This is a genomic window from Sphingobium sp. TomMM15 (genome assembly GCF_055397045.1).
Genome location: NZ_AP027315.1, coordinates 115,041 through 345,726, shown reverse-complemented (window position 1 = coordinate 345,726; position 230,686 = coordinate 115,041). Strand labels below are relative to the sequence as shown.

The window sequence follows — 230,686 nt, the reverse complement described above, 5'->3', positions numbered from 1 at the left end:
CCTGGCAGGGTTTCGACGCCGCCTTCAGCCGCAAGCTGGGTCAGGCCGGTTATCTCGGCCTCTCGCTGCCCAAGGAATATGGCGGCGTCGGCCGCGGTCCCTTCACCCGCTTCGTCGTGGTCGAGGAACTGCTCTCCGCAGGCGCCCCGGTCGCCGGGCACTGGATCGCCGACCGCCAGAGCGGCCCGCTGATCCTGCATTACGGCACCGAAGAACAGCGCCGCTTCTACCTCCCCCGCATTTCGAAGGGCGAAGCGCTTTTCTGCATCGGCATGAGCGAGCCGGGCTCCGGTTCCGACCTAGCCAGCGTCCGTAGCCGTGCCGAACAGCAGGCAGACGGCAGCTGGTTACTGAACGGCCAGAAGATCTGGACCACCAACGCGATGCACAGCGATTACATGATCGCTCTCGTCCGCACATCGGGCACCAGCGCCGACCGGCAGCAGGGCCTGTCTCAGCTAATCGTCGACCTGAAGGCGCCCGGCGTCAGCATCCGCCCGATCGTCGACCTTACCGGCGACGCGCATTTCGCCGAAGTCTTCTTCGAAGACGTCCGCCTCGCCCCCGACGCGCTGATCGGCGCGGAAGGGCAGGGGTGGAAGCAGGTCACGGCCGAGCTGGCCTTCGAACGCAGCGGGCCAGAGCGCATCTATTCCTCCGTCGTGCTGATCGACGCCTGGGTCCGCCATCTCGAAGCGGTTGGCCGCAAGGACAGCGCCACGCTGCGCCTCGTCGGATCGCTGATGGCGCAGCAGGCGGTACTGCGCGAAATGTCGCTGGCCGTTACCGCCCGACTGGTGGCGGGTGAAAGCCCGGTTGTCGAAGCCTCGCTGATGAAGGACCTCGGCACCAGCTTCGAGCAGGCGGTGCCGCAGCTGATCGGTGACGATCTGGCCGCCAATCCGGACGAGCCAGTCGATCCCGAACTCTACCGCACTTTGCTTTACGTCACCCATATCGCGCCCAGCTTCTCGCTGCGCGGCGGCACGCGTGAAATCCTGCGCGGCATCATCGCCCGCGGCCTTGGCCTGCGCTGAAGGGAGCCAATTCATGGACATGTCCGAACTGATCGATCCCTTCGCCCGCCTGATCGAAGATGTCTGCACCCCCGCCGCGATCCGCGAGATCGAGCAGGGCGGTGACAGCAGCGCGATGTGGAATGCCTTTGTCGAATCCGGTTTCCTTGACGCCCTCGTCGCTGAAGAGTCGGGCGGGGCAGGGCTCTCGTTGGAGGACGCCGCGCCACTGATCGCTTTGCTCGGCCGCCATGCCGTGCCGCTGCCGGTCGGTGACACGATGATCGCCCGCGCACTGCTCGCCGCAGCTGGCCTTGATGCGCCCGAAGGTCCGATCGCGATCGCCACCGGCGCAGGCGCAGTGCCCTTCGCCGTAGTCGCCTCCCACATCCTGTCGGGCACCCCGGACGCGCCGGTGCTGACTACCGCAAAGGTCGAGGCTACGGGGGTCCTCCATGACGCGGACGCCTATGCTTCAGGGCTGAACGGGGCTGCATTGCGCCCCATCGCTGCTGTGCTTCGGGCGCAGCTCATTTCCGGCGCGGCTGGCCGGGTCATGGAAATGACCGTCGCCTACGCCAATGAGCGTGTCCAATTCGGCAAGCCCATCGGCAAGCAGCAGGCAGTGCAGCAGCAATTGTCCGTCCTCGCCGAACAGGCCGTAGCCGCCCGCATCGCCGCCGCGATCGGCGCGCGCTCGGGGCTTGAACCCAAGCTCACCGACGCCGCGATCGCCAAGCACGGCACCAGCCTCGCGGCAGGGCAGGTCGCCGCCATCGCCCATGCGGTTCATGGCGCGATCGGCATAAGTGAGGAATATGACCTCCAATTGCTGACCCGCCGCCTGCACGGATGGCGGCTGGCCGATGGCTCGGAAAGCTATTGGGCCGGTGTTCTGGGCGAATTGAGGCTGGCGTCCGCCGCATCGCCGACCGCCGACTTCATTCGCGGGGCCTGAACGGGCCATTCACTGGCGGCTGGGTCTTGTCCCCTCCATGGCGAGAGGGGTAAGAGGCCGCCAACTAATGCGCGCGCAGCTGTCCAGTGGATGTGCTGTGCGGCGCAAGTCGGACCCTGGAGGATCAAGCACATGACCAATTCGACGCCCCGTCCCATCATCGACGGTCAGGAACGCAGCCAAGGTTCGCTCGGCACGATGCAGCTGGTCAACCCGGCGACTGAGGAACTGATCGCGACGCTGCCGTCCTGCGGCGCGGCCGAAGCTGCCGAGGCCGCACGGCTTTCGGTTGAAGGCTTCGCGCAATGGTCCGCCATCTCGCCCTTCGAACGCAGCAAGGTCCTGCGCCGCGCCGCTGACCTGATGCGCGCCGAGGCTGACGAAGCCGCCGCCGAAATGACGCGCGAGGGTGGCAAGCCGCTGGCCCAGGCACGAGGCGAATGGCTGGGGTCCGCCGACCTGCTCGACTGGTATGCGGAAGAAGGCCGCCGCGCCTATGGCCGTCTGATCCCCACCCGGGCGAGCGACATGCGCTGGGCGGTGCAGCGCCGCCCCGTCGGTCCCGTGGCCGCCTTCACCCCCTGGAATTTCCCGGCCTGGACCGTCATGCAAAAGGTCGCACCAGCACTGGCGGCAGGTTGTTCGGTCATTCTGAAGTGCGCCGAAGAAACGCCGAGCGCCGGGTGGCGCATCGGTCGGGCGCTGCTGGCCGCTGGCCTGCCGCCCCGCGCGATCAGCGTGATCTGGGGTGACCCGGCGGCGATTTCCGCCACCCTTTGCGCTGCGCCGGAAATCCACAAGGTGACGCTGACCGGATCGACCCGCGTCGGCCGCTTGCTGGCGAGTGCGGCGGGGCAGCACCTGAAGAAGGTGACGATGGAACTGGGCGGACATAATCCGGTGATCGTCGCGCGCGATGCCGATCTTGCCACTGTCGTTCCGCTGGCGGCGGAATTCAAGTTCCGCAATGCAGGGCAGGTCTGCGTATCGCCCACGCGCTTCCTGGTTGAAAAGCCGCTCTATGCCGATTTCGTCGCGGGCGTGACCGAAGTGGCCAGCAAGCTGCGCGTCGGTGACGGCATGGCTGCGGACACGCAGATGGGGCCGCTAACGACAGCAGGCCAGCTTTCCAAGATCGAGGCGCTGGCGGCTGACGCGGTGCAGCGTGGTGCGAAGATCGAAATCGGCGGGTCGCGCATCGGCAATCGCGGCTATTTCTTCCAGCCAACCGTCCTGTCAGGCATGACGCCCGAAATGGACGCGATGAATGAAGAGCCGTTCGGCCCCCTCATGCTCGTGATGCCGGTCGACGACATCGATGCCGCGCTGACAGAGGCTAACCGGCTGCCCTACGGCCTTGCATCCTATGCCTTCACCAACAGCATGAGCACCGAACGCAAGATTTCCGAAGGAATCCATGCGGGCATGCTGGGCATCAACCATTTCGCGATGGCGATGCCGGAAACGCCCTTTGGTGGCGTCGGCGACAGCGGCATGGGGTCCGAAGGCGGCAGCGAAGGCATGGAAGCCTATCTCCGGCCCTTCCTCATCTCCGCCAAAATCGGATGAAATAGCCTTCGTGCCCCCGGCGCGAAGGGGCCGCCTAATGATGATCGAATGATGCTGCCCCGTGCCTGCTAAAAGGTGCGGGGCAGTTTTCGTTCGCCCGGCATTCGGCCCGCCGTTAGCCGCTTCTCTTCTTGACTCGGAAACTGATTGGTTTACCAATTTCGCCGAACAAAAAAGTGAGGAGAGGACGTCATGAGCGATTCCCAAGGCGCGGGCGCGAATCCGGATCAGCAAAATTCCGCAACCATGCCGCTGGCGCGCGTTCATGGCGTTGGCGACATGCGCGTCGATCAGGTCGCGATACCGGTCGTCGGTCCCCATGATGTGCTGGTGCGCATCGGCGCCACGGGCGTGTGTGGCAGCGACCTGGGCTATGTTGCCGCAGGTGGCCTGGGCGGCGGCGCGCCTCTCGCGGAACCGTTGCCGATCGGCCATGAATTTGCAGGCATCGTGGAGAAGGTGGGCACGCAAGTGCACGGCATTCAGCCGGGTCAGCGCTGCGCCGTCAATCCCGACGCGGGGCTGATCGGCGGGGGCGGGCCGACGGGCGCCTTCGCTTCGTTCATCCTTGTGCCCGATGCGCGCGCTGGATCAGACATCTGCCCCATCCCCGACAGCCTCTCGCTTGAAAAGGCCGCGCTGGCCGAGCCCCTGTCCGTGGGCCTGCATGGCGTGAACATCGGCCGGGTGCAGCCGGGCGACAAGGTGGTGATACTCGGCGCGGGTCCGATTGGCCTGTGCACAATCATCTGCCTTCGCCATCGTGGCGTGAAGGACATATTGATCGCAGATTTGTCCGATGCCCGGCTCGAACGCGCTCGCCAGCTTGGCGCTGCCGTCACCGTCAATCCCTCGCGCGAACCGCTGGTCGAGGCGATCGGGAAGGCGCACGGAACCGGCGAGAGGTTCGGCATGCCCTTTGTCGGCACGGACGTCATCATCGACGCCGCCGGAGCGCAGCCGCCGCTGGCCGAGTTGCTCGAGGTTGCCAAATTCCGCGCGCGCATCGTGATCGTCGCGCTTCATAAGAAGCCGATGCCGGTCAATCTGTGGAAGATGATGGCCAATGAGTTCAGCATTTCCGGATCGATCGCAACCGACCGCGAGGATGAGTTCAACGAATGCCTCCAGATGCTGGCGAGCGGCGAGATCAATGTCGATCCGCTGATCAGCCATCGTATCGAGTTCGACAAATTGGACGAGGCCTTCCGCATCGCCGCCGATACCGAAGCATCGGCCAAGGTCATCGTCACTTTCCCCCAGACTGCGTGAAGCTGGCTCCAGCCGCGCCAAAGGATCAACAATGAGCGACACCATGCTGCCGGAAGCGCAGGAAATTCATATCGACGACATGGCGGACCCAATCGTCACGCCGATGATCGAGGCGGCCCGCCAGGGACCTTCCGACCGGCCCGACCATATGACGGTGGATCAGGTTCTGGCCCAGGCCATCGTCAATTCCGGCGGCCTTGATGATTTCGGTGAGGATCAGAGCTTTCGCGAACGCATGGCGGTGACGCTTCAGGCGTGGGATGAGGATGAAGGCCTGACCCGTGGCGGCCGCATCACCCTGCTCGACCATCTGGTGCGCGTCATGGTGAACCGCCTGCGGATCGAGGATATCGTCAAGCGGCACCCGGAAATCCTCGACATCCAGATCGATCGCCCGCTGTTCATCGCGGGGCTGCCGCGTTCGGGCACGACGCATCTCGTCAACTGGCTCGCCCGCGATGAGCGGCTGCGATCCTTGACGCTCTGGGAGGCAGAGGAGCCCGTCCAGGTGCGCGAACTTGCGCCCGACGAAGTTGACCCGCGTATCACCCGCAGTGCCGAACTATGGAGCGCGTTCGAAGCGATGCTGCCCCACATGGCGGCGATGCACGGCATGGATGCAGCGTCGATCCATGAGGATAATGAACTGCTCTATATGGACCTCAACTGCTACAGCTGGGAGTTCCAGTCCCGCATTCCGCGCTGGATCGACCATTATTTTGCTCATGACCGCACCCCCAGCTATGCCTATGAAAAGAAGGTGCTACAGGTGCTGACCTGGCACCGTGGACCCAATCGCTGGCTGCTGAAATCACCGCAGCACATGGAAAATCTGGCCGCGATCAAAGCCGTTTTCCCTGATGCCACGATGGTCATCACGCATCGTGATCCCATCGCTGTTCTGCGGTCGCTGACCACCATGCTTGGCTATAGCGACCGTATCCGCCGCGATCCGGTCGATCCTCCTGCGCTCGCCCGCCTCTGGCTGGACCGGATCGAGCGGCTGCTGCGCGCCTGTGTGGATCAGCGGGACGCATGGGGGCCGGAACAGTCGGTCGATCTGTTGTTCCACGAATATATGGCCGATCAGGAACGGGTGATGCGGGAGGTTTACGCGCTGGCGGGACTGGAATTGACCCCAGAGGTCGAAAATCAGCTGCTTGGCTATCTCAACGAAAATCCGCGGAACAAGCATGGCAAGGTGATCTACGACCTTGAAGGCGTGTTCGGCCTGAACGAAGCCGCCGCGCGGGAACGCTTCGCCTTTTATTATGACCGTTTTCCAGTGCGGCATGAGGCATGATGGGGACGTCCGCAACCGCATCTGCTGAAGTTGAGCCAGCGCCTGTCCCGGCGCGGATAGGCCGGGCAGACCAGACGCTCGCGAAGAAGCGCCGCCTGCTCCAAATCGCGCGCGAGGAGTTCATCCGCCAAGGCTATCGTGCGGTCACCATGGACGCGATCGCCCAGGCGGCAGGGGTGTCCAAGCGTTCGCTCTACCTCTGGCATGAAGACAAGGCGGCCCTTTTTCGGGCCTGCCTTGCCGCTGGGGTAGAGCGTTTCCCGCTGCCTCAATTTAGCGATCCAGCCGAGCCTGAAGCTGATCTACGGGCTTTTGGCGTCGCGTTGCTGACGGAATTCACCAGGCCATCGACCGTCGGCATGGCGCGGCTGTTGATGCGCGAAGCGCATGAGTTCACCGAATTCGGACCCATGATCCGGCAGAGCCAGGATGATTATCTTATCCTTCCCTTGGCCAGCCATCTTGAGCGGGCCGGGGTCGCGAAAGGTGACAGGATGGCAGCGGCGAAGTTGCTGCTCTCCATGCTCCTGATGCCGGTTCATAATTATCTGCTGATCGACGCTGCGCTCCCGGATGAAACGGAATGTGCGGCTCATGTCGGGATGGCTGTGCGCACCTTTCTTCAAGGGTGCTCGGGCTGCGAAGGCAGGGTCGCTTGACTCAAAAAGCAGCCCCTATTATCCACAAGTGAGCATTCACTTACAAATGTGGTGAGTCGGAGAGGACCCTAGGACGATGGCTGAACATGTCGATGGCGCGGTAATGGCACGGGACTGGCACGATCGCAGCCTGCCGCTGGCCGATAGCGAAGAACTGCGCGTCGCGCTGGAGGAAGCAAATATCCAGACGCTGCTGATGGTCTATGTGCATCTGACCCATGACGCGGCGATGCTGGACATTTTCGGCAACTATATCAAACCGCCTTTCTCGGTTCCCAACACCGAAATCCCCGCCGAGTATAGCCAGGAACTGCGCGCCAAGCTGCTCCATGTGTTGACGACCCCCGGCGCCGCGCGTGAGGATGATCCGTCCGACGCGCTGATGAAGCGGATGATGAGCGTCGGCGTGGGTGAGGAAGTGGCTGACGAATTCCTGCCGCTGCTGTTCGACCAGATCGGTTTCAAACTGCCCAAGCCGCGCAAGGAAATCGAAGGGCGCACGCCGCCGCCGACAGATTTCAAGGTGCTGGTGATCGGCGCCGGCATGACCGGCCTTGCCGCCTCGCTCAAGCTGGAGGAAGCCGGTTACGAGCATATCGTGATCGAAAAGAATCCCGAAGTCGGCGGCACCTGGTACGAAAACCGCTATCCCGGCGTCGGCGTCGATACGCCCAGCCACTTCTATTCCTATTCCTTCGAAATCACGCCCGAATGGTCGCATTACCATCCCAAGGGCGTGGATATGCAGAAATATCTGCTGCACGTCGCCGACAAGCACGACCTGCGCCGCAATATCCGCTTCAATACCGAAGTGGTCGCCCTGCGCTATGACGATGCAGAGGCGGTGTGGAACGTCACGGTGCGCGGCAAGGACGGCACGGAAGAAATCATCCGCGCCAATGCCGTCATCAACGCTCACGGCCCAGTGAACCGCTGGAAATGGCCTGATATCCCGGGCCGCGAAGAGTTCCAGGGCAAGATGATGCACACCGCGACCTGGGATCCGTCCACGCGGATCGAAGGCAAGCGGGTCGGCATCATCGGCACGGGCGCCAGCGCCGCGCAGTTGATCGGCGCGATCGCGGATCAGGTCAGCGATCTCACCGTGTTCATGCGCACGCGCTACTGGTCGATCTACAATCCGGAGATCAATCATGAAGTGTCGCCGGGCATGAAGTTCGCCCTGCGCTACATCCCGCATTTCCGCGAATGGTTCCGCTTCCGCGTCTACTGGTTCGCGGCCGACGGCCTCTACGGCAATGTGGTCAAGGACCCGGAATGGCCGGTCGACAGCCCATCCGTCTCGGCGGCCAATGAGGGCGCGCGGCAATGGGCGCTGGCCCATCTGGAAGCGAAGTTCCACGACCGTCCCGACCTCAAAGAAAAGCTGACGCCGGACTTCCCGATCTTTTCCAAGCGCATCATCCTGGACGCTGGCTGGTTTGACGCGCTCAAGCAGCCCAATGTCACGCTGGAAGATGGCGGCATCGAATGCTTCACGCCCAAGGGCATCCGCACCAAGGACGGCAAGGAGTATGAGTTCGACATCATCGTCTGCGCCACGGGCTTTGACGTCGCCAACATGATGGGCAAGCTGGAAATCCACGGCAAGGGCGGCCGGTCACTGCGCGACGAATGGGGCAAGGACGATCCGCGCTCCTATCTGGGCGTCACGGTGCCCGGCTATCCCAATTACTTCATGACCGTCGGCCCCAACAGCGCGCCCAACCATGCGGCGGGCCAGAACCTGATTTCCGAAGCGCAGGTCAACTACATCATCGAATGCCTGGACTGGATCAACGAAAGCGGCGCTCGTGCTGTCGAACCCACACAGCAGGCGTTCGAACAGTGGAACCGGGAGGTCGAGGAACAGATGAAGAATATGATCTGGACCCACCCGAGGGCGAACAGCTATTATAACAACTCGACAGGCCGAGTATTCCTGTCCTGGCCGTGGCGACTGGTGGACCTTTGGAACCAGACACGTGGTCCCGCCAAGGAGAATTTCGAACTGCACTGATCGCGGGTCGAAAGAAATGACATAGGATAAGAGCCGGTCTGTAAGGACCGGCTCTTATCGCTTCTGCACTTTTCGTATCGATTAGAGCTTCGTGCTTTAATCGGCTCCACCTCTATTAATGCCGTTCGCCCTGAGCCTGTCGAAGGGTTCTACTTCTTTTTAGGAAGAGGAGGGCTTCGACATTTGAACGAGGCAAGTGACTCATTCAAACAGCCAACGGGGCTGGGTGATTCAGATTAAAGGCCCGATGCTCCAGGCGGCGAATCAGCCGGAGACGGTGTACCCGCCGTCAACGGCCAAGGTCTGACCCGTGATCCACGCTGCGCCGGGGCTCGACAGGAAAAGGATCGCGTTGGCGATATCTTCGGGCGCGCCCGGCCGGCCCAGGGGCGTCCTTGCGAGCGTGGGCGCCATCCAGTCTTCTTGCGCGAAGGTCCCTTCGGTCATGCGGCTGCGCGTCAGCCCTGCCGCGACCGCGTTGACGCGGATGCCGCGCTCCCCCCATTTGACCGCGAGTGACCGGGTCAGGCCGAGCAGGCCGGTCTTGGCAGCGCCATAGCCCGGCACGATCGGAATGCCGAAATAACTGCTCATCGACGCGATGCTGACGACGCTCCCCCCGCCTGCGATCTTGCTTTGCGCCAGCAGGTCCGCGCTCTGCCGCGCCATGCGGAAAGCGCCTACCAGCAGCATGTTGACGGCGCGGGCGAATATATCGGGCTCATATTCGTCAAGGCCGAGACTAGGCAGCGCCACTCCGGCATTGTTCACCAGAATGTCGAGCTTATCCAGGCTGGCCGCCACCGCGTCGATGCTTTGGCCGTCCTCAACATCCATCTGTAAATAGCGGTAGCCGGACAGGTCGCCGTCATAGTCGGCGGCACTGCCGCGCGTGCCGGTAATCGTCACATTCGCCCCGGCTTCAAGATAGGCGGCAGCGGCGGCGGCACCTATGCCGCTGGTACCGCCGGTGACGAGGATATGCGCCCCGGAAAAATCATAGGATGGGTTCATCATACAGTCTCCACTTCAACCCAGCGGCCTTCCGCCGCCGAAAGGCGCGCGGCATCGAGCACGGCTTGTCCTGCCGCCGCATCATGAAAATCGCCCGCCGGATCAGGCAGGGGCGGCGTGCGCCCTTCGATTCTTGCCTTCAACTGGCGGAACAGCTTGGCATAAGGGGCGACATCGAACCCCTGCGTGTGCCACCGATCCATTTCCGTCTGGATCAGTTCCGCGACGGCAAAGGGTTCGGGCGCGGGATTGACCAGTTCGGCAGGCATCGGAACCTGCCGCGCGCCGTCCGCATCCTTGATCCACACCTCTTCGGGATCGCCAAAGGCGCTGCCCGACTGGATCCACGCGGCGCCCTTAGTCCCCGCCACCTTGGTCGCCATGACGAAGGGTCCGGGAAAGTTCATTGCGGCCTCGATCACGCCCATGCACCCGTTCGCGGTCCTGAACTGCACATTATAATAATCATCGGATGTCATCGCGGGGCGGGTCGTCGTCAGCTTGCGCAAGATCGCGTTGACCGCCACGATCTCGCCCAAGGTCGAACGAACCTGATCGATCATGTGCGTGCCGAAAGCGCCCAGGAAGCCGCCGCCCTGCGCCGCATCGGTCCACCAATCGGCCAGTGGTTCTTCCTCACCCGTGCCCGGCTGCTGGTAGATGCGGCTGAACATCATTGGATCGCCGATCAGGCCATCCTGCACCACGCGGCGCAGCAACGCCTGCGCGCTGTCGAACCGGAACTCCGCGCCCAGCGCATGGACGATGCCAGCCTTGTTCGCTGCGTCCAGCATCTCGCGCGCCTGCGCCAGATCGCGGGCGAACGGCTTCTCGCACATGACATTACGCCCGGCGGCGATGGCCTGCATGACCGGCTTGTAATGGGCATGCGGCGGCGTTGCGACCGTCACCAGCCGGATCGCCGGATCGTCGGCAAGCACCTGTTCCAGATTATCCGACGCCAGCGGGATGCCGAGGGGCGCCGCACGCTCGGCCGTACGTTCCCGGTTGCGCCCGACAATGGCGCGAACCTCGAAGCCCGCTTCCCGCAGCGCCCTGACATGCGTGAACAGGCCAAAGCCCGTGCCCACAACCACCGCGCCTATCGGCGTTTCTTCTCCACTCATCGTATTTCTCTGGCCTTTCTGATGATGTCGCGGGCTGCTGGCGCCCATGAGGCGATGGCTTCGCCCATCGGCGCTGCACTGGTCGCAGCGGAAAAAATCTCGACCGAAATAGGCGCTGTCGCCTCGATCCGATCGAGCGTGCGGATGAAACGGGTGAGGTCGAAGCTGCCCTGTCCCGGCACAAGACGGGCGGTCATCGTTTCGTGCATCAGGTCGGATTGCGGCTGCGCGGGCGCGTCGTTTATCTGGATCGTGTGGATGCGCGACCCCGGAATCTGCTCCAGTAGATCAAAGTTCGCCCCGCTGCGGAAGAAATGCCAGCTGTCGAGGGTCAGGCCGCCATTCGGCCTGCCCGCCGCCTGAACGATCGCCCAAGCACTCGCCAGGTCGGGGATGCCGCCAAAGGGAAGGAACTCGATATGCGCCTTCATGCCATGGCGGGCGGCCAGGTCGCACAAATCGGCAAAGGCTTCCGCAGCCTCATCGAGTGACGGCGTGACGCCCATCATCTCCACCGCCGTGACGGAGGGTGACCCGATGCGCGCGGCGGTTTCCACCACGCGGTCGGGCGTCATCGAGCGGAGCAGGGCGGCCATAGGGACATCATCCCCAGCGCTGCGATGGCTGGGCAGCCAGCAGGCCGTGCAATCCATCTCCATGATTGCCAAGCCGTGGTCCGCTATCCGCATGCCGATGTCGGCGGCATTCATCCCCGCCTCTTCCAAAGCCCAGATGTCGCCGGGCATCAGCGATATGGCGGAAAACCCGGCTGCCCGCGCGGGCGCCAGCCGTTCCAGCAGCGGAACATGGATGAAGGGCGGGGCTGACAGGACAAGCATCGGATCGTCCGTCATGTCTGATCCAGACGGAAATTCAGTTCCAGGATGATCCCGTTCCGCTCTTCCACGAATAGTTGGCAGAGATTGGCCGGCGGATAATCCTTGCGCACGACGCCAAGACCGGCGGCTTCCAGTCGCGCGAACATCGTGGGCAGGTCGTCGCATTCCAACGCCACATGATGCACAGCGCCGCTGCCCCGCGCAGGGGTGAAGGGAAACGCATCATCACTGGGATAGCGGCCCTCGACAGGGCCGATATGAATGATCGGACGACCGTCAGGATCGTGTATCCAGCAGCCCTTGTCGATCGACCCCGCCCCCGGCGCCACATCGGCGCGAAGGCACAGCACGTCGCGGAAGAAGGCGGCGGTGCCGGGCACGTCCGCTGTACGGATGTTCACATGGTCAAGCGTTCGTACGGCCATTGCATCAATCCACAAACTGGCCGGTCAGGATCGCTGCGCCCGGATCCAGCGCGGCCGTGCCCTCTGCTTCCAGCCGGGCGAGCGGGAGGCGCCATAGATTGACGTCGGCGGTGCTTTCGGTCCGCACCAGCCGAAGCCCCCAAATCCCCCGTTCATGCCCATAGCTATTCACCCAGTTTCCGCCGAGGCCCGGATCGCGCTCGGCTATGACGATGCGGACCCGGCCATCAGGCTCCGCAACGAAACGGTAATTGTTCACCCATCCGTTGCCATCCTCGAACGTGTCGAGATTTTCCTGCCACATGTTGCAGATCTGGAAGTTCCAATATTCGCACTCAGGCGGCACGAATTCCAGCACCAGCGCTTCGTCCAGCCCCTTTTCCCACCCGCCGAAGGCTACATGGCGGTCGGGCACGCCACCGTTCGACAGATATTGCGCGCGGCTAAAGTCGAGCCGGTTCAGCTTCGCCGCGAAATTGCCCTGCGTGCCGTTCCACCAGTTGCGCACCAGTTCGGCATAGCCGAGCACGCCCTGCGCGGCCCAGGCCAGATTGTTCGCCATCAGCGCGGGCGTCACGGGTTCAGGCGCCGCGCCATCCATCCGTTCGATCCGCAGGCCCGGGGCGATCTCCTTCTTCCGGTCGCTCCAGACCAGCCGGATGAGGATGCAGTTGGTATCGGGTTGCAGCTTCAGCCAATTCTTGCCTTCGCCGGGATCATTTTGCGACATGATGATCTCGAACGTCCCGTCATCTTCGATATGAAGCTGCTGACTGCCCAGGAAGCCGGTGGTTTTCAGGTTGGAGGGATCGAACTGTTTCAAGCCCTCCACGCCCAGTTGCGCCCAATCACGCGCGCCCAAATCGTCGGGCGCTGGCGCGGTCAATATGGCAAGGACGAAATAGGGTATGGTCCCGCGCGTGCCGATGATCCGGTAATCGCGGGCTTCATCGAACTGGCACATCAGATGGTCCTGATCGACCGTCTGGACGTTGATCGACTGGCGCCATACCATGTCGCGCAGGCGCGGCCGGGTGGGTTCGGCGTTCTCGATCAGCCGCTCGAAGCTCGACCGGGCGACCCGCGTTAGAAAACGATACCATTCCGCCTTGTCGAGATCGGACGGATCATCGCCGAACCGGTCTATCATCCGGCCAGCGACTTTCAGGACGTCGCAGAAATCTTCCCACGACTGGCCCGAAAGCAGCCGCTGCGCGGCCTGCGTTTCAATCGCGCGCTTGTCGATCGGTTCTTTCAAGGCGTCAGTCATCGCGCCGCATCCTCTCCTGATTTGAGGCAGGAAGGTGCCACCATCCCCGTCGCGCGGCCAGTCAATCTTCTGTCGATACCGTGCCATTATCCTTCCTGTGTGACGCAAAACATCCGCAGCGGGGGCGACGGACATTTCCATGCCAACCAGGATTGACGAAAAAGTTATAATACGATAACTTTACAGCGTTTAAAGGCGGATGGAATGATTCGCCCGACGTTTGGAGAGGAGTTGCAAAAATCATGTTGAGCAATGAGCAGAAGCGGCGGTTGTCCGACATGCTGCAGCCTGTTTCGCCGCCGCGCGAGTTGCATGACGTCTACACCGAGGATCAACGTCGGCGGCTGCTGGATGTCGTCCATAGCGGCGCTTGGAAGCTCATCATCGCGCAGCATTTTCCGACGCCGGAATCCCTGATCGCCACCTTCGCGGGCGGTTTTCCGGAAGGGTTCGAGCCGACGCTCGACATGTTCCTGACGCCGACATTCCGCGGCTTCTATGCCAATTATTCGACCTGCATGTACCCGGAGATTCAGGATACCTTCTACAATCCGACATTCCTGGAATATGCCAAATCCTATTGGAATGCGGACTACGCCAAGCCGCAGATGATGCTGTTCAACGTGAACGGCCCCTGCGGCAATACTGATCCGGGCCATCTGGATTCGCCCAGCTTCCGTGGCGTTCGCTATGAAAACTCGCCCACATGGCTATGTTCGATCATGGGCCGGTCGGGCCTGTTCCAGGATTATCTGATCAAGATGGCGCAGGTGATCACCTGGTTCAGCCATGATCCCAATAGCGGCTTCACCTATTGGCCCAACGGTCCGCTGGAAAAGCCCGCGCGGTTGCAGCCGCCCGTCTATAATCGTGGCGTAGTTGTGCAGAATGAAATGCTCGTCCATCGCGGCGAAGCCAATGGCCCGATCGAGCGCCGCAAGCCGCAGGGCCTGGGCTTTGACTCCCTGTTCAGCGGCGAACCGGGCAACCCCGATGGCTGGCTGGTAAAGACCGGCGACGAAGTCATCGAGCGTTATCATACCGACGATTTGCGCTTCCTCGTCCACTGGTCGGCGGAAGTGTTCGAAGATTATGCCGAGCTCAAGAAGAACATGGATGGGTCTGACAACCTCACCTACGATCAGGTGTTCGACACGCTGATCAAGGATGTCCGTTCGCGCGGTTTCCAGATCGAAACGCCGACCGATCCGATCAACGATCCGGTTTTCATCAAGGCGCTGAACGCCGCTTACGACTATGGTGGCCCGGCCGAATATCCGGCCGAAGCGCCGCGTGAGCTGGTCGCCGCCTGAGCGCTGCCGAACAGCAAGAGCAGGAAGAAGGGGCGTCCCGTCAGGGCGCCCCTTTTTTCATGGCCTCCGTTTTCAGGGGGATGGCTCCACGTCCTCCGGACCCCAATAGGCCTTCAGGCTGGTGATCTTTCCCTCTCCATCGAACGTGCAGACATCCAGCGACCTGATCAGCAGGCGCGGGCCTTCCGGCGGCTGAAACGTCACATCGAACACGAGCGCGGCCGCATTGGCATGCGATCCCCGGATCGGTGCGACCGGCCGGATATGTGTGTCAAAAGCGATCGTGTCGCTGAACCATGCGCGGATTTCCTCGCCGGTCTTGGGCGGAGAGCCGACCGGGTCCTCGATCACCGCATCACGCGCGAACAGCGCCAGAACGCCGTCCCGATCGCCCGCGTTGATGCGATCCACATAGGCCTGAAGCGCGGCCCGCATGTGCGTTTGGTCAGGTCCCGGTACGCGGGGTGGAGAGGATTCGGACATATCCTGTTTACCTCGTCATCCATAGAGTCATAACGGCTATGAATCGCGCATTTAACATATGAACTTGCCTTTATAATGATGTTTTGCGTAGAAAGCGGAAGATTTCAAAAAGGCTATAAGCGAGGCTGTGACTCGCCGCATTAGCTGCTAATTTGCCATGGGCAGTGAGAGGATCAAGAAATGGCGACATCGTCGGACTATCGTCTGGGAGACTTCACCTTTCCGCGTGGCTGGTTCATGGTGGGCGAAAGCGCCGAGGCGACGAGCACGCCCAAGGCGATGCGCTATCTCGGTCAGGACATGGTGATGTACCGTGGCGAGAGCGGCAAGGTCTATGTGACCGAAGCCTATTGTCCGCACATGGGCGCGCATCTGGCGAAGAACACGACGAGCTACATCGTGCGCGATGGCGAGCAGGTGGAGGGCGAGTCGATCCGCTGCCCCTTCCACGGCTGGCAATATGGCCCGGACGGCGCGTGCAAGAACATCCCCTATTCCGACTTCGTGCCCAAAGCAGCGAAGCTCAAGACCTTCCCGGCGATGGAACGGGCTGGCACGATCTGGATCTGGCATGATCCTGAAGGGCTCGAACCCAATTTCGACCTGCCCGATTTCGGCGGCCATTATGACGCGCCGGGCTGGGTCAACTGGAAGATCGACTATATGGGCGATCTTGATATCCACCCGATCGAGGTGGTCGACAATATGGCCGACTTTGGCCACTTCATCCCGATCCATGGCGCCAAGGACTTTGTCTACTTCGCCAATGAGTTCAAGGATCATATCGTCCACCAATATTATGCCGCCGGGCACCGCACGCTGACGCTCAACCCGGAAGACGTGCTGACGCTCGACACCTGGTATACCGGCCCCTCGATCCTCCAGTCGGAGATGGCGGGAACGTTCGACAGCTTCATCATGATCACCCACACCCCGATCGAGGATGGCAAGATCCGCGTCTGGCATGGCCTGATGGTGCAGGTGAATGACGGCACTGCGCCCGTCACCGATGACCTCCGCGCCGCAGCGCTGGAATATCAGGAAGGCAGCCGCCTCGCCTTCGCCCAGGATGTCGAAATCTGGCAGAACAAGAGGGCGTGCCTCAACCCGCTCGTCATCCCCAATGACGGCCCCTATGGCAAGGTGCGCAGCTGGTACAAGCAGTTCTACAACCCCCGCGACAAGACGCCCGACATGCACAAGCGCACCAACGGCCTGCATGTCACACTCGACAAGCGTAGTTCCACGCAGGCGGCCTGAAGGAGAAAATAAAATGGAGAGAAGTGAACGTCCGGTCGCCATCGTCACTGGCGCCAGCCGTGGCGCGGGTCGTGGCATTGCGGTGGCGCTGGGAGAGAAAGGCTATCGCGTCTATGTGACGGGCCGCTCCGTTCGCGAAGGCGATGCGGAACTGCCCGGCACCATCGGCGCGACGGCGGCGCAGGTCGATGCAGCCGGCGGCGAAGGCCGCGCGGTGCAGGTCGACCATGCCGATGACGCAGCCATCGCCGCGCTGTTCGAGCGTGTGCGTGACGAAAGCGGCCGCCTCGACATATTGGTCAACAATGTCGCCGCCCTGAACGACGATCTCGTCAAGCCCGGTCCCTTCTGGGAAAAATCGACCGGGCTTGTGGATATATTGAACGTCGGCCTGCGCTCCCATTATCTCGCCAGCTGGCATGCCGCGCGCATGATGGTTCCGGCGGGCAGCGGCCTTATCGCCTTCACCTCATCCTTCGGGTCGGTCTGCTACATGCACGGCGCAGCCTATGGCGCGCAGAAAGCGGGCGTGGACAAGTTCGCCGCCGACATGGGTGTGGACTTCCGGGGTACGGGCGTTACCGCAATTGCGCTCTGGATGGGGCCGCTCCTAACGGAACGCAGCGCGCGGACGCTAGGCGAGCATCCTGATCAATATGAAAAGTTCATGGCCGATGCCGAGACGCCTGAATTCAATGGCCGGGTGATCGCCGCCATCCATGACGATCCAAACCGGGACGAACTGAACGGCCAGACGCTTATCACGGCAGAGATTGCGCAGCGATATGGCATCACCGAAGCTGGCGGGCGCACCCCGCCATCCTATCGGGCGATGCTGGGCGATCCGCGCATCCCGCACCCCGCCATCGTGGCGTAAAGGAGCTGACGATGGATTTAGGGCGCCGATTTGCAGGCAAGTCGATCATTGTAACCGGAGCCGCATCCGGCATAGGACGCGCCACCGCCATCCGGCTGGCTGTCGAAGGCGGCCGGGTGCTCGCGGTGGACCTGGATGAAAAGGGGCTGGAAACGCTAAGGCAGGAACAGCCCGGCATTGCCGTTCGCGCCGGATCGGTGGCTGACGAGCCGACCGCCCGCTCCATCGTGGCGCAGTGGGTCGAAGAAGCCGGGCAACTCGACGTTCTCGTCAACATGGCGGGCATCATCCGATCAAGCCACGCCGCAACGACCGACTATGAAGCCTTCATGTCCATCATTGCGGTCAATATGGGCAGCACCTTCCTGATGTGCCGCGAAGCCTTGCCGCACCTGGAAAAGGCGAAGGGCAATATCGTCAACGCCGCGTCCACCTCCAGCCATTTCGGCCACCCCTTCCTGACCGGCTATGCCGCCAGCAAGGGCGCCGTCGCGGCCTATACCCAGAGCCTCGCCTGGGAATATGTGAAACGGGGTGTGCGGGTGAATGCAGTCGCGCCGGGCGGCATCGAAACGCCGCTCGCCAACAGCGTCCAAACCGGCATGGTGGAAGGCGCCGATTGGGAGTTGTATAATCATCTCGGCCCGATCAATGGATTTGCGACCCCGGACAAAATTGCGGGCGTCATCGCCATGCTGGCGAGTGAGGATGGAGGGCACATGAATGGCGCAATCGTGCGTATCGACGGGGGCGTTCACGCCTGAACCATCAGGCGTGGCAGGGGGCTGGTTTTCATGACGCCCCCTGAAAATGGCTTTTGCCTGGACCATCTTTCGCTGGTGAACCTCGACGCCCTGACGGTGATCGAGGCGGCCGCCAGCGCAGGCTTCACCGCCGTCAGCCTGTTCGTGACGCCGATCCCGATCAGCCCGACGCCTGACCTCATTCTGGACAAGAGCGCCCGCAAGGCGGTGATTTCCGCATTGCGCGACACCGGCCTTCGAGCCGGCGTTATCGAGCCTTTCATGCTCGATGCCGACCCCGATTGGGGGCTGCTGGAAAGCAGCGCGGAACTGACCGCCGCGTTGGGCGGGACTGTCAATATATTGGGTCTCGACCCGGATCACGCACGGCTGCGGGAGTCGCTGGCCCGCATGGTGGAGATTTGCCAGCGGGCGGGTGTTCCCGCCATTATCGAACCCTATCCGCTATCCTCGATCCGTTCGCCTTCACAAGCGCTTGAGATCGCCCATTCCCTGGGCGCTGAGGTGGGCCTGTGCATCGACACGCTCCACGTCATCCGCAGCGGCGGAGGCTGGGACGATGTGGCCTGCCTGCCGCCTGAGCGTATCCGCCATGTCCAGCTGAACGACGGCCCGATCGAGCCGCCGCATGACCGGGTCAATGAAGCCGTGTTCGACCGCTTGCTGCCCGGCGAAGGTGAATTCGGCCTTGGGGCGCTGCTCCCGCTGCTTCCGGCCCATGCCACCATAGCCGTGGAAGCGCCGTCGCGTGCCTTGGCGACCGGGGATTCGCACGAACGCGCGGCGCGGCTGATGCAAGCGATGGTGGATTTGTACGCTTCGGGCTAGCCTATCGTCCTATATCAGCACTACAACTACCCCCGTTCGGGCTGAGCTTGTCGAAGCCCTTCTTCTTTAAGAAGTGAAGCCCTTCGACAGGCTCAGGGCGAACGGGGTTGGGTGATGCTCTACAACTTCAACGCAGCGCCACTCAGCCGCTCGCAGCATTCCCGGGCGAAGCTCATAGCCCCGCCCGGACAATCCATCATTCCGCCGCCAGCGTCGCCTGCTCACGGAAATAGGGGATGACCTTCTCGCCGATATTGCGGATGGTCTCCATGATCACTTCATGCGGGATGCCGCCCATCTGGAACATGAAGAGGATTTCGTCGGCGCCTGCGTCCTGCAAACGCTTGACCTGCCGGATGCAATCTTCCGGCGTGCCATAGGCGTCCTCGACAACTTCGAAGGATTCGGTGTGGTGGCCACCGATGGTGATCTTCTCTTCCGACAGCCAGGCCACCGTTTCTTCCTTGTGGCGCTGAAGCGCGGCAAGGCTTTCGCTCGCGTCCAGGTCCTCCACATCGGGAGCGGGGCCGCCAGAATACCAGTGGCCCAGCGATTCCACGAAGAAGCGCTGTCCACGAAGGCCGATGCGGCGTGCCTTCTCCCGGTCTTCCAGAACCACGGCGGGGCAAAGCGCCGCGAGATGTTCGGTCGGGCGGTAGCCGACCTGATCCTCGGCCTTCCGGTTCTTGAAAGCCTCACGATAAATGGCGTTCTTCTGCGCGATGTCGCTCGGCCCGGCGAAACCGAGGACCAGTGCGCCGATGCCGCGCGATCCGGCGGTGGTCAGCGTGTCGGCGCGGGTGCAGGCCATGTAGATCGGCGGATGCGGGTCCTGCATCGGGCTGGGATGGATCGGGCGGAAGGGGATCTTCACGAACTGGCCATCATGTTCGATCTCGCCATGCTTCAGGATCTTGGGGATCAGGTACATGCTCTCGTCGATCATCGGCGGCAGGTCTTCGAGATTATAGCCGAAGGTGCCCGCTTCCTGCTGCGTCCCGCCCTTGCCCATGCCGAAATGGACGCGGCCATTCGATAGAATGTCCAGCGTGGCGATGCGTTCAGCGACCTTCACCGGATGGTTCATCGCGGGCGGCAGGCAGACGACGCCATGGCCAATGCCGATGCGCGACGTGCGCCCGGCGAGATAGGCCAGGAAAGTCTCCGGTGCGGACATGTGCGCATATTGCGTCAGCGCGGTATGCTCGACGGCCCAGATCGTGTCGAAGCCCATTTCCTCGGCATGGATGGCTTGCTCGATAATGTCGCGGAACACCTGCTGTTCGTTCTGGCGCGACGTGTCCGCCATCTGCGCTTCGTAAATGATCGAGAATTTCATCATCTTCTCCACAAAACTTTCTTTCGTGGAGACAGGCTATGCCGAGTGCCGTGCCGCGACATCATCCAAATGGATCAGATTTCAGACTCGCTGCCGATGGAACGCAGCAGCGTGACCAGTTCGACCTGCCGGTGCGTGTTGGTCTTGGCAAATATCGCGCGCAGATGGGATCGCGTCGTATTGTAGGCGATGCCCAAAGCGTCCGCGGCGTCCGCCAACGTGGCGCCCTGCGCCAGATGAACGGCAAGTCCCGCTTCCGCCCGCGTGAGTTGGAAGCGTTCGCGCAACAGCTCTTCCGATGGACCGGCGGGTCGGCTGGGGTCCGCGATGAACAGGGCGATCCATGCCCCGTCTCCATAGGCGGAGGAAGGGATTGCCCGCGCCCGCGCATGCAATGGCTGCCCGACGGTAGAGGCGATCTCGAACAGGATTTCCTCGCCCAGTGGCGGCGGGGAGGAAAGGATGCGGTTGATCGTGGCAGTGCTGGAACCCGTCCTTGGCTCAAGCTTGCCATGCTGCTCCGCAATGACGCTGCCTTCTTCCAGCATCTGCATAGCGAGCGTGTTGCGGCGCAGAATGCGGCCTTCCCGATCAAGGATCAGGGTCGCAACCGCCAAACCAGCCATGGCGCTGCTGAACAGCTGGCTTTCCGCCTGGGTACTTGTGAGACGGGCGTGAAGGTCAAGCGCGATGCGCAGGTGTGGAATCAGCCGTTCGAGCAGTTCCCGCTCGGTATCACCAAATTGCGCTTGGCCTTCGTCCCGCGTCAGGCGCAGCCGGACGGCGATATCAGGCAGACGATGCAGGTCTACGCCCAGAATTTCACTGCTGCGCGCCACGTCCAGCCAGTCGCGGAAGCGCGCCGGGACATGGCTGACAAAATCACGGAAGGAAACGACTCGCCCCTCGGGCAGGCCGACGAAGGGATCGGCCTGCGAGATGCGCTGATATTCCTGTGTTCGCTCCGGGTCCGCGCCGGGGGTGACATGGGCATCGATTCCGGCACTCCCCCGACCGATCAGCAGCGTGGCGAAGGTCGTGTCGGTGATGGCCGCCAGCGCGCGCAGGAAATCCTCCCACGGCGGGGACCGCGTCAGCCCGCCGTAGAGTGTCTGCAACAGGTCGGCAAAGGCGGTATCATCGCTCATGATTCAGATTTCCGCCTTCAGCCTCGACGATGACAGCCACCGTCGAGGCCGTACCCGGTTCAGCGTCGCAGGGCCAGCGTCACGCTGTAGCGGCGGGGCGGCGAATAATAAGCCTCCGTAAAGCCAAAGCTGGTCGATGCATCATAGCCCGCCGTGATGATACGGCGATCGGTGATGTTATCGACGCCCACGCGCACCGATACGCCGCTGTCCGCAAAGCGCAGTTCGGCGCTGGCGTTGAGGATCGCATGGTCGGGCTGCCGCAGGAGCGGCGTGTTTTCCGCATCGACAAAGACCTGGCTTTTATAGGCTGCGTCCAGCCGCAGGACGCCCTCTACATTGTCGCTGAGCGGCGCCTGATAGACCGCGCTGGCATTGGCCGTGATATCCGGCGCCTGCTTCAGCTTGCGGTTGCTGACGTCGGTCGGCACGCCCCCAATGACTGACACATATTCCAGATATTTGGCATCCAGCAAGCCGAGCGCGCCGGTAACGGTGAAGCGCGGCGACACCTTGAACGCGCCTTCCAGCTCGATGCCCTGAATGCGGGATCGGCCCGCATTTTCGTTGCGGACGACGATCAGGCCGGTCGTCGGGCTGACGGTCGATACCAATATCTGCTGGTCGCGATATTCGTTGCGGAACACGGCTAGGTTGATGGTGGCGATACGGCCGAAACCTGCCTTCAGCCCTGCTTCGTAAGAGGTCAGATGTTCCGGATCATAGGAACCGATTTCCTCGAGCGACGTAGGCCGCCCGTTGAACCCGCCCGACCGGAAGCCTCGCGAATAGGACACATAGGTCATCAGGTTCGGCCGGAACTTGTAGGAAAGCGAGGCGCGGGGCGTGAAGGCGTCCCAGCTTTTTTCCAGAGTATAGCTAGGCGTCCCAGCCAGCAGCGGCTCGCCCGAATAAATGCGGATCGCGGATTGGGAAAACTTCTTCTTCTCCCAGGTATAACGGGCGCCCAGTTCCAGCGAGAGGCCGTCGGTCAGCTCATAATTGCCGTTGGCGAACAGGGCGAGATTGTCGGTGCGCTGCCGGTTGCGGAAATCGATGTTGAAGTCGAGCGACGACGCTGGAACCGCAAAGGGCGGGAAGGGGACAGGGAAAGGATCAAGCCCCGCCGCCACCAACGCGTCAAACAGTCCATCCGCGACGATCAGCCGCGTATTGTCCCGCGTCTTTTCACGATAGGCGAATGCGCCCAGCAACAATGTGCCGCGGCCGCCTAGATCGAGCGACAGCTGCAATTCCTGGCTGATCTGCCTCGCCCGCTCGTCATGAATGTCCCCGGCATAATTGACCGTCGAGGACGCATCGCCATCGCGGCCGAACAGCGCATCGACATAGCGATAGGCGGTGATCGACTTCAACGTCGCCCCGCCCAGATCCTTGGTCAGGGTCAGCGATGCGTTCACCGCGTCGGTCTGATCCTTGTTCAGTTCTGAGTTGCTGTCGGTACGGTCGATGTCGCCCGGCACGGTGCAGCAGGGCGCAAGGAAGGTTGATTGCAGGATGGAAAAGAAGGTCGGCGTGAAGGCGATCATGCTATGCGGCGCGCTGTGCTGCCGCCGGTGCAGACCATCGACCTGCAACACTGCGTCCAGCCCTTCGCCGTCATAATGCAGCGCCAGCTTCCCCGCCACCACATTGCGGTTGCCCAGATTGTCGCCGGAGGGGATTTTCTGCCACCCCTCGCCAAACTCGCCCAGCGCCGCGACGCCCAGCGACCAACTGTCCGACAGCGGCGTTTCGGCATAGACGCGCCCGCGCACCGTGTTGAACGACCCGTATCGCAGGTCGGCTTCGATCTTCTGTTCCCGGCCCGGCACCGCCGACACGATGTTGATCGCGCCGCCCACCGTATTCTTGCCGAACAGCGTACCCTGCGGCCCGCGCAGCACTTCGATGCGGTCGATGCCCAGCAATTCGGTCGTCGCGCCAAATGTGCGGGCGACATAGACGCCATCGATATAGACGCCGACCGCAGGATCGGACGTGATGATGAAGTCATTTTCGCCGACGCCCCGGATGAAGGGCGCGATGCCACCGCTATTGCCGCCCTGGCCGGGCGTGAACTGGATATTGGGCGCGATCTGGCTGATCTGCGTCACATTGTCGAGGCCCCGGCTGTTCAGAGCCGAAGCATCGACCGCGCTCACCGCGATCGGCACATCCTGCAACCGTTCTTCGCGGCGGCGGGCCGTGACGACAATGTCACTGTCGCTGGTGGCGCCTGCTCCCGCCGCTGCCGTTTGCGACAGTGCGGCCCCCGGTGCGGCCAAAGCGATCAACGATACGATCGGATATAGCGTCTTGCGCATGCTTTCCTCCCCAAAAAAAGCGTCATTCTGTTATTGCGGGCGACTATAACGCCGCCCGCCTTGTTCTTCAGCAGCCCGCCGCAAAAATGCCGCATCTGTTGCGTTCATGCATCATTCGTTGGCTCAGGCCGCTTCCCACTCGATCAAATGGCTGATGTCGCTGCGTTCTTCCGGCTTGCGGCCAGCGGTGGCAAGGTGGTGCGAGGTGATTTGCGCGTCGGCGGCCAGCGGGCGGATCATCTCGAACACGCGATCATATTCGGTGCGTGCGATCTTCCATACGCCATCTTCGCGCCGATAGACGTCGCGGTAAATGGCGCTGCCGATGGTGTGGCTGCTGCGCTCCACGTCGATGAAGATATCCTCCAGATACCAGATCCCTTCGGCGTCATTTTCGCCGGTCAGGGTGATTTCGGGCATATGGCCGTGATGCATGGCAACCGCGCCGGAATGGAAGCTGTTCGCCAGAAACTCCAGCATATTGTCGCGGCCCGCCAGCCGGACGCGATAGGTGCCGCCACGATAATCGACGGTCAGGTCTTCCGTGAACAGGGTGCCGAGCAGCGCAAGATCGGCTGTGTCGATTCCCCGGAAATAACGATGCTTGAGGGTCCGGATATCTTCCAGATCGCTGAGCTGCTGCACAGTGTAAGCCATCAAACCTCTCCATATGTGACGCGATATGCGATTATTATGCGTCCCCTATACCTGATATGCGTAACAATCTGCAATGACCACTGCATTATGTCTGGCGAAGGATGGTGCAGATTGAGTATGGGGCCTATCCATGCGATGCGCCCGCTGCGCATTTCTCGAAAAAGGAAAGGATAAGGCCGTGGGCGAAACGGGAGTTGGCAAGGTTGCGATCGTCACAGGCGGTACGCGCGGGATCGGCGCGGCGATTGTCCGGCGTTTGCTGGCTGAAGGCTATGCAGTAGCGACCTGCGGCCGCACCGCACCGGATGAGCCGATCGGGGCCGATGGGAAAACGGCGGAATTCGCATCCTGCGACATTCGCGATCCTGCGGCGGTGTCGGACTGGATTGCCCAGCTTGTCGCGCGCCATGGCCGCATCGACCTGGTCGTCAACAATGCAGGCGGATCGCCGCAGGCCGACGCCGCGACGGCCAGCCCGCGCTTTTCCGAACGCATCCTGCAACTGAACCTGCTAGCACCGCTGCATGTCGCGCAGGCCGCCTATCCGCATCTGAAGGCCGTGGGCGGATCGATCGTCAACATCGCCAGCGTCTCCGGCGCACGTCCCTCGCCCGACACGGCGATCTATGGCGCGGCGAAGGCTGGCCTGCTCAGCCTAACCACCAGCCTGGCGCAGGAATGGGGTCCGGAGGTGCGGGTCAACGCGATCATCGTCGGCCTGATCGAGACCGAGACGGCTGAAATGACCTATGGCACCCAAACGGCGCAGGATCGGATCGCGTCATCGATTCCGCTGAAGCGCATGGGCCGGGGCAGCGACATCGCCGAAGCGGTGGTGTTCCTGGGTTCGCCAGCCGCCGCCTATGTCAGCGGCGCGCGCCTTGAGGTCCATGGCGGCGGTGAACGGCCGCTGTTCCTGGAAATCGTCAAGGAAGAGGCCGCGAAGGCCTGATAAAGAAGGGCCGGGCGAGCCTGAACCCGCCCGGCCTTTGCTTCAGATACCCAGCAGCGCGCGCTGCTGCTCGCCCAGTTCCGGATTGCTCTGTTCCTGGAAGAAGGCAATGCGGCCAGCGACCGCCTGCTCGGTCATTTCCGGCTGGCTCGAAATCCAGAATTTGCGCGCGGCAAGACCCTCTACAAAGACGCGGCAGCCTTCGTCCAGGTCCATGCCGTAATTGGCCATCAAATGGGCCATGGTGGCACGGTGCCCCGAAGCGCTCTCCGGCTCGCCGACGCCCGCGTCAGCGTCGAAGATGCTGGTCTTCAGCATGCCCGGAATGATCGAGCAGACGTTGATCGGCGCCTTTGCGACCTGCATCTCCAGATAGAGGCACTCGCTGAACGACTGGATGGCGTGCTTGCTCATGATATAGGCCGCCTGCGTCGGCATCTGGCCGAAAGAGCCGACGGACGCCAGGTTCGCGATCCACGCTTCCTGACCCACGCGCAGCATGTGCGGAACGAATGCGCGCACGCCATGCACGACGCCATGGATGTTGACGTTCAGCGTCGTTTCCCAACGCGCCGTCGGGATTTCCCAGACATTGCCGATCGTCTCGATACCCGCATTGTTGATCAGCAGGCGAACGGCGCCATGCCGGTCGAACACGTCCTGCGCCAGCGCATCGAGCGCTTCGGGCTTTGACACATCCAGCTGGATCGCTTCAGCCTTGCCGCCCGCCGCCACGATCTCGGCGGCAACCTTGTCGGCGCGGCCCTTGTCGATGTCGGTGACGACGACGGTCATGCCGATCTGGCCGCAGCGGCGGGCAAAGCCCATGCCGATGCCAGCGCCCGCGCCGGTAATGACGGCGACGCCGCCCGAAAAGACCTTTTCTTCTTCAGTCATGTTCAAGTTTCTCCGAAAGGGAAGGAATTACATCGAGGTCAGCGAAGCCGGCGCCGCGGGCAGATAATGGTGATAATAGCCAGCCGCCCAGCCGCCATCGACCGCAAGTTCAGCGCCGCAAATGTAGCTGGCCTCGTCGGAGCAGAGGAAGAGGCTGGCGGCGGCGATTTCCTCCGGCTCGCCGATCCGCTGCAACGGCACGCGTTCATAGCCGTAATTCTTCGCATCGCCTTCCAGCGCCTGCGGGTTGCCCATGGCCGTGTTGACGCCGCCCGGATGCACCGAATTAACGCGCACGCCCTGATGGCCAAATTCCAGCGCCGCGCTCTTGGTAAAGCCGCGCACTGCCCATTTGGAACTGCTGTAGAGCGAAACCGAATTGACGCCGCGAAGGCCGTCCACCGACGATATGTTCACGATGGCCCCGCGCTTGGCCGCACACATCTTCGCCCCGACATGCTTCAGCCCCAGCATCGTGCCCTTGACGTTGATGCCCAGAACGCGGTCGATATCTGCAACGGTCAGGTCGGTGATCGGGCCGAAAGCCACGACCGCCGCATTGTTGACCAGCGCATCGATCCGGCCATGGCGGGCGATGACGGCATCGACTAGCGCGGTCCAGCTGCCTTCGTCCGATACGTCCAGGCGCTGGAACATCGCGGCATCGCCGATATCGGCGGCTAATGCCTGACCTTCAGCCTCCAGCACGTCGGCGATGACCACCTTTGCGCCCTCGCGCGCGAACAGGCGGATCGTCGCTTCGCCCATGCCACGCGCACCGCCGGTGACGATGGCGACCTTGTCTTGCAACCTGCCAGTCATGATTTCTGCTCTTTCTCGCTGATCAAACTTATTGAATAAAGGCCTTGAACGCGTCCCAGGGCACGTCCGAGGTGTAGAGGGCGGCTTCGTCCATCGACCCAGCCGGAATATGGAAACCGCTCGTGTCCATCACTGTATCGAATTGTGCAAGCGCCGTTTCGGGGGTCCAGTCCTTGTCGGTCGCCCGATAGCCGCGAGTGACGCCCGCGAACACGCGCGTATAGCCGCCACCGCCAGCCGTGAACATCTCGCCATTGCACGGCGCACTATCATGGGCCAGCATCGCTACGACCGGCGCAACCGCCCGCGCGGGGAAGTCACGCTCCATCAGTCCGTGAATTTCCGGCCCCATCAACTGCGTCATCCGGCTGCCCGCGATCGGCATGATGGCATTGATCTTGACGTCCTTGCCCTGCGCCTGCGTCGCTGCGGCGAGGCCACGCGTCATGGCCCACACCGCACCCTTGGCGGCGGGGTAGGGGACCGCACTACCCATGCCGAACCAGGATCCGGACGAGATATTGACGATCCGTCCGTAATCGCGCCCCAGCATGCCGTCCCATACCGCGCGGCACAGGTAAAAGGTGCCGCTGGCCGAAACAGCCATGTCCTTGTCCCACTGCTCATCGGTCACCGTCGACAATGTACCCGACGCACTGACGATGCCCGCATTGTTGACCAATATGTCGACGCGGCCCCATCGCGTGAGGGCGTCCTGCACGATCGCTTCCGCGCCTGCCGATGTCGCGACACTGTCGCCATTGGCCTCTGCGATCCCGCCAGCGTCGCGGATTTCGCGGGCAGCAGCGTCGGCATAGCCCTGATCCTTGCCCTCGCCTTGAAAAGTGCCGCCAAGATCGTTGACCAGCACCTTGGCCCCGCGCGCGGCGAGCAGGGCGGCATAGGCCTTGCCCAAGCCACCTCCCGCACCCGTGACGATCGCCACCTTATCGTCGAAACGCAGCTCAGACATCGGCCTCTCCTTTATCTTCCCGATCGCAAGGGCGTCAGGCTTTCAAGATCATGTCGGCGGCCTTTTCGGCCACCATCATCGTGGGGACGTTGGTGTTACCGCCGGGGACGCGGGGCATGACCGATGCATCGACGACGCGCAGCCCCGCCACTCCGTGGACACGCAGTTGGGGATCGACGACCGCCATCGGGTCATGCCCCATGCGGCAGGTGCCCACGGCATGAATATCGGAAATCGCCGTCTCGCGCAGATAGGCGTCCAGCTCGTCATCCGACTGGATGCTTGCCCCCGGCGCCAGTTCCTCGCCCCGGAAGGGATCGAAGGGGGCCTGCGCGAAAATGTTGCGCACCGCGCGGATGGCGGCGCGGCCCATCGCCATGTCTTTGGCGGTCGACAGGATGTTGGGATCGATTGACAGCGGCGCGGACGCATCCGATCCCGTCAGCTTTATCTCGCCCACGCTTTCCGGGTTCAGCAGGTCGATATGCGCGAAATAGCCATGGTCCATGATGAGCTTGCGCCCCATCGCCTCATAAAGCGCCATGGCGAAATGCACCTTCACATCGGGATATTCCGCGCCCGGCATGGTCTTCAGGTACGCGCCGATTTCCGCAGGGGGGCTTGCCAGCGGCCCCTTGCGGAACAGCAGGAAGTTCGCGACGGCCTTGGCCGCGACAACCGGGTGGAAGACGTTGAAGAGGGACACCGGCTGCGTGCAATATTGCTTCACGCTGACCGCCACATGATCGCGGTAGTTCTGGCCGACGCCCGGCAGGTCATGCACCACCTGCACCCCCGTCTGGCGCAGATGATCCGCTGGCCCGATCCCCGACAGCATCAATATCCAGGGCGAATGGATGGCGCCTGCCGACAGGATGACCTCGCGCGTCGCGTTCGCCTGTTCAAGCTGTCCCGCGCGCCGCCAGCTGACGCCGGTCGCGCGCCCGTCCTCCACGATCACCCGCTCGACATTGGCGCCGGTAATGACGCGCAGGTTCGGCCGTTTGAGCGCAGGTATCAGATAAGCGCGCGCCGCGCTCCATCGCCGTCCGGCCGACGCAGTGACATCGGCGGGCACCACGCCCTCGCGCTGCGATCCACTTGGGTCGTCATTATAGGGGACGCCCGCCGCCACCGCAGCGTCGCGAAATGCCCTGGCCAGCGGATTGTGGATGCCCGGTCGCGAGACCAGCACCGGCCCGCCCCGACCATGATAGCCTTCCTCGCCGCCCGGCTGGAAATCCTCCAGCTTCTTGAAATAGGGGAGCACATCGTCATAGCTCCACCCCTCATTCCCCAGCTGCCGCCAACCATCATAGTCCGCCGCCGCGCCCCGGTCATAGACCATGCCGTTGATGGAGGACGACCCGCCCAGCACCTTGCCGCGCGGCGTGTACATCTGCCGCCCGCTAGCGTTCACCTGCGGCACGCTGACATGCATCCACTGGAACATGCCGCGATACATGATCGGCAGCAGCCCGCCCGGCGCATGGATGAAGACGCTGTTATCCTTGCCCCCGGCCTCCAGCAGCAGCACGCGGTTGCGCGGATTTTCCGACAGGCGCCCGGCCAGTGCGCATCCCGCCGACCCGCCGCCCGCGATGATGAAGTCGTAACTATCGGCCATTATCTCTCCCGCGCGTCATGCTGACGTCTGTTGTGCTGTGCGATGCCGACGCCGCAGGGACTCGGCCGAATATGCCGGTGCAAGCGGGGTCGCATATGATGTCTTGCGTGCTGAATTGGTCAATATGATACGCAGGTCAAGCCGGATTTGACCGGCCGCCCGCCATTGACCCGCGAACGACCGCTGCTATTGTCTACGCAAACAAACGCGCCATTCAGCGGAAGCTGCGGCATTCGCGTCGCCAAAATGCGGTACCACGCTTGCCGGTTTGCACATATCAAGGAGAAGAGGATGTCCACCGAAACCCTGACCGCTGATCGCTTCGATCCCTTCAAACTCTATGATCCCGAGACGCTGGTCGCATCCGACCCCATCGAAATCGACGCGCCCGCAATGGTGGTGTGGAAAATCCTGACCGATATGCCGCGTTATGGCGAATGGAACCCCTTCTGCGTCTGGGCGGAATCCACGCTGGAGATGGGCGCGCCGGTTCACATGCGACTCGTCAATTATGCCAATCCCGGCTCGCTGGCGCCCAATTGCGAATATGTCTGCGCGTTCGAACCGGGCCGCCTCCTGTCGTGGGAACTGAAGGATAGTGAAGCCTGGCCCTATCCCGCCCGCCGCGATCAGATCATCGAAGAACTCGGGGCCGAAAAGTGCCGCTATCAGTCGACCGACGCCTTCACCGGCCCGAACGGCATCCATGTCATGCGTTTCTGCGGCCCATGGGTAACGCGCGCCTTCAACGACTCGGCCAAGGCGCTCAAGGCACGCGCCGAGGCGATGCATCGCGGCGAAATAAGCTGATCGCCGCTGCCAAGGGGTGAGGATAACCCTCCGCCAGATCGCGGTATTCGAAGCCGTCGCCCGCACCGGCAGCGTGGCGGGCGCGGCCGATGAGATCGGCCTCAGCCCCTCGGCGGCGAGCATGTCGCTCAAGGACCTGGAAACCCATCTCGGCGTGCAACTGTTCGCCCGCTCCGGTCGCCGCATGCTGCTGACCGATCGGGGTCGCCCGATGCTGGAAATGGCGCGCGGCATATTGGTCCAGGTCGCGGATCTTGAATCCCTGTCCCTCCCCGAAGAAGTACGCGGGCGGCTGCGCATAGGCGCGGCGGTGCCCGTGGGCGACTATGTATTGCCCGGCCTGTGCGCCGCCTTCATGCGCCTGCACCCCGGCGTCCGCGTGGAAATGCGCATCATGCCGTCTCATGAAGTGATGGAAGGCGTGCGCAACATGGCGCTGGATGTTGGCTTCGTCGGCGCGCCGGTCAACAGCAGCTATCTGGAGGCGGAGCCATGGCTGCGCGACCGGCTGGTCGTATGCGCCGCCCCCGACCACCCCCTCGCCGGGCGTCCCACGGTGCCGCTCGCGGACCTTGGCGACCAGCCATGGGCGCTGGAAAAGACGCTCTCCAGCGAACGCATCTCCTTCACGGTTGAGACGCTCAAATCCATGAACTCGCTAAACATCGTGTTCGAAGGCGAAAGCGTCGAAGCGATCAAGCGTATCGTTCGCGACGGCGCGGTACTCGCCTGCCTGTCCAGCCTGACGGTTGCAGACGAATTGGCGCGCGGCGAACTGGTCGAACTGGCCGTCCCTGAACTGCACTTCACCCGCATCGTCAGCCTTGTGAGCCGCCGAGACACCCAGCAGCCTCAGGCCTGCCGCGCCTTCCACCAATTCGCTCGCCAATGGGGCGAACAATCGGGCGAATCAGGAAAATAGCTCCTCCAACCGCCGATCCATCAGTTTTTCTGATGCCATGCGTCGGAATTACGAATTGGTAGCATCGCCTCCAAAGGCCTAAATCAGGTCTCACACGCCCGGTAGGTGTGTTCAAGGAGAGTGATGTGAAAGCCATGATCTGCACCGCGTTCGCGCCGGTCGAAGAGTTGCAACATGGCGATTTCCCCGAGCCTCAAGCAGGGGCGGGGGAAGTGGTGATCGACGTGGCGGCCGTCGGGGTAAACTATCCCGACGTGCTGATCGTGCAGGGCAAATATCAAACCAAACCAGCCCTGCCGTTCGTCCCCGGCAGTGAAGCAGCGGGGCGCATCGCCGCCGTTGGACCTGATGTGACAGGTTTCACTGCCGGGGACCGCGTCATCGCCTTCACCGGCAGCGGCGCCTTTGCCGAGCAGGTGCGCGTCCCCGCGACGCAGGTCTGGCCGGTGCCCGACGGCGTCGATCTGGAGGTCGCGGCGGGCATCTCCATCACCTATGGCACCTCCTATCATGCGCTGAAGGACCGCGCGCAGTTGAAGCCCGGCGAAACGCTGCTGGTGCTGGGCGCGGGCGGCGGCGTGGGCCTCACCGCCGTAGAACTTGGCAAGCATATGGGCGCGCGCGTCATCGCCGCCGCCTCCAGCCCCGAAAAGCTGGCTCTGGCGAAGGCCCAGGGCGCGGACGACCTCATCGACTATGCGCAGGAGGATCTGCGCGAACGCATCAAGCAACTGACCGATGGGAAGGGCGTCGATGTCGTCTATGATCCGGTCGGCGGCCCCATGAACCTGACGGCGGTCAAAAGCCTCGCCTGGGGCGGCCGCCTGCTCATCATCGGCTTTGCGGGCGGCGAAATCCCCTCCATCCCCGCCAATCTGCTGTTGCTCAAAAGCGCGTCGGCGGTCGGCGTCCTCTGGGGCAACAGCGTCCGCGCCGATCCGGTCGCGCAGGGCGAAAACATGCACCAGCTGCTCGCCTGGCTGGCGGACGGCTCACTGAAGCCCGTCATCGACACGCGCTTTGCCCTGCCCGACGCAGTGGCCGCGCTCCAGCATCTCGAAAAACGCAAGGTGAAGGGCAAGGTGCTCCTGACCCTCCAGCCCGCATCCTGAACAGGAAATCCCCCATGTCCGAAACAGTCAGCTTCCACACCCACGGCGCGATTGCCGAAGCGGTGATCGATAACCCCCCGGTCAACGCGACCTCCGCCAGCGTGCGGCAGGGTCTTGCCGAAGCCATCCGCAAGCTGGAATCCGATCCCGGCCTCACTGCGCTCGTCATCCGCTGCGAAGGCAAGACCTTCATCGCGGGCGCGGACATCAAGGAATTTGGCAAGCCCATGGCCGATCCGGGCCTGCCGCTCGTCATGGAAATGATGGACCATTCGACCAAGCCGATCATCGCCGCCGTCCATGGCACGGTGCTGGGCGGCGGGCTGGAAGTCGCTCTCGCCTGCCATTACCGCATCGCCGCACCGGGCACGAAGTTCGGCTTTCCGGAAGTGAAGCTCGGCCTCATGCCCGGCGGCGGCGGCACGCAGCGCACGCCCCGCCTCGCTGGCCTCGCCACCGCGATCACGCTGGTGACGCAAGGCAATCCAATCGGCACGGACGACGCGCTGAAGTCCAACCTCATCGATGCCGTGGCTTCAGGCGGCGATCTCGCCGCCGAAGCACGCAGCTTTGCCGAAAAGCTGGTCGCGGAAGGGAAGGGGTCGCGCAGCTCCTCCACCCTGCCCATGCCCGCCGATGACCCGGCCTTGTTCGAAGAAGCGCGCAAGACCGTCGCCAAGAAGATGCGCGGCCAAACCGCACCCCTGCGCGCGCTGGAAGCCATGCGCCTCGGCTATGAACTGCCCTTCGACGAGGCGGTCAAACAGGAACTCGCAATCTTCCGCGAATGCATGAACGGCTCGCAGTCCAAAGCGCTGCGCCACCTCTTCGCCGCCGAACGCGAAGTCGCCCGCATCCCCGGGCTCGGGCCCGATACCCTGACCCGCAATATCGAGCGAGTGGGCGTCATCGGCCTCGGCGTCATGGGACGCGGCATCGTCATGGCGGTCGTCAGCGTCGGCATCCCCGTCATCGCCGTCGGCCTTGATCAACCGAACATCGACGCCGCGATGAGGGGCATCACCAAAATGTGGTCCTCCTCCGTCGCCAAGGGCAGCATGTCGCAGGAGACGATGGACAAGCGCCTCGCCCTCATCACCACCAGCGCCGATCCGCGCGACCTGTCGCCCACGCAATTGGTGATTGAGGCTGTGACCGAGGATCTGGAAACCAAAAAGGCCGTCTTCGCGAAATTGGGTGAGGTGACGCCCGCCGGAACCATCCTCGCCTCCAACACCAGCTTCCTCAATATCGACACGCTGGCCGAGGCGTCAGGCCGCCCCGAAGATGTCTGCGGCATGCACTTCTTCAACCCCGCCAATGTCATGCGCCTGCTGGAAAATGTCCGCGCGGCAAAGACGGACCCCGAAGTCGTCGCGACAATCATGGCGCTGGGCAAGCGCATCGGCAAATTGCCGGTCCTGTCGGGCGTATGCGACGGCTTCATCGTCAACCGCATGCTCTCCAAACGCTCGCGCGAAGGCTTCTTCCTTGTCGAGGAGGGCGCCAAGCCCGCAGCCATCGACAAGGTGCTTTTGTCCTACGGTTTCCCCATGGGTCCGTTCGCGCTCGGCGACCTTGCTGGGCTCGACGTGCAGGCCGCCGCGCGCAAGGCCCGCGCCGCCTCCGCGACGGAGCGCGAACTGCGCGCCGACTTCCCCGAACAGATGGTCGCCGCTGGACGCCTCGGGCAAAAGACCGGCTCCGGCTGGTACAGCTATGACGAAAACCGCAAGGCCAGCGCCAACCCGCTGACCGAAGAGATGATCGCAGCCCACGCTGAACGCCACGGCCTCAAACTCCGCGAAATCGGAGAGGACGAAATCCGCGAGCGACTGCTCTACGCCATGGTCAATGAAGGCGCGAAGCTGCTGAGCGAAGGCATCGTGCCCCGCCCGCATGAAATCGATGTCGCCTTGGTGAACGGCCTCGGCTGGCCCAGCTATACCGGCGGTCCCATGCACTGGGCCGACCAGATCGGCCTCGACAAGCTGCTTGCAACGATCGAAAAGTTCCGCGCCGAACAGGGCGACGCCTATTGGACCCCCGCGCCGCTGCTCGTCCAATATGCGCGTGAGGGCAGGGGCTTCTACGCATGAGCTACGAACCCAACGCAAAGACCGCTGATCTGCTCGCCCGCCTGCGCACCTTCATGGACGCGCACATCTATCCCAATGAGAAAGCCTATTATGAGGAGGTCGCGACCGGCGACCGCTGGGCGCACGTCACCCTGATCGACAGGCTCAAGTCTTTGGCGAAAGAGGCGGGCCTCTGGAACCTGTTCCTGCCCGAAAGCACCCATGGCGCGGGTCTCACCAACCTCGAATATGCGCCGCTCTGCGAAGAAATGGGCCGCGTCCACTGGTGCCCCGCCGTCTTCAACTGCGCCGCGCCCGACACCGGCAACATGGAAACGCTCGAGCGCTTCGGCACGGACGAGCATAAGGAGCGCTGGCTGAAGCCCATGCTGGCGGGCGAAATGCGCTCCGCCTTCGCCATGACGGAGCCGCAGGTCGCTTCGTCGGACGCCACCAATATCGAAAGCTCCATCGTCCGGGACGGCGATGACTATGTCATCAACGGCCGCAAATGGTGGATTTCGGGCATGGGCGAGGCGGACTGCGCGCTCATGATCTTCATGGGCAAGACTGATCCCACCGCGCCGAAGCATAAGCAGCAGTCGATGATCCTGGTCCCGCGCGACACGCCCGGCATCACCGTGCTGAGGCCGATGACGGTGTTGGGCTATGACGACGCGCCGCATGGCCACATGGAAATCCTGTTCGAAAATGTCCGCGTGCCCGCCTCCAACATGTTGCTTGGCGAAGGGCGCGGCTTTGAGATTGCGCAGGCCCGCCTTGGCCCCGGTCGCATTCATCACTGCATGCGTATGATCGGCATGGCCGAACGCGCGCTCGAAGCCATGTGCCGCCGCGTGAAGAGCCGCGTCGCCTTCGGCAAGCCGCTTGCCGAGCAGGGCGTCATCATCGAACGCATCGCCAACAGCCGTATCATGATCGATCAGGCGCGCCTGCTCACGCTCCACGCCGCGCACCGCATGGATACGGTCGGCAACAAGGTGGCGAAGGCGGACATTGCGATGATCAAGGTCGCCGCCCCCAACATGGCCTGTCAGGTCATCGATTGGGCGATGCAGGCACATGGTGCGGCGGGCATCAGCCAGGATTTCTTCCTCGCGAATTACTACGCCCACGCCCGCAAGATCCGCTTCGCCGATGGCCCGGACGAGGTCCACCGTCACCAGCTCGGCCGCCTCGAACTCGCCAAATATGACTGACGTCCGCACGCTCGACATCAGCCGCCTCGGCCCATGGCTACGCGCCCATGTGCCGGGCGCGGACGGAGAGATCAGCGCGGAAAAATTCGCAGGCGGCCAGTCCAACCCCACCTACCTTCTATCAGTGGACGGCGAACCGCGCTTCGTCCTGCGCCGCAAGCCCGATGGCGTGCTGCTCCCCTCCGCCCACGCGATCGAGCGCGAATATCGCGTGACCGATGCGCTCAAGGACAGCGCCGTCCCCGTCGCCCGCCCGCTTGCCCTGTGCGAAGATGCGGGCATAGTCGGCACCCCCTTCTTCATCATGGACTATGCGCAAGGCCGCAACTTCTGGGACGCCCGCCTGCCGGACCTGACGCCCCCCGATCGCGCTGCCATCTATGACGAAATGAACCGCGTCCTCGCCGCCCTCCACGCCATCGACCCGGCGCAAGTGGGCCTGTCCGACTATGGCAAACCCGGCAATTATTTCGCCCGTCAGGTCGTCCGCTGGACCAAACAATATCGCGCCACCCAGACACAGCAGATCGACGCGATGGAGTCCCTCATCGACTGGCTCCCCGCCAACGATCCAGGCCTCGAAGCCAGCCGCATCGTCCACGGCGACTATCGCAACGACAATATGATCTTCGCCCCTGACGAGCCCCGCATCATCGCGGTCCTCGACTGGGAATTATCCACCCTCGGCCATCCCCTAGCCGACCTCGCCCAACACCTCATGGCATGGCGCGTCCCAAAGGAAGGCTATCGCGGCCTCTCGGACGCCGACCTCCCCACACTCGGCATCCCATCCGAAGCCGACTATCTCCAGAGCTACGCCCAGCGCACCGGCGCGCAAGCCATCGACCCCGCCCATTGGCGCTATGCCCTAGCCTTCGCCATGTTCCGCAACGCCGCCATCCGCCAGGGCGTCTACCACCGCGCGATCAGCGGCAACGCGTCCAGCGAAGCCGCCGCCATCCACGGCGCGCGTGCCGGAGAAATAGCAGGCCTCGCATGGCGCATCGCCTGCGGGGAAGGGGATGCTCATCTATGACCGAAAAGCTGATTGACGTAGGCGGCTACCACCTCCGCGCCGTGGAGCAGGGGGAGGGGCCGCTGGTCCTCATGATCCACGGCTTCCCCGGCCTCGCCTGGTCATGGCGGCACCAGATGGAGCCGCTCGCCCAGGCAGGCTTCCGCGCCGTCGCCATCGACAGCCTCGGCTATGGCGGCAGCGACCGCCCCACCGATCCCGCCGCCTATGATGCCGACCATATGCAAGCCTATCTCATCGCCCTGCTCGATCATTATGAGGCGGACAAGGCAGTGATCGTCGGCCAGGATTTCGGCGCACAATATGCCTGGAACCTCGCCGTCCGCGCGCCCGAACGCGTGGCGGGCCTCATCGCCACCATCCCCTATGACTATGACATGGCCGGACGCGCCATGCTCGGCAGCGCCCCACGCCTCCCAGCCGACGCACCCGCCCGGCCAGAGGCATCCTCGCCCGACCGCCTCCCCAGCGAACGCTTCGCCGCCATGGCCGCCGAGCATTTCGTCCACTTCCACTATTTCATGGAAACAGGCCCCGCCGAACGCGAACTCGCCGACCGAGCCCCCGACTTCCTCGCCCGCCTCTTCTACGCCCTCTCATCAAAGGGCGACCTCTGGAGCTGGAAAACGGTCTCATCGATCGGCAGCGGTTATCTCGACGTCCTGCCACCCGCGCCGCCGCTCCCCTGGCCCTGGCTCTCCCAGACAGAGTTCGACCGCTTCGTCAGCGAATATGTCGATGCCGATCCGATGCTGCGCTTCATCGGCGGCCTCAACAGCTACCGCACCGCCGACGTCAACTGGCGCATCGGCCAGCAATGGGCCGACCACGACGTCGAAACGCCCACCCTGTTCCTCTATGGCGAAAAGGACCCCTCCTTCGGCTTCTTCACCGATTGGGAAGAGCGGATGCGCCAGCGAGTCCCCGGCCTGCGCGACATCATAGCCGTGCCGGAAGCAGGCCATTTCGTGCAACAGGAACAGCCCGCCGCCTTCAACAAGGCGCTAATCGACTTCGCCCGCTCGGTGACCCAATGACCGGCCGCTGGCCCATCGGCGGCCATCTCGGCCTCAGCTCCCCCGACCGCCCGATGCTCGCGCATCTCGCCCGCTCTACCAATTCTCTCGACCAGATCGACGCGCTCGCCGACCACGGCTTTAGCGGCGTGCAGGACCTGTTCATGATGCTGCGGCCCGAGGCTGAGCAAGTCGCGATGGCCGACCGGATGGCGAGCCGCGGCCTTGTCCTCTCCAGCTTCAGCGACCTAAAATATTGGAACCAGCCCGTCTGGAGCGCCGAAGATGAAACTGGCCTAGAACATCTACGCAGCAGCGTGGACCTCAGCATCGAGATCGCCACTCGCTTCAACGGCGGCGGCGTCGTCTGCGTGGCTGGCCTCGACAACCAGCGCCCCCGCAAGGCGCAACTCGACGCCATGACGGAAAATCTGAAGCGCCATGCCGAACAGGCCGCACGCAGCGGATTGACGCTGCTCGTCGAACCCATCGCCGCCAGCCGTATCCCCGGCCTCCTGCTCGACCAGCTGGAGGACGCGGTGGAGATGGTGCGCACCGTCGCCATGCCGTCGGTCCGCCTGCTGTTCGACACCGGCCATGTCGCGATGATGGGCCATGACGTGCCTTCCTCCTTCGCCTCCTGCGCCAAGGAGACCGGCCTTATCCAGTTCGCCGACGTGCCCAATCGCGTCGACCCAGGCCTCGGAGAACTGGACTGGCCCGCGATCCTCCAAGCCATTGGCGGCTATGACGGTATGATCGAACTTGAGTTCGAACCCGCCGACCCGACCGCGACCGGCGAAACCCAGATGCTCGACCGCCTGAAAGCGCTCGGCATCTTCTGACCGGCAGCCCAAAGCCAGTACCAATGTCCTGATCTGCTCCTTATGACGCATTTTGCTCCTTCCCGGCAATAGGCCACCGATCACCGATTTGGTAAAAGGCGGCAACGAAGATCAGGAGAGTCTGCCTCGATGAGAGTGGTTGCCAATCTTGCCCAATGTCAGGGGCACGCCCGATGCGAAGACCTGTGCCCGGAGGTGTTTTCCACCGACGCGGTGGAGGGTAAAGTCGTCATAGAACAACCCGAATTTCCCCCGGAGCTTGAGGAAAAAGTCCGGCTAGCCGTGCGCAACTGCCCCGAAGGCGCGCTCCGCATCGCAAAGGGACCGGCGGCATGACCGTCACTTATTTCCCCGCCGCGCCAACCCATGTCCCCGAAGACCTGATCCGCGACTTCGACTTTTTCGACATGCCCGCCGACGTGTCCGATCCGGTGCAGATCTGGCATGGCCTTATCCAAAAGGGTGCGCCGCCCATCTTCTACACGCCGCGCAATGGTGGGCACTGGGTATTCCTGCGCTACGCCGACATTGCCGAAGCCTATCGCAATCACGAGATTTTCTCGACGCACAAGGCGCAGATTCCCCCGCTGGAACCCTATCCAATTCTTCAGCCCAACGGCGTCGATCCGCCACAACATGACGTGTTCCGCAAATTGCTGGCACCCATGTTCACGCCGCTCGCCGTCCGCCGGATGACCGACGGCCTGCAAAGCCGCGCCGAAAGGCTCATCTCCGGTTTCGCCGGGAACGGCGGGTGCGATTTCGTCAAGGATTATGCCGCCAAATTCCCGACCGGCACGTTCCTGGAGCTGTTCGGCCTGCCGGAAGAGCGCCTGCCCGAATTCCTGCGCATCTCCGACACCTTCTTCCGCAGCACCGACCCGGACATTCGCGCCGCAAACCTGCTGGAAATCTATGACGTGCTGGAAGAACTCTTCCGAGAGAAGGAGCGCAATCCCGGCAGCGACATAGCCTCTACCGTCGTGCAGTCGCGCGACGCGGACGGCAATCCCTTCCCTTGGCAAGAAATCATCAATTGCGGCTTCCTGCTCTTCGTCGCGGGGCTCGACACGGTCACCAACACCATGACCTATGTCTGGCGCTACCTCGCGACGTCACCGGACGCGCGGCAGAAATTCCGCGACCGACTGGACGATCCATCCGCATTCCTCCTCGCGATTGAGGAACTGATGCGGATCAACGCGGTCTCGAACATTTACCGCCGCGTCACCCATGATTGCGAGTATAAGGGCGTGCAGTTCCGCCGTAACGATCGGGTTGTCCTGCCCAACACAGTGGCCAATCGCGACCCGCGCACGTTCAGCGACCCGCAGACCATCGACCTCGATCGCAAGGTCAATAACCATGTCACCTTCGGCCTCGGGCCGCACCGCTGCATCGGGTCGCACCTCGCCAAGCGGGAAATCATGATCTCGCTACAGGAATGGCTGCGGCAAATTCCCGAATTCGAACTGGACCCGGATCAGGACGCCGAATCCGTCTTCGGCGGCCCGGTCATGGGCTTTACCTCGCTCAAACTGCGCTGGTGAGGAAGGGCGCGGAGGGCTGCGCATCAGCCCTCCGCGCCCCTCAATCCATCAAAGCCGCCGACCGCTGCCGATATTCGCGCGGCGACAATCCCGTCGCCCGCCGAAACGCCCGCGCAAAGCTATTCCCGTGCGAAAATCCGGCTTGCTCCGCGACCTGCTTTATCGGCACATCACCACGCGCCAGCAGCAGCTTCGACTGCTCGATACGATAGGTTTCAATATAGTCCGAAATGGTCTTGCCGGTCAGCGCCAGGAATTGCCGATGCAAATGCCGCGTGCTGATCCCGCACAGCGCCGCAAGTTCGGCAACGCCGGGCATGGGCGCACCCGCCTCAATCCGCTCGCGAATACGGCGGAATTGCCATGGGGCAAGGCGGCTCGCTGTCGCAGCACTCGCCGCCTGTTGGAACACCCGCCCCAATTCCACCCGCACCAGCTGGAAAAACGCCTCCATCGCCTCGGCTGATCGATCCAGCGGATTGATCAACTCCCGATGCGCCAGCCGCATCAGGCTGCGCAGCGCATCGTTGCGGATATTCAGCAGCCCTTGCAGGAATGGCAGCGAAGGTTCGCCCGAGCCGATAATCGCCGCGCCATGCGGCTCATCAAAAACGCACCGGATCACGCGGATTTGCTTGCCTTCCGACCGCCCACCGACCGCGATGCCCGGATGACGGACGAACAGCGCCCCCATGAAGCAGCGACGCTCGGGATCAATGTCCGGAAAATAGGCCGACGCATCCGCCGCCATCGGCGGCAGCGACATTTCCAGCATCAACTGCTGTTGCGTCTGCTCGAAACTCACCATGTCGGGCCAGTGCCATTCCACCAGCTCGAATCGCCCGCCCGACACAGGGCAGGATTCGATGATCGTGGCGGTGAAGTCGATCTCGCTCATTGTTGATTCAGGACCACTTTTCCCCGTTCGCCCTGAGCCTGTCGAAGGGCTTCACTTCTTTTAAGGAAGAATAAGGCTTCGACAAGCTCAGCCCGAACGGAGGTAGGTTATATCCCTCCCCTCACCGCATCAACACCCGCCAGGCCCCAGGCGGCCGCCCAGTCTCGCGCCTGAAGGCAGCGCAAAAAGACGGCGCCCCCGCATAGCCCAACGCCCGCGCAACCTCCTCAATCGACCCTTTATCCTCCGTCAGCATCGCCTTAGCCCGATCAATACGCCGCCGCCGGATCGCCGCACCCGGACTGATCCCCGTCGAGTGATGGAAACATCGTATAAAATGATCCCTGCTGATCCCGCACCGCTCCGCCATCGCATCGATCGACGGTGCAGGACCGGGCGCATCGATCATCGCCAGCGCCACCCGCAACGCCCGCGCGGAAAGCCCGCCGCGCCGCCGCCCCGCGCGCTCCGCCGCTTGAGCGAGAAACCGCCGCAAATCGAGCAGGATCAGCGACACCAGAGCCTCTCCAATATCCGCGCTGTCACTTCCGGGATGCTCGACCTCTGCCGCCAGCCGCAGCATCGCCTCCTCAATGGGCGGCGCATGCATGTCGAAACAGGCGCTCAGCGTCGCATCGTCAAAACCGATCCCCGCCAGCGCTGGCGCTATCCGCCGATCCTCAAAGCGAATGCGGAGGGTATCGAACGCGCCCTGCGCGACATGAAACTCCATCGGCACCCCAGCCGGCCGCAGCGCCAGCGCCCCCATGCGCGCGAACGGACGGCGCGGATCACCCGCCTTCCGCCCCTCCGACCCAGTCAGCAGCCGCGAAAGGCCCAGCATCAAAACCGACTGCGGCTCGACCATCTGCACCGTCTCCTCCCGGACTTCCGGGAAGGCGCAAATCTCGACCACCGCGCCATCGAGCCCAAGCGACCGCCGCACAATGTCGGCGCTCTGCCGCGCCTGCCGGATCGATATGGCATCCATCACCGTCACTTATCATAAAGCGTGAAATATTACGAGATCATGCGAAAATCATGCGGCATTCTCCCGACGCTCCTTGAGCCCGCTCTCCCGCACCGGATAGCAATAAAGCCAAGGAGAGTGCCGTCATGAATCGCCCGACCGGACCCATCGTCCCCGCCACCAACGCAATCGCGCAGGAAGAAGCCCGCTGGCAACAGGAAACGCGCGGCCCCGCCATCGAAGGGCGCCCAGAACGCCGCGACCCCTTCCTCACGCAGGCGCTAAAATGGCCGATCAAGCCGCTCTACACGCCCGCCGACCTCGACGCGGTGGGCTTCGACTATAGCGCCGACCTCGGCTTCCCCGGCGAATATCCCTACACCCGCTCGACCCGCCCCAACGGTCACCGCACCGATTTCTGGACGATGACCCAGGTAACCGGCTTCGGCAAAGGCGAGGATTGGGCAAAGCGCGCCCGCTACATGCTCGACCAGGGTCTCTCCGGCCTCATCCTCGAATATGACCTCGCCACCACCAACGGCTATGACAGCGACGATCCCATCGTAGAGGGCGAAGTCGGCCGCGCGGGCATGGCGCTCGACAGCCTGGAAGACCTCGAAAAAGCCTTCGATCTGCCGTTCGACAAGCTCAAATATCTGATGAGCGTCTGCAACGCGCCGCAGCCGGTCAACCTGGCCATGATCATCGCCGCGCTGGAAAAGAAGGGCGTCGATCCGCAAGACTTCGTGCTTCACATAGTGAACGGCATATTGATCGAATATACCTGCGTCGGCCGCTACATATACCCGCCTGAACATGGATTGCGGATCGCGACCGACTGCATTGAATATATCATCCGCAACCATCCCAATTGGGCGCCGATCTCGATCATCTCCGCCCAACTCCAGCCCGCCAAGGCGAACCCGGTGCAGGAGATTGCCTATTCGCTCGCCATCGCCTGCGCCCATATCGACGCGGTGCTGGAGCGCGGGCTCGATATCGACATGGTCGCGCCCTACATCAATCACTTCGTCGTCAACGTCGACATGGATTTCTTCGAAGGCGTCTGCAAGCTGCGCGCCTTTCGCAAATGCTGGGCGCGGCTGATGAAGGAACGCTATGGCGCGACGAAGCCGGAGGCGCTGAAAATCCGCATGATGACCTCGCCCACCACCATCGCGCTCACCCTCCAGCAGCCGCTCAACAATATCGCCCGCCTCGGCATCATGGCGACCGCCTGCGCGCTGGGCGGGGCAGGGGAGGCGATGACCACCCCTCTCTATGACGAAGCCCACGCGCTCCCGGCCGAAAACGCCATCCGCGTCGGCGCCGCGATCCAGCATATCGTCGCCCACGAAACCGGCGTCGCCGAAACCATCGACCCCCTCGCAGGCTCCTACTATGTCGAGACCCTGACCAAGCAGATGGAGGACGCCGCCTTCGCCGAGATGGACAAGATCTTCGCCATGGGCGGCGCGCTGAAAGCCATCGAGACCGGTTATATCCAGCGCGCGCTCGGCCGCGAACAATATGAGCGCAACAAGGACGTAGAGGAGGGCCGCCGCAAATGGGTCGGCGTCAACCACCTCACTCGCGAGGATGAGGAGCGCGAAATCGAAATCTTCCGCCTCGACGATGCGATGGAGGAAGAGCAGATCCGCAAGGTCCGCGACCTGCGCGCCCGCCGCGACCAGCCCGCCGTCGACGCAGCCCTCGAGAAAGTCCGCGAAGCCGCCCGCACCGGCGCCAACATGGTCCCCCCCTGCCTCGAGGCGGTAAAGCTCTACGCCACGCACGGCGAAATCTGCAACGCGATGCGCGACGTCTTCGGCGTCCACAGCGCCGACAGCCAGTTGATGGGGATTTGACGCGTATGACCACATTCAAGCGCCCCCTGCGCGTCCTGCTCGCCAAGCTCGGCATGGACACGCACACCGTCGGCGTCACCGTCATCGGCCACGCCCTGCGCGAAGCGGGCATGGAGGTCATCTTCACCGGCCTCAAGCAAACCCCCGAAATGGTCTGCGCCGCCGCCGTGCAGGAGGATGTCGACGTCGTCGGCATCTCCACCCTGTCCGCCGGTCACACCCGTAGCCTGCCCAAGCTCGCCCGCCTGCTCCGCGAAGCAGGCGCGGGCGACAAGCTGCTGGTCGCGGGCGGCGTCATCCCCGAAGAGGACAAGCCGATCCTCGAAGACGCAGGCGTCGATCGCATCTTCACCATGGGTTCCGACACGCGCGACATCGTCGCCTATCTCGAAAGCTGGTGGGCGCAGCGACTGGCGGAGGACGCCGCCTGATGCCGCAGGGCGCGGCTGACATAGCCGACCGCCTTCTCGCCGGAGAAGTCGCGGCAGGCGCACGCGCCATCCGCTGGCTGGATGATCGCGACCCGCGCGGCGCGCAAGTGCTGGCCGCCATCTACCCGCACACCGGCCGCGCCCAGCTGGTCGGCGTCACCGGCCCGCCCGGCGCTGGCAAGTCCACGCTCACCGACACGCTGGTCACCGAATGGCGCAAGCGGGGCCAGCGCGTCGCCGTCATCGCCGTCGATCCGTCCAGCCCCTTCACCGGCGGCGCGATCCTCGGCGACCGCGTCCGCATGAGCCGCCACGCGCTCGACCCCGGCGTCTTCATCCGCTCCCTCGGCACGCGTGGGCAAGCGGGCGGCCTGTCCCGCTCCACCCATGATGCGTGCCTCGTCTTCGACGCCATGGGCTATGACATCGTCCTGGTCGAAACCGTGGGAGTAGGTCAGGACGAGATCGACGTCGTCAACCTCGCCCACACCACGGTCATCGTCGCCGTGCCGGGCCTGGGCGACGAGATCCAGGCGGTAAAGGCGGGCCTCATGGAAGCAGGCGACATCTTCGTCGTCAATAAAGCCGACCGCGACGGCTATGACGCCACCCACCGCCAGATGGAATTGATGCTCCACCTGCGCGCCCAAACCGTCACGGACCAGCGCTGGGACGTGCCAGTACTACGCGCCGTCGCCGCAAGAGGGGAGGGGGCGGACGCCATCGCCGACGCCATCGCCACCCATCGCGACTTCCTGCAAGAACATGGGGATTTCACGGCGCGCAGCCGCCTGCGCGCGAGGGAACAGGTCTTCTCGCTAGTCCGCGACGCCCTCGCATCCCGTGCAATGGCGCTATGCGGCGAGACCATACTCGATCAGGTCGAAACGCGGCAGCTTGATCCCTACGCCGCCGCAGAGCAGATTGTCGCAGCCCTTCCCGACAAGAGTGCCCCCGCATGACCAAGTCCATCTGCGCTCTGGCCCACAAGCCGGGCACCACTCGCGAAGATTTCCAGCGTTACTATGAGGAGCATCACGCTCCGCTGGCGATCAGCTATTTCCCCTTCTCTGCCTACGCCCGCAACCACGTCACCGGGGCGCAGTTATTCCGCTGGGACACGATCAGCGAATTCTGGGCCGATGACATAGAGGCAGCGGCGGCACTCATGGCCGGGCCGGTCGGAAAGATCATGGCGGCTGATGAGGAACGCTTCATGAACCGGCCCCTCATCGCCTCGGCTGGGGTCGAAGAAGTCATCCTTTCCCCCGGAGACCCCGCCGGAACCGACGGCCGCCGAACCGCCTTGCTCGTTCAAAATGCCTCCGAAGGCGTCGATCTGCGCTTAACGGTGATGAAGTGGGCGGAGGGATTCGCCAAGGACATGCCCGGCGTTTCGATCGATTTTACGACCAACTGGACCGACCTCGCCTTTCCGGCAAAGGCCGTCCTGTGGCTGCCGGGTTGGCAAGCCCAGGCCGCCATTCCGTACGGTCTTTCCACTCAAGCGCTGCTGGTCCGCCATGTCGCAACTCCGGCCGCGCAGTTGCCGGGCGGCCATTCCGCCTCTCGTTAGGCGCTAAGATTGCCGGTGTGCAAATGTGCAACAGCGTAGATATAAACGTCAGATAATACGCAGATTGACGCAATCACCCTTGATGTAAGCGATAATTGCGACTAACGGAGCTGCATCGGACATGTTTATCCATGTTCGGGGTCAACAGGCGCTTTTTCCCGTGTGGCGCATGCAGATAACGATAAAGACCGGGACTGTTGACTAAGAGCAGCATGTGTTTGGGAGGATGTATGAAGTCCATATTGCTTGCGGGCGTTACCGCAATTTTGGTGCCGTTTTCGGTTTCGGCGAACGCTCAGGAACAAAGCGCCGCGCAGGAACCATCGACCACTCTCGGTGACATCGTCGTAACTGCGCGCCGTTCCGCGGAAACGCTGCAGAACGTCCCTGTCGCCGTTACCGCGCTCAGCGGCGACTTCATCGAACGGCAGAACATCTCTGACCCGACCGATGTCCCCAATTTCGCGCCGAACATCACGATCGAACAGCAGCCGTCCAGCCTTTCGGCCGCGACCATCTACATTCGCGGCATCGGCAACAACGAACCTTCGGCCGTGTCCGAACAGGGCGTTGGCGTCTATCTCGACGGCGTTTACCTCGCCCGTGCCGCCGGTGCCGTGTTCGACCTTATCGATCTGGAGCGGATCGAAGTGCTGCGCGGTCCCCAGGGCACGCTGTTCGGCCGCAACACCATCGGCGGCGCGCTCCAGCTGATCACGAAAAAGCCCGCCAACGACATGCATGTCACCGCGAAGGCGGGCTACGGCCGCTTCAACGAATGGTATGCCCGCGCGCGTCTGGACACTGGCTATATTCTGGGCGACGTTTTGAAGGCGTCGATCGCCTATCAGCATCGCCAGGGCGACGGCTATGTGAACAACACGCTCACCCCGGCCTCGCAGGACCCCGGCTCACTGAATGCTGACTCGGTTGCCATCGGTTTGCAGGCGGATCTGGGCGACCTGACGGTCAATTACAGCTTCGACTACGACAATCGCAAGGGCACGCCTGCCTTCTTCCAGATCGTGGCGGCCACGCCGACCGCGCAGGACTATTATTCGCAGTCGCCCAGCTTCGGCGGCGCGCCCTTCCTCGTCAGCCCCGATCGCCAAGGCACGGTTCAGCAGGCGGGCTTCACCGACCGCAACGGCAACTTCCGCTATGGCAGCAAGACGCGCGTTCAGGGCCACGGGTTGACCCTTAGCTATGAAGCTATCCCTGAGCTTACGGTCAAGTCGATCACCGGCTACCGGAAGTTCTTCCAGGACACGATCCTGAACTTGTCGGGCAATGGCGTGCTGCGCGGGCCAGTAATCGACTTCAACTCACCCACGCTTGTATCTGTTCAGGATGTTGTCCCCTATACCGGCAACAATGCCCCGCAGAAGCAGTGGCAGTTCAGCCAGGAATTCCAGGCGCTCGGCAAGGTCGGCGACCTCAGCTACCTGCTCGGCATGTATTATTTCTACGAAAAGTCGTCGGAATATAACCAGCAGGCTCTGACGATTTTGGCGCCGGTGGCTGCGCTTGATTTCTACGGCCTTCCGGCCGGTACCGCGGCAGCCGTGGCGGCGGCCAATCCGGGCCTCGCGACCGTCGGCATCAACGCCACCCCCGTTCAGGCATTCGGCGGCACGTCACAGTCGATGGCCCTGTTCGGCCAGGTTAGCTGGAAGCCGTCCTCGCTCGACGACAAGCTGGAAGTCACGTTGGGCGGCCGCCATACCGCCGACGACAAGACCATCTATCTGGCCGGTGACGTCTTCCCCGTGCAGCGTGGCCGCCGCAGCTTCGACAACTTCTCCTGGCTGGCATCGGTCAGCTATGAGGTGATGGACGATGTCATGGTCTATGGCCGTGTCTCGACCGGCTATCGCTCGGGCGGCATCAACCCGCGCGGCGGCAGCATCAACGGCTTCGATCCTGAAAAGGCGACGTCTTATGAAGCAGGCTTCAAGTCGCAATGGTTCGACAACCGCCTGCGCCTGAACGTCGCTGGCTATATCACCGACTATAACGATCTTCAGGTCCAGCAGTTCGCCGCGGGCAGCGGCGGTGCCACCTCGCTGATCGTCAACGCGGGCAAGGTGCGTCTGTCGGGCTTCGAAGCGGAACTGACGGCGGCTCCCTTCCGGGGCTTCCAGATCGACGGCTCGGTCGGTTATGTGAAACATGACTATAAGACCTTCCTCTTCCGCGATCCGGGCACCAACACGGTGGTCGATGTCGCTGACGAGGCACGGCCGCTCTACACGCCAAAGTGGAACGTCCATGTCGGCGCTGAATATTCGCACCCGATCGGCGGCGGTGACACGCTTGTCCGTCTGCGTGGCGACTATTCCTATCGCACGAAGATCTACTTCAACGCGCTCGACAACACGGCGCCGTTCAACGAACAGATCGTTTCGCCCAGCCAGACCAACGTAAAGGCGCGTCTGTCTGTCGAAGGCTTCGACCTTGGCGGCGGCAAGCTCGACGTGGGCATCTGGGGCGACAATCTGCTGAACCAGAAGCGGCTGGTCTATGGCATCGACTTCGGCGCCCTGGGCTTCGCCGGTGCGACGTTCAACAAGCCGACCTCCTACGGCGTGGATGCCAAGATCGCCTTCTGATCAGACCTCAAAATCCTCCCCGCGCGAAGCGTGGGGAGGGGGACCAGCCGTAGGCTGGTGGAGGGGAAAATGGCACAACCTGTGAGATTTCCCCTCCACCCTTCGCTTCGCGAACGGTCCCCCTCCCCATCTCACGATGGGGAGGATTAATGACCGCACTTCGCTCTAACTAATCGTCGATCCGCCATCCACCGCGATGCACTGACCACTGATCCACTCACCGTCCCGGCTCGCCAACAACGCGACCATCGCCGCGATATCCTCCACCAGCCCAAGGCGCGGAGACCGCCCTTCCTCCAGCACCTGCTGCTGGAAATCCGTCGGCATCGTGGCGCGAAGCTCGGGCGTGATCACCAACCCCGGCATGATGGCATTGGCGCGAATACCCTGCTTGCCCCAGCCGCTGGCGACATGGCGCACCAGCGCGTTGATCCCGGCCTTCGCCATCGCGTAGCAGGGGCGCACCGGCTCCCCCGCGATCGCCGCGCCCGATGAGGTATAGATCATGGCCCCGCCGCCGCGCTCCAGCAGCTTGGGCAGGGCATGGCGCGTGATCCGCATCATGCCCTTCAAATTGACATCCAATGTGCGCTCCATCACCTCGTCGGTCACGGTCAGCGCGTTGGTGTCGGAAAACAGGATTTGCAGGTCGGCGAAATTGGCATGTACCGCGTCGATCCCGCCATATGTCTTCGCGGCCATATCGATCAGCGCCGCAATCGACGCGTCATCGGTCGCATCGAACGCGCATCCGGTCGCGCGGCTGCCCATCGCGGCGACCTCATCGACCAGGCTGTCGATCTTGTCCTTGTGATTGCCGGGCGCCGCGACGATCAGGGTCGCGCCCTCCGCCGCCAGCCGTAAAGCGGTCCCCCGCCCGATGCCGGTGGACGCGCCCGCAACGACGACGACCTTGTCCACCAGACGGCGGCAACCCATGGCCAAATCCGCGCTCATCCTGCCTCTCCTATTTTATTTCTATCCGTGATGAACTCGCCTCAGCGGTTACTCATCCCCTGCCACCCAAGCCCCAGCGCCTTCTGCACATTGATAAAGCTGACCGTCAGCCCCGCCGCCGCCTGAACCCTCGCCTGCGAAGCCGCCAAGACCAGACGACGTTGCTTCAAATAATCTATTCCTGAAATCGTCCCCGCCTGACTCCGTTGCCGCGCAAGCTCCGCTCCCATTGCCGCCTGCCGTTCGGCCCGCGCCAGATCGGACAGGCTCTCACGCTGCCGCTGAAAACGCGCCAGCGAACCCTCGGCATCCTGCAACGCGTTCAGCACCGCCGCGCGATAATCCGCCGCCGCTTCATCCCGCTGCGCCTCCGCCGCATCGATCCGCGCGCGGGCTTTTCCGAAATCCAGGAAAGACCAGCTGATGCGCGGCACCGCCGCCACCGTGAACTTGTCCAGATCGACCAAATCCTCCGGCGACGACCCGCCAAGCCCGACAAGCCCCAGAAAACTGATGTGCGGAAAGCGCGCCGCATCCGCCACGCCGATCCGTGCGGTCTGGGCGGCCAGCTTGCGTTCCGCCGCGCGTATATCGGGGCGGCGCTGCAACAGGGCGGCCGGATCACTCACCGCGACCTCCGCAGGGGGCAGCGGCAGAGCGGCCGACGGGTCGAGCAAGCCGTCCAATGTCCCGGGAACAGCGCCGGTCAGCACCGCCAGCTTGTCCTTCAGCGCGTCGATATCGGCCCGCATCGGCGCCAACTGCGCGCGCGCTCGATCCCGGTCGGACTCCTGTTGCAGCAACTCGCCTCGCGCAATCGTGCCCCGTTCAAAACGTTGCCGGGTGAGGGCGACCTCCTCATCCTGCAAAGCCAACGCCTCGACAACCAGGGACAGGCGCTGCTGCCGATCGCGCAGCTCGACATAGCTTTGCGCAACCTCCGCCGACAGGCTGACGCGGGCGTCGTCCAGCCCCGCCTCGCTCGCCGCGACATCGGCCCGCGTCGCCTCGACGGCGCGGCGGCTGCCGCCGAAAAGATCCAGTTCCCAACTTGCGTCGAAACCGACATTGTACAGGTCGAGCGTGGTGGCGCTCCCATCCTCCGACTGTCCGGGCAAGCGCGCCTTGGCATAGATGACTGAGCCGTTGACCGTTGGCAGCTCTTCCGCCCTCTTTTGGCGCAGGGCCGCGCGCGCCTGCCGAATGCGCGCCGCTGCCGCATCGAGGCGCGGATTCCCGGCCAGCGCCTGATCCATCAACTGGTTCAGCACCGGATCGCCAAGGCTCGTCCACCATGGCGCGGCCGCTTCCACTGACCCGGACCCGGCGTCTCCCCGGACGAAATGCGACAGTGGGGCAGGGGCCACGTCCGCAGGGCCGCGATAGTTGGGGCCAGCGGTGCAGGCCGTGGTCAGGAGCAAGGCAAAGGCAAAGGCGGATCGGTTACGCATCGACAATCTCAATGGGCGGCCACTGGTGCGGCATGCTGTGGCAGCGGGCGAAGGAAGAAGACGAGCGGCGCGGTGCACAGGATGGCGATGATCAGCATCCAGAACAGGTCGATAAAGGTCATGGTGAGCGCCTGCGTCTGAATGCCCTGTTCGATTACGCGCAATGCCGCATCGCGGCCGCCCAGCGCGAGCGCCTGCGCATCGACATAATGTTGAAGATCAAGGCCATTGGCCGCCAGATTCTCCTCCATCCTGCGCGCATGAAGCCACAGCCGCTGGTCCTGCACCACCGCGATGCCCGCCAGCGCGAAGGAGCCGCCCAGATTGCGCGCGGCGTTGTAGAGGCCTGACGCATCGGCTGCCAAAGACATGGGCACGGAACGGATTGCCGCCTGGTTCAGGAACATCATGACGCAAATGGTGCCGACGCCGCGCATCAACTGGGAATCGACGAAATCGGCGCCCGTGGACACCGACGTCAACGATGTTTCCATATAGGTGCTCAGGATCAGCAGGACCAATCCGATCAGGACCGAAAGATGGATCGGCACGGTGCGGATCGCCCATGGCATGAACGGCATCATCAGCACCATCGGTACGCCCGACAGCAGCACGATCTGCCCCGACTGAAGCGCGTTATAGCCTGCGATCAGCGTCAGGAATTGCGGGATCACATAGGATGTGCCGTAAATCACCATGCCGATCATCATCGCCATGATGAACACAGCGCCAAACTGCCGGTCCAGCAGCAGCCGCAGCCGGATCACCGGCCGTTTGGCCAGCAACTGCCCGGCCAGCAGCATGGCGAATCCCGCCACGGCCGTGATGGTCAGCCATATGATCGTCGATGACTCGAACCATTGCTCCCGCTCGCCTTCCTCCAGCACGACGGTAAGCCCGCCCAGCCCCAGGATAAGGCCGAACACGCCCAGCCAGTCCGCCTCGCCGATAAGGTCAAGGCGCGGCCGCTCATAGGGAAGCGCGACCAGCAGCAGAAGCAGCAGAGCGATCCCGACCGGCAGGTTGAGGAAGAAGGCATAATGCCAACTGATATTCTCGGTCAGCCAGCCCCCCAGCACCGGCCCCATGATAGGCCCCAGGATCGCCGTGGCCCCGAACAGGGAATTACCCACAGCTTGCTGATGGCGCGGCAATCGCGTCGCGATGATGGTCATCGCCGTGGGGATCAGCGCCCCGCCCGTAATGCCCTGACCGATCCGCCCCCCGATCATGACCGGCAATGTCTGCGCCATGCCGCAGATCATCGAAAATCCCACGAAACCCACGGTGGCGATCAGGAGGAAATTGCGCAGGCCCAGAAGCCGCTGCAACCAGCCCGCCAAGGGAATGATGATGATTTCCGCGACGATGAACGACGTCGCGATCCAGGTTCCTTCCGTACCGCTCGCGCCGATTTCGCCCTGGATGATCGGCAGGGCGGAATTGACGATGGAAATGTCGAGCATCGCCATCATCGCGCCCAGCGTGCCAGCCGCCACCGCGAGCCAGTCCGCGACGCTTGCGCGCTCGGCTGTCTCAGGCAGCGCTGCGGTCACTTGGCGGCTTCCGACCGGACCTGCTTGCTATTCTTCAGCCGTTCCACTTCTTCGCGGGCCGATCGGGTATCGACCGAAACCTCCACCGACATGCCGGGCAGCAACAGCTTCTTGATCGTCGGGTCGGCATCTATGGCGATGCGCACAGGCACGCGCTGCACGATCTTGGTGAAGTTGCCCGTCGCATTTTGCGGAGGCAGCAGCGAAAATTGCGCTCCAGTGCCGGGCGCAAGGCTGGCGACATGGCCATGCAGCGTCACCCCCGGCAGAGCGTCCACATCGATCTCCGCCGGTTGCCCCTGACGCATCAGGCCCAGCTGCGTTTCCTTGAAATTCGCTTCCAGATAAAGCTGCTCCACCGGCACGACCGACATCAGGCGCAGGCCGGGCTGTACGAATTGGCCGATGCGCGCCGAAAGATCGCCCACCCGTCCCGCCACGCTGGCGCGTATCACCATGTCCCGGACGTTGCGCTGCGCCGCGTCCAGCTGAGCCCGAGCGCTCTGGCCTTGCGCTTTCGCCTGCGCGATCTGGGCGCGCAGGCTGGCGATCCGCCGCTCCGCGCCCTGCGTCGATGCTTTCTGCGCCGCCACATCCTGCGCCGCCTGCGCCGCCTGGGTGCGAAGCGTCGCCAGCTTTTCAGCGGGTTCCGCGCCACTCGCCGCGAGCGGACTGTATCGCGCAACTTCGGACGCTGCGTACCGCGCCTTCGTCTCCGCCGCCGCCAGCATCGCGCGCGCCTGCTCGATCGCCGCTTCCTGTTCCCCGATCAGCGCTTCCGCATTGGCGGCGTTCGCCTGCGCCAGGTTGATCTGCGCCTGCCCCTGCGCCGCCTGTGCCGGATAATCGGGCGCTTCGATCCGCAACAATGGCTGACCGGGCTTCACATCCTGATTTTCATGGACCAGCACTTCACTGACGTAACCGGACACCCGCGCCGAAACGGTGACGCTGTCGGCCTGCAAATAGGCGTCCTGCGTGCTTTGCTGATATTTGCCGTACAGCTCGTATCGGGCAAACCAGAACGCACCGGCTATAAGAACAACCACGCCCGCAATGCCCAGAACCAGGCCCAGCCTCCGCCGCTTCGGGCGGCTTGCCCCTTCGCCAATCGCATCGTCGGGGAGGGGTTCTGCATCGACCGCATCGGCCAACGACCCCTTTGGCTCACTCATAGAAATCCTACCGTCTAGGCTTCGAAGCGATGACTTAAAGTTTGCCGCAGGCGGAAGGCAAGTTTTTTCCGACGCGGAATCGGAAATGAAATTATGTCAGCAGAAGGATGACGCTGAATCCCACTAGCGCGGACAGGCCGCTGGCCAGGCACAGCAATCGAAATGGACAGAGCAGAAATACCGAGCTGTCAGGTTCCATCCTCTTCCCCATTTTTTTGGCGGGGTTGGATGGTTTATAGGCGATTTACGACCCATCGCCAAATCATTTGGACGGCCAGTCGCCCTGTCGCGAAAACAGCAGACAGGCTCTTTTGCGCCTTCCTTATAGGATGGAGGGCGGCTATTCCGCTCACTTGACGATAATATGCCGGCAACCGCCCGGTAATGGAGAGATAGATGTCGCAGCCATTGCTCGACCGGATTGCACTACATGATCTGGTCATGCGCTACTGCCGTGGATGTGATCGCCGCGACTTCGCCTTGGTGCGAACGCTGTATCATGATGACGCGATCGACGATCACGGGGCAATGTTTCAGGGAGGTCCCGACGACTTCGTTGCCTGGCTACCCGAAATCACCGCGCATTGGGACCTCACTCGCCACAATATTACGAACAGCCTGTTCGTGATCGATGGCGACCATGCCGAAGGTGAACATTATGTGGAGGCATGGCACCGGACCCACGGGCCGGGCGCAAAGCTGTTCATCGCCCTTGGCCGCTATCTCGATCGATATGAACGGCGGGATGGCGAATGGAAATTCATATGTCGCAGCCTGGTGTTCGATCATGGATCGATCGTGCCGGTTGATGAAGAGGCTTTTGAACGCATGAGCAAGGACGCACCCAATGGCCGCGCGGATCGGGATGATCCCTCCTTCCGATATCCCCTGCTGGCGGGGTTGAGCGCATGAGGGCCGCGGTCTGGGATGGACAGTCGCTATTCGTCAGCGACCAGTTGACGCTTCGCCCTGTCGGTCCGGGCGAGGTGCGCGTCCGCGTGCTGCGGTCGGGCATCTGTCATAGCGACATCGCGATGCTGACCCCGCATCTGCCTAACTTGCCGGTCGTCCTGGGCCATGAAGCGGCCGGAGAGATTGCGGAGCTGGGTGCTGGCGTCGAAGGCTGGGCCGTGGGCGATCATGTCTGCGTGGGTACGCAAACGCCTTGCGGAAAGTGCCGTGAGTGCCAGCGTGGCGAACCGCATAATTGCGACATTAATTGGGGCTTTGCGCCGGGCTTCCCCTTCACGCTGGATGGAAAGCCCGTTGCGTCCTTTGCCAACGTCTCCTCCTTCGCTAGCGAAATCGTGGTGAAGGCATCGCAGCTGTTCGCCATCGATGACCTGCCGTTGGACCAAGGCGCGCTGATCGGGTGCGCGGTATCGACCGGTGTCTGCGCCGCCCGCGTTCTGGGCCGCGTGCGCGCCGGGGACACCGTGGCCATTTTTGGTGTCGGCGGCATCGGCGTCAACGCCATTCAGGGCGCCGCCCGGAACGGCGCCCATGTAATCGCTGTCGACGCCAATCCCGCGAAGGAAGCGACGGCGCGGCAATTCGGCGCGACCGACTTTGTCCTCGCAGACCCCACACAGGACAGCGAAACGGCCGCCGCCGCTTTGGCTGGCAAATATGGCCCTATCGATGTGGTGGTGGAATGCAGCGGCGCGGTCGGCGCGATCAATACCGCCTTGCGCTGCACGAAGCGCGGGGGACGCGTGGTGCTGATCGGCATGTCACGCCCCGGCGCGGAAGCGGCGCTCCCGCTCGGCAGCTTCGTCATGGGCGGCGAGGTGATCGCGACAATGAACGGCGGCGCGGTGCCCGACCGCGATTATCCCGAACTCATCGCACAGGCGCGGGACGGCCGGTTGAACATCGCCGACCAGATCAGCGGCATCTGGCCGCTCGATCAGATCAACGATGCCATCGCCGCGCTGAAGGCGGGGGAAGTGACCCGCGCCGTCATCGACCACGAAATGTGATTGAGGGGCATCCTACTCCCTTCCGTCACCCCGGGCTCGACCCGGGGTCCCGCTTCTTTTCCGACGCTGCTGAGGTAGCGGGACCCCGGATCAAGTCCGGGGTGACGATCATTCAAACCCGACCATGCTTTAGGATGTGTGGGGATTCAGTTCAGGGCGAGGCGAAAATGGTGAATTTCGAGAACCGGCGCGCAGCGTACTTCAGTACGTGAGCACCGGAAGCGCAGAAAGTCGCCATTTGCAGGCCGTCATGGGCTGAATCCCCACACATCCTAGGCGTTCAGCATCTGTAGCAACTCAACCCTGTGGCCTTGGGGGTCGAGGATATAGGCCATCTGCAAACCATGTTCGGGTACGTCGGTCGCACCGAGTTCGATCGTCGCACCGGCGGCGGTCGCAACCGCCAGGGTCGCGTGAAGATCATCCACCACGAACCCCGTTGTCGCCTCTCCGGTGGCGGGGCAATTCCGGTTGGGATAGCTGACCAGAATGAAGTTGGGCGCGGGCGGCTGAGCGCCAGCAGTCTTGAGGATCACCTCGTTCATCAACGCTTCGCCTTCGCCAAGATTGATATACCCCACCACCTCAAGGCCGAACAGCTGAGTGTAGAAGCGTTCGGCAGCGGCAAGATCCTTAACGATGATCTTGGTGAAACTGAAGGCTAATGCCGTCATTCCTCAACCCCTTTCATGTTACGCATTTATGTGAGACAATCTCCATATCAGCGCCTGAAAATGGCGTAAACCAATCCATCTAATACGCATATAGGAGAGTATGGTGACCGGACAGGAAGGTGGAGAATTGCGGTTGTCGGCAGTCTGGCGGACTTTCTGCGACCAACTGGCACAAGCGGGCGACGTTCTGGACCGCCCCAGCGCGCCCGGCACCGCGATCGATCAGGCGGAGGGATTGCGTTATCTTTCCCGGCTCACGCGGTCGGCTCTCAATATGCTGGTCGATTCCAGCGATCCGGATTTTCCGCGCATTTTCCTGCTGACCGATGACGCGATCAAGATTGGGGCCGATAATCCGGACAATCTCTATCAGCAAATCGTCGTCCGGGGTGATCGCGACTATCGCATCACCGGCAAGCGGAACAGCGTGCCCTATTTTTCCATCGGGTCGAAGGCAAACCGTTACGCGATCGACGGCACGATGGCCTCCACGGGGGAGATCGAACTTGCCGACATGCAGGTCGGGCCGGATGGCAGCTTCGAGATTATCGTCAGCAAGACGCAAAAGCCCGGCAACTGGCTGCCGATGGCGGACGACACGACGCTGCTGATCATCCGTCAGACCTTCAATGACAAGCGTGCTGAAGTCGCGGCGGACGTGCGTATCGAACGGATCAGCGAGGGGCCTGCCGTCCCCGTCATTCTCGCGCCCGAAACGATCGAGGCGCAGTTGAACGGCGCTGCTGCATGGGTGCGCGGAACAGCGAACACCTTCGCGGACTGGTCGCAATGGTTCATGGAACAGCCCAACCGCATCTATGACGGCAAGGAACAGCCTTTTTACCAGCGCGCCGGGGGCGACCCGAAAATCTGGTACGGTCACATCTATTACGACCTTGCGCCTGATGAAGCGCTGGTCATCACAGCCAAGCCGCCCCGCTGCCGCTTCTGGAACTTCCAGATCGACAATTGGTGGATGGAATCCATGGACCATGTGAACCGCAAGGTGTGGGTCAATGGCGCGCAGGCCAAATATGAGGATGATGGCAGCGTCATCCTTGTCTGCGCCGACAAGGACCCGGGCTACGGCAACTGGATCGACCTGTCGGGTCACCGCAAGGGCACCGGCCTTTGGCGCTGGATAGAGGCTGACGAGCATCCGGTGCCGCAATGCAAGGTCGTAAAGCTCTGACCGCCTCGGCCGATCTCGCCGCGCGTATCGCCATCCTTGAAGACCGGGAGGCGATACGCGACCTGATCGCAAGCTATGGCCCGCTGGCAGACGCGGGTGATTGCGCGGGTGCCGCCGCTTTGTGGGCCGAGGATGGCGTCTACGAAGTCGGCGGGTTCGGCAGCTACACGGGCCGTGCCGCAATCCAGGCTTTGCTGGAGGGTGAAAGCCACCAGAGCTTGATCCATGGCGGCGCCGCCCATGTCCTCAGCCCGCCGGTCATCGATCTGGACGGCGACAGGGCAACCGCCCGGACCTATTCCGTCGTCTTCCGCAAGGCGGACGACATATGGGAAGCCCACCGCGCCTCCGCCAATAGCTGGCACCTCGTGAGGGTCGGCACGGAATGGAAGGTGGCGCGGCGCGTCAACCGTTTGCTTGAGGGATCGGCCGAAGCGCGTGCGTTGATTGGCGGACGATAGCGGCGGGTAAAGGCCTGCCGTGGATGTTGAGAGCATCGTGCGCAAAAGTGGGAACCGGTTTTGCGCTTAAAACGATGCGATAACAAAAAACTAGAGCGCGCGATCCGCGTCCGATTAAACGCAGCGCGCTCTATAGTTTGATCATGCTCAAGGGATCGTCACCCCGGACTTGATCCGGGGTCCCGCTTTATCTGACGCTGTCCAAGCAGCGGGACCCCGGGTCAAGCCCGGGGTGACGGAAAAGGGGCTTTAATACGATGCTTCCGGCTCGAGCATGATCCGATCAGATTGGATCGGATCATGCTCTATTTGTCTTTTGTTTTCCGCATTTTTCGAGCCAGCAGATGATGCCATCTGCTTCGAAAATGCTCTAGCCGAAGGGCGGCTCCAGCTTTTCTAGGGCCGCCCTTCGGCTTATGCGGTCAAGCGGTCTGACGGGCAGCCGCAAACTGCTTTTTCGCAAAGGCGCAGGCATCCGCCATCGCCTCCTGCGCGCCCGGCAGGAAACCGATCCATGACACGAACCCATGCACCATGCCGGGATAGCGCTTCACTTGAACTTCCACCCCGGCCTTTTCCAGCACCGGGGCATAGGCTTCCACTACGTCGCGGATAGGGTCGCATTCGGCGCTGGCGATAAAGGCGGGCGCCAGGCCCTGGTGGCTCGTCGCCTTCATCGGACTGGCGCGAAAATCGTCGTAATCGCTTTCGTCCTTGATGTGCAGTTCCCAGAAATAATGCGCATCTTCCAGGCGCAGCACCGGGCCGTTCGCAAATTCAAGCGCGGACCCCTCTTCCGGGATAGGATGAATGCCGGGGCCATACCAGTTGATCTGCGCCGCGATACGGGGCGCGCCCGCGTCTCGTGCGAGGAGGGCGCAGGCACTGGCCAGCACACCGCCCGCGCTATCGCCAGCAACGGCGATCAGGGCGGGATCGCCCCCCAGTTCGGCCGCATGCGCCGCCGCCCACTGCGTCGCGGCCCAGCAATCCTCGAAGGCCGCCGGGAACTTATGCTCGGGCGCGAGGCGATAGTCGACGGACACCACGATGGTCTCCGCACCCGCCGCCAGCCCGCGCGCGATCATGTCCTGCGTGTCGAGATCGCCCACCACGAACCCGCCGCCATGGAAATAGGCAGTGACTGGGAAAGGTCCCGCGCCCTCGGGCGTATAGATGCGCACCGGTATCTCACCGTTCGGCCCCGCAATGGTCCGATCGGCGATCGAGGCAAGGGATACAGCAGGGGGCGGAAGCTGGATCGAACTCGACCGCACCGCCTCCCGCAATGCAGAAACCGGAATGGTCCGGATCGGCGGCCATTCCGGCTGATTGGCGAACATGGCCTCAAGTTGTGGGTCGAGCGGCATCCCTATTCTCCTCGTTTCAATTGTGCATCTTCTTCTTTAATTCGAGAGCGCCGCCGGAGCGACGCGCCGGATATTCCTCACCCTCTAGGTTCTCTTGGCATAGCTAATCCGCGTTCCGCGATGATGTTGCGCTGGATCTGGTCGGTTCCGGCGTAGATGGTATCGGATCGAGACATGAGGTGCATGGTTGTGAGGGGACCCATGCGTTCGTCGTTGATGCCTATTTCGCCTTGTTGTCCCATGACCGCCATGGCGAGGTCGCCGAGCGCCACGTGCCAGCGGGACCAGTAGAGTTTGTAGGTATAGGCGGCGCCTGTGAGTTCGGGGTTAGCTTCGCTGCCTGAGAGCATGCGCAGGGCGTTGTAGCGCATGATCTTGAGCCCGGCATGGGCGGTGGCGATCTTCTGGCGGATGAGCGGGTCTTGTGCCTTGCCGTTGGCCTTGGCGATGGCGATGATGTCGTCGAGTTCGTTTTTGAACTGCATCTGCTGGGCGAGGGTGGATACCCCGCGTTCGAACCCGAGCAGGGCCATGGCGACCTTCCAGCCTTCGCCTTCTTCGCCAATGCGGTCGATGGCGAGGGCTTCCGCGCCATCGAAGAACACTTCTGCAAACTCGGCCTCGCCGGTCATCTGGCGGATCGGGCGGGGGGTGACCCCGGGCTGGTCCATCGGGACCATGAGGAACGAGAGGCCCTTGTTGCCCACGCTGCCGGGCTGCGTGCGGGCAACCACGAAGCACCAGTCGGCGATCGTGCCCATCGAGGTCCAGATCTTCTGCCCGTCGATGATATACTTGTCACCTTCGAGCCGGGCCTTGGTCTTGACGTTGGCAAGGTCCGATCCCGCGCCCGGTTCAGAATAGCCCTGGCACCAGATCGCCTTGCCGGTGGCGATGTCGGGGAGGAACCGCGCCTTCTGCTCCTCGGTGCCCATCGCGATCAGCGTTGGCCCGAGCAGCTCGACCCCGAGGTGCCCGGCGCGCGGCGGTCCCTTGGCTCTGGCATATTCCTCGGCGAAGATGATCTGCTGGGCGATCGAGGCACCCCGCCCGCCCCATTGCTCAGGCCAGCCAATGACGCTCCAGCGCGCTTCGCCGAGAGCCGCTTCCCAGGCGCGGCGTAGCTCGACATTGTCGACCTGGTTGGTCTGGCCACAAATGGCCTTGAAGGGACCGGCGAGCTGTTCATTGAGCCAGCTCGCGGCCTCCTCGCGGAAGGCTTTCAATTCAGGGGCGAAGGCGAGCTGCATGGATCAGGCGACCTCGAACAGACCGGCCGCGCCCATGCCGCCCGCGACGCACATGGAGACGACCACATATTTGACGCCGCGGCGCTTGCCTTCGATGAGGGCATGGCCCGCGAGGCGCGATCCGGTCATGGCGAAGGGGTGGCCGATGGCGATGCCGCCGCCATTGACGTTGAGCTTGTCCGGATCGATGCCCAAGGTGCGCTGGCAGTAGATCGCCTGGTTGGCGAACGCTTCGTTGAGTTCCCACAGGCCAATGTCGTCGATCGTGAGACCGGCGCGCTGGAGCAGCTTGGGGATGGCGAACACAGGACCAATGCCCATTTCATCCGCGCCGCAGCCTGCGACCTGAAAACCCCGATAGATGCCGAGGATGGGCAGGCCCTCCTTCTGCGCGGTGGCCAGGTCCATGACGACCTGGGCCGAGGCGCCGTCGGAGAGCTGGCTGGCATTGCCCGCCGTCACATGCTTGCCTTCCTTGATGACCTGTCCGTTCTTGAACACGGGCTTCAATTCGGAGAGCTTCTCATAGGTCGTGCCCGCGCGGATGCCTTCATCCTTTGTGAGGGTCAGCTCTTCCTTGCCGGTCTCATTGCCTTCCTTGTCGAACAGGGCCTTGGTGACCGTGATCGGCACGATCTCGTCATCGAACTTGCCTGCTGCCTGGGCGGCGGCGGCGCGCTGCTGCGACTGGGCGGCAAAGCGGTCCTGATCCTCGCGGGAGATGCCGTAACGCTCGGCGACGATCTCGGCGGTCTCGATCATCACCATATAGGCGTTGGGATCGCGCGCCTTGATGAACTCGGAGCGGTTGCGGAAGGCGGGATAATGCTTGTCGATGGTGAGCGAGACATTCTCGACGCCGCCCGAGACGGCGCAGTCAATCTCGTCGGCGATGATGCCGCGCGCGGCAAAGGCGAGCGCGTTCAAGCCCGACGAGCATTTGCGGTCCATCGAAAAGCCGCTGGTGGTGTCGGGGAGGACCGATCCGTGGACGGTGAGGCGTCCGACATTGTAGCTTTGCGTGTTCCACTGGTTGGCAACGCCCAGATACACGTCATCGACGCGGGCGGGATCGATGCCAGCGCGGGCGATGGCGGCGTCGACCACATGGGAGGACATGAACGGCGCTTCGGTGTCGTTGAACGCGCCGCGATAGGCTTTGCCAACGCCAGTGCGGGCGGTCGAGATGATGGCTGCTTCACGCATGGGTAAATGTCCTTGTCTATTTCTATGTTTCGCGCCCGCCGGGAGAAGGTGGGCGGCTTAGAAGCCGTGCATGTTGGTGGGCCCCCAGAAGGCGCGCATTTCAATCACTTCATTGGCGGCGTTGAAGCGGAAGGTGTCGATGACGTCGATGCGCTTGTGGCCGCCATCATAGTTGAGGTTCACCGAGAAGGGGAAGACGGCATAATCGCCTGCCACGCGCACCGGGCCTTCGAGCTTCAATTTCGCGCCGGTCTGCATCGATTGCGCGTAAAAGGCGCGAATGGCTTCGCGGCCCTTGTGGATGGGCGAGCCGATCGGGTCTTCAACGGTTGCATCCTGCGCATAGAGGGCGGCGACCTGGTCGGCGCTGCCCGCTTCGAACGCGGCGACATAGGCGTGGACGGCGGCTTCCATCTTGACAGGATCGGGCATGGTTTTGGCTCCAGCTGGGGTAGCGGCGAGAAGGCTCAATGTGAGGGCGAGGATGGCGCGGGCCAAGGCCGTTATTCCGGAAAATAGCGGTTGATGGTGTCGACCACGCAGGCGGGCTTGTCCTGACCTTCGATCTCGACGGTGACGCGGATCACGGCCTGGATGGCGCCGCCCTTGACCTCTTCGACCGAGACGATCTCGCCTGTGCCCCGGATGCGCGATCCGACGATGACGGGGCTGAGGAAGCGGGTCTTGTCCATGCCGACATTGACGCCAGCGGAAAACCGCCGGACCTCGACGATCTGGGGCATGAACAGGTTGACCAGACTGAGCGTCAGATAGCCATGCGCGATGGTCGCGCCGAACGGGCCGTCCTTGGCGCGGACCGGATCGACATGGATCCACTGATGATCGCCGGTGCAGTCGGCAAAGGCGTCGATGCGCGACTGGTCGATGGTGAGCCAGTCGGCGGTGTCGAGCTTGGTGCCTTCCTTGCCGAGCAGGTCGCGGGGATTCTCGAAGATGGTCGCCATCTTACGCCCGCTGGCTGGAGACCGCGACGATCTCGCCGGTCATGTAGGAGGAGAGATCAGAGGCGAGGAACATCATCACATTGGCGATTTCCCAGACCTCGGCGGGGCGCTTGAAGGCTTCCTTCTCGACCAGCTTGTCCAAAGCTTCCTGGGTGGTCACCTTGGCGAGGAAGGGGTGCATGGCAAGGGATGGCGAGACCGCATTGATGCGCACGCCATGTTCGGCCGCCTCGATCGCGGCGCAGCGGGTGAAGGCCATCACCCCTGCCTTTGCGGCGGCATAATGGGCCTGGCCCTTTTGCGCGCGCCAGCCCAGCACCGAGGCGTTGTTGACCATGACGCCCGACTTGTTGGCATACATTGACGGCAGGAAGGCGCGGGTCATGCGGAACAGCGAGGTCAAGGTGACGTCGAACACGCGCGCCCACTGCTCGTCGGTCATATCGACGATGTCGGCCTCGCCGCCCAGGCCCGCATTGTTGATGAGGACATCGACCTTGCCCAATGCGGAGAGCGACGCATCGCGCAAGCCCTGCACCGCTTCCTCGCTGGTGACGTCGCACACGAAGGTGGCGGGACGCTCGACCTTGGCTTCGTCAGCGATGCGGTCGGCCGCTTCATTGAGGCGGCGTTCGTGGAAGTCGCTGATGAGGAGCTTTGCCCCTTCTTCGGCGGCGCGCTTGGCGGCGGCAAAGCCGATGCCGGTGCCGGCCGCGGCGGTGACGACCACGGTCTTGCCCTTGAGCATGCCGAGCGGGGTCGGATAGGGGGGCACAGGAGAAGTCGGGGTCATGCGGCGTCCTTCATGATGATCTTTGCGAGGGCTTCGCGATGCTGGTCGGGGGTGCCGAGCCAGCTGGCGCAAGCTCTGGCGCGCTTGAAATAGAGATGGGCGTGATGTTCCCAGGTGAAGCCGATGCCGCCATGAAGCTGGATGGCGTCGCCCGTGACCGAGCAATAGGCGTCGGAGACATAGGCGCGCGCGGCATGGGCCGCCTCGGCCAGTTCCTCGCCATTTTCATCGATCGCGGCGGCGGCATAATAGGCGGCCGAGCGCGAGGCTTCGACCAGCAGCATCATGTCGGCGAGCATATGCTTGTACGCCTGGAAGGAGCCGATGAGGCGGCCGAACTGGACGCGCTGTTTGGCATAGTCGACCGTGGCGTCGAGGCTGTACTGCATGCCGCCGGTCTGTTCGGCGGTGAGCAGGCCAGCGCCGATGGTGAGGGTGCGTTCGATCGCGGCTTTCGCGCTGCCGGGGGCGCCGAGGATCATGTCTGGGGTGACCGCGCAATCGAAGGTCAGCGTCGCAAAGCGGCGGGTGCGGTCGAGCGCGGGCAGCGCCTCGATGACGAGGCCGGGGGTGTCGGCGTCGAGGACGATGAGGCTCTCGTCAGCGGTGGCCACCACGATCAGCTCTGCCACATGGCCGAAGGTCACGAACTGCGCGGTGCCCGTCAGCTTGCCGTTGGTGAGGGTCGGGCGGCTTGCGGTGCCAGCGAAACTCGCGCGCGTGCCCGACGCGAGGCGGGGGAGCAGCGCTGCCTTCTGTTCCTCGCTGCCTGCCGCCAGGATGGCTTGCACGGCGAGCACGGCGGTTTCGAAGAAGGGCACGGGCGCGAGGACCCGGCCGGTTTCTTCGAGGACCAGCGCCATTTCGACCGCGCCCAGGCCCAGGCCACCCAGGCTTTCCGGGATCATGAGCCCGGTAAAGCCCATCTCGCCAAGGCTCGACCACAGGCCCTCGTCAAAGCCGCTCGTCCCTTCGACGGCGGCGCGGATGACATCCGGGTTGGCGGCGTCGGTCAGGAAGTCACGCGCCGCTTCCTGGATCGCGCGCTGGTCGTCGCTGAGCGCGAAGTCCATCAGGCGGCTCCGTAAACGGGCTTTGCAGGCTCGCGGGTTTGGAGAAGCCCCCGCACGATCGCGTCCATCTCGCTGGCGTCAATCCGCGCACCCTTGTCGAAGGCGGGGCTGTCGGTCCAGCCTTGCGAGAGGAAGACCTGTCCGCCCTTCAATTCAAACACCTGGCCCGTCACGCCCTTCGACTGTTCCGACACCAGATAGGCGACCAGCGGCGCCATGTTTTCCGGCGCGAACAGGTCGAACTCGCCTTCTTTCGCCTCCATGTCGAACGCGCCGGTATTGGTCATGCGGGTGCGGGCGTTGGGGGCAAGGGCATTGGCGGTGATGCCAAGGCGGCCAAGCTCTGCGGCCTGGACGAGGGTGAGCGTCGCGATGCCGCCCTTGGCGGTCGAGTAGGCCGACTGGCCGACCGAGCCCTGCAGGCCTGCGCCCGAGGTGGTGTTGATGATGCGCGCATCGACCGGGTTGCCGGCCTTGCTTTGCGCGCGCCAATATTCAGCGGCGTGGCGCGAGGTGCAGAAATGGCCGCGCAGATGGACGCGGATCACCGCGTCCCATTCTTCCGGGCTACAGGTGAAGAACATGCGGTCGCGCACGAAGCCTGCATTGTTGACTACGGCATGAAGCGCCCCAAAGCTGTCGAGCGCCTGTTCGACCATGCGCTTGCCTGAGTCCCATTCAGCGACATCGTCGGTGTTGGCGACGGCCTCGCCGCCCATGGCGCGGATCTCATCGACCACCTGCTCGGCCGCGCCCTTGGTTTCGCCTGCTTCGCCATGGGTGCCAACGCCAAGGTCGTTGACCACGACCTTGCAGCCTTCTGCGGCAAGGCCCAGCGCATAGGCTTTGCCGAGGCCATTGCCCGCCCCGGTCACGATCGCAACACGTCCTTCGCAGATACCCACTTGCCTTACTCCTTCATTGCGCTGCGACGGGGATCAGCAGATGCTGGCTCAAGTCCCCAACGAGATCGAGCAGGGAATAATCCCGCCCGGAAAAATGCCATGCCCCGTCCGTGCGGACGAAGGCGTCATGATAGCGGCCCGCGCAGATCGCCTGGAGCGGCAGGTCCTGCGTTGCCTGAAACACGGTATAGTAAGAGCGGCAGGTGGCGGTGCCCGCGTCCTCGTCCACCTCGACGATGGGATTGGTGATGACATGTTTGGTGCGCGGCGTGCCATCGTCATGGATGCGTATATGGGCTTGCCACAGCGCCAGCATCGGCGCTGCGCCTTCGACCATTTCGCCGCCGCCGGTCTTGATCCGGGCGCGCGCGAACAGGGCGGCGACGGCTTCGAGATCGCCTGCGTCCATCAGTTCGGCATAGCGGTAGAGGAGGTTGGTGATGGCGACAGCGCTGTTCATGCTTGGCCTTCCCGCTGCGCCGCCTGTTTCTCACGATGCTGCGCGGTCTCGCCGGTGAGGCGCACGGCGACAGCGTCCGACGCCACGCGCTGCGCCTGCCGCTCCGGGCTGGCTGCGCGCAGCGGCTCGGCCTCGATGAGATCGGTGAGCGCGGCTTTGGCGAGCTTTTGATATTCGCCCTCGCCATTGTTGCGCCAGGTGACCTGGTGCGGCTCGAACGTCTTGACCACCTTGGCTGGGTTGCCGACGACCAGGCTGCGCGGCGGGGTGACCGTGTCGGACTTCACCAGCGCGAGCGCCGCGACGAGATTTTCCGCGCCGATCACCGCATTGTCGAGGATCACGGCGTTCATGCCGATGAGCGCATTTTCGCCGATCTCGCAGCCATGGATGATCGACCCATGGGCGATGGTCGCTCCCCGGCGGATGATCGTGTCGCGCAGCTGGTTGGCATGCACCGACACATTGTCCTGGATCGAGCTGTCGCCTTCCACCACGATCCGCCCGAAATCGCCCCTCAGGCTCGCGCCGGGCGCGATGAAGCAGCCCGGCCCGACGATCACGTCGCCAATCAGCGACGCCAGCGGATGGACGTAGCTCGATGGATCGACGACGGGGGTGATCCCCTGATAGGCGTAGGCGGGCATGGGAGCGCCTCGTCCCTCTTACAATCGCTCGATGATGGTGACGTTGGCTTGGCCGCCGCCTTCGCACATGGTCTGGAGGCCATAGCGCCCACCCGTGCGTTCAAGGGCGCCCAGCAACGTGGTCATGAGCCGCGCGCCGGTGGCGCCGATCGGATGGCCAAGCGCGATCGCGCCGCCCTGCACATTGACCTTTTCGTGCGGGATGGCGAGTTCCTTCATCCAGGCCATGGTGACGCTGGCGAACGCCTCATTGCATTCGAACAGATCGATGTTGCCGATCGCCATGCCCGCCTTCTTGAGCGCATATTGGGTGGCGGGGATCGGGCCGGTCAGCATCCACACCGGGTTGGCGGCGCGGACGGACAGGTGATGGATGCGCGCGCGGGGCGTGAGGCCATGGTCCTTGACCGCCTGCTCGCTGGCGATCAGCAGCGCGGCGGCGGCGTCGCAATTCTGGCTGGCGACCCCTGCGGTGATGATGCCGCCTTCATTGACGGGCTTCAAGGACGCCAGGCCCTCGAGCGAGGTGGTGGGGCGGATGGTTTCGTCGCGGGCCAGGCCTTCGAGCGGTGCGACTTCCTTGTCGAACCAGCCATTGTCCCAGGCGGCCTGCGCGCGCTGGTGGGAGGCGAGGGCGAATTCTTCCATGCCCAAGCGGCTGATGCCCCATTTGTCGGCGATCATCTCGGCCGACTTGATCTGGTTGACCTCTTCCATGCCATAGCGTTCGACCCAGCCCTTTGACCCGTGGAAGGGGCTGTCGAAGCCATATTGGGCGCCTGCGATCATCGCGGCCATGATCGGGATCTGGTTCATCGCCTGGCTGCCGCCTGCGACCACCAGATCCTGGGTGCCGCTCATCACGCCTTGCGCGGCGAAGTGGACGGCCTGCTGCGAAGAGCCGCACTGGCGGTCGACGGTGACGCCGGGGATTTCCTCCGGCAGGCCTGCGACCAGCCATGCGGTGCGGCCGATATCGCCTGCTTGGCCGCCGATCGTCTCGGTGCAGCCCCACACCACGTCATCGACGCCTGACGGGTCGATGCCGGTGCGCTTGACCAGTTCGCGGATCGGGTGCGCGCCAAGGTCGGCGGGATGGACGGCGGCGAGGCTGCCCTTCTTGCGGCCGATGGGGGTGCGGACGGCGTCGACGATATAGGCTTCAGGCATTTTCAAGCTTCCTGCTTTTGTCCAGCGTCTCTGGCAAAGGTCTGGTCCGGCCCCATGGGCTGGGTGAAGATGCGCGTGGCGATGCGCGCGCGGTGATGAGCGGGGGTGCCCCAGCTTTGCGTCAGGGCAAGGGCGCGCTTCAAGAAGAGGTGGACGTCCACCTCCCAGCTGTAACCCATCGCGCCATGCACCTGGATCGAGGCGCGGGCGGCCTTGTCGGCGGCCTCAAGGGCCACCAGCTTGGCATGGCTGACACGGGCGCGGGCCTGCACGTCGCGGGCGCCGATTTCCGCAGCGGCGGCGGCGACCACCGGCTTGGCGAATTCAATCGCGACCTGAGCGGAGGCCAGGTGATGCTTGACCGCCTGATAGCTGCCGATGGGCTTTCCGAACTGCTGCCGTTCCTTGGCATAGTCGACGGCGAGGTCGACCGACCGCTGGGCAAGGCCCAGCCCAAAGGCAGCGTTGAACAGCGCCGCGCGGTCGAGCGCCAAGTCCCAATCCGCCTTGCCCAAAGCCGTCGCCTTGTCCTTGCTCCACGCGACGGAGAAGATGCGGCGGAACGGATCGATGCTGGGCTGCGCCGTCAGCATCACCTGATCGGGCGTCACCAGATAGGCCTCACCGCCATCATGCAGGATAATAGCCGCCGCGCTGTCCGCATTGGCGACGAAGGGGTTGAGCGGATGCTGGATCGCAATCGTCGCGCTCGGATCGGCCAGCACGTCACTGTCGGGGGCCAGCGCCGCCAGCATCGGCGCGGCGACCCCTGCGCTTTCCACCAACGGCTCGGGCAGCGCGACATAACCCGCTTCCTGCGCAATCAGGGCAAAGTCAGTCTCGCCAAGCCCGATGCCACCCGCGCTTTCGGGCAGCAGCACCAGCGTCAGCCCGGTTTCCACGATGGAGGCCCAGCGCGCATCGTCGCGCGCCACGCCTGCTTCCATCATCTTGCGCCAATGATCGGGCGTGCAGCTGTCGGCGAACAGCGAGCGCGCGGTCTCGGCGAACATCAGCTGTTCTTCGCTTAAGGTGAAATCCATCTTAAATCCCCTTAGCGCGGCAGGCCGAGCATGCGCTCGGCGATGATGTTGCGCTGGATCTCGTTCGACCCGGCATAGATCGGGCCTGCGAGCGCGAAGATATAGTCGTCGATCCAGTCGACGGGGTTCGCGTCCGGCGCTTCGTGCGTGAGTTCGGCCTGCGGTCCCAGGATATTGAGCGCGGTTTGCGTGAGGTGAATGTCGAGTTCGGACCAGAAGATCTTGTTGGTCGACGCCTCCGGGCCGATCTTGGCGCCCGCCATCAGCCGCGAGGCGGTCTGGTAGATGTTGAGCGCATAGGCGTCGGCATTCATGTGCGCGCGTACGACATCGGCTTCGAGCGCGGGGTCGGCCGTTTCTTTGTTGGCGGTCCACAGCTCGGCAAGCTTCTTCGCTGCTACCTGATAGCGGGCAGGGGAGCGCAGCATGAGGCCGCGTTCAAAGCCTGCGGTCGCCATGCAGATATGCCAGCCCTGGCCTTCGTCGCCGAGGCGATTGAAGGCGGGGACGCGGACATTTTCGAGGAAAATCTCGGCGAAACCGACATGGCCGTTGATCTTCTTGATCGCATTGACCGTCACGCCCGGCGCATTCAGCGGGAAGAAGGCCAGGCTCATGCCCTTGTGCCGCTCGCTGCCCGGCTCGCGGAACAGGCCGAATGCCCAGTCGGCGAACACCGCGCGGGAAGACCAGATCTTGTGGCCGTTCAGGATATATTCGTCGCCCTCACGCACGGCGGTCGCCCGCACGCCTGCCAGATCGGACCCGGCCATCGGTTCGGACCAGGCCTGCGCCCAGATTTCCTCGCCCGACGCCATCTTGGGCAGGAAACGCTGCTTCTGCTCATGAGTGCCGAATTCGATCAGCGTCGGACCCAACAGGAAAATGCCATTCTGGTTGACGCGGCCCGGCGCCCCGGCGCGATAATATTCTTCCTCGAAAATCAGCCACTGGATGAGGTCAAGGCCGCGCCCGCCATATTCCTTGGGCCATGTCACCATGCCCCAGTCGCCCGATTTCAGCGTCTTTTCCCATTGGCGATGCGCTTCGAAACCTTCGCGCGTTGCGTCGAAATGCTCCAGCGATCCCTGCGGCACATGGGCTTCCAGCCAGCTGCGCACTTCGGCGCGGAACGCCTGCTGTTCGGGGGTATAAGTCAGGTCCATCAGAATTTCGCCGCGCCCTTATTGTCCACAAAGGCGTCACGCGCCTTCTGGCTGTCTTCATGCATATACATTTCGAGCGTGAAGCCCTGCTCGATCCGGTAATGTGCCGAGGGGTCGGTGGGCTCGATGAGATTGAGCGCCTGCTTGGCGATGACCAGGGCCGCGCGGCTCTTGGACGCGATGATTTCGCAGAAAGCGTAGGCCTCGTCCTTCAGGCTTTCGAGTGGCACGACCTTGTGCACCGAGCCATGGCGATAGGCGTCCTCGACCGGGATGCGCCCGCCGGTGAAGAAGTTGGCGCGCACCATTTGAACGGGCAGCATGCGGCTCATGAAGGCGGCTCCCCCCATCGCGCCGCGATCGATCTCGGGCAGCGAGAAATAGGCGCCTTCCGCCGCGATCAGCGCGTCGCAGGCGCCCGCGATATTGACGCCGCCGCCGATGACGAAGCCGTGGAGCGCGCCGACCACGGGGATCGCGCATTCGCGGATCGCCTTGAAGGTGAGGTAATTATCCTTGTTCAATTTGGCGATGCGCTCGGGGTGGGCCTGCATCTCCTTGATGTCGACGCCGCCGCAGAAACCGCGGCCTTCGGCGCGGATCAGGATGCACTTCACATCTTCGTTCGCCGCCGCTTCGTAAACCATGGCCGGGATCGATTCCCAACCCTTGGTGTCGAAGGCGTTGACCGGCGGATGGTCGAACAGGATTTCGGCGATGGCGCCCTTGACGGTCAGCGTAATCGGCATTGTCTTCCCTCTTCTTCAGGCGGCGCTGGCGGTCTCGCGGCCCATCGCGGCGAGCGCGGCCAGGCGCTCATGCGCCTCGGCGACGATGCGATCGACCAGTTCCTGGCAGCTGGGTATTTCAACGATGCGTCCGCCGACCACGCCGGTCGCCATCACGCCATGTTCGATGTCGCCCTCGACCACCGCCTTCTGGATCAGCATCGGCATGGTCGCGGCCATCATCGCCTGTTTGAGCGGCATCGCGCCATGCGCCGTCATGCCGCGCGCTGATTTGATGAAGTCGATCCAACTCGCGCCGGTCTGCTTCTTCATCGCCATGCCGGCCTCGATCGCGCGCAGCCACATGCCCAAGGAACCGGACTTTTCGATCTTGTCCATGAGGCGGGTGCGGACCATCCGCTGCGGAATGCCGTCAAGCTTGGTGGTGACGATGATGCCGTCGGTCGTGGCTTTCAGATAAGCCGCCTTGGTCGTGTCGGGCACCGGGCTTTCCTTGGTGAGCAGGAAGCGCGTGCCCATGGCGATGCCGACCGCGCCATAGGCGAGCGCTGCGGCCAGCCCGCGCCCGTCGGCAAAGCCGCCGCTGGCGATCACCGGCACCTTGACCGCGTCCAGCACCTGGGGGAGCAGCACGGTGGTCGGCACGGAGCCTGTATGCCCACCGCCTTCGCCGCCCTGGACATTGACCATGTCAACGCCGAGCTCGACCATCTTCTGCGCATGCTTGACCGCGCCGACGGTGGGGACGCAGAGGATGCCTGCATCCTTGAAGCGGCCGATCATTTTGGCATTGGGACCGCGGCCGAAGGAGACGGCGCGCACCTGATCCTTGTTGGCGAGGATCAGCTCGACGATTGCGTCAGCGCCGGGCTGAAAGCTGTGGAAGTTGACGCCGAAGGGCCGGTCGGTGCCCTTGCGGACGGCGAGCAGCTTCTCGCGCGCTTCGTCCGGCGTCATCACCGCCGCGCCGAGGAAGCCGAAGGCGCCCGCATTGCTCGACCCGATGACGAGGCTGGGTTCAGCGACCCAGCCCATCGCGGTCTGGATGATCGGCCAGCGGCAGCCAAGCCGCTCCGTCAGGATCGTGTGCAGCGGATCGCCCATCATTCGCTCGCCTGTTTCTTATTGGCCTCGGCCATCTTCTTGGCATCGAGGCCCGCGATCGAACTGCCCTGGACGAGGTCGTTCTGGGCATGGGCGAAATGGTGCATATGATATTGCGCGTCCATCGCGTTGCGCTTGCCCATCAGCTCCTCGACATGGTTGATCGCCTGCTTGGTGAGCCAGTTGCCAAGGCGGGGCTGGGCGACGAGCTTGGCCGCCATGCCTGCCACCGTCTCGCGCAGCGCCTCGCGGGAGACGATCTTGTTGACCATGCCGAAGCTTTCGGCCCGCTGCGCGCTCATCCGCTCGCCCAAGAGCAGGAACTCCTTGGCGACGCGCGGGGGCAGCTCATAGGCATGGGCGAAATATTCGACGCCCGGGATGCCCATGCGGTTGACCGGGTCCTGGAAGAAGGCGTCGTCGGTCGCGACGATGAGGTCGCACACCCAGGCGAGCATGAGGCCGCCCGCGACGCAGGCCCCCTGCACCATGGCGATGGTGGGCTTGGGCGCATCGCGCCAGCGCCGGCACATGCCGACATATTGCTCCTTCTCGCGGGTGTAAAGCAGTTCGGCCGCGGGCTTGTTGACATGGCCGGGCACCAGCAGCCGGTTCTCGAAATGCTGGTGCACGTCGCGGCCCGGCGTGCCGATGTCATGGCCAGCGGAGAAATGCTTGCCGTTGCCGCCCAGCACGATCGCGCGCACATCGTCATCGTTCACGGCGCGTACGAACGCGTCATCAAGGGCATAGGTCATCTGGCCGTTCTGGGCGTTGTTGAAGCCCGGACGGTTCATCATGATCCACGCGACATGGTCGATCACCTCATAGGTGACCGGCTCATCCGTTTCGTAAACAATGTCGACCTTTTGCGGTTCGACCAGGCGGTCGGTCTCGTTCATCGTCAGGCTGCCCTTCTGTCTCCGGCCGGATTGTCCTTGAACACGGTCGCGCGGACATTATTGGGGTCGATCCTGGCGATCAGCTCCAGCTGCTCGGCCGTTGGCGCGGGCGTGGTGGGGATTTCGCCATCGATTTTTGCCAGCGGGAAGCCGGTATTGTCCTGCACTTCCTCGAACGTCACACCCGGATGCAGCGAGATCACGCGGATCTGGTGATCCGGCCCGCCGAAATCCATCACGCAAAGGTTGGTGATGATGCGGCGCAAGTCCAGGCCCTGGGGCGCAGCGCCATTGCGGTAGCGCGCCGGGTTGTAGCCCGCCATGCACACGAAATCGACCTCGCCTTCCACGAACGCACGCTTGTTGTGGTTGGCAAAGAAGAAGCTGTTGGGATGGCTGATCGAGTTGCCGGGGAAGCCGCGCGCGCCGAGCATCGCTGCCTTGGGCTTCTTATGGTCGCCGATCACCGAGATGTTCGCCTGGCCATAACGGTCGATCTGCACCGGGCCAACCAGCGCATGGCGGCGGCCGCTCCAGAGCGCCGAGAAGACGCGGTCATAATTGGCGATGCCTTCGAACTCGGGCTCGGCGGTGCGCTTGCCCGGGCCGACCGGCTCGCTGGTGTACCAGGCCTCGCCATCGGTGGTCTGGATCGCGGGCGCGAAGCTCAGTTTGGCAAGGCCAGCGCCGATGCGGGGGAGGGGGCCGATGCCGGTCGCCATCACTTCGCCATCCTCGCGCCAGACTTCGGCGCAGGCGGCGATGACGAGTTCAGCGAGCGAATAGCTGTTCTGGGTCATGGGTCTCTCGCTTAGTAAATGGGGACGGGGAGCTGCTTGACGGCGTCCGCGCCGCCGATCGCTGCCTGATAATCGGCTTCCGACACGTCGATATATTTCGCCTTATACTCGGCCCAGGCTTCGGGCGAGGCGGCGCTTTCGACATAGGTCTTGATGTGCTTGAGATCGAGCTGATAGTCGGGGTCAGCGCTCGAGGGATGCGCGCCCAAGGGTGCCTCGGCAACGCCGGTGATCATCGCGCGCTCGACGAGGTTGTAGCGGCTGTTCTTCTTCATATCGAGCTCAGCCGTCGGCACGATCTTCTCGACCGTCGCGTAGCTTTTCTTGGCTGCGCGCACGAGCAGTTCATCGAAGATCGGATCGACCGAGAGGGTGAGGATATTGCCGCGCTCGTCGGAACGATGGGCATGGATCAGGGCGATGTCGGGCACCAGCGCTGGCATGGCGACGAATTCCTCGCCATCGGCATAGGGGCTCTTCACGAATTTGAAGTCGAAGCCGTCTTGCGTGATGATGTCGGTGCCGATGCCCACGCGCGTCGGCAGGAAGGGCAGCTTCATCGCGCCTGCGCGCAGACCCCAGTGATACATGCCCTCGTCAAGCTCGAGCACCTCGAAGGCGCCCGCCTGGCGGGCGTTGCGGAAATGGGGTTCGAGCGGATAATGGTCGAGGCTGGCAAAGGCGAAGACCAGCTTCCTGATCTTGCCGGTGGCGGCGAGCAGGCCGATGTCCATGCCGCCATAGCCCGCCATGACGGTCAGGTCTTTCAGGTTCGAGCGGGCGATGGCGCGGATCAGCGCCATGGGCTTGCGGCGCGTGGCCCACCCGCCGATGCCGATGGTCATCCCGTCGGAAATCTGGTCGACGATGTCGTCGACGCTCATGCGCTTGTCGAGCATAATGTCAGTCATCCTTTTGCGTCAGTCCTGCTCGTGAGCCCATTTATGGCCCCAGTCGCTTACAGAAAGGCTGGTGGTGGGGACCCAGGTCGCCGGGTCGATTACAAGGCCGTTCCAGCCATATTCGATGTCGAAGCCGCCGGGCGTCTGCATGTAGAAGCTGGTCATCTTGTCGTTGACATGACGACCCAGCGTTGCCGAGAGCGGCACCTTGCCCTTGCTCTTCAAAACCCGGTCATAGGCGCGGCCGACATCCTCAAGGGAGCCGACCTCCAGCATCATGTGGACAGCGCCATTGGGGCTTTCGGGCAGCTGGCCAAGCGCCAGGCTGTGATGGCGGCCATTGCAGTGCATGAAGGCAAAGCCCACGCCCGGATCATCCTCGCCCCCACCCATCAGGTAGAAGCGGCCAAGGTCGGTGTCGCCAAAGCCCATAACGTCTTTATAAAAAGCGTGGGTCTCGTCGAAATTGGGGGCAGTGAGCACGACATGGCCCATCCCCATGTCGCCGTCCGCGCCATGGGGGCTGCCGGTCACGAAGCGGCTGACGCCCGCGGGCGAGACGAAGGGGGCGTAGTCGACGAAGCGGCCGTAGAAGAGCTCCATCGGGTTACCCGCCGGGTCGGACGAGCGGGCCAGTTCATAGACCTGACGGCCACGCGCTTCCATGACCCCCGCCCGTTCCACCGGACGGCCCGCCGCCTCGAGGCGGGCCAGCACCGATTCGAAAGCGTCACGATTCGCGCATTCCCAGCCTGGCGCCACGAAGCGGTCGGCCGCGCCTTTCTGCACCCGCAGGCGCCAGGGCCGGTCGTCCATGCGGAACAGCGCGACATCCTCGCTTGCCGAAGGCGCCGCCATCAATCCCGCGATATTGCAGGCAAAATCCTGCCAGGCGCCCAGGTCCCGCGCCTCGATCACCACATAGCCTAGCGATATCACTGCCATTTCAAGCGCCTCGCCTTCTTTCCTGTCTGCCAGCCATGCTCTGCCGCAGAGCGTTGCAAAATGACCTTCCCCATACGCATATGGCAAGCGCTGCCGCCTGTTTCGCACTTGCAGGGGGAGGCGCAGTTAAGCGCGCTCACGAGCTTATGGCAATTCGTTCCCAATCCGCCTATAAGCAACGGCCCAAATGCGCAAGCCCTGTTTGCCTTGACAGTTTGCGTAATAGCAGTTTACATAATCTACGCATATAGCAAATCTGAAGTAGAGTCGCCTACAATGGAGAAGATCATGACCGGGGCAGTAGCAAGCCGACCCATTGACGAGGCGAATGCCGGGATACCTTCACCCGAAAGTCTGATCGCCAAAGCCAGAGCCATGATCCCGACGCTGCGCCAGCGCGCGCGCGCCTGCACCATCGCCCATGACGTGCCCCCCGAAACCGTCGCCGAGATGAAGGCGGCCGGCTTCTTCCGCGTGCTCCAGCCCAAGCGTTACGGCGGCTATGAGATGCACCCCAATGTCTTCTTCGAAATCCAGAAGGCGCTCGCCGAAGGCTGCATGTCGACAGGCTGGATCTACGGCGTGCTGGGCTGCCACCCCTATGAACTCGCCCTCTTCCATGACGAGGCGCAGAAGGAAGTGTGGGGCGATGATCCCGACATGCTCGTCTCCTCCACCTATCAGCCGGTCGGCAAGGTGGAGAAGGTCGAAGGCGGCTTCTACCTGTCGGGCCGCTGGGGCTTCTCCTCAGGCTCCTCCCATTGCGGTTGGGTGCTGCTTGGCGCGATCAATTTCGACACCGATGGCGGCCCGCCCGACATGCGCACCTTCCTGCTGCCGCGCTCCGACTATCAGGTGATCGAGGGCACCTGGGACACGTTCGGCCTCCAGGGCACCGGCAGCTTCGACATCGTGGTCGAGCGCGTGTTCGTGCCCGAACATCGCACCCACAAGGCGAGCGACGGCTTTGCCGGCACCAATCCGGGCCAGGAAACCAACACCGCCCCGCTCTACCGCATCCCCTGGGCGCAGCTCTTCATCCGCTCGGTCTCCAGCGCCGCCTTCGGCGGCATCCGCGCCGCCACTGGCGCTGCGATGGAGATCATGGGCAACCGCGTCTCGACCAACACCGGCAAGGCGTCCAAGGCCGACCCCAATCTCCACGCCGCCATCGCCCGCGCGATCGCCGAGACCAATGAGATGGAACTGACCCACCGCACGACCTTCAATGACCTCATGGACTATGCGGGCCGCAATGAGCCCGTGCCGATGGAAAAGCGCGCGCTCTTTGCCTACCAGTCCGCCAGCGTCGTGCGCCGCATGGCCGAACTGGCCGACGGCATGGTCAAGCTGCTGGGCGGCCGGGCGGTCTATATGTCGAGCCCGATCCTCCAGCCCTGGCTCGACCTTCACGCCGCGCGCGCCCATGTCGCCAATGACCCGGCCAACCGCACCAGCGATGTCATCGGCACGATCAATGGCGAACCACCCGCCTTCACCTTCATCTGAAGCGAGCATCTGACCATCTGACATCTGGACAGCATCGGGCCAGGACAAAAGAGGATATCCATGGGCAGTGAATTGATCCGCAAGACCTATAGCGTTGCGGGCGGATATGAGATTTCGATCGCGGAAATCGCAGGGGCGCAGGCAAACGCCCCCACCGTCATCTTCATCCATGGCAGCGGCCCCGGGGCATCGGGCGCGTCCAACTTCCGCAACAATGCGCAAGATTTTGCCGATGCCGGTTACCGCGTTATCCTGCCCGACCTCATCGGCTATGGCGCCTCGTCCAAGCCGGAGGCCGATTATCCGCTCGAGCTGTTTACCCAGACCCTGCTCGACGCGCTCACGCAGCATGGGATCACAAGCGGCCACCTCATCGGCAACTCGCTGGGCGGCGGCATCGCCCTCCAGATCGCGCTCGACCACCCTGAATTCACCATCGGCAAGCTCGTCCTGATGGCGCCGGGCTGCGTGGCGGAACAGATGAGCTATTTCACCATGCCCGGCATCGCCAAGATGCGCTCGGGCTTTGGCAGCCCTGAATTCAACATCGAGGAACAGCGCCGCCTGATCGGCAACCTCATGCACCCATCCTCGGCGCACCTGATCACCGACGCGCTGGTCGAGGAACGTTTTGCCGTCGCGCGCACCCAGCCCAAGGATGTGCTCGCCCGCGTCAAGACGCCGGACCTCGGGGTGCGCCTTGGCGAGGTCAAGCAGCCGATCTTCGTCCTCTGGGGCCTCAATGACGAATTCTGTCCCGAAAGCCACGCCCGTCTCTTCCTCGACGCCTGCCCCGACGTGCGCTGCCTCACCTTCTCGCAGACCGGCCATTGGGTGCAGGTCGAGCGGGCGGCAGAGTTCAACCGCTACTCGCTGGACTTCCTGAAGAATGGCTGACGCTGCTCCTGCGCAATCCGTGCCTGTTCCAGAGCCCGTCGATGTCACCGCTGGCCTTAAGGGCGCGATGCGCCGCCTGCCCTCGGGCGTGGCGATCGTCACCGCGCTGGGCGAGGGCAAGACGCCGGTCGGCATGGCCGCGACCTCGATCACCTCACTCACCATGGATCCGCCCGCCGTCCTCGTCTGCGTTAACCAGACAGCGGGCATCCACGCCCATCTCTCGCCTGGCTGTCCGGTCAGCATCAACCTCCTCTCGCGCCACCAGCGCGAAGTGTCGGCAGCATTCGGCGGCGCGGTGGCGCGCGAGGCGCGCTTTGGCGTTGGCAACTGGACCCCCGATGCCCATGGCCTTCCCATCCTCGATGAAGCGCAGGCCAACCTCTCCTGCACGATCGAGAGCATGACCCCCTTTGGCACCCACAGCATCGTCATCGCCCGGGTCAAGGCGGTGCGCCTGTCCGACGCGGTCGATCCCCTCATCTTCCAGGACGGAGCCTATCTGTGAGCGATAGCCTGAACGAAACATTGGCGGACGAGCTCTACCAGGCGCTGCGCGAGGGGCGCACCGTGCCGCCGCTGATGGCGCGTTACCCGCAGCTTGGCATCGATGACGCCTATGCGATCTCGCTTGGCGCGCTCGAACGCCGCAAGGGTGATGGCGAGCGCGTCATCGGCAAGAAGATCGGCGTCACCTCCAAGGCCGTGCAGGACATGCTGGGCGTGCACCAGCCCGATTTCGGTTTCCTGACCGACCGCATGTATATCGAGGGTGACATCGATGTCGCGGCAAACGGCCTCATCGCGCCGCGCGCCGAGGCGGAGATCGGCTTCATCCTCAAGGACAGCCTCAAGGGGCCGGGCGTCACGGCGGAAGATGTGATCGCCGCGACGGAGAGCATCGTTCCCTGTTTCGAGATCGTCGATAGCCGCATCCAGGACTGGAAGATCGGCATCGTCGACACTGTCGCTGACAATGCGTCCTGCGGCGTCTATGTGCTGGGGGACGCGCGCGTGAACCCGCGCGAGCATGACCTCCCCAATCTCCATGTCACCGTCACCAAGAACGGGCAGCCGCTGTCGGAAGGCTATGGCCATGCGGTGCAGGGGTCGCCAGCGCAGGCGGTCGCCTGGCTCGCCAATACGCTGGGCGCCTATGGGGTAACGCTCGACGCCGGGGATGTGATATTGTCGGGCAGCCTGGTGCCGCTCGAACCGGCGCGGCCAGGCGATATATTCGAGATGCAGCTCCACGGGGTTGGCAGCTGCACCGCGCGCTTTATCTGAATATGAAAAGTGGCGCATCGCTTGCGGGCGATGCCGTGAGGAGTAAGTAATGACGGGCAAGGTCAAGGCGGCGATCATCGGGTCGGGCAATATCGGCACCGACCTCATGATCAAGATGATCAAATATCCCCAGAATATGGAACTGGTGGCCGTGGTCGGCATCGACGAGGCGTCCGAAGGCCTCGCCATGGCGCGCGAGCGCGGCGTCGCCACCACCCATGAAGGCCTTGAAGGCCTCATGAAGATGGATGTCTATCCCGACATCGGTATCGTGTTCGACGCGACCTCCGCTTACGCCCACAAGGTCCATGACGAAGCGCTGCGCAAGGACGGCAAGCAGGTGGTCGACCTCACCCCCGCCGCGATCGGCCCCTACACCATCCCGACGGTCAATGGCGAAGCCAATCTCGATGCTGGCAACGTCAACATGGTGACCTGCGGCGGGCAGGCGACGATCCCGATGGTTGCCGCCGTCTCCCAGGTCGCGACCGTCCATTATGCCGAGATCGTCGCGTCGGTCTCCTCGCGCTCGGCGGGTCCGGGCACCCGCGCCAATATCGACGAGTTCACCCGCACCACCGCAGGCGCCATCGAAAAGGTCGGCGGCGCGGCGCAGGGCAAGGCGATCATCATCCTCAATCCCGCCGAACCGCCGATGATCATGCGCGACACCGTGTTCACTTTGTCCGAAGGCGCGGATGAAGAGACGATCCGCGCCTCGGTCGAGGCGATGGTCAAGAAGGTGCAGGCCTATGTGCCGGGCTATCGCCTCAAGCAGGACGTGCAGTTCGAGCGCTTTGGCGACAACAACAAGCTCACCATCCCCGGTCGCGGCGAGTTCACCGGCATCAAGACCATGATCCTGCTCGAGGTCGAGGGCGCGGGCGATTATCTGCCCAGCTATTCGGGCAATCTCGACATCATGACCGCCGCCGCCAAGGCGACCGGCGAGCTGCTCGCGCAGCGCATCGCCCAGGGCAAGACGGTCGCCGCTTGAAGCGCGCGCCCACGGAGTATCAAGACATGACCAGCACATTCAACGTCGAGGCGGGCGACAAGCTCTACATTCAGGACGTGACGCTACGCGATGGCATGCACGCCATCCGCCACATGTACGGCATCGACCATGTGAAATCGATCGCCAAGGCATTGGATGACGCAGGCGTCGACGCGATCGAGGTTGCCCATGGCGACGGCCTCAATGGCGCGAGCTTCAACTATGGTTTCGGCGCGCATACCGATTGGGAATGGCTCGAAGCGGTCGCTTCGGTGCTGACCAAATCCGTGCTCACCACGCTGATCCTGCCGGGCGTCGGCACGGTCGAGGAACTGCGCCGCGCCTATGACATCGGCGTGCGCTCGGTGCGGGTCGCGACCCATTGCACCGAGGCCGACGTCTCGAAACAGCATATCGGCATCGCCCGCGATCTTGGCATGGACGTCTCGGGGTTCCTGATGATGAGCCACATGATCGATGCCGAGAAGCTCGCGGCCCAAGCGCTGCTCATGGAAAGCTATGGCGCGCAGTGCGTCTATGTGACCGACAGCGGCGGCGCGCTCGACATGGACGGGGTCAAGGCCCGGTTCGAAGCCTATGACCGGGTCTTGAAGCCCGAGACCCAGCGCGGCATCCACGCTCACCATAATCTCTCGCTCGGCGTCGCCAACTCGATCGTCGCGGCGCAGTGCGGCGCGGTGCGGATCGACGCCTCGCTGACCGGTATGGGTGCGGGCGCGGGCAACGCGCCGCTCGAGGTGTTCATCGCCGCTGCCGAGCGCAAGGGCTGGAACCATGGCTGTAACGTCATGGCGCTGATGGACGCGGCCGAGGATCTGGTTCGCCCCTTGCAGGACCGGCCGGTTCGGGTCGATCGCGAGACCCTCGCGCTGGGCTATGCCGGGGTTTATTCCTCGTTCCTGCGTCATGCCGAAAAGGCCGCCGAAACCTACGGCCTCGACACCCGCACTATCCTCGTTGAACTCGGCCGTCGCAAGATGGTCGGCGGGCAGGAGGACATGATCGTCGATGTCGCCCTCGACATGGTCAAGGCGCGCGAAGCCGCGGCCTGATCAGCCGCCGGGCGCGGCTTGTCCGCGCCCGGCACGGCTCATGCGGAACAGGAGGAGAGGATATGGCCGATAGACGCCTGTCGCTCGACCATATCACCGTCACCGACACCACCCCCTGGCAGCTGGCGCAAATCGCCGCACAGGTGGGCTGCGCAGGCATCTGCCCGTTCCTCCATTCCATGGAGGTGCTGCCCGCCATGCCCAGCTATGACCTGGTGCGCGACCCCCAGGCGCTGCGCCAGACCCGCGATGCGCTCGCCGCCACCGGGGTCACGGTCGACCTCATCTACCCCTTCACCATGGCGGGGCGCACCAATCCCGCTGACTTCATCCCCGCGCTCGAAACCGGCGCCGCGCTTGGCGCGCCCCTCGCCAATGTCCTGTGCTACGACCGCGATCCCATCCGCCGCACCGAGAAGCTCGTCGAACTGGCCGAGCTTGCTTCAGGGTTCAACATCGCCCTCGCAATCGAATTTTATCCCCCCTCCCAGGTCCAAACCTTAAGGGCCGCCCTCGACGAAATAGCCCGTTCCGGCCGATCCGACATCAAGGTCACAGCCGACCTCCTCCACATCATGCGCGGACCCGAACCAGACACCAGCTTCGCCCTCCTTGCCCACCCCGCCATCGCCATCGCCCCGATAGCCGACGGCCCAACAACCATCGATCCCAGCGAACTCGAACGCGAAGCCGGCATCCAGCGGCAACTCCCCGGACAAGGCACGTTCAATATTCCAGCGTTCCTCCACGCCCTCAATCCCAACACACCAATCAGCGTCGAAATACCCCAGCAAGACGCCATCGAACAAGGCATCAACCCGCAAATGCGGGCGCAAATGGCGGTGGATTGCGTGAAGGAAGTGGTGAAAAGAACGCACTGAAAAACAAGAAATAGGAAAATAGGAAAAATAGGATGGCGCCGCAGATTTTTTTACATAGCTAAATTACGCGTTTCTTACGCATCGGGTCGCTGAGCGATCATCTCCGTCGTAATATTCGGCGAAGCGGGCATCGTAGCGTTGCGTCCTCGCCAGATGCGCTACGGCCTATGCCACTGTTTCCATGGGCCTCATGTGGCACTCTCCATTTCCACACGCTATACCTCCGTGGATCGACGGGAGTCATGGCGGCATGCAGATAAGGAATGGGCGGATGACAGCGCCGCCCTCATTGGACGCGCTGGACAATAATATCATCGAAATCCTGCGGACCAATGGGCGAGCGACCAATCAGGATATTGCGCAGCAGCTATCGGTGACCGCCGCGACCGTTTCGGCACGGTTGCAGAAGATGGAAGATGCGCGCGCCATGCGCGTGGTCGCCGTGACCGACTTCGCCGCCAGGGGATATAATGTCATCCTGGCCGTGGGCGTCAGGGTGCAGGGGCGCGGCATTCAGGATGTGGGCCGCGATCTGGCGAAATTCCCCGAGGTGCTGAGCGTCAACGCCATGAACGGCGGATATGACCTGGAATTGATGGTGGCGCTGCACGATTTTTCCGAGGTTCAGCAATTCCTCTACGATCATATTTCCGGCATCGAGGGTGTTGCCCATATCGATTCCGGTATCGCGGTGGATATCGTGAAATATGAATTCAATGTGGTGCCCTTGGGGCCGACCTGACTTTCACGGGGCCTGCTCTGCGGATAACGACGGCTTTGGCCTGATGGCGCAGGCGGCAGCGAGATCGTTGGTTACGTTGCCCACCGTGCGAAACAGGTCCGGTATCGCCTCAATCGCGAGGAGCAACGGCAGCGCTGTGACGGGAATGCCCGCAGCGATGCAGACAGGGGCGATCGTCGCGAAAAAGGATATTTGGGCCGGAAGACCTACCGCGCCGAGGCTGATGGGAACGGCGACCAACGCGATCAGCGCAAGGGTCGCGGCCCCAGGAAAGATGCCGTGCATATGCCCGAGATAGATGGTGACCGCGACGTTTGCGGCGACACTGGCCGCGCGGAATAGCGAAACCGCCATCGGCAGCACGATGGCAGTTGTTTCTTCGGGAACATCCAGCTCGCGGGCCGCATCCACCATTACCGGCAAGGTCGCGAGTGATGATTGGGTGCCCAGTGCTACCGCCTGAGCGGCCAAGGCCGATCGCCCGAAGCGCAATGGGGAGCGACCGCCTGCAAAAGCTGCCCAGATATAGGCGAGCAGCGTGGCGGCAAGGCAGCAGGCTATGACAACCGCCACATATTGGGCAAAGGCGCCAACCACGCCGACGCCCAGCTTCGCGCCCGCGCCGAATGCCAAGGCGGCTACGCCGACAGGTGCAACCGCCAGCACCCAACCCACGATGATCAGCATGGTTTCGACCAGTCCGCGCAGCAGTCCAAGCAGTGGATCGGCCAGGTCCGTGCTGATGCGAGAGATGGCGAAGCCGAAGAATATCGCGAATGTGACGAGCGGGACCATGGCGGTTTCGGCGGCGGCCTTCAGAGGATTTGCAGGAATGATTCCGCGAAACCATTCGCTTTGTGAAAGAGGGGGAGGGGAGGTGCCTCCGGCCTCCGCCAATCCTTGAGTGACAGGCCAGAGCCGCAACAGCCCTTCTGCCAATAAGGCCGCTGTTACAGAGGCGGCGGTCAGCATCAGGGCGAAGAGGATGAGGGCGCGGGTCGCGATGCTGCCAGCAGCGGCATTGCGGGAGGCGGAGGCGATGCCGGTGACGAGCAGGCCGAAGATCAGCGGGACCACTGTCATGGTTAGGGCATCGAGCCATAGACTGCCGATCGGCAGCAGGATTTTACCGACGAACTCCTGTGCCGGCCCACTGGTGGCGATGCCTGCAATCAGGCCGATGAGAAGACCGGCAAGAAGGTGCAACGGCCGACCCTTCACCGCGATCAAGCTGGGCTGTCCTTTCGTTCGATGATCGCGGCTATGAGCGCGATGCGGTCGACGTCGGAATAGGCCTGATTTTCCAGTTCTTCGCCAAACACATCCGGGTCGATTTCGGTGTAGCGTAGCGCGCAGTTCCGCGTCGCTGCAAGATCGGCCAAGCGGTCCTTCAACTGGTCGTGGCCATCGACGATCGCGCTGCCAGTGTAAAGAATGAAGCGCCCGTCAGCGGTCAGCCGGGGGAGGGCCTGCTGTGCCATCATAAGCGATACTTCAGCACCGTGCATGCCCCCGCCGTCACGATAGGCGCGGCCTGCGGCGTCCATGATATAAGGAGGGTTCGCGAGCAGGAGGTCGAACGTCCCATGTGCCGCGGACAGATCGCCGGTCTGGCGGAAGCGGGCCGTGATACCGGCGGCCTGCGCGTTGATGCGGGCGAGATAAAGCGCGAGGGGATTGATGTCGGTCATCAAAATATCGACAGCAGGGCAAAGATGACCGGCCACTATCCCGCCTACCCCGGCGCCTGTGCCGATATCGACAAGCCGCGCGCCCTTCTTTTGCGGGCATCGAGACAATTCATCGCCGATCAATCGCGCGAAGCGATAGCTGTCAGGTCCGAAGAATACCGCTTCCTGACAATCAGTCGGATAAGCGGAGTGAAGGAGCAGGTCGTTCCCAAGCGATGACACGCGGAAGCGGCTTTTCAGGCCGTCGCCATGTCTTTCCAGTGCGTTGGCCTTTGTCAGGATGCGAGCAAGTTCCGGGTCCAGCAGCTTCGGATCGAACGGTAGCGACCAGCCGAAAATATCCCGCAGGTCATGGGCAGACCGACGTGACGCTCGTTCGACAACCCGTGCATGCGTGGCGGGCGTGGGGGTGACGAAACTATATCCACGGTTCTTCAGGACGTGTAGCAGATCAAGCAGAACGGCTGCCCGGCCGTCGCCAGCCACGATGTTCCCGTCGGTGCTATCTTCTTCCAATGGCTCGACCGCCACCGGTGCCCCCAACTCTATGTGCTCCATGCCCGCTTCTCCCATCATGAGGGCAAAACGCGGAGAGTGGCGTGTCGGGTCCCGTTATCGCATTTCTCTGAAGGGGTGGGAAAGTCAGCTGTCCATTTTGCCCAGGTTTGAACGGATGCCGTTCAGGAACAGTCCCGTGACCAACCGTGCATGCGCGGCCATTTCGCTGAGCGTAAGCGGAGGCTCGCCGAACAATAAGCGGCGTTGCCATTCGCCAAAGGCCATGGCGACGAATTGCATGGCGAAGCTGCGGCTTTCCGCGGCGGAGGCGCCTTCTTTCTTCAGCATCTCCGCAACCGGACTGACCTGATACCGTTCAAACTGGTGACGAGCGATCTTTCGCAGTTCGTCGAACTCTCCGCCTTCCCGGTAGATAAGCCGGGAAATCCGCATGCTGCGGGTCGAGGAAAGCTGGCGCTGCATTTCCGTCGCGTAGGTGACAAGGCGCGTGTGCAGGTCACCCTGTAGCTCGGGGACGTCCGGCTGAAGCTGTGCGCCCGAATATTCGAGGCAGGCGGCAAAAAGCGCCAGTTTGTCGGGGAAATGATTGTAGAGGGTGCGGCTCGACACCTGCGCCTTTTCCGCGATGTCGCGCAAGGAGGCCGCGTGAAAGCCTGCACGGGCAAATTCCTCCACCGCGATGAGAATCAGGTTCATGCGCTTCTGTTCGGCCGCCTCCGCCGTCGGGCGGCCCGCTCGCCTCTTGGTGCTCGTTTCATTCATCTTTTGCCTCGTCGCGCAGCGGAAGAGCAATGGCAAGCAGAGTTGTCATTGACCAATTACACACTAATGTGTAATATATTCTCATCGAGTCCGAAAGCGGACACATAAGAGGAGAAACGGGATGCACGAACGGGTGCTGGACATGAATGCCAGGGTCGATGCCGCGATCGATGCGCTGGACCCCACCATGGCGCTGATGGCGTTGATCCAGATGACCGGCAATCGGACGCTGCTGAACCACTATTGGGACGCAATCGACGGCCGCCAGGAAGATCTGGTCGAGACGTTCGTCGATATCCATGCGCATGAAGAACGGCCGTCCATCGATCCGGCCGTGGTCGCCGAGATCCGGGATCGCCTGCGCGTGGCGGTAAAGGCCGGGAAGCCTCCGGTCATGCCGCAGCTGGACCGGCCGATGTTCAAGCGGATGAGCCGTTTGCTGCTGGGTCAGGACCTTCCCGAAATGTCGGTGGATGTCGCGTTCCAGCATGCCGGGTTCACCACCGACACGCGCATTCGCAAGGCGGCCGATGTCCCGCCCGCCGATTTCAAGGTGCTGGTTGTGGGCGCGGGCATGATGGGCATCAACGCGGCCATCAAATTGCAGCAGGCGGGATTTGACTTCACCGTGCTGGAGGCGATGGACACGGTTGGCGGCAACTGGCTGACCAACACTTATCCGGGCGCGGCGGTCGACACGCCGAGCCGCATCTATTCCTTCTCCTTCGAGCCCAATGCTTCGTGGACGCAATTCTACCCGCGCGGCCAGGAATTCCTGTCCTATCTGGATCGCGTCACCGACAAATATGGCCTTCGCGACCGGATCCGGTTCGGCACCTGGGTCGAGGGTGCGGAATGGGATGAGAAGCGCAAGATCTGGACGGTGAAGGCGGTCCGGAACGGCAAGCCGGAAAGCCATGAGTGCAACGTCCTCATCATGGCGGTGGGACCCAACAACAATCCCAATTATCCCAAGGTGAAGAATCTCGACAGCTTCAAGGGGCCGGTCATTCATTCGGCCGCCTGGGACCATTCGGTCGATCTGACGGGCAAGAAGGTCGTCCTGGTCGGCACGGGCTGTTCGGGCGTACAGGTGGCGACGGCCATTGCCGACAAGGTTGGCGAACTGGTGATCGTGCAGCGCCAGCCGGAACATATCATCCCCAATCCGCAGGCGCATGCGCCGGTGGCGGAACTCGAGCGCTGGGCGATGGAATATGTGCCCTTCGTCGCGCAGTGGAAGCGGCTGCAAAGCCTACACAGCCAGATGCGCGACATGCACGGCATGATCATGAAGGATGAGGACTATGCCGCGAAGACGGGCGGCTTTGGTCCGATCAACGACGGCATGCGGATGATGTGCGAAGGCTATCTGAACAGTCATTTCCCGGACGATCCGGAGATGGTGAAGCTGTTGACACCCAACTTCCCGGTTTTCGCGAAACGACCGATCCTGGATTGCGGCTTTTACGACACGCTCAAAAAGCCCAATGTGTCGATCGTGCGTGGCGAATTGGCCGAGGCCGAGCAGGACGCGGTGATCCTGGCCGATGGCACGCGGATCGAATGCGATGTGCTGCTGCTGTCGACCGGCTATAATCTGCATTTCGGGCGGCAGTTCGACATTCGCGGCGTCGGCGGCGAAACTTTGACGGACGCGTTCGACCCGCATCCCTTCTCCTATGAAGGCATGCTGATCACCGGCTTCCCCAACTTCGTCTTCATGGGCGCGCCCTACAGCTATCTGGTCGCCAACCATGCGGTGGTGAGCGAGCAGCAGGTCCATTATATCATCGAACTGCTGCAATGGATGGTGGACGATCATCTGTCGTCCTTCGATGTGTCGCCAGAGGCGACGCAGGCGTTTATCGACGATGTCGATGCGAACCTGGCCAAGACCGCCTGGGTCCAGTGCGGCAGCGCCCATGGCTATTATCGCGACAAGGGAGCCGACGGGCAGAAGAAGGTCATCCTCGCCATCCCGCGCCACAACTCGCGCATCTGGCATGTCCTGCGCTCGCCCCGCGAAGAAGACTTCAACGTCACCCGCGCCGATGATGCCGTCAAGCCCGCACCGCGCGAAATGGAAATGCTGACCATCTGATCCGCTTCCGTAAACAGGAAACGGATGAAAACCGAATACCATTAGGAGACTAGATGATGCTTCGTGATCTCGCTGAGCAATTCCGCCCGGTCGCACCTCCGCAGTTGATCGATAAGGCGTATACGGACGATCAGCATGCGCGTTTGTTGAGTGTTGCTCGTAACAATGGTCCTTGGCCGTTGATGCTGGCAGAAAACTTCAAAACGCCAGAGGAGGTTATCGCCACGACTTCAGGCGCAGGCAAGAAATTGCCGGAAGGGGTCAAGCTGACCTGGGACATGATTGGCATCTATCCCGGATTTCGAGGATATTTGGCGCGGGGGGGAACCTGCTTCTACCCGGAGATCGAGGATTGCTATTACAACTCCCGCTTTCTCGAGCTGGTACGTAATTATTACGACTGCCAATATGCCGAGCCGGAGACCTTCCTCTTCAATATCCAGGGACCAACCCCCCTTGGCGGGCCACCCCATCTGGATGGCACTGTCTTCCGTGGTTTGACGATGGAAAACACGCCGCTCTGGCTGCTGCTGACCATGGCGAAGTCCTGCCTGTTCAATCGCTGGCGCTCGAAGAAGGGCCAGGTGATCGCCTGGTATTATAAAGGTAAGATCGGCGGCGGCTTCAACTGCTGGCCTGATGGGCCGAGCGGTGAGGCCATGCAGATCAACGCCCCCATGTGGGGCCGTGCGGTGGTCGTCGAAAACGAGATGACGTTCCACCACGGACAGGCTGCGGGTCCGGTCGCCATGCGCAGGCCGCAAGGGCTCGACATCAGTTCGACCTTTGGCCCTGATGCGCAGGATCCGACCGGCTGGCAGATCGAAACTTTTGGCAAGGTCACCCAGAAGGTGCCGGAAGAGGAAATGCGCTTCCTGGTCCATTGGGGCGCCCGCCTGTTCAAGGACATGGACGATTTCAAGCTGACCTACGATCACCGCGACGACATCACCCATGAGCAGGCGATCAACATGCTGATCGAGGACATGAAGAAGCGTGGTGTCGAGTTCGAAGTGCCGACCGATCCCATGAATGACAATGCGTTCGTCGGACTTCTGGCCACGGTCTATGATATTGGCGGTCCTACGAACATCCCGCCCGATGCAATGGACGAAGCCGCCTGAGGGCGGCTTCACCCACCGCTTCACGCAGTTCGGCGACCAGTCAATCGCTGTGCGAGAATGTCAGAATAGGAGATAAAACATGGCTATACCCTTTGCCAAGAACGGCAACACCGATTTCATGTTCACCAAACTCCAGGTCAAGGACCTCGACAAGGCGCTGTCCTTCTATTCCTCGGCCATCGGTCTGGTCGAGATGAACCGCGTTGAAACGGAAATCAATGAGCGGAAGGTCAGCGAAGTCGTGTTTATGCCGACCTACGAGGGTGGGCCGCTGTTCATTCTTGCTCAGTTCCACGACACCCAGACGCCTGCCGCAAACGAGTTGATCCTAGGCCTGGCAACGAAGGATATTGCCGACCTGATCGCCCGAGTGGAAAAAGCCGGTGGACGTGTTCTGGAACCAGCGCGGGAAGTTCCCGGCATGGGCGGCATGCAGGTCGCCTTTGTTGCCGATCCGGAGGGTCATATGCTTCAGCTGAGCCAGAACGGCGGTTGATTTTGCAGGAAACAGGCTCGCGAGGAGCGATGGCGCTTTTCGCGAGCCATGTGCCGGTCTGAGCAGTCGCAGCGCCTTATCCCATAGGCGGATTTGCCTCCCCGGTCAGCGCCACGGCGCGGCCCAGCGCCTCGCGGCATTCGCCCACGATGCGCTCGATCAGTTCGGCGCATGTCGGAATGTCGTCCATCAAACCGATGCCAAGCCCGGCCCAGACCAGCCCGCCATCCACTTCGCCACTCTCCAGCGCAGCGCGCCCACGCGCACCGGCGACCAGCGGCCGAATATCCTCGAACGTAGCACCGGGCTCCCGTTCCTTGACGTTCACCTCCTCGGCAACGGCATTGCGGAACACGCGGGCCGTGTTGCGCAGCTGGCGGAAGATCAGCGTCGTGTCGCGCTCCGTCCCCTGCACCACCGCCTGCTTGATCGCCTCATGGATCGGCGCTTCCTTGGTCAGCATGAAACGGGTGCCCATGGTCACACCCTCCGCGCCCAGCGCCAGCGCCGCCGCCATGCTGCGCCCGGTCGCCATGCCGCCTGCCGCCAGGATCGGGATCTCCAGCGCCCGCGCCGCAGCGGGGATCAGCACCATGCCCGGAATGTCATCCTCGCCCGGATGACCCGCCGCTTCGAACCCATCGATCGACACGGCATCGACGCCCGCCCGCTGGGCCGAAAGCGCATGGCGGACGGCGGTGCATTTATGGACGATCTTGACGCCCGCCTGCTTGAACCGAGCGATGAACTCGGCGGGACTGCGCCCGGCTGTCTCGACCACGCCAACGCCCGATCCGGCGATGACTTCCGCATAGGCTTCGTAGGGAACCGGCTGCGCGGTCGGCAAAATGGTCAGGTTCACGCCGAACGGCTTGTCCGTCATCGTGCGGCACCGCTCGATCTCGGCGGCCAGCGCTTCAGGCGTCGGTTGCGTCAGCGCCGTCAGGATGCCCAGACCGCCAGCATTGGACACCGCCGAAGCCAACTCGGCGCGGCCCACCCACTGCATGCCACCCTGGATAATGGGATAGCGCGTGCCAGTAAGCTCGGTAATCCGGGTCTTCATTCCACCATTCCCCTTTGATCAGGCCGCTTCCGCCTTGCCTTTATCCTGCGTCCCCAACCGCCAGCACTTGTATGTGGCGTATAGCCCAGCGCTTCTGCTTAATTTTCGAAGGTAAGAGCAAGGATGAGAATCTTCACGACGCCAAGGCTCTACCGCCCTGTGTCCGGCTCATCCAAGCAAAGTTGATAGCCGCGCCGAAAGATAGCGCCATGAGCAGCAACATAGCCACATGATAGTTGTTCGTCGTATCTCGCAGCCAACCTGCGGCCGGAGCGCCGAACGTGAAAGGCAGGGTGAAAGCGCCGAGAAATCCTATAGTGCGCGGAAATGCCGCTACCCCGAATATCTGGGCGACGAGAACCGCAACCAGCGGGAAAATGGCCGCTCCCGATATGCCCATGATTATCATCGCCAGCGCCAATGCGGGAAACCAGCCACTTGCTGAAATTAGGATCCAACTGACGGTCAATCCTGCACCGGCAGCACTCAATGTGCGCGCGGGGCCGAATTTATCACAAGCCAGTCCTGCCAGAATGGACCCGAATATGCTTGCAAAGCCCTTGATGGACAGGAGCAGCGCTCCCCAGCGGGCCGCGACCCCATATTCGGTTGCGATGGCAACGATATGGGCAGACCCGGTGATGGTACTCGCCTGAAGGACACCCTCGCCGATCAACACCCCCCAGAACAGCGGATGCGAGAGGATGGAAGGTCGTGAGCCCGCAGCCACTGTGGCGCTTTCGGGGCAATCGCTCTGCGGTGGCTCCGAAATGCCCAGCAGTACGGGCAGGAGCAAAATGTGCAGTACCGCTAGGGTCACGAAGAATGTCGGCAGGCCAAATCTTTGTATGACTGCAAGGCCGAGGAGGGGAATGACAGTGACGAATAGCGGAATATACGCAATCCCGACCGCCCTTCCTCGCGCCTGTGGATGCCAATTCCCGGCCAATATACTAGGCGGCAAGCCTCCGAGCAGAGAAGCGCCAGGGCCGATCGCGAGCGTGCATACGATAAGTGTAGCCTCAATCGATTGCACCAAGGCAAGCAGAAGATAGCCCGTTATCGAAAGCACAGCACCGGTCATCATGGTGTTGCGCAGGCCGATCCGGGAAATCATTCCCGCGACGATCAGACCCAGCCCGCTCATCGCCAGCACCGTGAGGGCAAGGACCATCGCGGCCATGCTCCGCGTCGTGTCGAAACGGGCCTGAATCGCCAGTATGCTGACCGCAAAGCCGCCAAACGCGCACCCTGTGGCTGTATTCTGCGCGAGAAATGCCCGGACGAGCATCATGCGCGCTGTCCGCCTGTTCGGGTCAGCGGCGGCGCGCCGTTGCGCAAGGCTGCTCATATTATGGCGATCCCAAGAAAGTGGAGAAGGCGAGCGTAGCCGTCACGTCAACTGTGACGAGCGGCTACCTTTGCTCACAATAGCTGCCTCATTTTCCCGTAACGATGCGTTATCGATGACGAATCGGTAACGCACTTCGCCCTTTTCCATGCGCTCATAGGCGGCATTGATGTCCTGAATGTCGATCAGTTCGATGTCGCTCGCGATGCCATGGGCTGCGCAGAAATCCAGCATCTCCTGGGTTTCGGCGATCCCGCCGACATTGGAGCTGGCGACCGACTTGCGGCCCATCATCAGCGACACATTGTGCAGCGGCGGATCGATCGGGCCGAGCAGTCCCAGCAGGATGAGTGTCCCGTTCCACGCAAGTGTCGCGACATAGGGATTCACGTCATGCGCGTTGGGAACAGTGTCGAGGATGAAGTCAAAGCTGTTGGCCGCCGCCGCCATCTGCGCCTCGTCAGTTGACAGCACGACATGGTCCGCGCCTAGGCGGCGCGCTTCTTCCTCCTTGTCGGGGCTGCGAGTGAACAGCGTCACTTCCGCGCCCATCGCCTTGGCGAACTTCAGGCCCATATGACCCAGGCCGCCAAGGCCTACGACCGCCACCTTGTGTTCCGCGCCGACCTTCCAGTGACGCAACGGCGAATAAGTGGTGATGCCTGCGCACAGCAGCGGCGCTGCCGCCTTCGGGTCCAGGCCGTCGGGGATGCGTACCGTGAATTTTTCCGACACGACGATATTTTCGGAATAGCCGCCTTGCGATGGCATGCCGTCATGCCGATCCGCGAACCCATAGGTGGGCGTGGCATATTCCACGCAATAGGGTTCTTCGCCCGCGTTGCATGGCTTGCACTTCTGGCAGGAGTCCACATAGCAGCCCACCCCAACCATGTCGCCGGGCTGGAATTTGCTGACGCTGCTCCCGACAGCCGCCACCCGGCCAACGATCTCGTGGCCAGGAACAGTCGGATAGGTGACATACCCGCCGTGATTGCGGACGTGATGCAGGTCAGAATGGCACACGCCGCAATAGAGGATATCGATCGCCACGTCGTCGGCACGAAGATCCCGGCGGGCGAAGGAGAAGGGCTCCAGATCGGTATCGGAGGCCAGCGCGGCATAGCCTTTGGTCAATTTGGTCATGACTGTGTCTATTGTCCTTAGATGAGGCCGAGACCGGAGAGGTCAGCCAGATATTTGCCGATCAGTTCGCGCGACAGATGCGGGACATCCTTGGCAGCGCCCACTTCATGCCGGATCACATCCGCGCGGAAGCGGGCGGAAGGAACACTGGTCCCGAATTCTCCCGGCATCTGATATTGCAGCTGGTGCAGCAGCGGCAGCGACGAATGTTGCCGCCGATCCTCGGGCAGCGCACGCATGGCGGTGCCGAAACGTTCGAGCCAGTCGGCGTAATCCTCGATCCGTTGGACCGGATATCCGGCGGCGTCTATCCAATCGACGAAGCTGTCCAGCGAAATGCCGTCATCATGGGAATTGATGACATGGTAGGTGCGATAGCCGCTCGTCGCCTTGGCCCCCAGGACGGCGATGGCCTCTGCCGTGAAGTCCACCGGCAGCCCGGGATAATGGGGCTTGGCCGTGCCGCTGTAGAATGACTGCGGCGCCAGCCCCGTAACCACGATGCTGAGCAGCAAGCGGGTGAACATGTCGGGGACGTTGAGTTGCCCTTCATAACGGCTGTGCGCCAGGATCATGTCCGAGCGGAAGGTCGCAACCGGCAGGCCGAAGCGATCATGCGCATCCCGCAACAGAACCTCAGCCGCCCATTTGCTGTTGGCATAGCCATCGGCGTAGCCCTCGCTCGACAGCGGCCGGACGGAGGAAGTCGTGCGTACGTCGGCGTCTTCGTCGATCATCACGCCGTCCGGCGTATGGGCCGCCGCCACGGTCGAGACATTGTTGATGGGCTTTAGCCTATGCGTGATGCCCAAGCGGATGACCTCCGCCGTGCCTGCGACATTGGGGCCGAACAGCTGATGATAGGGCAGGACGTGGTTCACCAGTGCGCCTGGATGGACGATCAGATCCACATCCTGGGCCAACCGCTTCCAATCGGCATCGGCAAGGCCAAGCTGCGGTTCGCCAAGATCGCCTGCCAGAACCTCCAGATGCGCGTCGGCGAGTGCCTCGAAGCGGCTCTTAAGTTGCGGGTCGCTGCTGAAGACCTGCGCGATGCGCTGCCGTGCCGCTGCTGCGTCGCGACCACGCGCGACGCAGATCAGCTTGCCGCCTACGTCGGCCATGCGCTCCAGCCATTCCAGGCCGAGGAACCGCCCCAAAAAGCCGTTCGCTCCGGTGAGGAAAACCGTCCGCACTTCCGTCGAAGGAGGCGAGGCGTTGCGCGCCGCGTCGAGGACACTGCCATCGATGAAGCGATCCAGCGTCAAGTCGCTCGCGCGGATCTCCTTCGCACCGGCTCCGTGCACCGAAGCAAAGGTCGTTCCCTTCGCCTCGCCACTTCGACCCCGTTCGATGAACTGGGCGAGGTCCTGCATGCTTCCGGCAGGGCTGTTGATGACCGATACCGGCACATCGATGCCGTAAATATCTTCAAGCAGCAGCGAGCAGGACACGGCCGAGAGCGAGTCTCCACCCAGATCGGAGAAGCTCATCCGCTTGGAAAGATCGACATCCTCCAATCCGAGCGTCGCCTTGACGGCGCGGGCGACGGCTTCGAGCACGGGAAGCTCCTTGCCTTCACGGCGCAGCGCCTCAAGCTCATCCTGCTGGCTTGCCGCGATCCTGTCGTAAACGGCTTCAAGCGCGCCGGTATAGCGTTCCTTGAACTTGGGCCGCTGATATTTGCCGATGCCCGCCAGCAGGCCATTCTCTGCGCTGAAGGGCTCATGCTCGACGATGAAGTCGCGCGGCACTTCATAAGGTTGCAACTGTTCTGCGCGCGCGATGTTCTGGATCGCTTCGCGCAACGCGTCCTTGATCGCAGCCGGGTCATCGGCGATGCCCATCTGCTGGAGCGTCGCTTCATTAGGCACAAAGACGCCCACCAGAAATGCGCGCTCGCTGCTGCCGTATAGATAGACTTGCCGGATGAGCGGATCGCCGTTGGTGAAGATCGCCTCCAACCGGGCAATGGCGACGAACTCGCCCTGCGCGAGCTTCAGCACATTGTTGCGGCGATCGATGTACACCAGATGGTCGGGTGCGATCTCCTGCATGATGTCGCCGGTCTTGTAATATCCGTCTTCGTCGAAAACTTCGGCGGTCACATCAGGTCGCTTGTAATAGCCAAGCATGATGCTCGACGTCTTGATCCGCAACTCGCCGCGCGGATAGGGCTTGTCGGTCTTGAAATAGCCAAGCTCAGGCACGTCATCCAGCTTGTAGTCGATCACTGGCGGACGAACGATCCGGTTGTCGGTCAGCACTGCGGCGACTTCGGTGGCGCCATAATTATTGCCGAGCTTGTAGCCCAGACATTCTTCCATGAACTGCGATAGTTCAGGGGCGAGCGGGGCCGAGGCGAAGGACGCGACGAGCAGCCGCCCGCCCAAGAGAATATCGCGGGTTTCCCGCAGCAACTCGGCCTTGACCGTGTCCAGGTCCGCGCCGGGTGCAGAGCGCCGGTCGAGCGCGACCTGATATTGCTGGTAAATCATTTCGCACACGCGCGGGACCAGCATCATGTAGCTTGGCCGACAAATGCGCATGTCGTCGAACAGTTCGGACAGGTCCTTCTTGCCCGTGAAATAGCCAATGCCGCCCAGCCCCAGGAGCGAGAAGACGATGCTCCGCCCTGACGTGTGGTTCATCGGCATGTAGATGAGGTTGATCATCGGCATGGGCGAATCGACGAGCCACAGCTGCTTGATCATCCGCTCAGGCAGCATCGCGCCCTTGGGCAGGCCGGTGCTTCCTGACGTGTAGTAGATGGTGGAGAGCCGCTCTCCGTCCGCCTTATCGAACAGTGGCGCGGGCGGCATCGCGCTGCCCTCCGCCAGAGCCATTTCCAGCGTGACCAGCAAATGCGACAGACCCGCATCGGCGAGCTTTGCCTGGGCGGCCTCGAACCGCTCGCGCTCGTCATCAACCTCCGGATGATAATCGAACAGCAGCACACCGCGCGGACGATGGCCCTGGATGACCAGTTCGGCGGCCGTTTCGATATATTCCAGGCTGACCGCCAGCCAACTGGGCGCCACCTCGTTGAAGATGGACAGCGATTGCTGGAACGCGCCATTGGCCTGAAGGGGAACCGCCACTGCCCCATTGTGGATCGCGGCAAGATCGACCGTCGCAAAGTCCACGCTGCCAAAGGCAAGAAGGCAGAGAAACTCATCGGCTCCCAGCGACTGATCAGGATTATTGTGCCAGAAGGCGGCAAGTCGACGCGCCCGGTCCCATAACGTGGCGTAGCTTGTCGTTTCGAAATGCTTCTGGATCTCCCGCGTGGTGCGCCCGGTCGCGGGATCGACCTTCAGTTCCACCGCGCGCTCGGCCAATGCAGGTCGGTCAGCATAGCCCTCCATGCAAATCGCCACGATCTGGGCGAAACCGAGACCGCTGCGACGCTTTGCAGTGTTGATTGCAGGGTCCGGTATCGCTGCCGCGACTTGCGGATCGGTTTCGATCAATAACTTCAGCCGTGTTGCAATGCCTTCGGCATAATCGTCCATAGACACCGTGTATTGCGAGCGATCCAGCTTGTCCTGAATACCCATATCACCTCTCGAAATTATCTTATTCAGAACAATATCATTCTATTGCCCGGAACATCTTTCTTCAGTTCATCCATCTAACGATGAGGACGATCGAAATTGCAGCCGGTGCACAGTTTGGCTGCGGTGCCGCCTTGCGTCGTGAAACTACGACTCCTGCCGTCGGGCAATTCCGTCGTCAGAAGCATGGCCCGAATATTTGGCAATCACCAAGTTTTGTCAATGACCGTTTTTTGAGCAGTGCGCATTTCTCACACGCACGCAAAGGCAGGCCTGAAAAGGCCGTGTTTCTGGTCATCCCATTTCCGTTTGGCGCCCTGCGCGTCAGCCCCGCTTGGCCGAGGATTTAGCGTCTGCCCTGGGGAGATTCGATATGTCTCGCGGAGTGATCGTTTTTGCTAGCTCTACCAAGCCCTTGACCGCGATATTCTTGACGCCGGGCATGTCGGATGCCCATGGCCGCCCAAAGCCCGAAAACATCGTCATTCCATCCGTTGCGCCATATATGAATATGGCTACCACTGCCGCATCCTCATGGCTCAACGCAGGGTTCAACCGTTCCACGAAAGAGGTGATCATCTGATGGACATGGCGATGCAGTGCTCCCAGCCTATCCGCCACCAATTTGTTATGGTTGGCCATGGCCCAAAGCTCGGTAAATAGATGCGCGGTCTGCTTCGTGCTGACGTCATCAAGAATATGGGCGATCAATCGCGCCAACCCATCCTCTGCGGAAAGGCTGGGCTGTTCCATCGCCCCGTTGACCTGGGTTTCGCCCGCAACAAGAATCTCGTCGAGCAGGACCTCGACCAACAGTTCCTTGCGCGGAAAGTGATGATTGACGTGACCGACCTTCAAACCGCATTCGGTAGCGATGCGTTGGAGCGTAAAGGCGCTGGCGCCTTCCTCGACCAATACATGCAGCGCCGCCTTAAGGATGGCGTTCACCGTTTCGGCTCCGCGCGAATAGACGCCAGGTTTCCGGCGCTTGGTTCCAATACGGTCATCGTTCATGGGCCGCTTATATCTCTGGCTGGGCGGCGATCAACCGACGAAACGGAAATGGGGTAAAAGATCAGGGAGACCCAGTGGGCTCGCGGTGAGACGCGCAAATCGCACTTCTCCCTGACGATCGTCCGGGGCATCTGATTTTCCCCATTGACAAAATCTTGTCATCCACCAAGTATTTGGCGCGGGCACACGTTGCTCAGCGGGGAGGTATAGGAAAGGCGCAGATATCACGGAGAGTTAGAAAGGAAAGACTCCATCCGCTGATGATCAGATCTCCGAGTCGGAGTGATCTTACTAAGTTTAAGATAAGAGCTGATAAGTTCGTAAATCGATTCGTGATTGATAATTCTGACGTTATTCAAGTCATAACCATTCTGGTTAATGGCATGAATTTTTACATCGATGGATATACGATTATCTTTATAACTATCATGTCCAGTCGATGATAGAAAAATATTCGAAAAGTATGACCAGGCAAAAAGGGGAGATTTCATGATTGCGCGACATCTATTTCTCGTTCGCACCTTGATGGGGAGTGTAGCTCTCGCAGGCTGCGCTGGAACGGCCTTTGCTCAGACGTCGACGGGACCGGGTGAGCCCACGGCAGCAGCAAGCGGTCCTGCGGCCTCCGGTCTGTCGGAAATCATCGTGACGGCACGCAGGCGGGCCGAACGGCTTCAAAATGTCCCGATCTCTGCCACTGCCTTTGATGCTGGCTCGCTCACGCAGCGAAATATTTCAAACACGCAGGACTTGCTCGGACAAGTACCGTCGCTCGTTGTCGGCGGCTCTGGCCAGCAGCGCAATAGCGAGAACGTGACCATCCGTGGCCAAGGCGCGACTTTCAATGCAGCCCCAGGCGTGGTGCTTTATTCGGCCGAGGTTCCGATCATCGCCGATCAGCGTAATAATGCGCAGAATGGTGGCGGCCTCAATTATTATGACCTCGCCAGCCTGCAGGTACTGCGCGGGCCGCAAGGCACGCTGTTCGGCCGCAACACGACAGGCGGCGCCGTCTTGTTCGAGCCGCAGCGTCCAACCGATCGGCTCGAAGGCTATGGCCAGATCCAATATGGCAATTACGATTCGATCGAATTGCGCGGTGCTGTCAACGTGCCAATTGTTGAAGACAAACTCTTGCTGCGTGTCGCCGGCATTTATCAAAAGCGGGACGGCTTCACGCACGAGATCACCACTGACACAGACTTGGACAATCGCAACCGTTATTCATTCCGCGCAGGACTGACTTGGCGCCCGGCGGACGGGATTGAGAATTATCTTCTTGCGACCTTCGCTCGCGTTCAGGAACATGGCACCGGGACGGTGCTCAACGCCGTTCCCGCCGGTGTCGATCCTCAAACGGGGCTGGCGTTCAGCACATATCTGCAGCAACAGATTGATCGCGGAATCCGTTCGGTAGCCCTTAGCCCACTGCTCTTTAGCGAACGCACGCGCTATTTCTCCGTGACAGATATCTTTTCGGCAGAACTCACGGATGCTTTGACCTTCCGCAACATCGCCAATTATCAGCATCTGAAGAACAGCGCGCCTTTTGATGGTGACGGCTATCCCGACGATCACAGGCCGCCATCCGCACAAGGCGGAACTTTGATCGGGGGGGATGAGATTAGTCCCGGTGGATTTCCGAAATATAACTATTACACTGACGCACGCCAATATTCGATCGAACCTCAGATTCAAGGCAATTTGGGTGAAGACGCGCTCAACTTCACGGTAGGCGCTTACTACCAGAATGTTAAGCCGACAGGTCCGCAGCTTGTTAGCGCGTCTAATCCGACAAGAAGAGGTCAAAGTTCAGACAGCAAAGCGCTTTATGCGCAGGGAACGTTATCGTTCGGCAGTTTCTCTGACAGTCTTGATGGACTACGGTTGACAGTCGGCTATCGCTATACATGGGACAAGCTGACGGCCTTCTCAAACTTCGGCCTCCCTGACGCTCCGGTTACGTCATCGAGCGCCAAATTCAAGGCGCCAAACTGGACGGCGGGCCTCGACTACAATGTCGACAAGAATGTGTTGTTGTACGCAAAGGTCAGTCGTGGATACAAGACAGGCGGCGTCGGCACTGCAACGCCCGCGCCTGAACTACGTTCGTTCCAGCCCGAATTCGTAACGGCTTATGAAGCAGGCATAAAAGCCGATTGGCACATCGGCAGCATTCCGATCCGCACGAATATCAATTATTACTACACGGATTATAAGGATCTGCAGAGGACAGGCGGAACCGCCTATTTCTATAATGGGCAACAGGTCTTTGGCGCGCAGACCAGCAATGCTGGGAAAGCGCATATCCAGGGTGTGGAGTTCGAAGGCGAGTTGCGGCCCGCAAGCTGGCTCACGCTATCCGGGACCTATTCGCACATCGCTGCGAAATATGACAAATATGCAACGCCATCGCTGTTTCCTGACGGCATTCCCGCCTTCGGCCTGCCGCCCGGCTTCGACTGCGGCGTGGGCGTTCCGTTCAATGGCGCGACGGGGCAGTGCGTCCTGACTGGTATACCTTTCCAGTTCACGCCGAAGAACCAGTTCAGCATTACCGGCAGGGTGGATCTGCCGCTGGATGAGTCCATCGGGAAGGTCAGCATTTCCGCTACTTATTCCTATATCGACGCCCAATACACGTCGCCTTCCAAGGCGCCGGTCGACGAACCGTTCGCCTATATCGGCGGAAACTGCCCCCGCCTGAATTCGGGCACCTATGCTGGGTCAGTCCAGTGCGGCCCGGGAGATGGTTATGGCTTGCTCAGCATGAACTTGCAGTGGCAGAATGTCGCAGGATCGAACTTCGACCTCGGCGCATTCGCAACCAACCTCACCAACGTGAAGTACATCATCAGTAGCCAGGGCGTATCCTATCAGAATGGCTTCAACTCCTACATATATGGGGAGCCCCGAATGTACGGCGTATCGGTCCGATATCATTTCGGTAGTTGAGTAAGGCGAAGCGCCATCGGCCAATGGGGCCGATGGCGCTTCGAGCCGAACATTCGTTTCTCCATTTGATCCGCAGATATCGGTCGGAAACCATGCGAGCAGAAACCGCCAGCGGAGCGGTTCAGCGATTTGTATCCGCGTTCAGGGCCAGCACCGATAGGATTAGCGCCGTTGCGCCATTGCGGATCGCTGCCGATGCTGCCGGTGCATAGAGTGGCGAATGGTTGGTGGGCGGCGCCATCCCGCGCGCCTTATAATCGGCAAGTGTTTCGGGCCGGTCGCCTCCGACCATGAGATAGGCGGAGGGGATGCCCCTTGCAGCGAATTCGGAAAAATCCTCGCTACCCGAAAAGCCAGGGGCACTTGCCGGGATCGAGATCACGCCAGAGCCGAATGCAGCCTTCAAAATGGGGGCGATCTTGCCCATAAGGCTGACATCATTGAGCGTTGATGCCGTTCCGTTCAGCTGGGTGATCGTTGGTGCCGGTGCGCCTGCCATGAGCGACACCGCACGCGCGGTCCTATCCACGCCGCTAAGCAGGAGGGCGCGCACCTCCGGCGTGAAGGAGCGCAGGCTAAGTCGGAGCGTCGCTGTGTCCGGGATGATGTTGCCGACGCTGCCTGCGTGAAAAGCGCCGACCGTGAGGACGCCAAACGTCGCCGCTTCCTTCTGTCGGCTGATAATTGTCTGTACGTCGCTGACGAAATGCGCGCCCATGACGATCGGGTCGATGGACGAACTGGGCGCCGATCCGTGCCCGCCACGACCGTTGAAGGTGATTTCCAACGCGTCGGACGCAGATAGGATGACTCCATCCTTCATCACGACTGCGCCAAGCGGCAAGCCGCCGCCAACATGCGCCGCTAGCGCATAATCCGGCTTGGGGAAGCGGGAGAAGAGGCCGTCATCCAACATTGCCTTGGCGCCACCCAATGGTTCTTCGGCGGGCTGGGCGATGAAGAGCAATGTGCCGCGCCATCGATGCTTCATCGAAACCAGCGCCTGCGCCGTGCCGACCCACCACGCCATGTGTACATCGTGGCCGCAGCTGTGCGCCACGAAGCTCTGCTTGCCATCAAGTTCAGCCTTTGCGCGGCTGGAGAAAGTAAGTCCCGTCTTTTCCTCCATTGGCAATGCGTCCATTTCAGTTCGCACCAGTGTCACCGGCCCGGGTCCATTCCGGTAAATGGCGACTACGCCTGTCTTGCCTACATTCTCTGTCACGTCGAAGCCGAGCGCGCGCATGTTCTTGGCCAGCAACTTCGCCGTTCTGCGCTCTTGGAAGCCAAGTTCAGGATGCTGGTGGATATCGCGATAAAGCGCTTCCAACCGGGGCATTGCGCCTTCCAGCATCCGGTCAATCACTGCTTTGTTGTCTCCACCGCCGTTGGGGTCTGGCACCTTGGGGACGGCGGTCGTCGCCGCAAGGGCTCCCGCCGACGAGAGCAGCAGTGTCAAGGTGGTGAGAGCGGCGATGCGCTTCATAGTTTCCTCCGGTTCTGATTATGGATGCAGAGCAACATAGCCGCGCCCGCCGAACCGCGCCCTTATCGTCTGTTCATCTCTATAACCTGGAGTGATAGCGCTATTGCAGGGACGCGCGGATGGCCTTAGCCAACAGCGCGCCGCTAGGTGTCAGCAGCTCTTCGTCCCTTTGAATAAGCGCAATATGCATTTCAGGCAGGTCAATGCCGAGATCAACCTTAGTCAGCGCGCCACTTTCGAACCTGTGATCAAGATGCGCATTCTTGATATCGGCCCAATGACTGATGAGCGCCTGTTGCTCTGCAAGCTTGAAATAAACTGCAATAGACGTGCAACGGGAAATCCGCTTTGGAACATTACAGCCCAGCCGGTCGGCGAGGACGGGAATATATCCATGATGATAGTCGGCCAAGTCGCCGGTGATCCATTCAAGCGCCATCAGCTGGTCGATCGTCTGGGGCAGTATTGGGTCTTGTCCTCCCACCGCCAGCATCGTCGGATAGCTTCTCAACGCAGCGTATTGCAGACCCGCGAGATCCAAACTGCCATAATGGTGGACGATGCCGAGATCGAGTGTTCCGCTGCGCACCGCATCAAAAATATGTGCAGGTCTCAATTCGAGCAAAGCCAGTTCCACAGACGGTTGGCGCTCGCGAAAGCTAGCAAATACATCCGCGATATTCGTGCCTGCAATGGGGGGTGAAATGCCGATCAGCAATCGCCCTCCCAGCGTACCCTTCAGCGAGTCGACTTCCTCATGGGCTTTATCCAGCTCCTTCTGAATGCTGTCATGGCGTTTTGCCAGGATTGCACCAAAAGGTGTCAAGGTGGCACCCTGCGCATTGCGGACAACTAGCGATACGCCGAGCTGGCGCTCCAATTCGCGGATCGATTTACTCAGTGCGGGCTGCGAAACATGCATGGCGCGCGCTGCACGCTGGATGCTTCCGGCCCTGGCAACCTCCGCTAGCGCGCGCAATTGATGAAGTTTCATCGACTTTTGCCTCTCGCCCTACCATTCCGGCACCTTAATAATGGTTTTGCCAAAGTCGGCGCTCCTTGGTGTGGCTTGAAATCGTTGCGATCAGAAATTTGACCGCTCAATAGCAGGATGTGGAATGGCGTTGCCACTCCCGCTTTGGTAATCGACCTTCCCAGTTTGGCGAGGCCTTGGCCGGGGACGGCTTTAGCCAAGGTGGCTTCCGTAAGCTGGTCGTCGTTTATCCGCTTTTGCATACAGGCTTTGCATAGCTCAGTGCGATTTCTGTACTTTTCGGCGTAGGCCGATGGCAGATAGTGTCTTACAAAATCGCATTTATCGGGATTGAAATGGGCACTGCCGCACAGGAAGAGACGTTTTCAGACATTCGTGAGGGCATTCGCCGTCTTTGTGCGCGGTTCCCCGGAGCCTATTGGCAGGAGCTGGATGCTGAGCGGCGCTATCCCACGGAGTTCGTGACCGCGCTGGCCAGCGAGGGTTGGCTATCTGTCCTCATCCCGGAAGAATATGGCGGCTCGGGACTTGGGCTGGCTGCCGCGACGGCAGTGCTGGAGGAGGTGCACCGCTCCGGCTGCAATGGTGGCGCGGCGCATGCGCAAATGTACACGATGGGCACCGTCCTGCGGCATGGGTCGGAGGAGCAGAAAGCGCGCTATTTGCCCAAGATCGCGTCGGGGGAACTGCGCCTACAGGCATTCGGCGTCACCGAGCCGACGAGCGGCACTGATACCACCCGCATTCGGACATTCGCCAAGCGAGACGGCGATGACTATGTCGTCAACGGGCAGAAGATCTGGATCAGCCGCGCTGAACATTCCGATCTAATGGTGCTGCTGGTGCGCACCACGCCGCGCGAGGAATGTGCCAAGCCGACCGATGGGATCAGCGTTCTGCTGGTCGACATGCGCGAAGCCGTCGACAATGGCCTTACCATCCGGCCGATCCGGACGATGCTGAACCATGCGACTACGGAGCTATTCTTCGACGATCTGCGGGTGCCAGCGGAGAATTTGATCGGCGAGGAAGGAAAGGGCTTCCGCTACATCCTGTCGGGCATGAACGCCGAACGCATCCTGATCGCGTCCGAATGTATCGGCGACGCGCGCTTCTTTATCGATCGCGCCAGTGCTTATGCGAAGGACAGGTCGGTATTCGGTCGTCCGATCGGCCAGAACCAGGGTATCCAGTTCCCGATCGCGCGCGCCTATGTGCAGACGACCGCCGCCGCTGCCATGGTGGATAAAGCGGCAGCGCTGTTCGATGCGGGCGTGCAGCCGGGCACGGAGGCGAACATGGCTAAGATGCTGGCGTCCGAAGCATCCTGGTTTGCCGCCGACATGTGCGTCCAGACCCATGGCGGATTCGGCTTCGCGGAAGAATATGACATTGAACGCAAGTTCCGCGAAACGCGCCTTTATCAGGTCGCGCCGATCTCGACGAACCTGATCCTCAGCCATGTGGCAACACATGTGCTGGGCCTGCCGAAGAGCTTCTGATGAGCAAAGTGCTGGAAGGCTTGTTGGTCGTCTCGCTGGAACAAGCGGTGGCAGCCCCATTGTGCACCAGCCGCCTTGCCGAGGCTGGCGCGCGAGTCATCAAGCTGGAGCGGGCGGAGGGTGATTTCGCACGCGGCTATGACTCTGTCGTGCATGGCGAGAGCGCCTATTTCGTCTGGCTCAACCGTGGCAAGCAGTCGTTGCGCATTGACCTCAAAGACCCGACCGACGCGGCGCTGGTCGAACGGATGCTGTCGAAGGCAGACGTGTTCGTCCAGAATCTTGCGCCCGGTGCGGCGGCACGGTCGGGGTTCGGATCGGCTGATCTGCGCGCCCGCTATCCGCGCCTCATCACCTGCGACATCACCGGCTATGGCGAAAGCGGCGAAGCGGCGGGGATGAAGGCCTATGACTTCCTGATACAGTGCGAAGCCGGGCTGGCGAGCATCACCGGCACGGCCGACGATCCCGCGCGCGTGGGCGTGTCGGTCGCCGACATCGCCTGCGGGATGAACGCGCATGCCGCGATCCTCCAGGCGCTGATCGAGCGGGAGCAGACGGGCAAGGGGCGGGGCATCGCCGTGTCTCTGTTCGACGGGCTGGCCGACTGGATGACGGTGCCGCTGCTGCATTATGATTATGGCGGCAAGGCTCCGTCGCGCGCTGGTCTGAAGCATCCCTCGATTACGCCCTATGGCGCCTTTGCGACGGCGGACGGATCGCAGATCGTGGTGTCGATCCAGAACGAGCGGGAATGGGCGAAATTCTGCGCCACGGTACTCGGCGACGCGAGCCTTGCGACTGACCCGCGCTATGCGTCCAACACGCTGCGCTGCGCCAATCGCCCTGAGCTGGATGCGCTGGTCGGCCGTGTTTTTGCAGCCGAAATGCCGGAAGCGCTGATCGCCCGGCTGGAAGCGGCTGGCACCGCGTGGGCGCGGCTGAACGGCGTCGACGGCCTGTCGCGGCACAGCCAGCTTCGCCGCGTTACCGCCGAAACGCCGACGGGGCCAGTCGCCTTGCCAGCCTCGCCCATAAGATGGGATGGCGAGGAAGCGGTCGCGCTGTCAGTTCCGGCTTTGGGCGGCGATGACAACGCGATCCGCGCGGAGTTTATGTGAGCGAAGTGGTGGAACATCGCAGGGACGTGGCCGCCGCCCGTCAGGCACATTTGCTTGCCGCGCTGCTCGATCATGAGACGCCGCCGTGGCGGGCGGGAGAATTGCCGCCGCTCGCCCATTGGCTGCTGTTTCCGCCTGATACGCGGCAGTCCGGTATCGGGCCGGACGGTCATCCGCTGCGGGAGGATGATGGCCTGCCGCGCCGGATGTGGGCGGGCAGCCGTGTCCGCTTCCTTGCACCGATCATGCTCGGCAGCGAAGTGGAGCGTGAGACGAGCGCGATCGCGGTCAATGACAAGCAGGGCCGCTCCGGACGCATGCGCTTCGTCACCCTGCGTCACCTGTTGAAGGTGGACGGCCAAGTCTGCGTCGAGGAAGAGCAGGACATCGTTTATCGCGAAGGCGGGCGGAGTGGGACTCCTCTTCCGCCCGAAACGGTGACTTCGATCCCGCCCGTAGCGCGTGTTGTAACGATCGACCCGGTGCAGCTTTTCCGCTTCTCCGCCCTTACCTTCAACGCGCACCGCATTCATTATGACCTTTCCTATACCCGGGATGTCGAAGGGTATCCCGGATTGGTCGTCCATGGCCCCTTCATCGCGACCTTGCTGATGGATCATTTCCTGCGCCACACCCCGGCCGCGCAGGTGGCGAGCTTCTCCTTCCGCGCGCAGCGGCCGATTTTTGCGGGAGAGCCATTCACGCTGGGGCTGTCGGGCAACGACTTGATGGCGATTGATCATGCGGGCGGGCTGGCCATGCAGGCGCGGGTGGAAGCCCGATAGCCCTATCCTATGCCGCCAGATTCGTCAGCTTTCCAACATCCGGTAGAGAGGCGAGATCAAGTGCAGCCGTGGCGAGCGCGTCCGCCTTGTCGTTCCCGAGTGCGCCATTGAGCAACGCTGCGCCCGCCGGAGCATAGACCGCCGCATCACCAAACACTCTCGCGGTGCCATTGCCCATGCCCATCGCAGCCACGGTTGCGAGCAAGGGTGGAGCCACTGCCGCCTCACCGCGCGCGCGCGATGCTGCCGATGAGGTCGAGCAGGAGGAGGGGGGGTGCGCTCGACAACTTCTGGCGGGAGGGAAGAAATCGAGACGGTGGCACAAAAGTTCGCCAAGGCTTCCGTGATTTTCATCATCTCACCGGATGACGAACGGGTTCGACACGGGCGAGCCAAGGTCGATCCACACGCTCTTGGTCTGGAGATATTCGTCCATCGCTTCCTGCCCGCTTTCGCGGCCGATGCCGCTGCGCTTCATGCCGCCAAAGGGAGCCATGAAGCTGACCGCGCGATAGGTGTTGACCCAGACAGTGCCCGCTTCGACCCGTTCCGACATGCGAATGGCGCGGCCGATATCTTGCGTCCATACCCCAGCGGCGAGACCATAAGGGCTGTCATTCGCGATCGACAGCGCCTCCTCCTCATCATCGAACGGGATGATGGCGAGCACCGGCCCGAACACTTCCTCGCGCGCGATTGGCATCTGGTTGTCGACGCCGGTAAAGATAGTGGGCTGCACGAACCAGCCACCCTCCAAGCCTGCAACGGTGGGTTGGCCGCCGCCCAGCACGCATTCGGCGCCTGACTGGCGCGCGCTTGCGATATGATCGAGCACCTTGCCCCGCTGGGCGAGGGTTGTCACCGGCCCGACCTGCGTATCGGCAAGCTTCGGATCGCCGATACGGGCCGTGCCTGCCAAGGCGATCAGGCGCTCCACCACCTCGTCATGGACGTCGCGCTGCACGAGCAGGCGCGATCCCGCGATGCAGGTTTGGCCCGACGCCGCGAATATGCCGGACACCGCGCCATAGACTGCGCGTTCAAGGTCCGCATCGCCGAAGATGATGTTGGGCGACTTGCCGCCCAGTTCCAGCGTAACCTTCTTCAGGTTTTCGGCAGCGGAGCGATAGACCGCAATGCCGCCGGGCTCGCCTCCGGTGAAGGCGATCTTGGCAATGTCGGGATGCTTGACCAAGGGCTCGCCGCACTCCTGGGGCAGGCCGGTCACGGTATTGACCACGCCCGCCGGGAACCCCGCGCGTTCGAACAGCTCGACAAAGGCGAGGGTCGAGCAGGAAGCATGTTCGGACGGCTTGATGACCGTGGTGTTACCCGCCGCCAGCAACGGCGCCAGCTTCCACGCAAGCAGCAACAGCGGTGAGTTCCACGGCGTGATGCAGGCGATCACGCCTAGCGGCTCGCGGCGGGTGAAGGCATGCATCGACGGCTTGTCGATGGGCAGGACATGGCCCTCAATCTTGTCGGCCAGACCAGCAAAATAGCGGTAGTAGGCGGGGAGATAGCCAAGCTGCGCGCGCATCTCCACGATCAGCTTGCCATTGTCATGGGTCTCGATCTGCGCCAGCCGCTCGGCTTCTTCAGCCAGTATGTCGGCAAAGCGGTAGAGCAGGGCACCACGCGCGGTTGCTGTCAGGCCGCGCCACTCGGGCGAGCGGAAGGCGGTGCGCGCGGCCTCCACCGCTGAATCGACGTCGGCAGAGGTGCAACGGGGGATAAGCGCCCATGCCTCACCCGTCGCAGGATCAAGGCTCTCAAACCATTCGCCGCCCGTTGCGTCGCGCACGCTACCCGCCAGCAGATTGCGGAACCGGACCAGATCATCAGCCATCACACATTCTCCCCAAGCCGACGTGGGCTGCTGCTTCAGTTTGGCCCAAAGCCTAGATGCTCCCGCATGCGCGCCTTCAGCCATACACCGTCGCGCGCGGGCAGGGCACGCGGCGTTTCTTCATGGACAATGCGGATGACGATCAGGCGCGGCCCTTCGCCGATGGTGCCGATCGCTTCACGCGCCCGGGCAATGCCAGCCTCGTCCGTGATCTCGAAACATTCGGTGAAGCCGCAGACGCGCGCCAGTTCGGCCAGGTTGATGCCTGCGCCCGCATGGCTCATCTGGCCGCCCGTCTCGCCATAATGGCCGTTGTCCAGCACGACGATCGATAGGTTCTTTGGACGCTGCACAGCGATGGTGGCAAGGCCGCCAATGCCCATCAACTGCTCTCCATCGCCTGTGACCACTGTCACCGGGCGGTCGGGTTGCGCGAGAGCCAGGCCCAGCCCGGTCAGCGCCGCGCCGCCCATCGCGCCCCAGAGGTAGAAGTTGCCGGGATGGTCGCCCGCTGCAAAGACATCATAGGTGGGCGAGCCAAGGCCAGTGACGATCAGCATATCCTCGCGATCGGAGAGCAAGGCCGCGACCGCCGGGCGGCGGTGGAGACGGTTCACTTCAGCCATTTCTTGGCTCCCAGCATGCTTTGCGACAACAGGATGGCGATCGGCTGATCGCTTTCAAACGCCATGGTGGCGGCGGAAGCCATCATGGGGGCGAGGTCTTCCAGCCGGTCGATGCGGATGGTGGTGACGCCCATGATCTCAAGCGCGGCGGGCGTCGCCCGGCCCATCGAGACTTGCCACGGATTGAACTCCTGAAACTCGCCGCGCATCGTGACGATGGTCAGGAACGGAATGCGGCAACTCGCCAGCAGCGAGAGCATGTTGACGCAGTTGCCAACGCCGCTCGACTGCATGAGGAGAGCGCTGCGCTCCCCGCCCAGCCAGGCGCCGGTGCAAAGAGCGATGCCCTCTTCCTCGGTGGTGAGGACGATGGTCTTCATGGTTTCGGCGGCGCTGCACATGCGGATCAGGCGCGCATGGCCTGCGTCCGGAACATAGCTGACCTGCCGAACATTCGCCTGTTGCAAGGCGTCAAAGATTATCGGTGCCCAGGGGGAGTCGGCGTGCGCCCCCGTTTCCGTCTCACTAATGGCTGACATGCGGTCCTCGAAGTGGATTTCGCAAAGCCTATTGCGGGATTTGCTAAACCAATAGGAACAATCTACGCGTCCAGCTATGTCGGTTAAGCATGATAAAAAGGGTGTGAGCAGGTGGACTTCCGGCGGCTTGAACATTTCCTGAAAATCGCTGAACTCGGATCACTCAGCCGGGCAGCTGACAGGATGCGGATTGCTCAGCCTGCCCTCAGCCGCCAGATGCGCATCTTGGAGGAAGAGGCTGGCACGCCGCTTTTCTACCGCCACCGCCGGGGCATGCAGCTCACCCCGGCTGGTGAGGAATTGCGCCAGCATATCGCAGGGCCGGTACGGCAGGTCCGGCAGGCCTTTGACGATATACGGAACCAATCGGCGGAAGGGGGCGGCCAGATCGCCCTCGGGGTTCCGCCTACGGTCAGCTATATTCTGGCCGGGCGGCTTGCCCGCCGTGTCGCGGAGCAGGCGCCCAATATCTCGCTGCGGATCGTCGAGGGCTATGCAGGGCACCTCATCGACTGGCTGCAAAGGGGGGAGATCGACGTCGCGCTGCTTTACGGCCCGGCTTCCGATTTCCAGATGAACGTCGCGGAAATGCTTTACGAGGAGCTGGTGCTCGTAGGCCCGTCTTCCTCCGACCTCGATCCCGCGACGCGAATCCCTGTACAGGAACTCGTCAAGCTCCCCATCGTGCTGCCTAGCCAGTCGCACGGGCTTCGCCTGATCGTGGAGGCCGCGGCGCGCAAGGTCGGCGTGCCGCTCAATGTTCGATTTGAAGCAGACTCGTTCCTGGTGCTCAAAGAGCTGGTTGAGTTTGGTCTCGGCTACACTGTGTTGCCGCTCTCATCCTTGAACCGGGAAGTCGACGCTGGCATCCTGCGCTACGCACCGATCGGTAATCCGCCCGTTGTTCGCCAGCTGGTGCTCGGCATGCCCCGAGAGGAGCAGTTGACCCGTTCAACGCGGATCATCGTTCGGCTGGTGCGCGAAGAGATCAAGCATCTGGTGGATAGCGGCGTCTGGAAGGCGCAGCTGCAATATTGATTTTCTGGTGCCAGCGCGGTTCGGACATATCGATCCGGCATAGGTGGCGATAGCTGTTCTATGACTATGAACGCCACTGTGGAGCTATTTTGCCGCGACGCAGGAACATGAGAATATGGGGAGGATCAGGGTTGAATAGGCGGCAAGCCGAGCCATCGGCCCGGATGAAGCGAAAGGCAGCAGGCGTCCTTTCGCTTGGCGACTATGAAGCCCTTGCGTACGCGCATCTGCCACGCCCGTTGTTCGGCTATGTCGCGGGGGCATGTGAGGATAATCTGACCGTATCGGCCAATCGGGAAGCGATGCGCCGCGTCACTTTCGTCCCGCGCGCTTTGCGGGACATGGCGGGCCGCAGTCAGCACTCCTCCTTGTTCGGTGAGAACTGGTCTTCCCCGTTCGGCATAGCGCCGATGGGGCTGTCCGCGCTGGTCGCCATGCGCGGCGACATCGCGCTCGCACGGGCTGCGCATGCCGAAAATGTGCCGATGCTGCTCAGCGCGACGTCGCTCATTCGGCTGGAGGAGGTGCGCGCCGTTTCGCCCTCCTGCTGGTTCCAGGCCTATCTTCCTGCTGACCGCGAATGGATCGACGGCGTGATCGACCGGGTTGCGGCGGCAGGTTTCGGAACGCTCGTCATTTCCGTCGATGTGCCGGTGCTGGGCAATCGCGAAAATTTGATCCGCGAACGTTTCTCCACGCCCCTCAAGCCTTCTCTTCGACTGGCGATGGATGGCCTGCTGCATCCCCGCTGGCTGCTCGGCACATTTGCGCCGACCCTGATCCGCCACGGCATGCCAGCGTTCGAAAATTCCAGCGCGACACGCGGTGCGCCCGTGATCGCCCGCAATGCCGAGCGCAGCTTCGGGCAGCGCGACCGGCTGACCTGGGATGGCATCAGATATATTCGGGACCGCTGGCACGGCAATCTGATCCTCAAGGGGTTGCTTCATGCCGAAGATGCCAGGCTGGCGCGGGACGTTGGCGCCGACGCCATCATCCTGTCGAACCATGGCGGGCGGCAGCTCGATGGCGCCATCGGCACGCTCGACGCCTTGCCCGCTGCCGTCGCTGCCGCAGGTGACATGCCCGTCCTGATCGACAGCGGCTTCCGGCGCGGCAGCGACATATTGAAGGCCATTGCGCTCGGTGCGCGCATGGTACTGATCGGCCGTCCCTTCCTCTATGCTGCGGCGGTTCATGGGGAAGCGGGGGTGCGCCACGCCATCGGGCTGCTCCGTGCGGAGATCGACCGGAACATGGCACTCCTCGGCACCAACTCGCTCGATGAGCTTGGGCCGGACTATCTCCACCGTACGGACGGAGCAGCCATATGACAGATATCAGCCAGCCGCGCCCTTGCCCCGGCCCGCCTGCGGAGCAGAGCCCGCCAACCCGCTTCGTGATGCCCGCAGGCGCGATCGACACGCATTGCCATGTCATCGGCGCGCCGCCCGAATATCCGCTGGTGCCGGAGCGGTCCTACACCCCGCCGCCCGCCAGCGCAGAGACGTATCTTGCGATGCTGGATGCCGTGGGTTTCGCCAAGGGCGTCCTCATTCAGGTCAGTGTGCATGGCACGGACAACCGCCTGCTCTTCGACACGCTGGCCGCGCATCGCGAGCGGCTGCGCGGCGTTGCCGTGATGCCCGCCGATCTACCCGGCCGAGCCTATGCCGAGGCGCATGAGGCGGGTGTGCGCGGACTTCGCCTCAACGACTTCATCCGCGATGGCGGGGGACTCTACGGCGGAGGAATAGGCTTCAAGGATCTGGAGCGGTTCGATGCGCTGGCCTGTGAGATGGGCTGGCATCTCCAACTCCTGCTCGACGGCCGCGAGCTTGTAGAACTCGCCCCGCGCATCGCCCGTCTTCGCTGTCCCTGGATCATCGATCATATGGGCCACATCCCTTACACAGCGGGCATCGCTTATCCGGGATTCCAGATGCTGGTCCAACTGGTCGCCGATGGCGGATGGGTCAAGATTTCCGACGCCTTCCGCATGTCTGAACAGCCGAACTATCGCGATTCCATTCCCTTCGCCCAAGCGTTGGTCGCCGCCGCGCCCGACCGCTGCGTCTGGGGATCGGACTGGCCCCACGTCGCGCAATGGCGGCCAATGCCCACGGTATCGGGACTGCTCGACCTGCTCGCCGAGTGGGTGCCCGACGAAACGGTGCGCAACCGCATCCTGGTGGACAATCCGGCGCATTTTTACAACTTCTGAAAAGGTTGCGAGAATGGCACGCCTGAGCGGCAAAACTGCGGTGATCACTGGAGCAAGCGCTGGCATAGGCGCAGCCACCTCGTTACTCTAGCTACTGTGATCTTCGGCGATGGCGCGCGCTGCCCGACGACCGGAATATATGCAATCGGCGAAGCTGAGTCCGCTCACATAAAGATTGGAGCAGATACCGATGGCGGTGCGCCCGGCGGCATACAGCCCCGGTACGACCCCGCCCGCCAATGCCTTCACCGCGCCGCTGGCCTCATCCACCCGCAGACCGCCCACCGTCATGCAGGACAAGGGAAACAGCCGCGCGTCGGTCGAGGCGTCTACCGCATAGAACGGGCCTGTGGCCAGTTCGGCCATTTCCTCGGGCGCCTTGTGAAACGCATCCGGGGTCTCGCCGCGCGCGGCGCTGTTATAGGCCGCCAACGATTCCGCGAAGCGGGCCGGTGAAAAGCCCATTTTTTTGGCCAAGGCCTCCGGCGTCGCGCCCTTTCTCGCGCCGAACAGGCCGTTGATGAGGGTGATATCTCGCTGGAACGTCAGCACACCTTCACCGAATGCGTCCTTGAGCGACTGCCGCCATAGCTTGCGATCCATGATGATGTAGGCGCGCCCGCCATGTCGCTCGACCATCCCGTCGCCGATGCGCGCGCCATACCATGTCTCGTTCACATAGCGGCGTCCTTCACCATCGACGACCATGGCCCGCCCCCACGCCTGCGGCGGTGAGAGGAAGCGCCAGGCAGACACACGCTCCATCAGCCCGGTTTCCCCGCCTGCCGATACGCCCAGCATGATGCCGCTGCCGTTGTCACCGAGCGTGCCGTTCGGCAGTGCCGCTGCGACGTGCGGAGCGAAATGCTGCACCATCGCCTTGTTGCAGATAAAGCCGCCTGCACTCAGCACCACGCCCTTGCGGGCGCGCAGCCACTCGCTGCTTCGCGCAGCGGACGCCAGAGCATCCGCCTTGCGGAGGAGCCTGTAGCCGATCGACACCGTCACCTGTGCGCCCGGCAGCGTCGAGGGGAGCATGGAGAGCCATTTGTTGGCCTTGGCCACGAGTTTCGAGTGTCGTTCGCGTATGGCAGGATCGGCCAGCCGCTCGACGCGAACGCCTATGACGCGGCCCGCCCTGTCCAGCGCAAGTTGGCGTACGTCGGCATGGGTCTGGAAGTCCAGTCCGCGCGCAAGGGCCGCCGCCTTGAGCGGACCGTAAATGCCCACGCCAAGACCGAAGGGGTTCTTGCCATTGCGATGCACCGTGCGATGCCCGCGCGCCGCCGGTAGGGTAAAATCGCGGAACGGTCCGGCAAGGCTGCTATCGGGGTGGTAGAGAAACTTGTCGAGCGGCGGATAAGATGTCTTTTTAGAAAATAAGGTGGCGCTGAACGGCGCGCCATGTCGGCGCAGCCACTCGAATGTCTCGGCGCTTGTCTCGCAAAAATCGCGCAGCGTATCGGGCGCGACGACATTGCCGACCTCGAACCGGAGATAATCCTCCATAAGCTTTGCGTCGTCCTCGACGCCCGCCTCCTGCTGTATGGACGTGCCACCGCCAGCGTAATAGACACCACCATTGGCCGCGGTCGAACCGCCGCCCTCATACAGGTCGAGCGCGATTACGGAGAGGCCCTGCTCAAGGCCTTCCAACGCGGCCGCAACTCCAGCTCCGCCCAGCCCGACAACAATCATATCGGCTTCGCCCTGCCACGCATGCGTGTCGGGTTCGTCGATCTGGAGGGGGGCATCAATGGCAAGTCCCCAATCGGTGATCGCGCCGCCGGACGTCGGCACCGGCGCGGGCGCGCGAAGCCCCCAAGGGTCCGGCGGGATAAATCCGGCCGCTTCGGGGTTCATCGGGCTTGCCATCTGTCGCCTCCATCCTCTGGGCGCTGCCGCACCTGATTGGTGATGACAGTCAAACGTGGCCATAAAGATAAACTTGTCCGATGGTCAAGTAAATCACCAGTTGCCCATGTCCGGGGTGACATGCCCGCTTTACCGGCCCGCGTTATTTATGCCATTGGCGATCAGATGAGCCGGTCAAATTCAGCTTTGCCGGGCATAAAGCCCACAGCTCGTAGGGGAGGCCGACCCGGCATCGCAGAGGCGGCGCGTTTGACCAAGGCGATCCTCGCCGCCGCTGAGGCTGCGTTCCTCAAGCAGGGCTTTAGTAAGACCAGTATCGCGGCAATCGCGGCGGCGGCAGGAACGAGCAAGCAAACGGTCCATGCGCGCTTTGGCAGTAAGGAACGATTGTTCATCGCAGTCAGCGACGCATTGCTACGCGAACGTTTCTCGACGCCCGCTCCAAAAGGATTGTCACTGCGCGACAGCCTGATCGCGGTAGCCATACAGGCGCTGGATGCGATGCTCGACCCGAAGATGGTGATGATGACCGCGATCATCATGGGGGAGGCAAAGCGTTTTCCCGAACTCGCCCGTCTGGCCGACAACGATGCCAGCTTTCCCGGACGCGAAATGATGTTCGTGCTGATTGCCGACGCCGTGAACGCTGGGGAACTTGCCTGCAATGACCCGCGACGGGCCATGCTCATGCTTCAGGATATGGTGCTCGGCACGCCCCTCCGCGCTGCGACCCTGGGGGGAGATAGCCTTGATAGTCAGGAGCGGCGCGACTGGGCCGTTGATGCCGTGGACCTGTTCCTTGAAGGCGCGCGGGTCACCCGGCAGAAGGCAGAACGTGAGAAATAGGGTGTCTACTGCCAGACTGCTTTATTAAGATCAGGACTCACTGATTGAGCCAGAAGATGACCACCCCATCAAGTCCAGACGCATCCGATTGGATAAATCGCTTGCTCGATTTGAAGGTCTTGACGGCCACAAGCGATCGTCCAAGCCGTGCTGCTAAACCGGCATAGTTGGATCGGCAGAGGTCCGGCGAACGTAGGATTCCGTTCGTCCACGCGATCCAATCGGCGACCAGATTATGCGTTTCCGATCCTCGCTGGCCACAGGTTGCTGCAGCGCCTGCATCGCGCAGTAACGTCAGTCGAAACAGCGAGTAGAGGTCGAGCGCGCAATGCCGACTTCGTTTACCGCGTCGACGGCGACGCAATAACCCTTCCCAAGGTTCAGGCTGCCAATCTCCAGCGACGTCAACCCGTCGTAGACCTGAAAATTTTGGTTCATCAGATCGGGGCGACGCCCGACGCGAACGATATGAAATTCGGCGCCGGGGGCCGCCTGCCAAGTAACCGTCACGCGCCGGGGGTCCGCTGCGCTTCGGCTCGCCTTCACCGCGGATACGCGCCCAGGGCGTCGGCCTGTTCCTTTACCGAACACGCGCAGGTCGTAGAGAGAGAAGTTGCCGCCGTCCGGCGCCTGTACATTGCGGAGCCGCACGAAACGGGCGTTCTGCGCTTGGGGCAGCACCTGATAGTCATGCGGCGCGTCACGCCCATCGTGGGCGTGGTCGATAGCTGTGCGCCAGCGTTGGCCATCATCCGACAGCTCTAGCACATAGCGGTAGCTATCCCGGCTGATCCCGCGGCCCTGGCTGCCCTGATCGGCAAAGTTGATCTGAATCGCTTCGATGCGCTTTTTCGATCCCAGATCGATCTGGAACCATTCTTCACCGCCCGATCGCGCCGACCACAATGTCCTCGAATCCTCATCGACGGCGTTTTCAACCGGAAAACCGTCCAGTGTGGAGGACGCGGTGGCAGCCTTGCCGCGCGAAAGAAGCATCCATCCCGTCAGGTCACGATTGCCGCTGAAGTAACGTGGATAATCCCCCAGATAGGTATCCGACAGAACTTCGCCCGTCCGTGTAAAACGGGCCGGGAACAGTCCCAGCCGCCGTTCGAAAATATGGCGCTGCGAGATAGTCATGGTGCCTGCGTGCCACCACCGTCCCGTCGCATCCTTGAAGGTGTTGCCATGCCCCGCGCCGGTAATGAAGCCGGTGGGCTTCACGGCAAAGGGGCTATAGTCCTGATAGACGAACGGCCCCATCGGATCGTCGGCGACCAGGACGCCGTTGGCATATGTCTTGAACTCGGTGCCGGGCGCCGAATATTCCAGATAATAGCGGCCGTCATGCTTGGTCATCCACGATCCTTCGACGAAGGATGGCGCGCCGGGCTTTTCATTATTGTCGCCCGGCACCTCCCACCCGCGGCCATCCTTGTCGCGGGACTGCGGGATGTACGCAGTCCTGATGACGAGGAACGTGCTGGTATCGAGCTCATCCACGCGCAGCGGGCCCTTCGATGCCAGACCGCTGTACATGTACAGGCGGCCATCATCGTCGAGGAACATGTCCGGGTCCTCATAACGCTGTTCGATGACGGCGGCTTCATACCAGCGCCCGGACTTTGGATCGTCGGTCGTCCAGATGCGGCGCGTACTTTCGCTTGTGGCCAAATACATCCGGTCCCGGATCACGACGACGGTCGGAGCGAACTTGTCCACGGCGTAGCCGCTCGCTTCCACGAAAGTCCAGTGCTGGAGGTCTGGCGAATGCCAATAGCCCTTCGAATGCGATGCGAAGAGGTAGTACAGGCCTTTATATGTGATGATCGTGGGATCGGCCGCTTCCCGATAGGCTTCGCCGAGCTTGAGCTGGATTTGCGGGATCTTGACGGGCGTCTGGTAACGATAGGGTAGATCAACAGGATTTGCATAGGTCGCCATGCGCGACCTGCCTGCTGCCTCTGCCGGGACGAACGGGACCAACGCCATAACGGACAGGCTCGCCGTTACCCAGTGCAGAGCCTTATATACCGCCCCGTTTCGTACTGAACTTCCCACAAGACTACCCCACTGATACGTCAGATACGCCGTGACATAGGCCAGGCTGGCAAATAAGTATACAGATACGTTGCATTAATCCGGCGGTGGAGTATGGCCTGCTTCTGGAAATATCTGGCGAGGCAGCGCAGTAATGCGAGCGTGCGCGGCTAAGGATGCAGGGAGAATAAGATGGCAAATTCAGAGGCGTTGAAGCTTGCCTGCGCTGCGGCACTGTATTTCACCACATCTCACGCGGCCATGGCGTCGGACACCTTGCTTGATGGTTTCCGCGCTCCGCCGCTAGCGGCCAAGCCCAGGGTGTGGTGGCACTGGAACAGTGGGCAGATCAGTTCCGCCGGCATCGCCGCCGACCTCGACTGGATGGAGCGCATCGGCCTGGGCGGGTATCAGGCTTTCGACGTGGACTTGGGCGCCCCGCGCGTGGTGGAAACGCCGCTTCCCTACATGAGCGATGGCTGGAAGGCGATGTTCGGCGAAGCCGTGGAGCGAAGCATTCGTAAAGGCTTCGACATCGGGATCGCCGGTTCGCCCGGTTGGAGCGAGAGCGGCGGCCCTTGGGTCAAACCCGAACAGGGCATGAAGAAATATGTGTGGAGCGAGACCCAGGTCACCGGGGGACGACGCTTCACCGGCCAGCTCGTCCAACCGCCGGGTTCCGCAGGACTGTTTCAGAACAATGCCAGCGGGCTTGGCGTAAAGACGTTCTACCGCGATGCGAAACTGGTGGCGTTCCGCACGTCCAATGGCGCGAAGCTGCCCACCCCCACGGTCAGCGCCAGCGGTGGAAACTTCACCGCGCAGATGTTGAGCGACGGCGATGTCGTGAAAAGCACGGAGCTGACCCCCGGCCCCGATGGCGATGCCTGGCTGCGATTTGACTATGGTCGCGCCGTCACCGTCCGTGCGGTCACGACCGCAACCGGCGGCTACGCCCATTTCGGAGGTCGCGGCGGTGCGGGCCTTGGGTCGGGTGCACGGCTGGAAGCAAGCAATGACGGCCGCAGCTGGAATCAGGTCGGGATGATCGAAACGGCAGGCCCGCAACGGACCGCGACCGTGCCGACGACGACCGCCCGCTGGTTTCGGGTACTGGTTCCGGCAGGAGCGGGTCCCAAAGCCAAGATTGGCGGCGCGAGCATGGCGGGGCCTCCCGGCGGCAAGCTGCTGGTATCGGAGCTGGTTCTGCGCGGTGCCCCGATGGTCAACGCATGGGAAACCAAGGCCGGTTTCGCGCTGTCGTCCGACTATTACTCCCTGGCCACCCCGGGCGGGCAGGGCGCGATCCGCGGGCGGGAGGTCGTCGACCTCACATCACGCATGCGCCCCGACGGCACCTTGGACTGGACTCCGCCAAAGGGCGAATGGACTGTCCTGCGCATCGGCTACTCCCTGACCGGCCAACGCAACGCTCCGGCTCAGCCTTCCGGTTCCGGGCTGGAGGTGGACAAGCTCAGCGGCGCGGACGTGACCAGCTACATTACCCAATATCTTGACCGCTATCGTCAGGCGAGCGGCGGGCGGTTGGGCGCTGGCGGCGTCACCAACATGATCTTCGACAGCTGGGAAGCGGGGGAAGCGAACTGGACGCCCGCCATTCTGGAAAAATTCCAGCGCCTGCGTGGCTACGACGCCACGCCGTTTCTGCCGGTGTTGGCAGGCTATGTGGTGGACAGCGCCGAAAGGAGCGACCGTTTCCTGTGGGATTTCCGCCGCACGCTGCAGGACCTGCTGAAGACCGAGCATTACGACACCCTGACTACCCAACTGCACAAGGTCGGCATGATCCGCTACGGCGAATCGCATGAAGGCCGCCCCGCCGCCATGGGTGACGGGATGGAGATGAAGGCGTCGGCGGACGTGCCGATGGCGGCATTCTGGCACAAGCGGACGCCCGGTGTCTTCCAGCCTGGCCCTTTCGCGGACATCCGCGAATCCGCCTCCGTCGCCAATATCTGGGGCCAGAACATCGTCGCCGCCGAAGCGCTGACCGCCAGCGGCTCGCCCTGGTCGATCGCGCCGCGCATGTTGAAGCCGGACGCCGACCTGATGATGGTTGCGGGCATCAACCGGTTCATCCTGCACAGTTCGGTGCATCAGCCACTGCTCGGGAAGGCGCCGGGGCTGGTGCTCGGTCCCTTCGGCCACTGGTTCAACCGCAACGATACCTGGGCGGAACAGGCAGGCCCCTGGATCAGCTATCTCGGTCGCGCCTCGTACCTGTTGCAACAGGGGCATGCGGTGAACGACGTGGCGATCTTCTACGGCGAGGGCGCCTCGATCACCGGGCTTTTCGGCGAAACTCCACCTGCCGTGCCGGACGGGTTGCAATATGATTATGTGAACGCCGATGCGCTCAAGACTCGCATCTCGGTGAAGGACGGACGTCTCTTTACGCCGGACGACATGTCCTGGCGGCTTTTGTACATGAGTGGCCAAACGCGGTGGCTCACCTTGCCAACGCTTGAACGCCTGCGCGCTCTTGTCCGTGACGGCGCGATCCTCGTGGGTGACAGGCCCCAGGGCTCACCAAGCCTCAGCGACGACCCGGAGCAGGTCCGCGCCATCATAACTGAGCTTTGGCCGATGGCATCTGGCGCTCACAAGGTAGGGGCGGGTAAGGTTTACGCAACGAATAGCCTTGCCGCTCCGTTGGCAGCGGAAGGGGTAACGGCCGATTTCGAAATCGTGGGCGGACAGGCGGACGGCGCAATCCGTTTCAGGCATCGCCAGACACCTGACCGCGACATCTATTTCGTCTCGAATAGCCAGAACAAAGCGCAGTCGGTGGTGGCCGCCTTCCGGGTGACGGGCAAGACCGCAGAGATTTGGGATCCTGTAAGCGGCCAGGCACGACCTGCAAGCTATCGGTACGAAAATGGCCGCACTCTGGTCGATATCCCGCTTGCCCCCTTCGGCTCAACCTTTGTGATGTTCCGCAACGGTGGTCCGGAAAGCCAGCAGCTTCCCGTCCCAACCGTTCAGCCACTGGCTGATGTGTCTGATAAATGGTCGATCGCGTTCCCGCCCGACCGAGGCGCACCGGCAAAGCTCGAACTCGGCCGGTTGCGCGACCTGAGCAAGGACGTTGACCCTGGGGTGAAGTATTTTTCCGGCACTGCCAACTATAGCCGGACGCTCCGGGTGCCGCGGTCCTGGATGCAGGATGGCGGGCGCTTGCAACTCGATCTCGGCACGGTTGAGGTGGTCGCCGAAGTGCTGGTCAACGGCCGTTCGGCGGGCATAGTGTGGACGGCGCCATACCGCGTTGATGTTACCAACCTACTGAAGACCGGGCGCAACAAGATTGAGGTTCGGGTCAGTAACTTGTGGGTCAATCGCGTCGTTGGTGACCGTCAACCCGGCGTGACGAAACGGATCGCCTTCACGCATGAGGACGCGGCAAGCCTAGGCATCAAGCAGCCGCGTAGCGTGTTCGACACCGTAGGGCCGGGCGGAACGCCCTTCGGCGCCACACCCTATACCGCCTCTACGCCAGTGCCGCCATCGGGGTTGATAGGCCCAGTACGGCTGGAGCGTCAGATGCCCCAGGCTCTCAGACAAGCTCGATAAGTGCTACACCTTCCGGCGGCAAGTCGAGCGTAAGCTGAGCATGCTCATCTAGCGTCATCCTCTCAGGGGCCGCCAGTTCCGCTGCCCTGCGAATGGTATCTAACTGCTCGCGGGTGGGATATTGCGGCGATCCCATGGCGCGCCAAGCTGGATAAGGAGATCCGCGCTCCTGATCGACATAGCTGACCTGGACAGCTTGGGCGGCTGCGGCGCCCTGCAGTCGAACGGTTAGCGTCTTGCGGTCACCGATGATCCGGCGCTCCCTGCTGGCGCCGGGGATGCCCGGAGCCTGCTGGACGTCTGCGAGGTTCCAGACCAAAGCCGCGCACCCGCCGTCCCGCGTGCGCGAGGCCAGCGCAGGACCCTTCGCGGCCAATCTGCGGTCGCCAAGCCGATGTAGCAGCTTGTAAGTGTTGAATTCCGGCTTGGCCACGCTCCCCCGGGCGAGCATGCCCCAACCGTTCTGACCTTCCTTGAAGATCCAGTTGGCAACCATATTCTCTTCATACTCGCCGCTGATCTGCCACTGGCACATAGCCTGGCAGTGGGGGAGGCTCTCTTTGATGGCGTGGGCGATCATGGCCGGACTATCGGATGACCATTCATTGATCCACAATGCCGTCCCCTTATAGCGGGTGGCATCGATCTGTTTCCGGGCCAGCGCGGCTGCGGCAGGCACGACATCATACTCCTTATGCAGACCTGCTTTCCCGAAAATCAAGGCCTGATCGTCTCCGGGATAGACATGGGTCGAAACGAAATCGACCGGCAGATTATTCTGTGCACAGAATTGGAGGAACTGCGGAATCCACTGTATTGCCGATGTCGCAGGCCCCCCCACCTTCAAAGAAGGATCGACCGCCTTCACTGCCTGAGCAGCTGCCTTATAAAGCGCGAAATATTCCTCCTGCGTTCCAGTCCAAAACCAGGATTTCAGATTTGGTTCGTTCCAGACCTCAAAATACCATTGTCGCACTTCCTCTGCGCCATAGCGCTGAACGAGATGGCGGACGAACTTCCCGACGAGTTCCGCCCATTTGTCCAACGATGATGGTGGAGTTACATTGGCGCGGTAAAAGCCAAATTCCTTCGCTCCGCTTGCCAACGAGCGGGGCATGAAACTGAGTTCGACGAACGGCTGGACGCCACGTTCTAGCAGGCCATCATATACGGCATCGACGTTCTGGAAATTACCATTTGCGCCGACCCCCATCTCGTCATTGAAGATGCCGTGAAAACGGATGCGTTGCAGACCGGCCTCATTCTTGAACCGCGCCAAGTCCTTGCGCCATGGCTCCCGAAGAGTGATGGCAGCACGATCTGAGCCCATGCAGCGCGACCAAATATGATCGAGAGGACCGGCGTCTTTTCGGATATCGATATCGATGAAATTGTCGGGCGTGCGGCCCCAGGCCGGAGAAGTCAGAGCCGCCACGCCCATCGCGCCCCCCATCGCGGAGAATTCACGGCGCGTCCACATCTTGTCATCCATAGATTTTCACCACTCGCAAGCCAAGCCCATCTTGACGGGCAATTTCCCCGAAATTGATGAGCCGACCATGGATCTTAGCTCTATTAAATGCAACGTTATTGTTTACTTTTTGAGCCATGGGGAGGACCTTGGCCGCCGCGTGCCTTTTCAAATTTGTCTTACGAACGAATGACAAGCGCCCCTCCAGGGGAGAGCATATGCTGCGCTCTGATCGTGCTTTCGTGCTGCTTTACGTGAGCGCCGCTGCTGCGGATATGCCGCGGCTTAATGTGAGGATGGAGGGCTCGCGTTGCCATAAAGCCTTTAACGCGAATAGGATCAAAGCGCCTGCATCATGGAAGCAGTTCGAACCAGTCGGAGGGACAGGATCACCATTGTTCGCGGGCGAACAATATGAGATCCACTATCTTCTTCCCATGTGTCTCGATATCTTTTGCGGAGAGCTTACGAACGAGGTCATACTGTAAAAACCAGCCATATACCGATGTGAGAATGTGCTCGGCGACTGCTTCTGGTCGCTCCACGGGGATCGCGTCCCTGTGCGCAGCGGCGCGAATATCCTCCGCCAGCAGCCGAACTGCGTTGAGATAACCCAGTTCGTGCATCAGTGGCGCGAGATCTGGAAAGCGATGGCGATTGAGAAGAATTAACGAATGAAGTCCGCGAAAGAGGGGATCGACCAACAGAGACGCCATGTCGGCAACGCGTAGGTGCAGAACCTCTCTCAGATCGGTAACGCCATGGGTGGATTTGACTCGGGAAACCGCATACCAGCGGGCCAGCGTTTCCCTCACGACCGCACGGAAAAGATCCGCCTTGGTCGCGTAGCGGGCGTAAAGCGTGGTGCGGGTTATGCCGGTCGCCGCGGCAATCTTCTCCATAGAAACGCCATCGAACCCATCGACCAGAAACATGCCTCGGGCGGTGCCAAGAATGGCTTGCTCGATCAGCGCCACCTCCGTTGACGAGGGACGCCCTCTCTTGAGGGCAAGCTTTGCAGGAGTGGCGGTTCGACGGGTCATCAGCGCCTTCTGATATAGGAGCACCGCCATGGCAATGAGATGCTGAAATCGACCCGTTATCTAAATTTGGCGAGATCCTTATCAATTGCAGCCAGCTGTCTGTCGCTGATCTTGCCCTGGGAGAAGCGCTGGATTCCTTTCAGCGTCAGGCCGCGTGCGAGGAAGATCCTGCTGTCGGTCGATGTGTTGGGGATATGCCTGTCCACGATTGCGCGTGTGCGAGGATCATCCAGCAGCGTGCCGATGGGCGTACTCGAGCTACTGTAGCGCGGTGCGACAGCGGGCGCGTTCTTGCGCGCAGGGATTGCCGCCAAAGAGGTTGCAGAGAGGGCGGTGAGGGCCGCGAAAAGAAGAAGTTTTTTCTTCATGGGGGCGTGTTTGCAGCCGTTGTCTGAGCGGATGGACCCGGCCAGATTTGAGCGAAAAATGGATTCGACGCGGCAACTAGCGGATAACTGCCGATATCGGTCTGGCAGGTGGGACACCAATGGCCGCCTGCCAGATAGAGGTTGGGCGACATGGTGAAGCGGTGGCCAAGACTGCATTCCCAATCTACGGGAGAGAATGGGTCATCAACCTTGCTTGCATGGCATTTGGCCCCGCGGAAGTCAGCGGCGCCGCGAAGATCCTCGGCTGCCCATTCGTTCTTCGGCTTGGAATCGTCATAGCCATGATCGAGCGCGATCGGGTCTCGCGAAGGCTGCGCCAATGGGAAGTCATCCCAGTCATCGGGAATTTGTTCCCATGCCTCGCGCGATCCGAAATAGGCGTTGATATGTTCCCTATCATTGGTGCGGATCCAGCTGGCAGGCCCCCCAGAGCCCTCCGCAACCGCACGAATCTGCTTGCGGGCAAGGCCTGGGAACAAGCGCATTATGGTGCGGACCACCCAGGGAATGCGACGGGGTAGTTCGGTGAAAAAGTCGTCGATCGAAAAACGCCGATAGGGCACGAGCTCTTCCAAACGATCGGAATCGAGATACCACTGCCCATGGAAGTTTCGCGTTGCCAGCCATTTTGGATTGAGAATGCGCCGGAAATCCTTGACGCCCATGGCGGCCATCATCTTGACCATCAACTGATGGTTGACGAGCCGCGCGGATTCTCCGCCGCCAATATTATAGAAGTGACGCCAGAAATTCTCTGGAACGCCGTCGCCGCACAACGCTGCCATCAAGCGCGCCGAGTCCTCCACGGTTGACCACTCCATGACTCCGTTAGGAGGGTTATGGAACATGATCGGCCCCTGGGTCTTCCACATGTCGTAATGGGCCATACCGGTCTGGCGGATCGATACCCAATATTTAAGGCCGGACTCGGCTACGATGGCCTCTGCACGGGCCTTGGTGCCAGCATAATGCCCGTTATAGCCGATGCAGATCGGATCGCCGGTACGTCCCCAGTGGACCGGAGGATTGCGGCTGCCGGTCTGTGCCACCGTGCCGATGTATACAAGGCGGATCTGATCAGCATTGGGCTGGCTTCGGATGGCGTTCACGACATTTTGCGTACCGCCGACATTCACCTTTTCAACGACAGCGGGCGGGAGTTCGTCGGCAAGAGGGGACACGAGAGCGCCCATGTGCAGGACCATGTCCACGCCAGCGACTGCCCGGTCCACGGAGGCGGCGTCGGTGAGGTCGCCCCATGCAAAATCCACGCTATGCTGCTTTTGCAGGCGGCGAATAACGCGATGAGATTTCTCTTCTGGACGCACGAGTACGCGGACGGTCAATGCGGGCATCTGCGAAAGTGCATGGACAACGGCTCTGCCCATATTGCCTGTCGCGCCCGTCACCAGGACCAGCTTTCCAGTTGCTGCCATTTTAGTTCCTTTCGCCGTTCTAAGAAATGCGACTTAGCCCCGGGATTTGTGAATGCCAATTGAAATATACATTAATGTCCATTTATAGGGGAGGGAGATTCAGGAGATCAATTATGACTCGTCCGCACGGTGAACCTCGCCCTGGCGACCCCCATTGGAACAGCGACGTCGAAGCGCCGCTTGTCATCGAGGATGCTGACGCCTTCGAATGGGACGGCGCAGAAGATGTGATCATCGTGGGCTATGGCGGCGCGGGCGTCGCGGCAGCGATCCAGGCGCATGAAGAGGGCATGTCGGTCCTGGCCATCGATCGTGCGGATGGAGGAGGCGCGACGCGCATCAACGGAGGCATATTCTACGGAGGCGGCGGCACGCCGGCTCAGTTGGATGCAGGTGTCGAGGACAGCGTTGAAGACATGTTCAGCTATCTTCGTTTGGAGACCCAAGGCGTTGTCAGCGACCAAACGCTCCGGATCTTCTGCGAAGAGAGCGCAGATACGGCGCGTTGGCTGGCCGGACATGGCGTCCGTTTCGCGGGGCGCGTCTATGAGAAAAAGACAAGCTATCCGCACACCGACTATTCCCTCTATCATTCCGACAACAGCCTTGCGCCCAACTACAAGGCCGTGGCGAAACCTGCTCCGAGAGGGCATCGCGCCCTGGTCGACAAGCTGGATGCACCGATGGGATACGGGAAAGGTCTTTATGATCCGCTGCGGAAGTCAGCGGAGCGTTTGGGGATCAAGTCCTTGCCCTCCACCAAGGTGAGGCAGCTCGTGATGGATCACAATGGTCGCGTGGTCGGCGTGGTTGCCATCCAGATGCAGCCCGGCACCGCCGAGGGGAAGCGCTATGACGCCTTGATGCGTCGCGCGACGGCTATGGTACTTCGCCTGCCGCCTTCGATGCCGGGCGCCCCCATCATCGCTCACCTGGCGTCGCGGCTGTTTAAAAAAGCGGCGGCTTTGGAGCGTAAGGCGGGTGTTAAGCGCGTAATTCGTGCGCGTCGCGGCGTATGTCTTGCGGCGGGGGGCTTCATTTTCAATCGAAAGATGGTCGAGCATTATGCGCCCAAGTATCTCAAGGGCATGCCGCTTGGCACTCCCGGCGATGATGGAAGCGGTATTCGGCTCGGGCAGAGCGCGGGCGGCGACGTATCGCGCCTTCAACATGTCAGCGCTTGGCGTTTCATCAACCCGCCCATCGCCTGGGCGCAGGGCATGGTCGTAAACCGGCAGGGCCAGCGATATGTCAACGAGATGCTCTATGGCGCGTCTATCGGTATGCCGATGGTGGAAGATCATGAGGGTGTGTGCTGGATCATCCTGGACGATGATGGCTATCGAACGGCCAAGCTCCAGTCGAAGAGCAAGGCCATCTTGGGCTTTCAGCGTTACCCCGCACTAGCCGCCATGCTCATGGGGTCGAAAAAGGCAGGCTCGATCAAGAGCCTGGCCGGAAAGTGCGGGATCGCGCCGGAAGGTCTTGAAGCAGCGGTCGCCGACTACAATCGGCTCGCCGAAACAGGGACGGCTGACCCACTAGGGAAAGCCTCCGAGGATATCGTGCCGATCGTAAAAGCGCCTTTTTACGCCATCAACATGTCCATCGACGCCAAATTGGGTTTCCTCCCGGTTCTGACGCTGGGGGGCCTCAGGGTGCAGGAGCATAGTGGCGCAGTCTTGAACGAAGAGGGTGAGCCGATCCGCGGACTTTATGCGGCTGGCCGGAACGCTGTCGGCATCTGCTCCAATATCTATGTCAGCGGCTTGTCGGTTGCGGATTGCGTCTTCTCTGGACGCCGGGCCGCGCGGTCGCTGGCGAGGTCGGACTGAAGCCCTTGGGTTTGACAGCACGCCGGAGCAAGGCGCTAATGCTACCAGAGCGTTTACTTAACTGCCGGATCGCTTATGTTGAGTATCGGTCGAATCGATATGACCGCTATTTAGATCATGTTTGCCGTGCGGATTGAGGGATTCTCGCCGCATCGGTGCTGCGCTCTGGGCCGAACTGCACGGCGGCCCAGAGCGCATTGCCTTGAGGCCGCATTTGCCCGCATCAGCAAGTTGGCTGTGTTGTAAAATATGCAGTTAAGCACATTTATACAGCGCGGCCATCTATACGCACTTGCTCCGATGACCGTTAAACGGCGTCGCCATGACGGTTGGCGGTAGCGGCCTGGCGATCCAGAGGTCGCCAGGCTTTGGGCAACCCGCTATCCCTGCATCGCCTCCAACTCTATCCCCTTGGTTTCCTGAACCGTCATAAAGACGAACAGCAGGGATAGCAGGGCAAAGGTGGTATATGCGCCATAGGTGACGGGCAGCCCGATATTCTTCGCCAGCCAAGGGAAGCTTGAACTGACAAGAAAGTTCGCGAGCCACTGCGCAGCGCCTGCCACGGCAAGGGCCGACCCGCGCATCTGGTTGGGAAACATTTCGCCAAGCATGACCCACATGACCGGACCCCAACTGAGGTTGAAGAATATCACGTAGATGTTGGCAGCGAGCAGCGCGACGAGGCCGAGCCCTGCCGGCAAGCGAAGGGCGCCGTCGACCATGGCCGCATTGCCAAAGCACCAGGCCAGCGTTGCGAGCGTGGCTGTCATGCCTGCGGAGCCGATCAGCAGAAGCGGCCGCCGCCCGATCCGGTCGATGAGCAGGATCGATACGAGGCATGCGAGGATCGATACGGCCCCAGACGCGATATTGATCTTCAGAGCGTCGCTTTCTGTGAAACCCACGGCCTGCCAGAGTACCGCGCCGTAGTAGAAGACGACATTGATCCCGACGAGTTGCTGGAACACGGCCAGGCCAATGCCGACCCAGACGATCTTGCGCCAACCGCCGCCCGGCTTGCGAATATCGGCCAGGCTGGGCTGGTGATCGTGAGAAAGCGATGCGCTAATTTCGTTCATTTTCTCGGCTGCGGCTTGTGGGCCGAGCAGGCGATCCAGAACCAGCCTGGCCTGTTGCAGTCGCCCCTTGGCGATTAGGAAGCGGGGGCTTTCCGGGATGCCGAATAGCGCCACCAGGAACAATAGGGCCGGTACGGCTTGAACCCAGAACATCCATCTCCAGGCAGGCTGCCCGGCCCAAGCCGTTCCAAGCGAGGATCCCGCGATGCCTGCGAGATAATAATTGGCGAAAAAGGCTCCGGTCAGACCCGAGATGATCATCACCTGCTGCATGCTGGACAGCCTTCCGCGTATATGCGCGGGCGTAACTTCGCTGATGTAGGCGGGGGAAAGGACGCTTGCCGCGCCCACCGCCATTCCAGCGAAGAAGCGGGCGATGGCGAGGGCTGTTGCGCTGAATGCTCCGCCGGAGGCGACGGCGCTGATGATGAAGAGGATCGCCGCGACGATCATGACGGTACGACGGCCCCAGATATCCGCGAAGCGGCCCGCGAGGAAGGCGCCCAATGCACAGCCTGGCAACAAAGCGCTGACCGTCAGGCCAAGCTGAGCCTCATCAAGTCCGAAGGTGTGGCGAAGCCCCTCTTGCGTGCCGTTGATTGCCCCGGAGTCATATCCGAACATGAAGCCGCCGATCGTGGCAACCGCGACTATACGGCCGATCAAAGCCAGATTGACCCGCTCCTGTGCAACCCGATGCATAGCTGAACCTCTCCTATTGTGAGCGCTACCATGGCAAAGTTGTGGACGTGGTCAAGTCTTTAGCTGAGGCGCTGCATCAGATCCGCGGACGACCAGTTCGTAATCAAGTTTTACATGTTGAGGCTGAGCGCGCGCCAAGGGGCGCTTGGATCGCACGGCCTGGGCAAGAATTTCGATCGCAACGCTGGCCATAGCCGAAATCGGTTGGCGTATCGTGGTGAGTTCGGGCCATATTGTCGTGGCGATGGCGGTATCGTCGAACCCGCAAACGGTGAGATCGCTGGGCACATCCAATCCGCGCTGGTGCGCGGCGCTCACCACGCCCGCCGCCATGTCGTCATTGGCTGCGAAGATGGCGCTGGGCGGCGATGTGATGTCGAGTAGCGTGGCTGCTCCGGAAAGCCCGCCTCGGTAGGTGAAATTTCCCTGCGCGACCAACTTCTTGTCCGGCTTGATCCCCGCCAAATGCAAAGCGCGTTCATAGCCTTGTCGCCGAAGATGACTGGCGGTTTGGTTGGGGTCGCCTGCGACGAACCCGATACGGCGATGTCCGCGCGCCAGGATATGCTGAGTCATTGTGAACGCCGCTTCCTCATCATCTATGAGCACGGCATGAGAGGAAGGCGCTGGCTGTCCGGATGCAACCTGAGCGGCCGCGAGACCGCATTTTTGCAGAGCGCTGAGCAGTTCTGTGTCGTCGCAGAGCGGCGGCGGCAATAACACCGCATCGACCCTGTGTGCGACAAGTCTGGCAGCGAGCATGACGGGCTTTTCCAGCGGGTCAATTTTATCGACGATCAGTTCGACATCATTCTCTCGGGCAGAGCTGAGGCTTCCGAGAAGAAATTCGCTTAGATAGGCGGCGCTGGGATTGCCGTATAGCAAGACGATGCGGCATTGCCGTGCCCCCGCCAAAGCGCGTGCTGCAGCGTTCGGGACATAACCCAAGGCGGCAACGGCCACTTCGACCTTTTTGCGAGTCGCGTCTTTCACCCGCTGATCATGGTTGATAACGCGGGACACGGTCATTGGGGACACGCCCGCCGCGTGCGCGACATCGGCAACTGTGGGTCCTTCGGTTCTGCGGCGCGAACCTCTTTTGACGACCATCTTCTGCATTTCCCCTTTTGTATCGCCTATTCGGAAGGGAGAGGTTGAGCAAGCCTCTTGCATGATGACGAATGTTAGCGCTACCTACGCAGGTTAGGAGAGGGTTTAGCGAGATGTTTCTCGGCATAGATATTGGCACATCGGGCGTTAAAGCCGTGATAGCCGCGCAGGATGGCAAAGTGCTGGCGACTGGGAACGCGCCGTTAAATGTATCACGGCCTTTCCCTTTATGGTCTGAGCAAGATCCCCAGGACTGGTGGCAGGCAACCGAAGCCGCCATTATTGCGCTGCCTGATGACTTGCGCGCACGGGTGCAGGGAATCGGGCTCGCGGGGCAGATGCATGGCGCGACGCTGCTGGGGGCGGACCATAAGCCGCTTCGCCCCGCCATCCTGTGGAATGATGGACGCAGCTTCCAATTATGCCGAAAGCTAGAGGAGGAGATTCCGGAATCGCGCGCGATTACGGGGAATCTTGCCATGCCAGGCTTCACCGCGCCAAAGTTGATGTGGGTGAGGGAGCATGAGCCTGAAGTTTTCGACCGGGTTCACAAGGTGTTGCTGCCCAAGGATTATGTGCGCCTTTGCATGACCGGCGAGATGGCGTCCGATCTGTCGGATAGCGCCGGGACATTGTGGCTTGATGTGGGGGCACGCGACTGGAGCGACCTTATGCTGGCCGCCAGCGGGCTTTCGCGGCAGCATATGCCTGTCCTTTTCGAGGGCAGTGGGATCACGGGCGTGTTGCGTCCCGAAGTGGCCGCGCGGTGGGGCATGGCTGCCGTGCCCGTGGCGGCTGGGGGTGGTGACAACGCAGCGGGCGCCGCTGGCATTGGAGTGGTCAACGAAGGGGACGCACTGTTGTCGCTTGGCACTTCAGGCGTGATTTTCGTCGCTACAAGCGCGTTTCGGCCGAACCCTGATGGAGCGGTACATGCCTTCTGCCACTGCCTGCCAGCGATGTGGCACCAAATGAGCGTGCATTTGTCCGCCGCGTCCTGCATCGACTGGGGTGTGAAGGCGGTAGGGGCGGACGGCCCCGCGGATTTCTTCGCGTTGGCGCAGGAGGCTGGCAGCGGAGTGGGGTCTGAACTGTTTTTACCGTATCTTTCGGGCGAGCGTACGCCACACAATGACTCGCATATTCGCGGCGCTGTGCTGGGCATAGACAATGAAACGGATCGAAGGCGCATCGCAGCGGCCGTTCTGGAAGGCGTGGCCTTTGCGCACGCAGACGGTATTGCCGTACTGCGCCAGGCGGGTACGACGATCGAGGAGCTTGCGGTCATCGGCGGCGGCGCGCGATCGCGCTATTGGGGTTCGATCATCTCAGCCGCATTGAACGTGCGCCTTGCCTATTTGGAAGGTGGAGAAGTGGGGCCTGCGCTGGGGGCGGCTAAGCTTGCCCTCATGGCCGTGACCGGAGCAAGCGCCGCTGAAGCTTGTACCCGCCCATCTATTTCGGACGTCATAGAACCCGATGCGGCGCTCGCCGATCGTCTCGCGCCGCGGCTTGCCCGCTTCAGAGCGGCCTATTCGGCCCTCAAGTCTTTGTAAGGAGAAATTCGTGTCCGCCAGTTATTTCGCTGAATTCCCGACCATCGGCTATGAAGGGCCGGAAAGCGCCAATGACCTTGCCTACCGCTGGTATGACAAGGATCGCGTCATATTGGGCAAGCGCATGGAAGACCATCTGCGCTTCGCCGTGTGCTTCTGGCACAGCTTCTGCTGGCCGGGGAGTGATGTTTTCGGCGGCGGCACCTTCCGGCGCCCCTGGCATGCAGGTGCCAACGACGCGTCGGCGGCGCGATCGAAGCGAGAGGCAGCGCTCTCTTTCATCGAAAAGCTCGACGTGCCTTTCTACTGCTTCCACGATGTCGATGTGATGGCGGATGCCGACACGATCGGCGATTTTCGCAAAAGTTTTGCCGAGGCTGTTGATCATCTGGAGCAACTGCAAGCCCAGCATGGCCGCAAGCTGTTGTGGGGCACGGCCAACCTGTTCAGCCATCCCCGCTATATGGCGGGCGCGGCAACCAATCCGGATCCCGAAGTATACGCCTGGGCCGCGAGCCAGGTTCGAGACGCGTTGGAAGCCACCCATCGTTTGGGCGGAGCCAACTATGTATTGTGGGGCGGTCGCGAAGGTTATGATACGATCCTCAATACGGAGATCGGCATTGAGCAGGAAAATTTCGGCCGTTTCTTAAGCCTGGTCGTCGATCATAAACATCGCATTGGCTTCAAAGGAACGATCCTGATTGAGCCCAAGCCGCACGAGCCGACCAAGCATCAATATGATTTCGATACTCAGACCGTTTACGGCTTCTTGAAGCGCTTCGGCCTGGAAGGCGAAGTTCGCGTGAACATTGAGGCGAACCACGCCACTTTATCAGGCCACACATTTGAGCATGAAATCGCCATGGCACGGGCGCTTGGCCTCTTTGGATCGATCGATGCAAACCGCGGCGATCACCAAAATGGATGGGACACGGACCAATTTCCCAATTCGGTCGAGGAGCTGACCCTGGCCATGCTGGAGATTATCCGCGCGGGAGGCTTTAATGACGGGGGCTTCAATTTCGACGCAAAGGTGCGGAGGCAGAGCGTAGACGCGGTCGATCTTTTCCACGGCCACATTGGCGGGATCGACACGGTCGCGCATGCGCTCATCAAGGCGGCGGCGATCATCGAGGACGGGCGCGTCGATGCGTTCCGTGCGGAACGCTATTCTGGCTGGAAGGAAGATTTGGGGCAGGCCGTTCATTCCAATAATGCGACGCTCGCTTCGATCGCCGACATTGCGGTTTCCCGCGATCTGGCGCCGCAGTTGCGATCGGGCCGCCAGGAGTGGCTGGAAAATATGGTGAACCGCTTCTGATGGAAATCCGAGCAGGCGATTACCGCCTTTTGTTGGAGCCGGAACGTGGCGGCTCGATCTTGGCGTTCGAGTGGCAGGGTGAAGCGTTGCTTCGCCCCGCCTGCGGTCCTACAATATTGGACGTTGCCTGTTTTCCATTAGTGCCCTTTTCAAACCGGATCGCCTTTGGCCGCTTCCAGGCCAATGGGCGCGAAGTGCAGCTGAGACCGAACTTCCCCGGTTCAGACCATCCGCATACACTGCATGGATTTGGATGGCTGGCGTCTTGGACTGTCGAACACTCTGATGTGAACAGCGTGACGCTTGGCCATCATTATTTGGAAGGGGAATGGCCCTGGCCATATTATGCCGAGCAGCAGTTTGAACTAACGGAGGAAGGGCTAACGATCGGGTTGCAAATAATAAATCATGGTCAAAGCCTGATGCCCGCAGGACTGGGACTTCATCCTTATTTCCCTCGGGATTGCAACACGGTCTATTATGGGCTGCATCATGGCGAGTGGCGAAATGATGGAGACTGTCTCCCGCAAGACTTGGACCTTAAAGACCGGGGAATTGATTGGTGGGGCGGCCGCAGCGTGGAAGAGCGCCGAGTGGATACTGTTTACACGAACCGGCAGGGGGCCTTATCAATTTCATGGCCTTCCCGTAATTTGTCGCTCGTAATCCAACCAGGAGATGCGCTGCCTCATACGGTAGTCTACACGCCGGAGGGACAGAATTTTATCTGCGTCGAGCCAGTTAGCCACGCGACTAACGCTCTCAACTCTTCACCTGATGACGTCAAATGGCTAAAGCCGGGGGAAAGCTTTGCGGCAGTGACGTCGTTTCGCGCCACTAGGAACGGAAGCAAGCCCTATTCTTAGGTTTCGGCGCTAGGCAAACTGCATGGGTGAGCGGAAATGGTTAAGGGCTCGTCGAGCCACTGCTTTTGTTGGCAAATAGCAACACCCAGAAAAAAATCTCCGGCCCAGTTTACTTTTGCACTTGGTTGCGTCAGGATTCTTCCGTCACACAAAAAAAGGGGAATCAACGAGAGGCTACCGTTACGCTTCGATTATAAAGATAGCGCTACCAAAGCCTGTCCTAAGAGGCGTAGGTGTCAAGTGCAAAGCGCGCTTAGGCACGTCAAGCGACAGCGGTTTCTCAGGTCATGTGCGGCGACACAGCAGTATTGGTTAAGTTTGCGCTTTTTGGGTGAAGCTGAAAAGCGGTGCTTTCGGCAAAGTCCAGCCAGACGTGAAAAGTTAAGTTTGAACAATCTATGGGGAGAGGATGATGCAAAGGAATTTGCGTACACACACATTGTCGCTATTGCTCGCAACCAGCGCAGCTTGCGGCCTGTCGGCGCCCGTCTGGGCTCAGGAAGCGAATGGCAACGTCTCGACAGGGGCTAATCAATCCAGCGCCGAAATCGTCGTGACCGCGACACGCCGGGCCGAGTCGTTGCAGAATGTTCCGATGAGCATCAACGTCGCGACAGGCGAGCAAATCGAACGCCTTAAAATTTTCGATGTCAAGGATGTGCAGCAGCTTGCTCCGGGCCTTGAGCTGCGCAACGACAATGGTCGTGCGAACTCCGCAACTCTGCGTGGCGTAAACTTCGACCCTGACCAGGGGACCGGACCGGCAGTTGATCTTTACTTCAATGAAGTTCCAATCGATGCGCAAACGGCTTTCACTGCTATTTACGACATCGATCAGATCGAAGTCTTGCGCGGACCGCAGGGCGGCCTGCGCGGCCGTACGGCTCCATCGGGTGCCATTACCATTCGGACCCGCCGCGCGAACCTCAATAAGATCGAGGGCTATGTGCAGGGCAGCGCGACCGAAGATGCCGGCTACAACGTGCAGGGCGGCGTATCGCTGCCGGTAATCGAGGACAAGCTTGCCATACGCGCCTCGATGCTGGTCGATGGCAACCGTTTGAACCAGGTGCGCAATATCGTTCGTGGCGACCGTTCGCAAAGTCGAACCGAAAGCGCCCGGCTGTCGGTTGCGTTTCAGCCGACGGACGGCTTCGACATCAATGTGATGTATCAGTATTTGAATGCTGATAATATTCTGTACCCGCAGGTCTTTGGTCCAGGCAATCCTGTAATTGGCAATCCGCCGGTCGGATTGGATGATCGCTATACCTTGGCAGAAGGGCGCAGCCGCTTCATTAATAATAGCCATCTGCTCACCCTGGATGCGAAATATGATCTGGGTCCCGTCACCCTGTCATTCGTCGGCGGACATCAGGAGACCAAACTCACCCAATATGGGGAGTTTGACGCGGGGAATGCGATCCACAACTATGCGCCAACCCAGATCACGCGTACGCCCTACAATGTCGACTCCGGTGAACTGCGGTTGATGTCCAACAATGATGGCTTCTTCAACTGGACGATCGGCGGTACTTACAGCAAGAATACCGGCAATGTGACAGTCGATAAACCGTTGGATTACATTCCCAGCGTACCCGGTGTCCCCGTTCCTGTGGCTCCCATTTTTCCTGTCCCCGGCGTGATCAACATACCTGTTAGTGGTGAAAGCTACTCTGTGGCCGGCAGTGTTCGGCTCCAGCCTACTGACAAGCTGACCTTTGAAGCGGCGGGCCGTTATTCAGTTATCAGCGGAAAGCAGTTCGCAACCATCTCCATTCCGGGCGCTGGAACATTCCCGATCGTAGATTTCGAGAAGAAATCGCATCCATTCACTGGATCTGCCACGCTGACTTACAAAGCTACCCCGGATCTCACCGTCTACGGAGCATATGGGCGTTCATTCCGTGCTCCGACGGCAGGCGTCGGCGTACCGCAGAATGTCAGTCAGGATCTGGCAATCAGCAAAGCGGAGCATGCCGATACTTTTGAAGTGGGCTTCAAGTCAGCCTTTTTTGATCGTCGCTTGTCGCTCGACGTTGCAGCCTTCTACCAGAAGTTCGATAACTTCATCTCCCGCTTCACCGGGATTGCGACCGATCAGGGCACCAATATCGACGTTACGGGTGATGGCGTTCCGGATGGCGTATATTTCGGCCCGCCGGACGGCACCGTGGATACGAACGCCGATTATAATTATAATGGCAAAGCCACAGTTAAGGGCATTGAGGCGACCCTCGCAGGTCGGCCGACAGACAATTGGGACGTGTCAGTCAGCATGTCGTACGTGAAGGCGCGTTATAAAAATGCGCTCCTGCCGTGCAACACGGTGGATCCGGTGACCAATCAGTCCATCGTTGTTCCCAATCCGGCATTCGGCGGAGTCAACAATGTTAGCTATTGTCAGCGCAACTCGCGTCTTGCGGACGTGCCTGATTTCAGCCTCACTGCGAACAGCGAATACCGCTTCGGAACTGGGCCAATCCAGCCGTTCATTCGTGGCCTGATCACCTATCGCCCGAGCGTTTATTCTCAGAATCAGCAGTACCGTTATCCTCATCGCGAACTCATCAACCTGTTCGTCGGTTTGCGAGGTGGAGATACGAACAAGTGGGAAGTATCGGCTTTTGTCCGCAACCTGCTGAATCAGAACAAGGTCACTAACATCAGCATCAACAATGCGACTATCACCGGGAACAACGTCCTGGGCGGTCCTGGTGTGATCTTCGATTCAGGATATCGCTCTGTGAACCTCACCAATCCACGGGAGTTCGGTATCTCCGGGTCGTTCCGTTTCTAAACTCTCCACTCCCGCCAGCGTTATGCGCTGGCGGGCCTTTTCGTGCTCCGACGCTGGAAAAATCGTTGGCGCAAGGATATAATGGTACGGCCCTGTTTACTTTTCCCCTCTTCCTGTTGTAAGATTTTCATATGACGATCCGCCTACTACGTTGCGGGACGCCTATGACTTTTTGAACGGAGGATTCCTTGGCTGACCGGCTCGCCCTTACGCGGCGCATGTTCATCGCTTCAACCGCTCTGGCGATGCCAGTTACGGCCATGGCCGACGTTGCGGGCAAGCCCCGATATCGCGACGCGAAAGCTCCCATCGAAGAGCGCGTACGCGATTTGTTGAGCCGGATGACTTTGGAAGAAAAAGCCGCGCAGATGCGGTCGATCGCCTACACAAAATCGCTGTTTCTAGAGGGCGACCTATTTTCGCCGGAGAAGGCCAAGCAGGTCTTCGTGAACGGCATCGGTCAGATCGGTAACCCGAGTGATACCAACGGAACGGCGCGTGTAGCCAAGGACAATTACCGTTCACCTGGAGAGACGATCGACCTCGTCAACGCCATTCAACGACATCTGGTCGAAAATACGCGTCTGGGCATTCCCGCACTGTTCCATGAGGAGACGGCTCATGGTCTTAAAGCGAGGGACGCGACGATCTTCCCAATTCCGCTGGGCCTGGGCAGTACGTGGGACCCAGCTTTGGTTGAGCAGGCTTACGAACTTGCGGGGCGCGAGGCTCGGATGCGGGGCGCAACGGTTGCGCTTAGTCCCGTCCTCGACCTAGCCCGTGATCCACGATTTGGCCGGGTGGAGGAGTTTTTCAGCGAGGATCCCTATCTGGTGAGTCAAATGGGTATCGCGTCCGTGCGTGGCCAGCAGGGGACACGCCCCTTGGCGGCGGACAAGGTATTCGTGACGCTCAAGCATTTCATACACGGGGCGCCCGAGGGTGGGCTTAATACCGCGCCCGCCGACATGAGCGAGCGGACGCTGCGCGAAAATTTCCTCGTGCCCTTTGCCCAGGTGATCAAGAAAACTGACCCGGCCGTCATCATGCCGTCCTATAACGAGCTTGAGGGCGTTCCCTCACATGCCAGTTATGAACTGCTCCAGCGCACGGGCCGAGAGCGACTGGGTTTTCGCGGCGCCTATTTCAGCGACTATGGCGGCATCACCAATCTCGTCACCCAACATTATATGGCAGCGAATGATGATGAGGCTGCGGTGATGGCGGTACATGCGGGCGTCGATGCTGAATTGCCTGAGGGCCAAGCCTACGCCCGTTTACCCGAACTGGTGCGTTCCGGGCGCGTCCCCGAAGCGAGTCTGGATGTAGCTGTTTCCCGCATTCTGGCGCTGAAATTTGAAGCTGGTCTGTTTGAAAATCCCTATGTCAGCAAACCGCGCGCGCTGCGCCAGGTCAATGCGCCGACGAGTAAGGCGCTTGCCCGCAAAGTCGCGCAGAAATCGATAGTGCTCCTCAAGAATGACGGCATATTGCCGATCAATACCGCCAGGCCGCAAAGGATTGCGGTGATCGGACCCAATGCGGTCGAGCCGTTGTTTGGGGGATATTCCTCGGTGAACGCTCAAGCCGTGGGGATTTTGGAAGGTGTGAAAGCGGCTGCTGGTCCGGCGGTATCCGTCGAACATGCTGAAGGTGTTCAGATCATCAAGCCTGACCCAACGGGCCAGCATTTGCCGGCTCGCGCTGCCCGGTATCCCGATCCTGCTGAGAACGCCGCGCGCATCATTCAGGCAGTGGAGGTTGCAAAGCGGGCAGACGTAATACTGCTCGTCGTTGGCGACGTTCCGGAAATCACGCGAGAAGCGATTCACGGAGGTGCGCCGGGCGATCGCAACACCCTCAACCTCTTCGGCGATCAGGATGCGCTGGTCGAAGCCATGATCGCGACGGGGAAACCCATAATCGCCTTGTTGATCAATGGACGCCCTCTTTCGGTCAATCGCTTGGCTGAAAAGGCCAATGCTTTGATCGAGGGCTGGTACCTTGGACAGGAAGGCGGGAATGCGTTCGCCGATGTGCTGTTTGGGAAGATCAACCCGGGTGGGAAGCTGCCGGTCACTTTCCCGCGCTCGGTCGGTGACCTGCCGATGTTCTACAATCAGCACCCATCGGCCAAGACCGGCAAGCGCTATGTTGAGACCAAAATAACGCCGCTCTTCCCTTTCGGCTATGGCCTCAGCTACACGACATTCGACATTTCCGCGCCTCGCCTCGCGAAATCCACGATCGCAATCGGGGAAACGGCCATAGTGGAAGTGGATGTCACCAATAGCGGTCCCAGAACAGGCGATGAGGTCGTCCAGCTCTATGTTCGTGACGATGTAAGTTCCGTGCCGCGCCCGGTTTTGGAACTGCGGGGGTTTGAACGTGTGACATTGAAGCCCGGCGAGAAACGCACGGTAAAGTTCAGTCTTGATCCCGATAGCCTGGCCTTCTGGAACATCGATATGGCTTATGTCGTCGAACCGGGAACTTTCACCATCCACGCGGGGTCCAGTTCAGCTAGCCTGAAATCGGTAAAGCTCACGGTCGTTTGATCGGCGAAGTTGGAGAGGGCGCCGTAACGCGGCTGCCTGAGGAGTAAAAGTGATGTGGGACCGCCGAGAAATAATTGGGGCCGGTGCGGCAGCTTTGGCAGCTTCTGCTGTGGCCAGGCCAGCGTTTGGGCAAATTGCTACCGAACATGTCGAGATCGATCTGCGCCGCGACGCGGGTGCGCTTGATCATATCTGGTCCCGTTGCGCCGGATCGGATCGTGCGTCCGTAACGCTGCGCGAAAGCTGGCGCCACGATCTCGAGCGCTTCCATAATGAAACGGGGCTTGAGCGCGTACGTTTCCACGGCATCTTCAACGATGATCTGGGTGTCTGGCCTGGCGGCATGAACGGCAAGGACCCCAACTTCCAGAACGTCGATGATGTCTATGACGGCGTGCTGGCAAGAGGTGTCCAGCCCTTTGTCGAATTGAGCTTCATGCCCAAGAAGCTCGCCAGCGCGAATAAGAAGCTCAATTTCACCTATGATGCCAACATCAGTCCACCGGCCTCTCCAGAGGCGTGGGGCGCCTTCATTCAGGTTTTCGTGCGTCACTTGCTGGATCGTTACGGGGCCTCTGCGGTGCGCCAATGGTATTTCGAGGTCTGGAACGAGCCCAATCTCAACTGGTTCTTCAGCGGTACGCAGGCTGACTATTTCGCAATGTACAAAGCCGCAGCACGGGCAATCAAGGAAGTTGATCCCAAGCTGCGCGTCGGCGGGCCATCTTCTGCGGCGGCGCAGTGGATTCCCGAGTTCCTGGGCTTCTGTGCGCAGGAAAATCTGCCTGTCGATTTCGTGTCAACGCACATCTATGCCGGGGACGATCAGAAGGAGCTGTTCGGCGAGGCCAATCGCTATCCTCACAAGGACGTGATTCCGGCGGCCATGGCCAAGGTCAGAAGCCAGATCGACGCGACGCGATACAAGGGCGCCGAACTATGGCTGTCAGAATGGTCGTCAGACAGCCCGGCGATGATTGCGCATATCATCAGCAATTGCCTGCCCTACTGCCATGCCATGGCGCAATGGTGCATCAGCAATGTGTTTGAGGAAATCAACTTCCCCAACTTCATCCTTAAGGAAGGTGATGGTGGATGGGGCATGCTGGCCCAACGCGGCATCGCGCGGCCGGCTTTCAATAGCTACAAATTGTTGCACCGGCTCGGCCAGCGCCGACTATCAGCGACGGGGCCGACTCTGGCGAGCAAGACGCGAAACGGGGCAGCGGCTTTGGTGTGGAACCTGGCCGAGGTGAAGCAGCCTGCGGGCATCCCAGGCATGAGCAACCAGCGGATCGTCACGGGAGAGCGTAAAAAAATCGAGGTCAAGCTGAAGGGAGCCGCTCCGGGCAAGAGCGTGCAAGTCAGCTATGTCGATCAGGAGAGGGGTTCGCCTCTTCCCAAATGGCGCGAGCTGGGTTCGCCGCAATATCCGAAAAAGGACCAGATCGAGCAGATACGGCGAGCGGCCGAACTCGCTCCGCCAGAAACGCGGCGCCTAGATGGGCAGGGCGTCCTGACGCTGGATCTGCCGCCTGAAGGTTTGGCCCTGATCGAATTGACGGCCTGATCTGCTTTGTTGAATGCAGGCGGTCCATCGACCTTGGACGGCTTGCTGCTCAAGCGATATGTTCATAAGTGGATACGCCTAACGAAAACGGGACATGCGGGTGAAGGAAGCGAAGAAATGCGGTTCAGGGAGAGGCGCAGAATCTAATTCCGGATGCGCGCCCGTTAGACGCATGGGACGCCCACCGAATAAAAAGGCGGGCGAGATCGAAGAGGCTATTTTATCGGCAGCGAAGGAATTATTTCTTTCGGTCGGTTACGAAACCACCTCGATGGAAGCCGTGGCACTAGCTGCGGGGGTTTCAAAAAGAACCCTATATATTCGGCATTCGACCAAGGATGCACTGATGAAGGCAGTCGTCGAAGATCGTGTCCGTACATGGTCTGACGAAGCCAGCAGACGTAATAGTGACATACCAGAAGAGTTTTCGGAAAGTCTGCGGCGACACGCGCAAACCTTTATCCATATGCTCGCCAGTCCTGAAGTTCAGAAATTTAGCCAGTTAATTGCAACAACAGCGCACCGATTTCCTGAAATTGCTGAAACATTCTATCAGGTAGGCTATAACTACGAAGTCGAATTTCTGACCGAGGAAATAATAAGAGGTACGCGGAACGATCCTGTACCTCCAAAGGACCCCAGGCGAACGGCTATACAATTGTTGAGCATGATACAGGGGTGGCGCAGGACCGAGGAAACGGTACGGACCATCAGTCCAGCCGAAGCAGCGGAATTTGCTTCACAAGCCGTAGACGTTCTGCTGCGCGGCAGGGAAAGTTGGTGATGCCATAAACGGCATGAGCAGGACTGGCCGGATATTCATCCCCGGCCCACCGAACAGAGCATAAACCGATCACGTTGAATCGGCTTATGCTCTATTTATGTTTTGTTTTCCGCGTTCTCCGAGCCAGGAGGCGACTTCATCTGCTTCGAAAACGCTCCAGCCTTACTTAGCCTTCAGCTTGGCAAGGTCTGCGTCGATTTCGGTAAGCACCTTGTCGGTGATCTGATCGGGCGAATATTGTTGGATATCCTTCAGCGTCATCGACCGGGCCATATCGACCTGGTCGTTGGTGGTCATGCCAGGAACATGCCTTTCCAGAATAGCCTTTGCCGCAGGATCGTCCAGCAGCGTGCCGATTTCCGTCGTCGAGCTTGAATAAGCCGTTTGAGCGAAAGCGGGGAGGGGGGCCATGGCCAGGACTGTCGCGGCTAGAATCAATTGCTTCATCATCCAAATCTCCATCAACGAATGGCAGTACATCTAACAGGAACTCGAAAAAATGCAACGAGACTGTTTACTTGCATGTAGATGTATGAGTATGCCTTGCTCGCTGCTGAACGACACTAATCTCGTGGGAGAGAGACGGCCGAGGCGATGATGGCTAAGGGTAGGAACCGAAGCATCCCAATATGATCGCTGGCGCGATCGCTTGGGCGGCTGGCTGAAAGGACCGCGCTGCGCCGACGGCAAGGAAATCAGCTCGTAAAGAGCGCTCGCCACACCTGCCTTTTTTATTGGAGTTTGCCCGAGATGTTCCGCGATACCACCATCAGCCGCCGATCTGTCCTGATTAGCTCCGCATGCCTTTTCGCATGGCAGGCATCGGGCATCCCTGCGGCGATGGGGGCCGTACGCCGCCCGCTGTCGAGCCGCGTGAAATCGCTGATTGCGCAGATGACGATCGAAGAGAAGGCGGGGCAGCTGACGCTGATGCCAACCCCCTGGACCTCCGCCGCCGCAGCCAAGATCAACCCCGCTGCCGCAGTCAAGAATGTCGAAAATCTTGTTGGCGACGCGCAGGCGGGACGATTGGGCGGCGTTTTCAACGGCTTTGGCGTGGATGCGCATCGCAAGTTGCAGGCTGCCGCGATGAAGGGACGGCTCGGCATCCCCATGATCTTCGCGGGCGATGTCATTCACGGCTATCGCACGGTTTTCCCGGTTCCACTGGCTGAGGCGGCGAGTTTCGACCCCGATCTTGCCGAGCGCACTGCCCGTGCAGCAGCGGAGGAGATGGCGGCAACCGGCTTCGACTGGGTCTTCGCACCGATGGTCGATGTGGGCCGCGATGCCCGTTGGGGCCGGACAGTCGAAGGCGCTGGCGAAGATGTGCTTCTGTCCATGGACATGGCCCGCGCCCGGACGCGGGGATTTCAGGGCCGTTCGCTCTCGAACGATGCATCGGTTGCTGCGTGCATGAAGCATTTCGTCGCTTATGGCGCTGCAGAAAGTGGGCTGGATTATAATACAGCCGACATTTCGGAGCGGACGCTACGGGAAGTCTATCTTCCGCCGTTTCAGGCAGCCATCGACGCGGGCTGCGCCACCGTCATGGCCGCGTTTGAGGATATCGCGGGGCGTCCCATTCATGGCGGCCGCGAATATCTAACCGACATATTGCGCGGCGAGATGGGGTTCGATGGACTGGTCGTTGGCGACTATAACGGCGATGTGGAGATCGCGGCCCGTGGTTTGGCCGCCGACGCCCGCGACGCCGCGCGGATCGCAATCATGGCCGGACTCGACATGAGCATGGCGAGTGGCATCTATCGCGACCATCTGCCCTCGCTGGTGCAGGCGGGCGAAGTGCCGATGGAGCGGGTTGATGAGGCGGTCGGCCGCGTCCTCGCGCTGAAGGAACAGCTTGGCCTGTTCGAGGATCCGTTCCGGCGCATGGACCTGAAGCGCCAGCAGACGCGCATGCGCACAAAGCCTGCGCTGTCGCTCGCGCGCGAGGCAGCCAGGCGATCGATCGTCATGTTGAAGAACGAGGGAGATTTGCTGCCCCTGCCACGCAAGGGCAAGCGCATCGCCATCATCGGGCCGTTTGCCGAGGGGCCGAGCAACTTGCACGGTCCCTGGACGCTGTTTGCGGACAACAAGGAAGCAGTCGATCTGGCTAGCGCGGTGCGGACGGCCGTTGCCGACGCTTCGATGGTCAGCATCGTAAAGGGCAGCGATATTACCAGCCCCATTGAAGGCGGTATCGACGCCGCCGTCGCAGCTGCCCGTGCCGCTGACATCGTCATCCTTGCAGTGGGAGAACGCGAAGCGATGTCGGGCGAGGCCGCATCGCGCGATCTGATTGTCGTGCCCCCCGCGCAACAGGCCCTTGCAGAGGCGGTCGCCGCAGTCGGCAAGCCGATGATAGTCGCCTTGCGGAATGGAAGGGCACTGGCATTGGAAGGGGCGATCCTTGATGCTCCGGCGATTCTGGTCACCTGGTTTCTGGGCTCCGAAACGGGCAATGCCACTGCCGATATCCTGTTCGGCGCGACTGGCCCGTCCGGCCGCCTGCCGGTCAGCTTCCCCATCTCGGCGGGGCAGGTGCCCTATTATTATGCGCACCGGCGGCCGGGCCGCCCAAACAACACGCGCTATATCACGTCGAAATATGAGGCGCGCTTTCCATTCGGCCATGGCCTGACCTATGGAAAGATCAGCTATTCCGATCTCGTCCTTTCCTCCAAGAAAATCGGGATGGACGGCCAGCTGCGCGTCACGGTCACGGTCAGCAACCATGGGCAATATGCTGCCCGGGAATTGGTGCAGCTCTACGTACAGGATGTCGTCGCATCCGTCACCCAGCCTATCCGTGAGCTGAAGGCCTACCGGCATGTCGAACTGGCGCCGGGCCAATCGCAACAGGTGACGCTGGATTTGCGGGCCGCAGACCTTGCCTTCATCGGCGTCGATCTGAAGCCCTTGATCGAGGCTGGCCGTTTCAAATTATGGATCGCGCAGTCCGCTGAGGCGGCAGGGCTGGCGGAAGAGTTTGAGGTCGCTTGATCTGACGGCGCACCTAGGGCGTTTTTGAGCAGATGGAATCCTTTCTGGACTTGTAACGGCCGCGCTCAGGACCGAGATGGTCGCGCGCGGCGTATGGGCCAACATCAAGCCCAGCGGCGCCACCCGATACGACAAGCGCGACAACAACTTCCTCGCCTCAGTCCAACTCGCTTCCATCCGCATATGGTTGCGACATAATGAGTCGGGCCCCCTAGTCACCTGAATCCGAAGTTCGGTTCATTATTTTTTGGCAGAAGCGTTTGACCGAGGCGAGGATCTCGTCGGCTGACTTCACCCATTTGTATGGCTTGGGGTTTTCATTGTGAGCCGCAATGAATGCCATGATGTCAGCTTCGAGTTCCGCCGTCGATCGGTGGGCACGCGCTGCAACTGCTTGCGCGTCAATTCGGCGAACCAACGCTCAACCTGATTGATCCAAGAGGCCGATGTTGGTGTAAAATGGACATGCCAATGGGGACGACGCGCTAGCCAGGCCTTGATCTTCGGTGTCTTGTGAGTGGCATAGTTGTCCATCACAAGGTGCACGTCTGGTCCCTTGGGCATCTCGGCATCGATCCGCTTGAGGAAGTCGAGGAACTCGGTTGCGCGGTGTCGTTTGTAGCACTTGCCGATCACCGCGCCGGTGGCGATATCGAGCGCTGCGAACAATGATGTCGTACCGTTGCGGATGTAAGTATGAGTGCGCTGCTCAGGCACGCCGGGCGCCATGGGCAAGACCGGCTGCTCGCGATCCAGCGCCTGGATCTGCGACTTTTCATCCACGCACAGCACGGCCGCCCGGTTCGGTGGCGACATGTACAGGCCAACTATGTCCTGCACCTTGTCGACGAACAGCGGATCGACAGCTTGAATGTCTCTGACCGGTGTGGCTGCAGGCCAAATGCACTCCAGATTCGGCGGATGGTGGTGTGCGACAACCCAGAATCGGCTGCCATGGAGCGGATGACCAGTGGGTGGCATCCTTCGGCATGGTGTTCAGCGTGCGCTCGATCACCCCAGCCACCGGTCCATCCGATACTGAACGCGGTCGACCCGCCCGGTACTCATCGGCCAGCCCCTCAATGCCATCCTGCACGAACCGACGCCGCCACTTGCCCACCGTATGCTCATGGACATTGAGGCGTGCGGCCACCTCCTTGCTCTGCAGCCCCTCCGCACAGAGCAGAACCATTCGGCACCGGTCGGATAGGGAAAGCGGTGTTTTGCGACGCCGGACCTGACCTTCGAGAAAGGACCCGTCCGCCGCGCTCAAAACCACCAAATCCGCTTGCCTACCCACCATCTCTCATGCCTCCGCGGCCTGATCGACATAGGCACCATATAATGATGCTTACTTCAGTTCCAGGTGACTAGGGGGCAACAACAAGGAAGATGCGCGCTGGATAAAGCACAAGGGGAAGCGCGCTGGAGCTGTTTTCGCTGTTCATCGACGTGGTTGGGGAAGTGAATGTCGGCCTGGATGCCGATCCGTTGCTTCAATATGGGCAGGTGCCCCGCAGCAACTGACTTGCCCTGACTGCTCGTGCGGCCACTAAGCCACGCGAGGGACGGATATGGTCCGTTGAACGTCCGGTGAGGAGCCAGCCGTCATCATATTGGCTGCGCGGACGGTATTCGACAGGAGACATGCGATGGTCATGGGTCCGACGCCGCCGGGCACAGGGGTGACGGCCGCGGCGTGATCCAGCTCGGAAGTCACCGCATCACCCACGATCCTGCTCCGGCCATCCTTGTCGACAATCTTGTTGATGCCGATGTCTATCACAATCGCTCCGGGCTTGACCCAGCCGCCGCGCACCAGGCCGGGACTGCCAGCGGCCACAATCACGATGTCGGCGGTTGAAACGATGGACGGCAGATTCCGCGTGTTGATGTGCGTGACGGTGACGGTGCATTCTCTTTCCAGCAAAAGCAGGGCGACAGGCTTGCCGACGATGTTGGACTTTCCGATGACGACTGCCTTGAGGCCGCAAAAGTCTTGCACCACGCTTTCAAGCAGAAGAAGACAACCGAGCGGCGTGCAGGGGATCAGTCCCTGAGTGCCCGTAGAGAGCCGACCGACGTTCACGGGGTGGAAACCGTCTACATCCTTCGACGGGCAAATGCGGTCCAGCACCACGCTTGCGTCAATGTGCTGCGGCAGCGGTAGCTGGACCAATATACCATGCACGGAGGGATCGATGTTCAGCGCATCGATCTCCGCCAGAAGGGCGTCCTGGGCCGTTTCGCTCGGCAGGCGCCGCTCGATCGACGCTATGCCGACCCGCTTGGAGGCCTTCAACTTGCGCGAGACATAGACATGGCTCGCCGGATCATCACCGACCAGAATGACCGCCAAGGTGGGCGCGATGCCGCAGCGCGTCTGAAAGGCGTCCACGTCGCGGCGAACGGTCTCCAGAATGCCCTCGGCCATCATTTTGCCGTCAATGATCTTCGCCATGGTCAGCCTTGTCATTCGGGTGTTGTGGACGGCCGGGTGCCGTCGGTGATTTCAGCCCACGCGATCGGCGGCGTAGCTGTCCGGGCTGGCGGGAAAAACGATCGTCCGGTCGCCATTCACAAATACGCGATGATGTATGTGGGCGTGGATCGCGCGGGCCAATGTGCGGCTCTCCACATCCCGTCCAATGGATACATAATCGTCGGCGCTCTGGGCATGTGTAACGGCTATCGTTTCCTGCTCGATGATCGGGCCTTCATCCAGTTCCGCGGTAACGTAATGGGCGGTGGCGCCGATGAGTTTCACGCCGCGCTTGTGGGCCTGGTGATAGGGCTTCGCCCCCTTGAATCCCGGCAGGAAACTGTGATGGATGTTGATGACCCGGCCCGGCATCCTGCGGCACAGTTCGTCCGAAAGCACCTGCATATAGCGGGCAAGGACGATGAGATCGGCTTGCGTGCGCTCGACGATTGCCATCAGTTCGGCTTCGGCTTCAGCCTTATTATCCTTGGTCACCTTGATATGGTGAAACGGCAGGTCGTGACTGAGCACAAGATGCTGGTAATCGAAATGGTTGGAGATGACGCCCACGATGTCGATCGGCAGCATGCCGATCTTCCATCGATACAGAATGTCATTCAGGCAATGTCCAAAGCGGGACACCATCAGGATGACCTTCATCCTGACTGTGGAATCATGAAACTCGAAATTCATATTCCATTCTGCGCCGATCGGCGTGAAGCCCTCCGCGATCTCCGAAAGCGCCTTCCCCTCTTCGGAGATGAAGCTGACCCGCATGAAGAAGGTGCCGGTTTCCACATCATCGAATTGCGATGAATCCGAGATGCTGCAACCCTGGCTTGCCAGGTAGCTGGAAATGGCGGCCACGATCCCGCGCTTTGACGGACAGGATACGGTGAGGATATCGGTCGTCACATTCTTCTCCAAAATTCTATGCCCAGTTGCGCGGCGTGGGCTTCACAGCTTTGCGGTCAGTTCAGGGACGGCGGTGAAAAGATCGGCGACGAGCCCGATATCGGCGACCTGAAAAATCGGCGCGTCCACATCCTGATTGATGGCGATGATGGTCTTGCTGTCCTTCATGCCAGCCAGATGCTGTATCGCGCCCGATATGCCGACCGCGATATAAAGTTCGGGAGCAACGATCTTGCCCGTTTGCCCCACCTGATAGTCGTTGGGGGCATAGCCCGCGTCGACGGCGGCGCGGCTGGCGCCTACGCCCGCGCCAAGCTTGTCGGCCAATGGCATGATGATCTGCTCGAACGTTTCCGCATCCTTGAGCGCGCGACCGCCGGAAACCACTATCTTGGCGGAGGTCAGTTCAGGGCGTTCCAGCTTTGCGATTTCCGCACCCACAAAAGTGGACAGACCGGCGTCCGCCCCGATGGAAACCTCCTCGATGGCGGCGGAACCGCCTGTCGTGGGTGCCATGGGAAAGGCCGAACCCCGCACGGTGATCACCAGCTTGGAATCTGTGGATTCGACGGTCGCGATGACATTTCCGGCGTAGATCGCGCGGGTGAAGATTCTTTCTCCTTCCACGGAGAGGATCTCCGAAATCTGCATGACATCGAGCAGCGCGGCGACGCGTGGCGCCACACTCTTCCCCATGCTTGTCGCTGGGGCGAGAAATGCGTCGTGGTCGGTCATGAGGGCCGCCACCAGCGGCGCGACATTCTCCGGCAACGCGTGCTCGTAACAGGCGTGATCGGCCAGAAGGACTTTATCGACGCCCGTGATACGTGCAGCCGCCTCTGCTACGGCGCGGCACGCAAATCCGGCCACCAGCAGGTCGACGGGGCCGAGTTTGGCAGCGGCCGTGACGGCGGGCAGGGTGGCGTCCTTAACCGCGCCATTGTCATGCTCGACCAAAAGGAGAGTTCTCATCTCAGGCAACTCCCATTTCCTTGATTTTGACGGCCAGAGCGTCCGTATCGGTGACTTTGATACCGGCGGAGCGGGCAGGCGGCTCGGCCAGCTTCAGGGTCTTGATGCGCGGGGTGCAATCCACCCCGTAATCTGCCGGACTCTTTATCGCGACCGGCTGCTTTTTCGCCTTCATGATGTTGGGAAGTGAGGCGTAGCGAGGATCGTTCAGCCTGAGATCGGCAGTGATGATCGCTGGAAGGGGTAGCCTTACCGTTTCCTGGCCACCGTCGATCTCCCGCGTCACCTCGATTGCGTCGCCATCGACGCTGATCCGGCTCGCAAAGGCGCCCTGCGGTCGGCCCAGCAGGCCCGCGAGCATCTGGCCGGTCTGGTTTGCATCGTCGTCGATCGCCTGTTTTCCGAGGATGACGAGACCTGGGTCGGTCTCCGCCACGATCTCTTTCAGAATTTTCGCGACGGCGAGCGGTTCGACTTCCGCGTCGGTCTCGACAAGGATGGCGCGATCCGCCCCCATGGCCAATGCCGTACGTAGGGTGTCCTGCGCCTTGGCGGGGCCGATGGAAACGGCGATGACCTCGGCCGCCTGACCCGATTCCTTGAGGCGGATCGCTTCCTCAAGGGCGATTTCGTCGAAGGGGTTCATGGCCATCTTGACGTTGGTAAGGTCAACGCCGCTTCCGTCCGCCTTGACCCTGGGCCTTACATTGAAATCTATGACTCGCTTCACGGGAACGAGAATGCGCATGATATCCTCCCGGCGACGCTAAAGCGCCTTCAATGGGTGTAGCTGTTGTTGCGAGAATGCTGGCTTGAGCGGCTCACGCCTTGATGCGCAGGCCCTTTGGATCATACCAGGGGCCTAACTGCGCCTCCACCTCATGCCGCTTCCATGCAATCTCGACCTCGAAGCTACTCGCTTCCAGAAACGCCTTGTCGACGCCATCCTCGTGATGGACATAACCCATCCCCAGCGAAGCCCCGATGCGATGGCCATAAGCTCCCGAAGAGATGTCGCCGACTATCCGGTCACCGATCCACAGCGGTTCGTTGTGGAAGACGAACGGGGCGTCGGGATCCTTCAGCTTGAACTGGATGAGGCGTTTGGTGAGCTTGCCTGCTTCCTTCTGACGCAGAAGTGCATCTCGGCCGATGAAGCCGCCCGGCTTGTCCAGCGCGACCGCGAAACCCAGGCCACCCTCCAGCGGAGTATCCTCCTCGCCGATGTCGTGCGCCCAGTGGCGATAGCCCTTTTCCATGCGGAGGGAGTTGAGGGCGAAAAAGCCAGCGTCGCGAAGTCCGAACTCCGTTCCCGCTTCGACAAGGACATCATACACATGCTGGGCGAACTCAGCCGGCATGTAGAGTTCCCAACCCAGTTCACCCACAAAGGTGACGCGGCTGGCACGGACCTTCGCGTAGCCGAGGTCGATTTCCTGGCTGGTGCCGAAAGGAAAGGCTTCGTTGGAGAAGTCGGCGGGCGAAATCTTCTGCAGCAATTCGCGCGACTTGGGTCCCATCACCGCCAGCATCGGCATTCCAGACGTGATGTCGACCACATGGGCATGCGCGTCATCCGGGATATGCCGCTTCAGCCAGGCCATGTCGCGGCGCTGCGACGCAGCGATCGTGACGATCATGAAGGACGTTTCGGACAGGCGCGTGATTGTGACATCGGCCTCGATGCCGCCCTTGGGATTGAGCCACTGGGTATAGACCAGCTTACCGACCGGGACGTCGATTTCATTGGCGGAAAGCTTGTTGAGCACCTTGAGAGCGTCGCGGCCCTCCATCAGATATTTCACATAGCAGCTGAGGTCGAAGACTGACACATTCTCCGCCGTGTTGCGGCATTCGGCAGCAGTGTCGTCGAACCAGCTCGGCTTATGATAGGAATATTCTACTTTCGGTGTCGTTCCTGCGCCGCCGAAAAAGCCGGGTCGTTCATACCCGTTCATTTCGGTCATCCATGCACCCTTGGCGATCAGGCGGTCGTGGAAGGGGCTGCGACGAACGTTGCGCGCGGTCTCCATCTGGAGGTTGGGCCAATGCATGTTGTACATTGCGCCGAGCGTTTCCGTCGTCCGGTCGTGAAGATATTTCTTGTTGGTCTGGAACGAGACCGTGCGACGGACATCGACATCGACCAACTCCACGGGGGGCATGCCGTCGTTGATCCAGTCCGCAAGAACCTTGCCGACGCCGCCCGAAGACAGGATGCCCACAGAGTTGAAGCCGCAAGCGGTGAACAGGCCGCGCACCTCTGGCGTTTCGCCCAGCAGGTAGCGGTCGTCGGGGGTAAAGCTTTCAGGCCCGTTGAAAAACAGCTGGATACCCGCATTGGCCAGCAACGGCACACGGTTCACTGCCAGTTCCAGGATCGGCTCGAAATGGTCGAAATCTTCGGGCAGCGTATCGAAACAGAAATCGGGCGAGATGCCGTTCATGCCCCAAGGCTTGGCGTTCGGCTCAAAGCAGCCGAGCAGGAGCTTCCCTGCATCCTCCTTATAATAGGCGTGCTCGTCAGTGACGAACATGACAGGCAGGTTGCGCGGAAGTTCCGGGATAGCCTCGGTGACGATGTAGAAATGCTCTGCGGCATGCAGGGGCAGGCTTACGCCGATTTGCGCCGCCAGATCGCGCGACCACATGCCGCCGGTGATGACGACCTTCTTCGCCCGGATTTCGCCTTGCTCGGTCATGACGCCGACGGCCTTGCCGCCTTCGACGATGATGTTCTTGACGAGGCATTGTTCAAGGATCTTGGCGCCGCCCATGCGCGCGCCCTTTGCATAAGCCATCGTTACGTCGATGGGATTGACCTGACCGTCATTGGGGAACCAGAAACCGCCGACGATGCCGTCGATGTTTACCGGCGACCAGCGCTCCTTGATCTGGCCGGGCGTAACAGGTTCGACAGGCAAGCCGAAATTCCGTCCCATTGATGCCCCACGGGCAAGCTCTTCGAGCCGCTCGGGCGTTTTGGCGAGGCGCAGCGAACCCCGCTGCATATAACCGGTTGCCATGCCCGTCTCGGCTTCCAGCTGTCCGAACAGCTGTCCCGTATAATAGGCAAGCTCTGTCATCCGCCGGTTTGCGCGGAGCTGGGTCACCAGTCCGGCGGCATGCCAGGTTGTGCCACAGGTCAGTTGCTTGCGCTCGCATAGCACAACGTCGGAAATGCCCAGCTTGGTCAAATGGTAAGCTATGGAGCATCCTGCGATGCCGCCACCTACGATTACGACTTCGGCGGAACTCGGATATGACGTCACGGAAAACACTCCAGATGTCTGCGATATGGCGAGTGCGCAGAGGTATTCACATGCGCATGTGAAGAGGTATGCCGGTCTCTCAAGTCATCGCCCGGCACCAGGTCTGTAAATTTTAATCGGAGCGTTTGATCGTCCGGCAAACTGTTTATCCGCCATTGGAACGACGCACCCATCAGGAAGAAATCTACTGTATAGATGGCATAATGCTGATGATGGACTGGTGTAACAATACCCCGCTCGGGGTAGTATCTGTGCAGGCCGGCTAGGGGGGCATGGGCCATTTAAAGGCCGCGCGAACGGGAAATGCGGCTGCTTTGGGCCACCGTCAGTTAGACGTGTGGCATCCGTCTCTCGTAACCGTACTTCTCGCACGCCGCATATCTCAAGGGCAGCAATGGCAGAAGGTAAAGTTTGCGACTGTAATCCGGCAACTACTCCGATGAGGGTAGGAGCATGGCCAGCACTCACCAGCTATATATTCGTCATGGTGAACCGATGGCGGGCTTTTGTACCCAGAACTGATTTGGGATGCGGATCAAGCCCAGCACCTTTCCATCTAATTGGATGAACAGCACAAATCTGCGGATGCGCCGTTGCGAGAAAGGCGTTGGTAGGATGGGCAAATGAGGGGACGAGGAGCATGAGAGAACATGATCTCCGCAAGCGGGTCGTCGAAGAAATGCATTTGCGGCGCTGGCCAAGGCTTTCAGCGCCGATGGAGATCGTGCAGATACTCAACATTCTGGATGAAGGCGATCGGGCGCGGGAACGCGATTTTGTCGCCCAATTCAGCGGGAATCCGGCTTGCCTAACCGGCGCCAGCCATGTTTCGGGAACGCTGCATAGCGGGATAGCCTACACTTGGGAGCGTCACAGCGAAGCAAGCACCGTCACTCTTTTTATAGACTCCGGCCAGTCGGAATCGGCGTACCACGCTGTTTCGAAAATGGAAAAATTGCCGGGCGCCGCGATACGCGCAACCAGGATCAAGATCGTCGAAGACGAGGAGAATGCTCAGGCACGCTTGGAGGATATGGCGTTCGTCGGCGATGAATTGATATCCTGCCATGTGGGCGACGGTATTCGCATCTGGTCCGATTTTCGGATCGGCCCTGAAGGCTATGGCAGGCTTCTGGTAGCCGCAAATGGCGCCAGTGACGGCGACCTCACGCGTACCGTGCAGCGGTTTCAGGAACTAGGAAATTACCGCAATCTGGCCCTTATGGGTTTGCCGGTGGCCCAGGCGCAATCGCGATTGCTGCATGAAGCAGAGGCGAAGCTGGGGGACCTTGGTCAACTGCTGAGTCATCCAGAAGTCCGCGACGACGATCTACTGAGCGAGCTGTGTCAGCTCTCATTGGAGATCGGCGCCCTCGCTGGCGCAACAAACTATAGAATGAGTGCGACCGCAGCATATGCTCAGCTGGTTGATGAGCGGCTGGCCGAACTGGCTCCCCGGCCGATAAGGGGATGCCAGTCGCTCACTGATTTCACGCAACGCCGCTTTCTTCCAGCGGTGCGCACATGTGCGAGTTTCACCAAAAGGTCGCGGCAGATCGCCAATCTGGCGGCCCATCTTTCCAGTTTGCTGAGGACCCGGATCGAAACGCGGATCGAAAATCAGAACGCAAGACTTCTGGCCTCGCTCGAACAAAACACCAGCATGACCCTGAGACTTCAGCAGTTGGTGGAGGGATTGTCCGTGGTCGCCATCAGCTATTATGGCGTGTCGCTGCTGGGGCATATGCTTGAGGGAATCGAGCCCTTCGCGCCTGCTCTCCACGCTTCGGCGATCGTGTCCGTCGCGACACCGCTCATATTGACCGGGACCTGGTTTTGCTTGCACCGCCTCCGCAAAGCGCTGCTGCGGCAGTCGGGAGCGGGAAGCAATCCAGAGCAACTGGAGCGGAAGCCGCGGTAATAAAAGAGCTATCCGTTTCCCGATGGCAGGAGAGCACTGTTCAGGCAAGCATAAGCTACCCTTCGCAGGGTATTGTATGATAGTTTCTTCCGCCTGATCTTCAGGCCGTCTTAAATTTGGCGACCGGGACCTCGCCCAACAACGATCCGGGGGTTTATCCAATGGCTTATCACAACAGCTTCTATGCTTTGCAATCCTTGAGTAAAGGGCAAGATCTTTTCCAGACATGCGGTGTGCGCGCGATGCGGGCTTCGATAGCAGCGCTGGCAATCGGTATCTGCATGGTTCCTGCCTATGCTATGGCCCAACAGGGTGGAAAGGACGCTAATGCGAGTGCTCCCCAGCCCGATGGCTTGGGCGGTGACATCGTGGTGACCGCGCAGCGCCGTGAACAGCGGCTGGACAAGGTCGGCCTTTCGATCTCTGCCTTCTCGTCCGACCAGATGCAGGCGATGGGGGTCCAGTCGGCCACTGAACTGGCTTCCAAAGTTCCCGGCGTCGTGCTTGAATCGAGCGGCGGTTCAGGGCTGAACGGCAATCTGACGATGCGGGGCGTCGCGGCGACCGACTTTTCGACCAATCAGGAATCGCCCAACGCCATCTATTTCGACGATATCTATGTCAGCTCGCCTTATGAAACCAACTTCCCGGTCTATGATCTGGAGCGTGTAGAAATTCTGCGTGGCCCGCAGGGGACGCTGTTCGGTCGAAATTCCACTGGCGGCCTCGCCAACTTCATCACCAAGAAGCCGACAGAGCAGTTTGAAGGGTTCGTGTCGGCCACGATCGGCAACTATGATCAGAAGCGCCTGGAGGCCGCAGTTGGTGGCCCGCTGGATGACAAGACGCAGTTTCGTATTTCGGGCATGCTCGACTATTCGGATGGCTGGTGGAAGAACGCGGCCGGTCCAGACACGAATGCGCAGAAATTCTTTGGCGTGCGCGGACAGATCCAGCGGGACCTGAGCGACAATTTCAAAGCTTATTTCGCAATCTCCTATGATCGCAATCCGCGTGCAAGGATCGGGACCTATGACTCCCAGCCAGCCTATTTGGTGAATGGCACGCCGGAACTCCTCCCCGCCGATGTCGATGCATATGGCACCGGCCCGGGGAACGACGCCACCGGATATCGCGATCCCTATCCAGACGCGCGCAAGACGGCGTTCAACGCCGTCGGCTATTTGAAGAAAGAGCGTATTTCACCGACCTTGCGCCTTGAATGGAACGCCTCTGACGAAATTAGTCTGATTTCTCTTACCAACTACACACATTTCAAATTCGCCTATGCAGAGGATTGCGATGGCACGCCCCTCAATGCCTGCTATTTTCCCAGCGGCCAAAATTTGAACCAATGGTCCGAAGAGCTTCGCGTGTCGAAAGTGGGCGACAGATTTAACTTCACCGGTGGCGTATATTTCCTGGATATAAAACAGTCTAATTATCAGAATTATTCATTCCCCGCATATGCTGGCACGGAGTTCGCGTTTGATATCAGCAACGTCTTCGACCAGCATGTCCGTTCCTATTCGGCATTCGCACAGGGTGACTATGCGCTTACCGATCGCCTGAAGCTGACCGTCGGCGGGCGAGTGCTTCATGACACCAAGAGCTTTTCTTCGCAGGTATATTATAATGAGTTGGGAGACGGGGTCACCAACACCGTCTACAATCCTCCGCTGCTCGGATATGATTTTTCGGAGGCGACTGTCGGCCGCGCCGCGAAGAAGAAAGAATGGCTGTGGAGCGGCCGCCTTCAACTCGATTACACCGCCAGTGATGACGCGCTGCTCTATGCCAGCGTCTCGCGAGGCGTGAAGGGCAGCGGTTTCAATAGCAACGCGGGCGGAACCACATCTCTCGCGCAGACGCCCTTTGGCGCTGAAACAATGATCGCCTACGAAGCGGGATCGAAACTGAAGCTATTTGATCGTGCCGTTCGCCTGAATCTCAGTACATTCTATTATGATTATTCCGACTTCCAGGCGTTTCAGCTCCAAGGTCTGACATCGTTCGTTACCAACAATGATGCCTATATGTATGGTGGTGAAATGGAACTGTCTATTACACCTATGCGAGGCCTTGATATTCAATTTGGTGTAGCAAATCTTCATACGAAAATTTACGATGTGAACACCAGCTACAGCGGCGTTATTGACCAGGGTGCTGTTAACGCGCCCAAATGGACCGTCAATGGCCTGGCTCGCAAGTCGTTCGACATCGGTAGCGGCCAGCTCGCCTTCGTATATGATTTCAGCTATCAGTCGAAGCGTTACTCATCGGTCGACAACAATGCGATGAACCTGCTTCCCGCCGCTACGCTGCATAACGCTCGCATAAGTTATTCGCGCAATGGCTTCGAAATCGCCGCATTTGTGAAGAACTTTACCAATGCGGCGAAGCAGGTATCCGCGTTCGATTATATCGCGCTGTTCGGAACCAGAATTGTCACCTACGTTCCTCCGCGTCGTTATGGCATTGAACTTCGCAAAGATTTCTGACGTTTCATCTGATTGGCGGCCCTTCCGGACTCATTCGGCAGGGCCGTTTTTTTTCTGGCTGCGCGTTGCACCCCATGCCTATTCTGGACTGGGATGCATTCTCAAGTCTTGCGATTGCCGGGTCCGGTCAGCAAGTTTGAGCAGCCCCAACGCGATCGCGAGGATAGTGGCCGCAATACGGGCATGTGCCACTATAGTCCTCATCTACATACATCCCGATCGGGCCTTGCTGATGCTGCGAATAATCGACCAGCGAGACACCGCGCATCGCGAATATCGGCTGGTCCCGTGGACTCGCTGCCTTTGCCGAAGGGCAGGGCTTCGGTGATACCCTCGCAGAGGTATTGCCGATCAACGCCGCCACCGGCACCATCGGACGAATAAGCTATGGTCGTCTTCTAGTCGCAAATAGAAGTCGGCCTTCCAGCAGCTATAGCAATTTCGCGGCCTTGAAGGCGCGCACTCTTAAAAAAGAACAGAGTTTTCATAACTTTGGAAGTTAGAGGATCAGGCGGCGCGTGAACACGATCGATTTGTTCAAGCTCGATGGGAGAGTGGCTCTCGTAACGGGTGGCGCGCGCGGTATCGGCTTTGAGCTGGCTACGGCCCTTTCGCACGCCGGCGCGATTGTTTACTGTGCCGATATCGATGGCGCGGGCGCTGAAGAGGCGGCTGAACGGATTGCCGCGGATGGCGATTGCGCCGCCCATGGAATACAGGTGGACGTGTCTCAGGAGGCGTCGGTCGCCAGCATGGTTGATGTCGTCATGAAACGGGACGGACGCCTTGATGTGTGTATCGCCAACGCAGGCATCGCCGAACCGAATCTTCCTATATCGTGGGAGGATTACACGGCTGATCTCTGGCGTCGGCTGATCGATGTCAATTTGTCGGGCGTCTTCTTCACCGACATGGCGGCGGCCAAGGCCATGAAGGGTCGTGGCGGAGGCTCCATCATCAACATCGCGTCCATCGTCGGTGTGACTGCGGACTCGCAATGGGGCTGCATCGGCTACGCGGCGGCGAAGGGTGGGGTCGTGCAGCTTACGCGCCAGTTGGGGGCCATGCTGGCTCCCGAGGGTATCCGGGTAAATTCGATAGCCCCCGGTTATGTCGCCACAGGATTGAGCGAAGGCGAGCAGCTGGATCATCCCGATCCAGAAGTTCGCCGCCTCCAGGCCGAACTGTTAGCTCGCACGCCGATGAAGCGCTACGCTCAGCCGCAGGAACTGCGGGGCGCAGCTCTCTTCCTGGCGTCCGACGCTTCATCATATTGCACGGGCTACACCTATGCCGTCGATGGGGGCTGGCTCGGTGCGTGATCATGGGTGCGGGAGCGAAGCGCAACTGAACTTTACCATAGTCTTTCTGGGAGCATTTTGATGTCCGGGTTCAAGCCATTTGCCGACTATAGCAACCATATTCTGGTGCACGGAGAACTGCGGCGAAGCGCTTCGACGACCGCGCTTGATGTAATTGATCCCGCCACGGAACAGGTGGTTGCGAGCGTATCGGACGCGACTGATGCTGAACTCGATCAGGCGGTCGCGAGCGCGAAGCAGGCGCAATGCGCATGGCTCAAGCTTTCGGCGCTGGAACGTACCGAAGCGCTTCACAAGGTCGCGCAGGCGATTGAGGACAACCGGCCGCTGCTGGCTGAATCGATGACTCGCGAAATGGGCAAGCCGTACAAGGAAGCCTTCGACGAGGTTACATGGTCCGTATGGGCGTTCCGCTATTATGCAGAAGTGTCCCGCCATGATCATGGCCGGGTCGTCGGGCCGGTCGTGGGCGGCCATATGAACCTGGTCACCAAGCATCCGCTCGGCGTCGTCGGCATCATCATGGCGTTCAATTTCCCCTACTGCCTCTATTCCTGGGAAGCGGCGGCGGCGCTGGGCGCCGGGAACGCCGTGATCCTGAAGCCGTCCGACCACACGTCGGTCTCGTCAATTCTGTTCCTCAAGGCGATGATGCCGCACCTCCCGGCTGGCCTGATCGGTATGATCACGGGCGGCGTTCGTGTCGGCACCGCGATGGTCGCGCATAAGGATATTCATGGCATCGCCTTCACTGGCAGCGTGGGCGCGGGCCGGGCCGTTGCGAAGGGATGTGCGGAAAATTTCAAAAAGGCTCTGATCGAAACGTCGGGCAACGACCCGTTCATCGTCATGCCGTCGGCCAATCTCGACATCGCCGCGCGCGCCGCCGTCTTTGCCGCCAATCTCAATGCGGGTCAGGTCTGCACGTCGGGCGAACGCTTTTATATCCATCAGGACATCCACGATGCCTTCATCGACAAGGTGGTCGGACTGACGCGGAAGATCCGTATCGGCAACGGTCTGGACAAGGTCGATATGGGTCCGATGGTGTCGGAGCGCGAGCGGAGCCGCTACGAAGGACTGGTCTCACGCGCGATCGAGGCGGGAGCCCGAGTGGCGACCGGCGGCGCCCGCCCGTCTCACCTCAACGCTGGCTACTTCGTCGAACCCACGGTCTTGACGGACGTCCAACCGGACGCCGAAATCCTCAATGTCGAAAGCTTCGGTCCGGTGATGTCCATCTGCCGCGTCGCTGATTTCGACGAAGCCCTCACGCTCGCCAATCGGTCGGACTATGGCCTGGGATCGACGGTCTACACCACGGACCTTGGTGAAACGCACCGCGCCATCGAAGAGCTTGAAAGCGGCATGACTTGGATCAACGCGCCGCTGATGGACAATAACGCCGCGCCTTTCGGTGGCCGCAAGATCTCCGGCATGGGCAGCCAGCTAGGAGCGGAAGGCCTGGACCAGTTCCGGCACTCGAAGATGGTGATGATTGATCCGACCTGCTCGTCCCATGATTTCTGGTGGTTCCCCTATGCAGATGCGGAAGCGTTTGGCGGCGAGAAGTGAAATCCGATTTTATCTTAATTCGTTAAAGAAATTACAGAAAGGCTAGTCAATGAGCTTCGTCAAAACAGACCAGGAAGTCGCAGAAATTGAGGGTTTGCTGTCGAAGGGGCAGTTTACAACCGAATCCCTGACGATTGAGTTCAAGACCACGCAGGAATTTCTGCGCAAGGTCCTCCCGCCCTGCTTCGACCTTCCCGACGAGCCGATCGCCTACGCCAACGTTTCGCACTGGCAGTCGGCGCTTTGCGGTGAATTCGACTGCGGCATCATTTATCTGTCGTGCAAATATAAGGGTGAAGCTGGCACCACCATGCTGACCTTGTTCGTCAGTGGCGACATGCCTGTCACCATCGGACGTGAGATGTGGGGCGAAGGCAAGAAGACCGGTAATGCCCGCCTGTATGTCGATGGTCATGAAGTCTACGCTTATGCTGAACGCAACAGTGTGCGCCTGATAGAAATTCAGGCCGAACTCGGTCCTGACCTCGGCCCGGCGCAAAACAACGTCAAGGATTTCGAGCTGAAGGCGCAGCCGCACACGACCGGCAAGGGCTTCCAGAACAAGGTGGTGTTGAGCTGCCTTGATACCGCGGAGGACTTCCGTGTCACGCGGCAGGGCACGGGCACGCTCAAGCTCGCCGGCACCGCGGTCGATCCGCTCGACACCATACCAGTGGTCGAAGTGGGCGGCGTTTCCTATGGAGAAGGCGCCTCCTGCTGGACCATACCTTTCTGGGAAGAACTGGATGACGGTCATGACTATCGGCCGTATATCTACGGTCAAAAATATGACGATTTCCGGTTGTTCAACAAGGCTCGCCGCTTCACGAAGTAAGAATGAAGGCATCTTGGACTCGCGCAAAAGTGGCGGCCGGTCTTGCGCGGGCCGAGACAAAATTGGCATGGCGGGCTGCGTCTGATTTGATGCAGCCCGCTCTAGGCTCCCCGCGCTGACGGACGTCGAACGGAGTGATCAGGTGACAGAGAAAAAGCAGCCAGACTTCCGCGCATGGGTGGCTCTGGCCCTCTGCTTCGTAGCGACGGTCATTATCTTTCTTCCCTATGTGGGCTATTCGACCCAGATCGCGACAATGATGAGCGATCTTTCCATGGACTATACCATGGCCGGCGCCCTGGCATCGGGGACGGCCCTGTCGGGCGGCATCGTCGTTTATTCGGCCGGAGGGCTTTTCAACCGTTGGGGGGCCAAGAATGTCTGCGTCGCAGGACTTGTCTTGTCCGCTCTCGGGCAGTGTTTATTCTCATTCGCCTCAACCTATCAAATGATGTTTGCCGTGCGCATTCTTCAGGGTGCCGCCATTCCGCTGCTTTTTGTCGGACCTTATACCATCGCCATGCATTGGGCGGAGCATTCGAAGAGGCTTGGCGTCTTCATGGGCATCATGCTTTCCACCGATGGTATTGGCACAGTGTTTGCCGGATATGCCTATTCGCACGTCCTCGAAACCTGGGGCTGGCGCATCGGATCGCTGTGGGGAGCGGCGGCGCTTCTGATTATCGCTGGTCTGGTCTGGCTGCTTCTGCGCGAGCCGGAGTCCACCGCGCGGGCCGATCCTTCGGCGCGCGTGGACAAACCTTCTCAACTTGCTCAATATCTCTCCGTGTTGCGCCAGGCCAATGTGCGAGTGGCCGCGCTCTTTCTTACCGGAGTGTGGGGCACATATTCGATCGCTGTCTATTGGGTTCCCACGCTTCTGATCGAGGAAGGCCATTGGTCCGAAGCCGCTGCCGGGTTTGCCGGTGCGCTCTATCCGTTTGCCGGGGTCGTTTCGGCCGTGACCTTTGGCCTGCTGTCAGATCGCCTTGGGTATCGGAAACCGCTGATGCTGATTTCCGGTGTAGGGATGGTCTTCTCCTTCATGGGCGCGGCGATGGCGGTCGATCAGCATCGATATGATTTGTTGGCGATGACGCTGCCGCTGGGCGGATTGTTCGCCTATGGGGGGTTACCGCTGGCTTATTGTCTTGCGGCTGATGCCGTCGGGCTGGAAATGGCCGGAATGGCGACGGGCTGTATCATGGGCACCGGATTGATATTCGGGGGCGTTATCTACCCCCTCGTCCTGGGATATGTTCGCGATCAAACGGGTCTTTACACACTTGGCTTTGTTTCGGCCGCCGGGTCTCTTCTGATATTCAATTTTATCGCAGTTCTGTTCGGGCGCGATGTTGTTCGATCCAGTCAGGGCGCGGATCATGGTACGCCTGTCCAGTCAGCTGTGTAGCGCGGGATTCTTGACCTCCCACGAGTAAAAGGAAGGGCCTCGATGGAAATTTCAGTAGTCACCGGGGCAGGCTCAGGCATCGGCGCTGGCGTCGCCATGAAGCTCGCCGCACGCGGGAGCTTTATCGCTCTGGCCGACCGAAATGCCGATGGGGTCAGGGAGACGCTTGAGCAGATCGAACGCGCTGGCGGACAGGGCATAGCCGCGACTGTTGATGTGACTGACGAAAATCAACTTGCCGGTTTCATCCAAAGCGTCGCGAAGGATTTCGGACGGCCCTCGACTGCGGTCGCCTGTGCGGGCATCGCTGCGACGGGCACGGTTGTAGACACGTCGGCCGAGCTGTTTCGGAAGATGATCGACGTCAATCTTACAGGCGTGTTCTTCTTCGCGAAAGCAATCATCCCGTTCCTAGAGAATGGGGGTGGGACTTTCACCGCCATCGCGTCGGACGCTGGCCTGAATGGCTTCCAGGGCTATGCCGCCTATTGCGCGTCGAAGCATGCCGTCGCAGGACTTGTAAAGAGCATGGCCCTGGACCACGGCCCGAAGGGCGTTCGCTGCAACGCCATTTGCCCCGGTTATGTTGAAACGCCGATGCTCGATCAGTTGCTGGCGGAAATTGGTTGGCCGTTCGATGATGCAGAAAAGGCGGTGCCGTTGGCCCGTTTCGCGAAGGTGAATGACGTCGCCAATCTTGTCGATTTCGTATCGTCAGAACTTGGCGGATACATCAATGGGGCTCTCATCCCGATCGACGGCGGAGGCTCTGCGGGGCCTTTTGCGCCAGCGTGAACACTGGGCCGACCACCAGATATGGCCTGCTGCCGGATTGGTGGACGCCGAGATAAGGTGTTTTTACCTATCGGAGACCAGCCAATCGGCTGGGTCGACAGAGTAGTTGAGTAGCACACCGCATTTATCATCGCGCGCCCATATGATGGTTGCCAGGAGTTCGCGCCGGTCTGTGATGATCGAGACCTGCGATCCAAGCGGTGGAGCGTACTGAACCGACAGCATCGCGCCGTAGCTTGATATGTTCTTGATTGTTGCCGGCACGCCGACACCATCATGGAACAGTGTGGCGGGGATGTTCGCCTCGTGACGCAGTTCAACGCGTTCTTCGCATTGCCTCAGTGCGATCCTCATGTTTTTTCTCCGGTTTCCCCCCGGCTCAAGGCGACACTGATCGGCAAGAATGAACACGCGCTTTCCAATCATGGTAAGCGCGCACTTCGGAGCGCCCATATCACCACACAGACCGGATGATTTCAGGCGAAGAGTTGAAGTAGCGGAAAGGGCTAGCGGGCTTACGGGGGCAGGGCATGAACCTGCTTACCAGCGCTATCATAACGAGCGGTGCATTTGCTCTGGCAGTGCCGTTCGAACGAAGAAGGGGGATAGCCTTAACAGCTATCCCCCTTTCTCTTACCTCCCGTAATTCACCGACAACGTCACGCCATAGTAGCGAGGACGCGTATAGATGCTTTCCAGGAAGCCCAGGCTCGAAACATCAAGCGCGTAGGTGCGGTATTTCTCCGCCGTCACGTTCTTCGCAAACGCGGTCAGCGTGAAAGGATCGAACTTGTAGCTCAGGCTCGCATCCAGCGTCTGATACGCCTTTTCGCGTTCCACCGGGGCGCATACGACGCTGAAGCAGAAACCGCTGGTGAAGGTGCCGTCCAAGCGGGCGGTCAGGTCTCCACTGCCCACCGGCAGCGTGTAGCTGATGCTGGCATTGCCGGACAAGCGAGGCGCCTGGGGCAGGCGGCTATCGGTGGTCGTGCCGTCGGGCAGGCCGATACCCTTGACCTTGCTCTTGAGATAGGAAAGGCCGCCCGAAATGTTGAGGCCCTCGACCGGAACGGCCGTTATCTCCAGTTCGCCACCATAGACCCAGGCGTCATGGTTGCTGATCGTCTGAACGAGGTCGATCAGCGAAAAGGCCTGGTAGTTATGATAGTCATAATAGAAGGCGGAAGCGTTGATCCGCAGGCGATTGTCCAGGAATTTGGACTTTAAGCCGGTTTCATAGGACCACAGCACTTCCGGCCCATGCGGCAGGCGCGACACCACTACCGGCGCGGAAACCGGTGCCGAAAAATTCCCTGACTTCGTGCCGCGCGTAACACCTGCGAACAGCAAGATGTCATCCGTTGGCGAATAATCCAGCTGCAACTTGCCCGAATAGAGATTGTAGCGCTTGCGTGCCTCATCGGGATTGAGCGCCGGGTTGAACTCGATGATCTGATTGTCGGTCACGCCACCACTGGTCGATGTGAAGTCGAGACGGTAGTCGTCGGTCTTCTTGTCGCGGGTATAGCGCGCACCGGCCGTCAACTTCAGCTTTTCGGTCAGCGCATATGTACCTTGCGCGAATATCGACGGCGATTTGGTACGGATCGAATAGTCGGAATTGCCGGTCGAAAAATAATCTAGCCCGATCAGATTATATTCGGCATGTGACTGGTAATGCCCGTCAATGTCGATGTAGTTGACGCCCGCGACCCAACGGAGTTTTCCAGTGTCACCTTCGGCGCGTATTTCCTGCGAAAACTGGTGAAGATTGGTCCGTGGGGCGAATACACAGCCGTTGAGTGGCGTGCCGTCGCAATCCTCCTGATAGAATTTTCGCATCCGCTGATAATCGGTGATCGAGATAATCGTCACGTCTCCAACGGACCAGTCGATCCGGCCGGTATAGGCCTGGATCGTTCGGCTAAAGACGGACGGGATATTGTTGTTGTTTTCATACAGGCCGTAGTTTGCCGGCTTCACATAGCCGTTCGGATCGACGCCGGGGCCGGTGCCCCAGAAATCATCGGTAGGCGACTGTGTCACGCCGCGGCCATGATCGGCGGGGACGGCGGGCGTGTAGGTGTAGGTGCCGCCCGCGATTGAATTGTCATCGCGCGATCGCATGGCGCGCAGCAGTATTTTCAGGCTGGGCGTGGGTTTCCAGAGAAGCTGGACACGGCCCGCAAACTGATCGGTTTCGCCGCTGTCGCCGATCGCCGGATTGTTGCTTTTGACGAAGCCATCCCTCTGCACTCGCGCAATGGCGAAACGGGCCGCAAGCGTGTCCGAAACAGCGCCGCCAGCGCCTATCTCCGTCGCGTAGCCGCCGTCGCTGAACCATGTGGCCGAAGCATCGAGGGAAAAATCGTTGGTGGGCTTGCGCGAGATATACTGGATGGCGCCACCGGTTGCGTTGCGGCCGAAAAGCGTCCCTTGAGGGCCGCGCAGGACTTCTACGCGTTCAATATCGAACAGGGGGAAGCCCGCTGTCGCCATGGAACTTAGATAGGAGTCGTCCTGATATACTGCGACAGGTGGTTCCAGCTGATCGGAATAGTCGTTCTGCGATACGCCACGAAGATTATAGACGGTCGTGGAAGGACTATAGGCATTATATTTGAGAGCGGGAACAAGCTTGACGATGTCCGTGCTGTCCACGATCGCCCTGGCTTGCAGATCCGATCCCGACAATGCGGTGACCGACACCGGCACCTTTTGAAGATTTTCCTCGCGACGCTGCGCGGTGACTACGATTTCCTGGATGCCCTGAGCGGGAGCAGGTGCTGCCCCCGGTTCTTCGGTTTGCTGTGCCAGCGCCACGGCTGGGAAGGCCATTACCATGGCAAGCGCTCCCAGACTGGAGCTGCCATGCCTGCACAATCGGTTTTTCAACTTTGACATACCCTTCGCTCCCTTTGTTGATCGAGCAGATATCAACAAGCGCAGGTTCGACTCCTGCATCTCTTATTGTGAACGTATGTTCGTATCTAAAACCCAATCTGTCAATATGCGATGTTACCGCATTGGATTCTGTGCGAACGAGGCGTATATTAGGCAAATCCGCAGTGATCTCTGGGCCAAATCCACCGATTGACAATTCGCCTCGAATCCGATTAGCATGAATGCATATTCGTATTAACTCGCGAATTTCAGGTTGCCGCTCCATGGAGTGGAGCTTGTATCGGAACTGGGTAGGGGATCGTTTGGTGAGGATGCGCAGAAGCTTTGATGCCGCAGCCGCGCGCAGGCCGAGGTTTCTGGCGAACCCCCGAGAATTGGGATTGATCGACGCGAGCGAAGCGTCTCGGAATTTCATCAAGGCAGACGGCCTACGGCGTTGTTCGGGATGGCCCGGCAAGATCGCCTGTAACTGACTCGAGAGGACTGGAGCGATGTCATTGGATTTCTTTCCCACGATCGCAAACCGCGAATGGCGTGAAGGCAAGGTGGAAGCGGTTATCGAGCCTGCGACCGGGGATCAGATCGCCGAAATGGTCGATGTCGGCGAAGCTGGGGTGGAGGCGGCTGTAGGCGCGGCCAAGGATGCGCGCCGATCATGGGCGGCCACCACGCCGAAGGATCGCGCCGCGATGCTGTTGCGCCTGGCCGACGCGCTCGAAGCGAATGCTGATCAGTTTGCGGAACTGGAAGCGCGCGACGTGGGCAAGCCTTTGGCCGACGCGCGGGCGGAAATGTTCTCCGCAGCCGATAAGTATCGGTTCTTCGCGGGTGCGGGCAGGGCGCTGACCGCGCCTGTATGCGATGAATATAAGCCGGGCATCACCAGCCTGGTGCGGCGCGAACCGCTGGGCATCGTTGCCGCGATCGCGCCCTGGAATTATCCCATGGGGCTGACGAGTTGGAAGATTGGCCCGGCACTGATGGCGGGCAATACCGTGGTTCTCAAGCCGACGAACGAAACGCCGCTGACATCCCTTCTGCTCGGCCGCATCGCTGCGGAGATATTCCCCGCTGGCGTCCTGAATGTCGTGACGGGCGGTGGCGACAGTGTCGGCAAGGCGCTGGTGCGGCATCCCGACGTTGCCATGGTTTCGCTGACCGGCGGCACTAGCACCGGCAAGACCATCATGCGCGACGCCGCCGACATGGTGAAGAAGGTCCACCTGGAACTGGGCGGCAAGGCGCCCGTGCTCCTGTTCGACGATGCCGATCTCGACAAGTTCGTGGCGACGATGCGCGGCGCTGCGTTTCGCAACTCCGGTCAGGACTGTACGGCGGCAACCCGCGTCTATGTGTCTAAGGCGCTGTTCGGCGAAGTGACCGAACGGCTCGTGCAGATGGCGGAAGGATTGACCGTCGGCAACGGCTTCCTCGACCCGGCGGTCCAGATGGGGCCGGTGGTGTCCCAGCGCCATCGCGACAGCATTGCGCGGCAGGTGGAAAGGGCGGTGGGCGAGGGCGCCCGGATTGTCACCGGCGGCGAGGGCAGCGGCGCCTTCTACACGCCCACGATCGTCACAGGGGCGGACCAGCGTTCGGCCATCGTGCAGGAAGAGCTGTTCGGCCCCGTACTGGTCGTCAGCACCTTCGATGACGAAGATGACGCGATCGCAAAGGCCAATGACGTTGCCTACGGCCTGGCGGCGTCGATCTGGACGCGGGACATCAACCGTGCCGTCAAATGCGCCGCGTTGATCGAAGCCGGGACGGTCTGGATCAACGATCATGGCCCGACTGCGGCGGAAATGCCCTTCGGCGGTTTCAAGCTGTCGGGCATCGGCCGCGACATGTCGATCCATGCGATCGAGGAGCATACGGCGCTCAAGCATGTCGCCATCAGCCATGGATATCAGCTGTGACGGTCGCGTCTGGCATGAAGCTTGGCTTCGCGCCGGGAATTGGTCCGGCGCTGCAGGAGCAGGTGACCGGCATCCTGTCCCAGTGGACGCTGCCGGATCTTGCCGACGACTATCAGGTCAGCGCGATGAGCGGGGGTGGCAGTAACGTCAATCTGAAGCTGGAAGGATCACGCCACGCGCTCGCACTGCGCGTCTGCGCTCCCGAACCGGAGCGTTGGGGCGTTGACCGCGCTGCATCCATCCAGGCGCAAAGCGATGCGGCGCGAGCGGACCTCGCGCCCAATATCCTGGCCTCGACATTGCCGGAGGGGCATTTCCTGTGCCCGTTTCTGGACGGCGGCGTGATGACGCCAACGCGCATGCGGGAAGAGGGGCTGCTGGGCGACGTCGTGGAAACGCTGCGCAGCCTCCATGCGCAGCCGACCTCCGGCCGCGCCTTTTCGCCCTTCGAGGATGCGGCGCATTTCGTGAAACTGGGCGATGCGGAAGGTGCGGTACGACCCGCCGAGTTTCCGGAAATGTATGATCGTGTCAGGCAGATCGCGCAGCTTTTCGCCGCTATCGATGCCCCGCGGGCATTCTGTCACAGCGATCTCGTGCCGCAGAATTTCATCGTCGGCGACCGGCTGCGCCTTATCGACTGGGATTATGCCGGGATGGGCTGGGTCGCATTCGAAATGGCGAGCTTCGCCTGTCAGGCCACCCTTACGGACGAAGAGACGGAAATATTTCTGCGCCTGTATGATCCCCAGCTCGATGATAGTCAGCGCGCCCGTGTTGGGCTGATGCGCGCGGTCGCGGGGGTCCGGGAGGCGGCCTGGGCGGCCATGGCCGAACCGATCCTGTCTGCCCATACGACGCCGCTCGATGGCTGGACCTATCAGGGCTATGCAAGTTCCAACCTGACCGAAGCGCGCAAGGCTTGGGAGAAGGGGAGTTTTGCCGAGATGCTGAAAGCTGCGGCCCATGTGCGGGAAGGGGCGCGTTTCTGATGCCGCCTTTCGAAACACTTTGGCATGCGCTTCGCCACTGGGCGGATGAAACGCCGGAACGTATCGCCCTGCGTCAGGGTGAAAGATCGGTCGAATATCATGATCTCGCCGACAAGGCGGAAGATTATGCGCGCTTCCTTCGCTCAACCGGCGTGCAGAGCGGGGACCGGGTGATCATCGTCGGCCTCAACATCATCGAATGGGTCGTCGCCTATCTCGCCGTCATGCGTCTCGGCGCCATCGCCGTGCCCGCCAACAATCGCATCAGTGCGTTGCAGATGGCTGGCCTGGTCAACTTGCTTGAGGCGCGCGTAGCGATTGCGGACAAGCGCCACGCATCGCTTCTTGCCCAAGCGTCGATCTTGGTGCTCCCGCTGGAAATGGCCACGGCCATGACGGCGCAGGGGGATCTGCCCGATTTCGTGACGGGAGAAGCGCCCGCCCTGATCAGCTTCAGTTCCGGAACGACTGGCGAACCAAAGGGCGCGCTGCTCAGCACCGCAGCCTTGTGCATGGCGTCGGAAGTCTTTCGCCAATTCTTCCGCGCGACGAGCGCCGACAGCACTGTCGTGATCGCCCCCATGTTCCACAATACAGGCTTCATCGACCAGTTCGGCCAGATGCTGCTGGCGGGCGGGGAGACGATGCTGGTGGAGGAATTTCACCGCAAGGAAGCGATCGCCGCCTTCAAGGCCGCGCCCGCGACTTTTGTCACCGCCGTGCCCAGTGTGCTGCGCATGCTGATGATATTGGACGATGCGGACGCGGTGTTCGGATCGGCCCGAACCGTCTTGTTCGGCGGATCGCCGATGCCCGCCGCCTGGTCGCGGGAGATGCTGGAACGCTGGCCCCATCTTGAGCTTGTCCATGGCTATGGGCTGACGGAATTTGGCTGCGCGTGCAGCTTCCTGCCGCCCGCGATGATCACCGACTTTGGCGAATCCGTCGGCTATGCCGCCCCCTTCGCAGAATTGCGGGTGGTAGGCGAAGACGGGCGGGATGTCGCGCAAGGGGAGTCTGGCGAAGTCTGGGTCGCGGGGCCCACTCGCATGACGGAATATTGGCGGCGGCCCGAGGCTAATGCTGAAAAATTGTCGGGCAAATGGTTGCGGACAGGCGACCTTGGCCGGTTCGATGATGCTGGCCGCCTATTTCTGGACGGGCGGCGGGACGACGTCATCAACCGTGGCGGCGAGAAGATATTGCCGTCCCATCTGGAGTGCCTGCTCGCGGAATTGCCGGAGATTGGCTATTGCGTGGTGATCGGCATCCCCGATCCGGTGTTGCAGGAAGTACCCGTCGCGGCGCTTGAAATCCGGCCGGGCCGGACGTTCGACGAAAATAGCGCGCGTACGTTCCTAGCCGCGCGGCTGCCCGCCTATGCGATGCCGGTCCACTTCATGGTTTTTGATCCCTTCCCGCGCATTGCGTCCGGGAAAGTGGACCGCCGGAATGTGCGCGATGCCGCCATCGCGATGCTGAAAGATCAAGGCCCAAATTCGGGAGAGACTGATGAAACGTGAATTCGATGTCGTGGTGATCGGGGCTGGAGGACGCCAGGCGCAAGCCATGCTTGCGGCGGCCGCGCGGGGCACCGACGTCACGCGCTGGCTCGCGCTCGATCGCGCTTGGCGTCCCGAAACGCTGGCTGCAACGCAGGCGCTCGGCATGCAGACGAGAGAACAGGATCCGCTGGCCGATGCTGGCACGCTGGACGCTCTGATGCGTTCCACGGCGATCGTCGCGAACCTGGCAGGCCCCTATTACCGCACGGGCTTTACCGTACTGGACGCAGCGATCGCGGCCGGGACCGACTATCTCGATATCTGCGATGATGCCGACATCACGGTTCCCATTCTGTCGCGCGATGAAGCCGCCAGGGCAGCAGGCGTTACGGCGATCATCGGGCTGGGTTCGACGCCCGGCGTGTCGAACATCCTCATCCGTTTGGCGGTCGATCATCTGAATGGCGCGGACGATGTCGAGATTGCCTGGGTGGTCGATGCCAAGGACATGACCGAGGCGGCGACCAAGCATTTCTGGCATTGCTTCAACCTTGTCGATTTCGACGGGACGGTTCATCCCGTTCCGCTTCCCGGCGACATGCATTCGCGCGTCGTCGATTTCCCCGGGACGGTCGGCCGACAGACAGTGGTAAAGCTGGCCCATCCCGAACCGCTTACCGTCCCCCGCTTCCTGCCCGTCAAACGGGCGGTCAACTATGGAGCGATCGCCCCGATCGACGCGCATGCGGTGGCAGCGGCCCTTGCCGCCGTCGCGGATGAGCAGCAGCCCGGCAGCTCGGGTGAACGCACCGACATGCTGGTCAAGGCGTTCCAGCAATTCCTCGCCCGCTTCGAAGGTGGGGAACGGATCGGAAGCGGGTTGCAGATCGACGTCCATACCAACGGCAACGGGCTTCGCTACGCTTCGGGCGCGGACACCAGCATGGAAGAAGCCACTGGCGTTCCAGCCGCCGCAGGGGTGCTGATGCTGGCGGAAGGTGATACGCCGCGCGGCGGCGTGTTCGCGCCCGAAGCACTGTCGCCCGAGAAATTTTTCGCGGCTCTTCGGCGCGTCAGTCTCGGCGGCGGCGGGCTTGGGGTCTATCGTCTTCAGAATGGCCGCCAGGGTGAAAGGCTGCGTATTCGCGACCTGATGGCTGGAACATCGGAGGCTGCATGAGCGAGGATCTGGCAGGCAGGGTCGCGCTGGTCACGGGCGGAGGCCGGGGACTGGGCGAAGGTATCGCCCTCACCTTGGCAAAACGTGGAGCGGCGGTCGTCTTGAGCGGGCGCAACCCCGTTGATCTTCAGGCTACGGCTAGGACGATCGAGAGCATGGGCGGCAGCGCCAGCGTGCAACCGGGCGATGTCTCGTTGACCAGCGACGTCGAAAATGTCGTTTCCGGCGCGTTGGAAACCCATGGGCGACTGGACATCCTGGTCAATAATGCGGGAATTGCCGACGAAGCGGCGTTCCTCGACATAGAAGAGGCGGCATGGCGGCGGGTGATCGACGTCAACCTGAACGGCGTCTTCTTCATGACCCAAAGAGTAGCGCGGCAGATGCGCGGCCAGGGTAACGGCGGCGCCATCATCAACATTGGGTCGATCGAAGCGCATGCGGCGGATGGGCCCTTCGCCAGCTATGTTGCCGCGAAGTTTGGCCTTCGCGGCATGACCATGAGCGCGGCGATCGAGCTGGCCGAATATGGCATTCGCGTCAATTCCGTCAGTCCCGGCTGGGTGCACACCAAGATGGTGGAAGAAGCGCTTCGGCCCGCGATGCTGCAACACATGCTGCATGATTTCAGACGCGTACCCATGAAGCGCATGGTCACCGTCGATGAGGTTGCAGGCGCGGTCGCCTTCCTCGCCAGCGATGCCGCATCGGGCATAACCGGCACCGACCTGGTGGTCGATGGCGGCACCCTCGCCGACATCCATGTCCATCGTTCGCTTCCCACTGATGAGGATAAGCAGTGACCCGTCCCCGAATCGCCATCATCGGCGCTGGCACCGCCGGTTGCGGCGCCGCCCTTCGTGCCGCGGAACTTGGCGCGGACGTCATCGTCCTGGAGCGGGAGGCGCCCGCCAGCGGGTCGTCCGGTCGTTCCGCTGGCGTCTATAATTATCAAACGCTCAACCCGCTCGACATCGAGATTCGCATCCGCGCGAAGGAACTGTTCCTGCGGCTGGAGCGAGAGCGCGGGCTGCAGCTTGCCAAGATCGGCAATGTCCGCGTCGCCTATACGGACGAGCAGATGGATCGACTGGCCGCTGCGGTGAAGGTGCAGCGCGAACTGGGCGGCATGGATTCCAGGCTGATCGATCGGGAGGGCCTTAGGCAATTGGTGCCCGACATGCGGGTGGATGATCTGGCGGGCGGTCTGCTTGGGCCTACCGACGGGCATCTCGATGGCTATCTTCTGTGCACGACACTGCTTGAAGAGGCCAAGGAGAAGGGCGCGCGTGTCAGTGTTCAGACCGATGTGCTTTCTCATTCCAAGGCGGGCGGGGTGCATCGGTTGGAAACCAGCAAGGGCGTGGTCGAAGCCGATATCGTTATAAATGCGGCTGGCGCATGGGCGGGGAATGTCGGCAAGCTGCTGGGTCATGCGGTGCCGATCAAGCCGCAAGTACATGAAGTCTTTCTGGTCCGATTGCCACGGGACCTTGGCTATACCGTTCCGATGGTCAATCTCTATATGCCGGGGCAGGAGGGCGAGGGTCTTTATTTCAGGCAGGATGGTCCCGACAGCCTGATCGCCGGGCTTCACACCTATGAAGCTATCGACGGACTCGATGTCGACCCCGACAGCTTCAGCCCGCCGTCTGGCGACGATCATCTGATCACTGTCGCAACTCTTCTGACAGAGCGGATGGGTATGGACGATTTCGGCTTTTCCAACGGCTGGTTCGGCCTTTATCCCATCAGCATGGACGATCGTTTCCAGGTCGGTCCGTTCGAAGCCGATCCGTCCGTCCTGGTGGTCGGCGGGCTGGGCGGTGTCGGCGTCACGTCCGGATCTATCCTCGGCATGTGCGCGGCGGAATGGGCGTTGTCCGGCAAGCCTTCGACCGTGCCGGGCGTAGAGGCGCTTCGGCCCGACCGCCCCAGTTTGAGCAGATTTCGATGAGCGAGGTTATCATGGACGTTCTGTTGACGAACGATGACGGGTATCAGGCGGGCGGCATGGCTGCCATCCGGGACGCGATGATCAATGCGGGACTCAACGTGCTGTCTGTGGCGCCGGACGGGCCACGCAGCGGCACGTCCCGTTCGGCATCCTTCCGCAGGCCGGTGGTGATGACCCGCGATGGGGGTGACGATCGCAACCCGATCTATCGCGCCGACGGGACGCCCGTCGATTGCGTGCGCGCCGCGATCTTGTCCGGCTTGGCAAAGGATGTCCGCCTTGTCGTGTCCGGCATCAATGAAGGCGCTAATCTCGGCGACGACGCCACCTATTCATCCACCTTTGGCTCTGCGGCGGAAGGCGCGTTGCTCGGCCTGCCTGCGCTGTCGATTTCGCAGCAGGCGCGTGACGGGCGCTTCCGCTTGGTCGATCTCACCGATTATGATTATGGCTGGTGCAGCGAGGTCGGCGCTGAACTGGCGGCGTGGATGATCGCCAGCCCGCCGCCACCGCGAAGCATCCTCAATGTCAATGCGCCCGGCATGTTGAAGGACCGCCGCCTCAAGATCACCGCGCTCGACCATCGCGTCTGGGACCCCGGCCATTATGAGGCGGTGGAAACGGACACCGGCCACGGCTGGTACACCTTCCTCACCAATGTCGATCGCGATCCCGTGTTCACGATGCGGCCCGGGTCCGACGCCAGCGCCGTCGCGGCAGGCCATGTTTCGGTCACGCCGGTCAGCTTCGATTTCGGCGATGTGCGTGCGGCCGGTCGCCTGCGCCGCTGGCTCAGGCAGTCGGTGGAGATTATCGATCCGCGCCTGGGCGCCAGCGACGGCGAGTGCGGGAGCGGCTGCTGTGGATGAACGGCCGGTCGCCCTGGTGACGGGGGCAGGGGGCGAACTGGGTCGGGCCATCAGCCAGCGGCTGGCGGATGCTGGCCATGCCCTCGCCCTGTTCGAACGTGACGAAGCCACGGCTGCGGCCCTGCGGCAAGACATGCCGGGCGATTGCCTCGTCCTGGCGGCGGATCAGACCGACCGAGGTGAGATTGATCAGGCGATGGACAAGGTGCGTGCCCATTTCGGCCGCCTTGACGTGGCGGTCGCCAATGCCGGATACGCCAAGTTCACCGGCTTTCTGGAGATGGAGCCGACCGTCTGGGACCGGCATGTTGCGATCAACCTGAGCGGCACTTTTCACATCTGCCAGGCAGCCGCGCGGCTGATCGCGGAGGGCCGCAGGGGCGGGTCGATCGCGGTCATCTCATCCTCGCTGGGGCTTCGGCATGCCGATCAGATCGGCGCTTATTGCGCGACCAAGTCTGCCCTGTTGATGCTGGTCCAGACAATGGCGGCCGAACTGGGTATCCACCGCATCCGGGCGAATGCCATCCTGCCGGGCGTTATTGAAACGGCCATGACCAAATGGATGGTCGACAAGCCGGGGGTGCGCCGCGACCTGTTGCAGAAAACGCCGATCGGCCGCCTGGGCCTGACCGACGACATTGCAGAGGCTGTCGCATTTCTGTGTTCCGATAAGGCGGGCTTCATCACCGGCGCCAACCTGTCGGTCGATGGCGGGCAGTCCATCTATGGCCAACCGGCATGGACGCGTCAGGATCGCTCGACACCCTTTGAGCCGGAATGGATAGCTGGCCTCGGCGACGACGCGTGAACGGAAGAATGTGACGAACATCCCGGCATATTGATCGCCGGGATGGTGTCAGGCGTGCGGCTGACGGTCGCGCCAATCGACGGGGGCGATCGCGATAAAGACGGTCGCCTGCTCCCCTTCATAGCGCAATTCAGTGCCGTTCCCGATCCACAGCATGTCCCCCGGTCCAAGTTCGTGGACCTCTTCCCCCGTGCGCAGGCGGAACTTGCCCGACAGGCAAAGGATCATTTCGTCGTATCGCACGGTCCATGGCACCGATCGGCCATCGAACGTCGCGAAATAAGCGCCCATCGTCTGGCTGCTATCAGGCCCGATCAATCGAGCGATGCTGGCCGAACCCTGACCATCACCATAATCCGACATGGGTGTATCCTGCAGGCGGAACAGGCGGATGTCGGCGGTCACAGCATGGCTCCTTCAAGCGCATGCAGCTTCGTGTTGGACGGTGCCGCAGCCGCCTCGGCCGCTGCCTTGTCCTCTTCCTCGAAGCGCAAGGCGCGTGGCACCGACAGCCAGCGCGCGACCAGAATGCCGCAGATAGCCCCCACCAACTTGCCGAACATCAAAGGGACGATCAGCGAAGGCTGGAAATTCGCGATAAAGGCCAGGGAGTCACCCAATATCCAGGAACCGCACACCGCATAGGCGATCGTCATCACCTTATTGCGCGCATCCATTTCCGGGATCAGTCTGAATAGCGTCAACGGGTTGGCGGTGGTCGCTATCAGCCCGCCGCTTCCGACCGCGCTGAAGCCGGTCAGCTTGCCGAGCTTCTCGATGGCTTTGCCGCAATAACGGCGCAGCGCGTAGACCATCGGAAAGGCGCCAGCCAGCATGATGCCGATATATCCGGCGATCTCCAGCCCCCTTATGGAGTTGGCCGGGTCGGCCAGCAGCGGGTCGAACGGCCATGCGCCGAACAGATGGCCGAAAATACCTGTGAAATACTGGACGATACAAGCGCCGAAGATGAGCTTTATTGCGGCATCGGCAAGGCGACCGAAGCCCATGAACCCACGGACCATGAGGTCCGGGATGAACCGCAGGCCCGCCACGATAGCGCCCACGATGATGGTCAGTGGGAAAAGATCGTGCAGTATCTGGCCAAATGTCATGGCGAGGCGGAATGTCGCCGGGCCGCCGGTCGCGACCGTGGGCCGGATGAGCGGGTGGGTCATTGCGACGACGCTTAATCCCACGAACAGCGCGATCGGTATGGTGATAAGGCCGGCCATCATGCCCAGTGCCAGATATCGATGATCCTTCTTGGGCAGCATCGCCAGCGCGACAGGGATGGTGAAAACGACATGCGGCCCCAACAGAAATCCGTTGAACGATGCAATAATCCAGTTCTCGCGGCTGGCAGCAAGGGCGTCGGCCATCTGATAACCGCCCATATCGACGGAAATCAGGGTCGTTGCCGCCATCGCCCTGTCTGCCCCAACAAAGGAAAAGAGGGGGGCAATCGCATGGTTGATGGCCGCTGATAGGACGGGGGCGGCTGCGAGAACGGCACCAACTGGAAGGAAGAGGACTCCAGTCGTGCGGATCCCCTCCATGAATTCCCAGCCCATGCCTGTGCTATCGTCCCGAACGGCGGCGATCGCGCCCCACATCGCGAACAGCATCACGACGCCGATCACATATTGACCCAACCCGCTCATTTCCGAGTCTTCCCGCCGTCATTAATACGAATGTTCATTCATATTAACCCGCCCTGCGATCTCGTCAAGTGTCTTCGGGTCAGTCAACCTTTAGCATGTTACGGGCAAGTTCCGACATACGTCGAGCCACCTTTTCCGGGCTGTCCGACCCGCCCGGGCGATACCACATTAAAACATTGTCGCACATCGTGCCTATGGCCAGCGCGCAAATGCGTGGATCCAGCGCGTTATCGGATCGTCCGGCCAAAATGTCCCGTACAATCTGGGTGAGGACGTCGAGGTAGCGGCGCATATGTGAACGTATTTCCTGCTTTGCGCCAGGACTTCCGATCCTTTCCAGCATCGCCGAATCTATCAGCCGGTCGTTCGCCTTGGCGAAGGCGGCGTTGGAAATCTGATACAGTACATGACGGCGGATGAGTGCGTTCATCCGTTCGACCGGCAGCATGTCCTCTTCGTCATTGTCCACCACTTCGCTGTTGAACATGTCGAGGGCAGCAAGAACCGCCGAAACGAGCAATTCATCCTTCGATTTAAAGTGGTTATAGAAGGCGGGCGGCTTCAGCCCAACTTCCGCCGTGATGTCCCGCAACGACACCGCTTCATAGCCGCGAGAACCGAACAGCTCCACCGCAGCCTTCAGCAACTCTTCCCGCATTCCCGATTTGCGACGGGTCCTTTTCGGCCGGACGCGGTGCGCCGAGACGATCGGAGCCGCCGTAGCATCGCCGACCTTTGCGGAGTTCGTTTGCAGCGGTTTAACGTTACTATCCTTCACTGACACGCTTCGATGCCCCAGTCGCGAATGTATAAATGCAAACGGTCTTTCATATTAATGCATATGCCCTGTCGGACGGCGCCGTTCAAATGGAAACTATTTCTCTCGGATCGCGGACCACGTTGATGCGCGACATCTGCCTGGCGAGCACTCGCGTGCTTTTTGGCCGATTAGGCGTATAAGTTGGCCATCAACCCGCTTCGCGCCAGACGTCATTGTGCCATAAGGACGGAACACGGCCACTTCGCAGTTTCAGACGTGGCCCCGAAATTTTCCTTCGGAAGCGTGGACCCTCAGGGCGCACGCTCTAAGGATGGTGAGACTTCCAACGGGTTGGAGGAGCATTCACTTGGTGGACACTAGTAGACATACCAGCGCCGTCCATGTGCTTGCCCGCAACTTCGTCGAAGGCGACGTCATCTCGGCGCATTCGCATCCAAACGGCCAGTTCGTTCACGCTGTTTCAGGTGTCATGGAAATCAGGGCGGATCACAAACTGTGGGTTGTTCCGCCACAACGCGCCGTATGGATCCCGCCCGGGACCGTACATGAATTCCGGGCGCGAACGCCTGTTCTGCTGCGTACGCTCTATATCGCGTCGGATCGAACGCCGCCCCGTCTGGGCGAAAGGGCGGGAGGATTCGTCGTCACACCGCTCGTGCGTGAACTCATATTGCGAGCGATCGACCAGGCCGTTCCCAGCTGGGAATCGGCGCGCACTCTTCGCCTGCACGCGCTGTTGCTGGACGAACTGAACGATCTACCGGCGGACGCCGTGATGCTGGCGATGCCGTCCGATCCTCGCCTTGTCCGCGCATGCGAGCAGATTCTCGATAGCCCTGGTGGCCCCGATATCGAGGAGCTTGCACGGTCATCGGGTGCTTCGGCGAGAACATTGTCGCGTCTGGCCCGCGATGAATTGGGTTGCCCTCTTTCCGTCTGGCGGCAGCAAGCGCGGATCGTCGCGGCACTGCCCAAACTCATCGCCGGAGAGCCCATCCTGAGCACGGCCTTGTCGCTGGGATACGAAACGCCCAGCGCTTTCACCGCGATGTTCAAACGCTTGATAGGAACAACGCCGACCGCCTTTGTCACCGAACGGAGCGGTTTCGCAGTGAGGCCGGAGAGATGACGCCGTTGGATTGAAACGGGGGTTGGCGAGTGGCCACCCATCATAAACGAACAGTTGCTGCCAACAGAAACAAACGTTAATTATTATATCTGTCCGAGCGCTCCTCGGCTTTGCAAAAGCGGAAGCGATACGTCGATGAACATCCTGTTGACCAACGCGGAAGGTTACGACGCACCGGGCATCGCTGCCCTGCGCAGCGCGTTGATACTGTCCGGCTTCAACGTGCTGACCGTGGCGCCCGCAGCCCCGCAGGTCTGGCTTTCAAAAGCGATTTCGGACCGCGAGCCAGTGTTGGTGGAAAGGTCGGGCGGTGATGATCGTCACCCGCTGTATCGCGTGCACGGCACTGCGCCCGATTGCGTGCGCATCGCGATCCTGTCGGGCCTTGCAAGCAAGGTGTCCGCCGTCGTGGTTGGAATAGGCGAGGAAGCCAATGTCGGAGAGGATGCAAGCAATAGCTCGACATTGGGGGCCGCCCTGGAAGGCGGGATGCTGGGATATCCGGCCATGGCCATCTCGCAACAGACGCATGGGACTCACTCATGCTGCGGGAGCAGGGGCACCCCCGACTTCGCATGGGCGAGCGCAGTCGGTGCGGAGCTTGCCGCCTGGTTGGCCGCCTCGCCGCCGCCCGATCGCAGCGTTCTGAACATCAACGTACCGGCTCATCTGGCAGACCGGCATATCAAGCTGACCTCCTTCAGCGAATGCATCTGGGAACCGCTGGATTGCCAACGGGCGGACGCTGAATCTGACGGTAGCTGGCTGGTGCAGCCCTACGCCAATGGGCTCCCCCGTTTCGCGAAAGAGCCGGGGTCGGACGCATGGGCGCTGGACAAAGGCCATGTCTCGGTGACGCCGCTCAGCTTCGATCGTGGGATTGGCCGATCGGCGGTGAAGCTGCGCGCATGGACGCGGTCCATCATCCAGCAGGTCGATCCCCGGCTGGGCGCTACGGACGGCACATGTTCTGCGGGCTGCTGCGGATAGATGAATGAGTGAGATTTGCGGCGGCACATGCCGTTGCGGATGGACGGATTACTTAGCGTAGGAGTGAAAAATGGTTAAGATTGATTGGGATAGAGTTGGGAAAGGTGTCGCTCGCGAAAATGAGCGGATGATCTGGCGGCCCTACGGCGCGCCTATCGTTCTGGATCTGGAACATTCCGCGTTCCACGATGCGCCGATCTCCGTTCCGTGGAATATCCCTGAAACCCTGGCGGTATCTGTGGCCATTACCGGCGCGTTCTTCCGCCGATCGCAGAACCCGAACCAGCCTTATACGCCGGAAGAAATCCGCAATTCTGCCCGCGAATGCCTTGAGGCAGGGGCGAGCACGGTTCACATCCATGTTCGCGACGATGAAGGCTATAATGTTCTCTCGCTCGATCGCTTCGAACAGGTCGTTGCGCCGCTGAAGAAGGACTATCCCGACTTGTCGGTCGACGGCTGCCTTGTCCCGGCGCTCGAAGGCGAGTGGGCTGAAATGAAGCGGGTGCTGGCGACCGGTCTGCTGGACGGTGCGCCGATCAACACCACGACGACCTATATCGGCGATTCTCTGTTCAGCAAGCCCGCGCCGGTCATGATCGAAAAGGTGCGCCTCATTTTGGAAAATGGCGGCATTCCTGAAATCGCCGTCTACACCGACGCCGACGTTGCCAATGCCGATCGTTTCCTGATCAAGAGCGGCCTGATCAAGGGACCGGCCTTCTGGCTGATCCTTCCCGCCTTGCCGGGTTGCAGCCCCATGGAAAATCCACGCCAGATGGTCGAAGGCCTGATGCGTACCGTCACCACGATCCGCGACGTCGATCCTGACGGCGTGATCATGGTGTGTGCTGCTGGCCGCGCGTCCATGTATGTCGCGACGCTCGCAGCCGCGATGGGCCTGCACATCCGCGTGGGCATGGAAGATACCTATTGGCTCTGGCCGCATCGCGATGATCGCATCCAGTCGAACCTGCAGACCTTCGAACTTGGCGCGAAGCTGGGTGAGGTTCTGGGCCGCCGGGTCGCGACGCGTCAGGAATATACCGACATGCTGAGATCCTGCGCCCAGGGATAACCGGCTGCGGAGTTAAAGAGACGGCCATGCTCCAGTGGACGGGAGCATGGCCGTTCCTATGCCGATGATAGGGTTCGCTTCAGTGGCGGAAGTGGTCGGCTTCGAGGCGACCTATTGACAACCCGCTCTGATGGGCACGGAGAGACACCGCCTCATTTTTGCCAGTGCTTGACGAGCATCGACGCCAATGGATCAGGCAACCCGGTGTTACCTGTCGATGCCAAGCATCCGCCTTGCCAAGTCCCAATAAGTCGCGACGAGATTGTCGTCAGCTGCCTTTGAGGTGGAAACGTACCAGCGTCCGACCTGATCATACATGGTCGATATGGCGCTCGACACGATCCTGTAGTCTGCCTTCACCGACGACTCTTCGACAAGCAGAGACACCAGCTTTGTCACCTCGCGCAAATATAGCCGCAGCCGGTCCTGGATGGCCTGCTGGAATGTTATTTCGCCGACGCGCTGAAGCAGATTGTGTGCCATCAAAATGTCGAAGGCCCTGGCGATGACCGGGTTGTCCAATTGGTAGCGGATGTGCCGCTCCAAAATCCCTTCCAACGCTTCTACATTCGATTCGCGGGGGTCGCGAGGACCCAGGACCCGCTCGTTGAAGTCCTCCATTGCCCATAGCAGGGCTTCGCCCAGCAAGGCTTCCTTTGACTTGAAGTGATTGTAGATGGCGGGCGCCTTGATACCTGCGAACTGCGCCAGGTCACGCATCGTCGAAGCTTCGAAGCCGTTCTTCGAAAACAGGTCGAGCGCCGCGACCAGCAGCCGTGCCCGGGTATCCGATCGCGTGGCGCGGTTCTCCCGCTCGATCGCCAGCTCTTCGGATTCGGCCAGCCTGGCCTCGTATCCAGCGCGCTTTCGCAGGACCTTCGTCTGATTTGTCGGTGAAGTCATTCTGCTGGTTCCTTAATACTCTCCGAAGCCCGATGGCAACCATCGATGCAACCTCCTGCGATGTTGCTTGGCTCCTGATCCCTCACCGCAACTCCAACCTCGCACTTGCATTAACAAATGTTCGCTATTATGATACGGCCGAAAATGCTATAGTATTCCGTAATTGGACGGGAATGACCAGATACTGACGGGGTTTAAAATGGCGATCTGGCCTGATTGCGACTCTCAATCGAAGCGGCTCTACGAACGCGGGCTCAAGGTCTATCCGGGCGGAATTACACGTCTAGTTCCATGGCTTGAGCCTTTCCCGGTCTATGCGAAGTTCGGCAAGGGCGCCTATGTCACTGATGTCGATGGCACCTCGCGGCTCGATCTGCTCAACAATTTCGCGTCGCTCATTCACGGTCATGCCAATCCGGCCATCATAGATGCTGTTTCCAGGCAGTTGGTGCTGGGAACGGCCTACACCAACCCGACCGAGGTTGAGATCGAACTCGCTGAGCTGCTGTGCGACCGTATAGAGACGGCTGAAAATGTCCGGTTCAGCAATAGCGGTTCGGAAGCGGTGATGTCCGCGATCAAGGCTGCACGCGCGTACACCGGCCGACCCGCGATAGTAAAAGTCGAAGGCAGCTATCATGGCTCCTATGACTATGCCGAAGTCAGCCTGGACACGCCCAAAGAGGAGTTCGCCACGCCGCCAAAGTCGGTTGGCTACGCTGCGGGCGTACCTGACCGACTTCTGGAAGATGTCTATGTCATCCCGTTCAATGATCCTGAAACTGCCGCCCAGATCATCCGTGCGCATAAGGATCGCATCGGGGCGATCCTGCTTGACGCCGCGCCCAGCTACCTCGGCTTCACCCCTGTAACGCCGGAGTTCACGGCGACGTTACGGGAACTGGCGACCGAGATCGGAGCAGTATTCATCCTCGACGAGGTCATAACTTTCCGCCTGGACCACGGCGGAGCGCAGAAGAGATTTGGCATAAAGCCGGACCTCACCGTCCTCGGCAAGATCATCGGTGGCGGTTTTCCTGTCGGTGCACTGGTCGGATTGAAAGAGGTGATGAAAGTCTTCGACCATCATTCGGGCAGGCCGCCGGTGCCCTGGAGTGGGACTTTCTCGGCCAATCCCATAACCATGACGGCGGGCAGGGTGACGCTGGACCTCCTGACCCCCGCGTTGGTCGCGCATATCAACATGCTCGGCGATCGCGTCCGCGCCGGGTTGACGCAAGCCTTCGCCTCGTCAGGGTTTCCAGGGCAGGTGACGGGCGTCGGGTCGATGTTCAAGATCATCACGCATCAGCGGCCTGTCTATGACTATAGGAGCCAGCAGCACACGCCCGCCGAAAGCGCTGCGATGGTCGTGCTGCAACGGCTGCTCGTGCTCAAGGGCTTCCATGTGTCGGGAGCGGGCATGGGGTTCCTTTCCACCGCCATGGTTGACGAGGACATCGACAATTTCTGTGCGGCTACAGAGGAATGCCTCCGTCATCTTCCCCATCCTGGCAGCGTGGAATGACCCATATGTTCAAACATGAACGTCGGAAGGGAACATCGGATGCTTCGCCAGAGCACCGCTCGTCACCGGCGCGATATCGGGCGGGAAGTCGCGCTGCGGCATGCCGAACGGTGTGCGATGCTCTGCCGGGTGGGGCCTAATGAAGGCGCGGCGGAAACATTGTGCGCCCATATTGTAGATATGGCAGCGACAAAATCTGTGGTCACTGCAAGCCCTGGTGCCCCCCCACGGCCTCTGCACTTCAATGCACAAGGAAGATATGGTTGAATTTTAGAAATGTCGGTCGAGATCATGCGTTGGGCCGTGTGTCGACGTCAAAAATACTGGAATCTGGCGCCAACATTGTCCTGGGCGACCTCAACGAAGCCGCACCCGCCGTATTTGTCCGCCTCGCTTCCTGGACACGACGGAACACGACCTTGACAGGAACCTCACGCGGAATGCCAAGAGCATTTTCCTTGGCATAAAACATCAGATCGGCGATGATCGGCATGAGCGCACCGCTGCGGTGTAGTTTGCGCGCAGCATTGAAGAATGTGAGCTTTAGATGATCGGGACGATGATGGATTTCGAGCTGACGATAGGCTCTATCCTGCTGCATGCGGACCGGTTTCACGGGAATCGCGAAATCGTGTCGCGCCAGCCCGACGGCAGCATCGTGCGTAGCTCCTATTCGCAGGTTCTCAACCGCTCCCGGCAGCTGTGCAATGCGCTGACCAGCCTGGGTGTCGTCGCGGGAGACCGGGTCGCCACGCTGGCCACCAACTCCTTGCGGCATCTGGAGGTGTATTTCGCCGTCCCCGCCATGGGCGCGATCATCCATACCGTGAATCCTCGCCTGTTCCCGGAACAGGTCGAATTCATCATCAATCACGCGCAGGACAAAGTCCTGTTGGTCGAGCCGCAATTCGTTCCGCTGGTCGAGCAGATCAGGGGAAGCCTGAAAAATGTTCGCCACATTGTCGTCATGGGGCCGGACGGCGGGGACGCTGCGGGGCTTCTGCCTTATGAGGAACTGGTCGAAGCGGCGCGCCCCGTCTTTGACTTTCCGGAGATCCCCGAACGAACCGGTTCGGCGCTCTGCTATACCTCGGGCACGACCGGTGCGCCTAAGGGCGTCCTTTATTCCCATCGTTCGGTAGTGCTGCAATCGCTGGTGATTTCGGGCATCGACTGGTTCGCGGTGCGGCGCCGGGACAGCCTGCTTCCCATAGTCCCCATGTATCATGTGAATGCGTGGACGCTGCCTTTTGCCGCAGCGATGAACGGGTCGAAGCTGGTCCTTCCGGGCAGCGCTCTCGATTCACGCAGCCTGTTCGAACTGATCAGCACGGAACAGGTGACGCTGGCCGCAGGGGTGCCCACGATCTGGAGCGACCTGATCCAGTTTCTGGAAGCGCAGGACGAACGCGTCGACTCGCTTGAGCGCGTTATCGTCGGCGGGACGGCTCCCACGCCGTCGATGATCAAGACGCTGGAGGAAAAATACGGCGTTCAGACCTGCCATGGATGGGGAATGACCGAAACCAGTGCTGGTGGTCTTTTCAACGCTCCACATGATTGGGATCATCTGGACAATGAAGACAGGCGCGTCATGCTTGGAAAGCAGGGGCGCACGCCCTACCCATTCAGCATTCGCATCGTCGATGCGGACGGGGAGGAGGCTCCCTGGGATGGGAAGACTTTCGGCAGCCTGCAGATTCGTGGCCCCAGCGTCACGTCCAGCTATTATAATGGTGATGCTCCCCCCATCGAAGCTGCGCGCGAAGGGTGGCTTCCGACCGGCGACATCGCCGTCGTTGATCCCGCGGGCTATGTCGAGATTGTGGATCGCGAAAAGGACGTCATCAAGTCAGGCGGGGAATGGATCAGTTCCATCGCGCTGGAAAATATCGCGGCGTCTCATCCCGATGTTGCGGAAGCGGCTGTCATCGGCATCCCGCATCCGCGATGGGACGAAAGGCCGCTGTTGGTCGTAGTTCCCCGCGCTGGCTGTCGACCGGCTCCGGCCGATCTTCTCGCCCATTTCGCAGGCAAGTGCGCGAAATGGTGGATTCCCGAGGAGGCCGTATTGGTGGACAACATCCCAAGGCAGGCGACGGGCAAGGTCTTCAAGGCGCGACTGCGCGAAGCCTATGCAAAGGCCGGAACGGAGAGCCCGTCTGTGGAAGCCGGTTCAGGGCCGGTCTGAAACCGACGGTGCTGTCAGACCAAGGCGAACCAGTCTCCACATGGTGTAGTTCGGTGGGCAAGGGTTGGCTTAGCTCGCGAGCAATTGCTTAGGGTCCAAACCCAATCAGGGTCTTGAAAATCTGCGGCCATATTGATTCAGAGAGCCTCCACTGAAGCAGGAGGTCCTTGGATTTCGCGTTCGTTGTTCTGGCTGTCGGATGAAGCATGGACGGCAATTGAGCCCCACCTGCCGAAGAACCAGCCAGGCGCGCGGCGGGTTGATGACCGACGAGTGATCTCGGACATCATTCACATGCTCAAGTGCGGTGGCCGCTGGGCGGATTGTCCGGGAGAATACGGCCCCGCGACGACCGTCTACAACCGCTCGAACAGGAGGAGCCGCCGGGGCATCTGGACACGCATCGGCCGCTCCGCCTGGTCCTGACGCCCGGCAACACATCCGATGTGAAGGGCGCCGACCTGCTCATCGGCGAAACGGCCGGAATGAAACGGGTGATCGCCGATCGTGGCTATGACGCCAACCGCATCAGGGCTGCCTTGCGCGAGCAGGGCACGATCCCCGTGATCCCGGGCCGACGCAATCGCAAGCGCCCGATCCAGTATGATGAACGCCGCTACAAAGACCGCTGGCGGCTCGAGGCCATGTTCTGCCGTTTGAAGGACTTTCGCCGGATTGCCACCCGCTACGACAAGCTCGCCCGGAACTTCCTATTCGCCGTAAGCCTCGCCGCGGCCGTCGCTTTCTGGCTCTGAACGAGTCTGGATCCTAGCTGCTTTGGATCAAATACTCGCATAATGGTGTCACGCGAACGAGAAAATCACAGATAGACCATACCAATTTTCCCGATATCACACAGTCAAATTGACATTTGAAGAAAGTATATAATTGGCAATATATGATGTATTACTTATTTCATATAGCATTATCGCAACGATATATTTGACGATAATTTATTAATATTGGATCGCATGCACTCTTGTAAATTGCTATATATTTCCTATATGAATGTTATCAAGGGCATAGGCAATGTAGGCGTTCTTGACTGAGAGACCATCGCGCTCCCGCTTACCAGGGAATTCGCACATGGATCTCAATCGACTTTATTCCGAGCACCAGGTTTCGCTGATGCGTGCCGCTGACGCACATAGCGAGTCGGCCCGGCGCAAACATCTGTGTGCCGCCGGGGTTGTCGGCGGTCAAATCTTCGACTTACTCTCTTCGAAGAACGCTCCCGCCTCGGCGGATTGGCTGTTCTGGACCCGTCAATTGGCCCCTGCAGTAGGCCTGGCTGTTCCCGCATGACAGTGGATGCAACCGCGCCCGCACGCCCACGAAGGCGAGTATTCGTCAACCGCGAGATGAAGCTCTCTCCTGAGCAGGCAAGGCGGCAAGGCTTGATCACTCACCTTGCATTCGTACTTCTCGGTCAGAAGGAGGCAATCCGCTTTCTGAACACCCACAACGCATCTTTGGGCGCAAGACCACTCGATCTGGCGATCGCCGATCCGACCGGATACTCAACGGTTGAAAATGCAGTTAAGCTCCTTGCCCAGCCCACGGCCGGCGGCCGCCAGTGATCTCGTCAGTCAACCCTCGCTCGTGACGATCGGAGAGAAAATGACTGTGGAACCTGTAGACGACACCGAACTCATGGCTCGCTATTGCATCACGAAGGTGCCTGTGTATCGTTTTCATTATCGGGATTGGCGGTACTCGACTTTGAACGATGCGGTCGCGCAGGCGAAGCGGGACGAAGCCACCGCTCGAAGTAAATAGAATGGGGTGCCCGTAGCCATTTCCAACGCGTTGGCACGACGCAAATATTGTGAGAGTGAAGCGCGGTGGCAGATCTCGATAGATGGTGCAATTGATCCGCCCGCCTCAATTTTGCATTTTCCTCAAGCTGTGCTATCAACATGTTGCTGAACGTCGCGTTTTGACGGATATCGGGCCACTTCGGCTCTCCTTGTCCCCACATTGCCTCTTTTAAGCCGGGATGAGCGAATGGTCGCATTCCCAGGACATGCGACAAGGAGACCGAGCATGATCACCGGAACAGTCAAATTCTTCAATGCCGACAAGGGCTATGGCTTCATCGCCCCTGAAGATGGCAGCAGCGATGCTTTCGTACATATCTCTGCCGTTGAACAGGCAGGCATGCGCACCCTCGAAAAAGATCAGCGCGTCACTTATGATCTGGAGCAGGACCGCCGCGGCAAGACCTCGGCCGTCAACCTCCAGGCAGCCTGAAAATGGCGCCGGGCGGTTGACGCTGCCCGGCGGCTTCAGGCGAATGCTTTAGCACAGGACATTTCCCTGCATGAAAAGATATAAAGAGCCATCCTTCCAGGAGCGTATCGCCTCAGCGGCGCGTGCCCGGACGGAGGGTCTCCAGCAACTGCGCAACAAACCGCCGGTTGACCAAACCGCTGCGGCCGCGAAGGCGGAACTCCGGCAGACCAAAGAGGCCGCTGCCCGCGAAAAGCGCCAAAAGGCTCTGCTCATGGCCCAGGAACAAAAGGCCGCGAAACGTGCGCAAGAGCTTGAAGCGACCGCTGCGAATGCCCCACGGCATAAGCCCATCCTCACGGAAGCTGAACAAAAGGCTGCACGCGATGCGCGGTATCTCGCGCGGAAGAAGCGTGCATCATCCTGACGACGCCGTGCCTGCACCTATGGTGAAGCGGCATCGGGAGATGAATTCTGGAGCCCTCCTGCATGCGGACGTTGCCGTAACCGAACATATCGGGCCGCTTAATTTGGCCGGTTCAGTTGCAAGCTATCTGTCATTACTCGCTTCAGGCTCAGCATCGTTGCGGCCCTTAGCGCGCGAACTCCAACTAAGAATAATGCGGCCTACGCCGCGAGGTTATAAATGAATAGTATCTTTCCGACCAGTAAACGCACCACCCTCCATCTGCCCTTTAGCCAAGGACTAGCGCCGCGATCCGTCCAGGTTCGGGCGGCGGTTTTGTCCACTAGTGAGCTAAAGCAGATCGTTGCGGCGATGCTTGGCTGAACGTGCATATAACGGCAGCCGGACATGCTGCCGATCTTTCGCAACCTCATAAGGAGACATCATGAGCCGAGAAAAAGTCGCCCCCTTCCTCATCACGAAGGACGAGGATGGAAATTTCCGGCTCACGGTCCGCGAAACACGGTATAATTCGCAGGGCTATCCGCTCGTGACATCTCACTTGCAGGAGGAGAGTTTCAAGACGGCGGCTTCAGTCCGAACCCATGCGCGCCTCGTGTTCAGGGCTCAGCCCGGGCAGTTTGCCACCAAGTGAATCTCGTGGCTCCATGGCGCACCAAAAATTCGACCTGACACTACCTTCGTCTTGAGGATGGAGGATCGCGGTCGGCGTCCTGTATATGCGCGCCGTAGCACTAAAGGAAAAAGCCGTGTTGGCATCACCTGACGAATGCGCGACGATTTCGATCGAACTGATCGGCATGGCAGAACTACCCGATGGAGGCCGGCTGCGCCTCTTACGCCGGGGTGAGGACTACTCCATCAGGTTCGGCGATAACGAACTAATGGGAAACCAAGTACGTCATTCGGAAGAAGCGCTCGCTACCCTGACATGTCAGCGCTTGGCCGGACGGAATGCTCAAGTTCTCATTGGCGGTTTGGGCATGGGCTTCACGCTCGGCGCTGCCTTGCAGTCACTGCCTCCGGCGGCCGAGATCAAGGTAGCAGAACTCATCCCTGAGATCGTGAACTGGGCGAAAGGCCCTTTGGCCCATCTCTTCCATGATTATCTCTTGGACCCCCGTGTCGTTCTTGAACTGGGCGACGTTCATGATGTGATTGCAAACGCCGAAGCCAGGTTCGACGCCATTATGTTGGACGTCGATAATGGCCCTGACGGGTTGATCCATCTTGCGAACGAACGTCTCTATTGCAATTGGGGCCTGCGCACGGCTCATGCAGCGCTCAAGCCTGGGGGCATCCTGGCGATCTGGTCGGCCTATAATGACGATGCATTTGTTGCGCGCCTCGAAAATAACGGCTTCGATGTTGATGAAGTTGATGTAGCGGCGGTCGTCGAGGGAGAAAACACTATCCACACTGTGTGGCTTGCTTCAAAGCGGCCTTAACCCGGCCCTTCAGGGGCGAAGTCGCTTGGCTGCCTCCCGCGTTTCCCGACGGATTACATCGATGATTTTCCCCAGAGCATGGGAATGCTCTTCATACCGGCTCCTCTTTTGGGAACAAGATGATGCCGATGCCTGCTTCAGCGCGGAAATTCTGTGAGATTGGAGCGATTGATCCTATCCATGGCCTATCTCCGCAGCTTGCAAGGGGGAGCTGCCGCACGATATGCGCCGGCGAGCGGGTGACTTCGCCCGAAATTAGTTTGTTTTTCATCAGGGCACGAAATGCTTCAGCGTCCCAGGGTCTGACCTGAAGATTTTTCATCACGGGCTACGCTGAAAATGCGGTGATCGGCCATCGCTTGGAGAGGGCCAGCTAAATCCGGGAACAGCTCGTAGATCGCGGATGCCGCCACGCTCAAAGGGCGCGTTATAGGCCATGATCTCTCCCTTATACGCTTCGTTCTTTGTCCCGCGCCAATGAAGCCATTGCCAGCGGGGCCTTCATCCGCGAAATCACGCCGGTTGCGGTGCCCGGCAGGGGCGGCGAGATAATAGTCGATACCGATGAGCAGCCAGGTAAGGCGGCCCCATATGATTTCCTCACTGAAGCCCGCCTTTGACAAGGACGGCACCATCACCGCCGCTAACGCATCCTCCATTTCGGACGGCGCCGCGGCGCTCGTCATGACCGGGAGGAGCGTTGCGGACAGGCTCGGCCGGGCTGGGCAGTGGATGACGTCGATCTATTCGAAGTCAACGAAGCCTTCGCCGTGGTAGCGATGATCGCCGCTAATGATCTCGGCATTCCGGCGGACAAGCTCAATGTGAACGGCGGTGCGACCGCGCTCGGACATCCAATCGGCGCATCGGGCGCGCGCATCCTTGCGACATTGATGGGTGCCTGCGGCATGGGGTCTGATGCGCCGCGTCGCCAGCCTGTGCATTGGACTGCCCGAATCGCGGTGGTCAGATAATCATGATAAATCGCAGCCAAATAAGGGCCTCGCAAAGGCGAGGGCGGTGCTCTGCTCAGGCATGATAATGATCGGTGGATCGAAGTGATTGGGCCAGCAACTCTCCTACGACGAGTTCTCTGTAAAAGCTCGATTTCGGTGAGGTCCAATCATAGGATTGGCCGATGGCAGACCAGATTCAATCATATGGTCAATCTCTGGCTCCGAAATTGCGCCATCACCCTTTGATAAGGCGTGATGGCGCATGATCACTCAGTGTCCGAAATGATATCGAACAGAAATCCCGTACATTCTGGGCTCACCATAAATGTAGGAGTTGAATCCGCTCTGGTATGAGGTCCCATTACTGCTAATGATATAGTCTTCGTTAGTCAGATTGGTCGCAAATGCGCTGAGGTCGAAATTCGACCCTGCAACATTTTGCCACTGTATTTTGGCGCTCAGCAAGCCATAGCCATCGCCCGGGCCACACTGAACGGCACCGACATTGGGTCCCGACTGCAGGCGGGGACAGTTACCGCCGTTATAGGCAAACGGCTCATCGACAGGTGCCTTGGATGCCGACTGATATTGAGCGCTGATATAGGCATATGTAGCGGAGACGGCGACCTTCCCGAACGATTCATCGACTGGCAAATCGATGCGACCAGTAAGGCTGAACTGGTTCTTCGCCGTATTTTGGAACGGTATCCCGGTCAGGATACATTGGCCCGTTGCGCCGTTGAACGGAACGCCTGAACCGCAGTCGAAGCCGGGCGGCAGGCCGAAAGCAGGAATGCCTGCGGGGAACAGGGAGGGCGCAGTATATTCATCATATTTGGCAGCAGTGTGGGAATAGGTCCCCGATAGCGTGAGCCAGTTGGCGGGTCGTATCTCGCCTTCAAACTCCACGCCTTGGATGTGCGCTCGTCCAGCATTGCTGGTTTGCGCGCCGAAGACCGGTTGACCATTGAATATGTAGGCGGTTCCGCCGGTCCTCTGCAGATCTTTATAGTCCGTATAGTAATAACTTAGATTGGTTCGGATTGGCACGCCGCCGAGGTGCCAATCTGCCTTTATGCCGCCTTCATAGGAGGTGACAAATTCAGGCCGAAAGGATCGTAGTTCTGGTGCTGGGGTGGCAGTGCCGATCCCTCCCGATTTATAGCCGCGACTGATCTTGGCGTAGAGTAGCACATTTTGCATGGCATCATAGTCAAGGCCGACCGTCCAGTTCGGCGCCTTGAACTTGGCGCGCTCCAAGGTGACTGGTGCACCGGGCAATCCGAAGTTGGAGAATGCCGTCAGGCTGTCCCATGTATAGCGATAGCCAGCGGTCAGCCGCAGCCCATCAAGGCTGTTCGAAAAACTGCCGAAAGACAGCGTCCCCTGCGCATACAGCGCTTGGCTGGTTGATCTCTGGCCTCTGCGGGTCTGATTGGTTGCCGAAACCAGCTGTTGTCCTAGCGGCTTAACACTCTCATAGTAGGCACCCACGGTGAAGTTGAGCGCGTCTCCACCAACCTTGCCCTGAAGCTGAGGCTCGAACGAGTACTGACGGACATCGGTGTAGTAATTGTAATTGGGAAGGCCGCCCGGATCAATCTCTTGGGCGCCAATCGAGCCCCCACCGTCCGTGGACAATGGCGGGCGGTGATCATCAGGAATCCCATCGCCGTCGAACGGAGCACTGTTCTTCAGACGCTGATAATTGGCGATGTTGCGGAACGTCAGGTTGTCCGTAAGTTCCGCCGAGAGGATGTCCGTTATGGAGAAATAACGCGTCCGCTCGCTAAAGAGCAGCGGGCTGAGCGCGACTGAACGGATACCACGCTCGATCTGCTCCTCCAGATAATCGCTGTAGGGCACACCGTTTTGCGGATTGACCCCCGCTGGAACCGCGTTGAGCACTGTCCCGGTGCCATGTTCCTGCACGCGACCGACGGTTGCGAGCAGGTAATTCTCGATCCCTGGCGCTGGACGCCAGGTCAGGCCTGCGCGGAAGGAATAGCGGTTGCGATTGTCGAGATCGGTGTCCGTGGTGATCTCGTGCGTGAAGCCATCGCGCTTCTGATACATGCCAGCGACGCGCAGCAGCAGCGTGTCTGCCACGATCGGCACGTTGAGCGCGCCGCGCACTTCAATAGAGTCATAATTGCCGTACTGGATCTGGCCGTAGCCCTCGAACCGATCAGTCGGACGCTGAGGTTCGAAGAGAACGGCGCCGCCGGTCGTATTACGACCAAACAGCGTGCCTTGTGGCCCACGCAGAACCTGCAAGCTGGCGAGATCATAGTAGTTGAGGCCGCCGCCATTCTGCGCATTGTTGCGCTGGTCGGCAATAAGCGGAACTTCGGCCGAATACAGCACCACGCCCGGCGCGGCGTTGAAGGTCGCACCTTGCCCGCGGATCGTGATATTTTCGGTGCTGCGCTGCTGCCCTGACCCACCCACGACGAGCGACGGAACTTGTCCGAGCAGGTCCTGCGTGTTCGAAATATTCCGTTGCGCGAGCGAATTAGCATCGAATGCACTGGCAGAAATCGGGACCTGCTGCAGTCGCTCAGCCCGGCGGCGTGCCGTGACAACAATCTCCGAAAGACCTGTGCCTTCGACAGCAGTTGCAGTACCATTCACACCCGTCGAAGCAGTAGGTGGTTGTACCTGCGCTAGCGCGTCGCCACCGAAGGCCATCATCGCGGCCCCCCCCATTAAAGTTCTGGCAAACAATTTAGGCATCTTATCCCCTCCGTTCATAATTTTTTCGTAGAATGAAATAGATTTATATTCTGATTAATCATCTGCATAGTGATTCCGACATTTATTATGCCCCGTTGTTCATTACTTGATGAAGAATCAATGACTGTCGTTTTTCATTGACGCGATATAATTTGTCGACTTGCCAAAACGATTTGGGCGCCTTTGATCCGGTCAAGATGTCGAACTAATTTTTGCAAAGTCCCAATAGTTATTTAGTATGTGCCATTTCATAGGCTCTGATCATTATATTGATCCGTATAATTATTTTACCGTGTCCCCACAGCTAGCGTTTCGCATAAACAGATTTCTTGTGGTGTTGCTGGCCAATTTTGGCATAGTCAAAATTCCCTATTCATAAATCGTGACGCATGCGCCATCGCCGCGAAAGATATGGAGAATTGATCCCTGCTCAACCTGACTCGGCACAATATCCCCCCAACACCGAATCAATTTTAATTTTCAGCGACGATGCCTATCACCGCCTAGATTTTCTTCTTAAATTTCGCACCATGACAACGCGAAAACCCAATAATTTTGCATCGGACATCTGATTTTCATGCCGATGACGGCACCAGCATTTGATAGCTTCCGCCGCGCTCGTTCGGTAGCCCCCAAATACGAAATGAACTGTTACATTCTGCGTAACGAATACAGCTGCGGAATGCCCAGATCGTGGGCTTCAGGCGGTTTTGTTTGATGGTCGCTCGACATCTTAAAGGTAGCATCGAGAAACATAAGGAAGCTCCGCAGCTTGCCGGTCTGGTAAGCAGACCGCTGGTAAACTGCGAATATGCCCTCGTTGCCGGTACGGGGCTGGATAATCTTATGGTTGGGCAACAGGCGGATCAGGCTCCCGTCTGCTATTTCTCGCTCAATCTCTTCCAGCGGCATGATTCCGATTCCGACGCCCGTAAGCAGCGCGCTGCGGTTCATTCCTCCATCATTCACGCTCAATTGTCCCGAAGGCATAACCCGCGCGGTGGTGCCGTCAGGGCCAGCGAACTCCCAAACCGTCTTTTCAGACTTGGAGCCGTACAAGATCGCCGAGTGGTCGGATAAATCGTTGACCACCGACGGAGCGGGTCGTTTGGCAAGATAGGCTGGCGAAGCCAAAAGCACCAACTGAGTCATCGGCCCTAGGCGCCGGGCAACCAACTCGCCGCTATCGGGAAGATCGAAGCGAATATCGACATCGATATTCTCGGCAACGAGGTCCATCTTCTCATCGGTGGAAATTTGTAGGTCGATCTGAACGCTTGGATGCGCTTCCAAAAATGCTGGCAATGCGGGCATAACCCGTTGAGATGCAATTAAACCGCGAATTGCAACACGGAGCAAACCTCGCGGTTCTGCTTCTAACAGCGAAACGCTGTCGAATATCTCGTCCATCTCACCCAGCAGCGGAAGCAGACGCGCCAGTAGAATTTGGCCAGCCTCCGTGAGTGTCAGAGCACGCGCTCCCCGATTAAAGAGCCTGACGGACAAACTTTTTTCGAGCGCACTTATTTGCCGAGACATAGACGCGTTGGAGAGCTGAGCTTGGCGAGCGGCCGCTGCAAAGCTTTTATTCTGTGCCGCAAGAACGAACAGTCTCAAGCCTGTCAGATCGCGCAATATATCTCCTCCCGCCCCGAAACCACCCGCTTTGGAAACGCTCTAGCGAACGCGGATGGTCACGCGGCCGATTTTTGCGCCTTCGATCGGATAGCCGAGCCTCGCATCGGCGGGATAGCTACCCACCGGCGCTCCCGTGTCCAAGCCTACACCAAAGGTTTCGTGTATGCTGAACATATAAGGGGTGGCAGGAATGTTGTCGGAGGAGACCTGCTGATCGTCCACCACCATCTTCAATGTGCCGCCCTTCCCATAACCTCCTCCGACATAGTCGAACTCCACCTGAATGGAATGTTTGCCCGGTGTCAGTGGGCCTAGACCCACAAGATCGACAGTTTTGACGTCAAACAGACGATAGGTGAATTTCGGCCTTCCATGGCCGTCCAGATACAACGCCATCCCGGAGTCCGTGCCGCCCAAGGCCGCGACGACGCCACGCGCCCGATCAGTCGTATCGATCGTCGCGCGCATGGTCCAGGAACGACTGAACATGCGGGGAAGAGCTACCTCTGGCACGCCGATATCGCCTTGGCGGTAATCGATTGACTCGCGGCCCCCTGATGGGTCCGGCAGATTGCCCTTGCCCGGCGCCTGACCACCCAACGGCAGCACCTGGTTTGCAGACGCTTCTGCCATGAAGAGCGCCTTCAACTCCTCGAGCTTCTTCGGGTTCTTCGCGGCAAGATCCCTGGACTGCGAGAAGTCAGTCCGAAGATCATATAATTCCCATTTGTCCTCTTCGAAAGGACGTCCATTGTCCGCTAACGCGGTCCAAGGATAGCGGCTGTGGAAGGCCGATGCCATCCAGCCTTCATGATAGATGGATCGGTGACCAAAGACTTCGAAATACTGCGTCGAATGCCGTTCCTGAGCTTTCGGGTCGTTGAACGTGTAGGCGAGGCTGACGCCATTCATTGGCTTTTGCGGCACGCCGTCCACCTCTGCAGGGGTGGGGATGCCGGTGACTTCCAATATTGTCGGAACGATGTCGTTCACATGGCCGAACTGGCTGCGCATGCCTCCCTCCCGCTTTATCCGGGTCGGCCAGCTGAGCACCATGGCATTGCGCGTTCCCCCTAGATGGGACGCGACCGCCTTGGTCCACTGGAAGGGGGCGTCTGAAGCCCAGGCCCAGGCCGAGTTGACGTGGGCATAAGTTGACGGTCCGCCAATCTCGTCCTCACGAGCGAAGGCCTTTGCGTCCGGCGCGGGAGAAATGCCGGTTAGCCTGCCCATATAATCCAGGCTGCCTTCCAGTCCGCCTTCAGCGCTGGCACCATTGTCGCCCACCACATAGATGAAGAGTGTGTTGTCAAATTCGCCGTTCGCCTTGAGGTCGTCCACCAATTTGCCGACCTGGGCATCGGTATGCGCAAGATATGCGGCGTAGGATTCCATCAAGCGCGAGGAAAAACGCTTTTGTTCGGGCGTCAGGCTGTCCCAGGCCGGAAGCTCTGCCGGACGAGGCGTCAATTTGGTGTTGGCCGGGATCACCCCCAGCTTCTTCTGACGCGCGAAAACTTCTTCGCGTAACTTGTCCCAGCCCTCGTCAAACTTGCCGCGATATTTATCGATCCATTCCTTGGGAACCTGGATCGGGGCGTGGATGCCGCCGGTCGCGAAGTAGAGGAAGAAGGGTCGCCGGGCGCCTGATGTGCGCACGGTGTGGAGCCAATTTACCGCACGGCTGGCGAGGTCTTCGGTCAGGTGATAATTGTCGCCTGCGGGCCGCATCACCGGGGCCGTGCCTTGATATAATGTGGGGTTGAACTGATCCGTTTCCCCACCCTGGAAGCCGTAGAAGGTGTCGAAACCTTCGCCCGTCGGCCAGCGATCGAACGGCCCAGCCTGCGTCAGTTCCCAGTCAGGGGTCTGATGCCATTTGCCAAAAGCCCCGGTGGCATAGCCATTTTCGCGCAGGATCGTGGCGATCGTGGCGGTGTCCTTCCCCTGGAACCCGCTGTAACCCGGCCGCGCATCCGACGAGTTCATGACAGCGCCGATGCCTGCGGCATGGGGGTTCCGCCCGGTAAGCAGGGACGCCCGTGTCGGCGAGCAGATGGCCGTCGTGTGAAAGCGATTATAGCGCAGCCCATCGCGCGCAAGCCGGTCGAGCGTGGTTGTCTGCGCCGGGCCGCCGAAGGTCGAGGGGGCTCCAAAGCCGACGTCGTCGAGCAGCACCAGGACGATATTGGGCGCGCCCTTGGGAGCTTGTCGCACATATTCAGGGGCCGCAGACGTGGTTGAAGGTGCCGGAGAAGCCGCCGGGACCTGAGCATGGGCCATCGTTGCGATTCCGCTGACCGACAAAGCCAAAAATCTGAGGATTCGTCCGCTTTTCGTGCTCATTTCGCATCCATCCTTTATCGATTCGTTTAATCGAAAAAATGCCAGATCTGCTCCGGTCTTGAGTTTGCCCGCAATATTGTGGCGGGCCTCAGGCTAAACAGATATTACCGCATCAATTGCGGCGCTTCACTTTGAAGTCCAACCGCGCCGAGTGAGATGTCTACGCGCTGGACGCCATTGAATACGCCACCTTCGGGATAGTCCGAAGTCATCTGGGTTGAGGTGTCCATGCCGACGTCCAAGGTGTCGGTCAGTTCGACAAGTCGGGAAATCGATTTGTCTATACGACCGCGCATAATCTCCTGCCCATCGCGCGAAATACGCATTTCACCGCCGCCATTGACGCCGCCATCATAATCAAAATTGTAGGTCAACGTAGCGCGCCCCGGCGGGAGCGCCTGCGTCGCGGCGACCCGGAACTGATCTTCGCGATGTTGCGATGCCGCCACCATTGCGACTGGCCGATTGTCCTTGAGATAGAAACCCCATCCGCCGAACGCGCCGCCAAGAGCAAGGATGGAACCGGAAACAGGCTGTTGCGGAACAATGATATCGGCCCTCAAGGTGAAGGAACGGTTGAACAAGGGCGCGGCCTGTCCTGAAGGAATGGATACGCCCGAACCCCAGTAGGTATAGCGATCACGTTGTGGTTTTGCGCTGTGCGCCGCAAGGAAACGCTCTGCGGTCATCCTGTCGTCGAGCGGAAACACATTGTTCTTCTTTGCCTCAGAAACGAATATAGCCTGCATTTCGCGCAGCTTGTCCGGTTGTTTCGTGGCCAGGTTATCAGCCTGCGCAAAATCGCGCTTCAGGTCGTACAGTTCCCATTTATAATCGCTCGGAAGTCCACTGCTCTTGTTCCATGTCCAGGGGAGTCGGCCAGGCGTTGTATTCGCCCACCACCCATCATGATAAATGGCCTGATTGCCCATCATTTCAAAATATTGCGTCGTCTTGCGTTCCGGCGCTTTGGGCTGGTCGAACGTGTAGGCGAAACTTATCCCGTCCATTCGCTGCTGCGGAGCGCCATTGACCGTAGCGGGCGCGGTGAGGCCGACCTCTTCCAATATGGTAGGCACGATGTCTGTGACGTGAGTGAACTGCGATCGCGTTCCGCCGCCCTGAATATGCCCTGGCCACGACACGACCAGGCCATTGCGCGTTCCGCCCAAATGCGAGGCATATTGTTTGAACAAGGGGAAAGGGGTGCTCGTCAGCCAGGCCCATCCAAAACCAAGACTAAGATTGGCTTTCGGGCCACCAAAGTCGTCAATGGCAGCCAGAAGCTGTTCGTCTGTTTCCTGAAACCCATTAAAACCTGCCAAGGCGTTGGTGGCGCCATTCACGTCACCTTCGGCAGCGGCGCCATTATCGCCCTCGATGAAGAAGATCAGCGTGTTTTTCCCCTCGCCGGTGCGGTCGAGTTCGTCCAGGACGCGGCCTATCTGTGCGTCCTGATAGGCCAGCATCCCGGCATACACCTCCATGGCGCGCGCATTGACCTTTTTGAGTGACGGCGAGAGAGTTGACCAGGCCGGGATCTCCGCAGGCCGCGGCTGCGATCTGGTACCCTTGGGAACCAGTCCCTGCTTTTCCTGCCGCGCCCGAATCTCCTTGCTCAGTACGTCCCAACCGGCGTCGAATTTGCCGCGAAACCTGGCGATCCATTCTGCCGGAGCCTGCAGCGGCGCGTGGGTCGATCCGGTCGCATAATAGAGGAAGAATGGCTTGTCCGGCGCGGCCGCATTCTGGTTGCGGATCCAGTTGATCGCATCATCAGCAAGGGCCTTGTCCAGCACACCGTCCTCCAAAGTCGGTATCGGCGTTATTCCGCGATAGAGGGCAGGCTTGAACTGGTTGGTCTCGGCGGCGACGAAGCCATAAAAATAATCGAAGCCCAAGCGGGTCGGCCAGTTATCGAACGGCCCAGCCGCTGAAACGACGCTTTCCGGTCCCATATGATGCTTGCCAAACATGGCCGTATTAAAGCCGTTGAGCCGCAATGTCTCGGCGATGGTGGCCGCGCTGCGCGGCATTTCCGACCAGTAGCCGGGAAACCCTGTCGTCAGATTGGCCACGATGCCATTACCCACCGCATGATGATTGCGCCCGGTTAGCAACGCTGCGCGGGTGGGAGAACACATCGCCGTCGTGTGAAAGCGGTTATACCGAAGGCCCTGGCTTGCCAGGCGGTCGAGATTAGGCGTGGGGACCAGCCCGCCAAAGGTGCTGGCGGCGCCAAAGCCCACGTCATCCGTCATGAATATCACCACATTGGGTGCGTTCGCGGGCGCGGCGACGGGTTTGGGAAATGCCGGTTCAGAATTGGAATAGTTGGTGCCGATAACGCCGCCAAAGGGCGCAGGGGGGGCGGGCAGCGCGACAGGGCTGCTCGCACTCGTCTGGGCAATAGCCGGTACAAACGGCAACGTAAAAATAGGGGCCCCGGATAGCGCCGCCTTGAGCCATTTCTTCATGCTTGTCTGCTCCCCGTGATCCTGCCGCGCGCAGTTCCAAATAGCTTCCCAGTTTTTCTGTGTGGAAATGCCTATGCTCTATACTGTCTTGCTGTACTGTAAATTATCGTACATATCAATGACTGGTCTTCAGCGCTGGCGATCCGACGCGAGAGGTGGCACCGAGCGGTCCAAATTATTGGAGCGGGCAATTTATGGCTGATACAGCCGACGAACGTTTGAAGGCCGTCGCCCGTCAGCTTTTCCTGCGGAGCGGCTTTGAAGAGACCGGGATTGATCTGATCGCTCGTGAGGCGCGCGTTAGCAAACAGAGCATGTACGAACTTTATCCGACGAAGGTCGATCTGTTCGGTGCGGTCATGCGAGACGTGATTGCGTCGATTTCAGCCGAAATATCTTCAGAGCTTTCGATTGTGAGCGGCGACCCGGCGACGGCGATCGGTGATGTCATGAAGAGCTATCTCGCGCATTTTCTGTCTCCCGAGAATATGGGCCTCACGCGCGCGCAACTGGTCGCCACCCGATGTTTTCCGCATCTCGCGACCGAACTGCACAACCGCACGATCAAAGGCGCGCCCGCATTGGCTCATTACCTGGCGTCGCTTATGCAAGATGGCATATTGCAGGAATGGGATCCCGCAGCATTGGCGCGCCGGTTCGGGAGCGTTGCGACCCAAGGCACCCGCTTCCTCATGGGGTTTCCGATCCATCGGCAGCGGCAATATGATCAGGCCGGATCTTCGATTGATCTGCTCCTCAACGGCTACCGGAGAGCCGCTCAGTTCAGTGATGCGACACTGGACGATCCCCTCAGTGAGGAGCCCCGGTTTGACGAAATCCAGAAGAAGCGAAGAATAGCGCCCGAGCGCATCGAGGATTTGATGGATGCGGCAAGTGATGAGTTCCTCAATCAAGGATTTCGCGGCGCGAGGATTGATCATATCGTTGAAAAGTCGGGGGTGGGCGCTGCGACCATTTATCGCCAGTTTGGCGACAAACGGGGCCTTTTCCAACAAATGCTGATCCACCTCGGCAGGCCAAGTGATGTTACAGACGCGCCCAGAGCAGAATCGACGGTTGGGGCCACCCTCCAGCGGCTTGCCCGATGGTTGCTGGATCGGCATCTTCATCCGCGTAATCTTTTGTATCAAAGGCTTATGATATGCGAAGCCGAACGTTATCCTGACATTGCCCGGTGGGCGTATGATGGCCAGGTGGCCTCCACAGCCTCAGCCCTGACCCAACGACTGGTTGAGTTCGGCATGCCCATACCTTCCCTCCTTGCAAGTCGGACCTTCTACACCTTGGCAACGTTCGGGGTGCGGTTCGTGGTGACGGCCGAAAATCCCGACTCCTCGCAGCGAGCCGCTCTTTCGCGCGAGGCGACAACGCTTTTTCTCAACGGTACTCGTGAACGTTTGCGATGAATCCTGCGTAAAGGTGATCTAATTCCGTTGGTATAGGAGGACTATCCGAACCAAGCCTCGCTTCTTCGATTTAGGCGCTTCGGTGGGACAGCCGCTCTGGTGCGCGGATCTTCGCAGCGTCAGTGCAAGCGATTTAATCACGATGGCAGAAGCGGCGCTTACGGCGACAGGCCGCGCTCCCTACTTACCGCGCTGGCCGGACCACGCAGCGGAAGCCGACATGACTGGTAGTTGTGTCGATCGGCTGGGCGTACCGGGCGGCGGGTCGGTAACGCTGGCAATAATTTTCCGCGCAGAGGTGCGAGCCGCCCTTCATAACCTTGCGCGGGATGCGCGCGAGCGCGCGCTTGTCGAAGCTGCCGCCGCGTGTTCCGCCGCGCGGATTTGCCGGAATGCAGCAAGCGCCCCTTGGCTTGCGCTCGATTTTGGGCTGGGCATACCAGTCGGCGGTCCATTCCCACACATTGCCGATCATGTCATAAAGGCCGTGGCCGTTGCAGGCATAAGTCCGCACTGGCGAAGTGCGTAGATATCCATCGTCAAGCTGGTTGTCGCGAGGGAAATCGCCTTGCCAATAATTGGCCATGAATTTCCCTCCGGGCGCTAGCTCGTCACCCCAGGCATAGTCTGCGCCGTCCAGTCCGCCACGCGCGGCGAATTCCCACTCCGCCTCGGTCGGCAGCGCCTTGCCCGCCCATGCGGCAAAGGCTTCCGCGTCCGCATAGGCGATGTGAACGACGGGATGATCCTCGATCCCCTTAATCGAACTGCTAGGTCCGATCGGCGCGCGCCAGTTTGCGCCGATGCGAAACTCCCACCAATCGGGCGCCGCAAAGTCGACGGGTCGGGCGCTCATCTCAAAAACCGCCGAGCCCGGCTGTGCCAGTTCCGGCAGCAAATCAGGATAATCCCTGCAATCAGGCGCGATTTCGGCGAGGGTGACATATCCCGTAGCATTAATGAAAGCGGCGAAGGCGGCGTTGGTGACTGGCGTCTCATCGATCCAGAAGGCATCAACCCGGACCCCACGAGCAGGTTTCTCCTCAGGATACCAGTTGTCGGCTCCCATCTGGAAACTGCCGGCAGGGATGAAACGCATGTCGGAATAGACTTCCTTATCCATATGTCTTGTCTAACGAGGAGGGCACGGCATTACAAATTTGAACTCGCGCTCGTGGCTGCACCTTCAAAATCACTCTGCCGCTCGCGGCGGTAAGACGCCTAAGGGTGATCTGGCACCCACGGTCGACGACATGACGCCTCAGACTGAGCAGCCCGCAGCTGATGCACCGGCTCCCAATCCCACACCGGCCGCCATCGCCGCGCCAGCCGCGCGCACCAAGACCGCCCTGGTACTCGAGATGCTCCGCCGGACTAGCGGGGCCACGCTCGATGAGCTGACGAGCGCCACCAGCAGGCTGCCACATACCACCCGCGCCGCGCTAGCCGGCCCGCGCAAGAAGGGTCACGCGACCGATAAGCGGAAGCGCGGTGAGGTGACCTGCTATCATCTGGAAGGCCAGGCCTGATGCGGGGGCTAATGGCATGCGTCGCCGAAATCGAGGCGATGAAACCGACGGCGATCAAGGCCGAGTGGGAGAGGGTGCATGGGCAGGAGCCGCCGCCCATCGCTTCAAGCCTGCTCGCTAGTGCGCTCGCCTTTGACGCGCAGTGCGCGGCCCAAAGGCAGGGCAGGGGCAAAGATGCGCCGGCGACTAAGCGGGGCAGGGGGGGACGCGCGTCGCCTCCGCGCCCGCCTTGGCGCCGGGCACACAGCTGGTGCGCGAATGGGCGGGGCCTCGCTTCTTCGGGGTGAAGCAATGACGCAAAAAAAGCGGCTGCGCTGCGCCATCTACACTCGCAAATCCACGGAGGAAGGACTCGACCAGGCGTTCAACAGCCTGGACGTGCAGCGCGAGGCGTGCGCGGCTTATGCGCTCAGCCAAAAGAGCGAGGGCCGGGCGGTGCTGCCTAACCCTTCGTTCGGGGGGCGCTGCACCATCTGCTCTCCAATCCCACCTATCTCGGCAAGATCCGACATAAGGGCCAGATCCATGAAGGCGGACATGCGGCGATCATCGACCAGGCGCTCTGGGAGGCGGTACAGGAGAAGCGCGCCGCCGCGATCGGGATCAAGCGCGAGCGGGGTAATGGCCAGCATGGCAGTCTCTTGCCCGGCCGATGTCGCCCAGGGCCGGATGTTTGATGAGGTGTTCCTGAGGTTGCAGATGGGACGGTAGGAGGCAGGGCATGCGTTCGAAGGGTTCAGGCCTTTCGGGTGGGATGTCCTGCTTTTTTCATTTCGCGGCTGCTTTCCTTCCGCTGATTGCCGCTGCACCTTGGACTGTCATTGCAGCCGCCCCAATCGCGATACCGGCTTCACCGCTGCCTTGAGTGATCGCATTCCCTTGGGCGCGACTCCGGTCATAGTCGAGCGTCCGCCATCGCAAGCGAAACTGAGCCTCCGACATACCCTTACCGTTGTCTTCAATCTCGAAATAGCGGTCGCTGCCGGTTTCGGGCCACACAATATCGACGCGGGTGGCCCAAGCGTCCCATGAGTTAGCGACGAGTTCGACGATCGCGATGGCGGAATCTTGGATAATCGCCCCTGCATGACGCTCCAAGAATCGATTATCGAAAAACAAGCTGGCGTCGTCGGACATTTGCTTCCCCCTAAAGTCTCCGTAGCAACGGGACCCATGGCCGTATCATCCTGCACCTTATGGAGTTCATCCTGCTCTTCCTTTTCTTCAGGCTGTGTGTCTCCGCGCTTCGAATCTGGTATCATGTTCGCCTCCATTTCAGTGGGCCAATATGCTCGGCTTGTCGATGAATGGGTAACGGGAGTCGGTTTGATGCGAAGCGAGTATGGCACACATTCACTTCGCCGAACGAAGGCATCGATCATCTACAGGGCGACCGGCAACCTCCGTGCTGTCCAGATCTTGCTCGGCCATAGCAAAATCGAAAACACGGTGCGCTATCTCGGTATCGACGTGGAAGATGCGCTTGCCCTTGCCGAAAACACCGAGATCTGAACCGATGGCTCCTCGTCGCTTGGCGAGGAGCCTCCCACATCCCATCTGGAACAAAGCCGTTGTTCGCGAGACTGCCGCCGGGCGACGGCTTTCGGTGAAAGCAGACTTTTAGGGCTTGGCCCTTTCGACAGGTCCGAGTGAGAAAGCTGACCAGCAGCCGCAGCGCCCCTTCTACGTTCACGCGCAGCTAAGTTCGTGGAATGTCGAGCGCGCCAAGGTCGGCCACTGAATGGAAGCCTTCATTGCCCACCGGCTTTCGAACCCGTTCGGATTGCTTCTCGGGCCAGCACGGCTTCCAAAGCAGGATCGCGCGCGTCTCGATAAGCTGCGAAAGTCCAGGGCGCGGCGATGTCTGGCCGCAGCGTGGGCACGTGCACAGGGTAGCGATAGTTCAGCCAGAAGCACTGATCGATATCATTGCAAGGGCCGTTATAGACGTGGCGACCGGCCGTAAATTGAATCACATGGCCACTGTTGGGCAGCAGGAACGGCCTTCCTTCGGCCCAGAAATCCAGTCGGTCGCCAACGTTTTCGCCAACGATCTTCACGCGCGTGCGGCCTTCCTCTTTCAGCGCGGAGATGGTCGTGATCGCGGCGGAGAAGGTCCAGGGCGAGGTCAGGATGTAAATGGGGGCATCGCCCGCCGCTTTGGGCAGAGAGCGCGCGAACGCGTAGGTCGTGGTGTAATCGCCGCCCGGATTCATCCGCATGTCCAGCACGACGAAGGTCGAGTGCTCCTTGCGGATTTGCGTCAGGGTCTCTTCCACGAATGCCGCGATCGGATTGCCGACATTCTGCAACATTCGCACGTAGAAGCCGCTGGGCGCCAGCGTGTGGGACCAATAGGCACGATCGTGCTGCTGAAGCGATAAGGGAAGGTCATCGCGCCCCTGCAACACAGTGGCGACACCCTTGAGCTGGCCGGGAAACAACAGGCGGCCCATTGTCGGCCAGAGTATCGACGGCATGCTGGTCTCGGCTGTGAGGCGACGTTCGAACGGCGCGCCGCCGGCGAGAACGCCGGCCACCACCAGGCTGTCCTTTGCCTCCGTCACGCCGGCAGCTTGCAACAGGCCGGGCGCTTCCAACATCGGCACAAGACTGTTGCGGCGCAACGCCTCGGACCCACCCCGATAGCGGCGGATGACGCGATAGATATCGTCGATGCGGCACCCGTCGATCCGATCGATACGCGCGCCCAACAGAGCGGCATGCTCGGCATCGGCATCGAGGACGTGCAGGCCATCGGCAAACAGATAGAAGCGCACCGGAATACGCGGCACCTTTTGGCCAAACGTAAGAAGAGTGGTGTGTCCGTTATCGGCAAGCGCGGCGATCTCGGCGATGCGCAGCGTGAACTGGTCGCGGGTCAGCGAACCGGCATCAGCCTGCAAGCGTAGCGCGAGCCGCTTCGCCTTGGCGCGAGCGTGGGGGGAATAGGACCGGTCATAATCGGGAAAGGCGGCGAAGTAGGTCGCGTCCGCGATCCGACCGGCGCGTTGATCATCGACGCGGCCCGGCACCGGCCGTGGCGGAGGGTACTGGAAGCGCGTGCTGATCTCGCGGCGCATGGTAGCGTCGTCCATCGCCCGTATCGCGGCGACGTGATCCACCGTGGTACACGCCCCAAGCGTCAAGGCGAGAGCAAACACAAGGCTTGGCCTATCGACATGCCGCCTGAGTTGTTGAACGCTGTCCGCGGACCGAGAAGCGATTAGCCCTTTAATGACAGACATGATTGTTCCCCCTCGTCTCTACCGACTGGTCACTCGCGCCAGCCATTGTTCCAAGGTGCGCTCCACCAGCCTCCCCGGGCTGGGCAACATAGCGTGGCCGGCTCCTGGAATGTGGCGATACTCATATGGCTTTCCGAGGGCGCGGAGGGCATCGAGATTGCGTGCGGTGGATTCGGAGGGTACCATCCAGTCGCGATCTCCCAACAACCACAGCCCGGGAATGTTGAGCGCGCGCAGGTCGGCGACGGGATCGTAATTCCCATAGGGAAGGTCGACGGGCCGCTTCTGCGATGCCTCCCAAGCCTGATCCGGGGTCATGTCCTTGGGGATATCGCCTCGGGAAAAGGCGCTCAGAATTCTGCCGACCGTTGCGTTCGGCGGTCCGAGATGGAAACGCTCGTACTGCAGCCAGTGATGGGTCGATACGACCGGGCCGGAGAGCAACACCATGAACGCCGCGTGGCCATTCAGGACGGCCACCCTTGGTATGATCCAGCCCGCCTGACTGCCACCGAAGAACCCAACCATGTCCGGCCGCACTTCACGGCGCGCTGCCAGAACGTCGTGGGCGGCGGAGGCGTCGCTTGCGAGCAAATCGATGTTATCCGGGCGGAGGGCCTGGACTTTCTCGAACTGGCCAGTCGATTCTCCCGTTCCGCGTTTGTCGTAGAGGATTACCGCATAGCCACGGCGCACCAACTGGCGGGCCATTCCGGTCTGGCTGCTCCGCGGAAGATCGCCCGAACCGTGAACGAGGACGATGCCGGGAACCCGACCTTGCCTGTCCGGCAAGTACATGGCCCCGGCCAGCCGCGCGCCGCGATTCTCGAAACTGATGGCCTCCTGATGATAGGCATAACCACGTTTCGTTTCGGCGAACTGCCAGCCTGCTACGACGATCCCAGCCAGCGTGGCGATGGCGAGTATCTTGCGGCTGGTTCGCCGCTTTCGGGCGCGGGTGAATATCCAGGCTGCTCCCGTCAGGCCTGCGGCGGGGACGGCGACCACGAAACCCAAGCCGCTCATGAACGGCCCGAGCGGAAATAGATAAAGGTAAAGCGCCAGCAGGATCAGCAAGGGGCCGACCCAGCGACCGGTAAACTTGAGGATATCCCAAACACGGCGCATTATCATCCCCCGTTCTTTGAGCGAGACGGCCTTCGGCAGCGACGGCGCGCCAACTCTATCCGCCGCAGTGTTGCTATCGCCTATTGACCATTTGGTCAATATAATCTCAGGAAGGGGCATGAGCAGGCAAATTAGAGAGCGGCGCAATCCCGAGGAGCGGCGGGCGCAGATTCTGGATGAGACGATCCGCCTTGTGGGACAGCGGGGTTATCATGGCTTCACGATCCAGGAGCTTGCCAGCCGTTGCGGTATCACCAAAGGCGCGCTGTTATACTATTTCCGGTCAAAGGAAGGCCTGCTAGCCGCTGCGCTTGAGGAATATTCACGCCGCGAGATCGCCGACATGCAGGCGTTTGCGCAGGAAAGGGCGCGGGCCGACGGGACGCAAGGAGAACTGTCGTTTCCAGCCGTCGTTGAACTCCTGCACTTCATGGCGGGCCGGACCGCCGCCGAGCCAGAGATCGAGCGCCTTTTCCTCGTTCTTCAGGCAGAGGCCATGGCTGATCCCGCGCACCCCGCGAACGCTCTCGTCCGCGAGCGCGAGAAATTGGTGATGGAGGGTTTTACACTAATGCTGACGCCGCACCGGGAGGGGGCTTTGGAAATCGCGCGCGAACTTTTCGCTATGATAGAGGGCCTCACGCTGCGTTGGCTGCACGCCGATCAGGGGTTCGATCTGGTCGCGGCCTGGGATCGGGCCTTGGGCAAGATCCTGGCGATGCCGAGGCACGGCTGAAAGAAGCCGTGAACAACCAGCAGTATTTCCTTTCATCAAGAACGAAGCGAGCGCCTTTCCGAAGCAGAACGCCGTACTGCTTGGGGAGACTGTTCAAACGCCCGTACAAATGCTCGCCGCATCCGTTCGGTATCGCGGAAACCTACCATGCCTGCGACCTGCTCGATGGGCTTCCGAGATTCCTCTATCAAACGTCGGATTTACAGATGTGAAGTTTAGTCGATTTGTCATCGGCGATGTCGATATTGATGTTGGGATAGGTCATCCGCAGCAGTTCGAGCAACTGCGGCGAGAGCACGGCATTGCGGTCCTTGCCGCCCTTGCCCTGTTCGACCCAGATCAGCATGAGCTTGCTGTCGAAATCATCGACCTTGAGGTGCGCTACCTCCGACACGCGCAGGCCCGCGCCATAGGCCACTCCCAACGCCGCCTTATACTTGATGCCCGGCGCCGCCTGGAGCAACCGCTCGGCCTCCTCGAGGCTCAGCACTTCGGGCATCCGCGGCACGATGCGGGTGATCACCAGCGACCGCGACAGATCCCGCCGCTTGAGCGTGATCGTGAACAGGAAGCGCAGCGCCGACACCGTGCGGTTGATCGTGCTCGGCCGGACGCCACTTTCATGTTGCATCAGTTGGAAGCAGCGGAGATCCTCTTCCGTCGCCGTATCGGGAGGGTCGCCAAGAAACGCGGCCAGGCGTTTCACATGGCGGACATAATCCTTCTGTGTGTGTGGGCCGAGACCCCGCATCATCATGTCGTGCTGCATCCGCTGACGCAGCGGGCTGATCGGAGCGGTGTTGATCGAGACGATCATGGCAAGTTCCTCTTCGCTGAATGAACTTCCAACCTCAGAGGCAACCTCGCCCCGCTAAAGGCCCATATTTACCGCACTACCGCGCCCCAAGCGACCCTCCCGCAGAGCGGGTTCGTGCAAGGGTCGATGTCACCTATGTTATACCAATTTTGACACCTCAAAATGAGTTTGACAGTTGATTCATTGGGCGCAGAAATTCTGCTAGTGGTCCCGCGACGCGTACGATATTTAAATCGCCATTCATCAGCATCAGACCCGCTTGCTTTCGCTGCACTTTGCCGCTTGTTGTGCGAGGTATCGTCCCGTCAGACACGATCACGAGATCAGTTATACTCAGTTCTAGCCGTTCTATAGCGAGCATGCGCAATTCGCTTGCCATTTTCTGGAGCTTTTCGCTCGACCAATCCCGCGCCTCGGTTCGTTTAACCTCCGCAATGACGACGACGTGCTGATCTTCGCCTGAATTGATCTCGACGGCGGCAGCACTTGCTTGGCCGACGGTTTGGGAAATTTCGGACCAGATATGCTCAATGTCGCTGGGCGCGATGTTGCGGCCGCGGACGATGATCGTGTCCTTGATCCGGCTGACGATATAAAAACCGTCCGATGTTGAAAAGGCGAGGTCACCTGTTCGCAGATATGGTCCTCGTTCATCAAGCTGGCCGTGGAATGTGGCCACTGTCGCTTCTGGATTGTCGATATAGCCTTTTGCGATGTGCGGTCCTCTCAGCCAGACTTCGCCGACGGCGCCGTGCGGTAGCACCTCGCCGGTCGCCGGATCGACGATGCGCGCTTCGCCTCCCTCCATCGCCGGTCCGCAGCAGACCAGATCAAGCACAGCGTTGCCTTCGCTCGTCTCCACGGCCCGCCCGTCCGCCAAAGCGCGGCTGTCATAGGAGTTGATCAAGGGTTCGGTGCGCGCGGGCTGCGCGATCGTGACAAGGGTGGATTCGGCCAGCCCGTAGCAGGGCAGGAAGGCTCGCTTGTCAAAGCCGACTTCCGCAAAGCATTCAGCGAAACGGTCGAGCGTTTTCGGCCGGACACGCTCCGCCCCATTGAAGGCGACACGCCAGCTTGAGAGATCAAGTTCGGGTATCCCGCGCCGCAGGGCATATTCTACGCACAGGTCAAAGCCGAAATTCGGGCCGCCGCTCGTGTGCGCGCGATACCGGGAGATCAGCTGCAACCATGACATTGGCTTGTTGATGAAAGCGGCCGGAGACTTGATGACGCAGGTCGAACCCAGAAATAGCGGCTGGAGAATGTTCCCGAACAAGCCCTGATCGTGATAGTGCGGCACCCAGCCGACGAAATGGGAGTCTTGGTCATGGCCGAACGCTGCCCGGATCATCGTTTCGTTGGCGATGATGTTTCCATGGGTGATCATCACCCCCTTGGGACTGGAAGTCGTTCCTGACGTGAATTGTAGGACGGCGAGCTGATCGGGTTCCAGCCGATGCGGAGAAAGAGGATACGCCTCCTGCTTTAGAGCCGCAAATTCGACATATCGAATGGAGCGGGCGGCAGCCCCGGCAGGCAGGTCCTGTCCGAACTGGCTTACCATGCTGGCGTCGGCCAGAATGGCATCCGGTCTCACATTGCCCAGCAGGTTCAGGATATTTTGAAGCCTCGCCCGCCGCCGTCCCACCGGGGCGACCGGGATGGCGACGCTGCCAACCGCGAGGCAGGCCAGCAGCGACAGGACAAATTCTGTGCCCGCCGAAAAAAGCAGGGCAATCCGGCTATTGGCCAGTCCGCGGGCAGTGAGGGCTCCAGCGAGCTGGCGAACCTCCGTCGCAAGTTCTGCATAGGTCAGGCTGTTCAGCGGCCCATCCCCGTGATCCAGAATGAGTGCGGGCCGGTGGGGCACAGTAGTTTCATGGCCCAGAACGATGTCGATAATCGAACGGCTAAAGTCTATCTGCATGATCTTTTGCGAACCCGAACCGTTTTTTGTTATTCGGCGGCGAAGGCTATCCTGAGTAACCCGATCTTGCGCATGCGGAAACCGGCCGCGGACATGCGGAGATAGCGCGAATATTTTTCCACGGGATGGATATACGCATCGACAACGCCGCTCCTGACCGCAGCGCGCAACTTGTTGCTCCACATTTCGCAGGTGCGGGCATAATCCAGGCCATCGTCGCGCAGCCGTTCGATGCGGAACAGGCCCCGCGACGCGACCACAATGTCTTCCAGCGTTGGCAATTCCGCCGCTGGGAAGATTTCGTTGGAGATGAAGGGATTGGCGTCTTCCGGCGACATTTTCCCATAAGCGATGGTCTGGAGCGACAGGCGGCCCTTGCCATCGGTCCAGTCGCGGCAGGCCCGGAAAAACTGGCGATAAACCTCGCGCCGTTCGTCGATGCTTTGCTGGGGGTGGGCGAAATGTTCGAAAGCGCCCACCGAGATGATCGCGTCGAACGGCCGGTCGGGGCGATAATCATGCCAGTTGGAAATGACCGCGCCGATGCCGGGAATGTCCATCTGCCCGATATAGGCATGCTGTTCTTCGCTGAGCGTCAGCCCGACACATTCCGCAACGTCATAATCGCGCCGCAGCGTGCGCATCATGCCGCCCCATCCGCAGCCCACGTCCAGAATCCGCATCCCGGCCGCAGCGCCCACCGACTGCGCATGATAATCGAGCTTGCGCTGCTGCGCCTGTTCCAGCGGGGCATCCTTGGGCAAGCCGTCCCACATCGCACTGGAATAGGTCATGGTCGGGTCGAGCCATGCCGAGTAGAAATCGTTGCCTACATCATAATGGTGACGGATCGCGGCCGCCGAGCCGCCGAATTCGAGCTGATCTTCCTGCATCATTGGACGGTGGAACCCTGCGTCTGGCGGGCAGTCATGTCGTTGACCGCCGCAGCGATGCCTTGCGCTGCGTCTGTGATTGCTTCTGCCTCAAACAATAGTTCGAGCGGCAATTCTTCAGGCAGATTGAGCCAGCTTTCCAGTTCCACCATCAGCGAAATCGCTTTGGCAGAGTCGATGCCGAAGCTGTCAAATGATGCTTCGGCCGATATCGCGGCAGCCTGCACATTCACCATTCCGGCGATGCGCGACACAATCCAGTCCTGTATCTCTTCCGCCGATGCCTGCCGAACCTGATCGGAATTCATCACATTTCCCCTCTGGCCAAACGGGTTGTCCCGAATTTTCCATAATATTCATCCGGCTGCGCGTCGGCAGCCGGTCTCGCATTCGCGCCGGGTTCCGGCTGCGCGGCGATCTTTTGAAGCTCTGAATTTTCCTGAGCCAGTCGGACGGCAGCGCCGTGGACGCTCTCGTCTTCTTCCTCCAGACTGGAAATAGTCACGTGCGAGGGCTGGGGCAGGCCCCACATTTGCCGCATCTCATCGAGCGCCGCCCGCGACACCTCCACCTCATAAGCGACAGCGTCACCCTGTCCGTAGTGAATGGCCGGGCCCAGCAGCTTCAGCTTCCATCCGACGCCGTAACAAAAGCTGAGCATGCGCACGTCGGTAAACCCAACGCAGCGGTCAATGCCCGCTTCATAGGCAAGTTCCAGCGGAGCAATCATGCAGGCGGCCTTGCGCCGCAAATTGTGGCGGCGCATGCCCCGCTCGATACAGAAGCCGCGGGTCAGTTCCCAGGTGCGGCCATCGTCGATCGACCGGATGCCAGCGGGCAACACTTGCGAAAAATGATCGACCAGCATTGAGCGGTCATCGGCAGGACGAAAACGAAGGCCCATGACGACTCGACGATCAACGGAAAAGCCCACCATGTTGCTGGCGCGCTCGTCGTCATATTCATCCTTTTCCAGACCGTCCGTGACGCGCAGATCCCAGCCCAGCTGCTTGACGAATACGTCCGCGCGGACCCGGTGCAAATCCTCAATCTCGTCCCGGTATAGGTAGGAATTTTCTTTCGAAATCAGATGAATCAAACCCGCAGCCCCCCGACACTCGAGGTTCCGCCGGTATCACATCATTGGGGGAAGGTCATTGGAAAGTTGCGGCCGTGAGCGCTGGAATCGTTCAGGGAATCGCCCTTGGCTAACCCGTTTTATTTTTTGTGGGAAACGTCATGCGAGCTGCTTCTGCATGGCGCGCTGGATGTGGATTTGGACCGCCTGAACCGACCGGCCCAGCGCGTCTGCGATATCGAGGTCGCACCATCCCCCTCGCCGCTGGTCCAGGCAGAACAGCTCGGTCTGGGTCAGGTCAGGGGCGGTCAGATTGTCCTGCGCGTCGAGCAGGGCAATGCCACGAGATACATAAAGCACCGCCATGGTGTGCAGATTTGCACGCTCGCTCTTGGTTTCCAGCATGCTGAACAGCCTGATCTCCACCTCATAGGATTTTTCATCCCAGCCGGTGATGGGGAAGCAGAGCTGCGGCATGACTGGCGGCCGTACGATAGGACCGCCCCAGCCGGCCTCGCCAAACAGGTAAGTCCTGCTTTCGCTGCGGATTTCATAGCAGGCGTGGCTTGCCGCATGCAGCCCGAGCGCCTCACTGAAACGCCGCGTCAGATGATCGAGCGTAAGAGCTGCATCGACGCGGGTGATGAAATCGGCGGCGGCCGAAGTGCTGCCGGCGCGGAGCCGAATGCTGGGAATATATTCGCTCATGGTTTCTCTCGCCTGCGGATGCCTAACGTCATGCCGTGGAGGTCTTAAAAGGATATTAAGCCAGCCAGACGGTATGCGCTTGACATAGCAGCGAAAAGGCAAAACGTCGGTCATTGCGGGGAGGTGATCCCTACCCGATAACCTATGACGAGGACCGAGCCGAACTATGTCGCCAACCTATCGAACAGAGCCTTCCGCAGATCAGGCGGTCGACGAATGGCTGGCAGCGCATGGACAGGATGACGGGACCCCGGCCATTCCCGGCGATACCAGCCGGGCGGAACTTTATTCGCAGGGCAGCTGGGAGCCGCTGTTCCGCCAGATGCGCGAAACCGCGCCCGTCAATCGCGTGGAAGGGACCGCCTGTGGTGACTACTGGAATATCTGCACCCATGCTCTGGTAGCGGAGGTTGAGGGCAAGCCCGACCTGTTTTCCTCATCCTGGAAATATGGCGGTATCGCGCTTGCCGATCCCGCGCCGGGGGAGGAGTTCCAGCTCCCCATGTTCATCGCCATGGACGAACCTGAGCACAGCGCCCAGCGTAAGACCGTCGCCCCGGCCTTCACCCCCGCCCATATCAGTGAGCTTTCGGTCACGCTGCGCGCGCATATCGGTTCTGTGCTCGACAGCCTGCCTTTGGGAAGCCGCTTCAACTGGGTCGAGACCGTGTCGATCGAACTGGCGACCAGCATGCTTGCGACGGTTCTGGGCTTTCCCTGGGAGGACCGGCACCTGTTGACCTTCTGGTCCGATTGGGCGGGCAATATGGAAGCGGCGAGCATCCCCGAGCTGTTTCAGGTGAGGCGAGAGATGCTGACGGAAATGGCGACCTATTTCCACCTGCTCTGGGCGGACCGGAAGGGCAATCCGTGCGGCGCAGATCTGCTGGGCATGATGATCCGCAGCGACAGTATGTCCGAAATGGACCCGATGGAGTTTATCGGCAATCTCGCCTTGCTGATCGTCGGCGGCAATGACACGACCCGCACCAGCATGTCCGCAGCCGTACTTGGACTGGACCGTTTTCCTGACGAGCGGGTAAAGTTGCAGGCTGACCCGGCGCTCCTGCCCAACGCGGTTCAGGAGATCATTCGCTGGCACACGCCGATCGCGCATATGCGGCGCACGGCGACCGCCGATTGCGAGCTGGCCGGGCAGCGCATTGCGGCGGGCGACAAGCTGGCGCTCTGGTATATTTCGGCCAACCGTGACGAAATCGTTTTCCCCGATGCCGATCGCCTCGACCTGTCGCGTGCCAATGCACGGCGGCATCTCTCCTTCGGCCATGGCATCCATCGCTGCGTGGGCGCCCGGCTCGCCGAATTGCAGATTCGCCTGTTGCTGGAGGAATTGCTCAAGCGGCGGCTACAGGTGAATGTCGTAGGCGGCGTCCGCCGGGTTCACGCCAATTTCGTCAACGGATTCCGGCAGATAGAGGTGGAACTGTCCCGCTTTTGACGGCCACCCAATATCGTCCAGTACCGTATTATCGGGCTGCGACATTTAACTAGAGATTTACCAAACCCGCTTAACATGAAGGCAGGATCGACAAAAAATAGCGGAAACAATCTCATGGTGAACATACCCGGCAAGCCTCGTTGCAGGCGGGCAATGCTGATGCCACTGACGCTTGGACTACTATATTCCGGCGCGGCTTTCGGGCAGACGAGCGATGCCGGGAACCAGATCGCAGACATCACCGTCACGGCGCGCAAGGTGCCTGAACCCTTGCTGAAAGCTCCTCTTTCCGTAACGAGCGTTTCGGGCGATTCGATCACGGCAGCCGGATTGCAGACGATCACGGACCTCACGCGCATTGCGCCGAACGTCGACATCAGCGGCGGCATCGCAAGCCAATTGCAGGGCCAGATCTCGATACGCGGGATTTCCACTCTGGTCCGCAATATCGGTCTGGAAACGGGCGTCGGCATCTATGTCGACGGCGTCTATGTCGGGCGGCCCGAAAATTTCGTTCAGCATCTTCTGGACGTCGATCGGGTTGAAATCGCGCGCGGCCCGCAAGGGACGGAATATGGCAAGAACACGATTGCCGGCGTCATCAACATAGAAACCCAGCAGCCCGATACCGATCCGGGCGCCCGTGTTCGTCTGGACGTGGGCAATTACGACTATCGCCGGGGCGAGGCGGTCGTGGGTACGCGCCTTAACGATCAGCTGTCCGTGCGCGGGTCGATCGCCTATGCAAAGCAGGACGGCTTTTACAAGCATTTGTCCGGTGGCAAGGATGCGGGCTCTACCGACCTGCTGAGCTGGCGCTTGTCGGCCAAGTTCGCGCCGACCGATCAGCTTTCCTTCCTCGTTCGATGGGACGGGCTGCGCGATCGCGACACGCCCGCCTTTTTCCAGGCCGATGCGCTGGCGGGATATCCAGCCGACTTTCCGTCCAGAGAGCCGCACCATATCAACAATAACCGGCCCAACACCCTGTCCCGCGACAGCCAGGGCATTTCGCTGACGAGCGAGTGGACGTCGGACGATATTTCGATCACGTCGATCACCGCCTATCGTGACTCCTCTTACAAGGCTTCGCTGGACGACGATCAGGAACAGGTCGACTTCGTATCGGCCGATAATTTTGCCGACAAGTCGCATTTCTTCAGCGAAGAACTGCGCCTCGCAGGCGGTGCCGGGAAGCTGCGTTATCTGATCGGCGCTTATTATTTCGACCAGAAGGTGCATACGGCCAGAGGTCTGGGGTTGGGCGCGGACCTTGGCGTGCCGGGCAATCCGGTGCTGACCACTATGGGCAGCGTGAAGACGCAAAGCGGCGCACTGTTCGGGCGTCTGGACTACGACCTGACCGACCGCCTCACCCTGTCTGCTGGCGTCCGCTACACAAGAGAGAAGAAACGCGCCCATTTCGTGCAGGGCGACGTTACCGGCATCTTCCCCTTCCTTGGCTTCCCGGACCTGACCTTCGACGGCCGTTCTAATGACGACGACCTTTCGCCGAGCGCGAGCATTTCCTACGAGATTGCGCCCGACACCAATGCATACGCCCGTTTTTCGAGCGGGTTCAAAAGTGCGGCCTTCAACGTCGACATCGCCTCCTCGCTCAATGGGCTGACGGCCCGTCCGGAAAAGGCGACGAGCTATGAAGTTGGCCTCAAGACATTGATGCTGGACAAGCGCGCGCGTCTGAATCTCGCCGCTTTCCATACCGATTATGACCGGCTTCAGGTTTCGCAGGTGCTGGGTAACGGCATCGCGCTGACCAATGCTGGCAGGGCGCAGATTCAGGGTCTGGAGGGCGAACTGTCGCTTCAACTGACACCTCACCTGCGTCTGGAGAGCAATGCCGCTGTGCTCGACGCGCATTATAAGAGCTTCGATTCCTGCGGCGTGCCTGCCTCCGTCGGCGGTGGCAGCACGGATTGCAGCGGCAATGACCTTGTGCTGGCGCCTCATTTCTCCGGTTACGGCGCGATCAGCTATGAGGTGCCAGTCGCCTTCGGCACCATCTTCGCGCGAGCAGACGCGGATTATCGTTCGTCCGTTTATTTTGAGCCGACTAATTCCGATGCATTCAGATCCGGTGCCCGGACGCTGGTCAGTCTTCGCCTCGGCCTGCGCCATGACGCATGGGAAGTTTTGGCCTGGGTCGATAATCTGACGAACAAGGTCTATAAGACCTATGCCGATGACCGGTCGGGGATCGGCGTCCTGCGAACCGCCGCCTACGGCCTGCCACGCACTTATGGCGTCACCCTGTCGTCCAAATTCTAGCGTCGCTATAAAAATCATTCCGATGAGGAAGGCAGCCTCCAACTCGGAGCATTTCCTTAATCAAAAATTTAAGTCGCCAATGATAATCACTTAGTTGGCGTTTTACGTCGGAATTCGCAGGAGCAGGATGAACGACCAGATTTCATCGCGGCAGTCCGGTATATTGTGTCAGGACAGCCGGATCTCGATGGATGGCGACCAGCAAATTCTGGCGTCGGCGGGCGTTTTGCTTTGCGTGTTCGACACAGATGGACTGTGCCATGCCAATGACGGCGCGATGTTGTCGCTGGGATGGGAACGCAGGCAGCATCTGATCGACCTGTTGAGGACCATTCGCCCTGCTCTGCGCAGGCCCCTTGTCCAGCTGGCGCGATCGACGCTGCGCGATGGGGAAGCAGAAGCCACGCTCGCGTTGGAAGATCGCGCAGGGCAGCTCAAGCAGTTTCGCATGACGGCGCGGATAGATCATGACACCGTCCGTGGTCAGGTGATCCAACTGGCGATGGTCGACGTCACCAGAGAGCAATCTGAAATCGACCTGCTCAGGCGCAGCGAAGAAAATCTTCGTTTGATTGTCGAATATAATCCTCAACTGCCCTGGATCGCCGATGCGGAAGGCCGCATTATCGACTTCACCGACCGTTGGCTGGAGAATTCGGGTCTGGACAGGTGCGAGGCGTCAGGCGACGGCTGGCTTTCCGCAACGCACCCCGACGATATCGAGCCGGTGGGCAAGCGCATTGCACAGGCGCATGCCACTGGCGAGCCCTTTGACGTGCGTGTGCGGTTGCTGGTCAACGATCAATATCGCTGGATGCGCGCGCAGGCCTATCCGCGCCGGGACGACAGCGGGCAGATCATCAGATGGTATGGCTATACCGAGGACATCCACGAAAGTGTCCTGATCGAAGAACAGATCCGCTGGAATGCCGAGCATGACTCGCTGACGGACCTTCCGAACCGCGCGAAATTCAGCGTCGCGCTGGACAACGCTCTGGCTGACGCGTTGGCCGGCTTCAAGAAACTGGCCGTCCTTTTGCTCGACGTTGATAATTTCAAGGACGTCAACGATCTGATGGGCCATCATGCCGGGGACGAACTGCTCAAGCGGTTCGCGTCCCGCTTGCTGGGCATCTTTGCTGGCCGCGCCATGGTTGCGCGACTTGGCGGAGATGAGTTCGCCATATTGATAGAAGATGTGGAGAGCAGAGAGCAGGTTGCCGACCTTGCCAGTGCCGTGCTCAACATCCGGGAAACCTTAATTGCGATGGGCCGCTCTCTTGAATGCCGCGTCAGCGTCGGCATAGCGGTCTTTCCTGATGACGGCAGGGTCGCGACGGAACTGCTCCGCCATGCCGACCTTGCCCTCTATCGCGCTAAGTCACTGGGCCGCGGGCGTATGCAGATGTTCGAGCAATCGTTGCTGGAGGATGTTCAGGAACGGGTTGCAATGATCAACAGGGCGCGAACGGCCGTGCGGGACAACACTATCCTGTCCTATTACCAGCCCAAGATTTCTTTGCAGACGGGCGAGCTGGTCGGATTCGAAGCGCTGTTGCGTTGGCGGGACAGCCACGGAGTCATACGCTCTCCGGCCGAGATTTACGCTGCATTTGACGATCATGACGTCGCGGACCTGATTGGCCAGACGATGACCAGCCAGGTTTTTTCCAACATTTCGGCATGGCGGTCGGAGGGGCTGGCCTATGGGCATGTAGCGATCAATGTGTCATCGGCCGAGTTGCGCCGCGAGCGATTTGCGGAACGGCTGCTGGAGAACATGAAAGAATTTGCCATTCAGCCGGATGACATTGAAATAGAGATAACGGAAGGTGTCTTTCTGGGCGCGGGTTCCGACACCATCCGCAGGGCGATCGACGAACTGCATTCGTGTAAAATACCACTGGCACTGGATGATTTCGGAACGGGTTTCGCATCGCTTTCGCATTTGCGCTCCCTTCCGATAAGCACTCTGAAAATTGATCGGTCCTTCGTCAGTGGCGTAGCCGTCCGTGAAAGTGACAGCGCCATCGTTTCTGCGCTCATAACTTTGGGACGTGCCCTGAACATGAAGGTCGTCGCAGAGGGTATCGAGGAAGAAGGCCAGTCGATCAGATTGGCCGAATTGGGTTGTAACTACGCACAGGGCTTTTACTTCGGTAGACCAGCGCCGTCAGAGAGCATCCCTGCTTTGATTCAGGGCTGGAACGAGAATGCGAGCGTTGTTCCGCTGAACCTACGGCGAACTTCCTGGCCCTCGCGAGAACAAAGCCGTCAAATTGGCTCGCGTCTCTCTTAGTCCTGCACTCGGACGGCATCATGGGTTTGGCAGCACATGGTTACTCAGGAAGAAATGACCCGCGAACGGTTCTCCGAAGGGATTCTGCTCTTGGGCGGCCCAGCGATGGCAACCAAGTCGCTCGGGATCAACCAGCGTGCAATTGATCGTGTTTTGACAGGTCGGGAGCCCTTGTGCGCTTCGATGGCTGTGGCGCTCCAAATCGCCGTAGCAGATCATCGCGTTGCCTGTGGTAAATGGCTGACGCAGATGCCTTAGCCCGAACGAATTCAGGTTAATGCCTCCGATAATAAAGGATTCGGGATCTGAAAGAGATAGCGAAGTGGTCCGGATTGAGACATCAGCTTCACACGTCTGCCTCAAAATGCGAAATGACTTTTGTATCTAGCCCATTATAAGCTGCGAACATGGGATTATCGGTGCGGAGCGAAAAACAGTGACTGCGACGCGTGAGACGCTTGATCGATTTTATTGGAGAAACGGTCCTTGCTGCGCTGGCTGCGATCACTGGCAACCGATCAATTCATTGATCGGAAAATGCTCTGAGGGGTCTAGCGGGACCACTTCATTTGAGCGGTTAGCTGGAATTAGACTTTTCGGCGTTAGAACAACGATAAACTCAGACAAATCAATTACTAAGCGGAATCATGTTTGTAGTACGTTCGTCGACGAATTTCCATGGGAGGCGCTTCCATTATGTTATCTCGACAATGTAGGAGCTTGTCGACAGGTCGCAGTGATAAGTAAAAAATCCGAATAATCCGACTGTAATGGTTGTGCCCCGAGACGTGGTCGCTCGACGGTAGCGAAGCTGACCGGACGCGCGCTCATCGATCAAGCGCAGTAGCGGCCGGTCAGATTCGCGGGTGGCCATCAGAGATCTCGAATAGATTTGGGTTGCGAAACTCAAGCTATGGAGATCCCGATGATCAAGGAGATGATGGACGTTCAGGCGCTGCTGGGAAAGAGTGCCGGCAGCGATTTTCTGCGTGAGATGATTGGCTTTGCCGCGCAACGGCTGATGGAACTGGAGGTTGGTGGGCTGACCGGCGCCGCCTATGGTGAGAAGAGCGCGGAGCGGCAGGCGCAGCGCAATGGCTACCGCGATCGGGACTGGGAGACGCGTGCGGGCACGGTCGAGCTGCGCATCCCCAAGCTGCGCACAGGGAGCCATTTTCCCGGTTTCCTGGAGCCTCGTCGGCTGGCGGAGAAGGCGCTGACGGCGGTGATCTAGGAGGCGTATATCTAGGGCATTTCGACGCGCTCCGTCGATGATATGGTTAAGGCGATGGGAATGAGCGGCATCTCCAAAAGTCAGGTGAGCCGGCTGTGCCAGGAAATCGACGGACGCGTGAAAGCGTTCCTTGATCGCCCGATCGAAGGCGATTAGCCCTATCTTGGGGTCGATGCCACCTACATCAAGGTGCGTCAGGCGGGGCGGATCGTCTCGGTAGCGGTCACCATCGCCGTGGGCGTCAACAGCGACGGCCGCCGTGAGGTGCTGGGCATGGCGATCGGCGCATCGGAGGCCGAAACCTTCTGGACCGACTTCCTGCGCAATCTGGCGCGGCGAGGCTTGCGCGGCGTGAAGCTTGTCATCTCCGACGCCCACGCGGGCATCAAAGCAGCTGTGTTCCGCGTCTTCAACGCCACCTGGCAGCGCTGCCGCGTGCATTTTGCCCGTAATGCCATTGCCCATGCCGGGCGGAGCCGGAACCGGGTCGCCTCCGCGCTCATCGCCACCGCTTACGCCCAGGAAACCGCTGAGGCTGCCTCGATCCAGGGGCGCAAGGGGGCTGATCAGCTTCGACCGGCGGTGCCAAAGCTGGCCAAGCTGATGGATGACGCGGAGCAGGACGTGCTGGCCTACATGTCCTTCCCGCCCCAGCATCGCACGAAGTTGCACTCTACAAATCCGCTCGAGCGCCTCAACGGCGAAATCAAGCGGCGAACCGAAGTCGTCGGCATCTTCCCCAATGAGGATGCGATCACCCGTCTAGTGGGAGCTATCCTGCTGGAACAGAACGACCAATGGGCGGTCCAGCGAGCCCGCTACATGTCGCTCGAAAGTGTGGCCCAGATCGGCGACGATCCGCTCGTCACGCTGCCGCCCATGGCAGCGTGATCAACCCGGCTCTAGCCGGAGATCGCCATGGCTACGTCGGCGAACCTACACTATGCGTTGGATACGATCGACTGAGGTCGATGCAAATTTTCCCGAAGAGTTCCGCTCGCTAAAAGCGGAGCGCGCGAAGATCGCGAAATCTCGAAGGGCGGCCCCATTAGCTGAACTGCGGACTGGCAGTCGAACCAAAGAAGAATGTCCGCTGTCGGGAAAGAGATTTTGCGCCTCGAACGGCAACTTTGGGTCGGTAGTCGAAGCGGCTGTCACGCGCCACTTCTTGCCGTGTACCGGCCGTATCGGCCTGCGCAAACCGGTCGTTCGTTCAGGTTGCGCTGCCTGCCAGGTCGTAGAAAAGCTGCCGGTCGGCCGCCGACCCTTTGTGGACGCTCAGCGCCCAGTTTTGCTATCCCAACTACGGAAAGGCAGGTTTTGTCATTCTGGTAGCAAAAAACGGGCCAAAAGCCGCCATGGATAAGGACTGCTTGCTCGAAGCGAGCCGGGGTAACCCCAAGAGGCCCGGAAGCGCGTGGAACAATGTGACTCGAGTCAGAAACTAAAGCGGCCGCTGACGCCGAACTCACGCGGAGCATTGATCGAAGCGGTGCGATAGCCCGAGTCAAGGAAGGTACCGGCTGTCGATTGCAGGCGGAACGTGCCAAGGCTTACCGCGCGAAGCCGGTCTTGGTTGAGTACATTGTTGACGTTTTGATAGTCCAAATTGCCGACGACATCGACGCCGCCGAGTTCCAGGTTCGAGTCGCCCGTGATGATGCCCGACCTGTTGCGGAATTCGAGCGGAACTTCCATCATGGACTTGCGATCACTGATCGCAAGCGCAGGACCTGTGCGGTTCGCGCCCACTGTGTTGCCAGGTCCAATCGTGGCCCGCCGGTTGCCGCGGTCGGCCCATCGCGCAACGCCTATGCCTGTGATGGCATAGAAGGCCGCAAAGGCAACACCGCTCAACAAGCCCAGTTGCGAATCGCTCAGCCCAGATTCCGTTTGATATCCTGTAGCAGTAGCCCGATGACCATCCGATCCATGTACTTGGCGACGAGCAGCATTATCAGGGCGATGATCAAATTCTTCTTGTAGAAGACAGGACTCATCGTATTTGGACCTTGTTTCCGATACGAACTGTTGTGCCCGTCGATCTCCAACGAGGCCGTTGGCTAGGCCAAGCGGCATCATTGGTCCTAGGAGATGCCGTCCGCGCGTGGCAGCGCGCTGTCTGCCATGGCAGCGGCAAATTCGGCATGCAGGCCAAGCGGCAAGAGGTCCGCGACTGCCTTGCGCAGCCTCTGAACGAGAACCGAGCGAAGATATGATCGCGCTGGGCCAAGCCTGCAGCGATCTCCCTTGCTCTCCCGTTCAATCGTTCGCGAGCATGTATTTCGGAGACGATGCCCAGCGCCAGAGCCTCAGCCGCCTCAATTTTCTCGCCGGTGAGCAGGAAACTGCGCCCGCGATTCGGGCCAAGCAGTTCGAGCCACAATATATGGACCCCGTCTCCGGCAACGAGTCCGAGAGGAAAATGAGGCAGATCCTGGAAATAGGCATCGTCGGCGCAGATCACGATGTCGCAAAGCAGTGCCAGCTCGGCATGGATCGAGGCTGGTCCGTTGACGACCGCGATCATCGGTACCTCGACATCGACGTGATTCTGGATCAACCGCTGGCCCACGGAGATGATTTCTGACCAGGCGTCCTTGAAGGTTGGCTTCAGCAGATCCTCGAACGCGCCTTCGAGCGGCATCGCGCCGTTCAGGAAGGCGTCGCCGGTTCCGTCAGGATGATGACCTTGTTGCCGCGATCCCGGGACACATGGAGAAGATGTCGCACGTTGCGTTGCTTTCCCATTCCAACTTCGGGGCTTCTCGTTCGCCAAGCAACGTGGTCAGACGTATCTGTCCAGCGGTGAGGGTACAGACCGGTGGTCGGTAGACAGAATAGGTCTCCTTGATGGTGACATTCGCGCACCTGCGACGAAAGATTTGGCACCGTCGCCAGAATGAGAGTTATGTCAATGTAGAGTGGAACCAGCTGTCGCTGGTAACTAATTCGGAATGCGCCAGATGGATCAAAAAATCACCGTGAATGGCCGCAGCATGTCGGTCGAGGCGGACGAAGAGACCCCCTTGCTGTGGAGCTTGCGGGAGCAACTTGCGTTGCGAGGCACCAAATTTGGATGCGGCCTGGGTCAGTGCGGCGCATGTACGGTGCTGGTCGATGGCAGTCCTAGCCGCTCATGCGTAACGCCGACATCCTCCGTCGCGGACGCCAGCATCATGACGATCGAGGGTGCCGCTGCGGATGCCGTGGGACGGCGGGTACAGTCGGCTTGGGAAAAGCTGGCCGTTGTGCAATGCGGATATTGTCAGAGCGGCCAGATCATGGCTGCCATAGCGCTGCTGAAGTCCACGCCCCGGCCGACCGACGCCGACATCGATGCGGCGATGACCAATTTATGCCGCTGCGGCACCTATCCGCGTATCCGGGCGGCGATCCATCTTGCAGCGAAGACTGATAATCATGGATGATGCATCTCGGCCCGCTTTCGGACGCAGGCACTTTATCGGCGCGAGTGTGATGGCCGGGGCGGCCCTGGTAATCCCGGTGCGATTACTGGCGAAGGTTCCCGCGAAGCCGGGAGAAACCGGATTCGCGCCCAATGCGTGGGTCACGATCCTTGCCGACGGGTCGGTCGAGATCATGATGGCACATATTGAAATGGGCCAGGGTGCGCAGACCGGACTTGCGATGTTGGTGGCTGAGGAGTTGGACGTCGCCATGGACGCTGTGCGCCTTCGGCAGGCTCCGGCGGACGAAGAACGCTACGGGCCGCAGATAACAGGCGGTTCCCAGTCGATCCGGAGCGGCTGGCTCCCAATGCGGCATGCCGGAGCGACGGCGCGAGCGATGCTGGTCGCCGCAGCAGCCGCGCGGTGGGCCGTAAAGCCGGAAAGCTGCTCGACCGCCACCGGGGTCGTGCGCCACGACGCCAGTGGCCGCAGCGTCAGCTATGCTGCCTTGATCCCTGGTGCGGCGAAGCTGCCCGTGCCCAGCGACGTACCGCTAAAGAAACCGGCGGATTTCAAGCTGATCGGACGCACCAGTCCTCGTGTGGAGGGTATCGCGAAAATTCGGGGCGAAGCCGTATTCGGCATCGACGCAGCCGTGCCAGGTGCACGCATCGCGACACTGATCCAGTCCCCGGTGTTCGGCGGCAAGCTCGTGCAGTTGGACGATGCGGCAGCCAAGGCGTCACCGGGCGTCAGCCAGATCGTCAGGCTGGACGATGCTGTCGCAGTCATCGCCGATACCATGCCGCACGCGCGCCAGGCGGCAGCTTTGCTGAAACCGCAATGGGACAATGGTCCGTCCGCGACGATCAATAGCGCCTCAATCCGGGCTGCGTTGCTCGCGGCGCTTGAGGCACCCGGAGCCGTCGCGAGCAACGTCGGAACCCCTGGCACGGTTTCGGGCCGACGGATAGCGGCAATCTATGAGCAACCGTTTCTTGCCCATGCGCCAATGGAGCCGATGAACTGTACCGTTCACGTCACGAACGAACGATGTGACATCTGGACCGGCACGCAGGTGGCGACCGTGGCGCGCAAGGCCGTCGCCGGGCAGCTTGGCCTGCCGGTCACCAGCGTCATGCTGAACGTGTATCTCATGGGTGGCGGATTTGGCCGCCGGCTTGAGATCGATGGCATCCTTCGAGCCGTGCAGATCGGCCGTCAGGTGGCTGGACCCGTCCAAGTCATCTGGTCACGGGAGGAGGATATGCAGCACGACATGTACCGGCCCGCCTACGCGGATCGTATCGAAGCGGTCCTCGATAAGCAGGGGCGACCGGTCGACTGGATGCATCGCATTGCCGGTTCCTCGATCATAGCGCGCCTGTATCCACAGTTGTTCAAGGGCGTGGACAGCGACGCAGTGGAGTGCGCTGCAAAGCCGCTTTACGATCTGCTCAACCTCAAGGTCGAGTTCCAGCGTGTCGAGTCCGGGATTCCGACATCCTGGTGGCGCGGCGTCGGCGCCACCCGCAGCCTGTTCGTCGTGGAGAGCTTCATCGACGAACTCGCATTTGCGGCGAAGGCAAACCCGGTGGCCTATCGCCGCGCCATGCTCAGCGACAAACGGGCACTGGCTGTTCTGGATCGGCTCGAAACCATGATGACGGCGGCAGCCAACAAAACCTCATCTGGCGCATGGGGGGTGTCGCTGTTCCATGCGTTTGGAAGCTATTGTGGACTGGCGGCGCATGTGTCGCAGGAGCAAGGTGGCATAAGGGTACGCAAGGTGCTGGCCGCGCTCGACTGCGGCAGGGTGATAAATCCCGACCTGGTCAAGGCACAGATCGAGGGCGGGTGCATCTTTGGCGCCGGGGCGGCGCTTTCTGGCGAGATCACTATTGCCGGTGGTGCTGTCGAGCAGAGCAGTTTCGCTGATTTTCCGATGATGACGATGGCGACGGCGCCACAAGTTGATGTCGAGATTCTGGCTAGCGAAGCCGATCCCGGCGGCGTCGGCGAGGTCGGGACCGCCGGTATCGCGCCCGCAATCACCAACGCCATTTTCGCGTTGGGTGGCAAAAGGATCCGCCGTCTGCCGGTGTCGTCGGCAATGCCGGTCTGGTCTGCATGAGCGTTTAACGATGAGGTATATCAGGGTGATGCATAAGAAATTACTGGCGGCTATGGGCGTGACCATGATCATATCATCTGCGGGAGCGGCAGCTCAGCCTGCGGTCGCGGGCGCAGCAACGTTCAAGCAGCGGTGCATGATGTGTCACACGGTCGCCCCCGGCGCGAAGGGCGCAGGGGGACCTAATCTGGGCGGGGTCGGCAATAGACCGGCTGCCAGTACCGCTTTCGCCTATTCGCCTGCGTTGAAACAATCAAAGGTGAAGTGGACCGCCGAAAATCTCGACAAGTTCCTGACGGCGCCAAGCAAGATGGTGCCGGGCACGCGTATGTTCGCCGGAATTCCAGACCCGAAGAAGCGTGCGGAAGTCGTGGCCTATCTCCTCTCGCTCAAATGATGAGGGGTTCAGCGGGCACCGATGATCGCGGCGGAAAATGCCGCGATCGCGCAACGTCTGCCGCTGCTCCACAGACCCGACTTCCTGGATTAACCAACTTCGCCTGACCCAAAAGCGCGTTGTCAAGCACGCCCCGCTACAGCATAACCGACAGCCCAAGTGGCTTCGCGATGTTGTTGTTATGCGATGGGGGAAGCTGCAACAGCTTCCGGGGGCTGGATTATGAACCAAAAGATCGACACCGAGGCATCGTTGCGCCTGGTGCGTACGCAGAAGGCATCCATCCCACCCTTTGCGGCGCTCAGGGCGTTCGAGGCGGTCGGGGTCTGCGGAGGGATCAGGCGCGCAGCTGCTGCCTTGTCGGTCGATCATGCCGCCGTCAGCCGTCATTTGCAGGCGCTGGAACATTGGACCGGCATGACGCTGATAGAAAGGGTGGGCGGCGCCTACGGCACCTTGACGCCGCAGGGGCGGATTTATCATCAACGAATCAGCGCGGCGTTAGCGGAAGTGGCGCGTGCCACCCAGGATCTGATGCGCCGGGACGAAGATTCCCGCCTGCGCTTGTGGGTGGCGCCGGGACTGGCATCGGAATGGTTGACGGGCAAGATCGGTGAATTCATCAAACGGCATGCCAAGATAGAGCTGGAACTCCAACCTTCGGATCGTGCGCCGGACTTCGGTTCAAATGAAGCTGACGCATATCTGCATTATGTCGCGGACGGGGCTGCCGATCAGGTCTTGCCGTCCCTTCGTTCGGTCGAAATCGCCAGACCGCCGATCCTGGCGGTTGCCAGCCCGCAATTTGTCGAGCTGACGGGCGTATTCCGTACCCCGGCGGAGCTCGTCGGCCAGACGCTGCTTCATGAGACAAGCCACGATCAATGGCGGAAATGGTTCGCGCTGCATGGTCTGGTCGATATCGGGCCGCTGGCCGGACCCAAATTCTTCCAGGGCCACCTGACCTTGTCGGCCGCCCGGCAGGGGCAGGGTATTGCATTGGCCAACGCATTGCTCGTCAGCAACGATATAGCCAGCGGCCGCCTCGTATCAGTCGGGCAATTTCCCGAGGTGTTCCTCGGAAGCTATAATTTTACGGCGCGCCGGGATTGCTGGCGGGCAACTTCAATCGCCAGCTTCAGGCGCTGGCTGGAAAACGCCATTGCGGCAACGCGGTGCGGTGATTCCTAAACACCGGAGATCGGGATTTTATCATCTGGCGGCTTGCAACGTACTCCTTACTCTTGGAGCCACAATGAGGGGCATGGTTGTGACTAACGCCGAGACGATTCTTGAACGAAAATTTGTGTGAAGTTCCGATGGATCGGCGAACGCTGTTGACCTCGGTCCTTGGCATGACCGCCTTGAGTGCGTGTGGCGGGCGCATTCGGGATCCGAATGAAGTGATCATCGGCTCCTCGCCGACAGGCGTTCCGTTCAGCTTCGTCGATCCGGCCACGAACGCGCTGACAGGATCGATCGTCGAAATCGCGCAGGCCGTAGCCGATAGCCTGTCGCTTCAAGCGGAAATGCGGATCACGCCCTTTTCGGCATTGCTGCCTTCCCTTCTGGCCCACAAGATCGACCTCATCGCCGCAGCCATGCTGCGCACGCCCGAGCGTGAGAAGGTCGTGGCGTTCAGCGAGCCGGTTTACGCCTATTCCGCCGCATTGGTCGTGCCCGCAGCCGACCGCCACATATACCGCGACCTACAGGCCATCCGGGACCTACGTGTCGGCGCGCAGGTCGGGACGCGTTTCGTTGATCAATTGCGCGATGCCGGTGTGAAGAATGTCTCGACCTATGACGGCCTGTTCGACATCCTCCGTGATCTCGACAATGGCCGTATAGACGCCGGTTACGGCGACGAACCCATATTGCACTATCAACTTCGGGTAGGCCCAAGGCGCGCGGTCAGGCTGGTGCCCGGCTTTCAGGCGCCTGCGCGCGAAGAACTCTGCCTGATATTGCGCAAGGACGACCCCCTGCTGCATCGCGTGAATTCAGCGATCGAGCATATGAAGAATGGGCGGTTTCTCGATATTGCACGACGTTGGAAGCTGGAGGGTTGATTTGAGCGAGTTTCTTGCGGACGCCGTGCAGTTCATGCCGCTGTTGCTGCGTGGACTTGGGACGACAATCTTGCTGACGCTGTGCGCGTTGGGATTGAGCCTGATGCTGGGGATGATCTGGGCGTTGATGGCGCTTTCGCCCTCCAGACTGTTGCGTGTGGTCAGCGTTACGATCGTCCAGACCGTGCGAGGCATTCCGATTATCGTTCAGCTGTTCTGCGTCTATTTCGTGCTTCCGGAATTCGGCATCGACCTGCCCCCTTTCATGGCGGGCGTGGTCGGGCTGGGCGTCGCCTATTCGGTGTATCAGGCCGAGAATTTTCGCGGAGGGTTCGGATCGGTCGATCCTCAATTGGTCGAGGCCGGATTGTCCCTGGGCATGAGCAACGGCCTTGCTTTTCGCCGCATCGTGTTTCCGCTGGGACTGCGAACGGCCCTCCCCTCTCTGGGTAATACTACAGTGATGTTATTGAAGGATTCGTCGATCGCATCGACCATAACGATCGCGGAACTGACCCGGGCGGGCCAGCTTCTGGCCATATCCACGTTCAAGAATGAAACGGTCTATCTGTTGGTCGCTCTGCTGTATCTGGCTGCAAGCCTGCCCCTTGCGGCGCTTGTCCGCCTGTTCGAACGCCGGATGGCTCGCACATGATCCGCCTCTCTCAGGTGACCAAGCATTTTGGTGCGAACCACGTCCTGCGGGACGTCAGCATCACGATCCCACAGGGGCAAGTGGCTTGTCTCATCGGTCCTTCGGGGTCCGGAAAATCCACGGTGCTACGCTGCATCAACGGTCTGGAGCGTCATGACGGGGGCGAAATCGACGTTCTGGGACATCCGGTCACGGTAGCAAACCATCCCAGCATTCGACGCCAGGTGGGGATGGTATTTCAGCGCTTCAATCTGTTGCCGCATCGGACGGTTCTGGAAAACATCATTGAAGGGCCGATGCAGGTGCTCAAGGAGGAACTCGGACAAGCAAGAGACCATGCGATGGCCCTGCTCGAACAGGTCGGCCTGGCCGACCGGCATGGGGCTATGCCGAGCCAGCTTTCCGGAGGACAGCAGCAGCGCGTCGGCATCGCACGGGCATTGGCGATGCGCCCGAAGGCCATATTGTTCGACGAGCCGACCTCCGCCCTCGACCCGGAGCGCGTGGGTGAAGTCCTTCAGGTCATGAAGTCGCTGGCGGAAAGCGGCATGACGATGATCGTCGTGACGCATGAAATTGCTTTTGCCCGGGAAGTTGCCGATCGCGCCATTTTCATGGCGGATGGGATCGTGGTGGAAGATGGCCCGGCGCGGCAGGTTCTAGAAAATCCGCAAGCGGCGCGGACCCGCCAATTTCTGGATCGGGTGATCAACCCTTTTTAACTATCGACCAGAACCCGACCCGAAGTTTCAACCCCGCACGACATCGTGTTTCGGGAGTGTTGAACTCGTGGCTGCCTGATCCGGTCATATGATTTCCTTAATATTGGGTCCAGTCCCCTTTGGGGAAAGAGATGAACGGCGCCCATCCGGTTTGGATCAACAGATTTCGTGCTCATCGTGCCCGCATGGTGATTGGTACTCACCAGTCTCGAAGCAATACACAACTGTCACGCGAGGGACGGAGGAGGCATCGTTCAACGACATCAAAATACGGATATCGCCTAATGCCAGCTGTCTTGTTCGATCCGAAAACCCTTCTCGATACGGCAGGACCGCCGAAAGTCATTACTCCCCGGCTGTCCGATACCGACCTACGGGCTCGTTCGGCGTCGATCACTTCCGGTTCCAATCCCTCGAACCGTTTTGGCATATGGGAGTGCAGCCCAGGCCGTTGGCGCCGGGAAGTGGGGCAGGCTGAATTCTGTCATTTCCTCAGCGGGCGCGCCACGTTCACACCAGACGACGGACCTCCACTGGAAATCGCCGCAGGAGACGTGGTCCATTTTTCCGCATCGACGCACGGTGTCTGGGATGTCTGCGTCAAGCTATTCATGGTCTATGACGAGGGCATCGGACAGTGACCAAGTCGAGCGCCGTTTCCAATGGCCCGGTAATCCAAACGATTGAGGGCGACTACTGGCTGTCGACATCGGGCGATGATCTTAAGGCGCGTCCCCCATTAGAGGGCGATGCTCTTGTCGATGTCGCTATTGTCGGTGGTGGATTTTCGGGTCTATGGACCGCCTTCTTCCTGCTTTCCGAAAACCCGGACCTTCGAATTGCAATCGTTGAAAAGCATTTCTGCGGCTATGGGGCATCGGGCCGCAACGGCGGCTGGTGCTCGCCGCGCTTTCCAGTGGATGCTGGCCCCCTTATCCGGCGCTATGGCATGGACCTGGCACGGCAGACGATCCTTGCTCAACAACGCTGCGTCCAGGATTTCCCGGAACTCCTCGCCAAGGCTGATATCGATGCCGATTTTCGCCGAACCGG

General features: G+C 60.8%; 192 protein-coding genes and 8 pseudogenes (2 of these 200 only partly in view). 108 read left to right on the top strand and 92 right to left on the bottom strand.

Annotated features, from left to right (window positions below; translation table 11 throughout):
• From ACZ51H_RS14390 to ACZ51H_RS14360, 7 genes are all read left to right on the top strand, one after another.
• Positions 1 to 1,037, top strand: the 3' portion of a protein-coding gene (locus ACZ51H_RS14390; protein WP_460988630.1) for an acyl-CoA dehydrogenase family protein. It extends 118 nt beyond the left edge of the window; only the last 1,037 of its 1,155 coding nucleotides appear in the window; the start codon falls outside the window, past its left edge; its stop codon occupies positions 1,035 to 1,037.
• Positions 1,038 to 1,050: 13 nt separating this feature from the next.
• Entirely contained in the window at positions 1,051 to 1,974 is a 924-nt protein-coding gene (locus ACZ51H_RS14385; RefSeq protein ID WP_464773263.1) for an acyl-CoA dehydrogenase family protein, read from the top strand.
• Positions 1,975 to 2,106: 132 nt separating this feature from the next.
• The gene (locus tag ACZ51H_RS14380; protein WP_464803396.1) at positions 2,107 to 3,543 is read left to right on the top strand and encodes an NAD-dependent succinate-semialdehyde dehydrogenase; all 1,437 of its coding nucleotides are present in this window, start codon (positions 2,107 to 2,109) and stop codon (positions 3,541 to 3,543) included.
• Positions 3,544 to 3,735: 192 nt separating this feature from the next.
• Positions 3,736 to 4,815, top strand: a complete 1,080-nt coding sequence (locus ACZ51H_RS14375) for a zinc-dependent alcohol dehydrogenase (protein WP_464803395.1) — start codon at positions 3,736 to 3,738, stop codon at positions 4,813 to 4,815.
• Positions 4,816 to 4,846: 31 nt separating this feature from the next.
• The gene (locus ACZ51H_RS14370) at positions 4,847 to 6,118 is read left to right on the top strand and encodes a sulfotransferase family protein (RefSeq protein WP_464803394.1); all 1,272 of its coding nucleotides are present in this window, start codon (positions 4,847 to 4,849) and stop codon (positions 6,116 to 6,118) included.
• Complete coding sequence (locus ACZ51H_RS14365) at positions 6,115 to 6,777, top strand: TetR/AcrR family transcriptional regulator (RefSeq protein ID WP_464803393.1); 663 nt, start codon at positions 6,115 to 6,117, stop codon at positions 6,775 to 6,777. The genes ACZ51H_RS14370 and ACZ51H_RS14365 overlap by 4 nt, the downstream gene beginning before the upstream one ends.
• A 76-nt stretch (positions 6,778 to 6,853) precedes the next feature.
• Positions 6,854 to 8,797: a flavin-containing monooxygenase gene (locus tag ACZ51H_RS14360; RefSeq protein ID WP_464803392.1), complete on the top strand. Its 1,944-nt coding sequence runs from the start codon at positions 6,854 to 6,856 to the stop codon at positions 8,795 to 8,797.
• Between the two features lie 264 nt (positions 8,798 to 9,061).
• Here ACZ51H_RS14360 and ACZ51H_RS14355 read toward each other — a convergent pair whose 3' ends face one another.
• Genes ACZ51H_RS14355 through ACZ51H_RS14335 form a run of 5 tightly spaced genes read right to left on the bottom strand, consistent with a single transcriptional unit; the run spans position 9,062 to position 13,472 of the window.
• Positions 9,062 to 9,814: an SDR family NAD(P)-dependent oxidoreductase gene (locus ACZ51H_RS14355; protein WP_464803391.1), complete on the bottom strand. Its 753-nt coding sequence runs from the start codon at positions 9,812 to 9,814 to the stop codon at positions 9,062 to 9,064.
• Positions 9,811 to 10,938, bottom strand: a complete 1,128-nt coding sequence (locus ACZ51H_RS14350; RefSeq protein ID WP_464803390.1) for a Gfo/Idh/MocA family protein — start codon at positions 10,936 to 10,938, stop codon at positions 9,811 to 9,813. The genes ACZ51H_RS14355 and ACZ51H_RS14350 overlap by 4 nt, the downstream gene beginning before the upstream one ends.
• The gene (locus tag ACZ51H_RS14345; protein ID WP_464795544.1) at positions 10,935 to 11,792 is read right to left on the bottom strand and encodes a sugar phosphate isomerase/epimerase family protein; all 858 of its coding nucleotides are present in this window, start codon (positions 11,790 to 11,792) and stop codon (positions 10,935 to 10,937) included. The genes ACZ51H_RS14350 and ACZ51H_RS14345 overlap by 4 nt, the downstream gene beginning before the upstream one ends.
• Positions 11,789 to 12,202: a VOC family protein gene (locus tag ACZ51H_RS14340; RefSeq protein WP_464803389.1), complete on the bottom strand. Its 414-nt coding sequence runs from the start codon at positions 12,200 to 12,202 to the stop codon at positions 11,789 to 11,791. Before ACZ51H_RS14340 ends, ACZ51H_RS14345 begins: the two co-directional genes overlap by 4 nt.
• Positions 12,203 to 12,206: 4 nt before the next feature.
• The gene (locus ACZ51H_RS14335; protein ID WP_464803388.1) at positions 12,207 to 13,472 is read right to left on the bottom strand and encodes a DUF1214 domain-containing protein; all 1,266 of its coding nucleotides are present in this window, start codon (positions 13,470 to 13,472) and stop codon (positions 12,207 to 12,209) included.
• Between the two features lie 242 nt (positions 13,473 to 13,714).
• On the opposite strand from ACZ51H_RS14335, the gene ACZ51H_RS14330 reads away from it, so the two are divergent.
• The gene (locus ACZ51H_RS14330; protein WP_464803387.1) at positions 13,715 to 14,785 is read left to right on the top strand and encodes a hypothetical protein; all 1,071 of its coding nucleotides are present in this window, start codon (positions 13,715 to 13,717) and stop codon (positions 14,783 to 14,785) included.
• Between the two features lie 72 nt (positions 14,786 to 14,857).
• Here the strand turns inward: ACZ51H_RS14330 and ACZ51H_RS14325 are convergent, their stop codons facing one another.
• Positions 14,858 to 15,268 (bottom strand): nuclear transport factor 2 family protein, encoded by a 411-nt coding sequence (locus ACZ51H_RS14325; protein ID WP_464803386.1) that lies wholly within the window; start codon positions 15,266 to 15,268, stop codon positions 14,858 to 14,860.
• Between the two features lie 180 nt (positions 15,269 to 15,448).
• Between ACZ51H_RS14325 and ACZ51H_RS14320 the strand changes: the two genes are divergently transcribed.
• From ACZ51H_RS14320 to ACZ51H_RS14305, 4 genes are read left to right on the top strand one after another with little or no spacing between them, the layout of a single operon-like run.
• Positions 15,449 to 16,528, top strand: a complete 1,080-nt coding sequence (locus ACZ51H_RS14320; protein ID WP_464803385.1) for a Rieske 2Fe-2S domain-containing protein — start codon at positions 15,449 to 15,451, stop codon at positions 16,526 to 16,528.
• A 13-nt stretch (positions 16,529 to 16,541) separates the two neighbouring features.
• Positions 16,542 to 17,405, top strand: coding sequence for an SDR family NAD(P)-dependent oxidoreductase (locus ACZ51H_RS14315; RefSeq protein ID WP_464803384.1), 864 nt, complete (start codon positions 16,542 to 16,544; stop codon positions 17,403 to 17,405).
• 11 nt (positions 17,406 to 17,416) lie between these two features.
• Positions 17,417 to 18,169: an SDR family NAD(P)-dependent oxidoreductase gene (locus tag ACZ51H_RS14310; protein WP_464803383.1), complete on the top strand. Its 753-nt coding sequence runs from the start codon at positions 17,417 to 17,419 to the stop codon at positions 18,167 to 18,169.
• Positions 18,170 to 18,199: 30 nt separating this feature from the next.
• Positions 18,200 to 18,997 carry a sugar phosphate isomerase/epimerase family protein gene (locus ACZ51H_RS14305; RefSeq protein ID WP_464803382.1) on the top strand — a complete coding sequence of 266 codons (798 nt, stop codon included), beginning with the start codon at positions 18,200 to 18,202 and terminating at the stop codon, positions 18,995 to 18,997.
• 196 nt (positions 18,998 to 19,193) lie between these two features.
• Here the strand turns inward: ACZ51H_RS14305 and ACZ51H_RS14300 are convergent, their stop codons facing one another.
• The 4 genes from ACZ51H_RS14300 to ACZ51H_RS14285 all read right to left on the bottom strand — a co-directional run bounded on the left by ACZ51H_RS14300 (position 19,194) and on the right by ACZ51H_RS14285 (position 24,468).
• Positions 19,194 to 20,336: an LLM class flavin-dependent oxidoreductase gene (locus ACZ51H_RS14300; protein WP_460988658.1), complete on the bottom strand. Its 1,143-nt coding sequence runs from the start codon at positions 20,334 to 20,336 to the stop codon at positions 19,194 to 19,196.
• A 74-nt stretch (positions 20,337 to 20,410) separates the two neighbouring features.
• A complete protein-coding gene (locus ACZ51H_RS14295) occupies positions 20,411 to 21,484 on the bottom strand; it encodes a helix-turn-helix transcriptional regulator (RefSeq protein WP_464803381.1) in 1,074 nt (357 codons plus the stop codon).
• 59 nt (positions 21,485 to 21,543) lie between these two features.
• Complete coding sequence (locus ACZ51H_RS14290) at positions 21,544 to 23,811, bottom strand: TonB-dependent receptor (RefSeq protein WP_464803380.1); 2,268 nt, start codon at positions 23,809 to 23,811, stop codon at positions 21,544 to 21,546.
• A 123-nt stretch (positions 23,812 to 23,934) separates the two neighbouring features.
• Positions 23,935 to 24,468 carry a nuclear transport factor 2 family protein gene (locus tag ACZ51H_RS14285; protein ID WP_464803379.1) on the bottom strand — a complete coding sequence of 178 codons (534 nt, stop codon included), beginning with the start codon at positions 24,466 to 24,468 and terminating at the stop codon, positions 23,935 to 23,937.
• A gap of 178 nt (positions 24,469 to 24,646) precedes the next feature.
• Here ACZ51H_RS14285 and ACZ51H_RS14280 point away from each other — a divergent pair, with 178 nt between their 5' ends.
• Positions 24,647 to 25,420 (top strand): SDR family oxidoreductase, encoded by a 774-nt coding sequence (locus ACZ51H_RS14280; RefSeq protein WP_464803378.1) that lies wholly within the window; start codon positions 24,647 to 24,649, stop codon positions 25,418 to 25,420.
• Between the two features lie 42 nt (positions 25,421 to 25,462).
• Here the strand turns inward: ACZ51H_RS14280 and ACZ51H_RS14275 are convergent, their stop codons facing one another.
• Genes ACZ51H_RS14275 through ACZ51H_RS14260 form a run of 4 tightly spaced genes read right to left on the bottom strand, consistent with a single transcriptional unit; the run spans position 25,463 to position 29,739 of the window.
• Positions 25,463 to 26,317 (bottom strand): SDR family NAD(P)-dependent oxidoreductase, encoded by an 855-nt coding sequence (locus ACZ51H_RS14275; RefSeq protein WP_449469473.1) that lies wholly within the window; start codon positions 26,315 to 26,317, stop codon positions 25,463 to 25,465.
• Between the two features lie 27 nt (positions 26,318 to 26,344).
• Positions 26,345 to 27,139, bottom strand: a complete 795-nt coding sequence (locus ACZ51H_RS14270; protein ID WP_464803377.1) for an SDR family NAD(P)-dependent oxidoreductase — start codon at positions 27,137 to 27,139, stop codon at positions 26,345 to 26,347.
• Between the two features lie 28 nt (positions 27,140 to 27,167).
• Complete coding sequence (locus ACZ51H_RS14265; protein ID WP_464803376.1) at positions 27,168 to 28,112, bottom strand: SDR family NAD(P)-dependent oxidoreductase; 945 nt, start codon at positions 28,110 to 28,112, stop codon at positions 27,168 to 27,170.
• Between the two features lie 34 nt (positions 28,113 to 28,146).
• Positions 28,147 to 29,739, bottom strand: a complete 1,593-nt coding sequence (locus tag ACZ51H_RS14260) for a GMC family oxidoreductase (RefSeq protein WP_464803375.1) — start codon at positions 29,737 to 29,739, stop codon at positions 28,147 to 28,149.
• A 291-nt stretch (positions 29,740 to 30,030) separates the two neighbouring features.
• Here ACZ51H_RS14260 and ACZ51H_RS14255 point away from each other — a divergent pair, with 291 nt between their 5' ends.
• The 10 genes from ACZ51H_RS14255 (at position 30,031) to ACZ51H_RS14210 (ending at position 40,328) form a co-directional block, all read left to right on the top strand.
• Complete coding sequence (locus ACZ51H_RS14255; protein WP_464803374.1) at positions 30,031 to 30,549, top strand: SRPBCC domain-containing protein; 519 nt, start codon at positions 30,031 to 30,033, stop codon at positions 30,547 to 30,549.
• A gap of 16 nt (positions 30,550 to 30,565) precedes the next feature.
• Positions 30,566 to 31,471, top strand: a complete 906-nt coding sequence (locus ACZ51H_RS14250; protein WP_464803373.1) for a LysR substrate-binding domain-containing protein — start codon at positions 30,566 to 30,568, stop codon at positions 31,469 to 31,471.
• Between the two features lie 125 nt (positions 31,472 to 31,596).
• Positions 31,597 to 32,583, top strand: a complete 987-nt coding sequence (locus ACZ51H_RS14245; RefSeq protein ID WP_464772674.1) for an NADPH:quinone oxidoreductase family protein — start codon at positions 31,597 to 31,599, stop codon at positions 32,581 to 32,583.
• Positions 32,584 to 32,597: 14 nt separating this feature from the next.
• Positions 32,598 to 34,682: a 3-hydroxyacyl-CoA dehydrogenase NAD-binding domain-containing protein gene (locus ACZ51H_RS14240; RefSeq protein WP_464803372.1), complete on the top strand. Its 2,085-nt coding sequence runs from the start codon at positions 32,598 to 32,600 to the stop codon at positions 34,680 to 34,682.
• Positions 34,679 to 35,881 carry an acyl-CoA dehydrogenase family protein gene (locus tag ACZ51H_RS14235; RefSeq protein ID WP_464803371.1) on the top strand — a complete coding sequence of 401 codons (1,203 nt, stop codon included), beginning with the start codon at positions 34,679 to 34,681 and terminating at the stop codon, positions 35,879 to 35,881. Before ACZ51H_RS14240 ends, ACZ51H_RS14235 begins: the two co-directional genes overlap by 4 nt.
• Entirely contained in the window at positions 35,874 to 36,917 is a 1,044-nt protein-coding gene (locus ACZ51H_RS14230) for a phosphotransferase family protein (RefSeq protein ID WP_464803370.1), read from the top strand. Before ACZ51H_RS14235 ends, ACZ51H_RS14230 begins: the two co-directional genes overlap by 8 nt.
• The gene (locus tag ACZ51H_RS14225; RefSeq protein ID WP_464803369.1) at positions 36,914 to 37,954 is read left to right on the top strand and encodes an alpha/beta fold hydrolase; all 1,041 of its coding nucleotides are present in this window, start codon (positions 36,914 to 36,916) and stop codon (positions 37,952 to 37,954) included. The genes ACZ51H_RS14230 and ACZ51H_RS14225 overlap by 4 nt, the downstream gene beginning before the upstream one ends.
• Positions 37,951 to 38,778 carry a TIM barrel protein gene (locus tag ACZ51H_RS14220; protein ID WP_464803368.1) on the top strand — a complete coding sequence of 276 codons (828 nt, stop codon included), beginning with the start codon at positions 37,951 to 37,953 and terminating at the stop codon, positions 38,776 to 38,778. The genes ACZ51H_RS14225 and ACZ51H_RS14220 overlap by 4 nt, the downstream gene beginning before the upstream one ends.
• A 129-nt stretch (positions 38,779 to 38,907) precedes the next feature.
• The gene (locus tag ACZ51H_RS14215) at positions 38,908 to 39,114 is read left to right on the top strand and encodes a ferredoxin (protein WP_460988689.1); all 207 of its coding nucleotides are present in this window, start codon (positions 38,908 to 38,910) and stop codon (positions 39,112 to 39,114) included.
• On the top strand, positions 39,111 to 40,328 hold the full coding sequence (locus ACZ51H_RS14210) for a cytochrome P450 (RefSeq protein WP_464803367.1): 1,218 nt from the start codon (positions 39,111 to 39,113) through the stop codon (positions 40,326 to 40,328). The genes ACZ51H_RS14215 and ACZ51H_RS14210 overlap by 4 nt, the downstream gene beginning before the upstream one ends.
• Before the next feature lie 40 nt (positions 40,329 to 40,368).
• Here the strand turns inward: ACZ51H_RS14210 and ACZ51H_RS14205 are convergent, their stop codons facing one another.
• Together ACZ51H_RS14205 and ACZ51H_RS14200 are read right to left on the bottom strand one after the other, a co-directional pair.
• A complete protein-coding gene (locus tag ACZ51H_RS14205; RefSeq protein ID WP_464803366.1) occupies positions 40,369 to 41,226 on the bottom strand; it encodes a helix-turn-helix transcriptional regulator in 858 nt (285 codons plus the stop codon).
• 121 nt (positions 41,227 to 41,347) lie between these two features.
• Positions 41,348 to 42,217 carry a helix-turn-helix domain-containing protein gene (locus ACZ51H_RS14200; protein ID WP_464803365.1) on the bottom strand — a complete coding sequence of 290 codons (870 nt, stop codon included), beginning with the start codon at positions 42,215 to 42,217 and terminating at the stop codon, positions 41,348 to 41,350.
• A gap of 125 nt (positions 42,218 to 42,342) precedes the next feature.
• Between ACZ51H_RS14200 and ACZ51H_RS14195 the strand changes: the two genes are divergently transcribed.
• The 5 genes from ACZ51H_RS14195 (at position 42,343) to ACZ51H_RS14175 (ending at position 48,683) form a co-directional block, all read left to right on the top strand.
• Entirely contained in the window at positions 42,343 to 44,064 is a 1,722-nt protein-coding gene (locus ACZ51H_RS14195; RefSeq protein ID WP_464803364.1) for a methylmalonyl-CoA mutase family protein, read from the top strand.
• Positions 44,065 to 44,069: 5 nt separating this feature from the next.
• A complete protein-coding gene (locus ACZ51H_RS14190) occupies positions 44,070 to 44,495 on the top strand; it encodes a cobalamin B12-binding domain-containing protein (RefSeq protein ID WP_460988696.1) in 426 nt (141 codons plus the stop codon).
• A complete protein-coding gene (meaB, locus tag ACZ51H_RS14185; protein WP_464803363.1) occupies positions 44,495 to 45,457 on the top strand; it encodes a methylmalonyl Co-A mutase-associated GTPase MeaB in 963 nt (320 codons plus the stop codon). Before ACZ51H_RS14190 ends, meaB begins: the two co-directional genes overlap by 1 nt.
• Entirely contained in the window at positions 45,454 to 46,071 is a 618-nt protein-coding gene (locus ACZ51H_RS14180; RefSeq protein ID WP_464803362.1) for an EthD domain-containing protein, read from the top strand. Before meaB ends, ACZ51H_RS14180 begins: the two co-directional genes overlap by 4 nt.
• Positions 46,072 to 46,301: 230 nt before the next feature.
• On the top strand, positions 46,302 to 48,683 hold the full coding sequence (locus tag ACZ51H_RS14175; RefSeq protein WP_464803361.1) for a TonB-dependent receptor: 2,382 nt from the start codon (positions 46,302 to 46,304) through the stop codon (positions 48,681 to 48,683).
• Between the two features lie 165 nt (positions 48,684 to 48,848).
• Here the strand turns inward: ACZ51H_RS14175 and ACZ51H_RS14170 are convergent, their stop codons facing one another.
• From ACZ51H_RS14170 to ACZ51H_RS14155, 4 genes are read right to left on the bottom strand one after another with little or no spacing between them, the layout of a single operon-like run.
• Positions 48,849 to 49,640: an SDR family NAD(P)-dependent oxidoreductase gene (locus ACZ51H_RS14170; protein ID WP_464772685.1), complete on the bottom strand. Its 792-nt coding sequence runs from the start codon at positions 49,638 to 49,640 to the stop codon at positions 48,849 to 48,851.
• A gap of 41 nt (positions 49,641 to 49,681) precedes the next feature.
• Positions 49,682 to 51,091 carry an efflux transporter outer membrane subunit gene (locus ACZ51H_RS14165; RefSeq protein ID WP_464803360.1) on the bottom strand — a complete coding sequence of 470 codons (1,410 nt, stop codon included), beginning with the start codon at positions 51,089 to 51,091 and terminating at the stop codon, positions 49,682 to 49,684.
• Between the two features lie 8 nt (positions 51,092 to 51,099).
• Positions 51,100 to 52,647: an MDR family MFS transporter gene (locus ACZ51H_RS14160; RefSeq protein WP_464803359.1), complete on the bottom strand. Its 1,548-nt coding sequence runs from the start codon at positions 52,645 to 52,647 to the stop codon at positions 51,100 to 51,102.
• Positions 52,644 to 53,822: an HlyD family secretion protein gene (locus ACZ51H_RS14155; protein WP_464803358.1), complete on the bottom strand. Its 1,179-nt coding sequence runs from the start codon at positions 53,820 to 53,822 to the stop codon at positions 52,644 to 52,646. The genes ACZ51H_RS14160 and ACZ51H_RS14155 overlap by 4 nt, the downstream gene beginning before the upstream one ends.
• Positions 53,823 to 54,218: 396 nt before the next feature.
• On the opposite strand from ACZ51H_RS14155, the gene ACZ51H_RS14150 reads away from it, so the two are divergent.
• Together ACZ51H_RS14150 and ACZ51H_RS14145 are read left to right on the top strand one after the other, a co-directional pair.
• Positions 54,219 to 54,734, top strand: coding sequence for a nuclear transport factor 2 family protein (locus ACZ51H_RS14150; RefSeq protein ID WP_464803357.1), 516 nt, complete (start codon positions 54,219 to 54,221; stop codon positions 54,732 to 54,734).
• Positions 54,731 to 55,804, top strand: a complete 1,074-nt coding sequence (locus tag ACZ51H_RS14145) for an alcohol dehydrogenase catalytic domain-containing protein (protein WP_460988714.1) — start codon at positions 54,731 to 54,733, stop codon at positions 55,802 to 55,804. Before ACZ51H_RS14150 ends, ACZ51H_RS14145 begins: the two co-directional genes overlap by 4 nt.
• A gap of 272 nt (positions 55,805 to 56,076) precedes the next feature.
• On the opposite strand, the gene ACZ51H_RS14140 is transcribed toward ACZ51H_RS14145, so the two are convergent.
• A complete protein-coding gene (locus tag ACZ51H_RS14140; protein ID WP_460988716.1) occupies positions 56,077 to 56,478 on the bottom strand; it encodes a VOC family protein in 402 nt (133 codons plus the stop codon).
• Positions 56,479 to 56,581: 103 nt separating this feature from the next.
• On the opposite strand from ACZ51H_RS14140, the gene ACZ51H_RS14135 reads away from it, so the two are divergent.
• Positions 56,582 to 57,670 (top strand): DUF1214 domain-containing protein, encoded by a 1,089-nt coding sequence (locus tag ACZ51H_RS14135; RefSeq protein WP_464803356.1) that lies wholly within the window; start codon positions 56,582 to 56,584, stop codon positions 57,668 to 57,670.
• On the top strand, positions 57,649 to 58,131 hold the full coding sequence (locus ACZ51H_RS14130; RefSeq protein ID WP_464803355.1) for a nuclear transport factor 2 family protein: 483 nt from the start codon (positions 57,649 to 57,651) through the stop codon (positions 58,129 to 58,131). The genes ACZ51H_RS14135 and ACZ51H_RS14130 overlap by 22 nt, the downstream gene beginning before the upstream one ends.
• A 422-nt stretch (positions 58,132 to 58,553) precedes the next feature.
• Here the strand turns inward: ACZ51H_RS14130 and ACZ51H_RS14125 are convergent, their stop codons facing one another.
• The 19 genes from ACZ51H_RS14125 to ACZ51H_RS14035 all read right to left on the bottom strand — a co-directional run bounded on the left by ACZ51H_RS14125 (position 58,554) and on the right by ACZ51H_RS14035 (position 75,581).
• On the bottom strand, positions 58,554 to 59,501 hold the full coding sequence (locus ACZ51H_RS14125; protein WP_464803354.1) for an alpha/beta hydrolase: 948 nt from the start codon (positions 59,499 to 59,501) through the stop codon (positions 58,554 to 58,556).
• Between the two features lie 77 nt (positions 59,502 to 59,578).
• Positions 59,579 to 60,751: an acyl-CoA dehydrogenase family protein gene (locus tag ACZ51H_RS14120; protein WP_464803353.1), complete on the bottom strand. Its 1,173-nt coding sequence runs from the start codon at positions 60,749 to 60,751 to the stop codon at positions 59,579 to 59,581.
• 3 nt (positions 60,752 to 60,754) lie between these two features.
• A complete protein-coding gene (locus ACZ51H_RS14115) occupies positions 60,755 to 61,957 on the bottom strand; it encodes an acetyl-CoA C-acyltransferase (protein ID WP_464802991.1) in 1,203 nt (400 codons plus the stop codon).
• Between the two features lie 57 nt (positions 61,958 to 62,014).
• A complete protein-coding gene (locus tag ACZ51H_RS14110) occupies positions 62,015 to 62,389 on the bottom strand; it encodes a steroid Delta-isomerase (protein WP_464802992.1) in 375 nt (124 codons plus the stop codon).
• A gap of 71 nt (positions 62,390 to 62,460) precedes the next feature.
• Positions 62,461 to 62,922 (bottom strand): MaoC family dehydratase, encoded by a 462-nt coding sequence (locus ACZ51H_RS14105; RefSeq protein WP_464802993.1) that lies wholly within the window; start codon positions 62,920 to 62,922, stop codon positions 62,461 to 62,463.
• Position 62,923: 1 nt separating this feature from the next.
• Entirely contained in the window at positions 62,924 to 63,715 is a 792-nt protein-coding gene (locus ACZ51H_RS14100; protein WP_464802994.1) for an SDR family oxidoreductase, read from the bottom strand.
• Positions 63,712 to 64,788 (bottom strand): acyl-CoA dehydrogenase family protein, encoded by a 1,077-nt coding sequence (locus ACZ51H_RS14095; protein WP_464802995.1) that lies wholly within the window; start codon positions 64,786 to 64,788, stop codon positions 63,712 to 63,714. Before ACZ51H_RS14095 ends, ACZ51H_RS14100 begins: the two co-directional genes overlap by 4 nt.
• On the bottom strand, positions 64,788 to 65,693 hold the full coding sequence (locus ACZ51H_RS14090; RefSeq protein ID WP_464802996.1) for an SDR family oxidoreductase: 906 nt from the start codon (positions 65,691 to 65,693) through the stop codon (positions 64,788 to 64,790). The genes ACZ51H_RS14095 and ACZ51H_RS14090 overlap by 1 nt, the downstream gene beginning before the upstream one ends.
• A gap of 13 nt (positions 65,694 to 65,706) precedes the next feature.
• On the bottom strand, positions 65,707 to 66,153 hold the full coding sequence (locus ACZ51H_RS14085) for a nuclear transport factor 2 family protein (RefSeq protein ID WP_464802997.1): 447 nt from the start codon (positions 66,151 to 66,153) through the stop codon (positions 65,707 to 65,709).
• Positions 66,150 to 66,800 (bottom strand): gamma carbonic anhydrase family protein, encoded by a 651-nt coding sequence (locus tag ACZ51H_RS14080; protein ID WP_464802998.1) that lies wholly within the window; start codon positions 66,798 to 66,800, stop codon positions 66,150 to 66,152. The genes ACZ51H_RS14085 and ACZ51H_RS14080 overlap by 4 nt, the downstream gene beginning before the upstream one ends.
• An 18-nt stretch (positions 66,801 to 66,818) precedes the next feature.
• Positions 66,819 to 67,970, bottom strand: a complete 1,152-nt coding sequence (locus tag ACZ51H_RS14075; RefSeq protein ID WP_464802999.1) for an acetyl-CoA C-acetyltransferase — start codon at positions 67,968 to 67,970, stop codon at positions 66,819 to 66,821.
• A 2-nt stretch (positions 67,971 to 67,972) separates the two neighbouring features.
• Positions 67,973 to 69,013, bottom strand: a complete 1,041-nt coding sequence (locus tag ACZ51H_RS14070) for an acyl-CoA dehydrogenase family protein (protein WP_449468744.1) — start codon at positions 69,011 to 69,013, stop codon at positions 67,973 to 67,975.
• Positions 69,014 to 69,024: 11 nt separating this feature from the next.
• A complete protein-coding gene (locus ACZ51H_RS14065; RefSeq protein ID WP_464803000.1) occupies positions 69,025 to 70,179 on the bottom strand; it encodes an acyl-CoA dehydrogenase in 1,155 nt (384 codons plus the stop codon).
• Positions 70,179 to 70,928: an enoyl-CoA hydratase family protein gene (locus ACZ51H_RS14060; protein WP_464803001.1), complete on the bottom strand. Its 750-nt coding sequence runs from the start codon at positions 70,926 to 70,928 to the stop codon at positions 70,179 to 70,181. The genes ACZ51H_RS14065 and ACZ51H_RS14060 overlap by 1 nt, the downstream gene beginning before the upstream one ends.
• 15 nt (positions 70,929 to 70,943) lie before the next feature.
• Positions 70,944 to 72,032, bottom strand: a complete 1,089-nt coding sequence (locus ACZ51H_RS14055) for an NAD(P)H-dependent flavin oxidoreductase (protein WP_464803466.1) — start codon at positions 72,030 to 72,032, stop codon at positions 70,944 to 70,946.
• The gene (locus tag ACZ51H_RS14050; RefSeq protein WP_464803002.1) at positions 72,032 to 72,934 is read right to left on the bottom strand and encodes an enoyl-CoA hydratase; all 903 of its coding nucleotides are present in this window, start codon (positions 72,932 to 72,934) and stop codon (positions 72,032 to 72,034) included. Before ACZ51H_RS14050 ends, ACZ51H_RS14055 begins: the two co-directional genes overlap by 1 nt.
• 2 nt (positions 72,935 to 72,936) lie before the next feature.
• Positions 72,937 to 73,734 carry a CoA-transferase subunit beta gene (locus tag ACZ51H_RS14045; protein ID WP_460988404.1) on the bottom strand — a complete coding sequence of 266 codons (798 nt, stop codon included), beginning with the start codon at positions 73,732 to 73,734 and terminating at the stop codon, positions 72,937 to 72,939.
• Positions 73,735 to 73,745: 11 nt separating this feature from the next.
• The gene (locus tag ACZ51H_RS14040; RefSeq protein ID WP_449468756.1) at positions 73,746 to 74,645 is read right to left on the bottom strand and encodes a CoA transferase subunit A; all 900 of its coding nucleotides are present in this window, start codon (positions 74,643 to 74,645) and stop codon (positions 73,746 to 73,748) included.
• A 9-nt stretch (positions 74,646 to 74,654) separates the two neighbouring features.
• On the bottom strand, positions 74,655 to 75,581 hold the full coding sequence (locus ACZ51H_RS14035) for a VOC family protein (protein WP_464803003.1): 927 nt from the start codon (positions 75,579 to 75,581) through the stop codon (positions 74,655 to 74,657).
• Between the two features lie 288 nt (positions 75,582 to 75,869).
• On the opposite strand from ACZ51H_RS14035, the gene ACZ51H_RS14030 reads away from it, so the two are divergent.
• From ACZ51H_RS14030 to ACZ51H_RS13995, 8 genes are all read left to right on the top strand, one after another.
• Complete coding sequence (locus ACZ51H_RS14030) at positions 75,870 to 77,090, top strand: acyl-CoA dehydrogenase family protein (protein ID WP_464795496.1); 1,221 nt, start codon at positions 75,870 to 75,872, stop codon at positions 77,088 to 77,090.
• Positions 77,091 to 77,150: 60 nt separating this feature from the next.
• A complete protein-coding gene (locus ACZ51H_RS14025; RefSeq protein WP_464803004.1) occupies positions 77,151 to 77,987 on the top strand; it encodes an alpha/beta fold hydrolase in 837 nt (278 codons plus the stop codon).
• Complete coding sequence (locus ACZ51H_RS14020) at positions 77,980 to 78,495, top strand: flavin reductase family protein (RefSeq protein WP_464803005.1); 516 nt, start codon at positions 77,980 to 77,982, stop codon at positions 78,493 to 78,495. The genes ACZ51H_RS14025 and ACZ51H_RS14020 overlap by 8 nt, the downstream gene beginning before the upstream one ends.
• Positions 78,492 to 79,274, top strand: a complete 783-nt coding sequence (locus ACZ51H_RS14015; RefSeq protein ID WP_464803006.1) for a fumarylacetoacetate hydrolase family protein — start codon at positions 78,492 to 78,494, stop codon at positions 79,272 to 79,274. The genes ACZ51H_RS14020 and ACZ51H_RS14015 overlap by 4 nt, the downstream gene beginning before the upstream one ends.
• 49 nt (positions 79,275 to 79,323) lie before the next feature.
• A complete protein-coding gene (locus ACZ51H_RS14010) occupies positions 79,324 to 80,271 on the top strand; it encodes an acetaldehyde dehydrogenase (acetylating) (RefSeq protein ID WP_464803007.1) in 948 nt (315 codons plus the stop codon).
• Positions 80,272 to 80,297: 26 nt separating this feature from the next.
• The gene (gene dmpG, locus ACZ51H_RS14005) at positions 80,298 to 81,344 is read left to right on the top strand and encodes a 4-hydroxy-2-oxovalerate aldolase (RefSeq protein ID WP_464803008.1); all 1,047 of its coding nucleotides are present in this window, start codon (positions 80,298 to 80,300) and stop codon (positions 81,342 to 81,344) included.
• Between the two features lie 62 nt (positions 81,345 to 81,406).
• Positions 81,407 to 82,225: a sugar phosphate isomerase/epimerase family protein gene (locus ACZ51H_RS14000; protein WP_464803352.1), complete on the top strand. Its 819-nt coding sequence runs from the start codon at positions 81,407 to 81,409 to the stop codon at positions 82,223 to 82,225.
• Between the two features lie 271 nt (positions 82,226 to 82,496).
• Positions 82,497 to 82,967 (top strand): Lrp/AsnC family transcriptional regulator, encoded by a 471-nt coding sequence (locus ACZ51H_RS13995; protein ID WP_196227476.1) that lies wholly within the window; start codon positions 82,497 to 82,499, stop codon positions 82,965 to 82,967.
• Positions 82,968 to 82,970: 3 nt separating this feature from the next.
• Here the strand turns inward: ACZ51H_RS13995 and ACZ51H_RS13990 are convergent, their stop codons facing one another.
• From ACZ51H_RS13990 to ACZ51H_RS13980, 3 genes are all read right to left on the bottom strand, one after another.
• The gene (locus tag ACZ51H_RS13990; RefSeq protein WP_464803484.1) at positions 82,971 to 84,188 is read right to left on the bottom strand and encodes a dicarboxylate/amino acid:cation symporter; all 1,218 of its coding nucleotides are present in this window, start codon (positions 84,186 to 84,188) and stop codon (positions 82,971 to 82,973) included.
• Between the two features lie 5 nt (positions 84,189 to 84,193).
• Entirely contained in the window at positions 84,194 to 85,216 is a 1,023-nt protein-coding gene (locus ACZ51H_RS13985) for a methyltransferase (RefSeq protein WP_464803351.1), read from the bottom strand.
• 84 nt (positions 85,217 to 85,300) lie between these two features.
• Positions 85,301 to 85,939: a TetR/AcrR family transcriptional regulator gene (locus ACZ51H_RS13980; RefSeq protein WP_464803350.1), complete on the bottom strand. Its 639-nt coding sequence runs from the start codon at positions 85,937 to 85,939 to the stop codon at positions 85,301 to 85,303.
• 121 nt (positions 85,940 to 86,060) lie between these two features.
• Here ACZ51H_RS13980 and ACZ51H_RS13975 point away from each other — a divergent pair, with 121 nt between their 5' ends.
• From ACZ51H_RS13975 to ACZ51H_RS13965, 3 genes are all read left to right on the top strand, one after another.
• A complete protein-coding gene (locus ACZ51H_RS13975) occupies positions 86,061 to 88,043 on the top strand; it encodes a flavin-containing monooxygenase (RefSeq protein ID WP_464803349.1) in 1,983 nt (660 codons plus the stop codon).
• A 53-nt stretch (positions 88,044 to 88,096) separates the two neighbouring features.
• A complete protein-coding gene (locus ACZ51H_RS13970; RefSeq protein WP_464803348.1) occupies positions 88,097 to 89,167 on the top strand; it encodes a hypothetical protein in 1,071 nt (356 codons plus the stop codon).
• Between the two features lie 79 nt (positions 89,168 to 89,246).
• A complete protein-coding gene (locus ACZ51H_RS13965; RefSeq protein ID WP_464803347.1) occupies positions 89,247 to 89,663 on the top strand; it encodes a VOC family protein in 417 nt (138 codons plus the stop codon).
• A 76-nt stretch (positions 89,664 to 89,739) separates the two neighbouring features.
• Here ACZ51H_RS13965 and ACZ51H_RS13960 read toward each other — a convergent pair whose 3' ends face one another.
• From ACZ51H_RS13960 to ACZ51H_RS13940, 5 genes are all read right to left on the bottom strand, one after another.
• A complete protein-coding gene (locus ACZ51H_RS13960) occupies positions 89,740 to 90,729 on the bottom strand; it encodes an NAD(P)H-dependent flavin oxidoreductase (protein ID WP_464803346.1) in 990 nt (329 codons plus the stop codon).
• 133 nt (positions 90,730 to 90,862) lie between these two features.
• Positions 90,863 to 92,080: an MFS transporter gene (locus tag ACZ51H_RS13955; RefSeq protein ID WP_464803345.1), complete on the bottom strand. Its 1,218-nt coding sequence runs from the start codon at positions 92,078 to 92,080 to the stop codon at positions 90,863 to 90,865.
• A gap of 42 nt (positions 92,081 to 92,122) precedes the next feature.
• Positions 92,123 to 93,226, bottom strand: coding sequence for an NAD(P)-dependent alcohol dehydrogenase (locus ACZ51H_RS13950; RefSeq protein WP_464803344.1), 1,104 nt, complete (start codon positions 93,224 to 93,226; stop codon positions 92,123 to 92,125).
• A gap of 17 nt (positions 93,227 to 93,243) precedes the next feature.
• A complete protein-coding gene (car, locus tag ACZ51H_RS13945) occupies positions 93,244 to 96,741 on the bottom strand; it encodes a carboxylic acid reductase (RefSeq protein WP_464803483.1) in 3,498 nt (1,165 codons plus the stop codon).
• Between the two features lie 366 nt (positions 96,742 to 97,107).
• A complete protein-coding gene (locus tag ACZ51H_RS13940) occupies positions 97,108 to 97,797 on the bottom strand; it encodes a TetR/AcrR family transcriptional regulator (protein WP_464795301.1) in 690 nt (229 codons plus the stop codon).
• 489 nt (positions 97,798 to 98,286) lie between these two features.
• Here ACZ51H_RS13940 and ACZ51H_RS13935 point away from each other — a divergent pair.
• Both ACZ51H_RS13935 and ACZ51H_RS13930 read left to right on the top strand, forming a co-directional pair.
• A pseudogene (locus ACZ51H_RS13935) lies at positions 98,287 to 98,748 on the top strand (TonB-dependent receptor plug domain-containing protein); the annotation flags it as partial.
• 63 nt (positions 98,749 to 98,811) lie between these two features.
• Complete coding sequence (locus tag ACZ51H_RS13930) at positions 98,812 to 100,752, top strand: TonB-dependent receptor (RefSeq protein ID WP_464803482.1); 1,941 nt, start codon at positions 98,812 to 98,814, stop codon at positions 100,750 to 100,752.
• 121 nt (positions 100,753 to 100,873) lie between these two features.
• Here ACZ51H_RS13930 and ACZ51H_RS13925 read toward each other — a convergent pair whose 3' ends face one another.
• Both ACZ51H_RS13925 and ACZ51H_RS13920 read right to left on the bottom strand, forming a co-directional pair.
• Positions 100,874 to 102,238: an amidohydrolase gene (locus tag ACZ51H_RS13925; protein ID WP_464803343.1), complete on the bottom strand. Its 1,365-nt coding sequence runs from the start codon at positions 102,236 to 102,238 to the stop codon at positions 100,874 to 100,876.
• Positions 102,239 to 102,338: 100 nt separating this feature from the next.
• The gene (locus ACZ51H_RS13920) at positions 102,339 to 103,232 is read right to left on the bottom strand and encodes a LysR family transcriptional regulator (RefSeq protein WP_464803342.1); all 894 of its coding nucleotides are present in this window, start codon (positions 103,230 to 103,232) and stop codon (positions 102,339 to 102,341) included.
• A 335-nt stretch (positions 103,233 to 103,567) separates the two neighbouring features.
• On the opposite strand from ACZ51H_RS13920, the gene ACZ51H_RS13915 reads away from it, so the two are divergent.
• Genes ACZ51H_RS13915 through ACZ51H_RS13905 form a run of 3 tightly spaced genes read left to right on the top strand, consistent with a single transcriptional unit; the run spans position 103,568 to position 106,640 of the window.
• Positions 103,568 to 104,734 carry an acyl-CoA dehydrogenase family protein gene (locus ACZ51H_RS13915; RefSeq protein WP_449469119.1) on the top strand — a complete coding sequence of 389 codons (1,167 nt, stop codon included), beginning with the start codon at positions 103,568 to 103,570 and terminating at the stop codon, positions 104,732 to 104,734.
• On the top strand, positions 104,734 to 105,855 hold the full coding sequence (locus tag ACZ51H_RS13910; protein WP_464803341.1) for a CaiB/BaiF CoA transferase family protein: 1,122 nt from the start codon (positions 104,734 to 104,736) through the stop codon (positions 105,853 to 105,855). Before ACZ51H_RS13915 ends, ACZ51H_RS13910 begins: the two co-directional genes overlap by 1 nt.
• Positions 105,852 to 106,640 carry an HTD2 family dehydratase gene (locus tag ACZ51H_RS13905; RefSeq protein ID WP_464803340.1) on the top strand — a complete coding sequence of 263 codons (789 nt, stop codon included), beginning with the start codon at positions 105,852 to 105,854 and terminating at the stop codon, positions 106,638 to 106,640. The genes ACZ51H_RS13910 and ACZ51H_RS13905 overlap by 4 nt, the downstream gene beginning before the upstream one ends.
• Positions 106,641 to 106,647: 7 nt before the next feature.
• Here ACZ51H_RS13905 and ACZ51H_RS13900 read toward each other — a convergent pair whose 3' ends face one another.
• From ACZ51H_RS13900 to ACZ51H_RS13885, 4 genes are all read right to left on the bottom strand, one after another.
• Entirely contained in the window at positions 106,648 to 106,857 is a 210-nt protein-coding gene (locus ACZ51H_RS13900; protein WP_464803339.1) for a hypothetical protein, read from the bottom strand.
• Positions 106,858 to 106,998: 141 nt separating this feature from the next.
• Positions 106,999 to 108,489, bottom strand: coding sequence for an aldehyde dehydrogenase (locus ACZ51H_RS13895; protein ID WP_464803338.1), 1,491 nt, complete (start codon positions 108,487 to 108,489; stop codon positions 106,999 to 107,001).
• Positions 108,490 to 108,524: 35 nt separating this feature from the next.
• Positions 108,525 to 109,115, bottom strand: a complete 591-nt coding sequence (locus ACZ51H_RS13890) for a thiamine pyrophosphate-dependent enzyme (RefSeq protein ID WP_464795293.1) — start codon at positions 109,113 to 109,115, stop codon at positions 108,525 to 108,527.
• Entirely contained in the window at positions 109,103 to 109,654 is a 552-nt protein-coding gene (locus ACZ51H_RS13885; protein WP_464803337.1) for a hypothetical protein, read from the bottom strand. Before ACZ51H_RS13885 ends, ACZ51H_RS13890 begins: the two co-directional genes overlap by 13 nt.
• Positions 109,655 to 109,765: 111 nt before the next feature.
• Here ACZ51H_RS13885 and ACZ51H_RS13880 point away from each other — a divergent pair, with 111 nt between their 5' ends.
• The 3 genes from ACZ51H_RS13880 to ACZ51H_RS13870 all read left to right on the top strand — a co-directional run bounded on the left by ACZ51H_RS13880 (position 109,766) and on the right by ACZ51H_RS13870 (position 112,916).
• The gene (locus ACZ51H_RS13880) at positions 109,766 to 110,692 is read left to right on the top strand and encodes a LysR family transcriptional regulator (protein ID WP_464803336.1); all 927 of its coding nucleotides are present in this window, start codon (positions 109,766 to 109,768) and stop codon (positions 110,690 to 110,692) included.
• 164 nt (positions 110,693 to 110,856) lie between these two features.
• Positions 110,857 to 112,026 carry an alpha-hydroxy acid oxidase gene (locus ACZ51H_RS13875; RefSeq protein WP_464803481.1) on the top strand — a complete coding sequence of 390 codons (1,170 nt, stop codon included), beginning with the start codon at positions 110,857 to 110,859 and terminating at the stop codon, positions 112,024 to 112,026.
• 5 nt (positions 112,027 to 112,031) lie between these two features.
• A complete protein-coding gene (locus ACZ51H_RS13870) occupies positions 112,032 to 112,916 on the top strand; it encodes an amidohydrolase family protein (RefSeq protein WP_464803480.1) in 885 nt (294 codons plus the stop codon).
• A gap of 87 nt (positions 112,917 to 113,003) precedes the next feature.
• Here ACZ51H_RS13870 and ACZ51H_RS13865 read toward each other — a convergent pair whose 3' ends face one another.
• Positions 113,004 to 114,791, bottom strand: a complete 1,788-nt coding sequence (locus ACZ51H_RS13865; RefSeq protein ID WP_464803335.1) for an FAD-binding protein — start codon at positions 114,789 to 114,791, stop codon at positions 113,004 to 113,006.
• Positions 114,792 to 115,040: 249 nt separating this feature from the next.
• Between ACZ51H_RS13865 and ACZ51H_RS13860 the strand changes: the two genes are divergently transcribed.
• On the top strand, positions 115,041 to 115,637 hold the full coding sequence (locus tag ACZ51H_RS13860; protein WP_464803334.1) for a TetR/AcrR family transcriptional regulator C-terminal domain-containing protein: 597 nt from the start codon (positions 115,041 to 115,043) through the stop codon (positions 115,635 to 115,637).
• Between the two features lie 294 nt (positions 115,638 to 115,931).
• Here the strand turns inward: ACZ51H_RS13860 and ACZ51H_RS13855 are convergent, their stop codons facing one another.
• Positions 115,932 to 117,581 carry a family 43 glycosylhydrolase gene (locus ACZ51H_RS13855; RefSeq protein WP_460988372.1) on the bottom strand — a complete coding sequence of 550 codons (1,650 nt, stop codon included), beginning with the start codon at positions 117,579 to 117,581 and terminating at the stop codon, positions 115,932 to 115,934.
• Between the two features lie 288 nt (positions 117,582 to 117,869).
• Here ACZ51H_RS13855 and ACZ51H_RS13850 point away from each other — a divergent pair, with 288 nt between their 5' ends.
• Entirely contained in the window at positions 117,870 to 121,271 is a 3,402-nt protein-coding gene (locus tag ACZ51H_RS13850; RefSeq protein ID WP_464803333.1) for a glycosyl hydrolase, read from the top strand.
• Here the strand turns inward: ACZ51H_RS13850 and ACZ51H_RS13845 are convergent.
• From ACZ51H_RS13845 to ACZ51H_RS13830, 4 genes are all read right to left on the bottom strand, one after another.
• Positions 121,255 to 122,751, bottom strand: coding sequence for a GH39 family glycosyl hydrolase (locus tag ACZ51H_RS13845; protein ID WP_464775223.1), 1,497 nt, complete (start codon positions 122,749 to 122,751; stop codon positions 121,255 to 121,257). The genes ACZ51H_RS13850 and ACZ51H_RS13845 overlap by 17 nt on opposite strands.
• A gap of 380 nt (positions 122,752 to 123,131) precedes the next feature.
• Positions 123,132 to 123,785 carry a TetR/AcrR family transcriptional regulator gene (locus ACZ51H_RS13840; protein WP_460988368.1) on the bottom strand — a complete coding sequence of 218 codons (654 nt, stop codon included), beginning with the start codon at positions 123,783 to 123,785 and terminating at the stop codon, positions 123,132 to 123,134.
• Between the two features lie 56 nt (positions 123,786 to 123,841).
• Positions 123,842 to 124,153 (bottom strand): hypothetical protein, encoded by a 312-nt coding sequence (locus ACZ51H_RS13835; protein ID WP_464803332.1) that lies wholly within the window; start codon positions 124,151 to 124,153, stop codon positions 123,842 to 123,844.
• Positions 124,150 to 125,610 (bottom strand): NAD-dependent epimerase/dehydratase family protein, encoded by a 1,461-nt coding sequence (locus tag ACZ51H_RS13830; protein WP_464803331.1) that lies wholly within the window; start codon positions 125,608 to 125,610, stop codon positions 124,150 to 124,152. Before ACZ51H_RS13830 ends, ACZ51H_RS13835 begins: the two co-directional genes overlap by 4 nt.
• A 113-nt stretch (positions 125,611 to 125,723) precedes the next feature.
• Here ACZ51H_RS13830 and ACZ51H_RS13825 point away from each other — a divergent pair, with 113 nt between their 5' ends.
• Positions 125,724 to 127,445, top strand: a complete 1,722-nt coding sequence (locus ACZ51H_RS13825; protein WP_464803330.1) for an FAD-binding protein — start codon at positions 125,724 to 125,726, stop codon at positions 127,443 to 127,445.
• 380 nt (positions 127,446 to 127,825) lie between these two features.
• Here the strand turns inward: ACZ51H_RS13825 and ACZ51H_RS13820 are convergent, their stop codons facing one another.
• Both ACZ51H_RS13820 and ACZ51H_RS13815 read right to left on the bottom strand, forming a co-directional pair.
• Positions 127,826 to 129,229, bottom strand: a complete 1,404-nt coding sequence (locus ACZ51H_RS13820; protein WP_464803329.1) for a sugar porter family MFS transporter — start codon at positions 129,227 to 129,229, stop codon at positions 127,826 to 127,828.
• A 51-nt stretch (positions 129,230 to 129,280) separates the two neighbouring features.
• On the bottom strand, positions 129,281 to 130,339 hold the full coding sequence (locus ACZ51H_RS13815) for a LacI family DNA-binding transcriptional regulator (protein WP_464803328.1): 1,059 nt from the start codon (positions 130,337 to 130,339) through the stop codon (positions 129,281 to 129,283).
• A gap of 113 nt (positions 130,340 to 130,452) precedes the next feature.
• Here ACZ51H_RS13815 and xylB point away from each other — a divergent pair, with 113 nt between their 5' ends.
• The 7 genes from xylB (at position 130,453) to ACZ51H_RS13780 (ending at position 141,797) form a co-directional block, all read left to right on the top strand.
• The gene (gene xylB / locus ACZ51H_RS13810) at positions 130,453 to 131,895 is read left to right on the top strand and encodes a xylulokinase (RefSeq protein ID WP_464803327.1); all 1,443 of its coding nucleotides are present in this window, start codon (positions 130,453 to 130,455) and stop codon (positions 131,893 to 131,895) included.
• Between the two features lie 10 nt (positions 131,896 to 131,905).
• On the top strand, positions 131,906 to 133,219 hold the full coding sequence (gene xylA, locus ACZ51H_RS13805) for a xylose isomerase (RefSeq protein ID WP_464795277.1): 1,314 nt from the start codon (positions 131,906 to 131,908) through the stop codon (positions 133,217 to 133,219).
• On the top strand, positions 133,189 to 134,085 hold the full coding sequence (locus ACZ51H_RS13800) for an aldose 1-epimerase (protein WP_464803326.1): 897 nt from the start codon (positions 133,189 to 133,191) through the stop codon (positions 134,083 to 134,085). Before xylA ends, ACZ51H_RS13800 begins: the two co-directional genes overlap by 31 nt.
• Before the next feature lie 409 nt (positions 134,086 to 134,494).
• Positions 134,495 to 136,885 carry a TonB-dependent receptor gene (locus ACZ51H_RS13795; protein WP_464803325.1) on the top strand — a complete coding sequence of 797 codons (2,391 nt, stop codon included), beginning with the start codon at positions 134,495 to 134,497 and terminating at the stop codon, positions 136,883 to 136,885.
• Between the two features lie 188 nt (positions 136,886 to 137,073).
• Positions 137,074 to 139,443: a glycoside hydrolase family 3 N-terminal domain-containing protein gene (locus ACZ51H_RS13790; RefSeq protein ID WP_464803324.1), complete on the top strand. Its 2,370-nt coding sequence runs from the start codon at positions 137,074 to 137,076 to the stop codon at positions 139,441 to 139,443.
• A 109-nt stretch (positions 139,444 to 139,552) separates the two neighbouring features.
• Positions 139,553 to 141,013: a GH39 family glycosyl hydrolase gene (locus tag ACZ51H_RS13785; RefSeq protein WP_464803323.1), complete on the top strand. Its 1,461-nt coding sequence runs from the start codon at positions 139,553 to 139,555 to the stop codon at positions 141,011 to 141,013.
• A 94-nt stretch (positions 141,014 to 141,107) separates the two neighbouring features.
• Positions 141,108 to 141,797, top strand: coding sequence for a TetR/AcrR family transcriptional regulator (locus ACZ51H_RS13780; protein WP_464803322.1), 690 nt, complete (start codon positions 141,108 to 141,110; stop codon positions 141,795 to 141,797).
• Positions 141,798 to 141,959: 162 nt separating this feature from the next.
• On the opposite strand, the gene ACZ51H_RS13775 is transcribed toward ACZ51H_RS13780, so the two are convergent.
• A complete protein-coding gene (locus ACZ51H_RS13775) occupies positions 141,960 to 142,247 on the bottom strand; it encodes a hypothetical protein (RefSeq protein ID WP_464795272.1) in 288 nt (95 codons plus the stop codon).
• 300 nt (positions 142,248 to 142,547) lie between these two features.
• On the opposite strand from ACZ51H_RS13775, the gene ACZ51H_RS13770 reads away from it, so the two are divergent.
• A complete protein-coding gene (locus ACZ51H_RS13770; RefSeq protein WP_464803321.1) occupies positions 142,548 to 144,806 on the top strand; it encodes a glycoside hydrolase family 3 N-terminal domain-containing protein in 2,259 nt (752 codons plus the stop codon).
• Positions 144,807 to 145,017: 211 nt separating this feature from the next.
• On the opposite strand, the pseudogene ACZ51H_RS13765 reads toward ACZ51H_RS13770, so the two are convergent.
• The 6 genes and pseudogenes from ACZ51H_RS13765 to ACZ51H_RS13740 all read right to left on the bottom strand — a co-directional run bounded on the left by ACZ51H_RS13765 (position 145,018) and on the right by ACZ51H_RS13740 (position 152,447).
• A pseudogene (locus tag ACZ51H_RS13765) lies at positions 145,018 to 146,109 on the bottom strand (IS630 family transposase).
• A 249-nt stretch (positions 146,110 to 146,358) separates the two neighbouring features.
• Entirely contained in the window at positions 146,359 to 147,267 is a 909-nt protein-coding gene (locus tag ACZ51H_RS13760) for a bifunctional 5,10-methylenetetrahydrofolate dehydrogenase/5,10-methenyltetrahydrofolate cyclohydrolase (RefSeq protein WP_464795270.1), read from the bottom strand.
• A 51-nt stretch (positions 147,268 to 147,318) separates the two neighbouring features.
• Entirely contained in the window at positions 147,319 to 148,203 is an 885-nt protein-coding gene (gene purU / locus ACZ51H_RS13755) for a formyltetrahydrofolate deformylase (RefSeq protein ID WP_464772908.1), read from the bottom strand.
• 42 nt (positions 148,204 to 148,245) lie between these two features.
• Positions 148,246 to 149,175, bottom strand: coding sequence for an electron transfer flavoprotein subunit alpha/FixB family protein (locus ACZ51H_RS13750; RefSeq protein ID WP_464803320.1), 930 nt, complete (start codon positions 149,173 to 149,175; stop codon positions 148,246 to 148,248).
• A gap of 1 nt (position 149,176) precedes the next feature.
• Positions 149,177 to 149,923 carry an electron transfer flavoprotein subunit beta/FixA family protein gene (locus ACZ51H_RS13745; protein ID WP_464803319.1) on the bottom strand — a complete coding sequence of 249 codons (747 nt, stop codon included), beginning with the start codon at positions 149,921 to 149,923 and terminating at the stop codon, positions 149,177 to 149,179.
• A 73-nt stretch (positions 149,924 to 149,996) separates the two neighbouring features.
• A complete protein-coding gene (locus ACZ51H_RS13740; RefSeq protein WP_464803318.1) occupies positions 149,997 to 152,447 on the bottom strand; it encodes a GcvT family protein in 2,451 nt (816 codons plus the stop codon).
• Between the two features lie 640 nt (positions 152,448 to 153,087).
• Here ACZ51H_RS13740 and ACZ51H_RS13735 point away from each other — a divergent pair.
• The 7 genes from ACZ51H_RS13735 (at position 153,088) to ACZ51H_RS13705 (ending at position 162,807) form a co-directional block, all read left to right on the top strand.
• On the top strand, positions 153,088 to 154,368 hold the full coding sequence (locus ACZ51H_RS13735) for a DUF3422 domain-containing protein (RefSeq protein ID WP_460988350.1): 1,281 nt from the start codon (positions 153,088 to 153,090) through the stop codon (positions 154,366 to 154,368).
• A gap of 242 nt (positions 154,369 to 154,610) precedes the next feature.
• Positions 154,611 to 156,869: a TonB-dependent receptor gene (locus ACZ51H_RS13730; RefSeq protein WP_464803317.1), complete on the top strand. Its 2,259-nt coding sequence runs from the start codon at positions 154,611 to 154,613 to the stop codon at positions 156,867 to 156,869.
• 518 nt (positions 156,870 to 157,387) lie between these two features.
• Positions 157,388 to 158,191 carry an SDR family NAD(P)-dependent oxidoreductase gene (locus ACZ51H_RS13725; protein WP_464803316.1) on the top strand — a complete coding sequence of 268 codons (804 nt, stop codon included), beginning with the start codon at positions 157,388 to 157,390 and terminating at the stop codon, positions 158,189 to 158,191.
• A 60-nt stretch (positions 158,192 to 158,251) separates the two neighbouring features.
• On the top strand, positions 158,252 to 159,766 hold the full coding sequence (locus ACZ51H_RS13720; protein WP_464803315.1) for an aldehyde dehydrogenase family protein: 1,515 nt from the start codon (positions 158,252 to 158,254) through the stop codon (positions 159,764 to 159,766).
• A gap of 49 nt (positions 159,767 to 159,815) precedes the next feature.
• Complete coding sequence (locus tag ACZ51H_RS13715; protein ID WP_464772916.1) at positions 159,816 to 160,601, top strand: acetoacetate decarboxylase family protein; 786 nt, start codon at positions 159,816 to 159,818, stop codon at positions 160,599 to 160,601.
• Between the two features lie 142 nt (positions 160,602 to 160,743).
• The gene (locus ACZ51H_RS13710) at positions 160,744 to 162,012 is read left to right on the top strand and encodes an MFS transporter (protein ID WP_464803314.1); all 1,269 of its coding nucleotides are present in this window, start codon (positions 160,744 to 160,746) and stop codon (positions 162,010 to 162,012) included.
• 42 nt (positions 162,013 to 162,054) lie between these two features.
• Positions 162,055 to 162,807 (top strand): SDR family NAD(P)-dependent oxidoreductase, encoded by a 753-nt coding sequence (locus ACZ51H_RS13705; RefSeq protein ID WP_464803313.1) that lies wholly within the window; start codon positions 162,055 to 162,057, stop codon positions 162,805 to 162,807.
• A gap of 63 nt (positions 162,808 to 162,870) precedes the next feature.
• Here the strand turns inward: ACZ51H_RS13705 and ACZ51H_RS13700 are convergent, their stop codons facing one another.
• Together ACZ51H_RS13700 and ACZ51H_RS13695 are read right to left on the bottom strand one after the other, a co-directional pair.
• Positions 162,871 to 163,161, bottom strand: coding sequence for a PilZ domain-containing protein (locus ACZ51H_RS13700; RefSeq protein ID WP_460988339.1), 291 nt, complete (start codon positions 163,159 to 163,161; stop codon positions 162,871 to 162,873).
• Between the two features lie 279 nt (positions 163,162 to 163,440).
• Positions 163,441 to 165,651 carry a TonB-dependent receptor gene (locus ACZ51H_RS13695; RefSeq protein ID WP_464803312.1) on the bottom strand — a complete coding sequence of 737 codons (2,211 nt, stop codon included), beginning with the start codon at positions 165,649 to 165,651 and terminating at the stop codon, positions 163,441 to 163,443.
• A 551-nt stretch (positions 165,652 to 166,202) separates the two neighbouring features.
• Between ACZ51H_RS13695 and ACZ51H_RS13690 the strand changes: the two genes are divergently transcribed.
• The 8 genes from ACZ51H_RS13690 to ACZ51H_RS13655 are packed head-to-tail and all read left to right on the top strand — an operon-like array spanning position 166,203 to position 174,944.
• Positions 166,203 to 167,630 carry an aldehyde dehydrogenase family protein gene (locus tag ACZ51H_RS13690; protein ID WP_464803311.1) on the top strand — a complete coding sequence of 476 codons (1,428 nt, stop codon included), beginning with the start codon at positions 166,203 to 166,205 and terminating at the stop codon, positions 167,628 to 167,630.
• Complete coding sequence (locus tag ACZ51H_RS13685; protein WP_464803310.1) at positions 167,627 to 168,622, top strand: phosphotransferase; 996 nt, start codon at positions 167,627 to 167,629, stop codon at positions 168,620 to 168,622. The genes ACZ51H_RS13690 and ACZ51H_RS13685 overlap by 4 nt, the downstream gene beginning before the upstream one ends.
• Positions 168,622 to 170,145 (top strand): class I adenylate-forming enzyme family protein, encoded by a 1,524-nt coding sequence (locus ACZ51H_RS13680; protein ID WP_464803309.1) that lies wholly within the window; start codon positions 168,622 to 168,624, stop codon positions 170,143 to 170,145. Before ACZ51H_RS13685 ends, ACZ51H_RS13680 begins: the two co-directional genes overlap by 1 nt.
• Entirely contained in the window at positions 170,135 to 171,307 is a 1,173-nt protein-coding gene (locus tag ACZ51H_RS13675; RefSeq protein WP_464803308.1) for a saccharopine dehydrogenase family protein, read from the top strand. Before ACZ51H_RS13680 ends, ACZ51H_RS13675 begins: the two co-directional genes overlap by 11 nt.
• A complete protein-coding gene (locus ACZ51H_RS13670; protein WP_464803307.1) occupies positions 171,304 to 172,110 on the top strand; it encodes an SDR family NAD(P)-dependent oxidoreductase in 807 nt (268 codons plus the stop codon). Before ACZ51H_RS13675 ends, ACZ51H_RS13670 begins: the two co-directional genes overlap by 4 nt.
• Complete coding sequence (locus ACZ51H_RS13665) at positions 172,107 to 173,264, top strand: NAD(P)/FAD-dependent oxidoreductase (protein WP_464803306.1); 1,158 nt, start codon at positions 172,107 to 172,109, stop codon at positions 173,262 to 173,264. The genes ACZ51H_RS13670 and ACZ51H_RS13665 overlap by 4 nt, the downstream gene beginning before the upstream one ends.
• Positions 173,261 to 174,133: a 5'/3'-nucleotidase SurE gene (gene surE, locus ACZ51H_RS13660; RefSeq protein WP_464803305.1), complete on the top strand. Its 873-nt coding sequence runs from the start codon at positions 173,261 to 173,263 to the stop codon at positions 174,131 to 174,133. The genes ACZ51H_RS13665 and surE (ACZ51H_RS13660) overlap by 4 nt, the downstream gene beginning before the upstream one ends.
• Entirely contained in the window at positions 174,126 to 174,944 is an 819-nt protein-coding gene (locus ACZ51H_RS13655; protein WP_464803304.1) for an SDR family NAD(P)-dependent oxidoreductase, read from the top strand. The genes surE (ACZ51H_RS13660) and ACZ51H_RS13655 overlap by 8 nt, the downstream gene beginning before the upstream one ends.
• A 48-nt stretch (positions 174,945 to 174,992) precedes the next feature.
• Here ACZ51H_RS13655 and ACZ51H_RS13650 read toward each other — a convergent pair whose 3' ends face one another.
• The 3 genes from ACZ51H_RS13650 to ACZ51H_RS13640 all read right to left on the bottom strand — a co-directional run bounded on the left by ACZ51H_RS13650 (position 174,993) and on the right by ACZ51H_RS13640 (position 177,386).
• Complete coding sequence (locus ACZ51H_RS13650; RefSeq protein WP_464803303.1) at positions 174,993 to 175,349, bottom strand: hypothetical protein; 357 nt, start codon at positions 175,347 to 175,349, stop codon at positions 174,993 to 174,995.
• A complete protein-coding gene (locus ACZ51H_RS13645) occupies positions 175,346 to 176,608 on the bottom strand; it encodes an ethanolamine utilization protein EutH (protein WP_464803302.1) in 1,263 nt (420 codons plus the stop codon). The genes ACZ51H_RS13650 and ACZ51H_RS13645 overlap by 4 nt, the downstream gene beginning before the upstream one ends.
• 79 nt (positions 176,609 to 176,687) lie before the next feature.
• Positions 176,688 to 177,386, bottom strand: a complete 699-nt coding sequence (locus ACZ51H_RS13640) for a TetR/AcrR family transcriptional regulator (protein ID WP_464803301.1) — start codon at positions 177,384 to 177,386, stop codon at positions 176,688 to 176,690.
• A 352-nt stretch (positions 177,387 to 177,738) separates the two neighbouring features.
• Between ACZ51H_RS13640 and ACZ51H_RS13635 the strand changes: the two genes are divergently transcribed.
• The 3 genes from ACZ51H_RS13635 to ACZ51H_RS13625 all read left to right on the top strand — a co-directional run bounded on the left by ACZ51H_RS13635 (position 177,739) and on the right by ACZ51H_RS13625 (position 180,586).
• Positions 177,739 to 178,518 (top strand): AraC family transcriptional regulator, encoded by a 780-nt coding sequence (locus ACZ51H_RS13635; protein ID WP_464803300.1) that lies wholly within the window; start codon positions 177,739 to 177,741, stop codon positions 178,516 to 178,518.
• A gap of 135 nt (positions 178,519 to 178,653) precedes the next feature.
• A complete protein-coding gene (surE, locus tag ACZ51H_RS13630) occupies positions 178,654 to 179,508 on the top strand; it encodes a 5'/3'-nucleotidase SurE (RefSeq protein WP_464803299.1) in 855 nt (284 codons plus the stop codon).
• Positions 179,509 to 179,578: 70 nt separating this feature from the next.
• Positions 179,579 to 180,586 carry a beta-keto acid cleavage family enzyme gene (locus tag ACZ51H_RS13625; protein ID WP_196227329.1) on the top strand — a complete coding sequence of 336 codons (1,008 nt, stop codon included), beginning with the start codon at positions 179,579 to 179,581 and terminating at the stop codon, positions 180,584 to 180,586.
• 207 nt (positions 180,587 to 180,793) lie between these two features.
• On the opposite strand, the gene ACZ51H_RS13620 is transcribed toward ACZ51H_RS13625, so the two are convergent.
• Positions 180,794 to 181,489 (bottom strand): TetR/AcrR family transcriptional regulator, encoded by a 696-nt coding sequence (locus ACZ51H_RS13620; RefSeq protein WP_464772933.1) that lies wholly within the window; start codon positions 181,487 to 181,489, stop codon positions 180,794 to 180,796.
• Positions 181,490 to 181,688: 199 nt separating this feature from the next.
• On the opposite strand from ACZ51H_RS13620, the gene ACZ51H_RS13615 reads away from it, so the two are divergent.
• The 10 genes and pseudogenes from ACZ51H_RS13615 to ACZ51H_RS13570 all read left to right on the top strand — a co-directional run.
• Positions 181,689 to 183,017 (top strand): aspartate aminotransferase family protein, encoded by a 1,329-nt coding sequence (locus tag ACZ51H_RS13615; protein WP_464803298.1) that lies wholly within the window; start codon positions 181,689 to 181,691, stop codon positions 183,015 to 183,017.
• A 547-nt stretch (positions 183,018 to 183,564) separates the two neighbouring features.
• Positions 183,565 to 185,208 carry a long-chain fatty acid--CoA ligase gene (locus ACZ51H_RS13610; RefSeq protein ID WP_464803297.1) on the top strand — a complete coding sequence of 548 codons (1,644 nt, stop codon included), beginning with the start codon at positions 183,565 to 183,567 and terminating at the stop codon, positions 185,206 to 185,208.
• 171 nt (positions 185,209 to 185,379) lie between these two features.
• Positions 185,380 to 185,963: pseudogene (locus tag ACZ51H_RS13605) on the top strand (IS5 family transposase).
• A gap of 546 nt (positions 185,964 to 186,509) precedes the next feature.
• Positions 186,510 to 186,788, top strand: coding sequence for a hypothetical protein (locus tag ACZ51H_RS13600; protein WP_460988319.1), 279 nt, complete (start codon positions 186,510 to 186,512; stop codon positions 186,786 to 186,788).
• A gap of 40 nt (positions 186,789 to 186,828) precedes the next feature.
• Entirely contained in the window at positions 186,829 to 186,987 is a 159-nt protein-coding gene (locus ACZ51H_RS13595; RefSeq protein WP_460988318.1) for a hypothetical protein, read from the top strand.
• A 267-nt stretch (positions 186,988 to 187,254) separates the two neighbouring features.
• The gene (locus ACZ51H_RS13590) at positions 187,255 to 187,461 is read left to right on the top strand and encodes a cold-shock protein (protein ID WP_464803296.1); all 207 of its coding nucleotides are present in this window, start codon (positions 187,255 to 187,257) and stop codon (positions 187,459 to 187,461) included.
• 70 nt (positions 187,462 to 187,531) lie between these two features.
• Positions 187,532 to 187,867: a DUF6481 family protein gene (locus ACZ51H_RS13585; protein ID WP_464795240.1), complete on the top strand. Its 336-nt coding sequence runs from the start codon at positions 187,532 to 187,534 to the stop codon at positions 187,865 to 187,867.
• 424 nt (positions 187,868 to 188,291) lie between these two features.
• Positions 188,292 to 188,501: a hypothetical protein gene (locus ACZ51H_RS13580; protein WP_460988315.1), complete on the top strand. Its 210-nt coding sequence runs from the start codon at positions 188,292 to 188,294 to the stop codon at positions 188,499 to 188,501.
• An 85-nt stretch (positions 188,502 to 188,586) separates the two neighbouring features.
• Positions 188,587 to 189,315 carry a polyamine aminopropyltransferase gene (locus tag ACZ51H_RS13575; RefSeq protein ID WP_464803295.1) on the top strand — a complete coding sequence of 243 codons (729 nt, stop codon included), beginning with the start codon at positions 188,587 to 188,589 and terminating at the stop codon, positions 189,313 to 189,315.
• A gap of 449 nt (positions 189,316 to 189,764) precedes the next feature.
• A pseudogene (locus ACZ51H_RS13570) lies at positions 189,765 to 190,377 on the top strand (thiolase family protein); the annotation flags it as partial.
• Between the two features lie 164 nt (positions 190,378 to 190,541).
• Here ACZ51H_RS13570 and ACZ51H_RS13565 read toward each other — a convergent pair.
• The 4 genes from ACZ51H_RS13565 to ACZ51H_RS13550 all read right to left on the bottom strand — a co-directional run bounded on the left by ACZ51H_RS13565 (position 190,542) and on the right by ACZ51H_RS13550 (position 199,468).
• Positions 190,542 to 193,007, bottom strand: coding sequence for a TonB-dependent receptor (locus ACZ51H_RS13565; RefSeq protein WP_464803294.1), 2,466 nt, complete (start codon positions 193,005 to 193,007; stop codon positions 190,542 to 190,544).
• Between the two features lie 651 nt (positions 193,008 to 193,658).
• Positions 193,659 to 194,642, bottom strand: a complete 984-nt coding sequence (locus ACZ51H_RS13560; RefSeq protein ID WP_464803293.1) for a LysR family transcriptional regulator — start codon at positions 194,640 to 194,642, stop codon at positions 193,659 to 193,661.
• Between the two features lie 42 nt (positions 194,643 to 194,684).
• Positions 194,685 to 196,928 (bottom strand): sulfatase-like hydrolase/transferase, encoded by a 2,244-nt coding sequence (locus ACZ51H_RS13555; protein ID WP_464803292.1) that lies wholly within the window; start codon positions 196,926 to 196,928, stop codon positions 194,685 to 194,687.
• 167 nt (positions 196,929 to 197,095) lie between these two features.
• Entirely contained in the window at positions 197,096 to 199,468 is a 2,373-nt protein-coding gene (locus ACZ51H_RS13550; RefSeq protein WP_464803291.1) for an arylsulfatase, read from the bottom strand.
• 194 nt (positions 199,469 to 199,662) lie between these two features.
• On the opposite strand from ACZ51H_RS13550, the gene ACZ51H_RS13545 reads away from it, so the two are divergent.
• The gene (locus tag ACZ51H_RS13545; RefSeq protein ID WP_464803290.1) at positions 199,663 to 200,895 is read left to right on the top strand and encodes a TetR/AcrR family transcriptional regulator; all 1,233 of its coding nucleotides are present in this window, start codon (positions 199,663 to 199,665) and stop codon (positions 200,893 to 200,895) included.
• 184 nt (positions 200,896 to 201,079) lie between these two features.
• On the opposite strand, the gene ACZ51H_RS13540 is transcribed toward ACZ51H_RS13545, so the two are convergent.
• On the bottom strand, positions 201,080 to 201,994 hold the full coding sequence (locus ACZ51H_RS13540) for an SUMF1/EgtB/PvdO family nonheme iron enzyme (RefSeq protein ID WP_464803479.1): 915 nt from the start codon (positions 201,992 to 201,994) through the stop codon (positions 201,080 to 201,082).
• Between the two features lie 154 nt (positions 201,995 to 202,148).
• Between ACZ51H_RS13540 and ACZ51H_RS13535 the strand changes: the two genes are divergently transcribed.
• The gene (locus ACZ51H_RS13535; RefSeq protein WP_460988306.1) at positions 202,149 to 202,424 is read left to right on the top strand and encodes a DUF3489 domain-containing protein; all 276 of its coding nucleotides are present in this window, start codon (positions 202,149 to 202,151) and stop codon (positions 202,422 to 202,424) included.
• Between the two features lie 464 nt (positions 202,425 to 202,888).
• On the top strand, positions 202,889 to 203,101 hold the full coding sequence (locus ACZ51H_RS13530; protein WP_464803478.1) for a recombinase family protein: 213 nt from the start codon (positions 202,889 to 202,891) through the stop codon (positions 203,099 to 203,101).
• Between the two features lie 91 nt (positions 203,102 to 203,192).
• On the opposite strand, the gene ACZ51H_RS13525 is transcribed toward ACZ51H_RS13530, so the two are convergent.
• The gene (locus ACZ51H_RS13525) at positions 203,193 to 203,561 is read right to left on the bottom strand and encodes an ATP-binding protein (protein WP_464803289.1); all 369 of its coding nucleotides are present in this window, start codon (positions 203,559 to 203,561) and stop codon (positions 203,193 to 203,195) included.
• A 135-nt stretch (positions 203,562 to 203,696) separates the two neighbouring features.
• Here ACZ51H_RS13525 and ACZ51H_RS13520 point away from each other — a divergent pair.
• A pseudogene (locus ACZ51H_RS13520) lies at positions 203,697 to 203,936 on the top strand (tyrosine-type recombinase/integrase); the annotation flags it as partial.
• A gap of 239 nt (positions 203,937 to 204,175) precedes the next feature.
• Here ACZ51H_RS13520 and ACZ51H_RS13515 read toward each other — a convergent pair.
• Positions 204,176 to 205,549, bottom strand: a complete 1,374-nt coding sequence (locus ACZ51H_RS13515; RefSeq protein WP_464803288.1) for a S41 family peptidase — start codon at positions 205,547 to 205,549, stop codon at positions 204,176 to 204,178.
• A 141-nt stretch (positions 205,550 to 205,690) separates the two neighbouring features.
• The gene (locus ACZ51H_RS13510) at positions 205,691 to 206,749 is read right to left on the bottom strand and encodes an alpha/beta hydrolase family protein (RefSeq protein ID WP_464803287.1); all 1,059 of its coding nucleotides are present in this window, start codon (positions 206,747 to 206,749) and stop codon (positions 205,691 to 205,693) included.
• Positions 206,750 to 206,918: 169 nt separating this feature from the next.
• Here ACZ51H_RS13510 and ACZ51H_RS13505 point away from each other — a divergent pair, with 169 nt between their 5' ends.
• Complete coding sequence (locus ACZ51H_RS13505; RefSeq protein WP_464803286.1) at positions 206,919 to 207,536, top strand: TetR/AcrR family transcriptional regulator; 618 nt, start codon at positions 206,919 to 206,921, stop codon at positions 207,534 to 207,536.
• A 35-nt stretch (positions 207,537 to 207,571) separates the two neighbouring features.
• Here the strand turns inward: ACZ51H_RS13505 and ACZ51H_RS13500 are convergent.
• The 7 genes and pseudogenes from ACZ51H_RS13500 to ACZ51H_RS13470 form a co-directional block, all read right to left on the bottom strand.
• Positions 207,572 to 207,715, bottom strand: a pseudogene (locus tag ACZ51H_RS13500) (hypothetical protein); the annotation flags it as partial.
• An 83-nt stretch (positions 207,716 to 207,798) separates the two neighbouring features.
• A pseudogene (locus tag ACZ51H_RS13495) lies at positions 207,799 to 208,353 on the bottom strand (tyrosine-type recombinase/integrase); the annotation flags it as partial.
• A gap of 157 nt (positions 208,354 to 208,510) precedes the next feature.
• Positions 208,511 to 210,280 (bottom strand): fatty acyl-AMP ligase, encoded by a 1,770-nt coding sequence (locus ACZ51H_RS13490; RefSeq protein WP_464803285.1) that lies wholly within the window; start codon positions 210,278 to 210,280, stop codon positions 208,511 to 208,513.
• Between the two features lie 29 nt (positions 210,281 to 210,309).
• Positions 210,310 to 211,176 (bottom strand): class I SAM-dependent methyltransferase, encoded by an 867-nt coding sequence (locus tag ACZ51H_RS13485; protein ID WP_464803284.1) that lies wholly within the window; start codon positions 211,174 to 211,176, stop codon positions 210,310 to 210,312.
• Positions 211,173 to 211,481, bottom strand: a complete 309-nt coding sequence (locus tag ACZ51H_RS13480; RefSeq protein ID WP_464803283.1) for an acyl carrier protein — start codon at positions 211,479 to 211,481, stop codon at positions 211,173 to 211,175. Before ACZ51H_RS13480 ends, ACZ51H_RS13485 begins: the two co-directional genes overlap by 4 nt.
• Complete coding sequence (locus tag ACZ51H_RS13475) at positions 211,481 to 212,272, bottom strand: acyl-homoserine-lactone synthase (protein ID WP_464803282.1); 792 nt, start codon at positions 212,270 to 212,272, stop codon at positions 211,481 to 211,483. The genes ACZ51H_RS13480 and ACZ51H_RS13475 overlap by 1 nt, the downstream gene beginning before the upstream one ends.
• Before the next feature lie 138 nt (positions 212,273 to 212,410).
• Positions 212,411 to 212,959 carry a hypothetical protein gene (locus ACZ51H_RS13470; protein ID WP_464803281.1) on the bottom strand — a complete coding sequence of 183 codons (549 nt, stop codon included), beginning with the start codon at positions 212,957 to 212,959 and terminating at the stop codon, positions 212,411 to 212,413.
• A gap of 166 nt (positions 212,960 to 213,125) precedes the next feature.
• Here ACZ51H_RS13470 and ACZ51H_RS13465 point away from each other — a divergent pair, with 166 nt between their 5' ends.
• The 4 genes and pseudogenes from ACZ51H_RS13465 to ACZ51H_RS13450 all read left to right on the top strand — a co-directional run bounded on the left by ACZ51H_RS13465 (position 213,126) and on the right by ACZ51H_RS13450 (position 221,131).
• Positions 213,126 to 214,418, top strand: coding sequence for a cytochrome P450 (locus tag ACZ51H_RS13465; RefSeq protein ID WP_464803280.1), 1,293 nt, complete (start codon positions 213,126 to 213,128; stop codon positions 214,416 to 214,418).
• Positions 214,419 to 214,577: 159 nt separating this feature from the next.
• The gene (locus ACZ51H_RS13460) at positions 214,578 to 216,707 is read left to right on the top strand and encodes a TonB-dependent receptor (protein ID WP_464803279.1); all 2,130 of its coding nucleotides are present in this window, start codon (positions 214,578 to 214,580) and stop codon (positions 216,705 to 216,707) included.
• 127 nt (positions 216,708 to 216,834) lie between these two features.
• On the top strand, positions 216,835 to 219,006 hold the full coding sequence (locus tag ACZ51H_RS13455) for a putative bifunctional diguanylate cyclase/phosphodiesterase (protein WP_464803278.1): 2,172 nt from the start codon (positions 216,835 to 216,837) through the stop codon (positions 219,004 to 219,006).
• A 925-nt stretch (positions 219,007 to 219,931) separates the two neighbouring features.
• Positions 219,932 to 221,131 (top strand): annotated as a pseudogene (locus tag ACZ51H_RS13450) (IS256 family transposase).
• Between the two features lie 546 nt (positions 221,132 to 221,677).
• Here ACZ51H_RS13450 and ACZ51H_RS13445 read toward each other — a convergent pair.
• On the bottom strand, positions 221,678 to 222,322 hold the full coding sequence (locus ACZ51H_RS13445) for a hypothetical protein (RefSeq protein WP_464803492.1): 645 nt from the start codon (positions 222,320 to 222,322) through the stop codon (positions 221,678 to 221,680).
• Positions 222,237 to 222,770: an enoyl-CoA hydratase/isomerase family protein gene (locus ACZ51H_RS13440; protein ID WP_464803477.1), complete on the bottom strand. Its 534-nt coding sequence runs from the start codon at positions 222,768 to 222,770 to the stop codon at positions 222,237 to 222,239. Before ACZ51H_RS13440 ends, ACZ51H_RS13445 begins: the two co-directional genes overlap by 86 nt.
• A 436-nt stretch (positions 222,771 to 223,206) precedes the next feature.
• Here ACZ51H_RS13440 and ACZ51H_RS13435 point away from each other — a divergent pair, with 436 nt between their 5' ends.
• The 9 genes from ACZ51H_RS13435 to ACZ51H_RS13395 form a co-directional block, all read left to right on the top strand.
• Positions 223,207 to 223,671 carry a (2Fe-2S)-binding protein gene (locus tag ACZ51H_RS13435; protein ID WP_464803277.1) on the top strand — a complete coding sequence of 155 codons (465 nt, stop codon included), beginning with the start codon at positions 223,207 to 223,209 and terminating at the stop codon, positions 223,669 to 223,671.
• 49 nt (positions 223,672 to 223,720) lie between these two features.
• Complete coding sequence (locus ACZ51H_RS13430) at positions 223,721 to 225,787, top strand: xanthine dehydrogenase family protein molybdopterin-binding subunit (protein ID WP_464803276.1); 2,067 nt, start codon at positions 223,721 to 223,723, stop codon at positions 225,785 to 225,787.
• A gap of 28 nt (positions 225,788 to 225,815) precedes the next feature.
• On the top strand, positions 225,816 to 226,184 hold the full coding sequence (locus ACZ51H_RS13425) for a c-type cytochrome (protein WP_464803275.1): 369 nt from the start codon (positions 225,816 to 225,818) through the stop codon (positions 226,182 to 226,184).
• Between the two features lie 222 nt (positions 226,185 to 226,406).
• Positions 226,407 to 227,375 carry a LysR substrate-binding domain-containing protein gene (locus ACZ51H_RS13420; protein WP_464803274.1) on the top strand — a complete coding sequence of 323 codons (969 nt, stop codon included), beginning with the start codon at positions 226,407 to 226,409 and terminating at the stop codon, positions 227,373 to 227,375.
• Between the two features lie 128 nt (positions 227,376 to 227,503).
• Complete coding sequence (locus tag ACZ51H_RS13415; protein ID WP_464803273.1) at positions 227,504 to 228,256, top strand: ABC transporter substrate-binding protein; 753 nt, start codon at positions 227,504 to 227,506, stop codon at positions 228,254 to 228,256.
• A 1-nt stretch (position 228,257) separates the two neighbouring features.
• Complete coding sequence (locus ACZ51H_RS13410) at positions 228,258 to 228,911, top strand: amino acid ABC transporter permease (RefSeq protein WP_464803272.1); 654 nt, start codon at positions 228,258 to 228,260, stop codon at positions 228,909 to 228,911.
• Positions 228,908 to 229,633 carry an amino acid ABC transporter ATP-binding protein gene (locus ACZ51H_RS13405; protein ID WP_464803271.1) on the top strand — a complete coding sequence of 242 codons (726 nt, stop codon included), beginning with the start codon at positions 228,908 to 228,910 and terminating at the stop codon, positions 229,631 to 229,633. Before ACZ51H_RS13410 ends, ACZ51H_RS13405 begins: the two co-directional genes overlap by 4 nt.
• Positions 229,634 to 229,917: 284 nt before the next feature.
• Positions 229,918 to 230,274, top strand: coding sequence for a cupin domain-containing protein (locus ACZ51H_RS13400; protein WP_464803270.1), 357 nt, complete (start codon positions 229,918 to 229,920; stop codon positions 230,272 to 230,274).
• Positions 230,271 to 230,686, top strand: partial view of an NAD(P)/FAD-dependent oxidoreductase gene (locus ACZ51H_RS13395; RefSeq protein ID WP_464803269.1) — the start only. 1,003 nt of this gene lie beyond the right edge of the window; 416 of the gene's 1,419 nt are visible here — the first part of the coding sequence; it begins with the start codon at positions 230,271 to 230,273; its stop codon lies off the right edge, out of view. Before ACZ51H_RS13400 ends, ACZ51H_RS13395 begins: the two co-directional genes overlap by 4 nt.

What these genes read in the sequence shown, in the direction of transcription:
- ACZ51H_RS14180 (WP_464803362.1), top strand. Translation starts at nt 45,454, where the DNA reads ATGACCAAGTCCATCTGCGCTCTGGCCCACAAGCCGGGCACCACTCGC.
- ACZ51H_RS13950 (WP_464803344.1), bottom strand. Translation starts at nt 93,226, where the DNA reads ATGACCAAATTGACCAAAGGCTATGCCGCGCTGGCCTCCGATACCGAT.
- car (WP_464803483.1), bottom strand. Translation starts at nt 96,741, where the DNA reads ATGGACGATTATGCCGAAGGCATTGCAACACGGCTGAAGTTATTGATC.
- ACZ51H_RS14115 (WP_464802991.1), bottom strand. Translation starts at nt 61,957, where the DNA reads ATGCGTGAAGCAGCCATCATCTCGACCGCCCGCACTGGCGTTGGCAAA.
- ACZ51H_RS14320 (WP_464803385.1), top strand. Translation starts at nt 15,449, where the DNA reads ATGGCGACATCGTCGGACTATCGTCTGGGAGACTTCACCTTTCCGCGT.
- ACZ51H_RS14020 (WP_464803005.1), top strand. Translation starts at nt 77,980, where the DNA reads ATGGCTGACGCTGCTCCTGCGCAATCCGTGCCTGTTCCAGAGCCCGTC.
- ACZ51H_RS14300 (WP_460988658.1), bottom strand. Translation starts at nt 20,336, where the DNA reads ATGAAATTCTCGATCATTTACGAAGCGCAGATGGCGGACACGTCGCGC.
- ACZ51H_RS13910 (WP_464803341.1), top strand. Translation starts at nt 104,734, where the DNA reads ATGAGCAAAGTGCTGGAAGGCTTGTTGGTCGTCTCGCTGGAACAAGCG.
- ACZ51H_RS14265 (WP_464803376.1), bottom strand. Translation starts at nt 28,112, where the DNA reads ATGTCTGAGCTGCGTTTCGACGATAAGGTGGCGATCGTCACGGGTGCG.
- ACZ51H_RS13485 (WP_464803284.1), bottom strand. Translation starts at nt 211,176, where the DNA reads ATGATGCAGGAAGATCAGCTCGAATTCGGCGGCTCGGCGGCCGCGATC.
- ACZ51H_RS13470 (WP_464803281.1), bottom strand. Translation starts at nt 212,959, where the DNA reads ATGAGCGAATATATTCCCAGCATTCGGCTCCGCGCCGGCAGCACTTCG.
- ACZ51H_RS13580 (WP_460988315.1), top strand. Translation starts at nt 188,292, where the DNA reads ATGAGCCGAGAAAAAGTCGCCCCCTTCCTCATCACGAAGGACGAGGAT.
- ACZ51H_RS14360 (WP_464803392.1), top strand. Translation starts at nt 6,854, where the DNA reads ATGGCTGAACATGTCGATGGCGCGGTAATGGCACGGGACTGGCACGAT.
- ACZ51H_RS13890 (WP_464795293.1), bottom strand. Translation starts at nt 109,115, where the DNA reads ATGGCTGAAGTGAACCGTCTCCACCGCCGCCCGGCGGTCGCGGCCTTG.
- ACZ51H_RS13745 (WP_464803319.1), bottom strand. Translation starts at nt 149,923, where the DNA reads ATGCGCATTCTCGTTCCCGTGAAGCGAGTCATAGATTTCAATGTAAGG.
- ACZ51H_RS14000 (WP_464803352.1), top strand. Translation starts at nt 81,407, where the DNA reads ATGGCCGATAGACGCCTGTCGCTCGACCATATCACCGTCACCGACACC.
- ACZ51H_RS14050 (WP_464803002.1), bottom strand. Translation starts at nt 72,934, where the DNA reads ATGAACGAGACCGACCGCCTGGTCGAACCGCAAAAGGTCGACATTGTT.
- ACZ51H_RS13540 (WP_464803479.1), bottom strand. Translation starts at nt 201,994, where the DNA reads ATGCGTTTCATCCCTGCCGGCAGTTTCCAGATGGGAGCCGACAACTGG.
- ACZ51H_RS13720 (WP_464803315.1), top strand. Translation starts at nt 158,252, where the DNA reads ATGTCCGGGTTCAAGCCATTTGCCGACTATAGCAACCATATTCTGGTG.
- ACZ51H_RS14045 (WP_460988404.1), bottom strand. Translation starts at nt 73,734, where the DNA reads ATGACCCAGAACAGCTATTCGCTCGCTGAACTCGTCATCGCCGCCTGC.
- ACZ51H_RS13645 (WP_464803302.1), bottom strand. Translation starts at nt 176,608, where the DNA reads ATGAGCGGGTTGGGTCAATATGTGATCGGCGTCGTGATGCTGTTCGCG.
- ACZ51H_RS14290 (WP_464803380.1), bottom strand. Translation starts at nt 23,811, where the DNA reads ATGCGCAAGACGCTATATCCGATCGTATCGTTGATCGCTTTGGCCGCA.
- ACZ51H_RS14035 (WP_464803003.1), bottom strand. Translation starts at nt 75,581, where the DNA reads ATGGCAGTGATATCGCTAGGCTATGTGGTGATCGAGGCGCGGGACCTG.
- ACZ51H_RS13815 (WP_464803328.1), bottom strand. Translation starts at nt 130,339, where the DNA reads ATGGTCGTCAAAAGAGGTTCGCGCCGCAGAACCGAAGGACCCACAGTT.
- ACZ51H_RS13545 (WP_464803290.1), top strand. Translation starts at nt 199,663, where the DNA reads ATGGCTGATACAGCCGACGAACGTTTGAAGGCCGTCGCCCGTCAGCTT.
- ACZ51H_RS13965 (WP_464803347.1), top strand. Translation starts at nt 89,247, where the DNA reads ATGGCTATACCCTTTGCCAAGAACGGCAACACCGATTTCATGTTCACC.
- ACZ51H_RS13675 (WP_464803308.1), top strand. Translation starts at nt 170,135, where the DNA reads ATGAAACGTGAATTCGATGTCGTGGTGATCGGGGCTGGAGGACGCCAG.
- ACZ51H_RS13695 (WP_464803312.1), bottom strand. Translation starts at nt 165,651, where the DNA reads ATGGTAATGGCCTTCCCAGCCGTGGCGCTGGCACAGCAAACCGAAGAA.
- ACZ51H_RS14310 (WP_464803383.1), top strand. Translation starts at nt 17,417, where the DNA reads ATGGATTTAGGGCGCCGATTTGCAGGCAAGTCGATCATTGTAACCGGA.
- ACZ51H_RS13975 (WP_464803349.1), top strand. Translation starts at nt 86,061, where the DNA reads ATGCACGAACGGGTGCTGGACATGAATGCCAGGGTCGATGCCGCGATC.
- ACZ51H_RS14125 (WP_464803354.1), bottom strand. Translation starts at nt 59,501, where the DNA reads ATGCCGCTCGACCCACAACTTGAGGCCATGTTCGCCAATCAGCCGGAA.
- ACZ51H_RS14170 (WP_464772685.1), bottom strand. Translation starts at nt 49,640, where the DNA reads ATGAGCGCGGATTTGGCCATGGGTTGCCGCCGTCTGGTGGACAAGGTC.
- ACZ51H_RS13585 (WP_464795240.1), top strand. Translation starts at nt 187,532, where the DNA reads ATGAAAAGATATAAAGAGCCATCCTTCCAGGAGCGTATCGCCTCAGCG.
- ACZ51H_RS13690 (WP_464803311.1), top strand. Translation starts at nt 166,203, where the DNA reads ATGTCATTGGATTTCTTTCCCACGATCGCAAACCGCGAATGGCGTGAA.
- ACZ51H_RS14380 (WP_464803396.1), top strand. Translation starts at nt 2,107, where the DNA reads ATGACCAATTCGACGCCCCGTCCCATCATCGACGGTCAGGAACGCAGC.
- ACZ51H_RS14060 (WP_464803001.1), bottom strand. Translation starts at nt 70,928, where the DNA reads ATGCCGATTACGCTGACCGTCAAGGGCGCCATCGCCGAAATCCTGTTC.
- ACZ51H_RS14215 (WP_460988689.1), top strand. Translation starts at nt 38,908, where the DNA reads ATGAGAGTGGTTGCCAATCTTGCCCAATGTCAGGGGCACGCCCGATGC.
- ACZ51H_RS14210 (WP_464803367.1), top strand. Translation starts at nt 39,111, where the DNA reads ATGACCGTCACTTATTTCCCCGCCGCGCCAACCCATGTCCCCGAAGAC.
- ACZ51H_RS13535 (WP_460988306.1), top strand. Translation starts at nt 202,149, where the DNA reads ATGACGCCTCAGACTGAGCAGCCCGCAGCTGATGCACCGGCTCCCAAT.
- ACZ51H_RS13995 (WP_196227476.1), top strand. Translation starts at nt 82,497, where the DNA reads ATGACAGCGCCGCCCTCATTGGACGCGCTGGACAATAATATCATCGAA.
- ACZ51H_RS13730 (WP_464803317.1), top strand. Translation starts at nt 154,611, where the DNA reads ATGCGGGCTTCGATAGCAGCGCTGGCAATCGGTATCTGCATGGTTCCT.
- ACZ51H_RS14145 (WP_460988714.1), top strand. Translation starts at nt 54,731, where the DNA reads ATGAGGGCCGCGGTCTGGGATGGACAGTCGCTATTCGTCAGCGACCAG.
- ACZ51H_RS14275 (WP_449469473.1), bottom strand. Translation starts at nt 26,317, where the DNA reads ATGACTGAAGAAGAAAAGGTCTTTTCGGGCGGCGTCGCCGTCATTACC.
- ACZ51H_RS13590 (WP_464803296.1), top strand. Translation starts at nt 187,255, where the DNA reads ATGATCACCGGAACAGTCAAATTCTTCAATGCCGACAAGGGCTATGGC.
- ACZ51H_RS14375 (WP_464803395.1), top strand. Translation starts at nt 3,736, where the DNA reads ATGAGCGATTCCCAAGGCGCGGGCGCGAATCCGGATCAGCAAAATTCC.
- ACZ51H_RS14235 (WP_464803371.1), top strand. Translation starts at nt 34,679, where the DNA reads ATGAGCTACGAACCCAACGCAAAGACCGCTGATCTGCTCGCCCGCCTG.
- ACZ51H_RS14095 (WP_464802995.1), bottom strand. Translation starts at nt 64,788, where the DNA reads ATGGACTTCGCGCTCAGCGACGACCAGCGCGCGATCCAGGAAGCGGCG.
- ACZ51H_RS14040 (WP_449468756.1), bottom strand. Translation starts at nt 74,645, where the DNA reads ATGACTGACATTATGCTCGACAAGCGCATGAGCGTCGACGACATCGTC.
- ACZ51H_RS13505 (WP_464803286.1), top strand. Translation starts at nt 206,919, where the DNA reads ATGAGCAGGCAAATTAGAGAGCGGCGCAATCCCGAGGAGCGGCGGGCG.
- surE (WP_464803299.1), top strand. Translation starts at nt 178,654, where the DNA reads ATGAACATCCTGTTGACCAACGCGGAAGGTTACGACGCACCGGGCATC.
- ACZ51H_RS13760 (WP_464795270.1), bottom strand. Translation starts at nt 147,267, where the DNA reads ATGGCGAAGATCATTGACGGCAAAATGATGGCCGAGGGCATTCTGGAG.
- ACZ51H_RS13550 (WP_464803291.1), bottom strand. Translation starts at nt 199,468, where the DNA reads ATGAAGAAATGGCTCAAGGCGGCGCTATCCGGGGCCCCTATTTTTACG.
- ACZ51H_RS13715 (WP_464772916.1), top strand. Translation starts at nt 159,816, where the DNA reads ATGAGCTTCGTCAAAACAGACCAGGAAGTCGCAGAAATTGAGGGTTTG.
- ACZ51H_RS14055 (WP_464803466.1), bottom strand. Translation starts at nt 72,032, where the DNA reads ATGGGCGATCCGCTGCACACGATCCTGACGGAGCGGCTTGGCTGCCGC.
- ACZ51H_RS14205 (WP_464803366.1), bottom strand. Translation starts at nt 41,226, where the DNA reads ATGAGCGAGATCGACTTCACCGCCACGATCATCGAATCCTGCCCTGTG.
- ACZ51H_RS14195 (WP_464803364.1), top strand. Translation starts at nt 42,343, where the DNA reads ATGAATCGCCCGACCGGACCCATCGTCCCCGCCACCAACGCAATCGCG.
- ACZ51H_RS13780 (WP_464803322.1), top strand. Translation starts at nt 141,108, where the DNA reads ATGCGGGTGAAGGAAGCGAAGAAATGCGGTTCAGGGAGAGGCGCAGAA.
- ACZ51H_RS14175 (WP_464803361.1), top strand. Translation starts at nt 46,302, where the DNA reads ATGAAGTCCATATTGCTTGCGGGCGTTACCGCAATTTTGGTGCCGTTT.
- ACZ51H_RS14010 (WP_464803007.1), top strand. Translation starts at nt 79,324, where the DNA reads ATGACGGGCAAGGTCAAGGCGGCGATCATCGGGTCGGGCAATATCGGC.
- ACZ51H_RS14140 (WP_460988716.1), bottom strand. Translation starts at nt 56,478, where the DNA reads ATGACGGCATTAGCCTTCAGTTTCACCAAGATCATCGTTAAGGATCTT.
- ACZ51H_RS13970 (WP_464803348.1), top strand. Translation starts at nt 88,097, where the DNA reads ATGATGCTTCGTGATCTCGCTGAGCAATTCCGCCCGGTCGCACCTCCG.
- ACZ51H_RS14345 (WP_464795544.1), bottom strand. Translation starts at nt 11,792, where the DNA reads ATGACGGACGATCCGATGCTTGTCCTGTCAGCCCCGCCCTTCATCCAT.
- ACZ51H_RS13400 (WP_464803270.1), top strand. Translation starts at nt 229,918, where the DNA reads ATGCCAGCTGTCTTGTTCGATCCGAAAACCCTTCTCGATACGGCAGGA.
- ACZ51H_RS14165 (WP_464803360.1), bottom strand. Translation starts at nt 51,091, where the DNA reads ATGCGTAACCGATCCGCCTTTGCCTTTGCCTTGCTCCTGACCACGGCC.
- ACZ51H_RS13615 (WP_464803298.1), top strand. Translation starts at nt 181,689, where the DNA reads ATGGCGATCTGGCCTGATTGCGACTCTCAATCGAAGCGGCTCTACGAA.
- ACZ51H_RS13435 (WP_464803277.1), top strand. Translation starts at nt 223,207, where the DNA reads ATGGATCAAAAAATCACCGTGAATGGCCGCAGCATGTCGGTCGAGGCG.
- ACZ51H_RS13620 (WP_464772933.1), bottom strand. Translation starts at nt 181,489, where the DNA reads ATGACTTCACCGACAAATCAGACGAAGGTCCTGCGAAAGCGCGCTGGA.
- ACZ51H_RS13555 (WP_464803292.1), bottom strand. Translation starts at nt 196,928, where the DNA reads ATGGCCCATGCTCAGGTCCCGGCGGCTTCTCCGGCACCTTCAACCACG.
- ACZ51H_RS13610 (WP_464803297.1), top strand. Translation starts at nt 183,565, where the DNA reads ATGATCGGGACGATGATGGATTTCGAGCTGACGATAGGCTCTATCCTG.
- ACZ51H_RS14230 (WP_464803370.1), top strand. Translation starts at nt 35,874, where the DNA reads ATGACTGACGTCCGCACGCTCGACATCAGCCGCCTCGGCCCATGGCTA.
- ACZ51H_RS13440 (WP_464803477.1), bottom strand. Translation starts at nt 222,770, where the DNA reads ATGATCGCGGTCGTCAACGGACCAGCCTCGATCCATGCCGAGCTGGCA.
- ACZ51H_RS13565 (WP_464803294.1), bottom strand. Translation starts at nt 193,007, where the DNA reads ATGCCTAAATTGTTTGCCAGAACTTTAATGGGGGGGGCCGCGATGATG.
- ACZ51H_RS14110 (WP_464802992.1), bottom strand. Translation starts at nt 62,389, where the DNA reads ATGCCCGATCCTGTCAAGATGGAAGCCGCCGTCCACGCCTATGTCGCC.
- ACZ51H_RS14190 (WP_460988696.1), top strand. Translation starts at nt 44,070, where the DNA reads ATGACCACATTCAAGCGCCCCCTGCGCGTCCTGCTCGCCAAGCTCGGC.
- ACZ51H_RS14340 (WP_464803389.1), bottom strand. Translation starts at nt 12,202, where the DNA reads ATGGCCGTACGAACGCTTGACCATGTGAACATCCGTACAGCGGACGTG.
- ACZ51H_RS13455 (WP_464803278.1), top strand. Translation starts at nt 216,835, where the DNA reads ATGAACGACCAGATTTCATCGCGGCAGTCCGGTATATTGTGTCAGGAC.
- ACZ51H_RS14070 (WP_449468744.1), bottom strand. Translation starts at nt 69,013, where the DNA reads ATGGATTTCACCTTAAGCGAAGAACAGCTGATGTTCGCCGAGACCGCG.
- ACZ51H_RS13680 (WP_464803309.1), top strand. Translation starts at nt 168,622, where the DNA reads ATGCCGCCTTTCGAAACACTTTGGCATGCGCTTCGCCACTGGGCGGAT.
- ACZ51H_RS13460 (WP_464803279.1), top strand. Translation starts at nt 214,578, where the DNA reads ATGCCACTGACGCTTGGACTACTATATTCCGGCGCGGCTTTCGGGCAG.
- ACZ51H_RS14315 (WP_464803384.1), top strand. Translation starts at nt 16,542, where the DNA reads ATGGAGAGAAGTGAACGTCCGGTCGCCATCGTCACTGGCGCCAGCCGT.
- ACZ51H_RS13490 (WP_464803285.1), bottom strand. Translation starts at nt 210,280, where the DNA reads ATGCAGATAGACTTTAGCCGTTCGATTATCGACATCGTTCTGGGCCAT.
- ACZ51H_RS13885 (WP_464803337.1), bottom strand. Translation starts at nt 109,654, where the DNA reads ATGTCAGCCATTAGTGAGACGGAAACGGGGGCGCACGCCGACTCCCCC.
- ACZ51H_RS14305 (WP_464803382.1), top strand. Translation starts at nt 18,200, where the DNA reads ATGACGCCCCCTGAAAATGGCTTTTGCCTGGACCATCTTTCGCTGGTG.
- ACZ51H_RS14080 (WP_464802998.1), bottom strand. Translation starts at nt 66,800, where the DNA reads ATGCCCGCCTACGCCTATCAGGGGATCACCCCCGTCGTCGATCCATCG.
- ACZ51H_RS14085 (WP_464802997.1), bottom strand. Translation starts at nt 66,153, where the DNA reads ATGAACAGCGCTGTCGCCATCACCAACCTCCTCTACCGCTATGCCGAA.
- ACZ51H_RS13960 (WP_464803346.1), bottom strand. Translation starts at nt 90,729, where the DNA reads ATGAAGACCCGGATTACCGAGCTTACTGGCACGCGCTATCCCATTATC.
- ACZ51H_RS13700 (WP_460988339.1), bottom strand. Translation starts at nt 163,161, where the DNA reads ATGAGGATCGCACTGAGGCAATGCGAAGAACGCGTTGAACTGCGTCAC.
- ACZ51H_RS14295 (WP_464803381.1), bottom strand. Translation starts at nt 21,484, where the DNA reads ATGAGCGATGATACCGCCTTTGCCGACCTGTTGCAGACACTCTACGGC.
- meaB (WP_464803363.1), top strand. Translation starts at nt 44,495, where the DNA reads ATGCCGCAGGGCGCGGCTGACATAGCCGACCGCCTTCTCGCCGGAGAA.
- ACZ51H_RS14065 (WP_464803000.1), bottom strand. Translation starts at nt 70,179, where the DNA reads ATGGACCTGACTTATACCCCCGAACAGCAGGCGTTCCGCGCCGAAGTG.
- ACZ51H_RS13845 (WP_464775223.1), bottom strand. Translation starts at nt 122,751, where the DNA reads ATGTGGACGCGCCGTGAATTCTCCGCGATGGGGGGCGCGATGGGCGTG.
- ACZ51H_RS14200 (WP_464803365.1), bottom strand. Translation starts at nt 42,217, where the DNA reads ATGGATGCCATATCGATCCGGCAGGCGCGGCAGAGCGCCGACATTGTG.
- ACZ51H_RS13430 (WP_464803276.1), top strand. Translation starts at nt 223,721, where the DNA reads ATGGCCGGGGCGGCCCTGGTAATCCCGGTGCGATTACTGGCGAAGGTT.
- ACZ51H_RS14150 (WP_464803357.1), top strand. Translation starts at nt 54,219, where the DNA reads ATGTCGCAGCCATTGCTCGACCGGATTGCACTACATGATCTGGTCATG.
- ACZ51H_RS13850 (WP_464803333.1), top strand. Translation starts at nt 117,870, where the DNA reads ATGGCAAATTCAGAGGCGTTGAAGCTTGCCTGCGCTGCGGCACTGTAT.
- ACZ51H_RS13405 (WP_464803271.1), top strand. Translation starts at nt 228,908, where the DNA reads ATGATCCGCCTCTCTCAGGTGACCAAGCATTTTGGTGCGAACCACGTC.
- ACZ51H_RS13955 (WP_464803345.1), bottom strand. Translation starts at nt 92,080, where the DNA reads ATGAGCAGCCTTGCGCAACGGCGCGCCGCCGCTGACCCGAACAGGCGG.
- ACZ51H_RS13835 (WP_464803332.1), bottom strand. Translation starts at nt 124,153, where the DNA reads ATGAAGAAAAAACTTCTTCTTTTCGCGGCCCTCACCGCCCTCTCTGCA.
- ACZ51H_RS14155 (WP_464803358.1), bottom strand. Translation starts at nt 53,822, where the DNA reads ATGAGTGAGCCAAAGGGGTCGTTGGCCGATGCGGTCGATGCAGAACCC.
- ACZ51H_RS13875 (WP_464803481.1), top strand. Translation starts at nt 110,857, where the DNA reads ATGAAGCGAAAGGCAGCAGGCGTCCTTTCGCTTGGCGACTATGAAGCC.
- ACZ51H_RS13920 (WP_464803342.1), bottom strand. Translation starts at nt 103,232, where the DNA reads ATGAAACTTCATCAATTGCGCGCGCTAGCGGAGGTTGCCAGGGCCGGA.
- ACZ51H_RS13980 (WP_464803350.1), bottom strand. Translation starts at nt 85,939, where the DNA reads ATGAATGAAACGAGCACCAAGAGGCGAGCGGGCCGCCCGACGGCGGAG.
- ACZ51H_RS14330 (WP_464803387.1), top strand. Translation starts at nt 13,715, where the DNA reads ATGTTGAGCAATGAGCAGAAGCGGCGGTTGTCCGACATGCTGCAGCCT.
- ACZ51H_RS14335 (WP_464803388.1), bottom strand. Translation starts at nt 13,472, where the DNA reads ATGACTGACGCCTTGAAAGAACCGATCGACAAGCGCGCGATTGAAACG.
- ACZ51H_RS13480 (WP_464803283.1), bottom strand. Translation starts at nt 211,481, where the DNA reads ATGAATTCCGATCAGGTTCGGCAGGCATCGGCGGAAGAGATACAGGAC.
- ACZ51H_RS13925 (WP_464803343.1), bottom strand. Translation starts at nt 102,238, where the DNA reads ATGAAGCGCATCGCCGCTCTCACCACCTTGACACTGCTGCTCTCGTCG.
- ACZ51H_RS13415 (WP_464803273.1), top strand. Translation starts at nt 227,504, where the DNA reads ATGGATCGGCGAACGCTGTTGACCTCGGTCCTTGGCATGACCGCCTTG.
- ACZ51H_RS14100 (WP_464802994.1), bottom strand. Translation starts at nt 63,715, where the DNA reads ATGACCCCGACTTCTCCTGTGCCCCCCTATCCGACCCCGCTCGGCATG.
- ACZ51H_RS13855 (WP_460988372.1), bottom strand. Translation starts at nt 117,581, where the DNA reads ATGGCGACCTATGCAAATCCTGTTGATCTACCCTATCGTTACCAGACG.
- ACZ51H_RS14130 (WP_464803355.1), top strand. Translation starts at nt 57,649, where the DNA reads ATGCAAGGTCGTAAAGCTCTGACCGCCTCGGCCGATCTCGCCGCGCGT.
- ACZ51H_RS14285 (WP_464803379.1), bottom strand. Translation starts at nt 24,468, where the DNA reads ATGGCTTACACTGTGCAGCAGCTCAGCGATCTGGAAGATATCCGGACC.
- ACZ51H_RS14370 (WP_464803394.1), top strand. Translation starts at nt 4,847, where the DNA reads ATGAGCGACACCATGCTGCCGGAAGCGCAGGAAATTCATATCGACGAC.
- ACZ51H_RS13775 (WP_464795272.1), bottom strand. Translation starts at nt 142,247, where the DNA reads ATGATGAAGCAATTGATTCTAGCCGCGACAGTCCTGGCCATGGCCCCC.
- ACZ51H_RS14325 (WP_464803386.1), bottom strand. Translation starts at nt 15,268, where the DNA reads ATGTCCGAATCCTCTCCACCCCGCGTACCGGGACCTGACCAAACGCAC.
- ACZ51H_RS13795 (WP_464803325.1), top strand. Translation starts at nt 134,495, where the DNA reads ATGATGCAAAGGAATTTGCGTACACACACATTGTCGCTATTGCTCGCA.
- ACZ51H_RS13705 (WP_464803313.1), top strand. Translation starts at nt 162,055, where the DNA reads ATGGAAATTTCAGTAGTCACCGGGGCAGGCTCAGGCATCGGCGCTGGC.
- ACZ51H_RS13595 (WP_460988318.1), top strand. Translation starts at nt 186,829, where the DNA reads ATGACTGTGGAACCTGTAGACGACACCGAACTCATGGCTCGCTATTGC.
- ACZ51H_RS14355 (WP_464803391.1), bottom strand. Translation starts at nt 9,814, where the DNA reads ATGATGAACCCATCCTATGATTTTTCCGGGGCGCATATCCTCGTCACC.
- ACZ51H_RS14385 (WP_464773263.1), top strand. Translation starts at nt 1,051, where the DNA reads ATGGACATGTCCGAACTGATCGATCCCTTCGCCCGCCTGATCGAAGAT.
- ACZ51H_RS14120 (WP_464803353.1), bottom strand. Translation starts at nt 60,751, where the DNA reads ATGCAGCTCGCCTTCGCCCCTGAATTGAAAGCCTTCCGCGAGGAGGCC.
- ACZ51H_RS13670 (WP_464803307.1), top strand. Translation starts at nt 171,304, where the DNA reads ATGAGCGAGGATCTGGCAGGCAGGGTCGCGCTGGTCACGGGCGGAGGC.
- ACZ51H_RS14225 (WP_464803369.1), top strand. Translation starts at nt 36,914, where the DNA reads ATGACCGAAAAGCTGATTGACGTAGGCGGCTACCACCTCCGCGCCGTG.
- ACZ51H_RS13830 (WP_464803331.1), bottom strand. Translation starts at nt 125,610, where the DNA reads ATGGCAGCAACTGGAAAGCTGGTCCTGGTGACGGGCGCGACAGGCAAT.
- dmpG (WP_464803008.1), top strand. Translation starts at nt 80,298, where the DNA reads ATGACCAGCACATTCAACGTCGAGGCGGGCGACAAGCTCTACATTCAG.
- ACZ51H_RS13625 (WP_196227329.1), top strand. Translation starts at nt 179,579, where the DNA reads ATGGTTAAGATTGATTGGGATAGAGTTGGGAAAGGTGTCGCTCGCGAA.
- ACZ51H_RS13820 (WP_464803329.1), bottom strand. Translation starts at nt 129,229, where the DNA reads ATGCATCGGGTTGCACAGGAGCGGGTCAATCTGGCTTTGATCGGCCGT.
- ACZ51H_RS13750 (WP_464803320.1), bottom strand. Translation starts at nt 149,175, where the DNA reads ATGAGAACTCTCCTTTTGGTCGAGCATGACAATGGCGCGGTTAAGGAC.
- ACZ51H_RS13465 (WP_464803280.1), top strand. Translation starts at nt 213,126, where the DNA reads ATGTCGCCAACCTATCGAACAGAGCCTTCCGCAGATCAGGCGGTCGAC.
- ACZ51H_RS13770 (WP_464803321.1), top strand. Translation starts at nt 142,548, where the DNA reads ATGTTCCGCGATACCACCATCAGCCGCCGATCTGTCCTGATTAGCTCC.
- ACZ51H_RS13425 (WP_464803275.1), top strand. Translation starts at nt 225,816, where the DNA reads ATGCATAAGAAATTACTGGCGGCTATGGGCGTGACCATGATCATATCA.
- ACZ51H_RS13600 (WP_460988319.1), top strand. Translation starts at nt 186,510, where the DNA reads ATGACAGTGGATGCAACCGCGCCCGCACGCCCACGAAGGCGAGTATTC.
- ACZ51H_RS13840 (WP_460988368.1), bottom strand. Translation starts at nt 123,785, where the DNA reads ATGACCCGTCGAACCGCCACTCCTGCAAAGCTTGCCCTCAAGAGAGGG.
- ACZ51H_RS13445 (WP_464803492.1), bottom strand. Translation starts at nt 222,322, where the DNA reads ATGATGCCGCTTGGCCTAGCCAACGGCCTCGTTGGAGATCGACGGGCA.
- ACZ51H_RS13825 (WP_464803330.1), top strand. Translation starts at nt 125,724, where the DNA reads ATGACTCGTCCGCACGGTGAACCTCGCCCTGGCGACCCCCATTGGAAC.
- surE (WP_464803305.1), top strand. Translation starts at nt 173,261, where the DNA reads ATGAGCGAGGTTATCATGGACGTTCTGTTGACGAACGATGACGGGTAT.
- ACZ51H_RS14260 (WP_464803375.1), bottom strand. Translation starts at nt 29,739, where the DNA reads ATGGCCGATAGTTACGACTTCATCATCGCGGGCGGCGGGTCGGCGGGA.
- ACZ51H_RS14030 (WP_464795496.1), top strand. Translation starts at nt 75,870, where the DNA reads ATGACCGGGGCAGTAGCAAGCCGACCCATTGACGAGGCGAATGCCGGG.
- xylB (WP_464803327.1), top strand. Translation starts at nt 130,453, where the DNA reads ATGTTTCTCGGCATAGATATTGGCACATCGGGCGTTAAAGCCGTGATA.
- ACZ51H_RS14255 (WP_464803374.1), top strand. Translation starts at nt 30,031, where the DNA reads ATGTCCACCGAAACCCTGACCGCTGATCGCTTCGATCCCTTCAAACTC.
- ACZ51H_RS14105 (WP_464802993.1), bottom strand. Translation starts at nt 62,922, where the DNA reads ATGGCGACCATCTTCGAGAATCCCCGCGACCTGCTCGGCAAGGAAGGC.
- ACZ51H_RS13985 (WP_464803351.1), bottom strand. Translation starts at nt 85,216, where the DNA reads ATGGAGCACATAGAGTTGGGGGCACCGGTGGCGGTCGAGCCATTGGAA.
- ACZ51H_RS13940 (WP_464795301.1), bottom strand. Translation starts at nt 97,797, where the DNA reads ATGAACGATGACCGTATTGGAACCAAGCGCCGGAAACCTGGCGTCTAT.
- ACZ51H_RS13525 (WP_464803289.1), bottom strand. Translation starts at nt 203,561, where the DNA reads ATGTCCGACGACGCCAGCTTGTTTTTCGATAATCGATTCTTGGAGCGT.
- ACZ51H_RS13865 (WP_464803335.1), bottom strand. Translation starts at nt 114,791, where the DNA reads ATGGCAAGCCCGATGAACCCCGAAGCGGCCGGATTTATCCCGCCGGAC.
- ACZ51H_RS14220 (WP_464803368.1), top strand. Translation starts at nt 37,951, where the DNA reads ATGACCGGCCGCTGGCCCATCGGCGGCCATCTCGGCCTCAGCTCCCCC.
- ACZ51H_RS13420 (WP_464803274.1), top strand. Translation starts at nt 226,407, where the DNA reads ATGAACCAAAAGATCGACACCGAGGCATCGTTGCGCCTGGTGCGTACG.
- ACZ51H_RS13915 (WP_449469119.1), top strand. Translation starts at nt 103,568, where the DNA reads ATGGGCACTGCCGCACAGGAAGAGACGTTTTCAGACATTCGTGAGGGC.
- ACZ51H_RS14025 (WP_464803004.1), top strand. Translation starts at nt 77,151, where the DNA reads ATGGGCAGTGAATTGATCCGCAAGACCTATAGCGTTGCGGGCGGATAT.
- ACZ51H_RS14365 (WP_464803393.1), top strand. Translation starts at nt 6,115, where the DNA reads ATGATGGGGACGTCCGCAACCGCATCTGCTGAAGTTGAGCCAGCGCCT.
- ACZ51H_RS13735 (WP_460988350.1), top strand. Translation starts at nt 153,088, where the DNA reads ATGAGAGAACATGATCTCCGCAAGCGGGTCGTCGAAGAAATGCATTTG.
- ACZ51H_RS13575 (WP_464803295.1), top strand. Translation starts at nt 188,587, where the DNA reads ATGCGCGCCGTAGCACTAAAGGAAAAAGCCGTGTTGGCATCACCTGAC.
- ACZ51H_RS13895 (WP_464803338.1), bottom strand. Translation starts at nt 108,489, where the DNA reads ATGGCTGATGATCTGGTCCGGTTCCGCAATCTGCTGGCGGGTAGCGTG.
- ACZ51H_RS14075 (WP_464802999.1), bottom strand. Translation starts at nt 67,970, where the DNA reads ATGCCTGAAGCCTATATCGTCGACGCCGTCCGCACCCCCATCGGCCGC.
- ACZ51H_RS14240 (WP_464803372.1), top strand. Translation starts at nt 32,598, where the DNA reads ATGTCCGAAACAGTCAGCTTCCACACCCACGGCGCGATTGCCGAAGCG.
- ACZ51H_RS14350 (WP_464803390.1), bottom strand. Translation starts at nt 10,938, where the DNA reads ATGAGTGGAGAAGAAACGCCGATAGGCGCGGTGGTTGTGGGCACGGGC.
- ACZ51H_RS14270 (WP_464803377.1), bottom strand. Translation starts at nt 27,139, where the DNA reads ATGACTGGCAGGTTGCAAGACAAGGTCGCCATCGTCACCGGCGGTGCG.